This is a genomic window from Chromobacterium sp. Beijing (assembly GCF_021496765.1).
In the GTDB taxonomy this organism is placed as follows: Bacteria; Pseudomonadota; Gammaproteobacteria; order Burkholderiales; family Chromobacteriaceae; genus Chromobacterium.
The window spans coordinates 3046632-3215000 of the sequence record NZ_CP053750.1 but is presented as its reverse complement, the minus strand read 5'-3'; the positions used below and the strand labels follow the sequence as shown (position 1 = coordinate 3215000).

At 66.5% G+C, this 168369-nt stretch carries 127 protein-coding genes, 4 tRNA genes, 2 rRNA genes and 2 pseudogenes (2 of these 135 running past the window's edge); 71 read left to right on the top strand and 64 right to left on the bottom strand.

Annotation, left to right across the window (positions count from 1 at the left end):
* From HQN78_RS14840 to HQN78_RS25570, 4 genes are all read left to right on the top strand, one after another.
* Nucleotides 1-1414, top strand: a 23S ribosomal RNA gene (locus tag HQN78_RS14840); it begins 1475 nt to the left of the window's first position.
* A 123-nt stretch (nt 1415-1537) separates the two neighbouring features.
* Nucleotides 1538-1652: ribosomal RNA gene (gene rrf / locus HQN78_RS14835) — 5S ribosomal RNA — on the top strand.
* Nucleotides 1653-1949: 297 nt separating this feature from the next.
* Complete coding sequence (locus tag HQN78_RS25575) at nt 1950-2444, top strand: carbonic anhydrase family protein (RefSeq protein WP_255701155.1); 495 nt, start codon at nt 1950-1952, stop codon at nt 2442-2444.
* A gap of 5 nt (nt 2445-2449) precedes the next feature.
* On the top strand, nt 2450-2698 hold the full coding sequence (locus tag HQN78_RS25570; protein WP_255701154.1) for a carbonic anhydrase: 249 nt from the start codon (nt 2450-2452) through the stop codon (nt 2696-2698).
* Nucleotides 2699-2725: 27 nt separating this feature from the next.
* Here HQN78_RS25570 and HQN78_RS14825 read toward each other — a convergent pair whose 3' ends face one another.
* Both HQN78_RS14825 and HQN78_RS14820 read right to left on the bottom strand, forming a co-directional pair.
* Complete coding sequence (locus HQN78_RS14825; RefSeq protein ID WP_233246638.1) at nt 2726-3211, bottom strand: DUF523 domain-containing protein; 486 nt, start codon at nt 3209-3211, stop codon at nt 2726-2728.
* Complete coding sequence (locus HQN78_RS14820) at nt 3208-4665, bottom strand: PLP-dependent aminotransferase family protein (RefSeq protein WP_235084617.1); 1458 nt, start codon at nt 4663-4665, stop codon at nt 3208-3210. The genes HQN78_RS14825 and HQN78_RS14820 overlap by 4 nt, the downstream gene beginning before the upstream one ends.
* Nucleotides 4666-4756: 91 nt before the next feature.
* Between HQN78_RS14820 and HQN78_RS14815 the strand changes: the two genes are divergently transcribed.
* The 3 genes from HQN78_RS14815 (at nt 4757) to HQN78_RS14805 (ending at nt 7410) form a co-directional block, all read left to right on the top strand.
* Nucleotides 4757-5140 carry a rhodanese-like domain-containing protein gene (locus HQN78_RS14815; protein WP_107798042.1) on the top strand — a complete coding sequence of 128 codons (384 nt, stop codon included), beginning with the start codon at nt 4757-4759 and terminating at the stop codon, nt 5138-5140.
* An 11-nt stretch (nt 5141-5151) separates the two neighbouring features.
* The gene (locus HQN78_RS14810; RefSeq protein ID WP_235084614.1) at nt 5152-5883 is read left to right on the top strand and encodes a GNAT family N-acetyltransferase; all 732 of its coding nucleotides are present in this window, start codon (nt 5152-5154) and stop codon (nt 5881-5883) included.
* Between the two features lie 78 nt (nt 5884-5961).
* Nucleotides 5962-7410: a hypothetical protein gene (locus HQN78_RS14805; protein WP_107798043.1), complete on the top strand. Its 1449-nt coding sequence runs from the start codon at nt 5962-5964 to the stop codon at nt 7408-7410.
* A 211-nt stretch (nt 7411-7621) separates the two neighbouring features.
* On the opposite strand, the gene gabD is transcribed toward HQN78_RS14805, so the two are convergent.
* The 6 genes and pseudogenes from gabD to HQN78_RS14775 form a co-directional block, all read right to left on the bottom strand.
* Complete coding sequence (gene gabD, locus HQN78_RS14800; RefSeq protein ID WP_107798044.1) at nt 7622-9082, bottom strand: NADP-dependent succinate-semialdehyde dehydrogenase; 1461 nt, start codon at nt 9080-9082, stop codon at nt 7622-7624.
* 74 nt (nt 9083-9156) lie between these two features.
* Nucleotides 9157-10421: pseudogene (gabT, locus tag HQN78_RS14795) on the bottom strand (4-aminobutyrate--2-oxoglutarate transaminase).
* Between the two features lie 292 nt (nt 10422-10713).
* Nucleotides 10714-12024 (bottom strand): TolC family outer membrane protein, encoded by a 1311-nt coding sequence (locus tag HQN78_RS14790; protein ID WP_235084612.1) that lies wholly within the window; start codon nt 12022-12024, stop codon nt 10714-10716.
* Between the two features lie 55 nt (nt 12025-12079).
* Nucleotides 12080-15133, bottom strand: a complete 3054-nt coding sequence (locus HQN78_RS14785) for an efflux RND transporter permease subunit (protein WP_235084609.1) — start codon at nt 15131-15133, stop codon at nt 12080-12082.
* A 7-nt stretch (nt 15134-15140) separates the two neighbouring features.
* On the bottom strand, nt 15141-16205 hold the full coding sequence (locus HQN78_RS14780; protein ID WP_235084605.1) for an efflux RND transporter periplasmic adaptor subunit: 1065 nt from the start codon (nt 16203-16205) through the stop codon (nt 15141-15143).
* A 1-nt stretch (nt 16206) separates the two neighbouring features.
* The gene (locus HQN78_RS14775) at nt 16207-16863 is read right to left on the bottom strand and encodes a TetR/AcrR family transcriptional regulator (RefSeq protein WP_107798049.1); all 657 of its coding nucleotides are present in this window, start codon (nt 16861-16863) and stop codon (nt 16207-16209) included.
* Nucleotides 16864-17043: 180 nt separating this feature from the next.
* Here HQN78_RS14775 and argB point away from each other — a divergent pair, with 180 nt between their 5' ends.
* Entirely contained in the window at nt 17044-17913 is an 870-nt protein-coding gene (gene argB / locus HQN78_RS14770) for an acetylglutamate kinase (protein WP_370646552.1), read from the top strand.
* 147 nt (nt 17914-18060) lie between these two features.
* Entirely contained in the window at nt 18061-18495 is a 435-nt protein-coding gene (locus HQN78_RS14765; RefSeq protein ID WP_048414414.1) for a CBS domain-containing protein, read from the top strand.
* A gap of 23 nt (nt 18496-18518) precedes the next feature.
* On the opposite strand, the gene HQN78_RS14760 is transcribed toward HQN78_RS14765, so the two are convergent.
* On the bottom strand, nt 18519-19286 hold the full coding sequence (locus HQN78_RS14760) for an IclR family transcriptional regulator (RefSeq protein ID WP_235084603.1): 768 nt from the start codon (nt 19284-19286) through the stop codon (nt 18519-18521).
* A 130-nt stretch (nt 19287-19416) separates the two neighbouring features.
* Here HQN78_RS14760 and HQN78_RS14755 point away from each other — a divergent pair, with 130 nt between their 5' ends.
* The 8 genes from HQN78_RS14755 to ylqF all read left to right on the top strand — a co-directional run bounded on the left by HQN78_RS14755 (nt 19417) and on the right by ylqF (nt 28745).
* Nucleotides 19417-20634, top strand: coding sequence for an acyl-CoA dehydrogenase (locus tag HQN78_RS14755; RefSeq protein ID WP_235084600.1), 1218 nt, complete (start codon nt 19417-19419; stop codon nt 20632-20634).
* A gap of 111 nt (nt 20635-20745) precedes the next feature.
* Nucleotides 20746-21939, top strand: a complete 1194-nt coding sequence (locus HQN78_RS14750) for a CaiB/BaiF CoA-transferase family protein (RefSeq protein ID WP_235084598.1) — start codon at nt 20746-20748, stop codon at nt 21937-21939.
* A gap of 60 nt (nt 21940-21999) precedes the next feature.
* Nucleotides 22000-24384, top strand: a complete 2385-nt coding sequence (locus tag HQN78_RS14745; RefSeq protein ID WP_235084596.1) for a mechanosensitive ion channel domain-containing protein — start codon at nt 22000-22002, stop codon at nt 24382-24384.
* Nucleotides 24385-24485: 101 nt separating this feature from the next.
* The gene (locus HQN78_RS14740; protein WP_227108533.1) at nt 24486-26105 is read left to right on the top strand and encodes an electron transfer flavoprotein-ubiquinone oxidoreductase; all 1620 of its coding nucleotides are present in this window, start codon (nt 24486-24488) and stop codon (nt 26103-26105) included.
* A gap of 287 nt (nt 26106-26392) precedes the next feature.
* The gene (locus HQN78_RS14735) at nt 26393-26959 is read left to right on the top strand and encodes a hypothetical protein (protein ID WP_235084593.1); all 567 of its coding nucleotides are present in this window, start codon (nt 26393-26395) and stop codon (nt 26957-26959) included.
* A gap of 43 nt (nt 26960-27002) precedes the next feature.
* On the top strand, nt 27003-27341 hold the full coding sequence (locus tag HQN78_RS14730) for a DUF4870 domain-containing protein (protein WP_107801617.1): 339 nt from the start codon (nt 27003-27005) through the stop codon (nt 27339-27341).
* 251 nt (nt 27342-27592) lie between these two features.
* The gene (locus tag HQN78_RS14725; RefSeq protein ID WP_019100859.1) at nt 27593-27805 is read left to right on the top strand and encodes a DUF3820 family protein; all 213 of its coding nucleotides are present in this window, start codon (nt 27593-27595) and stop codon (nt 27803-27805) included.
* Nucleotides 27806-27809: 4 nt separating this feature from the next.
* On the top strand, nt 27810-28745 hold the full coding sequence (gene ylqF, locus HQN78_RS14720) for a ribosome biogenesis GTPase YlqF (RefSeq protein ID WP_107798056.1): 936 nt from the start codon (nt 27810-27812) through the stop codon (nt 28743-28745).
* A gap of 63 nt (nt 28746-28808) precedes the next feature.
* Here ylqF and HQN78_RS14715 read toward each other — a convergent pair whose 3' ends face one another.
* The 3 genes from HQN78_RS14715 to HQN78_RS14705 form a co-directional block, all read right to left on the bottom strand.
* Entirely contained in the window at nt 28809-29495 is a 687-nt protein-coding gene (locus HQN78_RS14715) for a response regulator transcription factor (protein WP_227106769.1), read from the bottom strand.
* On the bottom strand, nt 29473-31389 hold the full coding sequence (locus HQN78_RS14710; RefSeq protein ID WP_235084591.1) for a sensor histidine kinase: 1917 nt from the start codon (nt 31387-31389) through the stop codon (nt 29473-29475). The genes HQN78_RS14715 and HQN78_RS14710 overlap by 23 nt, the downstream gene beginning before the upstream one ends.
* A 133-nt stretch (nt 31390-31522) precedes the next feature.
* The gene (locus HQN78_RS14705; protein WP_235084589.1) at nt 31523-32464 is read right to left on the bottom strand and encodes a LysR family transcriptional regulator; all 942 of its coding nucleotides are present in this window, start codon (nt 32462-32464) and stop codon (nt 31523-31525) included.
* Nucleotides 32465-32596: 132 nt separating this feature from the next.
* On the opposite strand from HQN78_RS14705, the gene mdcA reads away from it, so the two are divergent.
* The 13 genes from mdcA (at nt 32597) to mdcH (ending at nt 45582) form a co-directional block, all read left to right on the top strand.
* Nucleotides 32597-34252, top strand: coding sequence for a malonate decarboxylase subunit alpha (gene mdcA / locus HQN78_RS14700; protein WP_235084588.1), 1656 nt, complete (start codon nt 32597-32599; stop codon nt 34250-34252).
* Nucleotides 34252-35196 (top strand): triphosphoribosyl-dephospho-CoA synthase, encoded by a 945-nt coding sequence (locus HQN78_RS14695; RefSeq protein ID WP_235084585.1) that lies wholly within the window; start codon nt 34252-34254, stop codon nt 35194-35196. The genes mdcA and HQN78_RS14695 overlap by 1 nt, the downstream gene beginning before the upstream one ends.
* Entirely contained in the window at nt 35127-35450 is a 324-nt protein-coding gene (locus tag HQN78_RS14690; protein WP_235084583.1) for a malonate decarboxylase subunit delta, read from the top strand. Before HQN78_RS14695 ends, HQN78_RS14690 begins: the two co-directional genes overlap by 70 nt.
* Nucleotides 35437-36309 carry a biotin-independent malonate decarboxylase subunit beta gene (locus HQN78_RS14685; RefSeq protein WP_235084580.1) on the top strand — a complete coding sequence of 291 codons (873 nt, stop codon included), beginning with the start codon at nt 35437-35439 and terminating at the stop codon, nt 36307-36309. The genes HQN78_RS14690 and HQN78_RS14685 overlap by 14 nt, the downstream gene beginning before the upstream one ends.
* Nucleotides 36306-37724 (top strand): M20 family metallopeptidase, encoded by a 1419-nt coding sequence (locus tag HQN78_RS14680; protein WP_235084576.1) that lies wholly within the window; start codon nt 36306-36308, stop codon nt 37722-37724. Before HQN78_RS14685 ends, HQN78_RS14680 begins: the two co-directional genes overlap by 4 nt.
* Before the next feature lie 75 nt (nt 37725-37799).
* Nucleotides 37800-38102 carry a hypothetical protein gene (locus HQN78_RS14675; protein ID WP_235084572.1) on the top strand — a complete coding sequence of 101 codons (303 nt, stop codon included), beginning with the start codon at nt 37800-37802 and terminating at the stop codon, nt 38100-38102.
* Nucleotides 38087-39118 (top strand): MFS transporter, encoded by a 1032-nt coding sequence (locus tag HQN78_RS14670; protein ID WP_235084570.1) that lies wholly within the window; start codon nt 38087-38089, stop codon nt 39116-39118. The genes HQN78_RS14675 and HQN78_RS14670 overlap by 16 nt, the downstream gene beginning before the upstream one ends.
* A 51-nt stretch (nt 39119-39169) precedes the next feature.
* Nucleotides 39170-40000 carry a biotin-independent malonate decarboxylase subunit gamma gene (mdcE, locus tag HQN78_RS14665; protein WP_235084567.1) on the top strand — a complete coding sequence of 277 codons (831 nt, stop codon included), beginning with the start codon at nt 39170-39172 and terminating at the stop codon, nt 39998-40000.
* Complete coding sequence (gene madL / locus HQN78_RS14660; RefSeq protein ID WP_235084565.1) at nt 39994-40371, top strand: malonate transporter subunit MadL; 378 nt, start codon at nt 39994-39996, stop codon at nt 40369-40371. Before mdcE ends, madL begins: the two co-directional genes overlap by 7 nt.
* Nucleotides 40372-40373: 2 nt before the next feature.
* Nucleotides 40374-41138 (top strand): malonate transporter subunit MadM, encoded by a 765-nt coding sequence (madM, locus tag HQN78_RS14655; RefSeq protein WP_235084563.1) that lies wholly within the window; start codon nt 40374-40376, stop codon nt 41136-41138.
* A 122-nt stretch (nt 41139-41260) separates the two neighbouring features.
* Nucleotides 41261-44041: an amidase gene (locus HQN78_RS14650; protein ID WP_235084560.1), complete on the top strand. Its 2781-nt coding sequence runs from the start codon at nt 41261-41263 to the stop codon at nt 44039-44041.
* Nucleotides 44042-44671: a malonate decarboxylase holo-ACP synthase gene (locus tag HQN78_RS14645; RefSeq protein ID WP_235084558.1), complete on the top strand. Its 630-nt coding sequence runs from the start codon at nt 44042-44044 to the stop codon at nt 44669-44671. It abuts the gene before it with no gap.
* A complete protein-coding gene (gene mdcH / locus HQN78_RS14640) occupies nt 44668-45582 on the top strand; it encodes a malonate decarboxylase subunit epsilon (protein ID WP_235084555.1) in 915 nt (304 codons plus the stop codon). Before HQN78_RS14645 ends, mdcH begins: the two co-directional genes overlap by 4 nt.
* A gap of 67 nt (nt 45583-45649) precedes the next feature.
* Here the strand turns inward: mdcH and HQN78_RS14635 are convergent, their stop codons facing one another.
* The 4 genes from HQN78_RS14635 to HQN78_RS14620 are packed head-to-tail and all read right to left on the bottom strand — an operon-like array spanning nt 45650 to nt 47612.
* Nucleotides 45650-46105: a DUF3592 domain-containing protein gene (locus HQN78_RS14635; protein ID WP_107798059.1), complete on the bottom strand. Its 456-nt coding sequence runs from the start codon at nt 46103-46105 to the stop codon at nt 45650-45652.
* Nucleotides 46102-46620: a DUF3592 domain-containing protein gene (locus tag HQN78_RS14630; protein ID WP_107798060.1), complete on the bottom strand. Its 519-nt coding sequence runs from the start codon at nt 46618-46620 to the stop codon at nt 46102-46104. Before HQN78_RS14630 ends, HQN78_RS14635 begins: the two co-directional genes overlap by 4 nt.
* 7 nt (nt 46621-46627) lie before the next feature.
* Nucleotides 46628-47065 carry a Holliday junction resolvase RuvX gene (ruvX, locus tag HQN78_RS14625; RefSeq protein WP_107798061.1) on the bottom strand — a complete coding sequence of 146 codons (438 nt, stop codon included), beginning with the start codon at nt 47063-47065 and terminating at the stop codon, nt 46628-46630.
* On the bottom strand, nt 47049-47612 hold the full coding sequence (locus HQN78_RS14620) for a YqgE/AlgH family protein (RefSeq protein ID WP_107798062.1): 564 nt from the start codon (nt 47610-47612) through the stop codon (nt 47049-47051). The genes ruvX and HQN78_RS14620 overlap by 17 nt, the downstream gene beginning before the upstream one ends.
* A 133-nt stretch (nt 47613-47745) precedes the next feature.
* Here HQN78_RS14620 and smc point away from each other — a divergent pair, with 133 nt between their 5' ends.
* The 3 genes from smc (at nt 47746) to HQN78_RS14605 (ending at nt 53628) form a co-directional block, all read left to right on the top strand.
* On the top strand, nt 47746-51231 hold the full coding sequence (gene smc, locus HQN78_RS14615; RefSeq protein WP_235084552.1) for a chromosome segregation protein SMC: 3486 nt from the start codon (nt 47746-47748) through the stop codon (nt 51229-51231).
* A gap of 334 nt (nt 51232-51565) precedes the next feature.
* On the top strand, nt 51566-52942 hold the full coding sequence (locus HQN78_RS14610; protein WP_235084549.1) for a nitrite extrusion protein: 1377 nt from the start codon (nt 51566-51568) through the stop codon (nt 52940-52942).
* Between the two features lie 335 nt (nt 52943-53277).
* The gene (locus HQN78_RS14605) at nt 53278-53628 is read left to right on the top strand and encodes an energy transducer TonB (RefSeq protein WP_235084547.1); all 351 of its coding nucleotides are present in this window, start codon (nt 53278-53280) and stop codon (nt 53626-53628) included.
* 107 nt (nt 53629-53735) lie between these two features.
* Here the strand turns inward: HQN78_RS14605 and HQN78_RS14600 are convergent, their stop codons facing one another.
* On the bottom strand, nt 53736-54203 hold the full coding sequence (locus tag HQN78_RS14600) for a MarR family winged helix-turn-helix transcriptional regulator (RefSeq protein ID WP_019103187.1): 468 nt from the start codon (nt 54201-54203) through the stop codon (nt 53736-53738).
* Nucleotides 54204-55106: 903 nt separating this feature from the next.
* Between HQN78_RS14600 and HQN78_RS14595 the strand changes: the two genes are divergently transcribed.
* The 5 genes from HQN78_RS14595 to HQN78_RS14575 all read left to right on the top strand — a co-directional run bounded on the left by HQN78_RS14595 (nt 55107) and on the right by HQN78_RS14575 (nt 61689).
* Complete coding sequence (locus tag HQN78_RS14595; protein WP_235084544.1) at nt 55107-55964, top strand: cell division protein ZipA C-terminal FtsZ-binding domain-containing protein; 858 nt, start codon at nt 55107-55109, stop codon at nt 55962-55964.
* A 127-nt stretch (nt 55965-56091) separates the two neighbouring features.
* A complete protein-coding gene (ligA, locus tag HQN78_RS14590) occupies nt 56092-58512 on the top strand; it encodes an NAD-dependent DNA ligase LigA (protein ID WP_235084541.1) in 2421 nt (806 codons plus the stop codon).
* A gap of 197 nt (nt 58513-58709) precedes the next feature.
* On the top strand, nt 58710-60137 hold the full coding sequence (locus tag HQN78_RS14585; RefSeq protein ID WP_235084537.1) for a tetratricopeptide repeat protein: 1428 nt from the start codon (nt 58710-58712) through the stop codon (nt 60135-60137).
* A gap of 72 nt (nt 60138-60209) precedes the next feature.
* A complete protein-coding gene (gene galU, locus HQN78_RS14580) occupies nt 60210-61082 on the top strand; it encodes a UTP--glucose-1-phosphate uridylyltransferase GalU (RefSeq protein WP_107801619.1) in 873 nt (290 codons plus the stop codon).
* 64 nt (nt 61083-61146) lie between these two features.
* Nucleotides 61147-61689, top strand: coding sequence for a hypoxanthine-guanine phosphoribosyltransferase (locus HQN78_RS14575; protein ID WP_019103182.1), 543 nt, complete (start codon nt 61147-61149; stop codon nt 61687-61689).
* Nucleotides 61690-61924: 235 nt separating this feature from the next.
* Here the strand turns inward: HQN78_RS14575 and HQN78_RS14570 are convergent, their stop codons facing one another.
* The 6 genes from HQN78_RS14570 to hemP all read right to left on the bottom strand — a co-directional run bounded on the left by HQN78_RS14570 (nt 61925) and on the right by hemP (nt 68045).
* Entirely contained in the window at nt 61925-62740 is an 816-nt protein-coding gene (locus HQN78_RS14570; protein WP_107798069.1) for an ABC transporter ATP-binding protein, read from the bottom strand.
* The gene (locus tag HQN78_RS14565) at nt 62733-63719 is read right to left on the bottom strand and encodes an iron ABC transporter permease (RefSeq protein ID WP_233246639.1); all 987 of its coding nucleotides are present in this window, start codon (nt 63717-63719) and stop codon (nt 62733-62735) included. Before HQN78_RS14565 ends, HQN78_RS14570 begins: the two co-directional genes overlap by 8 nt.
* A complete protein-coding gene (locus tag HQN78_RS14560) occupies nt 63716-64507 on the bottom strand; it encodes a hemin ABC transporter substrate-binding protein (protein WP_235084535.1) in 792 nt (263 codons plus the stop codon). Before HQN78_RS14560 ends, HQN78_RS14565 begins: the two co-directional genes overlap by 4 nt.
* On the bottom strand, nt 64497-65540 hold the full coding sequence (locus HQN78_RS14555; protein WP_107798071.1) for a hemin-degrading factor: 1044 nt from the start codon (nt 65538-65540) through the stop codon (nt 64497-64499). Before HQN78_RS14555 ends, HQN78_RS14560 begins: the two co-directional genes overlap by 11 nt.
* Nucleotides 65541-65600: 60 nt before the next feature.
* Nucleotides 65601-67790, bottom strand: coding sequence for a TonB-dependent hemoglobin/transferrin/lactoferrin family receptor (locus HQN78_RS14550; protein ID WP_235084532.1), 2190 nt, complete (start codon nt 67788-67790; stop codon nt 65601-65603).
* An 81-nt stretch (nt 67791-67871) separates the two neighbouring features.
* Entirely contained in the window at nt 67872-68045 is a 174-nt protein-coding gene (hemP, locus tag HQN78_RS14545; RefSeq protein WP_107801622.1) for a hemin uptake protein HemP, read from the bottom strand.
* 163 nt (nt 68046-68208) lie between these two features.
* Between hemP and HQN78_RS14540 the strand changes: the two genes are divergently transcribed.
* Nucleotides 68209-68895 (top strand): 4'-phosphopantetheinyl transferase superfamily protein, encoded by a 687-nt coding sequence (locus tag HQN78_RS14540; protein ID WP_235084530.1) that lies wholly within the window; start codon nt 68209-68211, stop codon nt 68893-68895.
* Nucleotides 68896-69297: 402 nt separating this feature from the next.
* Here HQN78_RS14540 and HQN78_RS14535 read toward each other — a convergent pair.
* The 8 genes from HQN78_RS14535 to HQN78_RS14500 all read right to left on the bottom strand — a co-directional run bounded on the left by HQN78_RS14535 (nt 69298) and on the right by HQN78_RS14500 (nt 81244).
* Nucleotides 69298-69372: transfer RNA gene (locus HQN78_RS14535), tRNA-Glu, on the bottom strand.
* A gap of 8 nt (nt 69373-69380) precedes the next feature.
* Nucleotides 69381-69457, bottom strand: a tRNA-Arg gene (locus HQN78_RS14530).
* A 3-nt stretch (nt 69458-69460) separates the two neighbouring features.
* Nucleotides 69461-69535, bottom strand: a tRNA-Glu gene (locus HQN78_RS14525).
* Between the two features lie 9 nt (nt 69536-69544).
* A tRNA-Arg gene (locus HQN78_RS14520) sits at nt 69545-69621 on the bottom strand.
* 189 nt (nt 69622-69810) lie between these two features.
* Complete coding sequence (locus HQN78_RS14515; protein ID WP_235084525.1) at nt 69811-70140, bottom strand: hypothetical protein; 330 nt, start codon at nt 70138-70140, stop codon at nt 69811-69813.
* Between the two features lie 551 nt (nt 70141-70691).
* Nucleotides 70692-71471, bottom strand: a complete 780-nt coding sequence (locus tag HQN78_RS14510; protein ID WP_235084522.1) for a thioesterase II family protein — start codon at nt 71469-71471, stop codon at nt 70692-70694.
* A 4-nt stretch (nt 71472-71475) separates the two neighbouring features.
* Nucleotides 71476-72804 carry an MFS transporter gene (locus tag HQN78_RS14505; protein WP_235084520.1) on the bottom strand — a complete coding sequence of 443 codons (1329 nt, stop codon included), beginning with the start codon at nt 72802-72804 and terminating at the stop codon, nt 71476-71478.
* Nucleotides 72797-81244, bottom strand: a complete 8448-nt coding sequence (locus HQN78_RS14500) for a non-ribosomal peptide synthetase (protein ID WP_235084518.1) — start codon at nt 81242-81244, stop codon at nt 72797-72799. Before HQN78_RS14500 ends, HQN78_RS14505 begins: the two co-directional genes overlap by 8 nt.
* Before the next feature lie 243 nt (nt 81245-81487).
* On the opposite strand from HQN78_RS14500, the gene HQN78_RS14495 reads away from it, so the two are divergent.
* Nucleotides 81488-81721: an MbtH family NRPS accessory protein gene (locus HQN78_RS14495; RefSeq protein ID WP_107798078.1), complete on the top strand. Its 234-nt coding sequence runs from the start codon at nt 81488-81490 to the stop codon at nt 81719-81721.
* A gap of 47 nt (nt 81722-81768) precedes the next feature.
* On the opposite strand, the gene HQN78_RS14490 is transcribed toward HQN78_RS14495, so the two are convergent.
* From HQN78_RS14490 to HQN78_RS14470, 5 genes are read right to left on the bottom strand one after another with little or no spacing between them, the layout of a single operon-like run.
* Nucleotides 81769-82542, bottom strand: a complete 774-nt coding sequence (locus HQN78_RS14490; RefSeq protein ID WP_235084513.1) for a glycosyltransferase family 32 protein — start codon at nt 82540-82542, stop codon at nt 81769-81771.
* Complete coding sequence (locus tag HQN78_RS14485) at nt 82539-83309, bottom strand: SDR family oxidoreductase (protein ID WP_227106803.1); 771 nt, start codon at nt 83307-83309, stop codon at nt 82539-82541. Before HQN78_RS14485 ends, HQN78_RS14490 begins: the two co-directional genes overlap by 4 nt.
* Nucleotides 83306-94246: a non-ribosomal peptide synthetase gene (locus HQN78_RS14480; RefSeq protein ID WP_235084508.1), complete on the bottom strand. Its 10941-nt coding sequence runs from the start codon at nt 94244-94246 to the stop codon at nt 83306-83308. The genes HQN78_RS14485 and HQN78_RS14480 overlap by 4 nt, the downstream gene beginning before the upstream one ends.
* Before the next feature lie 2 nt (nt 94247-94248).
* Entirely contained in the window at nt 94249-103254 is a 9006-nt protein-coding gene (locus tag HQN78_RS14475; RefSeq protein WP_235084504.1) for a non-ribosomal peptide synthetase, read from the bottom strand.
* Nucleotides 103251-109577 carry a non-ribosomal peptide synthetase gene (locus tag HQN78_RS14470; protein ID WP_235084500.1) on the bottom strand — a complete coding sequence of 2109 codons (6327 nt, stop codon included), beginning with the start codon at nt 109575-109577 and terminating at the stop codon, nt 103251-103253. Before HQN78_RS14470 ends, HQN78_RS14475 begins: the two co-directional genes overlap by 4 nt.
* A gap of 300 nt (nt 109578-109877) precedes the next feature.
* Here HQN78_RS14470 and HQN78_RS14465 point away from each other — a divergent pair, with 300 nt between their 5' ends.
* The 5 genes from HQN78_RS14465 to HQN78_RS14445 all read left to right on the top strand — a co-directional run bounded on the left by HQN78_RS14465 (nt 109878) and on the right by HQN78_RS14445 (nt 116852).
* Complete coding sequence (locus HQN78_RS14465; RefSeq protein WP_235084495.1) at nt 109878-111632, top strand: cholesterol oxidase substrate-binding domain-containing protein; 1755 nt, start codon at nt 109878-109880, stop codon at nt 111630-111632.
* A 147-nt stretch (nt 111633-111779) separates the two neighbouring features.
* Nucleotides 111780-113054, top strand: a complete 1275-nt coding sequence (locus HQN78_RS14460) for a Y-family DNA polymerase (RefSeq protein ID WP_235084493.1) — start codon at nt 111780-111782, stop codon at nt 113052-113054.
* A gap of 51 nt (nt 113055-113105) precedes the next feature.
* A complete protein-coding gene (locus HQN78_RS14455; protein WP_107798085.1) occupies nt 113106-114605 on the top strand; it encodes an exonuclease domain-containing protein in 1500 nt (499 codons plus the stop codon).
* Between the two features lie 629 nt (nt 114606-115234).
* Nucleotides 115235-116092 (top strand): DMT family transporter, encoded by an 858-nt coding sequence (locus HQN78_RS14450; protein WP_235084487.1) that lies wholly within the window; start codon nt 115235-115237, stop codon nt 116090-116092.
* 61 nt (nt 116093-116153) lie between these two features.
* On the top strand, nt 116154-116852 hold the full coding sequence (locus tag HQN78_RS14445; protein ID WP_235084483.1) for a B3/4 domain-containing protein: 699 nt from the start codon (nt 116154-116156) through the stop codon (nt 116850-116852).
* A gap of 218 nt (nt 116853-117070) precedes the next feature.
* Here HQN78_RS14445 and ubiB read toward each other — a convergent pair whose 3' ends face one another.
* The 5 genes from ubiB to queA form a co-directional block, all read right to left on the bottom strand.
* Nucleotides 117071-118597 carry a ubiquinone biosynthesis regulatory protein kinase UbiB gene (gene ubiB, locus HQN78_RS14440; protein WP_235084480.1) on the bottom strand — a complete coding sequence of 509 codons (1527 nt, stop codon included), beginning with the start codon at nt 118595-118597 and terminating at the stop codon, nt 117071-117073.
* 6 nt (nt 118598-118603) lie between these two features.
* Nucleotides 118604-119188 (bottom strand): SCP2 domain-containing protein, encoded by a 585-nt coding sequence (locus HQN78_RS14435; RefSeq protein ID WP_227106829.1) that lies wholly within the window; start codon nt 119186-119188, stop codon nt 118604-118606.
* Nucleotides 119189-119409: 221 nt separating this feature from the next.
* Entirely contained in the window at nt 119410-120144 is a 735-nt protein-coding gene (gene ubiE, locus HQN78_RS14430; RefSeq protein WP_048409245.1) for a bifunctional demethylmenaquinone methyltransferase/2-methoxy-6-polyprenyl-1,4-benzoquinol methylase UbiE, read from the bottom strand.
* A gap of 2 nt (nt 120145-120146) precedes the next feature.
* A complete protein-coding gene (locus HQN78_RS14425) occupies nt 120147-120518 on the bottom strand; it encodes a gamma-butyrobetaine hydroxylase-like domain-containing protein (RefSeq protein WP_227106830.1) in 372 nt (123 codons plus the stop codon).
* Nucleotides 120519-120554: 36 nt separating this feature from the next.
* Nucleotides 120555-121577, bottom strand: coding sequence for a tRNA preQ1(34) S-adenosylmethionine ribosyltransferase-isomerase QueA (queA, locus tag HQN78_RS14420; RefSeq protein ID WP_235084475.1), 1023 nt, complete (start codon nt 121575-121577; stop codon nt 120555-120557).
* 279 nt (nt 121578-121856) lie between these two features.
* Here queA and aroQ point away from each other — a divergent pair, with 279 nt between their 5' ends.
* The 5 genes from aroQ to HQN78_RS14395 all read left to right on the top strand — a co-directional run bounded on the left by aroQ (nt 121857) and on the right by HQN78_RS14395 (nt 126282).
* Nucleotides 121857-122306: a type II 3-dehydroquinate dehydratase gene (gene aroQ, locus HQN78_RS14415; RefSeq protein WP_107801626.1), complete on the top strand. Its 450-nt coding sequence runs from the start codon at nt 121857-121859 to the stop codon at nt 122304-122306.
* A 36-nt stretch (nt 122307-122342) separates the two neighbouring features.
* Complete coding sequence (gene accB, locus HQN78_RS14410; protein WP_107798091.1) at nt 122343-122798, top strand: acetyl-CoA carboxylase biotin carboxyl carrier protein; 456 nt, start codon at nt 122343-122345, stop codon at nt 122796-122798.
* A 126-nt stretch (nt 122799-122924) separates the two neighbouring features.
* Nucleotides 122925-124283 (top strand): acetyl-CoA carboxylase biotin carboxylase subunit, encoded by a 1359-nt coding sequence (gene accC / locus HQN78_RS14405; protein WP_235084448.1) that lies wholly within the window; start codon nt 122925-122927, stop codon nt 124281-124283.
* Nucleotides 124283-125179 carry a 50S ribosomal protein L11 methyltransferase gene (gene prmA / locus HQN78_RS14400; RefSeq protein WP_235084446.1) on the top strand — a complete coding sequence of 299 codons (897 nt, stop codon included), beginning with the start codon at nt 124283-124285 and terminating at the stop codon, nt 125177-125179. The genes accC and prmA overlap by 1 nt, the downstream gene beginning before the upstream one ends.
* Complete coding sequence (locus tag HQN78_RS14395; RefSeq protein WP_370646548.1) at nt 125140-126282, top strand: DUF3426 domain-containing protein; 1143 nt, start codon at nt 125140-125142, stop codon at nt 126280-126282. Before prmA ends, HQN78_RS14395 begins: the two co-directional genes overlap by 40 nt.
* A 234-nt stretch (nt 126283-126516) precedes the next feature.
* Here HQN78_RS14395 and queF read toward each other — a convergent pair whose 3' ends face one another.
* Genes queF through murJ form a run of 3 tightly spaced genes read right to left on the bottom strand, consistent with a single transcriptional unit; the run spans nt 126517 to nt 129711 of the window.
* Complete coding sequence (gene queF, locus HQN78_RS14390; RefSeq protein WP_253313782.1) at nt 126517-127356, bottom strand: NADPH-dependent 7-cyano-7-deazaguanine reductase QueF; 840 nt, start codon at nt 127354-127356, stop codon at nt 126517-126519.
* 50 nt (nt 127357-127406) lie between these two features.
* Nucleotides 127407-128174: a CPBP family intramembrane glutamic endopeptidase gene (locus tag HQN78_RS14385; RefSeq protein WP_053077365.1), complete on the bottom strand. Its 768-nt coding sequence runs from the start codon at nt 128172-128174 to the stop codon at nt 127407-127409.
* 1 nt (nt 128175) lies between these two features.
* Nucleotides 128176-129711 carry a murein biosynthesis integral membrane protein MurJ gene (gene murJ / locus HQN78_RS14380; protein ID WP_227106845.1) on the bottom strand — a complete coding sequence of 512 codons (1536 nt, stop codon included), beginning with the start codon at nt 129709-129711 and terminating at the stop codon, nt 128176-128178.
* Between the two features lie 126 nt (nt 129712-129837).
* Between murJ and rpsT the strand changes: the two genes are divergently transcribed.
* Together rpsT and HQN78_RS14370 are read left to right on the top strand one after the other, a co-directional pair.
* Entirely contained in the window at nt 129838-130101 is a 264-nt protein-coding gene (rpsT, locus tag HQN78_RS14375; protein ID WP_048409254.1) for a 30S ribosomal protein S20, read from the top strand.
* Nucleotides 130102-130194: 93 nt separating this feature from the next.
* On the top strand, nt 130195-131250 hold the full coding sequence (locus tag HQN78_RS14370) for a phospholipase A (protein ID WP_227106847.1): 1056 nt from the start codon (nt 130195-130197) through the stop codon (nt 131248-131250).
* Nucleotides 131251-131334: 84 nt separating this feature from the next.
* Here the strand turns inward: HQN78_RS14370 and HQN78_RS14365 are convergent, their stop codons facing one another.
* The 3 genes from HQN78_RS14365 to fabI are packed head-to-tail and all read right to left on the bottom strand — an operon-like array spanning nt 131335 to nt 134209.
* The gene (locus tag HQN78_RS14365; RefSeq protein ID WP_235084440.1) at nt 131335-132489 is read right to left on the bottom strand and encodes an acetate/propionate family kinase; all 1155 of its coding nucleotides are present in this window, start codon (nt 132487-132489) and stop codon (nt 131335-131337) included.
* On the bottom strand, nt 132486-133421 hold the full coding sequence (locus tag HQN78_RS14360) for a phosphate acetyltransferase (RefSeq protein ID WP_235084438.1): 936 nt from the start codon (nt 133419-133421) through the stop codon (nt 132486-132488). Before HQN78_RS14360 ends, HQN78_RS14365 begins: the two co-directional genes overlap by 4 nt.
* Nucleotides 133422-133432: 11 nt before the next feature.
* On the bottom strand, nt 133433-134209 hold the full coding sequence (gene fabI, locus HQN78_RS14355; protein ID WP_107801628.1) for an enoyl-ACP reductase FabI: 777 nt from the start codon (nt 134207-134209) through the stop codon (nt 133433-133435).
* 265 nt (nt 134210-134474) lie between these two features.
* Here fabI and HQN78_RS14350 point away from each other — a divergent pair, with 265 nt between their 5' ends.
* The 6 genes from HQN78_RS14350 (at nt 134475) to HQN78_RS14325 (ending at nt 140778) form a co-directional block, all read left to right on the top strand.
* Nucleotides 134475-134741, top strand: a complete 267-nt coding sequence (locus tag HQN78_RS14350) for an FmdB family zinc ribbon protein (RefSeq protein WP_107798100.1) — start codon at nt 134475-134477, stop codon at nt 134739-134741.
* A gap of 6 nt (nt 134742-134747) precedes the next feature.
* Nucleotides 134748-135416, top strand: a complete 669-nt coding sequence (locus tag HQN78_RS14345; RefSeq protein WP_081550658.1) for a DUF502 domain-containing protein — start codon at nt 134748-134750, stop codon at nt 135414-135416.
* Nucleotides 135417-135500: 84 nt separating this feature from the next.
* Nucleotides 135501-137294, top strand: a complete 1794-nt coding sequence (gene aspS, locus HQN78_RS14340; protein ID WP_227106853.1) for an aspartate--tRNA ligase — start codon at nt 135501-135503, stop codon at nt 137292-137294.
* A gap of 290 nt (nt 137295-137584) precedes the next feature.
* Nucleotides 137585-138199, top strand: coding sequence for a peroxiredoxin (locus HQN78_RS14335; protein WP_107798102.1), 615 nt, complete (start codon nt 137585-137587; stop codon nt 138197-138199).
* Nucleotides 138200-138337: 138 nt separating this feature from the next.
* The gene (locus tag HQN78_RS14330; protein ID WP_235084435.1) at nt 138338-139540 is read left to right on the top strand and encodes a GGDEF domain-containing protein; all 1203 of its coding nucleotides are present in this window, start codon (nt 138338-138340) and stop codon (nt 139538-139540) included.
* The gene (locus HQN78_RS14325) at nt 139537-140778 is read left to right on the top strand and encodes a GGDEF domain-containing protein (RefSeq protein WP_227106857.1); all 1242 of its coding nucleotides are present in this window, start codon (nt 139537-139539) and stop codon (nt 140776-140778) included. The genes HQN78_RS14330 and HQN78_RS14325 overlap by 4 nt, the downstream gene beginning before the upstream one ends.
* A 76-nt stretch (nt 140779-140854) precedes the next feature.
* Here HQN78_RS14325 and HQN78_RS14320 read toward each other — a convergent pair whose 3' ends face one another.
* Nucleotides 140855-142141 carry an MFS transporter gene (locus tag HQN78_RS14320; protein ID WP_235084432.1) on the bottom strand — a complete coding sequence of 429 codons (1287 nt, stop codon included), beginning with the start codon at nt 142139-142141 and terminating at the stop codon, nt 140855-140857.
* A gap of 100 nt (nt 142142-142241) precedes the next feature.
* Nucleotides 142242-142841 carry an arylesterase gene (locus HQN78_RS14315; protein ID WP_107798106.1) on the bottom strand — a complete coding sequence of 200 codons (600 nt, stop codon included), beginning with the start codon at nt 142839-142841 and terminating at the stop codon, nt 142242-142244.
* A gap of 2 nt (nt 142842-142843) precedes the next feature.
* Here HQN78_RS14315 and HQN78_RS14310 point away from each other — a divergent pair, with 2 nt between their 5' ends.
* The 3 genes from HQN78_RS14310 to HQN78_RS14300 are packed head-to-tail and all read left to right on the top strand — an operon-like array spanning nt 142844 to nt 146605.
* Nucleotides 142844-143536 carry an ABC transporter ATP-binding protein gene (locus tag HQN78_RS14310; protein ID WP_048414370.1) on the top strand — a complete coding sequence of 231 codons (693 nt, stop codon included), beginning with the start codon at nt 142844-142846 and terminating at the stop codon, nt 143534-143536.
* Nucleotides 143533-146025 (top strand): ABC transporter permease, encoded by a 2493-nt coding sequence (locus HQN78_RS14305; RefSeq protein ID WP_107798107.1) that lies wholly within the window; start codon nt 143533-143535, stop codon nt 146023-146025. The genes HQN78_RS14310 and HQN78_RS14305 overlap by 4 nt, the downstream gene beginning before the upstream one ends.
* Before the next feature lie 55 nt (nt 146026-146080).
* Nucleotides 146081-146605, top strand: a complete 525-nt coding sequence (locus HQN78_RS14300) for a DUF2946 family protein (RefSeq protein ID WP_235084430.1) — start codon at nt 146081-146083, stop codon at nt 146603-146605.
* Between the two features lie 201 nt (nt 146606-146806).
* Here HQN78_RS14300 and HQN78_RS14295 read toward each other — a convergent pair whose 3' ends face one another.
* The 8 genes from HQN78_RS14295 to HQN78_RS14260 all read right to left on the bottom strand — a co-directional run bounded on the left by HQN78_RS14295 (nt 146807) and on the right by HQN78_RS14260 (nt 154035).
* Nucleotides 146807-148078, bottom strand: coding sequence for an MFS transporter (locus HQN78_RS14295; protein WP_235084428.1), 1272 nt, complete (start codon nt 148076-148078; stop codon nt 146807-146809).
* A 71-nt stretch (nt 148079-148149) separates the two neighbouring features.
* Nucleotides 148150-148848: a FadR/GntR family transcriptional regulator gene (locus tag HQN78_RS14290; RefSeq protein WP_235084425.1), complete on the bottom strand. Its 699-nt coding sequence runs from the start codon at nt 148846-148848 to the stop codon at nt 148150-148152.
* Between the two features lie 92 nt (nt 148849-148940).
* Nucleotides 148941-150416: a flagellar filament capping protein FliD gene (locus tag HQN78_RS14285; protein ID WP_235084423.1), complete on the bottom strand. Its 1476-nt coding sequence runs from the start codon at nt 150414-150416 to the stop codon at nt 148941-148943.
* A 170-nt stretch (nt 150417-150586) separates the two neighbouring features.
* Nucleotides 150587-150850 carry a hypothetical protein gene (locus HQN78_RS14280; protein WP_107798111.1) on the bottom strand — a complete coding sequence of 88 codons (264 nt, stop codon included), beginning with the start codon at nt 150848-150850 and terminating at the stop codon, nt 150587-150589.
* A 263-nt stretch (nt 150851-151113) separates the two neighbouring features.
* Complete coding sequence (gene modB, locus HQN78_RS14275) at nt 151114-151788, bottom strand: molybdate ABC transporter permease subunit (protein WP_107798112.1); 675 nt, start codon at nt 151786-151788, stop codon at nt 151114-151116.
* Nucleotides 151785-152513: a molybdate ABC transporter substrate-binding protein gene (gene modA / locus HQN78_RS14270; RefSeq protein ID WP_107798113.1), complete on the bottom strand. Its 729-nt coding sequence runs from the start codon at nt 152511-152513 to the stop codon at nt 151785-151787. Before modA ends, modB begins: the two co-directional genes overlap by 4 nt.
* Before the next feature lie 57 nt (nt 152514-152570).
* Nucleotides 152571-153251, bottom strand: a complete 681-nt coding sequence (locus HQN78_RS14265) for a DUF3313 family protein (RefSeq protein ID WP_107798114.1) — start codon at nt 153249-153251, stop codon at nt 152571-152573.
* Nucleotides 153252-153357: 106 nt separating this feature from the next.
* A complete protein-coding gene (locus HQN78_RS14260) occupies nt 153358-154035 on the bottom strand; it encodes a DUF3313 family protein (RefSeq protein ID WP_235084421.1) in 678 nt (225 codons plus the stop codon).
* A 197-nt stretch (nt 154036-154232) separates the two neighbouring features.
* On the opposite strand from HQN78_RS14260, the gene mltG reads away from it, so the two are divergent.
* Genes mltG through HQN78_RS14225 form a run of 7 tightly spaced genes read left to right on the top strand, consistent with a single transcriptional unit; the run spans nt 154233 to nt 159294 of the window.
* On the top strand, nt 154233-155225 hold the full coding sequence (gene mltG, locus HQN78_RS14255; protein ID WP_235084418.1) for an endolytic transglycosylase MltG: 993 nt from the start codon (nt 154233-154235) through the stop codon (nt 155223-155225).
* Nucleotides 155225-155860, top strand: coding sequence for a dTMP kinase (gene tmk, locus HQN78_RS14250; RefSeq protein WP_081544255.1), 636 nt, complete (start codon nt 155225-155227; stop codon nt 155858-155860). Before mltG ends, tmk begins: the two co-directional genes overlap by 1 nt.
* The gene (locus HQN78_RS14245) at nt 155860-156873 is read left to right on the top strand and encodes a DNA polymerase III subunit delta' (RefSeq protein WP_235084397.1); all 1014 of its coding nucleotides are present in this window, start codon (nt 155860-155862) and stop codon (nt 156871-156873) included. Before tmk ends, HQN78_RS14245 begins: the two co-directional genes overlap by 1 nt.
* Before the next feature lie 19 nt (nt 156874-156892).
* Nucleotides 156893-157267 (top strand): PilZ domain-containing protein, encoded by a 375-nt coding sequence (locus HQN78_RS14240; protein ID WP_048416050.1) that lies wholly within the window; start codon nt 156893-156895, stop codon nt 157265-157267.
* Between the two features lie 48 nt (nt 157268-157315).
* Nucleotides 157316-158086: a TatD family hydrolase gene (locus HQN78_RS14235; protein ID WP_227106878.1), complete on the top strand. Its 771-nt coding sequence runs from the start codon at nt 157316-157318 to the stop codon at nt 158084-158086.
* A 14-nt stretch (nt 158087-158100) separates the two neighbouring features.
* Nucleotides 158101-158493 carry a hypothetical protein gene (locus HQN78_RS14230; RefSeq protein WP_107798119.1) on the top strand — a complete coding sequence of 131 codons (393 nt, stop codon included), beginning with the start codon at nt 158101-158103 and terminating at the stop codon, nt 158491-158493.
* A 24-nt stretch (nt 158494-158517) separates the two neighbouring features.
* Nucleotides 158518-159294: an MBL fold metallo-hydrolase gene (locus HQN78_RS14225; RefSeq protein ID WP_235084385.1), complete on the top strand. Its 777-nt coding sequence runs from the start codon at nt 158518-158520 to the stop codon at nt 159292-159294.
* A 44-nt stretch (nt 159295-159338) separates the two neighbouring features.
* Here the strand turns inward: HQN78_RS14225 and HQN78_RS14220 are convergent, their stop codons facing one another.
* From HQN78_RS14220 to HQN78_RS14200, 5 genes are all read right to left on the bottom strand, one after another.
* The gene (locus HQN78_RS14220; RefSeq protein ID WP_107798121.1) at nt 159339-159803 is read right to left on the bottom strand and encodes a CreA family protein; all 465 of its coding nucleotides are present in this window, start codon (nt 159801-159803) and stop codon (nt 159339-159341) included.
* A 92-nt stretch (nt 159804-159895) separates the two neighbouring features.
* On the bottom strand, nt 159896-160201 hold the full coding sequence (locus HQN78_RS14215; RefSeq protein WP_107798122.1) for a chorismate mutase: 306 nt from the start codon (nt 160199-160201) through the stop codon (nt 159896-159898).
* 72 nt (nt 160202-160273) lie between these two features.
* Entirely contained in the window at nt 160274-161296 is a 1023-nt protein-coding gene (gene trpS, locus HQN78_RS14210) for a tryptophan--tRNA ligase (RefSeq protein WP_235084383.1), read from the bottom strand.
* A gap of 264 nt (nt 161297-161560) precedes the next feature.
* Nucleotides 161561-161821: a hypothetical protein gene (locus HQN78_RS14205; protein ID WP_235084382.1), complete on the bottom strand. Its 261-nt coding sequence runs from the start codon at nt 161819-161821 to the stop codon at nt 161561-161563.
* Between the two features lie 332 nt (nt 161822-162153).
* Nucleotides 162154-162978, bottom strand: coding sequence for a pyruvate, water dikinase regulatory protein (locus HQN78_RS14200; RefSeq protein ID WP_048415701.1), 825 nt, complete (start codon nt 162976-162978; stop codon nt 162154-162156).
* A 322-nt stretch (nt 162979-163300) separates the two neighbouring features.
* Between HQN78_RS14200 and ppsA the strand changes: the two are divergent.
* The 3 genes and pseudogenes from ppsA (at nt 163301) to HQN78_RS14185 (ending at nt 166642) form a co-directional block, all read left to right on the top strand.
* Nucleotides 163301-165687 (top strand): annotated as a pseudogene (gene ppsA / locus HQN78_RS14195) (phosphoenolpyruvate synthase).
* Between the two features lie 135 nt (nt 165688-165822).
* A complete protein-coding gene (locus HQN78_RS14190; protein WP_146176563.1) occupies nt 165823-166245 on the top strand; it encodes a hypothetical protein in 423 nt (140 codons plus the stop codon).
* 49 nt (nt 166246-166294) lie between these two features.
* Entirely contained in the window at nt 166295-166642 is a 348-nt protein-coding gene (locus HQN78_RS14185; RefSeq protein ID WP_235084381.1) for a NirD/YgiW/YdeI family stress tolerance protein, read from the top strand.
* Between the two features lie 73 nt (nt 166643-166715).
* Here HQN78_RS14185 and HQN78_RS14180 read toward each other — a convergent pair whose 3' ends face one another.
* Both HQN78_RS14180 and HQN78_RS14175 read right to left on the bottom strand, forming a co-directional pair.
* On the bottom strand, nt 166716-167306 hold the full coding sequence (locus HQN78_RS14180) for a thiol peroxidase (RefSeq protein WP_199225794.1): 591 nt from the start codon (nt 167304-167306) through the stop codon (nt 166716-166718).
* Between the two features lie 125 nt (nt 167307-167431).
* Nucleotides 167432-168369, bottom strand: partial view of a dicarboxylate/amino acid:cation symporter gene (locus HQN78_RS14175; protein WP_227106888.1) — the 3' portion only. Its footprint extends 397 nt past the window's final position; the window shows 938 of its 1335 coding nt (coding positions 398-1335); its start codon lies off the right edge, out of view — the gene reads right to left on this strand; it ends in the stop codon at nt 167432-167434.

Sequence of the window (168369 nt, the reverse complement as noted above, 5' to 3'; positions counted from 1 at the left end):
TGGGGAGGTAGGCAAATCCGCCTTCCCTTAAGGCCGAGACGTGATGACGAGGGTCTACGGACCTGAAGTGACTGATACCACGCTTCCAGGAAAAGCCACTAAGCTTCAGCTGCATAAGAACCGTACCGCAAACCGACACAGGTGGGCAGGATGAGAATTCTAAGGCGCTTGAGAGAACTCAGGAGAAGGAACTCGGCAAATTGATACCGTAACTTCGGGAGAAGGTATGCCTCTTAGAGTGAATCCCCTGCGGGAGGAGCTTTGAGAGGTCGCAGAGAATCGGTGGCTGCGACTGTTTAACAAAAACACAGCACTGTGCCAACACGAAAGTGGACGTATACGGTGTGACGCCTGCCCGGTGCTGGAAGGTTAAGTGATGGGGTGCAAGCTCTTGATCGAAGCCCCAGTAAACGGCGGCCGTAACTATAACGGTCCTAAGGTAGCGAAATTCCTTGTCGGGTAAGTTCCGACCCGCACGAATGGCGTAACGATGGCCACACTGTCTCCTCCTGAGACTCAGCGAAGTTGAAGTGTTTGTGAAGATGCAATCTCCCCGCTGCTAGACGGAAAGACCCCGTGAACCTTTACTGTAGCTTTGCATTGGACTTTGAACAGACTTGTGTAGGATAGGTGGGAGGCTATGAAGTGGGAACGCTAGTTCTCATGGAGCCGTCCTTGAAATACCACCCTGGTGTGTTTGAGGTTCTAACCTTGGTCCGTGATCCGGATTGGGGACAGTGCATGGTAGGCAGTTTGACTGGGGCGGTCTCCTCCCAAAGTGTAACGGAGGAGTTCGAAGGTTACCTAGGTACGGTCGGAAATCGTGCTGATAGTGCAATGGCAAAAGGTAGCTTAACTGCGAGACCGACAAGTCGAGCAGGTGCGAAAGCAGGACATAGTGATCCGGTGGTTCTGAATGGAAGGGCCATCGCTCAACGGATAAAAGGTACTCCGGGGATAACAGGCTGATACCGCCCAAGAGTTCACATCGACGGCGGTGTTTGGCACCTCGATGTCGGCTCATCACATCCTGGGGCTGTAGCCGGTCCCAAGGGTATGGCTGTTCGCCATTTAAAGTGGTACGTGAGCTGGGTTCAAAACGTCGTGAGACAGTTTGGTCCCTATCTGCAGTGGGCGTTGGAAGTTTGACGGGGGCTGCTCCTAGTACGAGAGGACCGGAGTGGACGCACCTCTGGTGTACCGGTTGTGACGCCAGTCGCATTGCCGGGTAGCTAAGTGCGGAAGAGATAACCGCTGAAAGCATCTAAGCGGGAAACTCGCCTGAAGATGAGACTTCCCTGAGGGCTTGACCCTCCTGAAGAGTCGTTCGAGACCAGGACGTTGATAGGTCGGGTGTGGAAGCGCTGTGAGGCGTTAAGCTAACCGATACTAATTGCTCGTGAGGCTTGATCCTATCATTTGAGTGGCTTGGGAAACCGAGTGACGAGATAGTGGTTGTGCGACACAATTGAATACCGAATATATGTGGGTTGATCCAGGATCGACCTAGGCTTCTTCAAGTTTGTACCAGTTTATGTCTGGTGGCCATAGCGAGGTGGTCCCACGCCTTCCCATCCCGAACAGGACCGTGAAACGCCTTAGCGCCGATGATAGTGTGGCATTCGCCATGTGAAAGTAGGACACCGCCAGACGCCCCATTGCAAAGCCCAGCTCACACGAGCTGGGCTTTATGCATTGCGCTGCCGGACGGAACTAGAAGCAAGCCTCCCCAAAGGGAGGCTTTGTTGCGTCCGGACGGAGCCGCCGCTTCTCCTTATCTTCCGTTTTCCTTCTCTTTTCCTGGCTTGTTGTTGGGTGCCGATGCGGCAAACGCCATACCCATGTCTTAATTACGGGTTTGATGAACTAAGTCGACGGTGATCATCTAAATAAATAGTTACTGAATAAAATTAAAAAACTTTATACCACTGCACTAGGAAAGGACGCGAATGAGCGAGCATCTGTGTCGGGAAGGCCATTGCGGCGAAACCATCGGCCGGCGGACGGTGATGAAAACCGCGCTGGGCGCGGCGGCGCTATTTGCCATCGGCGCCAACGGGGGCGTGAACGGCGTGGCTTACGCGGCGTCTTTGAGCAAGACGCAGCGGGACGCGATGACGCCGGAGCAGGTGCTGGCGGAGATGGCCAAGGGCAATGAACGTTTCCGCACCGGCAAGCCGATGCAGCACGATTACCTGGCGCAAAAGCGTTCCAGCGCCGAGGGGCAATACCCCGCCGCGGTGGTGCTCAGCTGCATAGACTCGCGCGCGCCGGCGGAAATCGTGATGGACGCCGGCATAGGCGATACCTTCAATTCGCGGGTGGCCGGCAATGTGGTGAATGACGACTTGCTGGGCAGCATGGAGTTCGCCTGCGCGGTTGCTGGCGCCAAGGTGGTGCTGGTGATGGGGCATACCGCCTGTGGGGCGATCAAGGGGCGATAGACCATGTGGAGCTGGGCAATCTGACCGGCTTGCTGGCGCGCATCCGCCCGGCGATTGCGCAGACCCGCTACGAGGGCGAGCGCAGCAGCAAGAACGCGGAGTTTGTCGATGCGGTGGCGCGCAGCAATGTGCTGCATACCATTGATCAGATCCGCAAGCGCAGCGATGTGCTGGCCAAGCTGGAGAAGGAGGGCCGGATCAAGATCGCCGGCGCCATGTACCATTTGAGCGGCGGCCGCCTCGAGTTTCTGTAAGCGCCGTCGATAGGGGGCCGGCGGCGTTCAGCTCGCCGGCGCTCTCAACCGTTCCGCCATGTCCTCCTCCGAACAGACCTCGATGCCGGCCTGCCGCAATAGGCTGGCGGCCACGCCTTCCCCGTCCTTGAGCGTGCCGGAAAACTCGCCGTCGTAGATGCGGCGCGTGCCGCAGGAGGGGCTGTTGGCTTTCAACAGCGCTTGTCGGCAGCCATGGGCTTGCGCCAGACGCAGGCATGCCTGGGCGCCGCGCAGAAAGGCGGCGCTGACGTCTTCGCCTGCGGCGGTTTCCACGGTGGCCTGGCCGCGCAAGGCGGCCGCGCCGTCGCCGCCGCGCAGTTCCGCCGCCGGCCTAGGCGTGGGCAGCCCGCCCATGCATTCGGGACAGGCGGAGATCAGGGTGAAATCCCGGCGCAATCGCGCCCAGTCCCGTTCGGCCAGCGGTTTGGCCTGGCCGTCGTAGCGCACGGGCTGCCCCAGCAGGCAGGCGCTGACCAGCAAAGTCGGTTTCATTTCCATCGCGTTTCCAATAGCGTCGCCAGCTTGAGCGCGGCGGCGTGAAGTTCTTGTTCCTCCACACCTGCGTAGCCCAGCACCAGCCCGCTGCGGTCCGGCCGTCCGATGAAGTGCTTGGCCAGCGGGCGCAGCCACAGCTGCTGCCGGGCGGCGGCCTGGCTGAGTTCCTCTTCGTCGAAGCCGGCGGGCAGTTGCGCGACCAAGTGCAGGCCGGCCTCGCCTGCGGACAGCGGCAGCGCGTCTCCCAAGGCGCGCTGCAGGGTGCCGCGCAGCAGTTGTTGCCGCAGTTGGTAGAGTTCGCGCATATGTTTGATGTGGCGGGCGAAATGGCCTTGTTCGATGAAATCGGCCAAGGCCGCCTGCACCTGATAATTGCCTTCCCGGTACAAGCGCGCCTGCACGCGGCGGAACGGTTCCACCAATTCTTCCGGCAGGATCAGATAGCCCAGGCCCAGCGCCGGAAACATCACTTTGCTGAAGGTGCCGAGATAAATGACGCGTTCGCTGTCGGCCAGGCCTTGCAGGGAGGCGATGGGGTGGGTGGCGTAGCGGAATTCGCTGTCGTAGTCGTCCTCGATGATCCAGCTGTCGTGCTGTTTGGCTAATTGCAGCAGCGCGAGCCGCCGCGCCAGCGACATGACGACGCCGGTCGGGTATTGGTGGGACGGCGTGATGTAAATCAGGCGCGGCGGCGCGGCCTGATGCGCTGGCGTCGGGGCCATGCCCTGAGCGTCGACCGGGATCGGGACGATGTCCAATTCCGACGCGCGCAGCGCGGCTTGCGCGCCGCTATAGCCGGGGTCCTCCACCCAGGCGGCGTCGCCGGGGTCGGCCAATAGCCGTGCGAGCAATTCCAGCCCTTGTTGCGCACCCTGGATGATGACGATTTGCTCCGGCTGGCAGCGAACCGAGCGGGATAGATACAGGTATTGGCTGAGGGAACGCTTGAGCTCGGGCAGGCCGCCGTCGTGGCGATAATGCAGATGATCCAGTTGCGGACGCTGGATATGCTGTTGCAGGCAACGCTGCCACTGGGCATGGGGGAATTGCTTCAGTTCTGGCGTGCCGGGGGCGAAGGCGCCGGCCAGCCCGGTGGGCAGCGAGCACTGCCCGGAGACGCGTTGGCCGCGCTGAGACAGCCCCGGGTGTTGCGGAGCGCGCTGAGGCGGCGAGGCGCTGGGGCTGAACAGGGCGGCGACATAAGTGCCGGAGCCGTGGCGGCTTTCCAGATAGCCTTCGGCGGCCAGTTGCTCGTAGGCGTTGAGAATGGTGTTGCGGCCCAGCGCCAGCTCCGCCGCCAGCGCGCGGCTGGCGGGCAAGGGCGCGCCGCCGGCCAGCTGACCGGCGCGGATCAGTTCGCGCAATAAACGGTAGAGCTGGCGCGCCAAACTTTCCGCGCCCTGGCGTTGCAAGCGCTGACGCAGGAAATCGATCAACCACTCGGCGGACAAAGTGGTTCCTTCAGATTTTGCATGGTGGCACTGTTTGGGGTATGACTTGTCGCTTAGGCTAACAGCATTCCCAGAGCCGCAGGAGAAAAAAATGTTGAGTCAGCAGGATTTTTACGCCGCCAAGCTGGCGTACGAGATGGACGCGGCCGATGTCTGGAGCGCCTTGCAAGCCGGGGAGAAATTGGTCCTGATCGACGCCCGCGCGGAAGAGGCCTTCCGCAAGGAAACCCTGCCCGGCGCCGTGTCCGTGCCGCACCGGACCATGGATGAGGCGAGCACCGCGCATTTGCCCAAGGATGCGGTCCTGGTGTCGTTCTGCGACGGCATAGGCTGCAACGCGTCGACCAAGGGCGCTTTGAAGCTGGCGCGTCTCGGCTTCAATGTGCGCGAACTGCAAGGCGGCCTGGATTGGTGGGTGCGCGATGGCTACGCGACCACGGCGCGCGCCGGCGTCGCCGTGTCCTGCGCATGCTGAAAGGGGAGGCGATGTTGGAAACGGGTATGGCGCAGGCGGGCGAGGCCAACGCTCTGGGGCAGGCGGTGGGATGGCCGGTGGCCGACTGGCGCGAGGCGGCTTGGCCGCCTAAGACGGATCTGCAGGGACGCTTCTGCCGGCTGGAGCCGTTGCAGGCGGAGCGGCACGGTCCCGCTTTGTTCGCGGCGATGGGCGCGGACGCGGAAGCGCGCAACTGGACTTATCTGAGTTACGGGCCGTTTGCCGATTACGCTGACTACTACGGCTGGCTGGCCGAGCAGCAATGGCGGCGCGATCCGCATTTTTACGCGATCGTGGACGCGGTCAGCGGGGAGGGGCTAGGCGTGGCCGCCTATCTGCGCATCGATCCGGCCATGGGCTGCATCGAAGTCGGGCATCTGAATTTCTCGCCCTTGCTGCAGCGTCGGCCGGCGGCGACGGAAGCGATGTATCTGTTGATGCGCCAGGCCTTTGAGCTGGGCTATCGCCGTTATGAGTGGAAGTGCGACGCGCTGAACCTGCCTTCGCAGCGAGCGGCGCAGCGGCTGGGCTTCCGCTTCGAAGGCGTGTTCCGGCAGGCCATGGTCTACAAGGGGCGCAATCGCGACACCGCCTGGTTTTCCATCCTGGATCAGGAGTGGCCGGCCTTGCGGCAAGGCTTCGAAGCCTGGCTGTCCGCGGACAACTTCGACGCGGCGGGCGGGCAGCGCCGGACGCTGGCGCAATGGCGGGACGGGGATTGATTTTGCCGGCGGACTTCAAGCCGCCCCGCTAGGCAGGTACAATGAGTGTTTGATTTATTGAATAGATTTGCTTGCCAGATGAAATCCCTGCCGCGTAATGCCCGCATCAAGGGCGAGCCGTTCTTGCCCAACCGCTTCATTTTTGGTGATGCCGTCGACGATCAGGGCCTGGAAGGTTCCGAGTACCTGATTCACACGGAAACGCCGGCTTTTGTCTGCCGCCTGCTTGGCGACGACGACACCGACTTTCCCGGCCGCGAGCGGGAAGGCCTGGTCAGCGCCATGCTGTTCGACGAGGCGGACAATGTGACGGTCTATGTCTGCAATCTGCGCCTGCGCTTGTTCGACTTCAACTTCAGCAATGAAGACGAGATGCCGACCGTGGGCCAGTTGCAGGCGATCTGCGATGAGGCGATGCAGGCTTATCAGCGCCTGCACAAGGCCTACGCTGACCGCGAGGCCGCCGGCCCGGTGCCGCGCGAGATGCGCGCCGGCCCCACCGAGCCGCTGCCGCCGGCGGAGCGCGGCCGCGCGGTGAACCAATTGGTGGAACTGGCGCGGCGCGCGGTGGATCAGCCTATGGACCGGGCGCAGCTGGCGGGCGAGGTGCAGATGGCGCTGGCGGCCGGCGATCAGGCGGTGTTCACCGAATCGCAGTTGGCGCTGTTGTCCCAGCCGGCCGCGAGGCAGTTGCTGGTGAATTGCGCGCGCGACGCGATCGCCTTCCCCGAGGTGATGCGCAAGGACGGCGCGGTGGTGTCGTTCGAGCTGTGGGCTTTGCCGTTCGCGTTTTCACGCGCCCAGGGCGGGGTGTGGTGGCATTTCCCGCAGCTGGAGCGGCTGGAGGTGGCGCTGGCGGACGCGCTGGAGGTGCCGGAGCAGTCGATATTGTGGATTTCTCCCACCTTGTTCACGCTGGAGATGCTGAACGAGCGCGCCTGCCAGGACTTGGTGCAATTGGCGCCGGTGATGGACGCCGGCTGCGATTTCGCGCCGCTGGACCCGGACTCCTCGCGCGCCACTTACGAGGCGGCGCGCAAGACCAACGAGCCGCAATTGGTGCTGGCCTGGATTCCCTTCCTGGTGGAGCGCGGCGCTTTGCCGCCGGAGCAGGCGCGCCGTCTGGCGCGCAAGGCGCTGGACGCGGCGATGCCGCTGGTGCAGCAGGCGGTGGGGGCCGAGATGGAATACGGCGAGGCCGAGCTGTTCGCGCCGCTGCCTTGGTGGGAGGCGGTGCAGACCGGCGTGCGGGCCTGGAACCGCAAACGCCTGGGCGTGACCGCGGCGCTGCTGGCCGCGAGCGCCGGCGGGGTGCAGGAACTGGAGGCAGTGGCGGAATACCAGCCGGAATTGCAGGGCTATGAGGTGGGCTTCCGCCTGCGCGGTCGCGAGGAATCCGCCGCGCACGCGCCGTGGCTGGTGACGCCGGACGTGGCGCCTGAGCGCGACGAGGCCTGGCGCGATCTGGCTGAATGCCTGAAAGAGGCCGGCATCCCCTTGTCGGAGACCTTGGCCAAGTTCCACTGAGGCCATTGTCTTCGCCATAAGAATCTGTTTACGGTCTCGCGAGCTAAGGCGAGACAAGGCGAAAACGGCTGAGAAAGCGGAATGTACACACGGTACATGAGCATTTCGAAGGTGTACTCACCGTGTAACGCGTCCACGACGCGCAGCAGATCGTAAATAGGTTCTAAAAAACGGGCTGGATTTCCAGCCCGTTTCGCATTGGCGCGGCGCTTTACTGGTCGATGCCGCCCAGCAGCACGTATTTGATTTCCAGATAGTCCTCAATGCCGTACTTGGAGCCTTCGCGGCCCAGACCGGATTGCTTGACGCCGCCGAAGGGCGCGGCCTCGTTGGACAGGATGCCGGTGTTGACCGCCACCATGCCGTATTCCAGACCCTCGGACACGCGGAAGATGCGGCCGATGTCGCGGGCGTAGAAGTAGCTGGCCAGGCCGAACTCGGTGTCGTTGGCCATCTGGATCGCTTCCGCCTCGCTGTGGAAGCGGAACAGCGGCGCCAGCGGGCCGAAGGTTTCCTCCTTGGCCACCTTCATCCGCGGCGTGACGTCGGTGATCACGGTCGGCTCGAAGAAGCTGTGGCCCAGCGCGTGGCGCTTGCCGCCGGCCACCAGCTTGCCGCCCTTGGCCAGCGCGTCGGCGATGTGCTCTTCCACTTTGCTCACCGCGTTCATGTCTATCATCGGGCCCTGGGTGACGCCGGCCTCCAGGCCGTTGCCCACCTTGAGCTTGGCCACCGCGGCGGCGAACTTCTCGGCGAAGGCGTCGTAGACGCCGTCCTGCACCAGCAGCCGGTTGGCGCAGACGCAGGTCTGGCCGGCGTTGCGGTATTTGGAGATGATGGCGCCTTCCACCGCGGCGTCGAGGTCGGCGTCGTCGAAGACGATGAAGGGCGCGTTGCCGCCCAGCTCCATCGACACTTTCTTGACGGTGTCCGCGCATTGGGCGATCAGCTTGCGGCCCACTTCGGTGGAGCCGGTGAAGGAGAATTTCTTCACGGTGTCGCTGCCGGTCAGCACCGCGCCGATTTCGCTGGAGCCGCCGGTCAGCACCGAGAACACGCCGGCGGGAATGCCGGCGCGCTCGGCCAGCGCCGCCAGGGCCAAGGCGGACAGCGGGGTCTGGCTGGCCGGGCGCACCACCATCGGGCAGCCGGCGGCCAGCGCCGGGGCCGCTTTGCGCGTGATCATCGCATTGGGGAAGTTCCACGGCGTGATCGCGGCGGTCACGCCTATCGGCTCCTTGTTGACCAGGATGCGTTTGTCGGCGCCGGGAGAGGGGATGGTGTCGCCGTACAGGCGCTTGGCTTCTTCGGCGTACCACTCGATATAGGACGCGCCGTAGGCGATTTCGCCCTTGGCTTCCGAGAGCGGCTTGCCCTGTTCGCAGGTGAGAATGACGGCCAGATCGTCCTGGTTCGCCATCACCAGATCGAACCAGCGGCGCAGCAGGGCGGCGCGTTCTTTCGCCGGCTTGCGCTTCCAGACGAGGAAGGCCTCGGCCGCGCCGGCCACGGCGCGCTCGGCTTCGGCCTTGCCCATCTTGGGCACGCTGGCGATGATTTCGCCGGTGGCCGGGTTGCTCACCGGGATGGTTTCGCCGTTGTCGGCGTCAAGCCAGGCGCCGTTCACATAGCACTGCTGTTTCAGCAGCGAGGGGTCTTTCAAATTCAACATGCGGCTCTCCAACGCGGAAGATGTCGGATAAGGCCCGCGCCGGGCGGCGCGGGCCTTGGACTTTGAACAGGCGCTTAAGCTTTGAGCGCGGCTTCCAGCTTGGCCAGGGCTTCTTCGAACACCGCGTCTTCTATGGTCAGCGGGAACAGGAAACGGACCACGTTGGCGTAGACGCCGCAGGTCAGCAGGATCAGGCCGGATTCCAGCGCCTTGGTCTGCACTTTCTTGGCGAAGTCCGGATCAGGCTGCGGGCTGCCGGGCTGATTGAACTCCACCGCCAGCATCGCGCCCAGTCCGCGGACTTCGGCGATCTGCGGCACCGCGCTCTTCAGGCCGTGCAGTTTTTCCTTCAGCAGCTCGCCCAGGCGGTTGGCGCGCTCCAGCAGCTTTTCTTCCGCGATGACGTCGATCACCGCCAGCGCCGCGGCCACCGCCAGCGGGTTGCCGGCATAGGTGCCGCCCAGGCCGCCGGGCGCCGGAGCGTCCATCAGTTCGGCGCGGCCGGTCAGCGCGGACAGCGGGAAGCCGCCGGCCAGCGATTTGGCCATGGTGATCAGATCGGCCTGCACCGGGTAGTGTTCCATCGCGAACAGCTTGCCGGTGCGGGCGAAGCCGGACTGCACCTCGTCGGCGATCAGCAGGATGCCGTGTTCGTCGCAGATCTTGCGCAGCTGCACCACCCATTCGTTGGGCGCGGCGTAGAAACCGCCTTCGCCCTGCACCGGTTCGAAGATGATGGCGGCGACGCGCTTGGGATCGACATCGTATTTGAACAGTTTTTCCAGACCGTGCAGGGAGTCTTCCACGGACACGCCGTGCAGCGCGTTGGGATAAGGTGCGTGATAGACGTCGCTGGGGAAGGGCCGAAGCCCACTTTATACGGCGCCACCTTGCCGGTCAGCGCCATGCCCAGCAGGGTGCGGCCGTGGAAGGCGCCGCCGAAGGCGATCACGCCGGCGCGGCCAGTGGCGGCGCGCGCCACTTTCACCGCGTTTTCCACCGCTTCGGCGCCGGTGGTGAACAGCGCGGTTTTCTTGGCGTGCTGGCCCGGGGTCAGCTGGTTCAGCCGTTCGGTCAGGCGGATATAGGATTCGTAGGGAACGACTTGATAGCAGGTGTGGCTGAAGCGGGACAGTTGTTCCGCCACCGCGGCCTGCACCTTGTCGTGCAGATGGCCGGTGTTCAAGACGCCGATGCCGCCGGCGAAGTCGATGTAGCGTTTGCCGTCGGTATCCCAGACTTCGGCATTCTTGGCGCGCTCGGCAAAGAAGCCGCACATGACGCCCACGCCGCGCGGGGTGGCGTCGGCCTTGCGTTGCATCAAATCCTTATTGCTCATCTGCTCTCTCCTCGACGTTGTGCGGTCGGCGCCGCATCGGACGGGCCGCCGCGAATCGGTGTCGGAACGGGGCCGGTCTGTCATGGCGCCGGTTGCCGCTCCGTGGTTTTTTGCTTTCATTATTGCTGTCTGACCATCTCAGGCATTCTATGTTCGTGTTTAGCAAAAAGCTACACATGCCTTAAAAAATTAAACACCTGTTGCGTGGACGTCAGCGGGGGAGGGAGAGGGGCGGAAAGCAGCGGAAGAAGGCGGCGGCCATGCCGGTTGGCATGGCCGCGGAGAAGCGGATTTAACGGCGGATGACGGCGTTGACCTTGCCCAGCACCTCGCTATCCAGCTGGCCGGCGGCCTGGGATAAGGACAGCCGCGCGATCAGATACTCGTACTTGGCGGTGGCCAGGCTGGTCAGCGTCGAGTAGTAAGCCTGCTCGGCCTGCAGCAGATCGATATTGGTGCGGATGCCGACCTCCTTGCCCAGGCGGGTGGATTCCACCTTGCTCTTGGCCGAGATCAGCAGCTGTTCCTGGGCCCGCACCAGCGCCGCGCCGTTGGTGACGCCGAGGAAGGTGCGGCGCACGTCTTCGCGCACTTGGCGGCGGGTGGCTTCCAGCTTGTCCTTGGCGGACTCCTGCTGCGCCGCCGCCTCGCGCACTTGCGAATTGATGCCGCCGCCGGCGAACAGGGGCAGGGTGACGCCGACGCCTATGCTGCTGCCGCGGGTGTGCGGCTGCTGCATCGGGGAGCGGGTCTGGGTGTCGCTGTAGCCGGCGGTCAGGCTGATCACCGGCAGGTGGCCGCCCTTTTTCTCGGTGACGTTCTTGTCGGCGATCTCCAGCGCCTGCTCGGCGGTCTTGATGCTCAGGCTGTTGCGCAGGGCCAGCCCGATCCAGGCTTCCAGCGTGGCCGGGGTCGGCAGTTCCAGCGGCAGTTTGTCCAGCACCGGCTGGATGGTCTTGGGGTCCAGCCCGGTGACGCGGCGCAGATTGTTTTCCGCCAGCTCCAGGCTGTTGATCGCTTTGATTTCCTGGGCCACCGCGCCGTCGTAGCCTGCCTGGGCCTCGTGTGTGTCGGTGATGGTGGCGGTGCCCACTTCGAAGGCGGTCTTGGCCTGCTCCAGTTGTTGCTGGAAGGTTTTCTTGCTGGCGCTGGTGGCGGACAGGGTGTCCTTGGCCAGCAGCACGTTGAAATAGGCCTGCGAGGTGTCCAGGATCAACTGCTGTTCGGCGGCGCTGAAGCTGGTTTCCGCCTGCTGCGTCGCCAGTTTGCCTTTTTGGTAGCCGGTGTATTTGCCCACGTCGAACAGCGGCTGCTGCAGATTGACGCCGTAGGTGGTGGAGTCGTAACGGCCCTGGCCGGCCGGCGCGATCGGATTGGTGTAATTGTAATTGGCGGTGGCGCCGACCTGGGGCATCAGCAACGCGCGGCCCTGCGGCGCTTTTTCGCGGCCGGCGTCCAGGTCGGAGCGCGCGGCGGCGAAGTCGGCGTTGTAGTCGCGGGCGGCGCGCCAGGCTTCCACCAGGTCGAAAGCGTGGACCGGCAGGGCGAAGCCCAGCAGCAACAGGCTGCCCAGCAGGGGCGAGCGGAATCGGGTCTTGTTCATTGGTGTTTATTTGCTCGGTTTGTTTTGTGTGCTTGTGTGTGGCGGCAAGGCGCCGTCAGGCCTGAGGCCGCCGTATCTTGAACCATTGCGCGTACAGCGCCGGCAGGAACAGCAGAGTCAGCACCGTGGCCACCAGCAGCCCGCCCATGATGGCCACGGCCATCGGTCCCCAGAACGTGCTGCGGCTCAGCGGGATCATCGCCAGGATCGCCGCCAATGCCGTCAGCATGATAGGCCTAAAACGTCTAATTGTGGAGCCGACAATCGCATGCCAGGGATCGATGCCGTCGCGAATATCGTGCTCGATCTGATCGACTAGGATAACCGAGTTGCGCATGATCATGCCGGACAGCGCGATCACCCCCAGCATGGCGACGAAGCCGAAGGGCGCGCTGAAGGCGATCAGGGTCAGCGTCACGCCTATCATGCCCAGCGGCGCGGTCAGCAGCACCATGATGGTGCGCTGCACGCTGTGCAACTGCAACATCAGCAGGGTCACCACCACCACCAGCATCAGCGGCGCCACCGCGGCGATGGCTTTTTGCGATTTGGCGCTGGACTCCATGCTGCCGCCGGTTTCGATGTGATAGCCCAGCGGCAGCGTCCGCTCCAATTCTTGCATCTTGGGCTGCAACTGCCGGGAGATGTCCGCGCCCTGGGCGCCTTCCGCCGGGTCCGCGCTCACGGTGATGGCGGGCAGGCGGTTGCGCCGCCAGATGATGCTTTCCTCAGGCTGGTATTCGATGTGTCCGATTTGCGACACCGGCACGAAGCGGCCGCTGCCGGTTTGTATCATCAAATTGCCGAGGCCGGCGACGTTCTTGCGCTCGTCCGGATTGAGCCGGGCGACGATGGCGATGGCCTGGTCGCCTTCGCGGAAGCTGGTGACGGCGGCGCCGGAAATCAGCATCTGCAATTGTTGGGACAATTGCTGCGAGGACAGGCCGAGCGCGCGCGCCTTGTCCTGATCGATGCGGATGCGCAGCGCCTTCACCTGCTCGCCCCAATTGATGTTGACCTGGCGGGTGGACGGATGCGCGCGCATCAGCGCCTCCACCTGGGCGGCGATGGCGCGCACCTTGGCGTGGTCCTCGCCCATTACCCGGAATTGCACCGCGTAGCCCACCGGCGGGCCGTTTTCCAGCCGGGTCACCCGGCCGCGGACATTGGGGAAGTCGTTGTCGAACAGCTTTTCCAGCCGTTTCTTCACGTCTTCGCGCACATGTTCGTCGCGGGTCATCAACATCAGCTGCGCGTAGTTCAGATGCTGCAGCTGCTGATCCAGAGGCAGATAGAAGCGCGGACTGCCGCTGCCCACGTAGCTGGTGACGCTGACGATGTCCGGGTCGCGCTTGAGCAGCGCTTCCAGTTTTTCCACCTCGCGCTCCGTGGCCTGATGGCTGGCGCCGCGCGGCAGCCACATGTCCACCATCAGCTCGGGCCGGTTGGAGGAGGGGAAGAATTGCTGGGCCACCAGCAATTTGAAGGCGAGCAAGGACAGGACGAAGGCGGCCAGCGTCAGCGCGATCACGGTCTTGCGCCGCTCCAGGCACCACTCCACCACCCGGCGGAAGCGCCGGTAGAACGGCTTGTCGTAGACATCGTGCGCCTCGTGGTGTTGCAGGTTTTCCGGCAGCAGCTTGTAGCCCAGATAGGGGGTGAACACCACCGCGACGATCCAGGACAGCACCAGCGCGATGCCCACCACGGCGAACAGGCTGAATACGTATTCGCCGGCGTTGGACTTGGCGATGCCCACCGGCAGGAAGGTGGCGGCGGTGATCAGGGTGCCGGTCAGCATCGGGAAGGCGGTGCTGGTGTAGGCGAAGGTGGCGGCTTGGAATTTGCTCCAGCCCTGCTCCAGTTTCAGCGCCATCATTTCCACCGCGATGATGGCGTCGTCCACCAGCAGGCCCAGCGCGATGATCAGCGATCCCAGCGAGATGCGTTGCAGGTCGATGTTGAAGAAATACATCGCCAGAAAGGTCATCGCCAGCACCAGCGGGATGGACAGCGCCACCACGATGCCGGTGCGCAGGCCCAGGCTGAAGAAGCTGACCGCCAGCACGATGACCACCGCCTCCACCAGAGAACGCATGAATTCGCTCACCGCGTTCTTGACCACCTTGGGTTGGTCCGACACCGAGTGGATCTCCAGACCCACCGGCATCTTGGACTGGATCTGCCGCATGGCCTCGTCCAGGTTTTTGCCCAGGCGCAGCACGTCGCCGCCGGCCTTCATGGTGATGGCCATGCCCAGCACCGGCTTGCCGTTGAAGCGCATGGTATTTTGCGGCGGGTCGATATAGCCGCGTTTGACCGTGGCGATGTCGCCGAGGCGGAAGGTTTTGCCGTTGACGGTGACCGGGGTGGCGGCGATGGCCTCCACGCTGGCGTAGTTGCCGGTGGGACGGACCCAGATGCGGTCGCTGGCGGTTTCGAACACGCCGGACGGCGTCATCGCGTTTTGCTGTTGCAAGGCTTTCCAGATCGCGCCGGTGTCCAGGCCCAGCGAAGCCAGCTTGGCGGTGGACAGGTCCACGTAGACGCGCTGCTCCTGCACGCCAAGCAGGCTGACCTTGGCCACGTCCGGCACGCGCAGGATCTCGCGCTTGGCGTCCTCCAGGTATTGGCGCACTTCCTCGTAGCTGAAGCCGTCGCCGGCGAAGGCGTAGATATTGCCGAAGGTGTCGCCGAACTCGTCGTTGAAGAAGGGCCCCTGGATGTCGGCCGGCAGGGTGGCGCGGATATCGCCTATCTTCTTGCGTACCTGATACCAGAGCTGCTGCACGTTCTTGGGCGGCACGTCCTCGCGCACCGAAATCAGCAACAGGCTCTCGCCGGGCTTGGTATAGCTTTGGACGAAGTCGATTTCGCCCATTTCCTGCAGCTTCTCCTCCAGCTTGTTGGTGACCTGCTGTTCCATTTCCAGCGTGCCGGCGCCGGGCCAGTAGGCTTGCACCAGCATGGCCTTGAAGGTGAATTCCGGGTCTTCCTTCTGGCCCAGCTGGGTGTAAGCCCAGACGCCGGCCAGCATCAGCATCACCATCAAATAGCGCACCAGCGACTGGTGGCGCAGCGCCCATTCCGACAGGTTCAGTTTTTTCATGGCCGTATCAGCGCTCCAACAGTTTCACGGCCTGGCCGTCGCGCAGCAGGTGGATGCCGGCGGTGACGATCTTGTCGCCCGCTTGCACGCCCTGGGACAAGGTGGCGGAGTCGGCGTCGACGCGGCTGACCGTCACCGCGCGGCGGGCAACTTTGCCGTTGGCGGCGATCAGCCAGACATAGTGCTTGCCCTGCTCGTCCAGCAGCGCGGTCAGCGGCAGCCGCATCTGCGAGTCGGCGGCGTCCGGCAGCGCAACGCTGGCGGTCATCCCCAGTTGCAGACGGCTGGAATCGCCGCCGATGGCGACGCGCGCCGGATAGGTGCGGGTGGCCGGGTCGGCGTCGGCCGCCAGTTCGCGCAGCGTGCCCGTCATCGGCGCGCCGCCGTTCCACAAGCGCACCTGGAACTGTCCGGCGCGGCGCACCTTGTCCAGCGCGTTTTCCGGCACCTGGATCGCGGCCTCGCGCGGGCCGTCTTGGGACAGACGCGCCATCGGCTGGCCGGCGGCCACCACCAGGCCGGGTTCGGCGGCCATCTGGCTCAGCACGCCGTCGGCGTCCGCCACCAGGCTGGTGTAGCCGGTCTGATTGCGGCTGGCCGCCAGCTGGGCCCTGGCCTGGTCCACCTTGGCGCGGGCGGCGTTGACCGCGTTTTGCTGGCCGTCCACCTGGGACTGGCTGACGAACTGCTTGGCCAGCAGCTCGCGGTAGCGTTTCAGATTCAGCTCCTGCTGGCCGAGATCGGACTGCGCGGCGGCCAGTTGAGCTTGTTTGGCCGACAGGTCCAGCGCGTAGTCGCTGGGGTCCAGCCGCGCCAGCGTCTGGCCTTTCTTCACCCGGTCGCCGCTATTGGCCAGCTTGGCCACCACCTTGCCGGCCACGCGGAAGGCCAGATTGGTCTCGTGGCGGGCGCGGATTTCGCCGGCGTAGCTGTCGCCCTGCTGCTGGGCGGCGGCGCCGGCCACCACGTAGCGGACCGGGCGCGGCGCTTCCGGCGGCGCCTCCGGCTTGCTGCAGGCGGCGAGGGTCAGGCTGGCGATGCCCAGCCAGAGGCAATGAGCGGCAGTTTTCATGTCAATTCTCGTAGGTGGGATTCTTCAGGCCCTGCAGCACCAACTGCAGGGCTTCGCTCAGGTGCGCGCGGGAGTATTGATGCGAGTAGCCGCAGACATCGGGCACCACCTTGGCGAAGGAGTGGGCCCAGGTCATCGCCATCACCAGCGGCGCCAGCAGGGCGTCGCTGCTGCTGGCGATGGGCAGGACGCGGAATTCCCCGCTGTCCATGCCGCGGCGCAGAATGTGCTCGACCATGCGCAGACAGGGCGAGATCACTTCCGTGGTGTAGAAACGCGCCAGCTCCGGAAAGTTGGTGGCTTCGGCGATGGCCAGCTTGCACAGGCCGGCGGCGGGCGTGGCGCCCACTTCGTCCCACCATTTGAGCAGCAGAATCTGCAGCAGCTCGCCCACCGGGCCGGTGTGTTGCTGCTCCAGTTCGACAAAGGCGCCGAGACGGCTGGACAGATGGTGGCGGACCATGGCCTTGAAGATTTCTTCCTTGTTCTGGAAGTACAGATAGGGCGTGCCCTTGGTCACGCCGGCGGCGCGGGCGATGTCTTCCATCTTGGTGGCGCTGAAGCCTTTCTCTACGAACAGGGCCAGCGCGGCGTCCAGGATTTCGCTGGGACGGGCGTCTTTTTTGCGCTGCCAGCGCGAGGCGGGGGCTTGGGCCATGGCGATATAGCTGAATTCTGGTTCATTAATAATGTGGACTGTATTGCATAATGCCGTTGTTCTGCAATTAATAAATCACAGTTCATTAACAAGCTTGATTAAAATGCAACAGATCAGACCATTGGGTCAGAACCGTCATCTCGCCGGCCGGCAACGGCCGGCGCAACCATGGAGAACGCCGTGCCGACCGACGCAGCAGAAAAAGCCCTGATTCTTGCCGAAGCCCTGCCCTATATCCGCCGTTTCGCCGGCAAGACCCTGGTCATCAAGTACGGCGGCAACGCGATGACCGACGCGGCTTTGAAAGAGGGCTTCGCCAAGGACGTGGTGTTGCTCAAGCTGGTGGGCATCAACCCGGTGGTGGTGCACGGCGGCGGACCGCAGATCAATGAGCTGCTGAACCGCGTTGGCAAGCAGGGCGAGTTCATCCAGGGCATGCGCGTGACCGACTCGGACACCATGGACCTGGTGGAAATGGTGCTGGGCGGCCTGGTGAACAAGGAAATCGTGTCTCTGATCAACAAGCACGGCGGCAAGGCCGTGGGCCTGACCGGCAAGGACGGACATTTCATTCGCGCCAGCAAGATGTATTTGAAGTCCGAGACCGACGATGAGATCGACATCGGCCAGGTGGGCGAAATCTCCAGCATCGATCCGGCGCTGGTGTCCTTGCTGGACAGTCAGGACTTCATCCCGGTGGTGGCGCCGATAGGCGTTGGCGAAGACGGCGAGGCCTACAACATCAACGCGGATCTGGTGGCCGGCAAGCTGGCGGAGACCCTGGGCGCGGAAAAACTGGTGCTGATGACCAATACTCCGGGCGTGCTGGACAAGAACGGCAAGCTGTTGACCGGGCTGTCGGCGCAGCAGGTGGACGGCTTGTTCGCCGACGGCACCATACACGGCGGCATGCTGCCCAAGATCAGCTCGGCCTTGGACGCGGCGCGCAACGGCGTCAACGCGGTGCACATCATCGATGGCCGCGTGCCGCACGCGCTATTGCTGGAGATCCTGACCGACGCCGGCGTCGGCACCATGATCCGGGCTTGAGGCGAGGCTCCGCCCCGGCAGGGCGCCGCGCGCTTACCGAGGCGCCGCAGCCTGCGCTATAGTGGATTGGTAGGCGCTCGTCCGCGTCGCCAAGCGGCGGGCGGGGCCACGGGAACGGCCGGATTGCCGGTTTGAAAGGGGACATGCATGCAAACGGTAAGACAGTTGTTGGACAGCAAGCCAAACCGAGCCTTGGTCTACGTGAACCCGGACAGCACGGTGTTCCAGGCCTTGCAGGTGATGGCGGAAAACGACATCGGCGCGGTGTTGGTGATGGAGGAGGGCGGCATCGTCGGCATCTTCTCTGAGCGAGACTACGCGCGGCGCATCGTATTGCAGGGCCGCACCTCGGCCGGCACCAAGGTGCGCGACATCATGACCAGCCGCGTGGTCTACGTGACGCCCAGCCAGACGCTGGACGACTGCATGGGCCTGATGACGGAAAAGCGCATTCGCCACCTGCCGGTGTTGGAAGGCAGCGACGTGATGGGCATGTTGTCGATCGGCGACCTGGTGCGCGCCACCATCGAAGAGCAGGAGCAGGTGATCAACCACCTGGTCCATTACATCCAGTCCGCCTGAGCCCGGCGAACGGAGCCGCGCGCTCAGCCCAGCGGCGCCAGCCGCTGACGCAAGGCCTTCAAGGCCGGCGCGATGCGTTCGCGCATCGCGCCTTCGCTCAAGGCGAAGGCCGGGCCGCTGGCGTTCAAGGCCATCGGCGCCTGACCGGGCACGGCCAAGTGCACGCCCACGGCCATCACATCCGGTTCGTATTCTCCGAAAGACGCTGAATAACCCTGGCGCAGATAGGCCTGGCGGGCCTCCTCCAGGCGCGCGCCTATTTCCGGCCACTCCGCGCCGTAGCGCGCGGCCAGCAGCGCTTGCAGCTTGGGCTGCTCCGCCGCCGGCAAGCCGGCGTAATAAGCGCGGCCGATGGCGGTGGTGGCCAAGGGCACCCGCGAGCCCACGGTCAATTGCACCGAGATGCGGGCCGGGCTGCGGCAGGTTTCCAGATACACCATATCGCTGCCGTCGCGCAGCGCCAGGCTGATGGACAGGCCTTGCTCCAGCGCGAACTCGCGCATCAGCGGCCCGGCGATCTGGCGGATGTCGTAGCTGGCGAGCACCGTGGAGCCCAAGGCCAGCACCGCCAGTCCCAGCCGGTAGTAGCCGCTGGCTTCGTCCTGCGCCAGATAGCCCAGGCGGGTCAGAGTGTAGCTCAAACGCGACACTGTTGATTTGGGCAGGCCGGTGCGTTTGGCCAGCTCCTGATTGGACAGCGCCAGTTCGCCGGGGCGAAACGCCGCCAGCACTTCCAGTCCGCGCGCCAGCGCGGTGACGAACAGCCTGTCCTTGTCCGTTTCCAAATCCATTGAATCCATCTTGTTTCGTGAGCCTCCGCTTGGGTTGCGCGCCGGGGGCGGGCGTCGAGTTTCGCAAAAACGCTTTACATCCGTCCAGGCGACGATTAGCCTATTCTGCAATGTGAAACCAAGTTCCGCAATGCGGAACAAGCAACGCGGAGACAGAACCTATGGCAGCCCCTCCAGTCGCGCGCCGTTCAGCTGGGACGATCCTTTGCTTTTGGCCGAATGCCTGAGCGAAGAAGAACGCATGGTGCAGCAGAGCGCCCATGACTACTGTCAGGACAAGTTGTTTCCGCGGGTGTTGAGCGCCAACCGCGAAGAACGCTTCGACCGCGAAATCATCAACGAGATGGGCGAGCTCGGCCTGCTCGGCTGCACCATAGAAGGCTATGGCTGCGCCGGCCTCAACCACGTGGCCTACGGCCTGGTGGCGCGCGAAGTGGAGCGGGTGGATTCCGGTTACCGCTCGGCGATGAGCGTGCAGTCCAGCCTGGTGATGCATCCGATCTGGGCTTACGGCTCGGACGCGCAGAAGGATAAATACCTGCCGCGGCTGGCCAGCGGCGAATGGCTGGGCTGTTTCGGCCTGACCGAACCGGATTCCGGCTCGGACCCGGCCAGCATGAAGACGCGGGCGCGCAAAGTGGACGGCGGCTATCTGCTCAACGGCAGCAAGATGTGGATCACCAACAGCCCGCAGGCCGATGTGTTCGTGGTCTGGGCCAAGGACGACGAAGACGAAATCCGCGGCTTTGTGCTGGAGAAGGGCATGGCCGGGCTGTCCGCGCCCAAGATCCACGGCAAGTTCTCGCTGCGCGCCTCCATCACCGGCGAGATCGTGATGGACGACGTGCTGGTGCCGGAAGACGCCATCCTGCCGGGGGTCAAGGGTTTGAAGGGGCCGTTCGGCTGCCTGAACAAGGCGCGCTACGGCATCGCCTGGGGCGCGCTGGGCGCCGCCGAATTCTGCTGGCACGCGGCGCGCCAGTACACGCTGGACCGCAAGCAGTTCGGCCGTCCGCTGGCCGCCAATCAATTGATCCAGCTGAAACTGGCCAATATGCAGACCGAGATCGCCCTGGGCCTGCACGCGGCGCTGCGCGTGGGGCGCCTGATGGACGAAGGCAAGGCCGCGCCGGAAATGATCTCGCTGATCAAGCGCAACAACTGCGGCAAGGCGCTGGACATCGCCCGGCTGTCGCGCGATATGCACGGCGGCAACGGCATCGCCGACGAATTCCACGTGATCCGCCATGTGATGAACTTGGAGGCGGTCAACACTTACGAAGGCACGCACGATGTGCATGCCTTGATTCTGGGCCGAGCCCAGACCGGTATTCAGGCGTTTGCCTGATAAGCCGGCGCGGCCGGGAGGCCGGCCGCGCCGTTATTCCTGTCTGTCCTTGGAGGCCCGGCTTGCCGGGCCGCTTTTTTTTCGATGGGCTGCATGTATCGGGAGACGCAGATGACGGGCGCGCTGGAAGGCATCAAGGTATTGGATTTGTCCAGGGTATTGGCGGGGCCGTGGACCGGCCAGTTGCTGGCCGACCTGGGCGCGGAAGTGATCAAGGTGGAGCGCCCGGGCTGCGGCGACGATACCCGGCAATGGGCGCCCCCCAGCCTGCCGGACGGCACCGCCGCTTATTTTCTGTGCGCCAACCGCGGCAAGAAATCGCTGACCGTGGACATCGCCAAGCCGGAGGGGCAGGAGATCGTCCGCCGGCTGGCCGCCGACGCCGACGTACTGATTGAAAACTACAAGGTGGGTGGGCTGGCCAAGTACGGGCTGGACTACGCCAGCCTGGCCGAACTCAACCCGCGGCTGGTGTATTGCTCGGTCACCGGCTTCGGCCAGGACGGGCCGTACGCGCAGATGGCCGGCTACGACTACATCGTGCAGGGCATGTCCGGCCTGATGAGCATCACCGGCCCGGCCGACGGAGAGCCGCACAAGGTGGGCGTGGCGGTCACCGATCTGTTCACCGGGCTCTACGCAGCCAACGCGATCCAGGCCGCGCTGTGGGCGCGGCAAGGCAGCGGGCGCGGCCAGCATATCGATATGGCCTTGTTCGACTGCGCGCTGGCGATGCTGGCCAACGTCAATATGAACTGGCTGGTGGGCGGCGCGGTGCCGCCGCGCCTGGGCAACGCCCATCCCAATATCGTGCCCTACCAAGTATTCAAATGCGCCGGCGACGGCCACTTCATCCTGGCCTGCGGCAACGACCGCCAGTTCCGCTCGGTGTGCGAGCTGATAGGCCGGCCGGAACTGGCCGACGACGCCCGTTTCGCCAGCAATCCGCAGCGCGTCGCGCACCGGGACGAGCTGGTGCCCTTGCTGGCCGCCGGCTTTCTGGCTCAGCCGCGCGACGCCTGGCTGGCGCGGCTGGATCAGGCCGGCGTGCCCTGCGGACCGATCAATACCGTGGACGAGGCCTTCGCCGATCCGCAAATCCGGCATCGTCAGATGCAGATCGAACTGCCGGGCCTGGACGGCCAGGCCGTGCCCCTGGTGGCCTGCCCGATCAAACTGTCGGACACGCCGCCGCAATATCGCGAGGCGCCGCCCCGGCTGGGCCAGCACACCGACGCCTTGCTGGAGAAGGCTGGCTACGGCGCCGAGGACATTGCCCGCCTGCGCGGGGCGGGCGTGATCTGAGGCGAGGTAATGCCTTTGGCATGGTTTGGGCCTGGGTGCCGCGCGCGGATTCGTGCGAAAATGCGCCGTCGAGTTGCCGCCGGCGGTCTGCGCCGGGGCAAGGTCCACCGCTTGTTCAATGAAATGCCTAGCGTGAAGAGCCGCTTCTTTGCCGTCTGTTGCCTGTTTGCCGGGCTCTTGTCCTGCGCCGGGGCTTACGCCGCCTTGCCGGCCGCGTCCAGACCCGCGGCCAAGCCGGCGGCTTCGGCGCCCGCGGTCAGCGTGGCGGACAAGCTGTCCGAGGCGCAGCAGGCGCTGGATCAATTGGAAACCATCAAGCTGGACAAGTTGCCGGCCGGCGTCACCCCGGGCGAGTTGTTGTTCCGCCGCGCCTTGCTGGAACGCTTGGTGGCGTCTTACGCCTGGCAGCTGGATCTTGCGGGGGAACGCGATCAGAGGCTGAGGCAGCAAGCCGAGGCCGAAGAGGCCTTGCGGAACTGGAGCGGCTTTGCGCAAGCCGGCCCCTATCCGGTGTCCTTGGTGGAGGGCTTGCGCAGCCGCCTGCAGACCGGCGGCTGGGAAAAGGATACCCAGCAGGCGCAGCAACTGATGTTGTCGCAGATGCAGGAGGCGATGCGCAACAGCCTCAAGCTCAACGAGGTGAGTCTGCGCCAGGCGCGGGAGCAGTTGGAAGGGGCCGCGGCCGGCGAGGCCGAGGCGCTGCGCTGGCGGATGGACGGCGCGCGCTGGCGCCGCGACATCAGCGCGTCGGAACTGCTGCAGTTCGACGCCTTGGGGCAGGTGCTGCGCATCCGTCAGCAGACCTTGCAGGCGCAGTTGGACTTGTGGCGGAAGCAACTGGACGGCGTCGGCAAACAGGTGCGTTTCCAGCCAGCGGAACTGGACGGGGTGCAACGGCGCTTGGGAGAGGAACGCCTGCGCCTGGAGCGGGAGATGAGCGCGCACGAGCAGCGCCGCCGCCGGGTCAAGGCCGAGCTGGAGGAACTGGAGCGGCAGTTGGCGGCCTTGAAGCAGAAAAAGGACGCGCCGGCGCAGGCCGCGCTGTTACAGGATTTGACCCAGCGCACAGTCGAGCAGCGCCAGGCTCTGGACAATAGCGACCTCGCGGTGCAGCTGATGCGCATCCGTCAGGAGGCGAACTCGCAGGAGGGCGGCATCTGGGAGTACCGCTACCAGTTGTACGCGGGCAAGGCGGCCAATCTGGCCGAGGTGGCCAGCGCCAGCCGTCAGGCCGGCGAGGAATTGGGCGCGGTGCGCGACTACCTGCAAAAAGAGGCGGAGCTGACCATGGCCAAGATGGCGGACGTGCAGCATGAAGTCGGCCTGGACCGCGGCGGCGGCCACGCGCTGGCGATGCTGCAACTGCTGCGCCAGCGGCTGGACATCGTCAACGCCGCCCAACAGCCGGTGCAGGCGGCCTTGACCGGCATTCTGCTGTTGCAGCAGGAGTTCGACGTCGGCGCGCCGGCGGAGGGCACGCCGCAGGAGGTGTCCCGCCGGCTGAGCGAGCGCGTGTTGCAAGCGGCGCGGGCGCTGTGGAATTATGAACTGTTCAGCGCCGACGACAGCGTGGAGATCAACGGCCAGAAAGTGCAGGCCACCCGCAGCGTGACCATAGGCAAGAGTCTGGGCGCCATCCTGGTGCTGCTGATAGGCTACGCCGCCAGCACTGCGCTGCTGCGCGCTTTGCGGCGCTTGGCCACGCATAGGCTGGGTTTCAGCGAGGCCGCCGCCAATATCTGGTGGCGCTGGAGTTATGTCTGCGTGATCGCCCTGCTGGTGGTGTTCGCGCTCAATCTGGTCAAGATTCCGCTGACGGTGTTCGCCTTCCTGGGCGGTGCCTTGGCGATCGGCATCGGCTTCGGCACTCAGAACCTGCTGAAGAACCTGATCAGCGGCGTGATGCTCTTGGTGGAGCGGCCGCTGAAAGTGGGCGATTTCGTCCAGGTCGGCGGCATCAGCGGCACCGTCAGCAGCATAGGGCTGCGTTCTTCGGTGGTGCGCGCAGGTGACGGCATCGAGACGCTGATCCCCAACTCCACCTTCGTGGAGAGCGCGGTGACCAACTGGACTTACAGCAACCGGCGGATTCGCCGGAAAATCGCCATCGGCGTGGCTTACGGCAGCCCGCCGCGCGAGGTGTGCAATCTATTGCTGGCGGAGGCGGAGCGTCACGGCCTGGTGCTCAAGGAGCCGCCGCCGCGGGTGTTGTTCAGCAACTTCGGCGCCGACGCGCTGGAGTTCGAGCTGGAGTACTGGCTGGACATCGGCGACGCCGATTCCGTGCTGGTGGCCAGCGATCTGCGTCACATGATAGACGGCGCGCTGGCCAAGGCCGGCATCGAGCTGCCCTTCCCGCAGCGCGATGTGCATTTGCAACAGGATGAGCCTTTACAGATTGAAGTCAGACGGGCGACCGGCGGTCGGGCGTCTGACAGTTTTTAAACGGTTGTTTGATTTTTGATCGCGCGCCATGCAACATGCATGCGGTAGCGGGGCTTTTGAACCCGGCGCGCGATTAAGGAGATGCAGTGGAACGCGATTACATGGAATACGATGTGGTGATCGTCGGCGGCGGCCCCTCCGGGCTGACCGCGGCGATTCGCCTGAAGCAGCTGGCGGCGGAGCAGGGCCGGGAGATCAGCGTCTGTCTATTGGAGAAGGGCTCGGAAATCGGCGCCCACATCCTGTCCGGCGCGGTGATCGAACCGCGGGTGCTCAATGAGCTGATCCCGGACTGGAAGGAAAAAGGCGCGCCGCTGAACACCGAGGCCAAGTCCGACCGTTTCCTGTTGTTGACCGAAACCGAATCCATTCAGCTGCCGACGCCGCCGCAGATGCACAATCACGGCAACTACATCGTCAGCCTCGGCAATTTCTGTCGCTGGCTCGGCCAGCAGGCCGAGGAATTGGGCGTGGAGATCTACCCCGGATTCGCCGCCGCCGAAGTGCTCTATCACGAGGACGGCTCGGTCAAGGGCGTGGCCACCGGCGACATGGGCATCGGCAAGGACGGCGAGAAAACCGACGCCTGGCAACCTGGCATGGAGCTGTGGGCCAAGCAGACCATCTTCGCCGAAGGCTGTAGGGGCTCCTTGACCAAGACGCTGTTCGAGCGTTTCCGCCTGCACGACGGCGCCGATCCGCAAACCTACGGCATCGGCATCAAGGAATTGTGGGAGGTGCGGCCGGAACTGCATCAGCCGGGCAGCATCACCCATACCGTGGGCTGGCCGGTGGACACCGCCACCTACGGCGGCTCCTTCATGTACCACCTGGACAATAATCAGGTGGTGGTCGGCTTCGTCATCGGCCTGGATTACCAGAACCCCTATCTGTCGCCGTTCGATGAATTCCAGCGCTTCAAGACCCATCCGGCCATCCGCAAGGTGTTCGAAGGCGGCCGCCGGCTGTCTTACGGCGCGCGCGCGCTGACCGAGGGCGGCCTGCAAAGCCTGCCGCGGCTGACCTTCCCCGGCGGCCTGCTGGTGGGCGACACCGCCGGCTTCCTCAACGTGCCCAAAATCAAGGGCACCCATACCGCGATGCAGTCGGCGATGCTGGCGGCGGAAGCGGTGTTCGAACTGCTGGGCCAGGAGCAGCCGGCGCGCGAAGCCACCGCCTACAGCCAGAAATTCAAGCAAAGCTGGCTGCACGAGGAACTGCACCGGGTGCGCAATATCCGGCCCTCGTTCCGCTGGGGTCTGTGGCCGGCGATGATTTATTCGGCGCTGGACACCTTTTTGTTCCGCGGCAAGGCGCCGTGGACGCTGCGCCACCACCAGGCCGACCATCAGAGCCTGAAGCCGGCCGACGAGTGCGCGCCCATCGCCTATCCCAAGCCGGACGGGGTGTTGACCTTCGACCGCCTGTCCTCGGTGTTCATTTCCAACACCAATCACGGCGAAGACCAGCCGCCGCACCTGAAGCTGAAGGACGCCAGCGTGCCGGTGCAGTTCAATCTGGCCAAGTACGACGCGCCGGAACAACGCTACTGCCCGGCCGGGGTGTATGAGATCGTCGGCCGCGAAGAGGGCGAGCCGCGCTTGCAGATCAACGCGCAGAACTGCGTGCATTGCAAGACCTGCGACATCAAGGACCCGACCCAGAACATCGTCTGGACCGTGCCTGAGGGCGGCGGCGGCCCCAACTATCCCAATATGTAAGCGGGATGGTCTGGCGAAACCCCGGAGCATGCTCCGGGGTTTTTCTTGACAAGCCGGGCCTATTGTTGGCAGCATGCACGACATGACCCAATCTTTCGCCTTCTTCAACAGCTATTTTTATTGGTACCGCACACCGGCGGCGCCAAGGGATGGCTGTGGACTGAAAGATTGACCCAGCACTAGTAAAGATTCCCGATAAATGCCGCCGCGCTACCGGCGGCATTTGTTTTTCCTCCCCGAAATACATGACCTCCGGAAGCCAGGCCAGACCCCAGGAGGTCCGTTCCATGAATGAAGTCAGCGATGCCGCGCAAATCGCGCGCCAGTCTTGGTCCCTGCTGTGTCCCAGCGACGCCGTTCCGGTGAAAGTGTTGACCGACGGCGAACGCTACGCCAACCACCCGGCGCCGGACGCCGCGTGGATGGCCGCCGCGCGGCGCGACGGCGGCGTGCTGGAAAGCCGGCTGCCGCAGCTGCGCGCGATGGCCATGCTGCTGGCCGCGCAACGCTGGCGCGAACGGAGCGGGGAGACGCCGGCGCGGCTGGCCGACGCGGCGGATTGGCTGGCCGCGCGCATTCTGCTGCTGGGCCTCAGCCACGTACTGGTGACGGCGGAGAGCTTTGCTCGGCTGGATCTGGCGAACCGCCGCTGCCGCGCTTGGTCGGAACAGATCGGCCTGCCGTTCGCGCCGGCCTTGCCCATTCTGGTGGCGGACGCCGGCGGCGAATCGTGCTTGCAGGCCTGGAGCCGCAGCGCCGAGGTGGCGCTGGCCCTGGCCGGCGGCAGAGGGGGAGCGGCGTTGACGCGGCATTGCGAACAGCGCTTGCAAGCGCTGCTGGCTAGGGTATCTTGATAATTGTTTCGCATAAATTTTGAGCCGGGGAGGCATGATGTCCATGGACGTGATCACGCAAGAAGACGAACGCAAACTGAACAATCTGACCCTGGTGGTCTATATCCTGCAGGCAATCAGCCTGTTTGTCGGCCTGACCGGCCTGGTGGCGGTGATCATCAACTACGTCAAGCGCGACGATGTGCGCGGCACGCGCTATGAAAGCCATTTCAGCTGGCAGATCCGCACCTTCTGGTGGGCCTTGCTCGGCACCGTGTTGGGCGTGGCGCTGGCCTGGATCCTGGTGGGCTTCGTGATTTTGGGCGTTACCTGGGTGTGGTACGTGTACCGCATCGTGCGCGGTTTCCTGAATTTCAACGACGGCAAGCCGATGCCGGAGTGAGCGGTTTCCGGACAAAAAGAGCGGGCGCGGGCATATGCAATGCCCGGCGCCCGGCAAGGTTCTGCGCGAACCGGAAAATGGGCGGCCGGCGAGCCGCTGGTTTTTGAAAGCCGCCTACATGCTAAACCGCGCGCCTGGCCGCCCCCAGCAAAACCCGGCCGGCGCTTGCGCCATGTCAAGCCAGGGGCGCGGGCATGGCCAGCGGGCCGCGGTTTTGGCACAATGCGCAGGCTGTTTGAACGAGAGGCGCAATGCAAGCCGATGATTTGCAAAGCCTGGTGACCCGGGCCATGCCGTTTGGCAAACACAAGGGCACGCTGATCTGCGACCTGCCCGGCAACTATCTGAACTGGTTCGCCCGCGAAGGCTTTCCTCCCGGCGAAATTGGCCGCCTGCTGCAATTGATGCAGGAGCTGGACCATAATGGCCTAACCTATCTACTTGATCCGATAAGAAAGCGCTAGAAGCATGGCAATCCAATGGTTCCCCGGCCATATGAACAAGGCCCGCAAGGATGTGGCCGAGCGATTGAAAGACATCGACGTGGTCATTGAAATGCTGGACGCGCGGCTGCCGGCTTCCAGCGCCAATCCCATGCTGGCGCGCATGGCCAAGGGCAAGCCGCGGCTGATGATTCTGAACAAACAGGACCTGGCCGACGCCGCCGCCACCCAGCAGTGGCTGGACTGGTATCGCGCCAAGAAAAATACCCAGGCGCTGGGCATGGACGCCGGCGAGCGCGCGCCGGCGCAAAAGCTGGTGGCCGCCTGCCGCGAGCTGGCGCCGACGCGCGGCGGCCTGGAAAAGCCGCTGCGGGTGTTGATCTGCGGCATTCCCAATGTGGGCAAGTCCACGCTGATCAACAGCATGAGCAGCCGCAAGGTGGCCAAGACCGGCAATATGCCCGGCGTCACCAAGAACGAGCAGCGCATCATCCTGGCCGACGACGTGGAGTTGTTCGACACCCCGGGCATGCTGTGGCCCAAGATCGAGGTGGAAGAGGGCGGCTACAATCTGGCGGCCAGCGGCGCGGTGGGCCGCAACGCGATGGATGAAGAGGAAGTGGCGTTGGAGCTGCTCAAGTATCTGATGCAGCACTACACGCCGGAGCTGAGCGCGCGCTACAAGCTGGACGACATCGCCGGTCAGCAGGATTGGCAGGTGCTGGAAATGATAGGCCGCAAGCGCGGCGCGGTGCAGTCCGGCGGCAAGATCAATGTGCAGAAGGCGGCCGAGATCGTGCTGACCGATTTCCGCGACGGCAATATCGGCCGCATCACGCTGGAACGGCCGGAAGAATGGCTGGCCTGGGAAAAGCGCGCCAAGGAATTGGCCGCCATCCGCGCCGCCGAACGCGAAGCCCGGCAACAGGAGCGGGACAGCAAGAAGTCCGGCCGCCGCTGAGCCTGCGTCCCTTCTTGCTCCGCCCAAGCGCGGCCCATTGCGGGCCGCGTTTTTTTTGCAGCCTCAAAGCGGCTGGCAGGGCTCGCTGAAACCATAGCCCACGCCCCTGGCCGCCAGGATGGGGTTGTGTTGCGGCGCGATGCCGCTGAGCTTGCGCCGCAGACGGCTGATCAGGGTTTCCAGTCTGCGTTCGTCGTAATGAAGATAATTGGCGCCCAGCGCCTCCGCCAGTTCGCGACGGTGCGCCGGTTCCGGCGCGCGCCGCAGCATCGTGCTCATCACCTGATGTTCCGCATGGGTCAGGTGCAGCTGCTGGCCGTTGGGCGCGGTCAGCGTGCGGTTGGCGGCGTGGTAACGCCAGCCGTCGGCGCGCTCCGCCGCGTCGCCGTCCAGCCGCCGCAGCACGCTGGCCAGCGTGGCCAGCAATTCCGCCAGCGGCGTCGGTTTGACCAGATAGGCGTCGGCACCTTGCTGCAGGCCCTGCACCTTGTCGTCCAGCGCGCCGCGCGCGGTGAGCATGACTTGCCCCAGGCCGGGGTGGCTGGCGCGCAGCCGCCGGCTCAGCGCCATGCCGTCGATATCGGGCAAGCCCAGGTCCAGTATCAGCAGCCGGCAGGGATGTTCGGCCAGATGCCGTTCCAGCTCCTGGCCGCAGGCGAGGCCGGTGGCCTGGTAGCCGCAGCGCTTGAGCTGGAACAGCAGCTCTTCGCGCAGGTCCGGGTTGTCTTCAAGCAAGGCTATGTGCGTCATGAGCGGCTTTCGGTAGATGCAAGATGAAGCTGGCGCCGTGCGGCCAGTGAGGGTCCAGGCCCAGCTCGCCGCCGTGTTGGACGGCGATGCGCCGCGCCAGGTGCAGGCCCAGTCCCAGGCCGGGACGGTTGCTGGTTTCCGCCAAGCGGGTGAAGCGCTGGAAAATCGCTTCTTCCTGGCCCGGCGCGATGCCGGGGCCGTAGTCGCTGATTTGCCAGACGATGTGGTCGGCGAGGCGGTGGACGCCGATCTGGATGGGCGTGTCCGGGTGCGCATATTTCAGGGCGTTTTCCATCAGGTTCTGCAGCAGCATCGTCAGCAGTTGGTCGTCGCCGCACAGCGGCATGCGCGCGCCGCCGCTTTGCAGCCAGAAGCGCCGCTGCGCGTCCGCGTCCAGTTGTTCCAGGCTGCGCCGGGTCAGCTCCAGCAAATCCAGCGGGCGGCTGTGCAGGCCGGCGTCGCTCACATCGGCGCGGCCGTGTTGCTCGGCCAGCCGCATCAATTCCTGCATCCGCTGCAAGGCGCGCTGGATGCGTTCGTGGCGCGCCTGCCGCTGCGCCAGCACCGGCGGCGCCGGCGCGTCCTCTTCCAGCAGGCGCAGGCTGCTGCTGGCGGCGTCGATGATGGCCACAGGGGTGCGGATTTCATGGGTGATCATCGCCAGCAGATCGGCCTGCTCTTCGCGCGCCTCGCGCTGACGCAGGCTGTCGGCCTGGGCCTGGCTGGCCTGATGCAGCGCCTCGATGCGTTCGCGCTCCAGCGTGCGCATGCGCAGGAACAGGCCGATGTAGAGCAGGGTGATGGGCGGCAGATCGGCCAGGCGGCCGTATTCCTGGATCCAGGATTGATAGGGGATGTGTCCCAGATGCAATAGCAGCGCGGGGATGTTGAGCGCCAGATTGGTGGGCAGATGCAGCGCGATCAAGCGGTCGCCGCTGTCGTTGCGTCGCCACAGCCGCCAGCAGACCGGCAGGGTCAGCAGATTGATGACGATGATGGCGTAGAGGGTGACCGGAATGCTGTAAGCGAGGCCAAAGGGCCAGAACAAGGCGCTCAGCACGGTGGCGGCGCCGGCGGCGGCCTGCAGCTGGTATAGCCGGTAGGTGCGGGGATAGTCGCGCTTCAGTTCCAGCAGATGGGCGAAATAGGCGCAGCCCAGCATGACGGCGGCGCCCAGACCGACGTAATTGCACAGCAGCGCGATCTGGGGCTGTTCCGGAAACAGCAGCAGGCGGGCCATGCCGTCGGTGGCGAAGCGGTGGCAGGCCACCGCCAGGATGTAGCCGAACAGCTTGGCGTGCTGCGCCCGGCGGGTGATCAGCCAGGCCGCCAGCGCGATCAGCACCATGGTCAGCATATAGCCGTAGATCAGACCCAATTGCAGCAGGCGCTGATTGTTGTGGGCGGCCAGTTCCGCCTCGCTCCACAGGCGCGGCTGCGCGTTCAAGGCCAGCGACTGGACTTTGACGAAGACCGTTTGCTCATGCGGCAGCAGGGAAAAGCTGGCGGCGATCAGCGGCAGCTCCATCGCGGACACCGGACGCCAGGAACCGATGTCCCGTCGTTGCCAACCGCCGTCCGGCAGCCGCTGATACAGGCTTAGCCGCGCCAAATAGCTGGGAATCAGCTCCAGCCAGGGCCGGGGCGGCACATCGCTTAGCTTGAGCCGCAGCCAGCAGGTGTCGTGCCCGTAGCCGCGCGCCAGTTTGCCGTCCGGCAGCGGCTGGAAACGCGTCTGCCAGCCGGCGCTGGCGACGCGGTCTATGTCCAGGCCGGCGTCGGCGCTGCAATAGACGGCGGCATCCCGTTCGCTGAAAGTCCGGAAGCCGGCATGCGCGACGCCGCCGGCCAAGAGCAGGCACAGCAGCAGCAATGTCGACAGCGCGCGTGTCATCGGGTCAACGGCTCGAAGTTCGGGATTGGGGCGACATTGTGACGGCAATGTCATTTCTTGTCAGTGACTATTGGTGGTTATTTGGAAAATTTAATACCGTATAGTTATAGCAAAAATGACATTGGGTTGTTTCTTATACCCTAGTGTTCGAGTGTGAAATCTGTGGGGAATGATGGCGGCCATAGAGGCGGCATTCCGCCGCAAGCGCCAGCAAATTAGGGTCGCGTTCGCGTTTGCTGGCCATGAGCAAATGAATGCGCTGGGTTCGGCGATACTGAGCGGTCAGCGGAATCAACTGCAACTGCGGGCCGAACAAGGCCACGCGGCGTGGCAGCAAGGAATAGCCTATGCCGCCGCACACCAGATTGCTCAGCGAAAAAATGTCAGCTACGCGCATCACCACATTGGGCTGGATGCCTGCTATCGCAAAAGCCTGGGCAAAATCCTGGCCGGTGGCAAAGGTGTCGTGCAAGGTGACGAAAGGCAGGCCGCGCAGCGTCGCCAAGTCAATGCTTTGGAATTGACTCCAAGGTGAGTTCAGCGGTGCGGCGAAGCAGATTTCGTCCTCAAACATGGGGATGCTTAAGCACGCCAATCCGGTGCTAGGCTCCCGCTCAACGATGACGATGGCGTCCAGCGCGCCGTCAGCCAGCTTTTGTCGCAACTCCTGATTGGACGCCAGGGTCAGGTCCACCGTCAACTGCGGCCGGCGCGTCTTCAGGCCGGCCAAAATACGCGGCAGCGCGCCGGCGGTCAGCGAGTACAGGGCGCCCACTCGCAGCCTGGCCGATCCGAAACCGGCCGCCTCCCGGGTTTGGCGCACGCCGTCCTCCAATTCCAGCAAGGCCCGCTCCGCGCTAAGCAGCAAAGCCTGAGCGGACTCCAGCGGAACGAGCCGACGGCCGCTGCGCTGGAACAGCGGGCAGGCCAAGGCTTGTTCCAGCGAGTGCAGGGCGCGGTGCACGCTGACCGGACTTTGCCCCAAAGCCTCCGCCGTGCGGCTCATGTTTCCCAGGCGCATGAAGGTCAGGAACACGCTCAGTTTTTTCAGCGTGACTTCGTCATAAGTCCACATGCGACCTCCAGGCGGGTGATCTGAAGCCCATCGTTAACTTATTAGTAATGATGCGCCAGTGTGCTTGATTGATGGCCGCATTGCCAAGTCCGTATGGTAGTCGCATTGCGTGAGGGCTTGGAGGAGGACCTCATGAGTGAAACTGGCGATTGGGGACTGCGACGGCAGGACAAGCAGCGGCGGATAGAGCGCTTGAAGGGGATGGCGTCGGGCAAGCAGTTGGCCGCTGCCGACATCGTTGCCGCTTTGCATGTTTTGCTGCAGTCGGGCGACAAGGTCGTGCTGGAGGGCAATAACCAGAAGCAGGCTGATTTCCTGTCGCGGGCTCTGGCACAGTTGGAGCCGGGACGGGTGTGCGATCTGCACATGATCATGCCCTGCGTTAGCCGCAGCGAGCATCTGGACGTGTTTGAGCGCGGCATTGCCCGGCGGCTGGATTTTTCTTTTGCCGGGCCGCAAAGCCTGCGCATCAGCCAGTTGCTGGAAGACGGCTTGTTGGAGATCGGCGCGGTTCACACCTACATCGAGCTGTATGCGCGGCTGGTGGTGGATTTGCGGCCCAATGTGGCCTTGGTGGCCGGTTTCAGCGCCGACCGCGCCGGCAATCTCTATACCGGTCCCAGCACCGAAGACACACCGGCTCTGGTCGAGGCCACCGCGTTCAGCAACGGCATCGTCATCGCGCAGGTCAATCAAGTGGTCGACGATGTTTCCGATCTGCCGCGCGTCGACATTCCCGGCGATTGGATCGACTTCGTGGTGGCGGCGGACCGGCCCTTCCACATGGAGCCCTTGTTCACTCGCGATCCGCGGCACATCAAACCTTTGCAAGTACTGATGGCGATGTTGGCGATCCGCGGCATCTACCAGCGGCATCAGGTGCAGTCGCTGAATCACGGCATCGGCTTCAATACCGCCGCCATCGAATTGATTCTGCCCACCTATGGCGAGCGCTTGGGACTGAGGGGGAAGATTTGCCGGCATTGGGCGTTGAACCCGCACCCGACGCTGATTCCCGCGATAGAGAGCGGCTGGGTCGACAGCGTGCATTGCTTCGGCAGCGAAATGGGCATGGAGGATTATATCGCCGCGCGGCCGGACGTGTTCTTCACCGGCCGCGACGGCGCTTTGCGCTCCAATCGCCTGCTGTGCCAATTGGCCGGCCAGTACGGCGTGGATCTGTTCATCGGCGCCTCGCTGCAAGTCGACGGCGACGGCAACTCCTCCACGGTGACGCGCGGCCGGCTGGCCGGTTTTGGCGGCGCGCCCAATATGGGCCATGATCCGCGCGGCCGTCGCCACCCCACGCCGGCCTGGCTGGACATGCGGCCCCCTGCGCCGGAACCGATGCTGGAGCGCGGCCGCAAGCTGGTGGTGCAGATGGTGGAGACTTTCCAGGAAAACATGCAGCCGACTTTCGTCGACACGCTGGACGCGCTGGCGGTGGGCCGCGCCAGCGGCATGGCCTTGGCCCCGGTGATGATCTACGGAGACGACGTCACCCATTTGCTGACCGAGGATGGCATCGCCTATCTCTACCGCGCGGAGTCCCTGGAACAGCGGCGGCAGATGATTGCGGCGGTGGCCGGGGTCACGCCGATAGGACTGCGCAGCGATCCGTCGCAACGGGCCTGGATGCGCAGGCAGGGCTTGGTGGCTTTGCCTGAAGATCTGGGCGTGTCTCCTGGCGAGGCCGGCCGTGAATGGCTGGCCGCCAAAAGCATGGCCGAACTGGTGGAATGGTCCGGTGGTTTGTATCGCCCCCCTGCGCGGTTTCGGAGCGGATGATGCCGAGCCGGACCGAGCGGAGAGCGAGGCGTTTGTCCCCGGAGGCGCTGGCCGACGCCGCCGTAGCAGCCTTGCTGGCGGAGGCGGCGTTGACGCCCAAGCCGGGTTTGGTGGACCAGCGCGGCGGCGGCGCGCATCAAGACATGGATTGGGCTTTGCTGCGCAGTTCGGCTCAGGCCTTGCGTCCGGGTTTTCTGGCGATGGCGGAGGCGGGGGCGCAAGAAGGAGGGAGCGGCGACTTGCCGAGGCTGCGCGCCCGTATCGGCTTGGCGGGCAGGCAGGCCGAGGCGGCGATGCTGGCCGCCAGCGGCGGCATCAATACCCATCGTGGCGCGATCTGGGCCTTGGGCCTTTTGGTGACCGCCGCCGCCGCCTGGCCCGGGCTGACGTTGCGGACCCTGGCGTTGAGAGCGGGTGGCTTAGCGCGGATAGAGGATCCCGCGGCGCCTCCGTCGCTGTCCTTGCCGGGAGGGCGTGTTTGCGCCCGCTATGGGGTGGGTGGAGCGCGCCGCCAGGCGATTGCCGGCTTTCCGCAGGTGATCGACCATGGTCTGCCTGCCCTGCAAGCAGCGCGCCGGCGCGGTGTCGTCGAGGGACTGGCGCGGCTGGATGCGCTGCTAGCGATCATGCGGCAGTTGGACGATACCTGCCTATTGGCCCGCGGAGGCCGGCGCGGCCTGGTGTTGGCGCAAGGTGGCGCGGCTGCTGTGCTGCGGGCCGGAGGCTGCGCCAGCGAGGAGGGATGGCGGCTGTTGTTGAAACTGGACCAGAGCTTGCGCCGCCGGCGTTTATCGCCGGGAGGCGCCGCGGACTTGCTGGCGGCAACTTTAATGTTGGACGGCCTGGCGCAAGCGCCGGCAAAGGAGGGCCTGGAATGGAACGCTACACATTCTCTTACCCCGCAACGGCCAATCATGGCCTTAGGCGCGCGCTGGCCGGTGTAGTGGGGTCCGGAGATCTGGAGGTATTGCTGGAGCCGGCGCCGTCCGGCGACACCCTGGTTACGGTGAGCACCGCCTTGGCCGGCACCGAGCAGATCTGGCGGCGGGTGTTGGAGCGCGTGTTCGCCGAGACGGCGTGGCCGCCGGTCCGTTTGGATATTCATGATTTTGGCGCCAGTCCCGGAGTGATCCGCTTGCGGCTGGAGCAAGCGCTGGCGGCCAGCCGGGAGAGAGGAGGAAACGATGAGCGCTGCTGACATTCTGCAACGCGACAGCCTGAGCGAGTGCGGCGCACGTCAGCGGCTGCACAAACTGCTGGATCCCGGCAGCGTCCGTGAATTGTTGGATCCCTTTCAGCGCTTGGCGTCGCCATGGCTGGAGCGGCAGGGCATCGTCGCCCAGTCCGATGACGGCGTGGTAGCCGCGCGCGGCAGGCTGGACGGCCATGAAGTCGTCGCGTTGGCGATAGAGGGCGCTTTTCTCGGCGGCAGTCTGGGCGAAGTGTCCGGAGCCAAGATCGCCGGCATGCTGGAACTGGCCGCCGATGCCAATCGCGATGGCCGGCCGACGGCGGCCTTGCTGTTGTTGGAAACCGGCGGGGTCAGACTGCAGGAAGCCAATTTGGGCTTGGCCGCGATTGCCGACATCCATGCCGCGATTGTCGATCTGCGCCGCTACCGGCCGGTGATCGCGCTTAGCGTTGGACCGGTGGGCTGTTTTGGCGGCATGGGCATCGCCGCCGGCTTATGCAGTTACTTACTGTTGACTCGCGAAGCGCGCCTGGGGCTGAACGGGCCGGCGGTGATCGAGCAGGAAGCCGGGACGGCGGAGTACGACGCCAGCGATCGGCCCTTGATCTGGAGTTTGAGCGGAGGCGAGCAACGTCATGCCACCGGTTTGGCCGATGCGTGCTGCGTCGATGACCTAAGGGCGATCCGCCGACAAGTGCAGGACTGGCTGCGTTTGGGGCTGCCGCCTCGGCACCGTAGCGAGCGCATTGACTATTACCGTGCGAGGCTGGCGCAGCTGGATGCGAAGGCGCAGGCGGATGCGGGGCGAGCGCGGCTTGCGCTCTCCTTGGCGCAAGGCGATGCCATAGAGAGAGGATTGTCATGATGACTGGACAACAAGTCGCGGATCAGGCGCAGGCATTCTTTGACCGCGGTGAATTGCGGCAAGCGTTGGCGCGGCGGGTGGCGATGGCGACCGAAAGCCAAAACCCACAGGGCAGGGAGAGCTTGCTGCGGTATTTGCAAACTGAAATCGCCCCCGCCTTAAGCGCCATGGGTTTTACGTGTGAATTACTCGGCAATCCGGTGCAAGCCGATTGCCCGTTCTTGTTGGCGGAACGGCAGGAAGGGGATGGCCTGCCAACCTTGCTGTGCTATGGGCATGGCGATGTGGTGTTTGGGCAGGCGGAACAATGGCGCGAGGGCTTGCAGCCTTGGGTGCTGCTTGAAGAAGGCGACCGATGGTATGGCCGAGGCAGCGCCGACAACAAGGGCCAGCACACGATTAACTTCGCCGCCCTGCAGCAGGTGTCCCAGGCCAGGGGCGGGCGTTTGGGTTTTAACTGCAAAATCCTGTTCGAGATGGGCGAGGAAATCAGTTCTCCCGGTCTGGCGGAAATCTGCCGGCAGTATCAACAGCGTTTGGCCGCGGATATCTTCATCGCCTCGGATGGTCCGCGTTTAAGCGCGGAACGGCCCACCCTGTTTTTGGGTTCCAGGGGCAGCATTAACTTTCGACTGAGCTTGCAGGCGCGCCAGCAGGCCTACCACTCCGGAAATTGGGGAGGCTTATTGAGCAACCCCGCCATTCAATTGGCCAACGCTGTCGCCAGCCTGGTGAATGAGCAAGGGCAGATCCAGGTAAACGCTTTGAAACCCCCGGCGCTAAGCGCTGGCCTGAAGGCGCTGTTAAGCGATATTCCGTTTGAGCCACAGCCGGGAGACCCGCCGATTGACCCGCACTGGGGCGAGGCTGGTTTAAGTCCGGTGGAGAGAGTGTATGGCTGGAATAGCCTGGAGGTGTTGTCCTTCCTTGCCGGGGATCCGGCAAAGCCCGTCAATGCGATTCCTCCTTGCGCCACCGCGGTTTGCCAACTGCGTTTTGTCGTCGGCACGGATTGGCAAGCCTGCGGCCAATATTTGCGCCGGCATTTGGATTCGCATGGTTTTGAACAGGTGGAGGTTGAAGTGCTAAGCAGTTCCCTCGCCACGCGTTTTGATCCGGAAAGCCCATTGGTGGCATGGGCCTTGCAAATCATGCAACAAGCCTCCGGGAAAAAACCGGTATTGCTGCCCAATATCGGCGGCTCGCTGCCGAACGAGGTGTTCGCCGATATCTTGCAACTGCCCACCTTATGGGTTCCTCACTCTTATCCTGCTTGTGGGCAGCATGGTGCTAACGAACATATGTTGAAGTCCATCGCCAGAGAGGGTTTGCAAATCATGACGCGGCTCTATTGGGAGCTGGGCGAGTCGGGCGAGCATGTTCTGCAATTACTGGGAAAGGAGGCTGGGAAGTGAAATAGAGGGTCATTTCAGGCATGGCTAACAATATATTGCTCGCGAATGCGCTTCGCCGGGCAAAGAGGAGAGAACATGATGAATTCAGCTATAGCTACGCCGGATGAAAAAGTAATGGACAAACCTAATTTATACCGCACCTTGCTGGCCACATGCATTGGCAATGGCCTGGAGTGGTTTGATATTGCCATTTATGTGTTTTTCGCCAGCTATATAGGCCGTGCCTTTTTTCCCACCGAGGATGTCAGTAGTTCCTTATTAATCACATTCGCCAGCTTTGGCGTGTCTTTCATCATTCGTCCTTTAGGCGCGATTGTCTTGGGGCTTATGCGGACCGGGCCGGTCGCAAGGCTTCTTTGCTGGTGTCGATCTCGCTGATGATGTTGGGCAGTTTGATGATAGCCGTGATGCCCGGTTATGCCACGATAGGCATGGCCGCGCCGGTGTTGATCGTGCTGGCGCGCCTTATTCAGGGCTTCTCGGCGGGAGGCGAGTTTGGCAGTTCCACCGCTTTTCTGGTGGAGCACTTCCCCGAACGCAAGGCGTTTATCGCCAGTTGGCAGTTTGCCACGCAGGGGGCGAGCACGTTGTTGGCGGCGGCGTTCGGTATGGGGCTGGCGAGTGTTTTGAGCGAGCAAGAGATACAAGAGTGGGGGTGGCGCATTCCCTTCTTCTTCGGCCTGCTGATTGGCCCGGTTGGGCTGTATATTCGGCGTTATATCCATGAGCCCACCAGCTTTCAACGCGACCTTCAACAGGAGCTGCCGGCGAAGGAAATATTCTTAAGGCAAAAAACCTGGTTTTTCACTGCGATTGGGCTGATGATGGTTTCCACCGCCATTAATTACGTCATTAGTTATATTCCCACTTATGCCACCCAAAACTTGAAGTTGCCGAGTCTTGTCGCCTATACCTCTGCCTTTGTCGGCGGTGTAATCTTAACCGTGGTAACGCCGTTGGCTGGGTTGTGGGCGGAAAAAATAGGGCGCATTTCTTTGATGAAATGGTCGGTGCTGCTTGTAGTGCTCACCACATATCCTGGTTTCTATCTATTGGCTCAGCAGCCCAGTCAATTCAATTTGATATTGTTGGTGATGTGGTTGGCCTTGCTGAAGGCGCTGTACTTTTCCGTCATTCCTTCCGTGATGGCGGATCTCTTCCCATCTACCACCAGGGCCACAGGCATTGCCTTGAGCTACAACATAGCCGTTACCCTATTTGGTGGATTTGCGCCACTGATCTGCATTTGGCTGATTAAATTGACCGGCGATAATTTGGCTCCCAGTTATTACCTGGTGGTCTTGGGGGTGTTCAGCTTGATGGCGGTTTATCAAGCAAGAAAGAGTATTGGACAGAAAAAAACCGACGCCGATTTCAGTCAGGCAGGAACTTGACGGCCTATGCATGCCCTTTGGCCGGCAACAGTGTGATGGAGGCATGAGGAGATGGGAGAGCATTCAACATTGCAGAATCTGGCCAGCCGTTGGCTAACCGCGCTGAGCGGAGCGCAAGCGGCGGGCGGCGGCCCTTATGGCCCAGCCGTGCGGGTGGTCGATGCGCGCCTGGCGGGGCAGGCCGCGCGTTACATCGCCCTGGCGCCAGACCCAGGTAATCGTTTCGTCCGTGCGAGGCGGGGCGAGGCGGGGCTGGAACAGGGCTGGGCGCTGGCGCAGGCGGTGCGGGATTGCATGGCGGCGGATGCCGGCTGCGCCGACAAACGCGCCATTGTCGCGCTGATCGATACGCCAGGCCAGGCTTATGGCCGACGCGAGGAGGCTTACGGTATTCACTTGGCCTTGGCTGCGGCGGTGGACGCTTATGCCAGCGCGCGGCTGGTCGGCCACCCGGTGATTGGCCTGATCGTTGGCCAGGCGATGTCCGGAGGTTTGCTCGCCCACGGTCACCAGGCCAATCGCCTGCTGGCGCTGGACGCCGCCGAGGTGACGACGCAGGCGATGGGCAAGCAGGCGGCGGCCCAGGTGACGATGCGCTCGCTTGAGGCGTTGGAGGCGTTGGCGGCGGAACTGCCGCCTATGGCTTACGACATCCGCAGTTATGCCAGCTTGGGATTGTTGTGGCGTTTATTGCCGGTGGAGGCCATCCATGCTCCCACGGCGGCGGATATCGCGCGGGTTCGCGCGGCCTTGGGCGAGGCCCTGACCGATATCCGCCAGGCCGGCGACCAGGGGCGGCGACAAGGCGAGGCGATGGCGCAGAGGGCGTCGCGCCTGGTACGGCAACGGCTGTGCGAGCAATGGGAGCTGACATCATGGTGATCTATGGCACGGCTTTACTGGCGGCCTGCGTATTGTGCGGCCTGCTGTTGGGGGATGCGCTGGGGTGGCTAATTGGCGTCAAAGCCAATGTCGGCGGCGTGGGCTTCGCCATGCTGCTGCTGATCGCCAGCAGCGAGTGGCTGCGCGGGCGCGGCGCGCTGACGGCGCCCACGCAACAGGGCATTGCCTTTTGGAGCGCTATCTATATCCCGGTGGTGGTGGCGATGGCCGCCTTGCAAAACGTGGCGGCTGCTTTGCGGGGCGGCCTGGCGGCGGTATTGGCCGGGGGCCTGGCGGTGCTGGCTTGCGGCGTCTTGATCCCCTTGCTGGACCGCCGCGGCCGTTCCGGCGAGCCGGCGGCGGAGCCTTGAGCGTGGGCGCGTTGCTGGAGCAGGTGTTGCTCCGCAATGGCTTGCTGACCGCCTTCGCCGTCATTGGCCTGACCCTGTTGCTGTCCTACCGGTTGTCGGCGCGCTTATGCGCCGGGCGGATCCACGGTTCGGCCATCGCCATCTTGCTGGGCCTGGTGCTGGCCTATGTCTGCGGCAGCTGGACCGGCGGCGACAAGGGGGCCGCCGATGTGCCGGTATTGGCGGGCATCGGCTTGTTTGGCGGCGCGATGTTGCGCGACTTCGCCATTACCGCGACGGCGTTTGGCGTGGATGTGCGGGTTTTGCGGCAAGCGGGGGCGAGCGGTGGAGCAGCCTTATTGCTGGGGGTGCTGGTTTCGTTCGCGGCGGGCGCGGCGGTGGCCTTGGCTTTCGGTTATGACGATGCGGTGAGCGTGAGCACGATCGCGGCCGGAGCGGTGACCTATATTGTTGGCCCGGTGACCGGCGCGGCGATCGGTGCCGGTTCCGAGGCCATGGCGCTGAGCATTGCCGCGGGCCTGGTCAAGTCGATGCTGGTGATGGTGGCGACGCCGTTCGCCGCGCCGTTCATCGGCCTGGACAACCCTCGTACCGCGATGATCTTCGGCGGCCTGATGGGCACCACCAGCGGCGTGTGCGGCGGTCTGGCCGCCACCGATCCCAAGCTGGTGCCTTATGGCGCGATGACCGCCACGTTTTATACCGGTCTGGGCTGTCTGCTGGGGCCGTCCTTGTTGTTCCTCGCCGTGCGTGCGTTGATGGCTTGAGCGCCGGTTCACCATTGCGCGGGCAAGAGCGAGGCGAGGCGCGCTCGCCGTGGCGGCGCTCCACGCCGCGCGGCGGGCATTGAACAGGTTCTTGGGTACCCACCCGATCGCAGGAGGCTGCTATGTCGCTTGAGACTTCTTCCCGTTCTCGCATTCAACAGGTGGCGGCGGCCATCATAGGCAATGCCTTGGAATGGTACGACTTCATCATCTACGGTTTCATGACCGGAGTGATTTCCAAGCTGTTCTTCCCGGCGGATGGCAATGAATACATCTCCTTGCTGCTTGCCACGGCCACTTTCGGCGCCGGTTTCGTGATGCGGCCGGTGGGCGGGGTGCTGTTGGGCGTCTACGCGGATCGCAAGGGCCGCAAGGCGGCGTTGCAGCTCATCATGGGATTGATGAGCCTGGCCATTCTCATCATTGTGCTGGCGCCGCCTTATGCCGCCATCGGCGTGGCCGCGCCGGCGCTCATTCTGCTGGCGCGCTTGATCCAGGGCTTCGCCACCGGCGGCGAGTACGCCAGTTCCACCGCTTTTCTGGTGGAAATGGCGCCGCCTGGCAAGCGTGGCTTATACGGTTCTTGGCAGTTGTTCGGCCAGTCGCTCGCGGTGCTGACCGGCGCCGCCATGGGCGCGCTGGTCAGCTATGGTTTCACGCCGTCGCAATTGGAGGCTTGGGCTTGGCGCTTGCCCTTTGTCTTTGGCTTGCTGATTGTGCCGGTGGGGCTGTGGATGCGGCGTCATATGGAGGAAACCGAAGCCTTCGTCCACGCCAGCCGCCAGCCGGCCGCCGAGCCGCTCGTGCTGGGCTTGGCCGGCAATATGGGCGGCATGTGGACGACGCTGGCGCTGATCGTGCCGGGCACCGCGGTGTTCTATGTGGTCCTGATCAGCATGCCTGGCTATGCCAGCCGTCAGTTTGGCCTGCCGCTGGAACAGGCTTTCGCGGCCCAGACCGTTGCGGTGGCGGTGCTGACCCTGATGACGCCTTTGTCCGGGTGGTGGTCGGACCGAATTGGACGGCGGCCGATCCTGCTGGGCGCGCAGGGGCTGATGCTGCTGCTGGTCTATCCGCTGTTCTGGTGGCTGGAGCAGACGCCTAGCATTACGCGCTTGCTGGCGGTGCAAGTGATCATGTGCGTGTTGCAAGGCCTGTGCAACGGACCGGTGCCGGCCGCGGTCAGCGAATTGTTCCCGGTCAAGGTGCGCTCCACGGCGATGTCGATTTCCTACAATCTGGCGGTGATGCTGTTTGGCGGTTTCGCGCCCTTCATCGTTACCTTGCTGACCCAGCGCAGCGGCTCCTCATTGGCGCCGGCCTTCTATCTGATGTTCTGTTTGCCAATTGGACTGCTGGGCGCTTACCGGCTGCGCGCGCCGGCCAGAGCGCCGGCATCGAGAGCCGCGGCGCGGCGTCCCCAAGGGAAGGAGCGAGCCGTGTTTAAGATCGAAACGCCTGCGGGCGCGCGGGAGATTGTTGAACTGGACGGCTGCGCGCTGTCCGCGGCGCTGCATGAGCGGCGTGTATCCTGTCAGGAGGCGATGCGGGCTTATCTGCAACAGATTGAAGCCCTGAATCCGGCGGTCAAGGCCGTGGTGTCGCTACAACCCGCCGACGCCCTGCTGGCTGAAGCCGCGCGTTGCGACGCCGAGTTGAGCCGCGGCCACAGCCGTGGCTGGATGCATGGCTTCCCGCTGGCGGTCAAGGACCTGGCCGCCGCGCGCGGTTTGGTCACCAGCATGGGCTCGCCCCTGTATCGCGGCCAGGTGTCCACGCAGGACGACATCATGGTGGAGCGCATGCGCGCGGCGGGGGCCATCATCATCGGCAAGACCAACACGCCGGAGTTCGGTGCCGGCTCCCATACGTACAACCCGGTATTCGGCGCTACCGGCAATGCCTATGATCCGGCGCGCTGCGCCGGCGGCAGCAGCGGCGGCGCGGCGGTGGCCCTGGCTTTGCGCATGCTGCCGGTGGCAGACGGCAGCGACATGATGGGCTCCTTGCGCAACCCGGCGGCGTTCAACAATGTCTTTGGTTTCCGTCCCAGCGCCGGCGCCGCGCCGCTGGGCCCCTCGCCGGAGCTCTACCTTCAGCAACTGGCCACCGTGGGGCCGATGGCGCGGTCGGTGCCAGACCTGCTGGCCCTGCTGCGCATTCAGGCCGGGGCCGACCCGCGCGCGCCGCTGGCCTACGATTCGCCGGATTTGCGGCAGCCGCTGGAGCGTGATCTGCGCGGCGCGCGGCTGGGCTGGCTGGGTGACTACGATGGCTATCTGCCGATGGAAGACGGTGTGCTGGCGCTGTGCCGCGCCGCCCTGGCGGATTTCGACGCGCTGGGTTGCACGGTGACGCCGGCGTCGCCGGCTTTCGACATGAGCGCGCTATGGCAGAGCTGGCAAACCTTGCGCCACTGGTTGGTGGCCGGCAGCTTGGAACACCATTATCGAGATCCGGAGCAGCGGCGCTTGCTGAAGCCGGAACTGCAATGGGAAATCGAGGGGGGACTTGGGTTGAGCGCGTTGGAGGTCTACCAGGCGTCCAAGGTGCGCAGCGATTGGTATCGCGCGATGCTGGCGCTGTTCGAGGACTACGACTACCTGCTGTTGCCTAGCGCCCAGGTGTTTCCGTTCACGCTGGAGCAGCGCTGGCCGGAAGAGATCGCCGGCGTGAAGATGAGCAGCTACCACCGCTGGATGGAAGTCGTGCTGGCCGCCACCATGGCCGGCTTGCCGGCGGTCAGCGTGCCGGTGGGCTTTAATCGGCAAGGGCTGCCGATGGGCATGCAGATCATTGGGCGGCCGCGCGCGGATATGGCGGTGCTGCAACTGGCCCATGGCTATGATCTGCGTACCGCCTGGACCCGACGGCGACCGCCGCCGGCGCTTGGCGTGGTCTGAGTGCCTTGCTGGCAAGCGCATGATCTGCTGCGGGTGGGCGATGCCGCCGGCCTGCGTTTGCCGGCGGAGCGGCCGGACTGGCTGGCAGCGGACCGGCCATTGGCCGATCTGGCGGTGGTGCGGCGCGATGTCCGAGCCGGCGGTGATATTCCTGTGGGCCTGCGCGGTTGGCGGCGGGAGCAGCGGCTGGCGGCCTGGTTGGCCCCGGCGGCGGTGGCGGAACGCTTGAGCCCGGAAAGCCTGCTGGCGAGGTTGGATGATTGGAACGGACCTTGGCCGCCGGCCTTGCTGGCATTGGCCGCGCTGCGGCCCTGGATGGACGCCCGCGGCTGGGCCTGGGGGCCAACGGGCAGTTGCGGTTTCGCGCTAGCCAGCGGTTTGCCGCTGCTGCGAGAGGAGAGTGATCTGGATTTGCTGATCCGGCTGCCGCAGCGGCCTGGCCGGACGCAGCTGGATGATTTGCGTCGCTTGAGTTCATGGCCCGGGTGCCGGCTCGATATCCAGATCGATATCGACCACGGTGGCTTCGCGCTGGCGGAATGGCTGGCGGCGCGCGGTGCGGTGCTGTTGAAGACGGAACAGGGCCCTCGTTTGTTTGGCGACCCCTGGTTGAAGGAGGCGATGTCGTGAGCGTGTTGTTTGCTTTTCCCGGGCAGGGCGCGCAGCGCGCCGGCATGTTGCATTGCTTGCCTGAGCACTCGTCGGTGGCGCAAACCTTGAAGCAAGCGGGCGAAGTCCTGGCCGTCAATCCGCTGACCCTGGATAGCGTGGAGGCTTTGCAGTCCACCCGCGCGGTCCAGCTTTGCCTGCTGATCGCCGGCGTCGCGGCAACGCGTTTGCTGGCGGCTTCAGGCTGGCGGCCGGCGATGGTGGCGGGACTTTCCATTGGCGCTTGGCCGGCGGCGGTGGCGGCGCAGGTGGTGGGTTTCGACGACGCCCTGCGCTTGGTGGCCTTGCGCGGAGAATTGATGCAGACGGCTTTCCCGATGGGCTACGGCATGCTGGCGGTGACCGGATTGAACCAGATGCGGCTGGAAGGCTTGATCGCCGCGATACACTGCGCGGCTACGCCGCTGTATCTGGCGAATCTGAATGGCGATGTCCAGTTTGTGGCCGCCGGACACGGAAATGGCTTGGCGAAACTGGAGACCGCGGCCAAAGCGGCGGGGGCGCGGGCTTGCCAAAGTCTGGAGCTTGGCGTGCCGTCGCACTGCCCGCTGCTGGAGCCGGCGGCTCAGGAGCTGCGGGCCGCTATCGCCAGGGTGGCAATATGCCGGCCGGCGGTGCCCTATCTAAGCGTGAGCCGCGCGCGGCTCTTGTTCGACGCCGAGGCTTTGGCCGATGATCTGGCCTGCAATATGGCGCGACAGCAGCGCTGGACCGATGCGGCGCGCCACGCCTGGGAACGCGGCATGCGGACTTTGTTGGAACTCCCGCCGGGGCGGGTATTAGGCGAGCTGAGTCGCGAGACGTTCCGCGATGGAAAAGTGATGGCTTGCGAAGCCATGGATCTAAGCGCGCTTAGCCCCGCGTATCGATGAGATCGCTGCCTGGATTGATTTCTGGGTGTGCGGGAAGGGCGCTTATGGAGTCGTCAGGAGACGCGCGTCAGCGCCGCAGCAAGAACAGGCCGACAAGGACCACCAGCGCGCCAACGGCCTGGGCCAGCCATGCCGACCAGTGTTTGCCCGGCTCCAGGCAGGCTTCTTCGGGATTCTGCGGGTTGTAGAACACCGGCACGGTTTTGCCCGCCGGATAGCGTTGCACGATCTCTCGCGCCTGCTCGTCGCTGCTGCCGTAGCCGGGGTTGGGGAAGCGCAGCCGCTCGGCGCGGTGGACGCCGTCGGCCACGCGGTATTCGTAGCGCACGATGGCGCGGTATTCCCGACGGTCCGAACTGTCGCCGCCGCGCGCGTGGCGCCAGTCCACTTCGCTGGAGACGATCTTGCCGGCGACGCTGGGCCAGCCGGCGGCTTGCTGGGCCTTGGCGGACTGCTGCCAGAGATAGGCGGAAACGGCCACGCCGATGGCGATGACCAGCAGGGCGATGACTTTTTCGCTCATGGGGCGCGGATGCCTCGGTGAATGCGCCGGCGCGGCAGCGGCAGCTTGGCCCGCAGCCGGTACAGCAGCGCCCAGCCGAACAGCGCGCTCAGCGCCGCCAGGATGAATTTGGCGCTGCCGATATCGCTGTCGCCGCCCTTGATCAGCACGGATTCGGCGGGGCTGCGCGGATTGTAGTAGACGGTGATCGCCTTGCCGGAGGGGAAGCGCCGCGTCAGATCGTCGGCGTTGCTGCGGTCGCCCGGCAGGGCGCCGTCGACGGCGAACAGCCGGTCGCTGTGGTAGACCTGGCCGCGCACCGTGTACAGGTATTGCACATGCGGCTGCCAGTACAGCTGATCGGGATGCTCGTCGCTGGACACCACCAGCATGCGGCTGCTTTCCACGTGGCCCGGCGCGTTGCGCCATTCGCGCAATTGATGGCTGGGCGTCAGCAAGACCGCGATCAAGCCCAGCAGGCTGGCGAGAAAGGCCAGCATCAGCGCGCTGACCCGGGCTTGCGGCGAGAATTTCATGATGGGCTCAGACGGCCTGGCCGGGATGCTCGAACCAGGTTAGCAGAATGGCCTGGGCCGCCACCTGGTCCAGCGCCGGCTTTTGCTTGCGGCCGCGCACGCCGGCTTCTTCCAGCATGGATTCGGCCACCACCGAGGTCAGCCGTTCGTCCACCAGCCACACCGGGAGGCCGTAGCGGCCCTTGAGCCGGTTGGCGAAGCGGCGCGCCAGCTGCGTCATCTGGTGTTCGGTGCCGTCTATGTGCATAGGCAGCCCCACCACCAGCTGCGCCGGCTGCCATTCCGCGATCAAGGCGGCGATGGCGGCGAAGCGCGCGTCGTTGATTTCCGTGTCTATGGTGATGAGCGGGTGGGGAATGCCGAGCAGGGTGTCCCCGACGGCGACGCCGATGCGGCGCTCGCCGAAATCGAATGCCAAAGCACAACCTTCAGGCATGGCCGACATCCGTGGACAAGAGCGAGGGATCGAAGCCCAGCAGCGCCATCGCGGCGTCGTAGCGTTCTTCGCAGGGCAGGCCGAAGATGATGTCCGGCCGGGCCGGCACCGTCAGCCAGCCGTTGTCGGCGATCTCCTGCTCCAGCTGGCCGGCGCTCCAGCCGGAATAGCCCAGGGTGATCAGCATGCGGTCCGGCTGCTTGTGGTTTTCAGACACCGCGATCAACACGTCCTTGGACGTGGTCAGCGCGATGTCGTCGGTGACCAGCAGACTGGATTGCCAATTGCCCACCGGCATGTGCAGCACGAAACCCCGGTCCGGCTGAACCGGTCCGCCGAAGTAGACCGGCTCGGCGCGAAGCGAGTCGCCGTCCAGCGGCAGATCGATCTGATCGAACAACTGCGCCATGGCGATGCCGGAAGGCTTGTTGACGATCAGGCCCATGGCGCCGTGCTCGCCGTGCTCGCAGACGAAGACCAGCGAGCGCGAGAACAGCGGGTCCGCCATATTGGGCATGGCGATCAAGAATTGATTGGACAACGATAGCGGTTCCATGCGGCCATTATGGCATAAGTCGGCGGGCCGGGTAGATGCGGCTGCGCGACGCGCAACAGGTCCGCGCGCGACGCGCGGCGAAGGCGGGCAACTGCTAAAATGCCGATTTTCGCCCAGCCATTGCGAGGACATTTTGCGTCTCACCCACATCAAGCTTGCCGGTTTCAAGTCATTCGTCGACCCCACCAGCATTGCCGTGCCCGGCCAACTGGTGGCGGTGATCGGCCCCAATGGCTGCGGCAAGTCCAATGTGATAGACGCGGTGCGCTGGGTATTGGGCGAATCCTCGGCCAAGCAGCTGCGCGGCGAATCGATGCAGGACGTGATCTTCAACGGTTCGTCCACGCGCAAGCCGGTCAGCCGCGCCTCGGTGGAACTGGTGTTCGACAACGGCGACGGCGCGCTCACCGGCGCCTGGGGCCAGTACGCGGAAGTGTCGATCAAGCGGGTGCTGACCCGCCAGGGCGAATCCAGCTACTTCATCAACAACCAGCAAGTGCGCCGCCGCGACATCACCGATCTGTTCCTGGGCACCGGCGTGGGCGCGCGCGGCTACGCGGTGATCGAGCAGGGCATGATCTCCCGCATCATCGAAGCGCGGCCGGAAGAACTGCGCGCCTATCTGGAAGAGGCCGCCGGCGTGTCCAAGTACAAGGAACGCCGCCGCGAGACCGAACACCGCATCGCGGACACCCGCGCCAATCTGGAACGCATCGCCGACTTGCGGCAAGAGCTGGAACGCCAGGTGGAGCGGCTGTCCGAGCAGGCCGAAGTGGCCGCCCAATACCACGATCTGCGCGGCGCGCTGACGCACAAGCAAAACCTGCTGGCCCTGGCGCGGCGCGAAGAGGCCGCGCGCAACGAGGCGGCGGCGCGCGGGGAACTGGCGCGCATAGAAACCGAGGAAGCGGCGCTGGAGGCCGCGGTCACCCATGTGGAGGCCGAGTCCGAAACCGTGCGCGAAAGCCATTTCGCCGCCAGCGACGAAGTGCACGAGGCGCAGCAGCGCTTGTTCGAGGCCAACGCCCAACTGGCGCGGCTGGAAGAGGCTCAGCGCCATCGCGAGCAGAACCGCGCCCGCGTCGACCGCGAACTGGGCGCCGTGCGCACCGAGCGCCAGGTGCTGGCCGAAAGCCGCGGCCAGGTGAAGGCCGAACTGGACGATTGGCTGCCGCGGCGGGAAGAAGCGCAGATGCGGCTGGAAGAGGCGCAGATGACGCTGGAGGACGGCGCGGACGAACTGCCCACCGCCGAGGCGGAATACCGAGCCATCGAACAACAATTGAACGGATTGACCGCGCAGCAGGCCAAGCTCGGCCGCGATCGCGACCTGGCGCGCCAGAACGGCGAGCATCAGCGCCGCAACCTGGAACAACTGTCCGGCCGGGAAGACGCATTGCGGCGCGAACTGAGCGATCTGAACCTGCCGGACCAAGAGAAGCAACAAGCCGCCGCCACCGAAGCGGAACGCGCGCGCGGCGCGCTGGAAACGGTGCGCAGCCGGCTGGTGGCCGACGAGGCCAAGCAGGCGGACCTGGCGGCCGAGCGGGAAAAACTGGACGAACAACTGGCCGGGCTGCGCAGCGAACAGGCGCGGGCCGAGGCCGAGGCCGCCGCGCTGGCCGGCATGCTGGCGCGCGAGGCGGCCAGCGAACAATTGGACGCCTGGCTGCAGCGCCGCGGCCTGGCCGAGGCGCCGCAGCTGTGGCAAAGCCTGCAGGTGGAGCCCAAGTGGCAGCCGGCGCTGGAGGCGGCGCTGGGCGAGCGCCTGGCCGCGCGCGCCGCCGCGCTGCAAGGAGAACCGCCGCCGGCGGCGCTGGCGCTGGCCGACGGCGCGGCGGCGCGCGATTGGCAGGCCGAGCGTCCGTGGCCGACGTTGCTGCAGCAAGTGCGCGCCGCCCAGCCCTTCCAGGCGGCCTTGCAGGACTGGCTGGCCGGCGTCTACCTGGCCGGCTCGCTGGACGAGGCCTTGGCCATGCGCGGGCAGTTGCCGGCCGGCGCCTGCCTGCTGACGCCGGAGGGCCACCGCGTTTACGCCGCCAGCCTCTGCCTGCACGCCGAAGCCAGCGGCGACGGCCTGATGGCGCGCAAGGCGCTGCTGGAAGCGGCGCAGGCGCGGCTGGACGCCTTGTCGCCGGAAATCGACGCCTTGCAGCGGCGCCGCGAATCCTTGCAAAGCCGCGGCGGCATGCTGGCCGAGGCGGTGCGCGCGCAAAAGGGCGCGCTGACCCGCTTGGAAGCGGAGCTGAACGCGGCGACGCTGGAACACGTCAAGCTGGATCAGGCCGCGCGGCAGGGCGCGGCGCGGCTGGCGGCGATCGAGGCCGAGCGCGGCCGCATCGCCGAAGAGGGCGAACTGGCGCGCCAGAGCATCGCCGAGGCCGAAATGCTGGGCGAAGAGACGGCGCTGACGCTGGAAGAACTGACGGTGCAGCTGGAAGACATGCGCGTGGACCGGCTCAACGCCGAAACCGGCTTGCAACTGGCGCGCAACAAGACCCGCGACGCCGAGCGCATGCTGCACGAGATCAAACTGGAAATGAGCACCGCCGAGCAGAAGGTGGCGGAGCTGGCGCGGCGCGGCCGCGAACTGGACGAGCGCGACCAGCAACTGGCCGAGCGCCTGGAAACCCTGGCCGAAGAGGCCGAGGCGGTGGAGGAGGCGGTGCCGGAGGAGGCCTTGCAACTGGCCCTGGCCGAGCGGGAGCAACGCGAACACAGTCTGGGCGCGGTGCGCGACCGGCTAAACGGCCTGACCGAGAAGCTGCGCGAGCTGACCCATCAACAACAACAAGCCAACGCCGCTTTGCCGGCGCTGCGCGAAGCGCGCTCGGACTGGTTGCTCAAACACCAGGAAGCGCGGCTGGCGATGGAGCGCTTCGCCGAAGAGCTGGCCAGCGCCGGCGCCGACGAAGCCGCGCTGATGGCCGATTTGAGCGAGGCGGTGAAACCGAACGCGTTGGCCGCCGAGATCGCGCGGCTGGCGCGCGCGCTGGAAGGCCTGGGCGCGGTCAACCTGGCCGCGTTGGAAGAACTGGATGAGGCCCGGAAGCGCGGCGATTATCTGGCGGCTCAGTCCGAGGACCTGAATCAGGCGATGGCCACGCTGGAGGAGGCCATCGCCAAGATAGACGGCGAAACCCGCGAAATGCTGCAAGCCACTTACGACGCGGTCAACGCCAAGATGCGCGAATTCTTCCCCACGCTGTTCGGCGGCGGCCGCGCCGAACTGGTGCTGACCGGCGAGGACTTGCTGGACGCCGGCGTGCAGATCATCGCCCAGCCGCCGGGCAAGAAGAACAGCACCATTCACCTGCTGTCCGGCGGCGAAAAGGCGTTGACGGCGATGAGCCTGGTGTTCTCGCTGTTCTCTCTGAATCCCGCGCCGTTCTGCCTGTTGGACGAGGTGGACGCGCCGCTGGACGACGCCAATACCAGCCGCTTCTGCGATCTGGTCAAGCAGATGTCGGAGCGCACGCAGTTTCTCTATATTTCCCATAACCGGCTGACCATGGAAATGGCCGAGCAATTGGTGGGCGTCACCATGCAGGAGCAGGGCGTCAGCCGCATTGTGGCGGTGGACATCGTGGAAGCGTTGAAAATGCGGGAAACCGCCTAATAAGCTGTTTACGATCTGCTGCGCGTCGTGGAGCGTTACACGGTGAGTACCGCTTCGAAATGCTCATGTCGCACTCGTACATTCGGCTTTCTCAGCGGTTTTGGCCTTGCCTCGCCCTCGCTGGCGAGCTTTTGAAAAAGCGCTTGGCGCAATGGCAAAGTCCGCTTGGCGTCGGCCAGGTTTTTGTTAGTCATCGTTTAAACAGGCTGGTGAGGACTATTGTCGTCAGTTACAGTTTGACGGCGCGCAAACCGGGCCGCGCGCGCGGATGGCATACTGCGCAGCTTCCCGACGGCAGCGGCCGTCGGGCGATATCATTGCTGGATGAATGGGCATGACCGTAAGCATCAAGCGTTGGGAACCTGAAAACCCTATCTTCTGGCTGCGCCGCGGGCGGCGCATCGCCAATCGCAATCTCTGGCTGTCCATCCTGTCGCTGCATCTGAACTTCAATATCTGGATGATGTGGAGCATGGTGGTGGTCAATCTGCCGGCGGTCGGATTCGCGCTCAGCAATCAGCAGCAGTTCCTGCTGGTGTCTATCCCGCCGCTGGTCGGCGCCCTGATGCGGCTGCTGTACTCGTGGATCTGGAGCTGGGTGGGCGGCGGCTTGTGGCTGGGCATTTCCACCTTGCTGCTCTTGCTGCCGGCTTTGGGCGTGGCCGCGGTGGTGCAGGACATTTCTACGCCGTTTCCCATCTTGCTGCTGGTGTCCGGTTTGTGCGGCATCGGCGGCGGCGCCAGCGCCTCCCATCTGTCCAATACCAGTTTCTTCTTTCCCAAGGCGGCCAAGGGGCTGGCGATGGGGCTGAACGCTGGCTTGGGGAATCTGGGCGTGTCGGTGGCGCAACTGGCGATTCCGGTGGTCATTCTGCTGCCCTTGTTCGGCGAGGCGGGCGGGCCGCAGATTTGGGGCGTCGGCGGCGTCGTTCACCCGGTGTGGCTGCAGAACGCCGGCTATCTATGGCTGCCCTTCATCGTGATCATCGCGCTGGCCTGCCTGTTGTACGCGCATGATCTGCCCAAGCTGCGCATCACGCCGCATGACCAGCTGGATGCGATGCGCGACCCGCACACCTGGTATATCTGCCTGCTGTACATGGGCAGCTACGGTACTTTCCTCGGCTTCGCCGCCGCCTTTCCCTTGCTGGCGCGCAATATGTTTCCACTGGTCGACGTCACTCCTTACGCCTTCATCGGCCCCATGGTCTGCGCCTTGTCGCGGCCGCTGGGCGGCTGGATGGGCGATCACATCGGCGGCGGCATCGCCACCATGCTCAGCAACGGGGTGATGGCGCTGGCCACCGTCGGCGTCTACCTGAGCATGCCCTCCGCCGGCAACGGCGGTTCGTTCTGGTTGTTCCTCGCCATGTTCCAGCTGATCTTCTTCGCCGCGGGCGTCGGCAATGGTTCTTCCTTCCAGTTGGCGCCCAAGGTCTTTCTTTTGCAGGCCGGCCAAGGGGCCAAGGCCGCCGGCCTGGACATCGCCGAGGCCTATGCGCGCGGCGGCCGCCGCGGCGCGTCGGCGATGAACGTCAGCTCGGTGATGGCGGCCTTCGGCGGTTTCGTGATTCCTAAGTCCTTCGGCAGCGCGCTGGCCGCCTTCGGCAGCTTCCTGCCGGCCTTCGGCATGTTCTTTGTGTTTTATCTGGTGTCCATGCTGGTGGCCTGGTGGCAATACAGCCGGCCGGGCAGCCGGATGCGCTGCTGAGGCGAGCGATGCGCGCGCGGCCTGGATGGGCTTGGGCCTTGCTGGCGTCTTTGCTGCTGCACGCCTTGTTGCTGTTTTGCTGGCGGCCGTTCGCGCCGCGGCCTTCTGCTCGCGCCGCGGTACTGACGCTAAGCCTGCCGGCGCCGCGGGCCGCCGGCGTTCCCGATGGCGTAGGGGCTAGGTCGGAAGCGGCCAAAGCGTCGCCGGCCCCGCGCCGCCAATCACCGCAGCCCAAGCGCCTTCCCATTGCCAAGGCTATTGCGGCGCCGCCGGCTGCGGCCGCGCCGCGGCAGCGTCCATCGTTGCCGACGGCGCTTGGAAGCGGCTCCAGCGTCGTGGAAGGCGAGCCGGCCGGCTCGGCGTCGACGCAAAGCGCTTCCGGCGCGGCAAGGGGCGGCGGACAGGACAGCGTGGCCTTGTATCGCGCCGAATATTTGAACAATCCGCGGCCGGAATATCCGGAGCGGTCGCGGGAGAACGGCGAAGAGGGCACGGTCTTGCTGCGGGTCAGCGTTAGCGCCGCCGGCCGCGCCGGCGAGGTGACGGTGGCGGTCAGCAGCGGCTATCCGCGGCTGGACCGCGCGGCCAAGGCCGCGGTGGAAAGCTGGCGCTTTGCGCCGGCCAAGCGCAATGGCCAGGCGGTGGATTCGGTGTTGACGGTGCCGGTGCGGTTTCAGAGCCCTTGAGCCGCGTGCGCGGCCGGCGCTGAAAACGCAATGGCGGCGAGGGGCGGACCGCATTGCGGGACCGCGCGCCTCGCCGCCGGGTAAGGGCGGTTACGGCTGGAGGAATCCTAAGCCGTGACTTCTTCCTGTTCTTCCAGCGCCAGGCTGAAGCCCTCGCGCAGGCGGCCCAATTCCTGGCAGAAACCGGACAGGTCGTGTTCGCCAAAGCGTTTAAAGGCGATCTGCATATAGTCGATATGAGCGGGGAAGGCCTGGTCGAACAGGCGTTCTCCGTGTTGGGTCAAGGAGACGAACACGCTGCGGCGATCGTTGGGCTGCATGGTGCGGGTAACCAGACCCTTGTCTTCCAGCCGGTCGATGACGCCGGTCAGCGTCCCTTTGGTGATCAACGTGCGGTCGGACAGCTCCTTGCAATTCATGCCTTTGCTGTGGCCCAGCGTGGCGACCACGTCGAATTGCGGCGGAGTCAGGCCCAGCTGACGAATGTGCTGGCTGGCAAACTGTTCGAATGCCTGGTAGGTGCGCGCCAGCTCGTGGACCACCGGAAGGAAACTGGCTTGAGAAGTGTTTTTCATCGATCTATCCCTTGCTTTCCTAAGCAGTGTTTAAGACGATTTGGAATCATTCATTTGCATGAACACGAAATATTCTGGCACGAGATATTTCAGAGCGCCCCTGTCAGAAATGTCATCTACCGGACCTTATGGGCCTGAAAATGACGTTCCGCTTCCATTTGGCTCGCTTGCGGCGGGCCTGACTCGCGGCGCCGAACTGCCGACTGGGGCGGTTCGACGCGGTCCGATGGAACCAGCAGGGGCGATTCGGCATCCAATTCAGGTTGCGAACCCGGTTTGAAGCGCCAAATTGCCCGCATCAGCTATCGCCTCGGCTTGATTTAGGCTGGCGGCAAGGCATTTACGGCTAAATTGCCGCCAAATGGTGCGCAAGCTGAGGCTTTCGTTATAATAACCGTGGTCTATCGCCGTTCTCGACTGGCCGAAACGCCAGATTCGAACGGTTTTGTTGCCGAATACTTAAAGGGAGGCTGTCGGCCTGGCTATTGCCGAAAGACGCCGCATCGCGCATTGAAAGATGCGCCGGCGCGCGGCGAGGGAGCTGCCGACGGCTTCGATTATTCGCCTTAATGCGGACTGGCTGATGAGCGAATTACAGATTGGTGTGTTGATACTGGGCGGCGCGGTGATCGCCCTGGTTTACGGATTCAATGCTTTCCAGGAATGGCGTTTTCGCAAGAAGACTCGCCAGGCCTTCACGCGCGGCCACGACGACGTGTTGCTGGACGTGCCCAAGAACAATGTGCGCGACGGCGTGAAGCAGGACAGGATGGAACCGGTGCTGGTGGACGCCGCGCCGGAGCCGGACGATTACGCCGCCGCTTATTTCGAGCCGCACATCCCGCGGAGCCGGCGCGAGCCGAGACCGAACGCCCGCGCGAAGCGGTTTTCGACGCGGTGCCGGTGGTGGAGGAAGAGGAGGACATCCCGCAGATGGACTCCGCCGATCACCAGGCGCTGGTGGTGGCGATGCTGGATCCGTCGCTGGACTTCATCGCCGAAGTGGTGTTCCACGCGCCGCACGAGCTGGCGGCGATTCCGCGCTTCAACGTGGGCAAGCGCACACAGTTGATCGGCCGCACCGAAAAAGGCCTGTGGAAGCCGGCCGAGGCCTTGCCCGGCACCCGTTACAAGCAGATCAACGTCAGCATGCAGATGGTGGACCGCAGCGGCGCGGTGACCGAACAGGAACTGGCCGGCTTCTGCCAGCAGGTGTCGCGCTTCGCCGAGGAGCACGACGCCGCGGTCAGTTTCCCGCAGCGCCAGCAGAAGCTGGTGGCGGCGCGCGAACTGGACCGCTTCTGCGCCGATGTGGACGTGCTGATCGGCATCAACATCGTGCCGCAGGGGCCGATAGAAGGCACGCGTCTGCGCAGCTTCGCCGAGGCCGCCGGCCTGCAGCTGGAGCCGGACGGCGCCTTCCACTATCTGGCGGACTCCGGCAATACCCTGTATTCGCTGATGGCGGCGGACCAGATGCCGTTCACCTTCCACACCTTGCTGGACAAGTCCTTCCCGGCGCTGACGCTGTTGTTCGACGTGCCGCGCGTGGCCGGCGGCGTCGAGGTGTTCGACCGCGCCGTTTACTTCGCGCGCCAGCTGGCGCAGGAGTTCGACGCCCAATTGGTGGACGACAACCGCCGTCCGCTGTCCGACGCCGGCCTGACCCGCATCCGCGACCAGCTGCTGCACATCTACGGCAGCATGGACGACCGCGGCATCGCCCCCGGCAGCGTGGCCGCTTTGAGACTGTTTGCCTGAAACCGGCGGGAAGCCCTGGTGTCGCCTTGCTGTCCAGCCGCTACACAGGGGTGATAAGCCCGCTCGATAATCCTCCGTTTCCAAGGCCGGCGCCACGCCGGCTTTTTCTGTTTGAGTCCGACTGAACATGACCGCCCAAACTCCGCAACAGCGCGTAGCCGAACTGCATCAACTGCTGAACCGCTACGGCCACGAATACTATGTGCTGGACACCCCCACCGTGCCGGACGCCGAATACGACCGCCTGTTCCGCGAGCTGCAACAACTGGAACAGGAGCATCCGGAACTGGCGAGCGCGGATTCGCCCACCCGCCGCGTCGGCGGCGTGCCGTTGGACGAATTCCAGCAAGTGACCCACAGCGTGCCCATGCTGTCGCTGTCCAACGCGTTTTCCGATATGCAGCTGAGCGAGCGCGAGCAGCGCCATGAAGAGCTGCTGCAGTTCGACGAACGGGTGCGCAAAGGCCTGGATCTTGCCGAGGTGGAGTACGCGACCGAGCCCAAGTTCGACGGCCTGGCGATCTCCCTGCTTTACCGCGACGGCGTGTTGGTTCAGGCGGCCACCCGCGGCGACGGCGTGACCGGCGAGAACGTCACCGAGAACATCCGCACGGTGCGCGCGATTCCGCTGCGGCTGCCGGCCGGCGCGGCCACGCCCGGCCTGCTGGAAGTACGCGGCGAGGTGCTGATGCTGAAGCAGGATTTCGACAAGCTCAACCGCGAGCAGGCGGCGCGCGGGGACAAGACCTTCGCCAATCCGCGCAACGCCGCCGCCGGCAGCTTGCGTCAATTGGATTCGCGCATTACCGCTCAGCGCCGGCTGTCCTTCTTCGCCTACGCCATCGCCCAGGTGGAGGGCGTGGACTGGCCGGCCAGCCACAGCGGGGAAATGGCCTGGTTGCGGGCGCTGGGTTTCCCGGTGGTGGCCGAGGACCTGCGGCCGGTGGTGCGCGGCGTGGACGGCTTGATCGCCTATTACGAACAAGTACAGCAGCGCCGCCCCGGCCTGCCTTTCGATATCGACGGCGTGGTGTACAAAGTCAATCAGCGCGCCTTGCAGGACGAACTGGGCTTTGTGTCGCGCGCGCCGCGCTGGGCCATTGCCCACAAATTCCCGGCCGAGGAAGCCTTGACCCAGGTCGAGGCGATCGAGGAACAGGTGGGCCGCACCGGCGCCATCACCCCGGTGGCGCGGCTGAAGCCGGTGTTCGTCGGCGGCGTCACCGTCACCAACGCCACCTTGCACAATGAGGACGAGGCGAGGCGCAAAGACGTGCGCGTGGGCGACACCGTGATTGTGCGCCGCGCCGGCGACGTGATTCCCGAGGTGGTGTCGGTGGTGATGGAGCGTCGGCCGATGCAGCAGGCAATCGGCGACGACTTGTGCCGCGCCGGCGAAACGCCGCAGTACCCCGCTTATCGCTTGCCGGTGGTCTGTCCGGTATGCGGCAGCCATGTGGTGCGCGAAGAGGGCGAGGCGGTGGCGCGCTGCTCCGGCGGCCTGTCTTGCCGCGCGCAGCGCAGCCAGGCGATCCAGCATTTCGCCGGCCGCCGGATGATGGACATCGACGGTCTGGGCGAACGCTATATCGACAAGCTGGTGGAGTACGACTATGTGCGCGGCGTGGCCGATCTGTACCGGCTGACGCTGGAAGACTTGCTGGAAATGAAGCGCCGCGCCGACGAGGACGAGGACGCGACCCCGGAAACCGTCAAGGCGGGCAAGGTGGCGAGCAAATGGGCGGAAAACCTGATCGAGGCGATCGCCGCCAGCCGGCGGCCGCCGCTGGCGCGGCTGCTGTTCGCGCTGGGCATCCGCCATGTCGGCGAATCCACCGCCAAGACCCTGGCCGATTGGCTGGGGACGATGGCCTTGATCCGTCGTTCCCCGGCGGCCTTGTTCGCCGCGCTGCCGGATATCGGCGGCGTGGTGGCGGAATCGCTGGCGGACTTCTTCGCCGAAGCCAATAACGAAGCCGCGCTGGACGCCTTGTTGAGCCATGTGGCGCCGGCCGACGAGCACGCGCCGTCGCCGCGCCTGGCCGAGCGTCTTCAGCCGGCCGTGCTGCTGGCGCGGCTGGACATTCCGCGTCTGACCGAGGTGCGCAGCCAACAGCTGGCGGCGCAGATCGACGGCCTGGCCGCGCTGGCCGGGCGCGAACGGCGCGCGCTGCTGGATCTGGAGTTGCCGGCCGAGGTGATCAACGCGCTGGCCGATTGGCTGGACCTGCCGGGCAAGCGAGACAGCCTGCGCGCGCTCGCCGCCCTGGTCGACGAGATGCTGGCGGCGCTGCCGGCGCAAGCGGCGGCGGCCGGCGTGCTGGAAGGCAAGACCCTGGTGTTGACCGGCACCTTGCCGACGCTGAGCCGCGACCAGGCCAAGGAATTGATAGAAGCCGCCGGCGGCAAGGTCTCCGGCAGCGTGTCCAAGAAAACCCATTACGTGGTGGCGGGGGCGGAGGCCGGCAGCAAGCTGGCCAAGGCGGAAGAGCTGGGCGTGGCGATTCTGGACGAGGCCGGCTTGCAAGCCTTGCTGGCCGGAGAGTGACTGAAGAGCCTGTAGCCTCGGCGGGAAATGTTTTTTGCCACGGAAGCACACGGAAAAACACGGACCAAACCAGAGGCTGCTGTTATTTTCGTGGATTTCGTGGCTAAAGGGTTTGCCTTCCGTGCCCTTCCGTGCGCTTCCGTGGCTAAATCGGTTTTTGTTTTTCCGTGGCAGGAATTTAAGAAGGAACGGAACAGATGACGGCGGACCAAGCTTTCGAACAAGGCAACCGATTGGCGGCGGAGGGCCGCTGGCGCGAGGCGGAGCAGGCGTTTGATCAATGTCTGAGGCGGAACGCCAAGGATTGGCAGGCGCTGGCCAACCGCGCCAACGCCCGCCTGCGCCAGGGCGACAGCGCGCGCGCGCTGGACGACTACCTGGCCGCCGCCGCGCTCAATCCGCAGTCGGTCAACATCAAGTGCAATCTGGCGGTGCTGCTCAAGGAGCTGGGCGAACTGGAACTGGCGGAAGCGCTGCTGCGCGAGGCCCTGGCGGCGGAGCCCGAGCATGTCGACGCCTGGAGCAATCTGGGCGTGGTCTTGCAACATCGTCTGCAATACCAGGAGGCCATCGCCTGCCATCTGCGCGCCATCGAGCTGGCCGGCGCGAGCCCGGCGCGCTGCAACAACCTGGGCTACGCCTGCACCTGCGCCTTGCTGCTGGACGACGCCATCGCCGTGTTGCAAGGCGGTTTGGAGCTGGACCCGAACGACGCCAATCTGCGCTTCAGCTTGTCCATCGCGCTATTGCTGGCCGGCCGCTACGCCGAGGCCTGGCCGTATTACGAGGCGCGTTGGGACGCCATCCTGCAGCCGCGTCACCGCGAACGGCGCTGGCAGGGCCAGGCGCTGGACGCGTCCGCCTTGCTGCTGTGGGCGGAACAGGGCCTGGGCGACAGCCTGCAGATGGCGCGCTTCCTGCCGCGGCTACGGGCCGAGCATCCGCGGGCGCGCCTGCTGCTGGCCTGCCCCAAAACCTTTCATCGCCTGTTCGCCCAATTCGACGGCGTGGAATTGCTGGAGCCGGAGGCCGCGCCGGCTTTCGATTGGCAACTGCCGCTGATGTCCTTGCCCGGCGCGCTGGGCGTGACGCTGGACAATCTGTCCGGCCAGCCTTATCTGAGCGCGGTGCCGGCGGCCGCGGTCCCGGCGCGCGGCGGCGGCAGGCCGCGCGTCGGCGTGGTGTGGGAAAGCGGGCAATGGGGAGTGGGCAAGGCCGATCACTGGCGCCGCCATAAATCCGTGCCGCCGGAGGACTTCGCCGCTTTGTGCCGGCTGCCCGGCATTGATTTCGTGTCCTTGCAGCCGGGAACGACGCCTTCAGCTTTGCAAGGTTTGTTAGCCGCACCGGCCTTGAACGACTTCGCCGACACTGCCGCCTGGGTGGCGGAGCTGGATCTGGTGATCACCGTCGATACCGCCGTCGCCCATCTGGCCGGCGCGATGGGCAAGCCGGTCTGGGTGTTGATGCGTGCGGAAAGCGCGCCCTTCTTCCTGGCCGCCGGCGAGCGCGCGCCGTGGTACGACTCGATGCGGGTCTGGCGCCAGACCGAGGCCGGCGTCTGGGGGCCGGTGCTGGAAGGCGCGGCGCAGGCGCTGGCTCAGCGTTTTGCCGCCGCTTTGTGAGGCGGGACTTTCACCAGCGGGCCGCGGCGCGGTAGAATGCGCGGCTGTCAACGCTTGTTAACGAGAATGGGCATGAAAAAAATCACGAAAGCGGTCTTCCCCGTCGCCGGGCTGGGCACTCGCTTCCTGCCGGCCACCAAGGCCAGCCCCAAGGAAATGCTGCCGGTGGTGGACAAGCCGCTGATCCAGTACGCGGTGGAAGAGGCGATCGCCGCCGGCATGACCGAGCTGATTTTCATCACCGGCCGCAACAAGCGTTCGATCGAAGACCATTTCGACAAGGCTTACGAGCTGGAAACCGAACTGGAAAACAAGAACAAGCAGAAGCTGCTGGAAACCGTGCAGGGCATCATCCCGCCGTCGGTGTCCTGCATCTTCATCCGTCAGACCGAGGCGCTGGGCCTGGGCCACGCCGTGCTCTGCGCGCGGCCGGTGGTGGGCGACGCGCCGTTCGCGGTGATCCTGGCCGACGACCTGATCGAAGGCGCGCCGGGCGCGATGGAACAAATGGTCAAGCTGTTCGACGAAACCCACACCTCGGTGCTGGGGGTGGAAACCGTGGCGCCGGAGGAGACCGGCTCTTACGGCATCGTCAAGGTGGCGCCGGACGCGCGCGGCCATCAGCAGGTGGAACACATCGTGGAGAAGCCGCGCCCGGAAGCGGCGCCGTCCAATCTGGCGGTGGTGGGCCGTTACATCCTGACCCCGCGTATCTTCGACAAGCTGGTCAACACCACGGCCGGCGCCGGCGGCGAAATCCAGCTGACCGACGGCATCGCGGCGCTGATGAAGGACGAGCCGGTGTTGGCGCTGCCGTTCAAGGGCGTGCGTTACGACTGCGGCTCCAAGCTGGGCTATCTTAAAGCCACGGTCAATTACGGCTTGCAGCATCACGAGGTGGGCGCCGAGTTCGCCGCCTATCTGCGGTCGCTGGCCAAGAACTAATCGTTTTTTCAATCACGCCGCTTGCTTCAAAGCGGCGTTTGCGTGTGTGAATCAAGGAGTCATCATGCCCAATATTGCCGAGGCCCGTGGCCTGATCAACAGCTCCGACGTGCTGTTTACCGCCGAGGAAGTCAGCGCGGCCGTTGACCGCATGGCGGTGGAAATCACCGAGGAACTGGGCGAAACCTATCCGCTGGTCTTGTCCGTGATGGGCGGCGCCGTGGTGTTTACCGGTCAGCTGCTGCCGCGCCTGGCTTTCCCGCTGGACTTCGACTACGTTCACGTGTCCCGCTACGGCGACAAGACCCAGGGCGGCGAACTGGTATGGAAACAGGCGCCCAAGGAAGACGTGCGCGACCGCGTGGTGCTGGTGCTGGACGACATCCTGGACGAAGGCCACACCATGGCGGCGATCCGCGACAAAGTGATGGCCATGGGCGCCAAGGCCTTCTACAGCGGCGTGTTCGCCAACAAGCTGATCAGCAAGGAAAAGCCGATGCTGGCGGACTTCGTCGGCCTGGACGTGCCGGACCGCTACGTGTTCGGCTACGGCATGGACGTGCGCGGCGCCTGGCGCAATCTGCCGGCGATCTACGCGTTGAAATAAGCGCGGCCAGATCGCGAAAAACCCCCGGCTCGCGTCAGCAAGCCGGGGGTTTTTATTTTTGGACCTAGTCTAAGAACGTGTTTCCGATCTCGCGAGCTAAGGCGAGACAAGGCGAGACAAGGCGAAAACGGGCGAAAAAGCGGAATGTACAAGTGGTACATGAGCATTTCGAAGCCAGTTTCAACGCCCTTTACCTATCCATCCCGCCGACGCGCAGCAGACTATGAACAGGCTCTCAGGCGCCGGCCGCCAGCGCCGCGGGCTTCTGCGCCTGCGCCAAGGCGGCGTTGACCTGCCAGTCGTTGCCGTTGCGCTGCAAACGCACCGGCCAGCGGTAGACCGCCAGCAGCCGCTCCGGCGTCAGCACCTGTTCCGGCGCGCCGGCCACCACCAACCGGCCCTGTTCCAGCAAGGCCACGTGGTCGGCGTAGCTGGCCGCCAGCGCCAGGTCGTGCAAGACCTGCACCACGGTGCGGCCCTGGCGCGACAATTCCAGCAGCAGTTGCTGCAAGCGGTGCTGGTGACGCAAGTCCAGGTGATTGGTGGGTTCGTCCAGCAGCAGCACCGGCGCCTGCTGCGCCAAGGCGCGGGCGATGGCAGCGCGCTGGCGCTCGCCGCCGGACAGCTGGTCCAGCCGCTTGTCGGCGTAATCGTCCAGCTCCACCGTGCCCAAGGCGTCCGCCACCGCGCTCTTGTCCTCCACCCGCGGCTGCGAGAAGGCGCCGAGGTAGGGCACGCGGCCCAGCATCACGAATTCGCGCACCGTCAGCGGAATGCCGGCCGGTATGTGTTGCGGCACCCAGGCGATGCGGCGCGCGCGCACCGCCGGCTCCATGCGGCCGACGCATTGTCCGGCCAGGCGCACCGCGCCGGCGCCGGGCGTGTTCAAACCGGCCAGCAGCCGCATCAGCGTGGTCTTGCCGGCGCCGTTGGGGCCCAGCAGCGCGCTGACCCGGCCGGTGGGCAAGTCCAGGTTGATGTCGTCCAGAATCCGCTTGCCGCCGATGTCGTAGGCCAGCTGGCGCACGCACAGGGTAGTGGTATCAGCCATTGATCAGACTCCTTTGTTGCCGCCGGAACAGCCATACGAAGAACGGCGGTCCGGCGAAGGCCGCCATTAAGCCCACCGGCAGATCGATGGGCCAGGCGATGGTGCGCGCCAGCGTGTCCACCGCCAGCAGGAATAAGGCGCCGGCCCAGGCCGACAGCAGGATCAGCCGGCGGCGGCAGCCGCCCAGCAGCAGCGCCAGCGCGTTGGGAATCATCATGCCGACAAAGCCGATCACCCCGGACAGCGCCACCGCGCCGCCGGTGGCCAGCGCCGCGCCGACGGCGGTGAGCCGGCGGGTGCGGCGCACATCGATGCCCAGCGAGCGGGCGGCGTCTTCGCCCAGCAGCAGGCAGTCCAGATCGCGGCCCACGGCGATCAGGATCAGCAAGCCCAGGCCGGCCACGCCCAGGCAGGCCAGCAGCCGTTCCGACGAGGCCGACGACAGATTGCCGGCCAGCCAGCTGGTGGCGGCGCGCAGCGTCAGGTCGTCGGACATGAAAATCATCAGGCTGGTGATGGCGCCGCAGAAGGCGCCCACCACCAGGCCCATCAGCAGCAGGCCGGCCAGGCCGCCGCGCACCAGCCGCGACAGCAATAGAATCAGCCAGGTGGCCAGCAGGCCGCCGCCGAAGGCGGCCAGCGGCAAGGACAGGCCGGCGGCGCCGATGGCCAGCATGCTGACCACGGCCAGCGCCGCGCCGCTGGACGTGCCGATCAGGCCGGGGTCGGCCAGCGGATTGCGAAACAACGCTTGCAAGGCCGCGCCGCTGGCGGCCAGCGCCGCGCCCACGCCCAGCGCCGCGGCGATGCGCGGCAGCCGCAGCTGGGTCAGCAGCGGATCGCTGAAGTCCGGCCAGGCGAGGCCGCTGCCGCCGCTGGACAAGGCCAGCAGCGGCAACAGCAGGCTGGCGGCGATCAGACCCAGCAGCAGCCAGCGGCCGCGATTGGGCGCGGCGGCTTCCATGCTCAGCGCGCTCACATCTTCACCATCTGCTCGACCACCGCCGGGCTGTTCAGTCCCACCATCATCGCGTCCTTGGCCGGCAACAGGTAGATGCGGCCCTGCTTGCCGGCCGGCGTGGAGGCGATTTCCGGCCGTTTGGCGAAGACCTCCTTGCCGCCGTGCACCGCGCCGGTGTGGCTGCCCAGAATGATCACGTCCGGTTGCAGGCTTTGCCAGGCGTCGCGCGCCATCGGCTTGAAGCCGGACAGCTGGCTGGCGACGTTGACGCCGCCGGCGGCGCGGATCAGGGTGTCGGCGGCGGTGTCGCGGCCGGCCACCAGCTGACCGTCGTAGCTGACCAGATAGCGCACGCCGCGCGCCGGGCGCGGCGTCATCTCGCGCTGCCAGCGGCTGGCCAGTTGCTGGGCGTTGGCGTCGCGGCCCAAGAGCTGTCCCACTTTGCGGATCGCGTCGGCGAAGTCCGCGCCGTCCTCGCGGCGCGTCACTTCCTCGGCGCGCACCTGCAATTGGCGCAGCTGGGTCCACACCGTCGGCGGTTGCGCCTCGGCGCTGCCCAGCACCAGGGTGGGCTTGAGCCGGGCGATGGTTTCGGCGTTCAGCGCGCGGGAAAAGCCCACCACCTGGGCCTGAGCCAGCGCCGGCGACTTGCTGGAGCGGTCACGGCCGACGACTTCCTTGCCGGCGTCCAGCGCCACCACGATGTCGGCGATGTCGGGGGTCATCACCACGATGCGTTGCGCCGCCCAGGCGGGCAGCGCGGCGGCCAGGCCCAGCAGGGCGGCGAAGGCGAATTTAGGCGACATCGGCGCGCTCCAGTGCCGGCAGCTCGCCCAGCAGCTTGATCCATTCCACGCGTTCCGCCTGGCCCGGCTTGCGCTCGCCGAAGAAGGTGGCCAGCGACAAGCCCTTGTCGTCGAACAGTTCCAGCGAGGTCACCACGCCGTGATCGCCCGGCTTGCGGGTGACCCAGGCTTCGGCGATCAGATCGGTGCGCAGATGCAGGTTGAAGTGCGGGTCCAGCACATTGAGCCAGTTGCCGACGATCTGCACATTGCGCACCGGACCGGTGTGAATCTGGATCATGCCGCGGTTGCCGGCGAACACCATGATAGGGGCTTCGATATGGGCGGCGCGGCGCAGCAGCTGCTCCACCGCTTCCGGCAGCACGCGCCAGGCCTGGCCTTCCGGCGCCAGGCGGAAGCCCTGCTGCCGGGACACGCCCCAGCGGCGCAGGAAGGGATGGAAGGCGTGCACGTCCTGCAGGCTCTGCCATTCCTGTTGGAAGCCGGCCTTGTCGATGGCCTCGTCGTCCAGCTCCTTCGCTTCGGCTTCCTGCGGGTCTATGCTCAGCGCGGCCTTGGGCGCGGAGAAGGTCTCCACCAGGCGCTGGTAGGCCGCCGCATCGCTATTGGCGGTCAGATAGATCTTGTGCACCGCCTCGCCGAAACGGTCGAAGAACTGCAAGCTGCGCTGCTCGCCGCGCGCGCCGGCCGTGGTGACGGCGAAGGCGTGCTGCCAATGGAACAGGAAGATGCGCAGGTCGATGACCGGGTTGATGGCCAGGCCGATCTTGCCGTCGATCTGCACATTGCGGTAATCGCCGGTGGTTTCGTGCACGCAGGCGTGATTGCGCGTCAGCGCCATCACCGGGCCCAGCTGGGCGATCTGGCCCAGGATGTCGTTCCAATGCGGTTGCAGGGCCTGGCTGGCCGGGTCCGCGGCCACCAGTTCGGCCTCGCTGACGCCCAGGGCGTCGGCGGCGTCGCGCACGCGCAGTTTCGGCTGGCTGGCTTTCAGGATTTGGTAACGATCCCACAGCTGGCTGAAGTCGGTCATGTTTGGATTCTCCTTGGAACGATCAAAAACGGGCGCCCGCCAAGGGGCGGGCGCTCGCGGTTAGAAGGTGTATTCGACGCTGGCGCTGAGGTTGCGGCCAGGCTGGGTGAACAGGTCCAGCGTGCGGTCGCTGCTGGTCTTGCCGCGCACGTCGGCGGCTTTCCAGTATTTCTGGTCGAAGACGTTGAACACGCCGGCGCGCAGCGTGGTGTTCTTGGCCGGCTTCCAGTAAGCGGTCAGGTCCAGCACGGCGTAGCCCGGAGCCTTGAACGGCGGCGAGGTCTGGCTGCTGCCCTGTTGCGCGACATTGGGCAGGCGATCGTTGGCGCTGGCCAGTTTCAGCAAGGCTTCTCCGCCGAAGCTGGCCTGGTCGTAGCGCAGGCCCAGCGTGGCGTTGAGCGGGGTGATGCTGGCCAAGGGTTCGTTCTTCTGCTTGTTCTGGCCATGGGTGTAGGCGATGGACGCCATCGCGCGCCAGCTCGGCGCGAAGCGCCAGGCGGCGCGGCCTTCCACGCCCTTGATCTCGACTTCGCCGATGTTCTGGTACTGATAGGCGGACAGGCCGTTGATCATGCCGATGTCGGCCAGATCGATGAAGTCCTTGTAGCGGTTGGCATAGGCGGTGACGCCGAAATCAAAGCTGTCCCATTGGCCTTTCAGGCCCAGCTCCACGCCGCGGCTGCTTTCGGACTTGAGGTTGGCATTGGGCAGCACTTGATAGCGCTGAATCGGGTTGGTGAAGGCCATATTGGCGTCGTCGAACGGCGGCGCGCGGAAGCCGGAGGAGAACTGCAGGAAGCCGGTGTAGTGATCGGCGAACGGCAGGCTCAGGCCCAGCTTGGGCGAGAAGGCGCTGTCCTTGAAGGTGGGCACCTGATAGTTGTTGGGGTTGCCGTTGGCGAAAGCCTGATCCGGCTGCGGCGTCATCTTGTAGTGATCCCAGCGCAGCGACGGAGACGCCACCAGGCCGTTGCCGAACTTGATCTCGTCCTGGACAAAGAGGCCGATGCGCTCGGAGCGGCTGTCGGGGAAGGTCTTGTTGGGGTAGGTTTCGCCGCCGACGATATTGCTGGTGCTGCCGTTCGGGTTGTACTGGGTCTTGGTGCGCGGACGGCTGGTGTCGGTGCGGCTCAAGTCCGCGCCCCACAAGAGCTGGTGTTCGGCGGAGAGGGCCTGGAAGTTGTGTTCGGCTTCCAGGGTCAGGCCGTAACTATCCTGCTTGAAACCGTAGTCGGACAAGATGCGCAGGCCGTTGCTGCGCCATTCGGTATTGGTGTCGGCGTTGTCCAGCTTCTGATAGTAGGCTTTCACCGCCAGCCGGTCGAAGGCGCCCAGCTGCTTGCCTTCCCAGGCCAGCGACGCGCGGTCGCGCTGGGTGCGGTCTTTGGCCTGGTTGTCGGTGAGGGCGTAAGTGGTTCGGGGCACCGGCCCCAGCGAGTTCAGCAATGCGCTGTCGGTATCGCGTCGATAGTGTTCCAGCGTCAGTTCCAGCCGCTGGTTGGCGGCCGGCTTGAAGCCCAGCTTGGCCAGCACATTGTCGCTGTCCCAGCTTTGCGGATTCGGTTTGGTGCGCAGCGTGCTGCTGCTGTCGTTATTGCCCTGGTTGTCGGTTTCATGGCCGTTGCGATGGGTGTAGAGCAGCATCAGATCGGCGCGCTCGCCCTTGACGCCCACGCCGGCGCTGCTGCCCCAGCCATTGTTGGCGGTGCCGCCAAAGCCCTTGACGCTGCCGCCCACGCCTTGTTCTTCCGGCACGAAGTCGTCCACGGTCTTGGTGCGGTAGCCCACCACGCCGCCGATGGCGTCGGAGCCGTACAGGCTGGAAGTGGGGCCCTTGACGATGTCGATGGCGCGCAGGGTTTCCAGTTCCACGTAATCGCGGCCGGAAACGGCTCCGTTATTGCTGCCGCCGCCGGCATAGGATTCCGGCAGGCGGATGCCGTCGATCAGCATCAGGATGCGGTTGCCGTCGATGCCGCGGATGGTGTAGCCGGCGTTGCCGCGGCGCGCCGGATCGGTGGCCACTTCCACGCCGGGCTCGTATTTGACCGCGTCGGCGATGTCGCGCACCAGTTGATCGTCCAGTTTGTGACGCGAGATCACGCTGGCGTTGGGCGCGGTTTCCGCCAGCGGTTTGCTGCTGCGGTGGGCGGTGACCTGAACGGTCTCCAGTTCCGCCGGCGTCGCCGCCAGCGCGGGCCAGGCGGCGGCCAGGCTCAGAACCAAGGGGGTGGCGCGAAATAAGGCCATGGAAACTCCAAACTTCCTAAGGTTGGGTGCTTCCGCTGGCTGGCTAGTCTTGGCTGGCTTGCGGTGTGTGTGGTCAGAGACCTATTTGATTAGGATGAGCTTGCCGTTGCGTGTGAGTTGCAAGCGATACATTTCGCCCTGATGCTCGATCAGGATTTCTCTGCCTTTGGCGAACAGCTCGCAGCTGCGCAGCACCGGCGACAGGTTGGCTGCGCTGGCCCCGTTGCCAAGTTTGGCCGCGTTTTGGGCATGCATGAATTTATCCATAGCCAAATGGTAACGATTCTCATTATCGAGTTCAACCAAGGAATGTGATTATTACGCATGAAAAGTGCCAAATTGTGGCGGGATGGTCACAAATAGCCTGGTTGCCGTGCTACAGGCTAGGGATAATGGCGGTTTTTGCGCGGAGAGGCGGATGGAACTGAACGCTTTGATCAAGCCCTTGCCTTGCCCGGCGGGCGCGCCGCAGGCCTTGCGGCTGTACCGCGTGCGGCTGGATGTGGATTGGCCGGTGGACGAGGCGCTGCTGGCGGGCTTGAGTCAGGACGAGCGCAAGCGCTGTCTGCGCTATCTGCGCACCATCAACCAGTTGCAGTTCGCCTTGACTCGCTTGGCCTTGCGGCGGCTGCTGGCGCAAGAAACCGGTCTGGCGCCGGACGTGCTGATGTTTGAGCTGGGCGCCCATGGGAAACCCGTCTTGAGCCTGCCCGGCGCGCCGGTCTTCAATGTGTCTCACTCCGGCGCTTACGCGCTGATCGCCATCGCGCGCGGCGGGCAGGTGGGGGTGGACATCGAAACGGTACAGCCCATGCGCGACGTGCCGGCGCTGGCAGAGCAGACCTTGCTGCCGGGGGAGTTGGAATTATGCGGACACGGGCGGGACGTGGGGGCTTTCTTCCAGTTGTGGACCATCAAGGAGGCGGTGCTGAAAGCCTGGGGCGTGGGCATTGCTCAGCACCTGTCCGCGTTCGAGGCCTTGGAACTGACGAACAAGGAACTGCCGTTGCGGATTGCCGCGCCCGAGCGCTGGCCGGCGACAAGAGCCTGGGCGCTGGAGGCGCCGGACGGGTATAAGGCGACCTTGGCTTGGGCAGAGCGCTAAGAACCTGTTTACGATCTGCTGCGCGTCGGCGGGATGGATAGAAAGGGGCGTTGAAAACAAACTCAAAATGCTCATGTACCGTATGTGCACTCCGCTTTTTCGCTTGTTTTCGCCTTGTCTCGCCCTTGCTCGCGAGACTTTGAGCAGGCTCTGAAGCTGTTCACGAGCTGTTGCGCCTTGTGGAGCCTTACTCGGTGAGTGCGCCTTGGCTCGCGAGGCTTGGGTTCCCAGGCGCAAGCGGAGGAGGGGTTGTTGGTTTGCGTGAGAATGGTCTTGTACGAATCAATACAAACCAGGTGGCTATTGCGGACGGCTTGCGCGGCAAGCCGTTTGTCTTTGTGGTGTGGTTTGCGCGGACGACAAAAAACCCGTCATGTCGCCATGACGGGCTTTTGCTAATGCTGGCGTCCCCACGGGGAATCGAACCCCGGCTACCGCCGTGAAAGGGCGGTGTTCTAACCGCTAAACTATAGGGACTTAAATTGTGGCGCACCCGGAGCGATTCGAACGCCCGACCCTCTGGTTCGTAGCCAGATACTCTATCCAACTGAGCTACGGGTGCTAGTGGCGTCCCCACGGGGAATCGAACCCCGGCTACCGCCGTGAAAGGGCGGTGTTCTAACCGCTAAACTATAGGGACACTAAATTGTGGCGCACCCGGAGCGATTCGAACGCCCGACCCTCTGGTTCGTAGCCAGATACTCTATCCAACTGAGCTACGGGTGCGCTGTCTCGCTAGACGTTGTGTCTTGCGAGAAGCGGAATAATATAGATCCGGCTTTTGAGCGTCAAGGATTTTTGAAAAAAATTTCACATGGCCGCGAGCGGACGGATTCAGGATGTCGCCTCATGCCAACATGCTAATCCCGATCTTCCGGCCAAAGCCCCATCCGGGGCTTTGGTCGTTTGGAGGGGTTAGGCCAGTTTCTGCATTTGCATCGTGGTCTGTTGCAAGCGGCGGGCGAAGGGTTCCAGCAGGCAATACACCTGCTCGCATTCCAGCGTGTCTAGCTTGGATTGCTCCAGCATCGCCGCCAGCGCCGACAAGGCGGTGCTGACTTGATTGAATTCCAGGCTGAGCAGATGAAGGCTGTGATCGAAGTGTTCGCAGTACTCGTCGAGTTGCCGCAATAGCGGGTCAATCGGGTGGAGCGTGGCATCCTGCTGACGCAAGCTTTTCAGTTGGAGCAGCAAGGTGGGGAGCGAAGGGATGTGATGGGAATGAGCATGAACGGGGCTAGTCATGACGACTCCTTGATGAGCGTTAAGCCTACCTCATCGCTGCCAAACGGGGAGACAGGCGCGTGGCAGGGTTGGCAGACCGGCATCAAGGACCCGGCGCGTGCAAGCACGCCCCCACCACGGCCAGCCTTAGCGTAAGACTTACCCTGTGGTGTGCAACGGACGTAAAAATGCCGCGTGCAGCGGCTGTCCGCCTTGATGTTCGAGCTGCCAAGCCCGGTGCTGAAGCACAGCACGGCCGGATTATCACGTGCTTGCGGCGGGGAGGCAAGGGGCGGGCGTCCGCTATGGCGGCATTGTGAGGCCGGGCGCGTTTGCGCCCGGCGTTTCGTTGGGTGGTTGCGGCTTAGACTCTGTTTACGATCTTGGGAGCAAGAGCGAGACAAGGCGAACTCGCCGTGTAACGCTCCACAACGCGCAGCAGATCGTAAGCAGGTTCTTAGCGCCGCTAACAACACCTCGCAGAGAAGCTGAGCCAAGGCGCGCCGACGCAGGCAGTACCAGTAGTACGGCAAGGAGGCGCAACGCAGGATCAGGGGTTTTGTTAGCGGGTCTTAGGCAAGGTCCGGCATGGCGGCGGCGGGGCTGGACAGCGCATCGGCGAGTTCGCTGTTGAGGCGGGCGAGCACGGCGTCCCGGGCGCTGGCGATGAAGAAGTGGTCGCCGTCGAACCAGTGCACGCGCGCGGGCGCGGCGGTTTCCCGCTGCCAGCCTTCGGTCTGTTCCGGCAGACGTTGCCGGTCGCCGCGCCCGGCCAGCACGGTGATGGGCAGGGCCAGCGGCGGGGCCGGCTGGTAGCGATAGGTTTCCACCAGTTCGAAGTCGGTGCGCAGGGTGGGCAGCAGCAGATCCATCATTTCCCGGTGGGCCAGGATTTCCGCGGGCGTGCCGTTGTAGTCGCGCAGCGCGTCGATGAAGCCGTCGTCGTCCATCCGGTGCAGCATGCGCGGCGGCTGGCGGTGTTGCGGCGCGTCGCAGCCGGACACGATCAGCCGCAGCGGCTGCGGCCGGCCTTGGGCGCGCAGCCGTCGCGCCAGTTCGAAGGCGATCAGCCCGCCCATGCTGTGGCCGAAGAAGGCGAAGGGCAGTTCGTCGTCCAGCGGCAGCTCTCGCGCCAGCGCGTCCACCAGCGGCGGCAGCGCCTTGAAGCCGGCTTCGCGGAAGCGGGCGGCGCGGCCGGGCAGTTGCGCGGCGCAGACTTCCACCTCCGGAGGCAGCCGGCCTTGCCAGCCGGCATAGGCGCCGGCGTGGCCGCCGGCGTAGGGAAAGCAGTACAGGCGCAGCCGCGGCGCTTGGTTGGCGGACTGGCGCTGGAGCCAGGGGGTGGGGTGCATCGATTCAGTCTCCTGTTTGCAGGGAAGGGGTGGCTCGGGCGTCCGCGGCGTCGGGGCCGGCGGGCGCGCCGATGGCGCGCAGCCGGGGGCTGCACAGGGCCAGCACGGCGACGCCGATCAGCAGCAGGCCGGCGCCGGCGAACAAGGCGCGCACCGGCGCCGAGGTCAGGCTCAGGCCGGCCAGCGTGGTGGACAAGGGCGTGACCGCCGCCATCATGAACATCAAAAAACTCATTACCCGGCCGCGCATCTCCGCCGGGATGCGGGCCTGGATCCAGGCCATCAGCCGGACTTGCACCAGGCCGCCCAAGAGTCCGATCAGGAACATCATTGCGCAACTGGCGGCAAACGCGGCGGACAGGCCCAGGCCGATGATCAGCGCGCCCATCAGCGCGTCCGCGCAGAATACCATCCATCCCAGCCGGCCCAGCGCCTTGGGCGGCAGCAGGCTGAGCAGGGCCATGCCCAGCAGGCTGCCCGCGCCTTGGGCGGACAGCAGGGTGCCGAAATGGCCGGCGTCCAGGCTCAAGACGTTCTTGACCAGCAACGGCAGGCCGATCTGGATGGGGCCGGCGGTCAGGAAGGCGATCACCGCCCAGTAGAAGAACAGCGCGCGCAAGGTGGCGTCGCCCCAGGTCCAGGCGGCGCCGCGGCGGATGGCGCGCAGGATGCCGGCGGCGGATTGGGCCGCGGCCGGCGCGGCGGCGGCGAGCGGCCGCAGCCGGCTGAGCATCAGGCCGGCGCTCAGGAAGCAGGCGGCGCCCAAGAGGAAGGCGAGGCCCAGGCCGCCGCCGGCGCGGACGCCGGGCAGGGCGATCAGCGCGCCGGCCAGCATGGGGCCGGTCAGCAAGGTGAGCTGGTTGACCGCCATGAACACGGAGTTGGCCTGTTGCAGCCTGTCTTCCGGCACGGTGTTGGGCAGCAGGGCGGCGGCCGACGGCCCGGTGAAGGCGGCGACGACGCCCATGGCGGCGGCGAAGGGATAGAGCCAGGCCAAGGGCAGCCCGCCGCGGTAGGCGGCGTAGCCTAGCAGGGCCAGCAGCGCCGCGCAGCACAGCAGCGAGCACTGGAACACCCGCCGCGGCGAGTGCCGGTCCGCCACCGCGCCGCCGACGATGATGAACACCGCGCGCGGCAGTTCCATCGCGGTGACGACCAGGCCGAGGGCGAGGCCGTCGCCGCCCAGCTGCAGTACCAGCCAGGGCAGGGCGATCAGCGCGGTCTGCTGGCCCAGGATGGAGCAGAACCAGGCGGCGGAGAGCCAGAGAAAGCGCCGGTCGCGCCAGAGCGAGGACGGCGGGGCGGCGAGGACGGCGGACATGGGCTTAGACATGGCGTTCTCGCATCGCGCGCTCCAGGCTGTCCGCCAGCCCGGCCACATGCGGCTCGCGCAGCATGTCGGCGTGTTCGCCGGCGGCGCGGAACACCTGGACCGGGCCGGCGGCGTAGTCGGACCAGCCCAGGTCGGCCGGTCCGGCCATGCTGGCGGCCAGCCCGTCGGTGACCCACACCGCCACCGGGCAGGGCGCGGTTTGCGGCTGATGGCCGCGCAGGCTGAGCAGGTTGGCGCGGTAGACGTCGAACATGGCCTCCACCCGGCGCGGGTCCATGCCCTGGGGGAACAGGCCGGAGTCTTGCACCCGCCGGCTGAGCAGCGCGAAGCGCCCGGCGCGGTCCAGCGGCCGCAGCATGTCTTCCGAGACGGCCAGCGTTTTGCCGGTGGCGATTTCCACGGTGCGGGCCATGTAATGCAGCAGCCCGGCCTCGTCCTGGGGCAGCTCGTTCAGGAAGCCGGCGTCCGGGCTCGGCGGCGCGTCCAGCGCCGCCAGCAGGCTGACTTCGACGCCGGTCTCGACCAGCCGCCGCGCCAGTTCCGCCGCCACCGCGGCGCCGAAGGAGTGGCCGGCCAGGATCAGCGGTCCGGGCAGGCCGGCTTGCCGCACGGCGGCGGCGTAGCGCTCGGCCATGGCCGCCACGCTGTCGTCGGCGGCGACGGCCGGGTCCAGCCCCGCCGCTTGTAGGCCGTAGACGCGCCGGCGCGGCGATAGCCGCTCCACCAGCTTTTGATAGCCGATGATCTGGCCGGAGCCGTCGTGGACCAGCAGCAGGGTGCCGTCGTCGCCGTCGGTCCGGATCGGCACCAGCACCGACGGCGCGGCGGCCTGGCCGGCCTCGGCCACCAGCCGGGCGAACTCGGCGACGGTGCCGGAGGTGAACAGCGAGGCCAGCGGCAGCTCCACACCCAGTTCCTCGCGGATGCGGGACAGCAGTTGCAGCGTCAGCAGCGAGTGGCCGCCCATGTCGAAGAAGCTGTCGTCCACGCCGATGCGCGGCAGGCCCAGAACGGCGGCGAACAGCGCGGCCAGCTGCGTTTCCAGCGGGGTGCCCGGCGCGCGATAGGCGCGCGCGGCCAGCTCCGGCGCCGGCAGCGCGCGGCGGTCCAGCTTGCCGTTGGGCGTCAGCGGCAGCGCCGGCAGGCTGACCCAGGCGCTGGGAATCATGTATTCCGGCAGCCGCTCGGCCAGCGCGCGGCGCAGCGCGGCGGTGTCCGCCTCGCCGTCCGCCGGCACCAGATAGCCCACCAGCCGCGCGGCGGCGGGCGGCGCGTGGTGCAGCGCCACCGCGGCGGCGGCGATGCCGGGCTGGGCGCTGAGGGCGGCTTCGATCTCGCCGGTTTCGATGCGATAACCGCGCAGCTTCAGCTGTTGGTCGCCGCGGCCCAGGTATTCGATGCGGCCGTCCGCCAGCCAGCGCGCGCGGTCGCCGGTGCGGTAGATCCGCTCGCCGCGGCGGAAGGGGTTGGGGAGGAAGCGCTCCGCGGTGAGCCGCGGGCGGCGCAGATAGCCGCGGGCGACGCCGGGGCCGGCGAGATAGAGTTCGCCGGCGAGGCCGGGCGGCGTCGGCTGCAAGGCTTCGTCCAGGATGTAGGCGCGGTAGCCGGGGATGGCGCGGCCGATGTCGACGGGCTGGCCGTCGCGCGCGGCGATTTCCGTCGCGGTGCCCCAGACGGTGGCCTCGGTGGGGCCGTATTCGTTGTAGAAGCGCCGGCCTTCGCCTATCAGGTCGCCGGCCGACACCGTTTCGCCGCCGAACAGGACCGCGCGCAGCGATCCGCCCCAGCCGGCGGGCTGGGCCTGGGCCACGGTCCGGTACAGCGAGGGCAGGCTGAGCCAGACTTCGGCCCGTTCGCGCTCCACCAGGCCGGCCAGGTAGCCGGGCTCCAGCTGGCCGCCGGCGCGGCTGAGGATCAGCCGGCCGCCGCAGGCCAGCGACCAGAACAGCAGGGCCACCGAGCTATCGAAGGAGAAGGAGGGCAGCAGCAGGAAGGCGGTGCCCGGCCGCGACAGTTCCGCCGGATAGAAGGCGAGGCGGGCGGCGGTGGAGGCGTGGAGATTGCCGTGCTGGATCGCCACGCCCTTGGGGACGCCGGTGGAGCCGGAGGTGTAGATCAGGTAGGCGGGGTGCTCGGGCCGCAGCGGGCGGACGCGCTCGGCGTCGGCGGGGTTGCCGTCCGGCAGCGCGGCCAGTTGCGCTTGCAGGGCCGGCTCGTCCAGATTCAGCCGCGCCGCGCCGTCCGGCAGCGTGGCGTCGCTCAGGGTCAGCACGCAGCGCGGGGCGGCGTCTTGCAGCATGAAGGCGATACGGGCGGCCGGGTAGTCCAGGTCCAGCGGCAGATAGGCGGCGCCGGTTTTCAGCGCGGCGAGCATGGCCACCACGGTGTCGGCGGAGCGCGGCAGCGCGATGGCGACGATGTCTTCCGGGCCGACGCCGAGCCGGATCAGGCCGCGCGCCAGTTGATTGGCGCGGCGGTTGAGTTCGCCGTAGCTCAGGCTGAGGCGCTCGTCGCTCAAGGCCGTCGCTTCCGGCGCGGCGGCGGCGCTGGCCTCGATCAGGGGCAGCAGGGTGGCCGGCGCGGACGCCGCGTCGCCGTTGTCCGCCAGCAGCCGCCGGCTTTCGTCCGCGTCCAGCAGCGCCAGGCGCGGCAAGGGCTGCTCCGCCTGGTCGGCCATGGCCAGCAGCAAGCGTTGCAGCCGGGAGGCCAGGCTGCGCGCGCCGGCGTCGGTGAACAGGTCGACGTCGTATTCCAGCATCGCCTGCAGGCCGCCGTCGGCTTCGTGCACGGTCAGGGTCAGGTCGAAGCGCGGCGAGCTGTCGTCGTTGGACAGGGTTTCCAGCTCCAGCCCCGGCAGGCGCAGCGTGTCCAGCGGCGCGTTCTGCAGCACCAGCATGGTCTGGAACAGCGGGTTGCGCGCCAGCGAGCGCTCCAGCCGCAGCGCGTCGACGATGGTTTCAAACGGCATGTCTTGCAGTTCGTAGGCTTCCAGCACCACGTCGCGGACCCGCGAGAGCAGTTGCAGCGCGTTGGGCGCGCCGCTCAGATCGACGCGCAGCGCCAGGGTGTTGACGAAGCAGCCGATCAGGCCCTCCAGGTCCAGGTGATTGCGGTTGGCGATGGGGCTGCCTATCACCAGATCGCGCTGGCCGCTGTAGCGGGACAGCAGTTCGGCGTAGCCGGCCAGCAGCACCATGAACAGGGTGCCGCCGGCGCGCTCGGCCAGCCGGCGCAAGCTCTGGGTTTCCGCCGGCGAGAAATTGAAGCGGACGAAGCGCCCGCGGCGCGGCCCGCCGGCGCCGCGCGGCCGGTCGCCCAGCAGTTCCAGCGCCGCGGGGGCGTCGGCCAGGCGCGTTTTCCAGCGCGCCAGCATCTGGTCGTAGCGTTCGCCGGACAGGGCGTCGCGCTGCCATTGGGCGAAGTCGCCGTACTGGATGGGCAGGGCGGGCAGGCTGGGCGGGCGTTGTTCCCGCGCGGCGGCGTAGAGCTCGCCGAATTCACGCACCAGCACGCCCAGCGACCAGCCGTCGGACAGCGCGTGGTGCAGCGCGATCAGCAGCGCGGCGTCGTCCGGGCCGATGCGCAGCAGGGCGAAGCGCAGCGGCGGCGCGGCCTCCAGGTCGAACTTGGGCCGGGCGAAGGCGTCGGCGGCGCGATTCAGCGCCGCGTCCAGACTGTCGCCGGCGTCCACGCGCAGCGTCAGTTCCTGCAGTTGCGGTCCGTCGCCGCCGTCGACGATTTGCCGCAGCTCGCCGTCGCTCAGCGCGAAACGGGTGCGCAGCGCCTCGTGGCGGCGGACCACGCCGGCCAGCGCGGCGCGCAGCGCGGCCAGGTCCAGGCGGCCGCGCAGGCGCAGGCCCTGGGCGATGTTGTAGACGCCGTGTTCGCCCTGGTCCAGCCGTTCCAGGAACCAGAAGCGCTGTTGGGCGAAGGAGGCCGGCAGCGGCCGCGAGCGGTCGGCCGGCGGGATGCGGCGCTCCGGCGCGGAGGCCGGCGCGGCGGGGTCTTCCAGCGCGACGCGTGCCGCCAGCGCGGCGGCGAATTCGGCCACCGTCGGGTGTTCGAACAGGGTGCGCAGCGGCAGTTCGACGCCGAATTCGGCGCGCAGCCTGGACATGACCCGGGTGGCCAGCAGGGAGTGGCCGCCGGCTTCGAAGAAGTTCTGTTCGCGGCCCAGGCCGCTGACGCCCAAGACCTCGCCCCAGAGGCGGGCCACTTCGTTTTCGGCGCGGTTGCGCGGCGGCGCTCCGGCGTCGGCGCCGCCTTGTTGGGCCTGGTCGGGCTCGGGCAAGGCGCGCCAGTCCAGTTTGCCGCTATGGGTCAGCGGCAGCTTGTCCAAGGTGACGAAGGCGGCCGGCTGCATGTAGTCGGGCAGGTGCGCGGCCAGATGGCGGCGCAGCTCGGGTCCCAGCGCGTCGCGCGGCTGGCTTTGCGCCGGGGTGTTGAAGCAGGCGGCGGGCTCGCCGTCGTCGTCCCCGTCCAGCCGCTCCAGCGCCAGCGGCGGCAGGGCGTCGGCCGCGGCGGCCAAGGCCAGGTCGAAACGGCCGTCGGCGGCGTCCTCGCTCCAACTGAGGCGGGCGGCCAGGCCGGCGGCGGCGGCTTCGGCCAGCAGTTCGGCCGGCTCGGCGGCGTCAGACGGCGCTTGCGCCCGCCAGGGCTGGCCGTCGGCGGCTTCGTCGTCGGCCGCGCTGTTGGCCGGATCATGATCCAGCCAGGCGAGGAAGCGGTTGACCTCGGCGGCGCGGCGGTTGGCCAGGCCGGGCCGCAAGCGCGAGGCGTCGGCGGCCCGCGCGGCGGCGCGCGGCGCGCCCTTGCTCAGCACCACGTCGTAGCGGTAGGTGGTCAGCTCGCAATCGCCGCCGTCTTCCTTCAGGCGGATTTCGATCGCGGCGATGTCGCCGCGGCGGCGCGCCAGGCGGCGGAACAGCGCCGGGTCCACCAGCAGTTCCTTTTCCTCGGCGATCAGCGCGTCCAGCTGGCGGCGCAGTTCCGTCCGCGTCGGCGCGGCGACGGCGGGCAGGCGGCGCAGCAGGCGGCTGGCCTGGAAGTGGCGCAGCAGGCCCAGGTGGCGCAGGTCGCCCAGCAGCAGTTTGCCGCCGGGGCGCAGCCGCGCCAGCGCCTGGTCCACCACGTCCAGAAAGTAGGCGGCGTCGGGGAAGTATTGCGCCACGGAATTGACGATCACAGTGTCGAAGTCGTCCGGCAGGCCGGCCAGCTCGCGGGCTTCGCGCCGCTCCAGCGTCACCTGCTCCAGGCCGCGCGCGGCCACGGTGCGGCCCAGGCGCTCCAGCGCGCGGGCGGAGAAGTCCAGGCCGTGGTAATGCTCGCAGTCCGGGGCGACGGCGAGCAGCAGCATGCCGCTGCCGACGCCGATTTCCAGCACCCGGCGCGGGTTCAAGGCGCGGATGCGGCTCAGGATCTCGTCGCGCCAGCGCCGCATGTGTTCGGCGGGAATCAGCGCGTTGTCGTAGGAGTCGGTCCAGCCGACCAGATCGAGGTCGGCGTCCTCGGCCGGCGCGTCTTCGTAGATCATGTCGAAGGCGGGCAGCCAGCCCTTGTCCTTGTCCTTGGCGGCGGCGTCCACGCCGCTGCGCTTGGCGACGTAGGCGACCAGCCGCGCCTGATCGCCTTCGCCGCGCACCACCACGGCGGCTTCCGCCACCGCCGGGTGCTGGCTGAGCAGGGCCTGGATTTCGGCGGTTTCGATGCGGAAGCCGCGCAGCTTGACCTGTTGATCGGCGCGGCCGCGGTATTCCAGCTCGCCGCGCGGGGTGACGCGCGCCAGATCGCCGCTGCGGTAGAAGCGCAGGCCGCTGTCCAGGTGCGGGTCCGGCATGAAGCGCTGGGCGCTCAGCTCCGGCTGGTTGACGTAGCCCAGCGCCACGCCGGCGCCGCCCACGTGGATTTCGCCCACCATGCCCGGCGGCACCGGCTGCAGGGCGTCGTCCAGCAGACGGATGCACAGATCGGGCAGCGCCGCGCCGATCACGCTGCCCAGCTTGCGCTTGATTTCGGGCAGGCCGATGCGGCGGAAGGTCACGTGCACGGTGGTTTCGGTGATGCCGTACATATTGATCAGCTGCGGGTAGTCGTCGCCGTGGCGGTCCAGCCAGGGCTCCAGGCTGCTCAGGTCCAGCGCCTCGCCGCCGAAGACGACGTAGCGCAGCGCCAGATCGCCTTCGCGCGGGTTCGCTTCCTCGGCGGCCATCAATTGGCGGAAGGCCGACGGGGTCTGGCTCAGCACGGTGACTTTTTCCTCGCACAACAGCTGGTAGAAGGCGTCCGAGGAGCGGGCCAGCAGCGGCGGCACGATCAGCAGCACGCCGCCGTGGGCCAGCGCGCCCCAGATTTCCCATACCGAGAAGTCGAAGGCGTAGGAGTGGAACAGCGTCCACACTTCGCGCGGGCCGAACTGGAACAGCTCGGCGCTGCTGGAGAACAGCCGGGCGCAGTTGCGGTGGCTGACCGCCACGCCCTTGGGCCGGCCGGTGGAGCCGGAGGTGTAGATGATGTAGGCCAGGCTGTCCGGGTCGTCGCCGGCCGGCAGCGCCGCCGCCGGCGCGGGTTCCGCCGCGTCCAGGGTCAGCAGCGGGCCGGCGAAGGGCGGCAGCGAGGGCGCCAGCGCCTCGGTGCTGAGCACGGCGCGCGCGCCGCTGTCCTCCAGAATGTAGCGGATGCGGTCGGCTGGATAGGCCGGGTCCATCGGCACATAGCCGGCGCCGGCCTTGAGCGCGGCCAGCACGCCGATCAGCATTTCGAAGGAGGGCGTCAGCCACAGGCCCACCGGTTCGCCCGGCCGCACGCCGGCGGCCGCCAGCCGCCGCGCGGCGGCGTCCGACAGCCGCTCCAGTTCGCCGTAGCTCAGTTCCCGGCCGTCGCAGCGCAGCGCCGCGGCGTCGGCTTGCCGCGCGGCGAAGCGGCTGAATGCGCGGTGCACCGGCTCGCAATCGACGGCGGCGGCCTGCCGCGGCAAGGTCAGCAGGGCGGCGGCCTGTTGCGGCGTGGTCAGCGGCAGCGCGGCCAGCGGCGCGTCCGGCTGACGGCTGGCGGCGTCCAGCAGCAGGCTCAGTTGTTCGGCGAGGCGTTCCACCGAGAGCCGCTCGAACAGCGCGGTGTTGTAGGAGAACGCGCCGGACAGGCCGTCCTCGGTCTCGCGCATGAACAGCTCCAGGTCGAAACGGGCGGCCTCCTGGCTCAGCACCGGAGTCAGCCGCAGCCCGTCCAGCGTCGGCATCGCCGCCGGGATGTTGAGCAGGGTGAAGGCGACCTGGAACAGCGGGTTGCGGCTGGGGTCGCGGCTGGCCTGTCCCAGCGCGCCGACCAGTTGGTCGTAGGGCACGGCGGCGTGCTCCACCGCGTCGCGCATGGTGTCGGATTGCCGGCGGGCGAACTGGCGGAAGCTGTCCGCGGGGCCGATGCGGCCGCGGATCACCAGCATATTGGCGAAGAAGCCGATCAGCCCCTCGGTTTCCACCCGTTCGCGGCCGGCCAGCGAGGTGCCGATGGCCAGATCGTCCTGACGCGCGTGGCGGGCCAGCAGCGTCTGGAAGGCGGACAGCAGCAGGCAGAACAGGGTGGTGCGTTCGGCCGCCGCCAGCCGGCGCAGGCGCTCGGCGGTATCGGCGCCGATGTCGAAGCCCACGGTGGCGCCGTCGAAGCCCTGCACCGGCGGCCGCGGCTTGTCGGTGGGCAGCTCCAGCGTGGGCAGGCCGGCCAGCTGGGTTTTCCAGTAGGCGAGGTCGGCGTCCCAGCGGTCTTGCCGGCCGTTGGCGTGCTGCCAGCGCGCGTAGTCCAGGTACTGGATGGGCAGCTCGGGCAGTTCCGGCGCGCGGCCGCGGCTGAGCGCGGCGTAGGCGCGGGCCGCCTCGTCCATCAGCACCGTCAGCGACCAGGCGTCGCCGACGATGTGATGCAGGGTCAGCACCACCGCGTGTTCGTCCGCCGCCAGCTTCAGCAGCGCGATGCGCAGCGGCTGGCCGACGGACAGGTCGAAGGCGTGGGCGCTTTCGCGGCGCGCCAGCGCCTCCAGCCGGGAGGCGGCTTCTTCGGCCGGCAGGCCGGACCAGTCCAGGCGCTCGATGGCCGCGCGGCCGGCCGGCTGCGGGATCTGCGCCGCCGCGCCGTCCACTTCGCGGATGGCGGTGCGTAGCGAGGCGTGGCGCGCCACCACGCAATCAAAGGCCCGGCACAGCGCGTCCGCCTGCAAGGCGCCGCTCAGGCGGAAGGCGGAGCAGATATTGTAGGCGGCGGCGCCGGCGCTCAATTGGTGCAGGAACCAGAGCCGCTGTTGTTGGAAGGACAGCGGGCCGGAGGCGGCGTCGCCGCGGGCGATCCGCCCGCCGTCGACGGGCGCGGGGGCCGGAAGCAAGACGTCCAGTTCTTGTTCCAGCAAATGGTCGAGAAGGTCCAGGTCGTTATCGTTCCAATCGCTAACGCTCATTTCAATGGCTTTCCAGGTGATGTGTTGTCGGCGCCCATCGGGCTGCGCGTCCATCGCGCCCGATTTGATTTCGATTATTTTTCGAGGTCTGTAAAAATATTCAATTTATGCGGTATATTCTTTGGCGGGTTTTGTGAGTCGGTATTCTCCGATTTAAACAATTCCAATTAGCAATGTTTTGGTTGGATAAATAGATTTATTTAGAAACTGTTTTAATTTTCTAGCGACGGCACGGAGGTTGATATGACGCAGGACGCGATGAACGAAACCAAATACATCGTGGTGGTGAATCACGAGGAGCAATATTCGATATGGCCGGAATATCGCGACATTCCAGCCGGCTGGCGCTCGCTTGGCGTCAGCGGCGCGGAACAGGAGTGTCTGGACTATATTGAAAAGAATTGGACGGATATGCGTCCCTTGAGCCTGAGGCAGTTCATGCAGGAAAATCAAACGGCTTCCCCTTCCGCGAATTAATGGTTTCTATGTCTTGTTTTTGAAGTCGCCGCATTGCGGCGACTTTTTCATTGCAAAGGCAGCCGTCGCGTCAGCCAGGGCAGCAGCAGCCGGTTCAGCCGGGACAATAGCCGGTGGCGCAGGTCCAGCCAGTTGAGGTCCATGTGGTGGCGGGCGTAGCCGCCGTCGGGATCGTCGGCCGGCGGCCAGGAGCTGCCGTCCGGCGTGGGCGAGCCGGGTTCGAAGTAATAGCCGGGGCAGCACAGCGTGGCCGCGTCGTCCAGGCAGCCGCTTTGCTGCACGCACCAGGTGAAGAAGCGCGGCCCCACGGTGACGGCGGTGCGCATCGCCGGCGATTCGCGCAGCCGGGCCGGCATGGCCGGGTCCAGCGGCGCGCACTGGCCGGCGGCCAGCCGGTCCAGCACGGTGTCCCACAAGGGGTGGCCGGGCGCGCTGCCTATCAGCGCGTTGTTGAAGCCGTGGGTGCGCGACAGGATCAGCCGCCTCTCCGGCAGCAGCGGGTCTATGGGCCGCAGGTTTTCGATGTCCATGTCGATGTAGAAGCCGCCGTGCAGCGCCAGGAACAGATAGCGCGCGGCGTCTATGCGCTGGATGTCGCGCTCGAAGCCGGCGTAGCGAGCCGCGAACCAGGGATAGTGCTCGTCGACCAGCGCCTGCATCTTGGGCGCGTCCCAGAACACGAACTCCCAGTCCGGATGGCGCCGCATCCAGCTGTCGCGGTAGCGGCGGTATTTGTCCGGCAGCGCGGCGGCGCCTTGATACCAGATCTGATGGATGCGGCGCGGAATGCCCGCCTCCGGAGCGGAAAGTGTCGGCTTCACGAGAAGGTCGCTCCGCCGTCGATGGCGATGATGCGGCCGTTGAAGTAATCGCATTCGATGATGAATTTCAGCCCCTGCCAGATTTCCGCCGGCTCGGCCATGCGCCGCAGCGGCACCTGGGCGATCAAGTCCTCGCGGGTGGCCGGCGCCAGGCCCGCCGCCATCGGGGTGTCGGTCAGGCCGGGCGCGAGGCCGGCCACGCGAATGCCGAAGGGCGCCAGTTCCAGCGCCCAGGTCCGGGTCAGCGCGTCCAGGCCGGCCTTGGACGCCGCGTAGTTGGACTGGCCTGGATTGCCGGCGCTGGTGACGGAGGAGACGTTGACGATCAGGCCCGGCGTCTTGAGGCCGGACTCCACGCGGGCGGCGGCGAATTCTCGGCTCAGCAGATAGGGCGCGGTCAGATTGGCGTCCAGCACCGCCCGCCATTGCGCGGTGGGCAGCTTGCGGACGAAGCCTTCCACGTCCAGCCTCACCAGCCAGCCGTCGCGCAGGATGCCGGCGTTGTTGACCAGCAGATTGGCCGGCTCCGCGTCCTCAGACGCCGTTTTCAGAAAGGCGCGGACCGCGGCTTCCTGGCTCACGTCCAGCACCGAGCCGCGCACCGCGCCGGGCAGGCCGGCGGCGTCTTCCTCCAGCCGGCGCAGGCCGGCGGCGTCCAGGTCGGCGGCGTGGACCCGCGCGCCGGCGCGGGCCAGCTCCAGCGCGAAAGCGCGGCCGATGCCGCTGGCGGCGCCGCTGACGATGGCGTTGATGTGTTCCAGTTTCATTCTGCGGTTTCCATGGTGGTGGTTTGGGCGGCGGCCTGGCGCAGCGCGTCGCGCTCGGCGTCGGACATGCCGCGCAGCTTCAGGTAGACGGCGGCGATCTTGGCGGCCAGGCCGGGCGCGGACTCGCGTTCGGCCAGCAGCGCGGCCAGGGCGCGCGGGGTCTGGGCGTGGAAGGTGGCGCGCAGCGGCAGGGTCTGCCGGAAGATCTTGTTGACGCGCACCTGGATGCGGGTGGCCAGCAGCGAATGGCCGCCCAGTTCGAAAAAGTCGTCGTCGGCGGCGACGCCGGCGCGTTCGAACACTTCTTCCCACAGCGCGCACACGGCTTGCTCCAGCGCGCCCTGGGGCGCGCTGCCGGCGCGGGTCGGCGCGTTCGCCGCCGGTTCGGGCAGGGCCTTGCGGTCCAGCTTGAGGTTGGCCGTCAGCGGCAGCCGCTCCAGGGTGACAAAGCGGCTGGGCAGCATATAGCCGGGCAGCGCGGCGGACAGCCGGGCGCGGACCCGCTGCATGGCGGCCGGATCGGCCTCGTCGCCGGCGCGCCAGGCGCCGCTGTCGTCCGGCACCAAATAGGCGATCAGCCGGGCGTGGCCTTGCGGGTCGCGGCGGACGGCCGCCGCGGCCTGGCGCACGCCGGGCAGCTCGCGCAGCCTGGTTTCCACTTCCTCCAGCTCCAGCCGGAAGCCGTTGAGCTTGGCCTGGCCGTCCAGCCGGCCCAGCACGCGGACCTCGCCGTTCGGCAGCAGGCAGGCCAGATCGCCGCTGCGGTAGACGCGGGCGCCGGGCCGGCCGGCCAGCGGATCGGGGAGGAAGCGGGCGGCGGTTTGCGCCGGCGCGCCCAGATAGCCCAGCGCCAGGCCGTCGCCGCCTATGCGCAGTTCGCCGGCCAGATGCGGCGGCAGCGGCTGGTCGTGATGGTCGGCCGTCCACAGCGTGGTGCGGCGGATGGCGTGTCCGGCCGGCGGCGGCAGCTGGCCGCCGTCCACCCGGTGCAGCGCGGACCAGATGGTGGTTTCGGTGGGCCCGTAGACGTTCCACAGTGCGGCGCCGGCGTCCAGCAGCGCGCGGGCCAGATCGGCGGGCAGCGCCTCGCCGCCGCACCAGGCGCGCAGGCCGGGCGCGGGCTTCCAGCCGGCTTCCAGCAGCATGCGCCAGCTGGCCGGCGTGGCCTGGATCACGCCGGCGCCGCGGCGCGCGGCCTCGGCGGCCAGCGCCGGGCCGTCCCCGGCGGCCGAGGCCGGCGCGATGGCGACCGTGCCGCCGCAGACCAGGGGCAGCAGCAGTTCCAGCGCCGCGATGTCGAAGGACCAGGTGGTGACCGACAGCAAGACGTCGTCGGCGCCGAAGCCGGGTTCGGCGCGGAAATGGCGCAGGATGTTGGCCAGCGAGCGATGGGCGATCTGCACGCCCTTGGGCCGGCCGGTGCTGCCGGAGGTGAACAGGGTGTAGGCCGGCGCTTCCGGGTGGAGCGCGTCGCCGGGCAGCGGGCCCTCGTCGATGTCCGCGGCTGCGTGCGGCAGGGGCGCGGGCAGCGTCAACAGCTTGGCGGAGGCGGGCCAGCCGGAGGCGTCGCCGTCGACGAGGATCAGGCCGGGGCGGGCGTCTTCCAGGATGGCGTCGCGGCGCAGCGGCGGCAGCGCCGGGTCCAGCGGCAGGTATTGCGCGCCGGCCCACAGCGTGGCCAGCAGCGCGGTCAACGCGCGCGCGTCCGGCGGCAGCGCCAGCGCCACGGTGTCGCCCGGGGACACCCCGTCGGCGATCAGCCGGCGCGCCAGCGCGCGCGCGCCGGCCAGCAGTTGGCCGTAGCTCAGGCTGCCGTCCTCGGCGGCGACCGCGATCTTGTCCGGGGTGAGGCGCGCGGCGGCGCTCAGCATGGCGAGCACGGTGTCGCCGTCCGGCGGCGGGAAGGCGGCCGGCGGCGTCGGCTCGGCCAGGCGCAGATCGCCGACGCGGTCCGCGCCGTCGGCGATCTGGCGCAGCAGCCGCGGCAGCGCGTGCAGCAGCGCGTCCACGCGTTCCGCCTCGATGCGGCCGGCGTCGAAGACGCCGTCCAGCTCGATGGCGTCGGCGCCGGGTTTGACGTAGAGGGTCAGCGGGTAGTTGGATTGCTCGCGCGCGGAGGCCGCGCCCACGCGCAGCGCCTGGGCGGCGTCGCCGACCTCGGCGCGGATCGGGTAGTTCTCATAGACCAGCACCGCGTCGAACAGCGGCTGGCGCGCGGACAGGCCGCTCCAGCGCTGAATGTCCACCAGGGCGCTGGCTTCGTGCGGCACCAGCCGGCTTTGGGCGTCTTGCAGTCGGCCGAGGAAATCGCCGATAGGCTGCGCGGCCGAGCAGTCGGCGCGCAGCGGCAGGGTGGCGATGAACAGGCCGACGGCGGCGTCGCGGCCGGGCAGCGATTCGGGCCGGCCGGACATGGTGACGCCGAACACCAGATCGTCGCAGCGGCCGATACGAGACAGGGCCACCGCCAGCGCGCCCTGGAACAGGGTGTTGAGCGTGACTTTGCGTTCGCGCGCGGTCTTGCGCAGCGCGGCGCCCAGTTCCGGGCTCAGCCGCAGCGACTGGGAGCGCGGCCGGGCCGGGCCGCCGGCCGGCAGCAGGGCCAGATCGGCCGCGGCGGCGTAGCCGCTGAAGTAGTCGCGCCAGAAGGCTTGCTGGGCCTGGCGGTCGCTATGCGCGCGCAGCCATTTGATGAAGCGTCCGAAGGAGGGCGCCGGCGGCAGCGCCGCGCTCTGGCCCTGGCTCAGTCCGCGGTACAGGGCCAGCGCCTCGTCGAAGACGACGGCCATGGACCAGCCGTCCAGCAGCGCGTGGTGATGGGTCCAGACCAGCCGCCACGGCGCGCCGTTACGCGTCAGCAGCGCGAGGCGCATCAGGGGCGGGGCGTCCAGCGCGAAGCCGGCGGCGCGGTCGGCGGCCAGATAGCGTTCCAGCGCGGCCTCGTCCGGCGTTTCGCGGACCGAGAACGGCAGCGCGGGTGCGCGGTGGACCCGCTGCAGCGGCGCGGCCAGCCCTTCCCAGGCGAAGCTGACGCGCAGCGCGTCGTGCCGCGCCAGCACCTGTTCCCAGGCTTGGCGCAGCAAGGCCGGGTCCACCGCGCCGTCCAGTTCGGCGACGACTTGCTCGATATAGACGCCGGCCGGGCCGGCGGCGGCTTCCATCCGCGAGTGGAACAGCATGCCTTCCTGCACCGGGGTCAGCGACCACAGGTCGACGATGTCGCCATGCGCGCCCAGCGCCGCGGGCAGGCCGGCCTCGTCCAGCGCGGCCAGCGGGAAGTCGTCCGGGGTCAGGGCCGACGCCGCGGCGTCCGCGTCCAGGCTCAGCAGCGCCAGCAGCCGCTGCCGCGTCTGGCGGGCGAGGGCTTCCACCGTCGCGCGCGGCAGGGCGGCGCGGCCGTAGTTCCAGCGCAGCGACAGCTTGCCGTCGCTGACCAGGGCCACGATGTCGATCAGCCGCGGGCGCAGGCCGTCCGGGTCTTCCATCGCGCCCACTGATTCCGGCGCCGGCGCCAGCGCGCCGTCGGCCGGCAGGCTGGCGTCGAACTGGCCCAGGTAGTTGAAGGCGATCTGCGGCTCCGGAGCGGCGGCCAGCGCGCGGGCGTCGGCGTCGTCCGCCTGCCGCAGCGCGCCGTAGCCGGCGCCGCCGGCCGGCACCGCGCGCAGCGTCTGCTTGACCCGGCGCAGCAGGCGCTGCGGCGTGGCTTCGGCCAGGCCGCTCACGGTCAGCGGGTACAGGGCGGTGAACCAGCCCACGGTGCGGGAGAGGTCCAGCGTCTCGTCGTCGCGGCCGTGGCCTTCCATGGTGACGGACAGCGCGTCGGCGTCCAGCCAGTCGCGCAGCGCGCCCAGCGCCGCCGCCAGCAGCATTTCCTCGGCGCTGGCGCGCAGCGCTCCGCCGCGGAGCAGGGCGGCGGTTTCGCCGCCGTCCAGCGACAGTTCCACGGTGTCGGCCGCGCCGTAGCGGTTGTCGCGTTCCGCCTCCGCCGTCAGCGGGACGCGGACCGCGTCGGCGGCCAGCCGCGCCTGGTCTAGCCAGTAAGCGCGTTCTTCGGCGGAGGGCGCGCGCGGGCGCAGCGCCCAATGGCCGAAGCCGACGCGCGCCGGCGGCGGGGCCACGCCGGCCAGCAGGCCGGCGAGATCCTGCAACAGCACGCGCCAGGACACGCCGTCCACGATCAAATGATGGATGAGCAACAGCAGCCGGCCGGCTTCGCCGTCGCCGCAGTCGAAGTGCACGGCCCGCAGCAGCGGCCCGCGTTCCAGATCCAACTCCCGCTGCGCCGCTTCGGCGCGGGCCTCGATGGCGGCGGCGCGCTCCGCGGCCGGCAGCGCGCTCAGATCGACGCGCTCCAGCCAGTCTTCTTCGCTCAAGGCCTCGCGCGGCGCGTAGTGTTGACGCCAGCCTTCGGCGCCGGCGGCGAAGCGCAGGCGGAAGGCGTCGTGGCTTTGTTCCAGCCGCAGCAGGGCGTCGCGCAGCGCCGGCGCGGACACGCCGGCGGCCACGCTCAGCAGCAGCGCCTGGTTCCAGTGGCCGGGACGCGGCAGGGCGCTTAGGCGTTCGAAGAACCAGTGCTGGGCCGGGGTCAGCGGCAGCGGCGTGTCGGACGGAATCTCCGGCAGTTCGGCTTCCGGCCGCGCCGGGCGAACCTGGGCGGCCAGTTCGGCGACGGTGGGATGGCTGAAGATGTCGCGCGCGGCCAGCGCCAGGCCGGCCTGGCGGGCCTGGGCCACGATTTGCAGGCCGAGGATGGAGTCCCCGCCCAATTGGAAGAAGTTGTCGTCGGCGCCGATGTCCTCGCGGCCCAGCACTTGTTGCCAGATCGCGGCCAAGGCTTGCTCTTGCGGGGTGTCGGGCGCGCGGCCGCGGGCCGGGGACGCCGCGTCCGTCTGCGGCGCCGGCAAGGCGGCGCGGTCGGTCTTGCCGTTGGGGCCGATCGGCCATTGCCGCAGCGCGATCCATTGCGCCGGCAGCATGTATTCCGGCAAGCGCAGGCGCAGCGCCGCCAGCATGGCCGCGCGCCAGTCGCCGGCCTCGGCCTCCGGCGTCAGCCGGACGTAGGCGGCCAGCCGGTCCGCGCCGGAGCGGTCGCGATAGAGCGCGGCGGCGGCTTGGCGCACGCCGGGGCAGGCGGCGAGGCCGGCTTCGATCTCCTCCAGCTCCACCCGCTGGCCGCGCAGCTTGACCTGGCCGTCGGCGCGGCCCAGGTATTCCAGCGCGCCGTCCGGCAGCAGGCGCACGATGTCGCCGCTGCGGTACAGGCGGCCGCCGGGCAGCGGCGACAGCGGGTCCGGGATAAAACGCCGCGCGGTCTGCGCCGGCTGGCCCAGATAGCCGCGCGCCAGGCCGCAGCCGGCGATGTAGAGTTCGCCGCGCACGCCGGGCGGCACCGGATTGAGGCGGGCGTCCAGCACGTGGAAGACGACGCCGTCTATGGGCTGGCCGATGCCGACGGCGAGCGCCGGCGGGTCCGAGCGCAGGTATTCCGCGCTGGAGGCGTCGATGGCGGTTTCGGTGGGGCCATAGAGATTGACCAGGGGGATGTCCAGCGCGGCGTGGAAGCGGGCCAGGGTGGCGGCCGGCAGCGCTTCGCCGCCGACGAAGACCCGGCGCAGCGCGCGGCAGCCGGCGAAGTCCGGCATCGCCAGCAGCACGGCCAGCAGGCTGGGCACCAGCTGCAGCACGGTGACGCCTTGTTCGCGCACGGCGCGGATCAGGTAGTCCGGGTCGCGGTGGCCGTCCTCGGCCGCCAGCAGCAGCTTCGCGCCCTGGGTCAGCGGCGCCCAGAATTCCCATACCGAGGCGTCGAAACCCACCGGGGTTTTCTGCAGCACCGCGTCGTCCGCGTCCAGCGGGTAGCGGCGCTTCATCCAGGCCATGTGGTTGTCCAGCGCGGCGCGGCCGACGGCGACGCCCTTGGGGCGGCCGCTGGAGCCGGAGGTGAACAGCAGATAGGCCAGCGCGTCGCCGTGGACCGGCGCGACGGGGGCGGCCGCGTCTTCATCGTTCAGATCTTCGGCCAGGTTTGCTTGCAAGACGGCGCAGCCGGGCGGCGCGTCAGCGGCGGGGTCCAGGCTGAGCAGCAGGGCCGGCGCGGCCTCTTGCAGGATGTCGCGGCGGCGCGCTTCCGGCTGGCCGCGGTCCAGCGGCAGATAGGCGGCGCCGGCTTTCAGCGTCGCCAGCATCGCCACCACCAGCTCGGGCGAGCGCGGCAAGTCCAGCGCCACCACCGCGTCCGGGCCGGCGCCGTGCGCCAGCAGCCGGCGCGCCAGCCGATTGGCGCGGGCGTCCAGTTCGGCGTAGCTCAGCGTCGCGCCCTCGCCGGCCACGGCCACCGCGTCCGGGCGTTGCCGCGCGACGGCGGCGATGGCCTGCGGCACCGAGAAGTCGGCGAGGCCGGCGGACGGGCCGCGTAGCGGCTTGGGCGCGCTCTCCGTCAGCGGCGCGTCCAGGCACAGGGCGTCCGGGTTCCGCGTCAGCGCCTCGGCGGCGGCCAGGTAGAGCCGGCCGATGGCGGCCACTTGCGCGTCGGGGAAGGCCGCGCGGTCGTAGGAAAAGCCCAGGGTGACGGCGCCCTCGGCGCGGCTGGCGCTGAAGGTGACCGCCAGCGGGATGTCCACCGCTTCCAGGCGGCTGCTGTCCAGCACTTCCAGCGCGCCGGCCTCGCCCAGTTCGCGGTAGACGTGGAAGTCCACGTAGTTGAAGGAGGCTTCGGAGCGGGCGGCTTCGCCCAGCTTGAGGATGTCCGCCAGCGGGAAGAAGCGGTGAGGCAGGCTGTTGCCCTCCGCCGCCATGGTTTCCGCCAGCAGCGCGCGCCAGCTGCCGCCGACGCGGACGCGCAGCGGCAGGGTGTTGAGGAAGAGGCCCAGCGCTTCGGCGCCGTCGGCGTCGGCCGGGCGGCCGTTGCTGACCAGGCCGGTGACGATTTCGTCCTGGCCGCACAAGCAGGCCAGCGCGCGGGCGTGCACCGCCAGCAACAGGGTCTTCAGCGGCAGGCCGCTGTCGGCGGCCAGGCGGATCAGCGCGGCGGCGACGGCGGCCGGGAAACCGATTTCCTGCGCGCCCACCCTGGACTTGCCCGTCGGCGCGGCATGCTGCGGCCAGCGCGGAATGGCGGCGGACGGCAGGCCGCTCAATTGGGCGCGCCAGTAAGCCTGTTGCGCCGGATCGGCCAGCGCCGCCCGCTCCGCGGCGACGAAGTCGCGGAAGGCCGCGCGCGGAGCCGGCGCGGGGCCGGTCTGGCCGCGCATCCGTTTGAACAGGGCGGCGCACAGGGTGGCCACGCTCCAGCCGTCCAGGATGGCGTGGTGGAAGGCCAGCGTCAGCTGCCATTCGTCGTCGGCCAGCCGCAGGCAGCCGACGCGCAGCAGCGGCGGCCGCTCCGGCGCGAAGCGCTGCTCGCTCAATTGCCGCAGCTGGCTGGCCACGGCCTCGTCCCGCTGCTGCGGCGACAGGCCGCGCAGGTCGTCGATGTCCAGACTGGGCGTCAGATCGCGCCAGACCAGCTGCAGCGGCTGGGAGTAGCCGGCCAGCGCGAAGCCGGTGCGCAGCAGCGGATGTTCGCGGCTCAGCTCCGCCAGCGCCTGGCGCAGGCGTTCCGGGGCGATGTCGGCGCGCAGCCGGTGGGAGAACACATCGTGGTACAGATTGCGGCCGTCGTCGTATTCATTGTGGAACAGCATGCCGGCCTGCAGCCTGGCCAGCGGCAGCGCGTCTTCCACCTCGGGCGGCAGCCGCGCGCGGTCGGCGGCGTCTATCAGCGCGAAGGGCGGCAGGACTGGGTCCGGCGCGCTGGTGTTTTCGTCTTCGCCTTCGCCCATCGCCTCGACGATGGCGGCGATGGTGCCGTGGCGGAAAATGTCCTGGATGCTCAGCGGGCAGCCGCGCTCCTTGGCCAGGCCGGCGATGCGCACGCTGCGGATGGAGTCGCCGCCCAGCGAGAAATAATTGTCGTGGATGCCGACGCGCGGCAGGCCCAGCACCTGGCTCCAGATCTCGGCCAGCAGCTTTTGCCTGGGGGTGGCGGCGGGGACGTAGGGCGTGTCCAGCGCCGAGCGCGCGCCTTGCGGCGACGGCAGCGCGCGCGCGTCCACCTTGCCGTTGAGGGTGAGCGGAAACTCGGCCAGCGCGATGAAGACCGCCGGAATCATGTGGGCCGGCAAGCGCGCGGCCAGATGGCGGCGCAAGGCGTCGGCGCCGGCCGCGGCCGGGTCGTCGGCGCGCAGATAGGCGATGAGTTGGTCGTCGGCGGCGACGAGGTGAACGTCGCGCACCGCCGGATGGCTCAGCAGCGCCGCGCGCACTTCGCCCAGCTCGATGCGGAAGCCGCGTATCTTCACTTGATGGTCGATGCGGCCGCAGTAGAGCAGTTCGCCGTCGGCGCTGCGCCGCGCCAGATCGCCGGAACGGTAGCGCCGTTCCGCGCCGACGCCGGGAAAACGCTCGGCGTTCAATTGCGGGCGGTTCAGATAGCCTAGGCTGACGCCGGCGCCGCCGACCAGGATTTCGCCGGGCGCGCCCAAGGGCACGGGGTGGCCGCAGGGGTCCGCCAGCTCCAGGCTCAGGTCGTCCAGCGGCTCGCCTATCGGGCTGAGTTCGCCGCCGGCCTCAAGATCGGCGGCGCGGATGCGGCGGAAGGTGGCGTGGACGGTGGTTTCGGTGATGCCGTACATATTGGCCAGCCGCGGGCCGTCGTCGCCGTGCCGTTCCAGCCACGGGCCCAATTCCGCCAGCCGCAGCGCCTCGCCGCCGAAGATCACCCAGCGCAGCGCCGACGGACGCGGCAGCGGCGCGGCGCTTTCCGCGGCGATCGCCAGCTTGAACGCCGACGGGGTCTGGTTCAGCACGGTGACGCCCTCGCGGCCCAGCAGTTCGACGAAGGCGGCCGGATCGCGGCTGAGTTCGCGCGGCACCACCACGCAGCGGCCGCCGTAGAGCAGCGCGCCCCAGATTTCCCATACCGAGAAATCGAAGGCGAAGGAGTGGAAATAAGTCCAGACGTCGTTCTCGTCGAAGGCGAAATGGCGGGCGCTGGCGGAGAACAAACGCAGCACGTTGCGGTGGGAAACCAGCACGCCCTTGGGCTGGCCGGTGGAGCCGGAGGTGTAGATCACGTAAGCGCCGTGCCCGGCTTCCAGGCCGGCGGGCGGCCGCGCCGCCGGTCTGGCGCCGCAGCCTATTTCCGCCAGCGACAGGCAGCGGTGTTCCGCCGGCAGCCGCGGCCGGAGTTCGGCGTCGGTCAGCGTGAGCAAAGCCTGGCTGTCGTCCAGCTGATAGGCCAGCCGCTCTTCCGGATAATCCGGGTCCAGCGGCAGATAGACGCCGCCGGCCAGCGTCACCCCCAGCATGGCGGCGATCTGCGCGGCGGAGCGCGGCAGGCAGATGCCCACCCTGACGCCGGGCGCGACGCCGTCCTGGCGCAAGCGTTCCGCGATGGCGGCGGCCTGGGCGCGCAGCTGGCGGTAGCTCAGCGTCGCGGGGCCGTCGCTGACGGCGACGCGGTCCGGAAAACGCTCGGCGGCGGCCAGGAAGGCGGCGGCCAGGGTGTCCGGCCCGCCGCGGCCGGCCGGCGGGAGCGGCGCGGGCGGCTGAACCGCGCTGGGCCGCACCAGGCCCAGCTCGCGCAGCGCGGCGTCCGGCCGCGCGGCGATCTGGCGCAGCAGCTCCAGATAAGCCTCGGCCAGCGCCGCGGCCGGCGCCTCGTCCACCCGCGCGCGGTCGAAGCCCAGCTTCAAGCTCAAGCCGTCCGCGCCCGGCACCAGGGTCAGGGTCAGCGGGTAGTGGGTGCGCTCGCGCTGGGAAACGTCGGAAATCCGGAAGCCCAAGCCGTCCGAGGGCAGGGCGTCGCCTATCGGGAAGTTGTCTATCGCCACCAGGGTTTCGAACAGCGGCTGGCCGCGCGGCACGCCGCTGTGGCGCTGGACTTCGGCCAGATCGCTGTGCGACAGCGATTGCAGCTCCAGCTGGCGGCGCTGCACCTCGGCCAGCCATTGCGGCAGCGCGGCGTCGGCCGGCGTCGCCAGGCGCAGCGGCAGGGAGTTGATCAACAGGCCCGCCATGCCGTCCACGCCGGGCAGGTCGATGGCGCGGCCGGACAGGGTGAGGCCGAAGACCACGTCGTCCTGGCGCGCGTAGCGGCTGAGCAGGATGGCCCAGGCGCCCAGCAGCAGGGTGCCCGGCGTTACCCGGCAGCGTTCGGCGGCGGCGGCGAGGTCGCCGTCGACGCGGTAGTCCAGCCGTCGTTCGATCTGGCCGACGTCGGCGCCGGCCAAGGCGCCCGGCAGCGCCGGCCGGTCCAGGCCCAGCGGCGTCGGCGCGGCGAGATCGCCCAGCAGGGCGCGCCAGCGGCTGGCGGCGGCGTCCTGGTCCTGGCGGCCCAGCCAGCTCAGATAGGCGGAGAAGGGCGGCGGCGGCGGCGGCAGCGCCGCGCCGGACAGCAGCGCGAAGTAATCGCGCATCAGGATGGGCAGCGACCAGCCGTCCAGCAGAATGTGATGGTGGCTCCAGATCAGCCGCCATTCCGCCGGCCCGTAGCGCAGCAGCATCAGCCGCATCAGCGGCGGCCGGTTCAGCTGGAAGCCGCGGCGGCGGTCTTCGTCCAGCAGCGCCTCCAGCCGCCGCTCGCGCTCGGCCGCATCGTCTTGGCTCCAGTCGTGGACGGCCAGCGGCGCGCGGGCGCGGCGGAACACCACCTGGCGCGGCTCGGCCTGGCCCTTGGTGACGAAGGCGGTGCGCAGGATGGGATGGCGTTCGGCCAGCCGCTCCAGCGCGTCGGCCATGGCGGCGGGGTCCACCGCGCCGTCCAGCCGGCAGATCAATTGCTCGAAATAGACCGGCGAGCCGGGCGCGAACAAGGTGTGGAACAGCACGCCGCGTTGCAGCGGGCTCAGGGGCAGGATGTCCTGGATCTGGTCTTTGAGGTTCGGTGTGCTTGTCATGGTCATTCTATGTCGGTGAGGTCGTCCAGCAAGGCGGCCAATTCGTTCTCTTCCAGCGCGACGCCGGCGAAGTCCGAGGTGTGGTAGGCGATGGCGGGCAGGCCGCCGGCGCGGCAGAGCGCGGCCAGTTCTTCCAGCGCCAGTCGGCACTGTTCGGCCAGGGCCGGGGTGTCGTGGGCGTCGGCGTAGTCGAAGTCCAGCCGCAGGCGGCCTTTCTCGATGCGGGCGTTGACGGCGACGGCGTGCGGCAGCCGCTGGCGCGGGTCTTGCGCCGGTCCGGCCTCCCGCGCCGACAGCCGCGCGCGCAGCCGCGGCAGCACGCCGTCGGCGGCGTCGTCCAGCCGGCCCAGATAGTTGAAGCTGAGCGGCCGAGGCGGCGCCTGGTCCAGCGCGGCGGCCTGGGCCGGATCGCCCAGATAGCGCAGCGCGCCGAAGCCGACGCCGCCGCCGGGCACGCCGCGCAGCGCGGCCTTGGCCGCCGCCGCCGCCGGCTCCCAGCCGTCGCCGGCCGGTTCTATGCGCAGCGGGTGCAGGCAGGTGAACCAGCCCACGCTGCGCGACAGATCGGGCGCGGGGCCGGCCGCCGCGCCGCGGCCGTGGTTTTCCAGATCCAGGGCGAGCGCGGGCAGGCCGCTCAGCCGGCGCCAGGCCAGGGTCAGCGCCGCCAGCAGCAGTTCCTGCGGCTGGGCGCGGTAGCGTTCCGCGCCGCCTTCCAGCAGCGCGGCGCTGGCGTCGGCGTCCAGGCTGATCGTCGCGCGGCGGCGCTCCGCCACGCGGCCGACGGCGCAGAGTCCGGGCGGCGCGGCCAGCGGGGCGACGGCGGCGCGCCAATAGCCGAGTTCGCCGGCCAGCGCGGGCGCGGCGTCGGCCAGCGAGCGCGCCCAGGCCCGGTAGCTGACGGCCACCGGCGGCAGCGAGATCTCTACGCCGTCCGCGGCCTGGCCGTAGGCCTGGTCCAGGTCGTCCAGCAGAATGCGCCAGGACACCACGTCCAGCACCCAGTGGTGGGCGATCAGCAGCAGTTCGGGGCGGCCGTCCGGCCCGGCCTCGATCAGCACGGCGCGCAGCAGCGGGCCGCGCTCCAGATCCAGCGAGGCTTGCAAGCGCGCGCCGTGGGCTTGCAGCTCCGCCTCGCGCGCGGCCGCTTCCGTTTCCCGCAGGCTCAGCGTTTCAAGCGGCGGCGCGGCGCGCGGGCCGTAATGCTGGCTCCAGCCGCCGTCGGGCTCGCGGCGCAGCCTCAGGCGCAGCGCGTCGTGCCGCAGGGCCACGGCCGTCAGCGCCGCCCGCAGCGCGGCCGGGTCCGCGGCGGCGTCCAGGCTCAGGCGCAGGCTGAGGTTCCAGTGCTGCGGCGCGGGCCAGTCTTGTTGCAGGAACCAGCGCTGGATGGGCGCCAGCGGCGCCTCGGCCTGTTCCGGCTCCTCGATGTGGGTCCGCCGCGCTGTCGCGCCGGCCACCGCCGCCAGTCCGGCCACCGTGGGATGGGCGAACAGCGCGCGCGGCTCGATGTCGAAACCGGCCTGCTTGGCGCGCGAGACGATTTGCAGGGCCAGGATGGAATCGCCGCCGGCGGCGAAATAATTGTCGTGAACGCCGATGCCGCCGCGTCCCAGCGCCGAGCGCCAGATCTCCAGCAGCGCGGCCTCGGCCGGGCTCAGTGCGGCGTCCGCGTCCGGCGCGTCCGGCGCGGCGTCTTCCGGCGACGGCAGCGCCGCGCGGTCTATCTTGCCGGCCGGGGTCAGCGGCCATTGGCGCAGGATCAGGATGGCCTGCGGCAGCTCGTGGGCCGGCAGCCGGGCGGCCAGGTGTTCGCGCAGCGCGGCGGCGTCGGCGGCGGCCTCCGGCTTGAGCCGGGCGTAGGCCAGCAGCTGGGGGCGCTCGCCGTCCCGGCGGATCAGCGCCAGCGCCTCGTCCACGTCCGGATGGGCGCTGAGCGCGGCGGCGACGCCGTCCAGCTCGATGCGGTAGCCGCGGTGCTTGACCTGGCCGCCGGCGCGGCCCAGGAAGCGGATGCCGCCGTCGGGCAGGTATTCTCCCAGGTCGCCGCTGCGGTACAGCCGCGCGCCGGGCAGGCCGGACACCGCGTCCGGCACGAAGCTGGCGGCGGTGCGGCCGGGCTGGCCGATATAGCCGCGCGCCAGCGCCTCGCCGCCGATGTGCAGCTCGCCGGGCACGCCGGGCGGCACCAGGCCGCCCCAGCGGTCCAGCAGATAGAGGCGGACGCCGGCCATGCCGCGGCCTATGGACGGCAGCGGCTCGAGCGCGTCGCAGGCCTGCATGCTGGCGCAGACCGTGGCCTCGGTCGGGCCGTAGGCGTTGACCACGCGGCGCTTGGCGGCCCAGCGCGCCAGCAGGCCGGGCGCGGCGGTTTCGCCGGCGGAGATCAGGGTGCGCAGGCCGGGCAGGTCGTCTTGCTCCAGCGCCGCCAGCAGCGCCGGCGGCAGGGTGGCGTGGGTCAGGCCGTGACGCCGCGCGGCGCGGCGCAGTGCGCCGGCCGGGTCTTGAGCGGCGTCGGCTTCCGGCAGGCACAGGGCCGCGCCGCTGCCCAGGGCCATGAAGATTTCCGACACCGAGGCGTCGAAGCTCAGCGGGGCGAACTGATAGACGCGGCTGCCGGCGTCCACCTGAAAAACCTCGCATTGGGCGCGGCAGAGGTTGGCGACGCCGCGATGGCTGACGCCCACGCCCTTGGGCCAGCCGGTGGAGCCTGAGGTGTAGATCAGATAGGCCAGATTGTCGATGCCGGCGGCGCAGGGCGGCGCGGCATCCTGCGCGGCGTCAGCAGCGTCAGGAGCTTGATCCAGCAAGAGCAGCTTGGCCGGCAACCGGCTCAGCGTCGGCAGCAGGCGCGTTTCGCTGAGCAGGATGGCGGCGCCGCTGTCGGCCAGCATATAGTCCAGCCGTTCGGCCGGATAGGCCGGGTCCAGCGGCAGATAGACGGCGCCGGCCTTCAGCGTGGCCAGCAGCGCCGTCACCGCGTCCGCGCCGCGCGGCAGCAGCACGCCCACCACGGTTTCCGGGCCGGCGCCCAGCGCTTGCAGCCGGTGGGCCAGTTGGTTGGCGCGGCGCTCCAGTCCGGCGTAATCGAGCGCGCCGTTCTCGTCCAGCAGAGCAGGCGCGCGCGGCGCGGCGGCGGCCTGGCGCTCGAACAGGCGCTGCGCCAGTTCCGGCGAGGCCAGCGGCGGCCGGGCGGCGTCGGCGATCCGCGCCCGCCGCGTGTCCGCGGGCAGCAGCTCGATGGAGGCGACGGCGGCGTCCGGCGCGGCGACCATGCGTTCCGCCACCGCAAGCCAGCGTTGCAGCAATTCCTCGGCCGCCGCGTCGGCGACGCGGCTGCGGTCGAAGGTGAGCTTGACGGTCAGGGCCGCGCCGGGGATCACGGCCAGCGTCAGCGGGTAGTTGGTGTGTTCGCTGAAGCGCGGCGTTTCAAAGCCTAGGCCGGCGGCCTCGTCGCGCAGCAGCGCGTCGGCGGGGTAGTTCTCGAAGACCAGCAGGGAGTCGAACAACTGGGCGTTGTCGCGGCCGGCCCAGCGCTGGACGTCCACCAGCCGGTTGTGGGCGTAGTCCTGCACCCGGGCCTGATCGGCCTGCACCTGGGCCAGCAGCACGCGCGCGTCGGCGGCCGGGTTGAGCCGCACCCGCAAGGGCAGGGTGTTGATGAACAGCCCTATCATTTCGCCTATGCCGGGCAGATCGCCGTTGCGGCCGGACAGGGCCGCGCCGAACACGATGTCCTCGCCGTGGCCGCTGCGCGCCAGGGTCAGCGCCCAGGCGGCTTGGAACAGGGTGTTCAGCGTGCTGGCGCAAGCCTGCATCGCGGCGGCGGCGCGCGCGCTCCACTCCGGCGACAGCCGGATTTCCCGCTCGACGAAGTCGGCGCCGCCGCCGGCGGGGCCGGCGAGCAGGGTGGGCTGTTCCAGCCCGGAGAAATAGCGGCGCCAGAAGCGCTCGTCCGAGCGGGCGCGGCGGCCGGCGCGGTCCAGCCAGCCGATATAGGCGGAGAACGGCCGCGCCGGCGGCAGGGCCGGGGTCTCGCCGCGGCTGAGCGCGCGGTACAGGGTCAGCAGCTCGCGGAAGAACAGCGGCAGCGACCAGCCGTCCAGCAGCAGGTGGTGATAGCTCCAGATCCAGCGCCAGCGGTCCTGGCCCAGGCGGATCAGCGCCAGCCGCATCAGCGGCGCGGCGTCCAGCGCGAACGGCCGCGCGGCGTCGGCGGCCAGATAGTCGGCCAGCGCGGCCTCGGGCTCGGCCAGGCCGGACCAGTCCAGCCGGCTGATCGGCAGCGGCGCCGCGCGCATCGCCGCCTGCAGCGGCTGGGCCAGGCCCTGCCAGTGGAAGCCGGAGCGCAGCAGCGGATGGCGCGCCAGCATCGCGCGCCAGGCCTCGGCGAAGGCGTCCGGGTCCAGCGGGCCGTTGACCACGCTGCTGAGCTGTTCCAGATAAGCGCCGTCGGCGGCGTCGGCCACGCTGTGGAACAGCATGCCCTGTTGCAGCGGGGACAGCGGATAGAGGTCGTCGAAAGGGCCGTTCCGGCGCGCCAGCTCCTCCACGGCGGCCTGCTCCAGCCGCGCCAGCGGGTAATCAGCGGCCAGCAGCGGCGCGGCCTCGATCTCGTCCAGCGCCAGCGCGAGTTCGCGGGCGAAGGCGTCGGCCCAGCCGGCGACGGTGGCCGCTTCGAACTGGCCGCCGGGGTAGCGCCAGTCCACGCGCAGCCTGCCGTCCAGCACCACCAGCACCAGGTCCAGCGCGAAGGGGCGCAGGTTGGCGGCGGCGCGTTCGCCGGCAATCAGCTCGGGCCGCAGTTGGAACCAGGCGTTGTCGACGCCGCGCGGCGCGCCCAGGTAATTGAAGCTGATTTCCGGCAGGCCGGCCGCGTCCAGCCGCCGGCGCGCCTCTTTGTCCGGCCCCAGCCAGCGCGCCTGGCCGTATTCCGGCGCGATGGGGGTCAACAGCGACAAGGGCGCGGCGATGGCGGCCAAGAGTTCGGCCGCGCCGGCGGCGGCGTCGCCGGCCACGCTCAGCGGATACAGCGCAGTGAACCAGCCCATGGTGCGGGACAGGTCCAGGCCGGATTCCGCGTCGCGGCCGTGGTGTTCCAGCGTCACCGCGAAGCGCGGCGCGTCCAGCCGGGAGGCCAGCGCGCGCCATAAGGCCAAGAGCAGCAGGGCGCTGACGCGCTGTCCAGCGGCGCGGGCGCCGGCGGCCAGCAGGCGGCCGGTCAAGGCCGCGTCCAGCTCGCGGCTGAGCAGCCGCGAGGCGGCTTCGGTATTGGCCGCCGGCGCAGCGAAGTCGCGGCGCAGCGTCGGGAAGCCGGCCGCGGCCTGGCCGAGCCAGGGCGCGGGGTCCGCCGCGGCGGCGTCGGCCCGCTGCCGCTCCGCCCAGCGCCGCCAGTTGGCGGGCACGGCGGCGAGCCGAGGGGCTTCGCCGCGCGTCAGCGCGTCCAGCGCTTGCGTCAGATCGTCCAGCAGAATGCCCCAGGACACCGCGTCCACCGCCAGATGGTGGACGATCAGCGCCAGCAGCGGCGCTTGCCGGCCGCGGCGCAGCAAGAGCGCGCGGGCCAGCGGGCCGGCGTCCGGGTCCAGCTGGCGCTGGGCCTGTTCTATCGCCGCGCGCGCGGCTTCCTCGCTCTCGTCCGCCAGCTCCAGTTCGCGGCAGGGCCAGCCGCCGGCCGCCTCGGCCAGCGCCGGCTCCGGCGCGAAGCGCAGGCGGAAGGCGTCGTGGCGCGCGGCCACGGCGTCGAGCGCGGCTTGCAGCCGGGCCGCGTCCACGGGGCGGGCCAGTTGCAGCGCCAGCGCCTGGTTCCAATGCCGCGGCTCGGCCAGCTCCTGGCCGGCGAACCAGCGCTGGATGGGCGTGGCCGGCAGCGGACCGGCGGCCGCGGCATCTTCCTCGGCCGCCGCCGTGCTGAGCGCGGCGGCCAGCTGGCGGATGCTGGGCTCCAGCAGCAGCTGGCGCGGACTCAGCGCCAGGCCTTGCGCGCGGGCGCGGGCGACCACTTGCAGGGAGAGGATGGAATCGCCGCCGAGGGCGAAGAAGTTGTCGTCGATGCCGGGCAGCGGCACGGCGAGGACCTCGGCCCAGATCTGGGCCAGCGCGCGTTCGGCGTCCGAGCGGGCTTCGACGCGCAAGGCGGCGCTGAGCGCTTGCGGCGCGGGCAACGCGGCGCGGTCCACCTTGCCGTGATGGGTCAGCGGAAAGCGCTCCAGCGCCACGATGACGGCGGGCAGCATGTGTTCGGGCAGCTCGGCGGCCAGCGCGGCGCGCAAGGCGGCCGGCTCGGCGTCGCCGACGGCGTAGGCGACCAGCCGCGGTTCGCCGGCGGCGGGGCGGTCCAGCAGCACCAGCGCCTCGCGCACCGCGGGCAGCCGGCACAGCGCGGCTTCGATTTCGCCCAGCTCAATGCGGAAGCCGCGCAGCTTGACCTGATGATCGGCGCGGCCCAGGTATTCGATTTCGCCGTCGGCGCGGCGGCGGGCCAGATCGCCGGAGCGATACAGGCGGGAGCCGTCGGCGGCGAAGGGATTGGGCAGGAAACGGGAAGCGGTCAGCGCCGGACGGTTCCAATAGCCGCGAGCGACGCCGGGTCCGCCGACATAAATCTCGCCAGGCACGCCGACGGGCACCGGCTGCAGGAAGCGGTCCAGCAGATGGAAGGCCAGATCGGCAATCGGCTGGCCGATCACCTGCCCACGGCGAGCGTCGAGATCGGCCTGACGGATGGCGCGCTCGGTCACGTGGACGGTGGTTTCGGTGATGCCGTACATATTGACCAGCTCGGGACGCTGATCGCCGCGTTGTTGGAACCAGGGCTCCAGGCTGGCCAGCTCCAGCGCCTCGCCGCCGAAGATCACCAGGCGCAAGTCCGGCAAGGCGTGCTCTGCGGCGGCGGGAATCAACTGGCGGAAGGCGGCCGGGGTCTGGTTCAACACCGAGACCCGGTGCTGTTGCAGCCAGCCGGCGAAGGCCTCCGGCGAGCGGGACACCCAATAAGGCACCACCAGGCAAGTGCCGCCAAACAGCAGCGGCCCCCAGATCTCCCAGACCGAGAAATCAAAAGCATAGGAGTGGAACAGCGACCACACATCGTCGGGCCCGAAAGCGAAGCGCTCGGCGGTGGCGGCGATCAATCGGACCACATTGTGATGGCTGACCACGCAGCCCTTGGGGGTGCCGGTGGAGCCGGAGGTGTAGATGACGTAGGCGGCCTGCTGCGGATGCAGACGGCGCGGCGGCGGCGCGGCGTCGCCGGACGAAATGGCGACGTCCAGCCAGCGCAGCGCCAGGCCGGCGGGCAGGGCGTCGGCGGATTCGGCGTCGCCGACGACAACGTGGATGGCGCTGTCGCGGACCAGGAACTCCAGGCGCTCGGCGGGATAGCCGGGGTCCAGCGGCACATAGGCGGCGCCGGCTTTAAGGATGGCGAGGATGGCGACCAGCAGATCCGGCTGGCGCTGGCAGCAGAGTCCGACGCGCTGTTCCGGCAGCACGCCGAGCTGGAGCAATTGCCGGGCCAATTGATTGGCGCGGGCGTCCAGTTCTCGATAGCGCAGCGCGGCGGTGTCGCCCTGGACGGCGATACGCTCGGGGAAGGCCTGGGCGGCATGCTCGAACCAGGCGCAAAGATCGGGATGCGGCGGCGCGACGACGAGAGGCGTCGGGCCCAGGGCCTGGGCGGCTTGTTCGGCGTTCAGCAGCGGCAGCCGGGCCAGCGGGCAATCCGGCTGCGCCGTCGCCGCCTGCAATAGCTGGCGATAGTGTTCCAGCCAGCGGGCGGCGGTGTCGGCGCCGATCAGGCCGGCGCGGTATTCCAGCGTGGCGCGCAGGCCGTCGCCGTCCGGCTCCAGCATCAGGCTCAGGTCGAACTTGGCGTCGGCGGGAAACAACGGCAGCGCTTCCGCCTCCACGCCCTGCCAGTCCAGGCGGCCCAGCGGCGCGTTCTGCAGCGCGAACAAGGCGCGGAACGGCGCGTCCTGCGCCTGGGAGCGCGGGCCGGCCAGCTTCACCACTTGATCGAAGGGCGCGTGCTGATGGGCGAAGGCGTCCAGGCAGGCGGCGCGGTTGCGCGCCAGCAATTGGGCGAAGCTGGGCGCGCCGCTCAAATCCTGGCGCAGGATCAGGGTGTTGACGAAGAAGCCCAGGGTTTGTTCGAACTCGGCGCGGTCGCGGTTGGCCACCGGGCTGCCGACGCAGATGTCCTCGCGTCCGCTCAGCCGCTGCAGCAGCGCCTGGAAGCCGGACAGCAGGGCCATGAACAAGGTGGCGTCGGCGGCGCGGGCCTGGACGCGCAGCGCCTCGGTCAGCGCGGCCGGCAGCGTCAGGCTGACGTGGCCGGCGGCTTCGCTCCGGCTTGGGCCGGCGGCGTAATCGCCGGGCAGCTCCATCTCGCCGTCCAGGCCGGCCAGCCGTTCGCGCCAGTAGCTCAAGGCCTCGTCGTCTTGGACGCGGGTTTCGCGTTCCCATTCCGAGAAATCGGCGTATTGCAGCGCCTCGGGCAGGGCCGGCGCGGGCAGGCCGGCGGCCAGCGCCGGATAGAGCGCGCCCAGCTCGCGCACCAGCACGCCCAGCGACCAGCCGTCGCAGGCGATGTGATGGATCACGATGGACAGCACATGGTGTTGCGGGCCGAGGACGAACAGGCGCACCCGGATCACCGGATCGCGCCGCAAATCAAAGCGCAGGGCGGCTTCCGCGCGCAGCAGCGCCGCCAGGACGGCCTCGTCGCAGGCGCTGCGCGGCAGTTCGCAGCCGGCTTCCGGGCGGATCAATTGGCAGGGTTCGCCGTCGATCAGATCGTATTGGGTGCGCAGGATCTCGTGGCGCGCCACCAGGGCGCCCAGCGCGGCTTGCAGCGCGTCGGCGTCCAGCGCGCCGCGCAGGCGCAGGGCCAGCGGGATGTGGTAGGCGGTGGAGTCCGGCTCAAGGTCGGTCAGCGTCCATAAGCGGCGCTGGGCGCCGGATTGCGGGAAAACATAGGCGTCGAAAGAGGCGTGGGCGTCGATTGCGTTCATGGTTGGCCTTGCTTGGACTGCTGGAATGAGGTGTCGCCGTCGGCGCCGGGCGTGACGCGCGCCAGTTGGCGGCGCGCCGGCCGCACCGGCGCGGCGGCCGAGGCCTGGCCGCGCAGCGCGTCGGCGGCTTGCGCCAGTTCCGCCGCGCGCGGATGTTCGAACAAGAGGCGCAGCGGCAGCGGCACGCCCAGGCGCTCGCGCAGCCGGTTGGCGGCGCGCACCGCCAGGATGGAGTCGCCGCCCAGCTCGAAGAAGCTTTCGTCGCGGCTGACTTGCGGCAGCTGCAAGAGCTCGGCGAAGGCTTCGGCCACCAGGTATTCGCTGGGCGTGCGCGGCGCTTCGAAGGCGCGCCGGGCCAGCGGCTCCGGCGCGGGCAGCGCGGCGCGGTCCACCTTGCCGTGATGGGTCAGCGGGAAACGCTCCAGCGTCACGATGACGGCGGGCAGCATGTGTTCGGGCAGCTCGGCGGCCAGCGCGGCGCGCAGCGCGGCCGGTTCGGCGTCGCCGACGGCGTAGGCGACCAGCCGCGGCTCGCCGGCGGCGGGGCGGTCCAGCAGCACCAGCGCCTCGCGCACCGCGGGCAGCCGGCACAGCGCGGCTTCGATCTCGCCCAGCTCAATGCGGAAGCCGCGCAGCTTGACCTGATGATCGGCACGGCCCAGGTATTCGATTTCGCCGTCGGCGCGGCGGCGGGCCAGATCGCCAGAGCGATACAGACGGGAGCCGTCGGCGGCAAAGGGATTGGGTAGGAAGCGGGAGGCGGTCAGCGCCGGGCGGTTCCAGTAGCCGCGAGCGACGCCGGGGCCGCCGACATAGATCTCGCCGGGCACGCCGACGGGCACCGGCTGCAGAAAGCGGTCCAGCAGATGGAAGGCCAGATCGGGAATCGGCTGGCCGATGACCTGGCCGCGACGGGCGTCGAGATCGGCCTGACGGATGACGCGCTCGGTCACGTGCACGGTGGTTTCGGTGATGCCGTACATATTGACCAGCTCGGGACGCTGGTCGCCGCGTTGTTGGAACCAGGGCTCCAGGCTGGCCAGCTCCAGCGCCTCGCCGCCGAAGATCACCAGGCGCAAGTCCGGCAAGGCGTGAGCGGCGGCGGCGGGAATCAGCTGGCGGAAGGCGGCCGGGGTCTGGTTCAACACCGACACCCGGTGCTGTTGCAGCCAGCCGGCGAAGGCCTCGGGCGAGCGGGACACCCAATAAGGCACCACCAGGCAAGTGCCGCCAAACAGCAGCGGTCCCCAGATCTCCCAGACCGAGAAATCGAAGGCATAGGAGTGGAACAGCGACCACACATCATCGGGCCCGAAAGCGAAACGCTCGGCGGTGGCGGCGATCAATCGGACCACATTGTGATGGCTGACCACGCAGCCCTTGGGGGTGCCGGTGGAGCCGGAGGTATAGATGACGTAGGCGGCCTGCTGCGGATGCAGACGGCGCGGCGGCGGGGTGTCGTCGCCGGACGAAATGGCGACGTCCAGCCAGCGCAGCGCCAGGCCGGCGGGCAGGGCGTCGGCGGATTCGGCGTCGCCAACGACGACATGGATGGCGCTGTCGTGGACCAGGAACTCCAGGCGCTCGGCAGGATAGCCGGGGTCCAGCGGCACATAGGCGGCGCCGGCCTTGAGGATGGCGAGAATGGCGACCAGCAGATCCGGCTGGCGCTGGCAGCAGAGTCCGACGCGTTGCTCGGGCAGCACGCCGAGCTGGAGCAATTGGCGGGCCAGCTGATTGGCGCGGGCGTCCAGTTCGCGGTAGCGCAGCGCGGCGCTGTCGCCCTGGACGGCGACGCGCTCGGGGAAGGCCTGGGCGGCGTGCTCGAACCAGCTGCACAGATCGGGATGCGGCGGCGCGACGGCGAGAGGCGTCGGGCCCAGGGCCTGGGCGGTTTGCTCTGCGTTCAGCAGCGGCGCGGCCAGCCAGTCGGCGTCCGGGTCGGCGGCCAGCGCCGTCAGCGCTTGTTGCAGATAGGCGGCCATGTCTTCGATCTGCGGCGCGTCGAATTCCGCCTCGTCCCAGGCCAGCGTCAGCTCCAGGCCCTGGTCGCGGGGGTCGCGGCTGAACTGCACCAGGCAAGGGAAGTCGGTTTCCTCGAACACTTCCACGCCTTCCACCGTCACCTCCGGCAAGCGCAGCGCCTGTCCGTAGACATGGAAGTGGATGTAGTTGAAACCGACCTCGAAGCCGCGCCGCCCCTGATTCAGTTGCATGACGGCGGCCAGCGGCAGGCGGCGCAAGGGCTGCAGCGCGGTTTCCTCGGCGAAGACGCCGCGCGCCAATTGCGCCCAGCTGCCGGCTTGCAGCGCCACGTTCAGCGGCAGGGTGTTCAGGAACAGGCCCAGCGCGGCGGCGCTGTCTTCGCGCTCGGGGCGGCTGTGGGTGACGTAGCCGGTGCTGGCGGCGGCGGAACCGGTCAGCAGCGCCAGCACGCGCAGATGGGCGGTCAGCAGCACGGTTTTGAGCGGCAGCGCCAGCCGCGCGGCGGCGGCGTCCAGCGAGCAGGACAGCTCGGCCGGCAGCATGCGGCTGAGGCGGCGGACGCTGCGCGCGCCGGCGGCTGGGCGCGCAGGCCTCAGCCGGGGCAGGATGGACGCTTCCGTTCCGGCCAGCCGGCGTTGCCAGGCCGCTTTCAGCGCCGGGTCCTTCTCGGCCTGTTTCTCTTGCTGGATGAACAGCGCGCTCAGCGCGCCGGCCGCGTCGCTGCCGGCTGTGCTGTCCGGCTGGCGGGCCAGCCGCAGCAAGTCGGTGACCAGGGTGGCCACGCTCCAGCCGTCCAGAATCGCGTGATGGAAGCTCAGCGTCAGCCGCGCGCGGCCGGTTTCCAGCCGGAACAGGGCGAGGCGCAGCAGCGGTGGGGATTGCGGCTGGAAGGGCCGGGCTTTTTCCGCGGCGACGAAGTCGGCCAGCGCCCGGCTTTGCGCCTCGGGCGCCAGCGCGCGCAAGTCGGCGACGCTCAAGGGAATGTCGCCGTCGCGATGGATCAGTTGCAGCGGTTCCGAGTAGGCGTTCCAGTGGAAGGTGGTGCGCAGCGCGGCGTGGCGTTCCGCCAGGCGGCGAACGGCGGCGCGCCAGGCGGCCTCGTCCCAGGGCAGGCGCAGGTCGAAGCTGAAGATGTCGTGGAAGATGGCGCCGTTTTGCGACAGCTCGCTGTGGAACAGCATGCCGGCTTGCAGCCGCGACATCGGCAGCGCTTCGATCACATCGTCGGGCAAGCGCAGCCGGTCGGCTTGGGCTATCTGGGCGAAGGCTTGCCGCGCGGCGGCTTCGTCGTTGCCGGCCGCGTCCGGCGCTTCGCACAGCTGACGGACGGTGGGCAGGCTGAACAGTTTTTGCACGCTCAGGGCCAGGCCCTGGTCGCGGGCGCGGGCGACCACTTGCAGGGAGAGGATGGAGTCGCCGCCGAGGGCGAAGAAGTTGTCGTCGATGCCGGGCAGTGGCACGGCGAGGACCTCGGCCCAGATCTGGGCCAGCGCGCGTTCGGCGTCCGAGCGGGCTTCGACGCGCAGGGCGGCGCTGGCCGCTTGCGGCGCCGGCAGCGCGGCGCGGTCCACCTTGCCGTGATGGGTCAGCGGGAAGCGCTCCAGCGCCACGATGACGGCGGGCAGCATGTGCTCGGGCAGCTCGGCGGCCAGCGCGGCGCGCAGCGCGGCCGGTTCGGCGTCGCCGACGGCGTAGGCGACCAGGCGCGGTTCGCCGGCGGCGGGGCGGTCCAGCAGCACCAGCGCCTCGCGCACCGCGGGCAGCCGGCACAGCGCGGCCTCGATCTCGCCCAGCTCGATGCGGAAGCCGCGCAGCTTGACCTGGTGATCGGCGCGGCCCAGGTATTCGATCTCGCCGTCGGCGCGGCGGCGGGCCAGATCGCCGGAGCGGTACAGGCGGGAGCCGTCGGCGGCGAAGGGATTGGGCAGGAAACGGGAGGCGGTCAGCGCCGGACGGTTCCAATAGCCACGGGCGACGCCGGGGCCGCCGACATAGATCTCGCCGGGCACGCCGACGGGCACCGGCTGCAGGAAGCGGTCCAGCAGATGGAAGGCCAGATCGGGAATCGGCTGGCCGATGACCTGGCCACGACGGGCGTCGAGATCGGCCTGACGGATGGCGCGCTCGGTCACGTGCACGGTGGTTTCGGTGATGCCGTACATATTGACCAGCTCGGGACGCTGGTCGCCGCGTTGTTGGAACCAGGGTTCCAGGCTGGCCAGCTCCAGCGCCTCGCCGCCGAAGATCACCAGGCGCAAGTCCGGCAAGGCGTGCTCTGCGGCGGCGGGAATCAACTGGCGGAAGGCGGCCGGGGTCTGGTTCAACACCGAGACCCGGTGCTGTTGCAGCCAGCCGGCGAAGGCCTCCGGCGAGCGGGACACCCAATAAGGCACCACCAGGCAAGTGCCGCCAAACAGCAGCGGCCCCCAGATCTCCCAGACCGAGAAATCAAAAGCATAGGAGTGGAACAGCGACCACACATCGTCGGGCCCGAAAGCGAAGCGCTCGGCGGTGGCGGCGATCAATCGGACCACATTGTGATGGCTGACCACGCAGCCCTTGGGGGTGCCGGTGGAGCCGGAGGTGTAGATGACGTAGGCGGCCTGCTGCGGATGCAGACGGCGCGGCGGCGGCGCGGCGTCGCCGGACGAAATGGCGACGTCCAGCCAGCGCAGCGCCAGGCCGGCGGGCAGGGCGTCGGCGGATTCGGCGTCGCCGACGACAACGTGGATGGCGCTGTCGCGGACCAGGAACTCCAGGCGCTCGGCGGGATAGCCGGGGTCCAGCGGCACATAGGCGGCGCCGGCTTTAAGGATGGCGAGGATGGCGACCAGCAGATCCGGCTGGCGCTGGCAGCAGAGTCCGACGCGCTGTTCCGGCAGCACGCCGAGCTGGAGCAATTGCCGGGCCAATTGATTGGCGCGGGCGTCCAGTTCTCGATAGCGCAGCGCGGCGGTGTCGCCCTGGACGGCGACGCGCTCGGGGAAGGCCTGGGCGGCGTGCTCGAACCAGACGCAAAGATCGGGATGCGGCGGCGCGACGGAAGCGGGCAAGGCGGCGGCGCGCGGCGGCTTGGCCAGCGTTTGCTGCGGATCGCGCAATAGGCTGTGCAGCAAGGGCTCCACGCCGTCGATGAAGGCGGCGGCGTCCAGCTCGGCGAAGCCGGCCAGATTGTAATCAAGGTCCACTTTCACCGGCTGGCGGGAGTCCGCCTCGCGCACGAAGACCTTCAGCGGATAGTGCTGCGACAAGGCGCGCATCGCGGTCATATTGCTGACGGTGCCGTCGAACATGGCGTCGTAATCGTGCTTCTCAAACGACAGGCTGATTTCGTAGGGCAGCCGGTCCCGGCTAAGGCCTTCGGTTTCGCCTATCGGGAAGCGGTGATGGCGGAAGTCGGCTCTCAGTTCGCGCTGGATCAGGCTGAGCAGCTCGGCGAAGCTCCAGTGCGGCCGCAGCTTCAAGCGCAGCGGGCACAGGCTGGCGAACAGGCCGGGGGTGTTCTTGGCCAAGGCGCTGCGGCGGTTGAGGATGGGCAGCGCCAGCAGCAGATCGTCGGCGCCGAATTCCCGCAGCGCGTGGGTGTAGATCAGGCCGATGAAAAAGTGGAAGACGGTGGCCTGGTGCGCGGCGGCCAGTTCGCCGATGCGGCTATAGCTTTCCGCCGATAGCTGGAAACTGCGCTGACCGCAGGCCAGTTGTCCGCCGGCGTCGGCGAACAGCCGGGTTGAGTAGCCGGCGAGCTTGTCTTGCCAGTATTGCCGGTCTTTCTCGTAATGGCGCGACGCGTAGTAGCCATCCTCTTCCTCCACCTGCTCGGCCGGCGTCATCGTCGACGCCGGCTCCGGCGACAGGCCTTGGCGCAGGCTGTTGTAGTAGCGGCATTTCTCGCCGTAGAGCCGGGCGATGGCCCAACCGTCGAAGGCGATGTGGTGGAAACGGCCGTACAGGATGAAATCCTCTTCCCCGTGCTGTAGCAAGGTGTAGGCGGCCAGCGGCGTTTGACCGTCGAAGGGGAAGGCGCGGGCGAAATCGCGCTCGGTCCATTGCTTGGCCGCGGCCTCCGGGTCCGCCTCGCCGCGGGTGTCTATCACCGTCAGCGGGCAAGGGTGGCGCGGGCAGAGCACTTGGCGCGGCTGACCGCCGGCTTCGTCTATGGCGATGCGCAACGCCGGCGTGTGTTCCATCAGGGAGACGAGCGCGGTTCGCAGGGTTTCGATATCGAGAGCGCCCTGGATCTTGATGAAACCGCCGATATTGAACAGTTCGGGCGCGGAGAATAACGATTGATGAAAATAGATTTCCAGCTGCCGGCGTGTAAGCGGGAAGGTTTTCATTTGAGTTATTCCAATCTTATTTAGAAAGTATTATGCCGAAATATGCTTTTGTACTGCCTTGTGTGTCGCGTAAATCTACACCGATGTGAATTAAATTAGTGAAGCAATTTAACTGGTAAATAAGTCAGGTTTTTAATACTTGCGGTACATGATAGCGTCATTCTATTAAGATAATGGGATAGCTGATGCAGCGATTCGCATTATTGATTTTCAAATATTCTTGCTGAATACGGTTTAAATGTTGCTTGTTTAACTCGTATTGTTTTTATCTTTACTTTTGCATTTGCGAGGAGTTTTGAAATGAGTTCGAATGATGCGGAAAAACCATTGGCCGCCAGCCGTCGCGACTTTTTGACCGGGGCCTTGAAATTGACTTCCGCCGGGGCTTTGGCGGGCTGGTTGCCGGCCGAGCGGATCATGGCGGCGAGGCTGACTTGCAGCCAGCCCAACAACTTCCCGGCGGACATTCCCCTATATAAGCAAAGCTTCAAAAACTGGGCCGGCGACATCAAGGTGGACGATGTCTGGACTTGCGCGCCGCGTTCCGCGGACGAAGTGGTGAAGGTGGCCAACTGGGCCAAGGACAACGGCTACAAAGTGCGCGCGCGCGGCATGATGCACAACTGGTCGCCGTTGACGCTGGCCGCCGGCGTCAGCTGCCCGGCGGTGGTCTTGCTGGACACCACGCGCTATCTGACCGCGATGTCCGTCGACGCCTCGGGCCCGGTGGCCAAGGTCACCGCCCAGGCCGGCATCACCATGGAAGCCTTGCTCACCGGAATGGAAAAGGCCGGTCTGGGCGTGACCGCCGCGCCGGCGCCCGGGGATCTGACCCTGGGCGGGGTGCTGGCCATCAACGGCCACGGCACCGCGATTCCGGCCAAGGGCGAACGCCGCCTGGCCGGCGCCAGCTACGGCTCGATCAGCAATCTGGTGCTCAGCCTCACCGCCGTGGTCTACGACAAGGCCAGCGGCAGCTACGCCTTGCGCAAGTTTGCCCGCAACGATCCGCAGATCGCGCCGCTGCTGGCGCACGTGGGCCGTTCGCTGATCGTGGAGGCCACTTTGCAGGCGGCGCCCAACCAGCGCTTGCGCTGTCAGAGCTGGTTCAATATTCCCTATACCGAAATGTTCGCCGCGGCGGGCAGCGGCGGGCGCACCTTCGCCAGCTATCTGGACAGCGCCGGCCGGGTGGAGGCGATCTGGTTCCCCTTCACCAGCAATCCCTGGCTCAAGGTGTGGACGGTGACGCCGAACAAGCCGCTGTTCTCCCGTCAGACCGACAAGCCGTTCAACTACCCCTTCTCGGATAATCTGCCCGACGAAGTGACCGATCTGGCCAACAAGATTCTGTCGCTGGGCGACGGCAAGCTGACGCCGGCCTTCGGCAAGGCGCAGTTCGCCGCGGCCAGCGCCGGCCTGGTGGCGACGGCCAGCTGGGACCTGTGGGGCTGGTCCAAAAACCTGCTGCTCTACGTCAAGCCCACCACCTTGCGCGTCACCGCCAACGGCTACGCGGTGCTGACCCGCCGCGAAAACGTGCAGCGCGTGCTCAACGAGTTCGTCACCTTCTATCAGGCGCGGGTGCAGGCCTATCAGCAACAGGGCCGCTATCCGATGAACGGGCCGGTGGAAATCCGCGTGACCGGGCTGGACGATGCTAGCGAAGTGGCGCTGAGCGGCGGCGTGGCGCCGGCCTTGTCCGCCATCCGCCCGCGGCCGGACCATCCGGAATGGAACGCCGCGGTGTGGCTGGACATCCTGACGCTGCCGGGCACGCCTTACGCCAACCAGTTCTATCGCGAGATAGAGCAGTGGATTGAGGCCAATTTCAACGGCTCCTACGCGGCGGTGCGTCCGGAATGGTCCAAGGGCTGGGGCTATACCGACCAGGCAGCGTGGGCGGATTCCGCCATGCTGCAAACGACCATTCCCAACGCCTTCCGCGCCGGCCAGCCGGCGGCGGCCAATTGGGATGCGGCCAAGGCGGCGCTGGCGACGTATGACCCCTACCGCCTGTTCTCCTCGCCCTTGCTGGACAGCCTGGGCCTCTGAACGGCTTTAGACGCTGGAGCTTGTTGAAGACGGCGCGCCCTCCGATGACGGCGCGCCGTTTTTTGCCGCGCGCTCGCCTCCGCCGGGCCGCGGGCGCTACACTGCAAGCATCGCCGCCGCGCCGGATTCGCGCCCCTTAGCCCAGCCATGTCCACCTGCTACGCCCAAGTCGATTGCAATTCCTTCTACGCTTCCTGCGAGCGGGTGTTCAACCCGCGCCTGGCCGGCGCGCCCATTGTCGTGTTGTCCAACAACGACGGCTGCATCGTGTCGCGCTCGGCCGAGGCCAAGGCGCTGGGCGTGCCGATGGGCGCGCCTTACTTCCTGCACAAGGCGCGGCTGGAGCAGCTGGGCGTGGCGGTGTTCTCGTCCAATTACACGCTGTACGGCGATTTGTCCGGCCGCGCGATGCGGCTGCTGGCCGGCTTCGCGCGCGCGCAGGAGGTGTATTCGATAGACGAATGCTTTCTGGACATCGGCGGCGAACCGGAACCGGAGCGGCTGGCGCAGCGGATGCGCGACGCCATGTCGCGCGGCCTGGGCCTGCCGGTATGCGTCGGCATCGGCCCCAGCAAGACCTTGGCCAAGCTGGCCAACCACCTGGCCAAGCTGGACCCGTCCCGCGACGGGGTGATGAATCTGCAAGCGCTGGACGCGGCGGAGCGGCGAACGCTGCTGGCCGAGGTGGCGGTGGAGGAGATCTGGGGCGTGGGCCGCAAGCTGTCGGCCAAGCTGCGTCTGGAGCGCATCGGCCACGCCGCGGCGCTGGCGGCGGCGGACCGGGATTGGCTGATCCGCCGTTTCGGCGTCACCGTGGCGCGCATCGCCGACGAACTGAACGGCCTGTCCTGCCTGAGCCTGGAAGAGGCGCTGCCGCCGCGGCAATCCTTGATGTCCACGCGCTCCTTCGGCCACAAGGTGACGCGTTTAGAGGAGGCGCGCGAGGCGGTGGCGATGCACGCGGCGCAGGTGGCGGAGCGCTTGCGGCGTCAGGGCTCGCTGGCTTCCTTTCTGCAGGTGAGCTTGCAGCGCGGCGTGTATCAGCAAGGCACGGTGCAGCGGGACAGCGAGGTGGTGCCCTTGTTGCCGGCCAGCGCGGACAGCCGGGTGCTGGCGGCCGCGGCCGGACGGGCGGTGGAGCGTTTGTGGCGGCCCGGCGCCGGCTATCAGAAATGCGGGGTGATGGCCTGGCAGCTGGTGGACGCGGAACGGGCGCAGCCGGATTTGTTCGCGGAGGGACCGGATCCGGAAAAGGCGCGGCGCCTGATGGCGGCGCTGGACGCGATCAACCATCGCATGGGCCGCGGCACGGTCAAGCTGTTGGCGGAAGGGCTGGAGCAGCCGTGGAAGATGAAGCAGGACATGTTGTCGCCGGCCTACACCACGCGCTGGGAGGACATCCCGGTGGCGAAGGCGAAGTAGGCGCGGCCGGATGCGGCGGAAAGCGGATGGGGCCACGGCTCTTGGAGTAAAATGCCGCTCTTGATTTGCAACCTGCGGGGCCAGGGCGGCGGCTATAGTGCAATCAAGCCGCCGCGCGCCGCACTTGAAAGCCAGACATTGAACCCTCTGTTTGCCCAGCCTTGCGCCATCGTCGACTTGGAAACCACCGGCGGCCACATCAGCCGCGACCGCATTACCGAGGTGGGCGTCATCCTGATCGACGGCGACCGGGTGGAGCGCTTCAGCTCTCTGATCAACCCCGGCCAGCCCATCCCTCCCTTCATCGAGAACATGACCGGCATCTCCGACGCCATGGTGGCGGCGGCGCCGAGCTTCGCCGACCTGGCCGAGCGCTTGCTGACCATGCTGTCCGGCCGCCTGTTCCTGGCGCACAACGCGCGCTTCGATTACGGCTTCCTGAAAAACGAATTCCGCCGCGCCGGACTGCGCTTTCAGAGCCAGTCGCTGTGCACGGTCAAGCTGTCGCGCCGGCTCTACCCGCAGTTTTTCAAGCACAGCCTGGACAGCCTGATAGAGCGTTACGACATCCGCCTGCCGGAGCGGCACCGGGCCTTGGCGGACGCGGAAGCGGTGCATCGCTTCCTAGGCATCGCCAGCCAGGAACTGGGCGAAGCGGCCGTGGGCGCGGCGATGGCGGCGGTATTGGCCGCGCCGCCGGAACTGGCCGGCCTGCCGGCGGCGCTGCAAGAGCAACTGGAGCTGCTGCCGGACGTGCCGGGGGTGTACGCGCTGTACGGGGAGGAGGGCAAACCCTTGTACGTGGGCAAGGGCGGCAATCTGCGCACGCGGGTGCTGGCGCATTTCGCCGCGGTCAAGGGCGGCGGCAAGAGCCGCGAGGTGCATATCGGCGAGCCCATCGGCCGGGTGGAGTGGCAGGAGACCCTGGGCGAGTTCGGCGCGCACTTGCTGGAACTGCGCTTGATTCACGCCTTGAAGCCGCAGCATAACCACCGCGGCAAGCTGAGCCCGGAGTTGTGCTCCATCCAGCTGGAGACGGAGGACGGCTTCACCCGCCCCAAGGTGGTGTACGCGCGCGAGCTGGATTTCAGCCGCACCGCGGATTTGTACGGCCTGTTCCGCCATGCGCGCGAGGCGCGCAAGATCCTGGCGGAAATCGCGCTGGGCAACGCGCTGTGCCAGTCGGTATTGGGCGTGGAGGCGGTGACCAGCCGTAAGGGCGCGCCGTGCGCGGCTTTGAAGCTGGGCCGCTGCCGCGGCGCCTGCATCGGCCGCGAGCCGGCGGAGGTGCACAATATCCGGCTGCTGGGCGCCTTGGCCAAGTTGAAGGTGAAGGCCTGGCCGTTCGCCGGCGCCATCGCGGTGGTGGAAACCGATGAGGTGACCGGCGAGCGCGCCGAGCATGTGTTCGACCGCTGGTGCTATCTGGGCTCGCGCCAGGGCGACGGCGGCCCGCTGGAGGGCGCGCCGTCTTTCGATCTGGACAGCTATAAGCTGCTGGAAGGCTGGCTGCGCAAGCCGGCGGAGGGCACGGCGCTGCGCGAGCTGTGAAGGGATGCGCTGTTGCATTCATGCCCGTCTCGGGCTCGGATAATCATGCGGGCACAGCTCAAACCGTGCCGGGCCGCCGCCGGAACCTTAAGGCGATGCGCGGAGGCGGACGTTTCCCTTTTTCATTACACCGCCTCTGTCCGTCCTTTGCATGTCATGGTTATAAAAGGCTTGATGCCGCCGCCGGGCAAGCGTGGTCAAAGGCGGGGCGGACATGAGATGCCTTGTTTTGTCCGTTCATTAAACTCCTGCTCAGCCTGTGCATAGGCAGCCGGCTTGTTGGCGTAAGCGGTATGAGCGCCTGGGGCTCGGGAGAGATTCATTGTGCCCGCCCTTGCGAAAACTCTGGGCCCGCATTCCCCTTCAGAAAGTCAAAAGCATCTTGGCCGCCTTATTTGAAATGTATCGATGTGAATAAGTGCTGTATGGCATAACTTGCCCAGGAATTCGCTGAACGCCATCGCCATGGATGGATGCTTGCGAAGCGAACTTTCTTGGAAGCTACGAAAATCAATAGCTATTGACGATATTTTTAAAGGCTTGATTTTAAATAGCGCGTGAAGTAAATCCGTTTGTGAGCTTAGCCATGAACGGAGGTGGAATTGTCAAACCGCACTCTCGGATATCTGATGTTGACGTTGGCGATGATGACTGTTGGTTCTACCGTGATCGCCTCAAAATTCATCGCGGGGAGCATGCCTCCTTTTTTTGCGACGGCGCTGCGGTTTGCTCTCGCACTGCCTGTGTTGATTCCCTTGCTTCTCCTGCAGAGGGAGAGGTGGCCAAAACTGACGCGCAGCGACGGGTTTTTGCTTCTGCTCCAGGCGGGGGCGGGGAGCGTCGGTTACACGACCTTGTTGATTTCCGGCCTGTCCTATCTTCCTGCCGCCGATGCGGGCGTAATCATTGGAACGCTTCCCGCGGTCTCCGCGCTTTTTTCTGTCATGGTTTTGGGGGAGCGGCCAAGCGCGCGGCTGCTCATTGCGGTAGGGCTCGCCACCATTGGTGTGATGGCGGTGGCGTGGAAAGGCTCCGGGCCGCTGTCTCTCATCGGCATGGCCTGCATCTTGGGGGCCGTCGTCTGCGAAAGCGCTTTCATTCTGCTCAACAAGCGCATGCGAGTGCCTTTGCGGCCATTGTTGCAGACCACGGCGATGACGGTTCTGGGTCTGTTGGTGTCGCTGCCGGTTGCCTTCCTCGAGCTGCCGTTTGCCATGCCGGGTTCCGAGGCGATTGCGGCGGTGATCTGGTATGCGCTGGTGCCGACCGTCGGCGGTTTTCTGTTGTGGTATGGCGGGGCCGCGCGGGTAAGCGGAAGCGAGGCCGCCACATTCACCGCCGTTGCGCCCTTGACTGCGGTGCTGCTTGCCGCGCTGGTTTTGGGCGAGCAAATTGAAATGTGCCAAGCCGTTGGCGTCGCGGCGGTGATGCTCGCCATTCTGGTGCTGACGATTCCGGCGCGTTTGAAGACGGTGCCGCAAGTGTGAGCGGCATTCGTTCATCCCGTGATGGCAAACCCAGGCATGACGACAAAGGGGGCTACGCAAGATGTACTTTCATCATTCTGACGAAGTGTGGGGGCGATTCCCGGAACTGAGAGCCCTGGTTCTGGTTCTGCGACAGGCTGGAAACGCCGGACTGAATGTGGGAGCGCTTGACTCCACTTATGCAGAGGTTGCCGCTCAGCAGGCGGAGAGGGCCGAGAGCGAGGTCCCGTCGCTGCAGGCATGGCGCCAAACCTATGCTGAGATGGGTTTGAAGCCCACGCAGTATCGCTGTGCGGCAGAGGCGCTGCTGCGCCGTTTCCGGAAGGAGGGATGCCTACCTCATGTCTTGCCGCTGATCGACGCGCTTAACGCGGAGTCCATGCATGCGGCCATTCCGATTGCGGCATTCGATTGCGCATGCCTTAGAGGGGGCGTGGTGGTCAGACCGGCGAACGGCCTGGAGGCGTGTCAGGCATTTTCCGGCGAGATTGAGCGGCCGGCCGTGGGTGAAATCATTTTTGCCGATGAGGATCATCAGGCGCATTCCCGCCGCTGGGTTTTCCGGCAAGGCGCTCAGTCGGTGATTTCGCCGACCACGGACACCGTGCTGATGGTGGCCGAGGCGCTGCACCCGCAGGCATGGGAAGACTTGCAGGCCTTGCGTGATCGGATTGGCATCCGGATGGGTGAAATGGGCGTGGCGATTGCCGAGGAAGACATATTGTCGCCCTCAAACCGGCGTTTCGAGTTTTCCCTGTGAAGAATGGAAGAGCTGTCCGTCCCGTCAGCCGCACCCAATAAAGATAAAAGCCCCGCTTGGCTTGGCAAGGGGGCTTGCAGACGCACGGAGCGCCGCCATTGAAACGGGCGCTCCTGTTTGCAGGATGGCGGGCGGCTGAAGCTTGGAAACCTTGATCCCGCCATGCCTGCTTGAGGGCCTGATGAAGCAGGGCATGAGTGAAATCATGCTTTACGAGGTCAGAGCCAGTTCTTCAGCAGCAAGGCCGCCAGCAGGATGGCGATCAGCGCCAGCAGCCAGTTCTGGCGCTTCTGTTCCCGCATCAGCTGGATGTAGCCGCTGATCAGCAGCTCGCTATTGGCGGAGGACAGCGCGTCATTCAGCTTGCGCGGCAGCGTGGGCAGGGTGGTGGCCCATTGCGGCGCTTCGTGCTTCAGCGTGCGCAGCAGGCCGCGCCAGCCTATCTGTTCGTTCATCCACTTGGTCAGGAAGGGCTTGGCGGTGTCCCACAGATCCAGATTGGGATCCAGTTGGCGGCCCAGGCCTTCGATATTGAGCAGGGTCTTTTGCAGCAGCACCAGTTGCGGCTGGATTTCCACATTGAAGCGGCGGCTGGTTTCGAACAGGCGCAGCAGCACCATGCCGAAGGAGATTTCCGACAGCGGCTTCTCGAAGATGGGCTCGCACACGGTGCGCACCGCCGCTTCCAGCTCCTCGGCGCGGGTGTCTTTCGGCACCCAGCCGGATTCGATGTGGGCGGTGGCCACGCGGTGGTAGTCGCGGTTGAAGAAGGCGAGGAAGTTGACCGCCAGATAGTGCTTGTCGGTGTCGGTCAGGGTGCCGACGATGCCGAAGTCCAGCGCGATGTAGCGGCCGTCGGCGGCGACGAAGATATTGCCCGGGTGCATGTCGGCGTGGAAGAAGCCGTGGCGGAACACTTGGGTGAAGAAGATTTCCACGCCGAAGCGGCTGAGCTTGGTGAGGTCCACGCCGGCTTCGCGCAGCCGGTCCACCTGGCCCACCGGGATGCCGTGCATCCATTCCAGCGTCAGCACGTCGCGGCTGGTGTAGTCGTAGAACACCTCGGGCACGATCAGCATGTCCGAGTTCTTGAAGTTGCGGCGCAGCTGCGAGGCGTTGGCGGCCTCGTGCATCATGTCCAGTTCGTCGTGCAGGTATTTGTCGAACTCGGCCACCACTTCGCGTGGCTTCAGCCGCTTGCCGTCGGTGAACAGCTTCTCCACCCAGCCGGCCAGCGTGCCCATCAGCGCCAGGTCTTGCTCGATCACCGGCTGGATGCCGGGGCGCAGCACCTTGACCGCCACTTCGCGGCCGCGGCCGCCGTCGGGCCGGCGCAGCCAGGCCTTGTGCACCTGGGCTACGGAGGCGCTGGCCACCGGGGTGTTGTCGAAATCGACGTAGAGTTCGTCCACCTTGCGGCCCAGGCTGCGTTCTATCATCTCGCGCGCCTGCAGGCCGTCGTAGGGCGGCACCCGGTCTTGCAGCCGGGCCAGTTCGTCCGCGTAGTCCGGCGGCAGCAGATCGCGGCGGGTGGACAGCACCTGGCCGAATTTGACGAAGATGGGTCCCAGGCTTTCCAGCGCCAGCCGTACCCGCTGCGGCAGCGGCGCGCTGGTGTCGCGGCGCAGCGGCAGCAGGCCGAACAGCTTGTGGACGAAGCCGAGCTTGGAATGGCCTTCCAGGAAGTCGTCCAGGCCGAAGCGGTAGAAGGTGGAAACGATCTTGATGAAGCGCGAAGTCCGCATGTGCCGTCAGGCCTTTGTCTGTTCTTGTTGCAGCGCGGCCTGCAGCCGCGCCAGGCGTTTTTCCAGGCGGCCGGCGTCGTCGCGCAAGGTGTCCACCGCGGCGACGAAGCCTTGCACCTGGCGGCGGCCGGCCAGCACCGGCGTTTCCTCGCGCAGATGCTCCACCCAGTTGGCGGCCAGCCGCCAGGCCACCTGGCCCTTGAAGCCGAGCAGGCCGCGGGCCAGGGTTTCCGCGCGCTGGGCGGCGGCGTCGCCCACCAGCCGGGACAGATCCTCGGCGGCGTTCCATTGCAGGCGGCCCAGCAGGCGGCCGACGGCGGCGGCCAGTTCGGCGTCGCCTTCCAGCTGGATGTCGCTCAGCGCCGGGTCGCGTCCGGCCGCCGCCGCCAGCGCGACGGCGTGTTTGAGCCGCACCGTGGCTTCCGGCTCGCCCTCGCAGGCGGCCAGCCAGCCGTCGTCGGTGAACACGCCGGCCACGTGGAAGGGCGGCAGCGCCACGGCGACGCGCCGGCCGGCGTGCGCGGCCAGTTCCGCCCGCACCGCCGGGTGTTGGTTCAACAGGTGGTTGAATGCCGCGATCTGGATGCCCATGCGCTGTCTCCGCCGTAATTGGAAGGTGAAAGGGTCTAAGGCCGCATTGCCGGAGCGCCGCGGATCGTAATCAGGCTCTTAGAAGCTGTTCAAAGTCTTGCGGGCAAGAGCGAGACAAGGCGAAAACGAGCGAAAAAGCGGAATGTACACCTGGCACATGAGCATTTTGAGCTTGGTTTCAACGCCGTATCGCTGAAGCGCTGCAGACCTTGAACAGGCTCTTAGAACTTGTAGCCCTTGTGCAGGGCCACCACGCCGCCGCTCATATTGTGGTAATCCACCTTGCCGAAGCCGGCGTCCAGCATCATCTGCTTCAGCGTTTCCTGATCGGGATGCATGCGGATGGATTCGGCCAGGTACTGGTAGCTGTCGGGGTCGTTAGCCACCAACTTGCCCATCACCGGCAGCGCCTTGAAGGAGTAGAAATCGTAGAACGGCGACAGCGGTTTCCAGACTTTGGAGAACTCCAGCACCATCAGCTTGCCGCCCGGCTTCAGCACCCGGCACATTTCCTTCAGCGCCGCGTCCTTGTGGGTCATATTGCGCAGGCCGAAAGCCACCGACACCGCGTCGAAGTAATTGTCGGGGAAGGGCAGCTTCTCGGCGTCGGCCAAGGACACCGGCAGCACCAGGCCGTCGTCCAGCAGCCGGTCGCGGCCCACGGTCAGCATGGAGCTGTTGATGTCGGTCAGCCACACTTCGCCGCTCTTGCCCACGCGCTTGGCCCAGCCGCGGGACAGGTCGCCGGTGCCGCCGGCGATGTCCAGCACCTTGTCGCCGGCCTTGACGCCGGAAGTGGTCAGGGTGAAGTGTTTCCACACCCGGTGCAGCCCGCCGGACATCAGGTCGTTCATCACATCGTATTTCTTGGCCACCGAGTGGAACACATCGGCCACCTTGGCGGCTTTTTCGCTTTCGGCAACGGTCTTGAAGCCGAAGTGGGTCGTCTTGTCCATGGTCACTCCCTGCTCGCGCCTGCGGCGGCGAGGCGATTGAGATAATCCTGCCAGTACTGGTCGCGCTTGGCGCCCAGCTCGTATAGATAGCTCCAGCTGTACAGTCCGCTGTCGTGGCCGTCGTCGAAGGTGATCTTCAGCGCGTAATGGCCCACCGGCTCCAGCGCGGTGACGGCGACATGGCGCTTGCCCGCTTGCAGCACTTCCTGGCCGGCGCCGTGGCCGCGCACTTCCGCCGAGGGCGAGTAGACGCGCAGGTATTCGCAGGGCAGCTCGAAGCGGGCGCCGTCGTCGAAGCTGATTTCCAGCACGCGCGACACCGCGTGCAGCTGGATTTCCTGCGGCGCGGGCGCGTCGGGAGAGAGTCCGGACATGGTCTGATCCTCAAAGGCGGCCGATTAAGCCGCGCATCAGTCTTTGCGTTCCAGCAGCATGGCGTCGCCGTAGCTGAAGAAACGGTATTCCTGCTCCACCGCGTGCTGGTAGGCGGCGCGGATTTCCTCGTAGCCGGCGAAGGCGGACACCAACATCAGCAGCGTGGACTTGGGCAGGTGGAAATTGGTCAGCAGGCGGTCCACCACCCGGAAGCGGTAGCCCGGGGTGATGAAGATGTCGGTTTCGCCGCAGCCGGCGGCCAGTTCGCCGCCGCGCGCGGCGGATTCCAGCGCGCGCATGCTGGTGGTGCCCACCGACAGCACTTTGCGGCCGGCGGCGTGGGCTTCTGCGATCAGCGCGCGGGTGGTTTCCGGCACTTCGTAGATTTCGCTGTGCATCTTGTGCTCGGCGATATTGTCCACCCGCACCGGCTGGAAGGTGCCGGCGCCGACGTGCAGGGTGACGTAAGCCAGTTGCACGCCCTTGGCGCGCAGCTGTTCCAGCATGTCTTCGGTGAAGTGCAGGCCGGCGGTGGGCGCGGCCACCGCGCCGCGCTCGCGGGCGTAGACGGTCTGGTAGCGCTCGTCATCCTCGTCGCCGGCGCCGCGTTCTATATAAGGCGGCAGCGGCAGCTTGCCGGAAGCTTCCAGGATGTCGAAGAGATTGTCCTCGGCCAGGAAGCGCAGCTTGAACAGTTCGCCGTGGCGCTCTACCATTTCCGCCTCCCAGCGATCGGCGAAGATCAGCCGGGTGCCGGGTTTGGGCGATTTGGACGCGCGGACGTGGGCCAGCGCGGTATGCGCGTCCAGCACGCGTTCTATCAGCGCCTCGATCTTGCCGCCGCTGGCTTTTTCGCCGAACAGCCGGGCCTTGATCACGCGGGTGTCGTTGAACACCATCACGTCGCCGGGGCTGACCTGATCGATGAAGTCGGTGAAGCGCAGATTGGCGCGGTCATGGCCGGCCACGCGCAGCAGGCGGCTGGCGCCGCGCTCTGCCGGAGGGTGCTGGGCGATCAGGTGCTCGGGCAGGTGGTAGTCGAAGTCGGAAAGCTGCATAAGGCGTAAAAGATTCAGAATCGGCAAATTATACCCGCGCCGCCGCCGGCCGGCATCAGCTTAGTGAGCGAAGTGGCGGGATTTGCGCTGAATCAACATCGATTTTCGGCCAGGCGGTAAAAACTTGCCAGGCGGAAAAACGCCCGTGGATACTAGTGCTTTGACTCGAAGATCCGCCGTGTTCGCCATCCAAACAACTGTTTGAAATGATGCAAAAGCTAGACATCTTGCAGCGAATTGCGGCAAACTCGCGCCCAAGATGATAAACAGGAGCAGGCTTTGACCGGAAAAATCCTCGTGTTGCATGGCCCCAACCTCAATCTGCTGGGACAGCGGGAGCCGCAGCACTACGGCCGGGAAACGCTTGACGATATCAACCAGCGGCTGGAACAGCAGGCTAGCGCCGCGGGGTTTGAATTGTCGGCATTGCAGAGCAATGCGGAACATGTGTTGATTGATCGCGTGCAGCAGTGCCTGCATGACGGTACTGCCTTCATTCTGGTCAATCCGGCCGCTTTCACCCATACCAGCGTCGCCTTGCGCGACGCGCTGGCGGCGGTGCAAGTGCCGTTTATCGAAGTCCACCTTTCCAACGTTCATGCCCGCGAACCGTTCCGCAAGCATTCCTATTTCTCCGACCTCGCGGTCGGCGTGATCTGCGGACTCGGCGCCCACGGCTATGAACTGGCGCTTGCGCACGCCATCCGGCATCTTGCCGCGCAGGCCTAACTCACTCTACCGAATATCCCACTCGAAGGATTATCAATGGATCTCCGTAAACTCAAGAAGCTGATCGATCTCGTCGAGGAATCCGGCATCGCCGAACTCGAAGTGACCGAGGGGGAAGAAAAAGTCCGCATTACCCGCGTATCCGCCGCGCCGCAGATGGCCTACGCTCAGCCGATGACCGCGCTGCAAGTGCCCAACGCCCAAGCCGCCGCCGTGGCCGCTCCGGCCGCCGAAGCCGCCGCGCCGGCCAACAACGACAAGAACGCGATGAAGTCGCCGATGGTGGGCACCTTCTATCGCTCGCCGAGCCCGGGCGCCAAGAGCTTCATCGAAGTGGGTCAGAGCGTCAACGCCGGCGACACCCTGTGCATCATCGAAGCGATGAAGCTGATGAACGAGATCGAAGCCGACCGCTCCGGCGTGGTCAAGGCCGTTCTGGTCGAAGACGGCCAGCCGGTGGAATTCGGCGAGCCGTTGTTCATCATCGAGTAAGCCAGACGACAGGCAGACGGCAAGGGGGCACGGCGCAGCGTCTGTGCCCTTGTCGTTTGCCACGACAGCATTGGCGGCCCCCGCCGGCGACGACGCCGGCCGCGGAATCCGCCAGCGGAGAATTCCATGTTTGAAAAAATTCTGATTGCCAACCGGGGTGAAATCGCCCTGCGCATCCAGCGCGCCTGCCGCGAGATGGGCATCAAGACCGTGGTGGTGCATTCCGAGGCCGATCGCGAAGCCAAGTATGTGAAGCTGGCCGACGAATCGGTCTGCATCGGCCCGGCGCCCAGCGGCAAGAGCTATCTGAACGTGCCGGCCCTGATCGCCGCCGCCGAGGTGACCGATTCCCAGGCCATCCACCCGGGTTACGGCTTCTTGTCGGAAAACGCCGACTTCGCCGAGCGCGTCGAGCAGTCCGGCTTTGTGTTCATCGGTCCGCGTCCGGACACCATCCGCATGATGGGCGATAAGGTGTCGGCCAAGAACGCGATGATAGAAGCGGGCGTGCCCTGCGTGCCGGGCTCCGAAGGCGCTTTGCCGGACGATCCGGCCGAGATCGTCAAGATCGCCAAGAAGATCGGTTTCCCGGTGATCATCAAGGCCGCCGGCGGCGGCGGCGGTCGCGGCATGCGCGTGGTGCATACCGAGGGCGCGCTGATCAATTCGGTGCAGATGACCCGCACCGAAGCCGGCGCGGCTTTCGGCAATCCCACCGTCTACATGGAAAAATTCCTGGAAGAGCCGCGCCACATCGAAATCCAGATTCTGGCCGACGAATACGGCAACGCCATCTATCTGGGCGAGCGCGACTGCTCGATGCAGCGCCGCCACCAGAAGATCATCGAGGAAGCGCCTGCGCCGGGCATCACCGACAAGCAGCGCCAGAAGATTGGAGAAGCCTGCGCCGAAGCCTGCCGTCGCATCGGCTACCGCGGCGCCGGCACTTTTGAATTCCTGTTCGAGCGCGGCGAGTTCTACTTCATCGAGATGAACACCCGCGTGCAGGTTGAGCACCCGGTGACCGAGATGATCACCGGCATCGACATCGTGCAGGAACAGATCCGCATCGCCGCCGGCGAGAAACTGCGCTACAAACAGAAGGACGTGGTGTTGCGCGGCCATGCGATGGAGTGCCGGATCAACGCCGAGGACCCGTTCACCTTCGTGCCGTCCCCGGGCAAGATCGAAAGCTATCACCCGGCCGGCGGCCCGGGCATCCGCATCGATTCGCATATTTACCAGGGCTACACCGTGCCTTCGCATTACGATTCCATGGTGGGCAAGCTGATCGCCTTTGGCGATACCCGCGAGCAGGCGATGGCGCGGATGCGGGTGGCGCTGTCGGAAATCTCCATTTCCGGCATCAAGACCAATATCCCGCTGCATCAGGAACTGTTCATGGACGCGGCCTTCCAGCGCGGCGGCACGTGCATTCACTATCTGGAGCAGCGTTTGTCGCAGCAGAAAAAAGGGGGCGCGTGATGGCCTGGCTGCAAGCCACCATTGACGCCGAGTCAACCGTCGCCGAGCGTCTGGCCGACGCGCTGATGGACGCCGGCGCGCTGTCCACCGCGATCGAAGACGCTTTTGCCGGCACCGAGCGCGAAGAGCCGATTTTCGGCGAACCCGGCGAGCCGGTGGACAAGCTGTGGAGCCGCAGCCGCATCATCACGCTGTTTGATGAAGCGGCCGACGTGGCGCTGCTGATTGCCGCCGCCGCCAACGCCTGCGGCCTGAGCCTGCCCAGCTACAATGTGGAGCGGGTGGAAGAGCAGGACTGGGTGCGTCTGACCCAGTCGCAGTTCGACCCGATCCGGATTTCCGACCGTCTGTGGATCACGCCGACCTGGCACGAGCCGCCGGCGCCGAACGCGGTCAATCTGCAACTGGATCCGGGCCTGGCCTTCGGCACCGGCAGCCATCCGACCACGCGCTTGTGCCTGCAATGGCTGGACGCCCAGCTGCAAGGCGGCGAAAGCGTGCTGGACTACGGCTGCGGTTCCGGCATTCTCGCCATCGCCGCGCTCAAGCTGGGCGCGGCCTCCGCCTTGGGCGTGGACATCGACGCGCAGGCGGTGCGGGCCAGCCAGGACAACGCGGAACAGAACCAGGTCAAGGCGGATTTCTGTCTGCCTGACCAGAACCCGGAAGCGGTCTACGACGTGGTACTGGCCAATATTCTGGCCAATCCGCTGCGCATGTTGGGCCAGTTGCTGGCGAGCCACGTCAAAACCGGTGGTAGAATCGTGCTTTCAGGCATTCTCGCCGAACAAGCCGAAGAACTGTCGGCCATCTATGAACAGTGGTTCCAGATGGACGCTCCGGTGTTCGACGAAGGATGGACCAGACTGACAGGAACCCGACGCCCCACGGTATGACATATACGACACAGTGCCCCAATTGCCAGACACGCTTCAAGGTCAATGATGCCCAATTAGCGGCCGCCAATGGCTTGGTGCGCTGCGGGCGCTGTTCGCATGTGTTCAACGCCACCGAGCATTTCGTCGCGGCGGAAGCGCCGCCGGCGGAACCTCCGCGCGCGGCGGCGCCGCCCGTCCAGACTCAGGCTCGGCAGAGCGAGGCGCTGGACGATTTCGAGCTGGAAGTGCCGGATTTCGATCCGGGCTCCAGCGCGACGGAAGCGCCGCCGGACGAACTGCTGATGCCGCCGCCGATGGCGGAGGCGGAGGAAGCCCCGGCCGCGCGCGCCGATGTCGAGGAGTTCCAGCGCGCACTGGCGGAGGCGATGCAGAATCGCCATGTCAGCGCGCCGCTGGGCAACCCCTTTGACGCCGAGCCGCCTGCCGCGGCGGAACCCGCGCCGGAGGTGTTCGGCAACCGCCGCCGCCCCGCGCCTGAGCCGGTGGCGGAGCCTGCGCCGGCAGCGGTTCCGGAACCCAAGTTCGAAGAGCCGCCCGCCAAGCCGGCGCCGGAGGCGCGCGTCGAGCCGCCGTCCAGCCACGGCGAAGACGAGCCGGACGAATCGCCGCGAAGACGCCATCCGGCGCTGACCTTCCTGGCCGTCGTCGCCTCGGCGATAGGCGTGCTGGTGTTGGCCGGTCAATTGGTGTATTTCAACCGCACCCGCATCGCCGCGGAAGTGCCGGAATTGCGCCCGACGCTGGAAAACCTCTGCGGCGCCGTAGGCTGCGCCGTGCCCTGGCCCACCGATATCGCCCGCGTGCGCACGGAGTGGTCGGAACTGGCTTTCGTCCCGGATTTCCCCAATCTGATCCAGCTGTCCGCCACGCTGAAGAACCACGCCACTTATTCCCAGGCCTATCCGATGCTGGAAGTGACCTTGAAGGACTCGGACGACCAGGTGCTGATCCGCAAGGTGTTCGCGCCCAAGGAGTATTTGAAGCCGGACGATTTCAAGCTCGGCCATTTCAATTCCAATAGCGAGGTCAAGGTCACCATGCGGCTGGACGCCGGCAAGGTGCATGCGATGGGGTATAGCCTTTATTGGTTCTATCCTTAAGAGCCTGTTTACGATCTGCTACGCGTCGGCGGAATAGTTAGACAAGGGCGTTAAAAACGCTTTCATAATGCTCATGTAGCACCTGTATATTCCGCTTCTTCAACCGTTTTTGCCTTGTCTCGCCCTAGCTCGCGAGATCGTAAACAGGCTTTAAGATCCATTGATCATTGCTTCCAGAACGACAAAAAGGCCGGCATTCGCCGGCCTTTTTGCTTTTCCCGCTTAGAAAGGGTCTTATTGCCGCGCGGTGCGGGTGTTGCCCACCGGCATCTCGCCGCAATTGCTGCGGAAGGGGTTGATGTCCAGTCCGCCGCGGCGGGTGTAGCGCGCGTAGACGGTGAGGCGGCTCGGCGCGCAGGCGCGGAGCAGATCGGTGAAGATGCGCTCCACGCATTGCTCGTGGAATTCATTGTGCTGGCGGAAGCCTATCAGGTAGCGCAGCAGCGCCTCGCGGTCCAGCCGCGGGCCGGTGTAGCGGATCTGCACGCTGCCCCAGTCCGGCTGGCCGGTGACCAGGCAGTTGGATTTCAGCAGATGGCTGCACAGGGTCTCGCTGACAATGTCGCCGGCGTCGGCGCGCAGAATCTGCGGGCAGGGCGCGTAGTTGTCCACTTCGATGTCCAGATCGTCGATGCAGTCGCCGGCCAGTTCGGCCACGGTTTCGCCGCCGAACTGCTGCGGCAGCATGATGTCGACGCCTATCGGCTTGCCGGCGGCGGCGGACAGGTCCGCGGCCAGCTGGCGGCGCAGCGCGTCCAGGCCGGCCATCCGGGTCTGGTTATAGCTGTTCAGATAGAGCTTGAAGGATTTGGATTCGATCAGGTTCGGGCTGTCGGCCGGGATGCGGAAGGCGGCGATGCCCACCTGGGGCTTGCCGCGGGCGTTGAGCCAGGACAGTTCGAAACCGGTCCAGATGTCCACGCCGGCAAAGGGCAGCGCGGCGGCGTCCACGCCGATTTCGTCGCGCTTGGCCTGGCGCGGGATCGGAAACAGCAGATGGGGATCGTAATGATCCTGGTAGCTGACGGTTTTGCCCAGAGGGGATTGCTCCGGGGACATGGCTTGAGTGTTCATGGCTTGAATTATATCGATTTTCAAAGAGGCGGCAGATCGTGAGCCGCTTTTTAAAGCAGGCCCTTGCGCCACAGCGCCATCAAATCCATGGTCAGCGCCACGCTGCAATGCAGCGCGATGCCCAGCCAGATGGAACGGTAGCGGTAGCTGAGCGCGCCCAGCGCGACGCCGGCTACGATGGCGGCCAGGCTCTCCAGCAGCGGTTTCTCAAAATGGATCATGCAGTAGGGCAGCACCATCACGAAGACGGCGCTGACGCCCAGCCGCGGTTTGAGGCCGTGCACCATATAGCCGCGGAAGAAGAACTCCAGCGCGGCGAACTGGGCGAAATACAAGAGCTCCCACAGCAGCCAGTGCGGCCATAAGCTCTCGCCGGGGCTGAGCCGGAAGAAGGGGTAGATCTTCAAAAAGCCCGGCTGGCCGGACGCCCACCATACCAAGGGCAGCATCAGGGCGTAGAACAGCGGGAACAGCTTCAGGTCCGTCTTCAGCGTGGCGCGGTCCGGCCAGGCCAGGCCGAAGTCGGCCAGCGGGCGGCGATCCAGCAGCCGGATGGCCAGCAGCGGCAGCAGGCAGTAGCTGGCGATGCTGGCCAGCGCCCAGTAGGCGGCGCGGTAGAGATCGGTGTCCGGGTTGTGCACCACCTGCTGGCGGAAGGACAAGCCCAGCGCCGGCCACCATTGCAGCAGCCAGTCCATCATCCAGTAACGGTTGGCGGGGTAGTAGAGCAAGGTCAGGCACAGGCAGCTGACCAGCAGCACGCCGGCGGTCTGACGGTCGGCCGGCGTCAGAAGAGGAGCGCGCGGGCCGGCCGGCATCTCAGCGCTCGCGGCGCATGAAGTCGCGCGGGCGGAAGCCGAGCGCGAACAGCGCGGCGAAATAGACGGCCGCGCCGGCCGACACCAGCAGGCTCAGCCAGGCCACGCGTTGCCAGGCCGGGCCGTGCCAGTGGACGGGCAGCAGCCATTGCAGCGCCAGCAGCGCGGCGGCCATGGCCGCGATGGCCACGGCCATCTTGCTGAGGAAGCCGCCCCAGCCGGCCGAGGGCTGGTAGATGCCGCGCTTGAGCAGCGCGCGCAGCAGCAGGCCGGCGTTGAGGCAGGAGGCGAGGCCGATGGACAGCGCCAGGCCGGCGTGCTTGAGCGGAAACACGAAGGCCAGGTTCATCAGCTGGGTCAGGCACAGGGTGATCAGCGCGATGCGCACCGGGGTCTTGATGTCCTGGCGCGCGTAGAAGCCGGGCGCCAGCACCTTGACCAGGATCAGGCCGAGCAGGCCGAAGGAGTAGGCGATCACCGCCTGCTGCGACATCAGCGCGTCGTGGGCGGTGAATTTGCCGTAGGTGAACAGGGTGGCCAGCAGCGGGCCGGACAGCAGGCCCAGGCCCACCGTGGCCGGCACCGCCAGCAGCAGGGACAGGCGGATGCCCCAGTCCAAGAGCACGCTGAACTCCCCGTCGGAGCGGGTGGCGGCGTGTTTGGACAGCGAGGGCAGCAGGATGGTGCCCAGCGCCACGCCCAGCACGCCGGAGGGGAACTCCATCAGCCGGTCGGCGTAATACATCCAGGACACGCTGCCGGTGGGTAGGAAGGAGGCGAAGGTGGAGTTGATCAGCAAGGAGATCTGCGCCACCGACACGCCGAAGATGGCCGGTCCCATTTGCCGGATCACGCGCCAGACCGCCGGGTCGCGGAAGGCGAACACCGGGCGCGCCAGCATGCCTATCTGCTTCAGGAAGGGCAGCTGCCACACCAGTTGCACCAGGCCACCGACGAAGACCGCCCAGGCCAGCGCCATGATGGGCGGATCGAAGCGGCTGCTGAAGAACAGCGCGAACACGATGAAGCTCAGGTTGAGGAAGGTGGGCGTGAAAGCCGGAATCGAGAACTTGCCCCAGCTGTTGAGCACGCTGCCGGTCATGGAGGACAGCGAAATGAAGAAGATATAAGGAAAGGACACGCGCAGGATGTCGGCGAACAAGGCGGCCTTGGCCGGCTCGCGGTAAAAGCCGGGCGCGGATATCCACATGATCAGCGGCGCGGCCAGCATGCCCACGGCGGTGACCAGCAGCAGCACAGAGCCCAGCACGCCGGTGATTTTGGCGATGAATTCCCGGGTTTCCTCTTCGCTGCGCTGGTTCTTGTATTCGCCGAGAATGGGCACGAAAGCCTGCGAGAACGCGCCTTCGGCGAACAGGCGGCGCAGCATATTGGGAATCTTGAAGGCGGCGTTGAAGGCGTCGGCGGCCATGCCGGCCCCGAAAACGCGGGCGATGATGGTATCGCGGACCAGACCCAGGATGCGGGACACCATGGTCATGCTGCTGACAGCAGCCAGAGCCTTGAGCAGATTCATGTTGCGGGTGGTTTATCTAGCGTTGAGCAAGCCCGCTAGTGTACGCCGCCAGGTTTATTGTTGCAAAACCTGAGTTTAGGGCTTAGAATCGCGGGTTTCAGATTCCGCTCATCAGGAGAAAGATTCATGGCTAACAGCGCACAAGCTCGCAAGCGTGCACGCACAGCCCTTAAGCAGCGCGCGCACAACGCCAGCCTGCGTACTGCGTTCCGTACCGCAGTTAAGAAAGTGCTCAAGGCAGTTGAAGCAGGCGATAAAGCCGCTGCCAAGGTAGTGTTCCAGACTTCCGAAAAAGTGATTGACCGCATTGCTGACAAGGGCGTGTTCCACAAGAACAAGGCCGCTCGTCACAAGAGCCGTCTGTCGGCTCAGATCAAGGCCATGGCCTGATCACAGCCCAGCGCTGAAGAATACGCAAAGGCTCCGCATCGCGGAGCCTTTTGTGTGTCTGGCGCATCGATTTCCCTCGCTGGAGGCATGGCTATGTCGGGATGGACGGCTTGGGCGCTGGCTTTGTGCGCGGCGCAGACCCTGGCGGCGGAACTGCCGCAGCAACTGGCCGATTGCGGCCGCCTGGCGGACGCCAGGCTGCGTCTGGCCTGCTACGACGGGCTGGCGGCCGCTGTGCCCGCCGCAGCGGCGCCCGCAGCGCCGTCTTCCGCCGCCGCCGCGCCTCCGGAGCGCCCGCTTCCGGCCGCCGGCGTCGAGCCGGATGCCGCGCCGGCTCCCAGCCGGCTGGCCGAAGCCTGGGATCTGGACGGGCGCTCGCGCGGCGACACCTTCGGGTTTCGCCTATACCGCCCCAATTACTATTTGCCGGTCTGGCAGATGGCCAAGCCCAATAACGAGCCGCAGTCGCCGACCCGGCCGCCCAGCCAGACGCCGGGCGGGGAACTGGACAAGACCGAGGCCAAGTTCCAGCTGTCGTTCAAGACAAAGGTGTGGGAAGACATTTTCGATACCCCGCTGAACCTGTGGTTCGCCTACACCCAGCAATCGCATTGGCAAATCTACAACCAGGCGCATTCCGCGCCGTTCCGCGGCACCGACTACGAGCCGGAACTGATTCTTACCTTCCCCTTGCCGTCCGCCTGGGCCTGGGGCGACACCCGGCTGCGTATGGGCGGCCTGGGGTTGTTGCATCAATCCAACGGCCGCGCCAATCCCTTGTCGCGCAGCTGGAACCGGGTGTACGCGATGGCGGCGCTGGACAACGGTCCGTTCACGCTGCAAGGCCGCTGGTGGGCCAGGCTGCCGGAGTCCGGCGACAAGGACGACAATCCCGACATCGTCAAATACATGGGGCACGGGGATCTGCAGGCGATCTACCAGTACCGCGGCCAGACTTTCAGCGCCATGTGGCGGCCCAATTTCGACAGCGGCAAGCATGGACTGCAACTGGACTGGAGTTTCCCGGTGAAGGGCAAGCTGCGCGGTTATGTGCAGGCTTTCGACGGTTACGGCGAAAGCCTGATCGATTACAACGTGCGCACCCGCGCGCTGGGCGTGGGGCTGACGATGAGCGACTGGCTGGAGTGAGTCTCGCCAGCTTTGGAGTTCGCTGCGCGGCTGTTGAAAAGATTGTGAACAGGTAGCAGGCCCGCCCATGGGCGGGCCCTGCGCTTATTGCAGCAGCGCGGCCGCCTGGCGCGCCATTTCGCCTTCCTCGTCGGTAGGCAGCACATAGGCCGCGCGCGGGCTGGCGGCGGTGGTCAGCCGCCGCGCCTGGGCCAGATTGGCGGCCTGGTCGGCTTCAAAGCCCAGCCAGGCCAGCTGTTGCAGCACCCGGCCGCGCACTTCCGGCGAGTGCTCGCCCACGCCGGCGGTGAACACCACCGCGTCCAGCCCCTTCATCGCCGCCGCCAGGCTGGCCACTTCCCGCGCCACCCGGTAACAGAACAGCTCGATGGCCTCGCGCGCCGCTGGCAAATCGCTGGCCAGCAGTTCGCGCATGTCTGAGGACAGGCCGGAGACGCCGAGCAGGCCGGAGTTCTTGTACAGCTCGCGTCTCACCTCGGCCACGCTCATGCCGGCCTGTTCCTGCCAGTAGAGAATGACTTCCGGGTCGATATAGCCGGGGCGGCTGCCCATCATCAAGCCGTCCACCGCGGAGAAACCCATGCTGGACGCCATGCTGCGGCCGGCGTCCAGCGCGCAGGCGCTGGCGCCGCTGCCCAGGTGGCAGACCACCACCTTGGCGCGCTCCAGGCCCAGTTCCGGCAGCCGCCTGGCAATGGCGGCGTAGGACAGGCCGTGGAAGCCGTAGCGGCGGACGCCCTCGTCATGCCAATGGCGGGCGATGCCGAAGCGGGTGGCCACTTCCGGCTGTTGAGCGTGGAAGGCGGTGTCGAAGCAGGCGAACTGCGGCAATCGGGCGTCGTATTCCTCGAAGGCGGCGATCACCGACAGGCTGACCGGCTGATGCAGCGGCGCCAGCGCCACGTAGTCCTCCAGCTGGGCGCGGATGTCGGCGTCCAGCCGCATGGCGGCGGTGAAACGGCCGCCGCCGTGCACCACGCGGTGCACCACGGCCAGCGGTTCCAGCTGCTGATCGGCCAGGCTGTTGATCACCGCGGCGATGGCGCTGCCGCGGCTGCCGTCGTCCAGCGCGTGGCGGCTCAGCGTCTGGCCCTTGCCGTCCAGCAATTGCAGCTCCGGCTTGGCCTGGCCGAAGCGGTCCACCATGCCGCGCGCCAGCAATTGGCGGCCGTCCGGCGCGAAGGCGCGGAATTTCAGCGTGGAGGAGCCGGCGTTGACGGCGAGCAGCACCCGGCTCATGTCCGCTGTCCGCTTTGCCGGCGTTTGTGCGCCAGCAAATTGGCCACGGCGGCGGAGGCGAGGCGGCCGTTCGCGTCGTCGGCGCGGCTGGTCAGCACGATGGGCGCGCGCGCGCCCATCACGATGCCGGCGGAGGCCGCGGCGGCCAGATACGTCAGCTGCTTGCCCAGCATATTGCCGGCCTCAAGATCCGGCACCAGCAGGATGTCGGGATCGCCGGCCACCGGCGAGACGATGCCCTTGCTGTCGGCGGCTTCGCGCGAGATGGCGTTGTCGAAAGCCAGCGGGCCGTCGAGGATGGCGCCGGTGATCTGGCCGCGGTCCGCCATCTTGCACAGCGCGGCGGCGTCCAGCGTGGAGCGCATCGCCGGATTGATGGTTTCCACCGCGGCCAGGATGGCCACCTTGGGCTGGCGTATGCCCAGCGCCTGGGTCAGGTCGATGGCGTTTTGACAGATGTCGCGCTTGGTCAGCAGGTCCGGTTCGATATTGATCGCGGCGTCGGTGATGAAGAGATAGCGCGGATAGGTCTCCACCTTCATGATCCAGACGTGGCTGATGCGGCGGTCGGTACGGATGCCGGTGCCGCGCGCCAGCGCTTCGCCCATGAATTCGTCGGTGTGCAGGCTGCCCTTCATCAGGATGTCGGCGTAGCCGTCGCGGACCAGGCTCACCGCCTGTTCGGCGGCGGCGTGGCTGTGCGGCACGTCGACCAGCTCGAAGCGGCTCAGGTCCACTTCCAGTTCGTCGGCCAGCTTGGCCAGCCTGGCGGCGGGGGCCACCAGGATGGGGGTGGCGATGCCGTGGTCGGCGGCTTCCACCGCGCCCAACAGCGCCTCGCGGCTGCAGGGGTGGGTCACCGCCATCGGCAGCGGCCCCAGGCCGACGGCCTGTTGCAGGATGTCGGAAAAAGCGTGTTCGTCGCGTGTCATGGCGTGTTCCCTCAGGCCTTGATGTGATGGCCGCCATCGACATAGATGGTCTGGCCGGTCAGGCCGCGGGCGGCTTCGGAGATCAGGAAGGCGCAGGTGGTGCCCACGTCCTCGATTTCCACCAGGCGGTTTTGCGGCGCGCGGGCGATGGCGTCCTCGATCAACTGGTCGAAGTGGGCGATGCCGGAGGCGGCGCGGGTGCGCAAGGGGCCGGGGGACACCGCGTGCACGCGGATATTCTTGGCGCCCAGCTCGCTGGCCAGGTAGCGCGACACGCTTTCCAGCGCCGCCTTGACCGGACCCATGATGTTGTAGTTCTCCACCACCTTGTCGGCGCCGTAATAACTCATGGTGATCAGGCTGCCGCCCTGGCTCATCAAGGGTTCGGCCAGACGCGCCATTTCGATGAAGGAGTAGCAGGACACGCGCATCGCCTGCTGGAAGCCTTCCAGCGAGCAGTCGGTGACGCGGCCGTGCAGATCGTCCATCGGACAATAGGCGATGGAGTGAATGACGAAATCCAGTTTGCCCCATTGCTGACGAATGGCCTCGAACACCGCTTCCATCTGCCCCGGCTGTTCCACGTCCAGCGGCAGCACCAGCGGCGAACCCAGCTGGTCAGCCAGCGGACGCACGTATTTTTCCGCTTTCTGGTTCAGGTAGGTGACGGCGAACTCCGCGCCCAGGTCGCGCAGCACGCTGGCGCAGCCGTAGGCGATGCTGTTCTCGTTGGCGATGCCTACGATCAGGCCTTTCTTGCCGGCAAGAATGTTGCGAATGCTTTCCATCTGACCCTCTTGGTAAACCATGTGACCTCCGGGATTTGTAGGGTTGCAGGGCAGTATTGCGGGCTAATGAAGCAAAGGGATTTTTGTATTGACGATTCAGTCGGATATAATCGACGATTTGGCGGGAACGAAGGCTTGATCTTGGGGGCGTTCGTCCGCATCTGTCCGACTAGGCATGCCGAGCGTAAGTTCACGCTCGGATAGTGCAGTGCAGCATGAGTTCGGTTTATTATGCCATCATGATTACTGGTGGGGAAGCAAAGCTATGCCAATCTACGAATACCGTTGCGGCGCCTGCGGCGTCGCCAAAGAGCATCTGCAAAAACTCAGCGACGAGCCTGTCGCGCAATGCCCGGCCTGCGGCAGCGCGGAGTACCGCAAGCAGCTGTCCGCGGCCGGCTTCCAGCTGAAGGGTTCCGGCTGGTACGCCACGGACTTCAAGGGCGGCGCGTCCGCGTCCGGCTCTTCCTCCTCCGCGTCTTCGGACAGCGGCGGCGGTCATAGCTGCGGCACCGGCTGTGGGTGCGCGTAAACCTCGATGACGCCGCAAATCAAAATGACGCTTAAGGGCTATCTCGTCACCGGCTTGCTGGTGTGGCTGCCCTTGGCCGTGACGCTGTGGGTGTTGAACCTGATCGTCACTTCGCTGGACCAGACGCTGAACCTGTTGCCGCAGGAATGGCAGCCGGAGGCCTTGCTCGGCTTCCATCTGCCGGGCCTGGGCGTGGTGCTGTCGGTGCTGATTCTGTTGGGCACCGGCATGCTGGCCGCCAATGTGCTGGGTCAGCGCGTGCTGGACATGTGGGACGCGCTGCTGTCCCGCATCCCGGTGGTGAAAAGCATTTACAACAGCGTCAAGCAAGTCAGCGACACGCTGTTGTCCGACTCCGGCCAGGCCTTCAAAAAGGCGCTGCTGGTGCAGTTCCCTCATTCCGGCATGTGGACGGTGGCGTTTCAAACCGGCCCGCTGCCTGAAGTCGTGTCCGAATCGCTGTCCGACGACGAGTTCATCGGGGTCTACGTGCCCACCATCCCCAACCCGACCTCGGGTTATTTCGTGATGGTGGCCAAGAAGGACACCCGCGCCTTGAACATGAGCGTGGACGAAGCGTTGAAATACGCGATCTCCATGGGCATGGTGGCGCCGAACCCGCCGCCGGCCGCCCAGCGTCCGCGTCTGAACGACGAACATAATCGGCAGGGCTAGACCGACACCCTGTCTAGCCCTTAACGCCTTTCTTTCCCCCGGGCGGGGAAGCCTCACCGAATTTGAATAAAAGGGTTTACCCAAATGCGTACCGACTATTGCGGACTTATTGACAAGAAATACCTCGGCCAGACCGTTACCGTGAAGGGCTGGGCTCACCGCCGCCGCGACCATGGCGGCGTGATCTTCATCGACCTGCGCGACCGCGAAGGCCTGGTGCAGGTGGTGATCGATCCGGACACCCCGGAAGCGTTCCAGCTGGCCGACAGCAGCCGCGGCGAATACGTGCTGTCCATCACCGGCATCGTGCGCGAGCGTCCGGCCGGCACCGCCAACAGCAAGATGATTTCCGGCGAGATCGAAATCCTGGCCAAGGACATCGAGATCCTCAACGCCGCCGCCACGCCGCCGTTCCAGATCGACGACGAGAACCTGTCCGAGAACGTGCGCCTGACCAACCGCGTGATCGATCTGCGCCGTCCGGCGATGCAGAAAAACCTGCGTCTGCGCTACAAGGTGGCGATGGGCGTGCGCAACCATCTGGACAAGCAGGGCTTCATCGACATCGAAACCCCGATGCTGACCCGCTCCACGCCGGAAGGCGCGCGCGACTACCTGGTGCCGTCCCGCGTGCACCCGGGCGAATTCTTCGCGCTGCCGCAATCGCCGCAGCTGTTCAAGCAATTGCTGATGGTGGCCGGCTTCGACCGCTACTACCAGATCACCAAGTGCTTCCGCGACGAAGACCTGCGCGCCGACCGTCAGCCTGAATTCACCCAGATCGATATCGAGACCTCGTTCCTGAACGAGGACCAGATCATGGACATCACAGAGGGCATGACCAAGGAGATCTTCCGCGACGTGCTGGGCGTGGAACTGCCGCAGTTCCCGCGCATGACTTACGCCGACGCGATGTTCTACTACGGCTCCGACAAGCCGGACATGCGCGTGGACCTGAAATTCACCGAACTGACCGATGTGATGAAGTCGGAAGAGTTCAAGGTGTTCCGCGGCGCGGCCGACATGGCGGGCGGCCGCGTGGTGGCCCTGCGCGTGCCGGGCGGTTCCGGCCTCAGCCGCAAGGAAATCGACGACTACACCCAGTTCGTCGGCATCTACGGCGCCAAGGGTCTGGCCTACATCAAGGTCAACGACGCCAGCAAGCCCACCGAAGAAGGCCTGCAGTCGCCCATCGTCAAGTTCCTGTCCGCTGACGGCCTGAAAGCCATCATCGAGCGCACCGGCGCGCAAAACGGCGACATCATCTTCTTCGGCGCGGACAAGGCCAAGGTGGTGAACGAGGCCATCGGCGCGCTGCGCATCAAGATCGGCCACGAACACGGCCTGGCCAACGGCTACTTCGTCAAGGAATGGCGCCCGCTGTGGGTGGTGGACTTCCCGATGTTCGAACACGACGAGGACGACGACCGCTGGACCGCCTGCCACCATCCGTTCACCAGCCCCAAGCAGGGCCACGAGGACCTGATGGCCACCAATCCGGGCGCCTGCCTGGCGCGCGCCTACGATATGGTGCTGAACGGCTGGGAAATCGGCGGCGGCTCCATCCGTATCCACCGCGCCGAGATCCAGGAAAAAGTGTTCGGCGCGCTGAAGATCAGCCCGGAAGAGCAGCAGAACAAGTTCGGCTTCCTGCTGGACAACCTGAAGTTCGGCGCGCCGCCGCACGGCGGCCTGGCCTTCGGCTTGGATCGTCTGGTGACGCTGATGTGCGGCGCGGAGTCCATCCGCGACGTGATCGCCTTCCCGAAAACCCAGCGCGCCCAGTGCCTGCTGACCAACGCGCCCAACGCGGTGGACGACAAGCAACTGCGCGAACTGAACTTGCGTCTGCGCCAGAAGGCGGAGCCGTCCGCTTGATGCCGGTTTGACGCGATGCCGACGGCCGCTGCCATGCAGCGGCCGTTTTTTATTCCGGGCCGGCCGGAGACGTCGGCTTGAACCTTGCGCTTTTGGCCCAATCTAATAGCGGCCTCATACTTGTAAGCGAGCGCCTGCCGGGCCGACATTGCAAAACTTTATCGCAACGATATGGATTTACAATTTGCCGATGTCGGCGGCCCTGTTTTATAAAGCCTCGCATTCCGCCGCGTTTCCCGATGCCCGAACAGGGAAGCGCAGTCATACCAAGACCTTTAAGGAGATCCGCAATGGCCGTACTCGTTGGCAAACAAGCCCCCTTCTTCGATGGCGCGAAAACCTTCTCCGCCGTGCTGGGCGATGGTCAGATCGTTGACAACTACTCCTTCAAGCAAGCTACCGCCGGCAAGTACGCGGTAGTGTTCTTCTACCCGCTGGACTTCACCTTCGTGTGCCCGTCCGAGCTGATCGCTTTCGATCACCGCCTGGCGGACTTCAAAGCCAAGAACGTGGAAGTGATCGGCGTGTCCATCGACAGCCAGTTCTCCCACGCCGCATGGCGCAACACCCCGGTGGAAAAAGGCGGCATCGGCCAAGTTGGCTATACCCTGGTGGGCGACATCCAGCACGAACTGTGCAAGGCCTTCGACGTTGAAGCCGATGGCGGCGTCGCTTTCCGCGGCTCCTTCCTGATCGACCGTTCCGGCGTGGTGCAGCACCAAGTGGTGAACAACCTGCCGCTGGGCCGCAACGTCGACGAAATGCTGCGCATGGTTGACGCGCTGCAATTCACCGAAGAGCACGGCGAAGTGTGCCCGGCCGGTTGGAACAAGGGCAAGAAAGGCATGAAGCCGAGCGCCGAAGGCGTGGCTTCCTACCTGGCCGAAAACGCCAAGGACCTGTAATCCGTCTTTAACGGATTGCGTCCGACCCTGCCCCGCGCGCCTTGGCCCGCGGGGCTTTTTCTTGCGCGGCCTTGGCCGGTTTGGCGCATTGCTCGCTATAACTAACAATAAGTTTCCAAAATAGGACAGGCCCAAGCCATGTCTTTGCCGATCAGCCAGCTGGACAGCTTCACCATGCTGCATGCGATGCGCTCCACCCACCTGTCCGTGCCGCACGCCTTATTGGGCGCGGCCCTGCTGACCGGTCTGGAATGGGGGCGGGCGCCGCTGGTGGCCGCCTTGCTGTGGCTATTGCTCTTCAGCCTGCTGCTGCTAAGCCTGTGGGGCACCACGTGGCGCGCCTGCCGCTGCCCCGAGCACGACGCCTGGCAGATCGCCGCCTTGCATAGGCGTTTTTCGGCGCAGATCGTCGCCGCGGGCGCGGGCTGGGGCCTGGCCGCCTGGATTCTGATGCCCGGCGACGATCTGACTTACAGCCTGATCGTGGTGCTGTGGGGCATCGCGGTCAGCGCGGTGCAAGGCGCGATGCTGTCCGCGCGCCGGGAGCTGTTTTACGGCTTTGTCGGCCCGCTCTGGGGCTTGCTGCTGCTGCGCATGTTTCTCTCGCCGGAAGCGGTGCTGCGCTGGGTGGGCGCTTCCGGCATCATCTATTGCCTGTCGCTGACGCTGTTCACCGCCTTATTGCATCGCTTCGCGCTGGAATCCATGGGGCAGCGAGCCGAAAACGCCAGCCTGATGCGCGAGTTGACGCTGGAACAGACGCAGCTGGACAGCTACAACGCGATACTGGAGCGGCAAAACATAGAACTGGACGGCGCCGTGGAGCGCATCAGCGAACTGGCCTCGCGCGATCCCTTGACCGGGGTGCTGAACATGCGAACCCTGATGCGGGAAATGGAGCGCCTGTTGGAGCTTTCGGAAACCCAGGGCGCGCCTTTCGCCATCGCCATCATCGACCTGGACCATTTCAAGCGCATCAACGACAGCTGCGGCCATGCGCGCGGCGACGAAGTGTTGCAGCAGCTGTGCGAGCTGGCGCAGCAGGCCCTGGCGGACGGCGAGCTGTTCGGCCGTTACGGCGGCGAGGAGTTCCTGCTGCTGGCGCCGGCCTGCAGCGGCGCCGAATTGAGCCGGCGCATGGAAACGCTGCGCGACAAGGTGGGCGGCTGGGACTGGCGGCGCTGGACCGGCGACTTGCCGGTGACCTTGTCCTGCGGCGTGGCCGCCTGGCGGCGGGGCGTGGATCCGCTGGGCTTGCTGCAACAGGCGGACAAGGCCTTGTACCAGGCCAAGGCGCAAGGGCGGGACTGCGTCTGCCTGGCGAGAGAGGCCGGGGCGTGAGGCGAAGACTGGGCATTCTGATGCCGTTTCCCTGGCAGGCCGCGCACCCGCAGCTGGAGGCGGAGCTGGTGCGCCAGTTCGTCTCCATGCTTCAGCTCTCTATCCTGCAGTCCTTCATCGCCATTCCCCTGTTTGGCGTGCTGATGTACGGGCACGCGCCCGGCTGGCGCATCCTGTGCTGGGTGGGCATGTTCCTGCTGATGCAGCTGCTGTTCGCGCGCCTGGTCTACCGCTTTCGCCGTTACGCGCATACCCAGGACCAGGTGTTCCGGCATTACCAGGCGCTGCGGCAACTGATGCTGTTCAGCGCCTTGGTGTGGAGCATGATGATGTGGTTCATGTTTCCGCAGGAGGAAGGGCCCTACCGCATCGTGGTGGTGCTGTGGCTGGCCGGCGGTTTCGCCGCGGTATGCCTGCTGCTGGCGCCGTGCCGCGATCTGCACCTGACCTTCTTCGTCGGCTACTGGGTGTATCCGCTGTACCGCTTCCATTGCGAGGGCACCTTGCTGTACAGCGCCTTGCTGGTGGGCGCGGTGATCTTCATCCTGGTGCAATGGGAGTTCCTGTCCAGCTTCAACCCCCTGCTGCGCGACACCGTGAGGCTGCGCGAGCGCAATGCGGTGGTGCTGCGCCGGCTGCAAGATCTGTACGCGGAAAGCGCGGCCAAGCGGGAACTGCTGGAACAGCGCAGACAGATGCTGCAGCAGGCGGCGGAGCAGATGCATCTGCTGGCGGACTCCGACGTGCTGACCGGCTGTTTGAACCAGCGGGCCTTGCGCTGCCGCATGGTGGAGCTGGATCAGTCCGACGCGGGCCCCTGGAGCCTGGCGATGCTGGATCTGGACGAGTTCAAGCAGGTGAACGACCGTTTCGGCCACTTGGTGGGCGACCAGGTGCTGCAGCAGGCGGCCAAGCACATCGCCTCCTGTCTGGAGGCCTGGATGACGCTGGCGCGCTACGGCGGCGAGGAGTTCGTGGTGCTGGCGCCGGGCTTGGCGCCGGAGGGCTTGGCGGAAAGAATGGAGGCGGTCAGGCTGCGCCTGGCGCAGGCCCAGTTGGACGGCTTGCCGGAGGGTTACGCGCAGACGGTGTCCATCGGCGTGGCCGGCCAGCCGCCGCTGAACGGCAGCCAGCAGGCTTTGTTGCAGGCGGACGCCGCCTTGTACCGCGCCAAGGCGTCCGGTCGCAACCGGGTATGCCTGTGGAACGCGGAGCCGGAGCGGGGCCAGGCCGGCTGAGCTGCTGATCAAGGCCCGCGGCGTTTCGTGAGCGCCGCTCCGGCCGGCTCGCGCGCCGCCTGTGCATGCCGTTTCTTCAGCTGTTTTCGCCTTGTCTCGCGCGGGCTTGCGAGAGCTTGTACGGGTTTGAGGGCGCCGGCTCGGGCTCATTAGCGAGCATGGCGCGCAGCGCCGGCTGCTGGATCAGCGCCGACAGACAAACGGCGGCGGCGCACAGCCACCATAGCGCAATGCCGCCCACGGCGCCGTACAGCCAGGTGCCCAGCGCCGGGGCGAACAGGGTGCGGCCCTGCCACACCGCGTTGTACAGCCCCAGATAGCGGCCGCGAAGCCGGCCTTCCGAGCGGTGCATCACCAGCATGGCGTAGCAGGGCGATACCAGCAGTTCGCCCAGCGTCAGCGTCGCCATCATCAGCACCGCCCACAGCGGACCCTGGCCCAGGGTCAGCCACAGGAAGGCGAAACCGGTCAACAGCACCCCGGTTTGAGTGCTGGCCAGCAGGCCCCAATCCAGAATGCGGCGGCTGATGGCGATCTGCAGCGCCACCACCATCAGGCCGTTCAGCGTGAACAGATAACCCACCCATTGCGGCCCCAGCTGGTAATGCTCGCGCAGGAACAGTCCCAGCGTCACATAGATCTGGTCGAATACCGCGGTCATCAGCACCATGCCCAGCAACATGCGCAGAAAGGGCGCGTCGCGCCAGGGGCCTTGGCGGCCGCCGGCGTCTTCGCCGGCCCGCGGCGGCTCTGCGTGGGCCGCGCCGGCGCGGCGGTAGGCCCAGGCCAGCCATAGCGCCGCGCTCAGCGTGGCGGCGGCGTTGGCGGCGTAAACCCAGCCATAGCCGATGGCGGCCAGCGAGCCGCTGAGCAAACCGGCGCCGGCGACGCCCAGGTTGAAGGCCACCCGCAACATGCCCTGGGCCACCGCGCGCTGCCGCGGCAGACAGGGCTCCAGCGCCAGGCGCAGATTGACCGGCCGGAAAGCGCCGTCGGCGAAACCGGAGACCAGCAAGACCGGCGCGAACAGCCATAACGGGATGGCGAGCGCCAGCAACAGCAGGCACAGGCCGGAAACGGACAGGAACAGCGTGGCCAGCTTGCGGCCGTCGAAGCGGTCGGACAGCGAGCCGCCGTTGAGGGAACCCAGCAGCGCGCCGGCGCCGTAGGCCGCCATGGTCAGACCGATCTGCGCATAGCCCAGCTGGTAGCTCTCGCGCAGATAGAGCGGCAGGAATAGTTTGGAAATGCCGCCGATATTGTTGATCAGGCTGCACAGCACCTGGATGTAGACCGTGGCGGGCAGGCCGCGATAGGGGGACAGCAGGCGTTTCAGCCAGGGGGAAGGGGGCGGGCGGCTCATAAGAATCCAGGATATGATTATGCTTTTGACTTATCTTGCTGCGTTGTAACGAAGAAAGTCAACACCATGAATATCCGTCCGCCCGTGACGCCGCGGCTTTTCAGCTCAGCGGCAGCTTGGCCTTGACCGTGCGCATCATCGCGGGCTGGGCGGCGGCGACCGGGTGCAAACCATCCGGCTGGAACTTGGATAGATCGGCCTCGAATCCGGCCACCAGCAGCGGAACGAAGGACAGGCGCTCGCGCCTGGCCAGGTCGGCGTAGGCTTTGCGGAACTCGGCGCCGTATTGCGGGCCATAGTTCGGGGGCAGGGCCATGCCCACCAGCACCACCTTGGCCTTGCTTTGTTTGGCCAAGGCGATCATCTTGGACAGGTTGCCGCGCATTTGCTCCAGCGGCAGGCCGCGCAGGCCGTCGTTGGCGCCCAATTCCAGCACCACGATGTCCGGGCGATGGCGCGCCAGCGCGTCCGGCAGGCGGGCCAGGCCGCCGGCGGTGGTTTCGCCGGAAATGCTGGCATTGACGATGCGGTGCTTCGCCCCCATCTCCTTGGCGAGCAGGCTGACCCAGCCCTGGCCGGGAGAGAGGCCGTAACCGGCTGACAGGCTGTCGCCGAAGACCAGTATCGTCGCGGCGGACGCCGGCAGCATCAGCAGGCACAGGCCGGCGGAAAGTAGAACTTTGCTTAGTATCGAGCGCATAAATGAATCCAATTGAAACCCAGGCGGTGTTGGCGGCCAGCGAGCTGGCCAAGCAGGTGCATTTCCACGGCGAGCCGCTGAATATCCTGCGCAGCGCCACGCTGACCCTGTATCCGGGCGAGAGCGTGGCCATTGTCGGCGCTTCCGGCTCCGGCAAGTCTACCTTGTTGTCCCTGTTGGCGGGGCTGGATCATCCGTCCGGCGGCGAGGTGTCCTTGTTCGGCCAGGCGCTGTCCGGCTTGAGCGAAGACGCGCGCGCGCTGCTGCGCAGAGACAAGGTGGGGTTCGTGTTCCAGAATTTCCAGCTGATGCCGCAACTGACCGCGCTGGAAAACGTGATGCTGCCGCTGGAGCTGGCCGGCCGCGCCGACGCGCGCGAAGCGGCGCGGCAGATGCTGGACCGCGTCGGCCTCAGCCATAGGCTGGGCCATTATCCGCGCCATCTGTCCGGCGGCGAACAGCAGCGGGTGGCCTTGGCGCGCGCCTTCGTCATTCATCCCGGCCTCTTGTTCGCCGACGAGCCCACCGGCAATCTGGACCCGCACAGCGGCCGCCAGATCATCGATCTGCTGTTCCAGCTCAACGCCGAACAGGGCACCGCCCTGGTGCTGGTCACCCACGACACCGAGCTGGCCAGCCGCTGCGACGCCATCTACCGGCTGGTGGAAGGCAAGCTCAACGGGGCGCGCTCATGACTCTGGCCGGCCGCTTGACCCTGGTGTTGCGCTTCATCCGCCGCGAACTGGTGTCCGGCGAACTGACCATCCTGGCCCTGGCCCTGGTGGTGGCGGTGATGGCGATGAGCAGCGTGGCCTTTTTCTCCGATCGCGTGGAACGCGCGCTGACCACCCAGGCCACGCAGTTGCTGGCCGCCGACCTGGTGCTCAACGGCAATCAGCCGGCGCCGGACCCCATCCGCCGCGAGGCGGAAAAGCGCGGTCTGCGGCTGGCCGACAACATCAGCTTTCCCTCCATGGTGTTTTCCGGCGGCCAGGCGGCTTTGGCCACGTATAAATCGGTCAGCGACAACTACCCCTTGCGCGGCGAAGTCAGCGTGCGCCTGGCCGACGGCCGCGTGGAAACCGGCAGCCTGCGGCCGGCCGCGGGCACCGCCTGGGCCGACGCCCGCCTGATGCGGCGCTTGAAGCTGAAACTGGGCGACACCCTGGGCGTCGGCGGCGCGCAACTGCGGCTGGCCGGCGAAATCGTCCGCGAGCCGGACGGGGCGATGGACTTGTACAACTTCGTGCCGCGGCTGATGTTCAACCGCGCCGACCTGGCCGCCACCGGCCTGATCCAGGAAGGCAGCCGTGCGCGCTGGCGGCTGATGTTCGCCGGCGACGACCGCGGCATCGCCGACTTCCGCCAGTGGCTGGACAAGGCCAAGCCCAAGGACGCGCGGCTGGAAAACGTCGAGGAGGCGAGGCCGGAAGTGCGCACCGCGCTGGAGCGCGCGCGGCGTTTCCTGGGCCTGACCGCGATGTTGACCGTGGCGCTGGCGGCGTCGGCGGTGGCGCTGGTGGTCCGCCGCTATCTGGCGCGCCATTGGCAGCAGGTGGCGGTGCTGCGCTGCCTGGGCCTGACGGCGGGCGAGGTGTGGGGGCTGTTCGTCAGCCTATTCCTCTTGCTGGGCCTGCTGGCCGGCGCCTTGGGCACCGCCGGCGGCTTCGGCGTGCAGCTGGCCTTGATGCGCTTGGCCAGCGGCTATGTCGGCGAAATACTGCCGGACCCGGGCTGGCTGACCTGGCTGGTGGGGCCGCTGGCCTCGCTGGTGTTGCTGGCCGGCCTGGCTCTGCCGCCCTTGATGGGCATACGCGACGTGCCGCCGGCCGCGGTGCTGCGCGATGAATTGACGCCGACCCGCCAGGGCGTGCTGGCGCCCTTGCTGGCCCTGGTGGCCTTGCTGGGCCTGGCCGCCTGGCAGGTGGGCGATCTGGCGGTGGCCGGCTGGCTGCTGGCCGGCATGCTGGGCTTTTTCGCCGCCGTGGGCGCGCTGGCGCTGGGCGTGGTCTATCTAATGCGGCGGCTGCCGCGCGGACGCCGGGTGGGCTGGCGCTTCGGCATCGCCAATATCGCGCGCCGCCACTGGCTGGCGGTGATCCAGATCGTGTCCTTGTCGGTGGGCCTGATGGCCTTGCTGACGCTGACCATTGTGCGCGACGACCTGATCGGCGCCTGGCAGCGCAGCGTGCCGGCGGACGCGCCGAATAAATTCGTCATCAATATCCAGCGCCACCAGCTCGACGGCGTGCGCAACGCCTTCGCGGTGGAGGGACGCGCGGCGCCGGAGCTGGCGCCCATGGTGCGGGCGCGGCTGATCGCGATCAACGAGCATCCGGTGCGGCCGTCGGCTTACGAGGACGAACGCGCGCGTCGGCTGGCCGAGCGGGAGTTCAACCTGTCCTGGCGCGACGAGTTGCCGCCGGGCAACAAGCTGACGGCGGGCCAGTGGTGGCAGCCTCAGAAACGGATTCCGCCGCAGTTCTCGGTGGAGCGCGAGCTGGCCGCCACCTTGGGCATCAAGCTGGGGGACACGCTGGTCTTCGATCTGGCCGGCACCGCTTACCGCGCCAAGGTGAGCAGTTTGCGGGAGGTGCCGTGGGACAGCTTCCGCGTCAATTTCTTCGTGATCGGCACGCCGGGCCAGTTCAGCCAGCAGCCGGCCAGCTGGATCACCAGCTTCCGGCTGGAGGCGGCGGACGAGGACTTCGTCAACCGCCTGGTGGGCGAGTTTCCCAATCTGACCGTGATCGACGTCGGGGCGATCCTGAGCGAGGTGAGGGCGATGATGGACAAGCTGTCGCGCGGCATCGAAGCCATGTTCGGCCTGGCCCTGGCCGCCGGCGTGCTGGTGTTGTGGGCGTCGCTGGCGGCCACTCGCGACGAGAGGCTGTTCGATGTCGGCCTGATGCGGGCGCTGGGGGCGTCGCGGCGGCAGGTGCGCAGCGTGGTGCTGGCGGAGCTGGCCTGGTTGGGCGCGTTTTCCGGTTTATTGGCGGCCTTGGGCGCCATGGGCATCGGCGCTTTGGCTTCGGTCAAATTGTTCAATCTGCCCTTGGTGTTCAATCCGTGGCTGTTGCCCGCCGGCGTCGCCAGCGGCGCGCTGGTGGTGGTGGTGGCCGGTTGGCCGCTCGTGGGGCGGGTGACCAGAACGTCGCCGATGGCGGTGTTGAGAGCGATCTGAGTGTAGTGGTCAAAGCTGAGAATCAAGCGGGAGCAAGCCCGCAAGGAGACGCATGATGGATGCGATAGTACAGGCGGCAATGGCCAAGTGGCCGAACGTGCCCGCCGTGTTCGGCTGGCTGCGGCTGGATGCGCGCGGCCAGTGGTGGATCAAGGACGAACGTCTGCAGCACGAGGCGATGGTGGAGTTTTTCGGCCGCAATTACAGCCGCGACGGGCTGGGGCGCTGTTATGTGCAGAACGGGCCGCAGAAAGTCTATGTGACGCTGGACGCCGCGCCGCTGGTGGCGCGGCGCACTCCGTCGGGCTGGCGCACGCTGCCCTACGATGACGACGTGCCGGCGCGCTCCGCCTGGCTGACGCCGGAGGGCATGTTGCTGATCGAGATCGGCGGCGAGCTGGCGGCGGTGGACGACCGCGACCTGGCCGCGGTGCTGGAAGAAGGGGCGCCGGGCTGGGACGGCGATATGGACTTGCTGCCGGACCGGCTGGCCTTGGGCAAGAGCGCCATTCCGCTGGGCAAGGAGAGCCTGCCGGACTTGTGGCGGCGTTACGGCATCGTCGGCCGGCCCAAGGGCTGAGCCGTTTCATCTCCAAACAAAACCCCGGGCAAGCCCGGGGTTTTGTTTGGTCCGCGGATGGCTTAGAACCGGTTTACGATCTCGCGAGCAATGGCGAGACAAGGCGAAAACGGCTGAAAAAGCGGACACGGTACATGAGCATTTTGAAGCCGTACTCACCGTGTAACGCTCCACGACGCGTAGCAGATCGTAAACAGGTTCTTAGAGCGGACGCGACTCCACCTGCACCAGACGCTTGCGCCCGGCCAGCATGCCCATGGCGAAGGTGGCGGCGGAGATCAGCGAGAACAACAGGCCCAGCGGCCACAGCGCGTGGGTCTGGTCGCGGATCAGGCCCACGCTGAGCGGGCCGAGCGAGGCCAGAGCGTAGCCGACGCCCTGAGCCATGCCGGACAAATGGGCGGCGACATGGGGGTCCGGCGAGCGCAGCGCCAGCAGGCTCAGCGCCATGCTGAACAGGCCGCCCTGGCCCAGGCCCAGCAGCACCGCCCAGAACAGCAGGCTGTCGGTCGGCGCGAACAGCATGCCCAGCAGACCGCTGATCACCAGCGCCACGGTGGCGGCGATCGGCGGCCGCTGGTCGCGGCAGCGCTGTCCCAGGGCCGGCACCAGCAGCGAGGACAGTACCTGCACCATGATGGAGATGGACAGCAGCAGGCCGGCGTGCAGCGCGGTCTCGCCGCGGTCAATCAGAATGGACGGCAGCCAGCCGAACACGATGTAGGCCATCGAGGACTGCAGGCCCATGAACAAGGTCACCTGCCAGGCCAGAGGGTCGCGCAGCAGGCCGCGCACCAGCCATTGGCCGTGGTGGGACGTCTGCCGGCTCCGCGTCTGCGGCCACCACACCAGCAGCGCCAGCAGCGCCGGGCTCGCCCAGATCGCCAGCGCGCCCTGCCAGTTGTTCCCCATCCAGCGCATCGCCGGCACGGTCAGGCCGGCGGCCAGCGCCGCGCCCAGGCACAGCGCCATGGTGTAGACGCCGGTCATCAGGCTGACCTGGGCGGGGAAGTCGCGCTTGACGATGCCGGGCAGCAGCACGCCGATGATGCCTATGCTGGCGCCGGCCAGCGCCGAGCCGGCGAACAGGCCGAATTGGCCGAACTGGGTGCGCAGCAAGATGCCCAGCGCCAGGGTCACCAGAATCAGCGCGATGGTCTTTTCACTGCCCCAGAGGCGGGCCAGCCGCGGCGCCAGCGGACCGAACACGCCTAGGCAAGCGACCGGCAGCGTGGTGAGCAGGCCGGCCATCAGGCCGCTGAGCCCGCGGCTGGCGGCGACGTCGTGCAGCACCGGGGACAGGCTGGACAGCGCCGGCCGCAGATTGACGCCGACCAGGATCAGGCCCAGCAGCAAGAGCCAGGGACGGTGCAGCGCGGGGCGCTGGCTTTGCACGCCGGCGTCGTCGATCTCGGCGTCGATCAGTGTGTCTTCAACCTGCAGATGATCCGGCATGGATTTGGGTGTGGACATGGGTTTTCCTTCTGCGCTTTTGTTGTTGTCGGAGTCGGCTCCCCGCGCCTGGGGGCCGGCTCAAATCGGGCTTAATCCGTGTTGGAGCGATTCAGCAAGCGGTCCAGCGCCTCCAGCAAGGGGCGGGTGATGGCGGCGGCAGCGCGCGCCGCCTCGTCCGGCCGGCGCTGGCGTATGGCTTCGTAAATGGCCTGGTGGGCGGCGAGGTCCGGGTCCGGCAAGGCCTCGTCCAGGATGGATTGCTGCACGTGCTGGCGCACCGCGCGCGAAAAATAGGCGTAGAGCTCGGCCAAAGCCTGGTTGCCGCTGGCGTTGGCGATGGCGAGATGAAATTCCAGATCCCGCTCGATGAAGTCCTCCAGCGGCTCCTGCGGCAGGCGTTCGCCGCGCCGCGCCAGCGCGTCCGCTATCGCGCTGAGATCCGCGTCCGGGCAGCGGCCGGCCGCCAGCCGCGCCGCGCTTTCCTCCAGCATGCAGCGTACTTCCAAGTGCTCGCGCAGGCTGGCGCGGCTGATGGCGCGCATCGCCTCGCCGGGGTTGACCGTGGCGCGCACATAGCTGCCGTCGCCCTGGCGCACCTCCAGCAGGCCGGCGTAGAGCAGCACCCGCACCGCCTCGCGCACCGTGTTGCGGCTGACGCCCAGCTGCTCCGCCAGTTCCGGTTCGGTGGGAATGCGAGCGCCTATCGGCCAGTCGCCGTCCGCCAGACGTTTGGCGATGTTTTCCACGGCGATGTCGACCAGCGAGCGTTTATAGGGCAGCGCCAGCATGCGGCCTCCTTATTCATCCAATCATCCGATGAATTTTAACGAGACAATACGGCGCAGGCAATGCTAGATGAAAAACAAATAGCAAATATCAATCATGCATAAGTGGAGATGCCGTTGCCGCTGTTGCCGGACAGGCCCAGGCCGTTGTTCAGAATCTGGGAATTGACCGCATAGGGCGCGCCCAGAGAGTAAACCATCGCGTACAGCGATAGCGCGCTGATCTGCTGCGCGCTCAGCTGGATGGTGCCGGACTGGTTGCCGGTCAAGGAGGCGAGGTTGGCGGGGACGGTGTTGGACGTCGGGGTGGCCGACTGACGCAGCTGCAGGCTGAATTGCATTTTCTGCAAGGCGGTCAGGGTTTGCGGAATGGTGCCGTTGCCATAGGAGGCGTAGCTGTTGGCCAGCCAGTTCAGCGCCCGGGCGGCGGTGTAGAGCAGATTGGCCACGCCCTGGGAGTCGCCGCTGTAAGCGCTTTGCAGGCTGTTGTTGCTCAGGCTGAGGCTGCCCATTTGGCCGAACTGCTGTGGATATTGAAAATTGAGGCCGATCTGGTTCAGCTTGACCAGCAGCGAGCTGCCGTTGCTGTAACTGGCGCCGGCCTGCTGGTTCATGCTGTTGGCCAATTGCTTGGCGATGGGGTCGCGGCTGAGCAGGCCGCCGCTGACCAGCAGCGCGTTCAGGCTGCCTTGCAGGGTGTTGAAGGCGTCGGCCAGCGATTGCGCCTGCCCGTTGAGGCCGTTCAGATCCAGCTTGACCGAGATATTGGTGCTGCCGGTGGACAGCAAGTCCATGGATACCGAGGCGCCCAGCGAGATGCCGCTATTGCCGGCGTTGGAGCCGGAGGCGCCGTTGATCAGGTAGTTGGCGTTTTGCGCGGCCTGGGTCTGGGTCAGATTCTGCCCGCTGCCCACCGCCTGGGTCTGGTCGAAAGCCAAGCGCGACAAGCCGTTCTGATCCGTGTTGTTGCCGTCGTTGTCGCTGACCAGGATCTGGAAATTGTTGCTGGCGCCGGTCTGGGCGGCGCTGATCTGCAATTGATAATTGCCGGAGGCGTTCTGCACGATATTGGCCACCATGCCGACGCCGGAGCCGTTGATGGCGGTGGCGATGCTGGACAGCGTGCCGTTGCTGATGGAGAGCGTGGCCGAGCTGCCGCTGGGCGTGAAGCTGCTGGCCGAGGTGGACGATGTGTAGGCGTAGCTGCCGGTCTTGATGGTCAGGCTGCCGCTGCCCACCGCGGTGCTGCTGGTGTCCGGCAGCGTGAAGGCGGTGACCGCGCTGTGAGCCTGGGCCAGTTGCGAGACGGATACGCTGTAATTGCCGTTTTGCGCGCCGGCGGCGGTGGAGACGCTGGCCACCGACGGATTGCTGCTGCTGCCGCTGATGGAGTTGTTGACCGCGTACGGGGAATAGATCTGTTGCAGGCTGTCTTGGAAGATGTTCAGGCTGGACAGCAATTGGCCCAGCCCGGAAATCAGCACCACATTGGGATCGGTGCCGGCGCTTGGCGAGCTGTTGCTGCTCCGGATCAGCGGCACAATGGGCGAGGAGCCCAATAAACCGCTCAAGAGTTGGTTGTTATTGCCGAAAAGCGATAACAGCGGATTGTAATTTCCAAGGATATTGTTTGCCATGGCTCACCCGCAGAATCCCTGTTGCCACATCTCAGTGTAGGCGAAAAATCAGGGACTTGCCGGCGAGCGGGCTGTCCCGGCGGACAGGCCGCCGGGGAGGGGGCTTACTTGGCCGGAGCCGCGTCCTTCACGCATTTCTTCACGAAGCTGGCCTTGGCCGCGCCGGCGAGTTTCTTGTCGGCGGCTTTGACGTCGCAGGCTTTCTGGGCGTTGGCCGCGGCGCTGTCTTTCTCGCATTTCTTCAGGAAGCTGCTTTTGGCGGCGCCGGCCAGTTTCTTCTCGGCGGCTTTGGCGTCGCAGGCGGCGTCAGCCAGCGCCAGGTTGGCGGAAGTCAGGGCCAGAACAGCGATCATCAGGTATTTGCGCATGATTCATCCTTGGTAGCACAGGTTGTCGGGCCCATGACGGGCGAGAAAAACGATACTCCAAGTTATAGCGCATGAACACTGCGTTTTGTTGACGTCATGTAACGGTTTGCATCGATAGATGTCAGCATTGTCAGTAAACGCGGCCAGATTCGCGGTCTCTTAAGAACCGCTAAGAGAGCCTCGCGGGGAAGCTGAGCCAAGGCGCGTCGACGCAGGCAGCGCCCGTCGGGCGCAAGGCAGGTCCGGAATTTTGCGAGCGGGTCTTAGTCGTAGCGGCGCTGGCGCGCGTTGAGGCGGTAGACCAGGGCGAGGGTGGAGAAGGCGAACAGCACCAGCAGCAGGCCCAGACGGTGGGCGCTGGCGTAGTCGGCCTGTTCCACGTGGTTGTACAGCGCGATGGAAATGACCCGGGTTTCCCCTTCGATATTGCCGCCTATCATCAGCACCACGCCGAATTCGCCCACGGTGTGGGCGAAGCCCATGCTGGCGGCGGCCAGCACGCCGGAGCGGCAGCTGGGCAGGATGACGCGGGTCAGCCGCTGCCAGCGGTTGGCGCCCAATACCATCGCGGTTTCGATTTCCTCGCGCCGCACCGCGTTGAAGCTGACGATCAGCGGTTGCAGCACAAAGGGCAAGGAGTACAGCACCGAGGCGATGATCAGCCCTTGAAAGGTGAAGGCGAGGCCGGGCCAGCCCAACCAGGCGGTCAGCTGGCCGATGGGGCCGTGCGGGCCGAAGGCGACCAGCAGATAGAAGCCCAGCACCGTGGGCGGCAGCACCAGCGGCAGCGTCGCGCCGGCCTCTATCACCGGCTTGAGGCGCGAACGTGTGCGCGACAGCCACCAGCCCAGCGGCACGCACAGCAGGAGCAGGATCAGGGTGCTGATGGCGGCCAGCCGCAGCGTCAGCGCGATGGCCGCCCATTCGGAAGCCATCATTGCGCGAAGTCGTAGCCCGCTTTCTTGATCAGCGCGCGCGCCTTGTCGCCCTTGAGGAAGGCGAGGAAGGCCCTGGCCGCCGGCGTGTCGCGCACCAGCAGCGCGTCCTGGCGTATCGGCTGATGCAGCTTGGCCGGCACCAGCCAGTAGCGGTCGGAGATGCCTTGTTCCAGCAGCTGCGCGTAAGCGACGAAGGCGAAGTCGGCGCCGCCAACCTGGGCGAACTGCATGGTCTGGCTGATATTGTCGCCGGTGACGAACTTGGGTTTGAGCGCGTCGACGAGCTTGAGCGCGGTCAGGGTTTCCATCGCCGCGCGGCCATAGGGCGCGGCCGCCGGGTTGGCGATGGCCAGCTTGTTGAAGTTGCCGCCGCGCAGCGCGGCTTCGCCGGCGTCGTCGCGCTGTTTGCTCCACAGCGCCAGCTTGCCGATGGCGTAGGTGAAGCGGCTGTCGGGTTTGCCTATCTTGTCGCGCAGCAGTTCGGCCGGGCGTTCGTCGTCGGCGGACAGGAACACGTCGAAGGGCGCGCCCTGGCGGATCTGCGCGGTGAGCTTGCCGGAAGCGCCGCCGCTAGCCTTGATGTCGTGGCCGCTGGCGGCCTTGAACTCCACCGCGATCTTGTCCAGCGTCTGCTGGAAATTGCTGGCGACCGCCACGGTGACGGTGTCGGCGGCGGCGAACAGCGGGGACAACAACAGCAAGAAACTCAGTAGTTTGCGCGGCATGGTCGGCTTTCTGACAAGAGATGAGGCGACCATTATGCCGCCAGTCTGGATGCTAGCCTACTCCCCAAACGACGTAGCCGCCGCCAGATGCTGGGCCATCTGCCGCGCGTGGTGGCTGCTCCAAAGGTCAACGCGCTGTTGCAGCCATTCCGCATTGGACGGTTGCGCGTTGGCGAGGTCCATGTCCTTGCCCAGCAGATTGACGCCGCCGGCCAGCAGAAGCCCGGATTCGGAGTCTTCCAGCTGGCCCACGGTGGACACCTGGGCCAGATAGGGATCGATGTCGTCGGCGAAGCGCGCCAGATTGAGGGCGGTCTTCACGGGGCGCCGTTCCTTGGGGCCGGCCAGCTCTCTGAGCATGTCGCCCACCGCCACGCGCAGCCGGGCGATGCCCGGACCGGGCGCGGCGGCCACCGGCAGTCCCTCGCGGCAGAGCGCCCGGGCCAGGCTGTTGCGGTAGCAGGCGTCTAGGCGGTTGTGCTCGTCCGCCGCCGTCGCCAGCCATTGGCCGTCCGCTTGGCGGCCCAGGAAAATCAGCGGCTCGATCAGGATGCCGTGATAGCGTTTCAGATCGACGCCGGGCTGCAGGTACAGCACCTGGCCGGCATGCTCAGGGTTGGGATGGAAAGCTTCGCTGGGCAGCAGGACCAGATTCTCCGGCGGCTCCCCGGCGTGGCCGATATTGGCCAGCAAGGCGGAAGCCATCAGCGCGCAGGCGAGTTTAAAGAATGGTTTCATCGTGCGGGCTCAGTGGAGATTGCGTGGGAGATGGACTGCGGCCGCCAAGCGGCGTTCCCTCTATATTGTTGCGACTTTGTGACGGGGCGGACTATCTTCATGCGGCTTATCGCGTCGTCGAGGCCGTGCCGCGCCGCGTCGCCGGCGCCAGTTGTTGGCGCAGCAGCGGGGACCAGTCCTGGGTCAGTAGCTGCCGCCAGCCGTCGTCTTCGTCGCCGGAGGCGGCTTCGGCTTGCGACTGCATGGTGACGCCGCCGGCGACCACGCCCCGTCCCAGCGCGTCTTCCAATTGGGACACCGAGGACACCAGTTGCAGATAGGGTTCTATATTGGAAGCCATGCAAGGCAGTTGCAGCGCCACGTGGCTGCTGTTCAGCGGCTGGCTGTCCTGGGCAATCCGAGACTGACGCGCGGCCACCGCGATGCGCAAGCGCAGCACGCCGGCGGTGGCCACGTCGGTCAGCGCGATAGGCCAGGCCTGCAGCAGCGCGGCCACCTGGCGGCGCATGATCTGGTTGGCGTTTTCCTGTTCCGCGGTTTGCAGCAGCTGCCAGCCGCCGTCCTGCTGGCGGTTCAACAGCAGCAAAGGCTCCACGATCAGTGCGTGGTAGCCGCTCAGCGCAGCGGGGGATTGCTGGTAAGTCAATTGCTGCGGATGCCCTCCTTGTCGGAAAGCGTCCATCGGCAGGCGCCATAAATCCCTGTCGGTCTGCCGGACTGCCGCCAATCTGGCCAGCGCCGTCCAGGCCACCAATGCGCATCCCAGATTGAAGAATGGCTTCATGAAAAGACTCGCATCATTTAAGCAGTCCATTTAATCAGGTATAGAACGCGAGCAAAACTATGCAAAATGGAAAGGTGGACAGTTGATTTGGCGCAAACTTTGCTTGATTGCGGGGGCGGGCCTGACATGTCGGTCAGGCCGGCTTGTCTGGTATCATGCGCGATCGTCCCGCTGCGCTGTCTCATGCTTCCCGTCAAATGATGAAAACTCTGTTTCGCCTGTTCTTGCTGTGCCTTGCGCTGGGCTGTGCCTGGCTGGTTTGGGTGGTCCTGATTCCGGTTGGCCTGCCGGAAGCCGGTTACAAGCTGACCGTGGGGCCCAACCGCACCCTGAGCCAAGTGGCGCGGGGACTGGAGCAGGAGGGCGTGGTTCGTAGCCGTCAGGTGATGGTGGCCCTGGCCCGCCTGCAAGGCGTGGACCGCAAGATCAAGGCTGGCCTGTATCGTTTCGACGGTCAGGCATCGATGCTGGACATCCTGAACCGCCTGGCCGACGGCCACCCGGACGAGGCCAGCCTGACGGTGATCGAGGGCTGGACCTTCCGCCAATTCCGCCAGGCGATAGACCGCAACCCCGACATCAAGCATACGGCCAAGGACTGGAGCGACGAGGAGATCATGCGGCGGCTGGGCTTCGGCGACGCCAAGCCGGAAGGCCTGTTCTTCCCCAGCACCTATCTGTTCTCGCCGGACACCGAGGACGCGGAGCTCTACCGCCAGGCCTTCGGCGAGATGCAGCAGCGGCTGGAAGCGGCCTGGGCGGCGCGCAAGCCGGAGCTGCCTTACCGCACGCCTTACGAGCTGCTGATCATGGCCAGCCTGATAGAGAAGGAAACCGGCGAAGACGCCGACCGTCCAATGGTGGCGGGGGTGTTCGTCAACCGCTTGAAGCAGGGCATGCGCTTGCAGACCGATCCCTCGGTGATCTACGGCATGGGCAGCCTGTACCAGGGCAAGATAGGCAAGGCCGATCTGCGCCGCGACACGCCTTACAACACTTATACCCGCGCCGGCCTGACGCCCACGCCCATCGCCTTGCCCGGCAAGGCGGCGCTGGACGCGGCGGCCAATCCGGCCGAAACCAAGGCCTTGTATTTCGTCGCTCGCGGCGACGGCACTTCGCATTTCTCCGCAACGCTGGACGAACACAATCAGGCGGTGCGCAAATATATTTTGAAGAAAGGACAGTAATGGCGCTAGAGCAGCAACGCGGCCGCTTCATCAGCCTGGAAGGCATAGACGGCGCCGGCAAAAGCACCCATCTGGCCTTCATCCGCGATTGGCTGGCGCAACACGGCGTCGACGCCGTATTCACCCGCGAACCGGGCGGCACCCCTTTGGGCGAGAAAATCCGCGAGCTGCTGCTGGCGGTGGACACCGAGGCCTCGCTGGACGCGGAAACCCTGCTGGTGTTCGCTTCGCGCCAGCAGTTGCTGCACAGCGTGATTGAGCCCGCGCTCGCCGCCGGCCAGTGGCTGGTGTCCGACCGCTTCACCGATTCCACCTTCGCCTTCCAGGGCGGCGGCCGCGGCGTGCCGTTCGAGCGCATCGCCGAACTGGAACAATGGGTGCAGCACGGTTTGCAGCCGGACCTGACCCTGCTGTTCGACCTGCCGCTGGAAGTGGCGGCCGAGCGCATGTCCAAGACCCGGCAGCTGGACCGCTTCGAGCAGGAGAAGGCCGATTTCCACGTGCGCGTGCGCGAAGCCTATTTGCGGCGCGCCGCCGGCCAGCCGCGTTTCGCGGTGCTGGACGCCAGCCGCTCCATCGCCGAGATCCAGGTCGACATCGCAGCCTGCCTGCAAAAACTGCTGGAGGCCGCGTGATGCTGCTGCCCTGGCAAGAAGGCGATTGGACCCGGCTGAACGCCGAGCGCGAACGCCTGCCCAATGCCTGGCTGTTCACCGGCGCCGCCGGCATCGGCAAGCTGGAGTTCGCCGAACACCTGGCCCAGTCGCTGCTGTGCGAACGCCCGCAGGCCGGCCACCAGCCTTGCGGCGAATGCGAGGCCTGCCGCTGGTATCGGCACGGCACCCACCCGGACTTCCGCCGCTTATCGCCGCTGGGCGACGAGGACGAGGAAGGCAAGGAGGGCGCCGAGGGCAAGAAAGTCAGCCGCAAGCTGCCGGTGATCAAGATCGAGGCGGTGCGCGATGTGATCGATTTCGCCCACCTGAGCGCGCATCGCGCCGGCCGGCGCATCGTGCTGGTGGAACCGGCGGAAAGCCTGAATCCGGCCGCCGCCAACGCCTTGCTCAAAATCCTGGAAGAGCCGCCGGCCGAGGTGCTGTTCCTGCTGGTGGCGCATGCGCCGCAGCGCTTGCTGCCCACCATACGCAGCCGTTGCCGCCAGTTTCCGCTGACGCGGCCGCACCAGGCCCAGGCGCTGGCCTGGCTGCGCGAGCAGGGCGTGGCGGACGCGGAACTGGAACTGGCCCATAACGGCGGCGCGCCGCTGTTCGACCACGATCCGGCTTTGGCCAAGCTGCGCGGCCAGTTCGTCCAGGGCCTGGGCCAGCCCAGCTTCGCCAATGTGCTGCAGCTGGCGGAGGCGGTGGACAAGCAGAAACTGCCGCTGTTGCTGCCCATAGGCTGGCTGATGAAGTGGCTGCATGATCTGGCGAGTTTGAGACTGGCCGGTTTGGTCCGCTATTATCCAGATCAGGAGCGCGCCTTGCAGCAACTGGCGGCGCGCGCCGACATCGCGCAATTGATGGCGTGTCAGCAGACGCTCAACCAACTGGCGCCGTTCGGCCAGCATACCTTGAACACGCGCTTGCAATTGGAAGCGGTGCTGATGGACTATCTGAAGATATTCGCCAGCGGCAAGGCCGCCTGACACAGAGGGTTAGCCAAGTATGGACAATTCCGCCACTCGCCCGGACCTGAATCCCAACCGTCCCGGGGTGCTGTCCCTGCACATCAAGGAGCGCAGCGCGCTGTTCGCCGCCTACATGCCCTTTGTGCGCCACGGCGGCATCTTCATTCCCACCAATAAGGAAATGAAGCTGGGCGAGGAGGTGTTCCTGCTGCTGACCCTGATGGACGACCCGCAGCGCATCGCGGTGCAAGCCAAGGTGGTGTGGCTGACGCCGGCCGGCGCCAACAACAGCCGGGTGCAGGGCGTCGGCGTCGAGTTCGTCGCCGGCGACGCCGGCAAGCAGGCCAAGGACAAGATCGAGGCCCTGCTCAGCGGCGTGCTCAATTCCAGCCGGCCCACTCATACCATGTGATTGTTTTAGCGGCGCGCGTCCGCGCGCCGCAGCCTGATTGACGCAAATATGTTTATCGACTCCCACTGCCATATCAATTTTCCCGACCTCGCCGCGCGCATGCCGGAAGTGCTGGCCAATATGCAGGCCAACCAGGTCAGCCACGCGCTGGTGATCGGCGTCAGCCGTCCCAAATATCCGCAAGTGCTGGAACTCGCGGAGAGCCACGGCAATCTATACGCCACCGTGGGCGTGCATCCGGACGACCCGGAAGCGGAAGAGTACAGCGAGGACGAACTGGTGGCGCTGGCCGCGCACCCGCGGGTGGTGGGCATAGGCGAAACCGGACTGGACTACCACTGGTGCAAGGGCGATCTGGAATGGCAGCATCAGCGCTTCCGCACCCATATCCGCGCCGCCAAGCGCGTCGGCCTGCCGCTGGTGATCCACACCCGCGAGTCCGCCGAGGACACCATCCGCCTGATGCGGGAAGAAAACGCCGAGGCGTGCGGCGGCGTGATGCATTGCTTCACCGAAACCTGGGAGGTGGCGCAAGCCGCGCTGGAGCTGGGCTTCTACATTTCCTTCTCCGGCGTGGTGACCTTCAAGAACGCGGCCCAGGTCAAGGAAGTGGCGCAGAAAGTGCCGCTGGATCGGATGCTGATCGAAACCGATTCTCCGTATCTGGCGCCGGTGCCGTATCGCGGCAAGGTCAACGAGCCGGCCTATGTCCGCCATGTGGCCGCGCACATCGCCGAGCTGCGCGGCATGGCGGTGGAAGAGGTGGCGCGCGTCACCAGCGATAACTTTTTCCGGCTGTTCTCCAAGGCCAGCCGTTGAAGCGGAGAAAGCGCATGAAGCGAATCTTGCTGTCCGGGCTGGCCTTGCTGGCCATATTGTTCTCGGCCCAGGCCTGGGCCAATTGCGTCAATCTGAACGGACGCAGTTATTGTTCCGAAGACGGCGGCATCGCCCTGGTGCAGCGCGGACAGGCGATGTGCGGCAAGGGCGAATGCGCGATCGATGAATTCGGCAACGTGCTGTGCTCGCCTTATCCGGGCGGCGGCGTGGTGCGCGCCAACGGCGTCACTTACGCCGGCCCCGGCGCCTGCCTGCTGTCGCGCGACGGCAATCCGTATTGCGCCAAGCAGCCGCGCGGCGGCTGCCAGCAAGACGCCGACGGCAATGTCCGCTGCGACGGCGGCTGGGTGCGCGAGAAGGCGGAGCGCCCGGAGCGCTGCCGCTGATGCCTTATTACTTGGGAAACGCCATTGGGTTCGCTTGAAGTCACCATCCTGGGCTGCGGCTCCAGTTCCGGCACGCCGGCCATAGGCTGCGACTGCGCCACCTGCCGTTCGCCGGATCCGCGCAATCGCCGCACCCGCGCCAGCGCCTATATCAAGGCGGCCGGCCAGGGGCTGTTGATCGACACCGGGCCGGACCTGCGGCAGCAGGCGCTGCGCGAAGGGTTGAGCCAGGTGGATGCGGTGCTGTACACCCATCCGCACGCCGACCACCTGAACGGGATCGACGACCTGCGCGCCTTCTGCTACGTGAAGAAGGGGCCGATCACGCTCTACGGCAACGCCTTCACTCTGGACAATATCAAGAGCCGTTTCGACTACGCGCTGCTGCCGCCGTCCAAGATGTGGGACAAGCCGGTGCTGCTGCCGCAGCAGGTGGACGGGCCGGTGGACTGCGGCGGCGTCACGCTGACGCCCGTGCCCATGCAACATGGTTCCTGGCCTTGCCTCGGCTGGCGCGTCGGCGACATGGCCTGGCTGACCGACGTGTCGGACATCCCTGACAGCAGCCTGCCCTTGTTGCAGGGGCTGAAGCTCTTGTTCCTGGACTGCCTGAACCACGACCCCTATCCGTCCCACCTCGGCGTGCGGCAATCCTTTGCCTGGGCCGAGCGCATCGGCGCCGAACGCACGGTGCTGATCCACATGACCCACAGGCTGGAATTCGGCGCGCTCAGCGCCGAATGTCCGCCCGGCGTGGAGGTCGGCTATGACGGCTTGCGCGTTGAGCTGCCGTTTAGCTGATGCCCGTCATGCAAAGAAATCGTTAATAATCAATCGCTTTTATTTCAGGGTTGCAGCGGGATCTTTTGATCCAGCACCGCCACCGCGGTCAGCGCATTGTCCGGGCTGCCGTCCAGCAGCTTGTCGGAATAGCTGAGGTAGGTCAGGGTATTGCGTTTGGCGTCGACGATGCGCACCACCCGCACATGCTTGAAGATGAAGGACGCGCCTTCCTTGAACACCTGCTCCTGCTTGGGCAGCGGCCGCGAGAACTTGATCGCGCCCACCTGGCGGCAGGCCACCGAGAAGCGGGACGGGTCCTTGGCCAGGCCCAGCGCGCCCTTGTAGCCGCCGGTCTTGGCGCGCGAGATATAGCAGGCCACGCCTTGCACCGCCGGGTCGTCGAAAGCTTCCACCACCACCTTGTCGTTGGGGCTGAGCAGCTTGAAGGTGGTGGACACCTCGCCCACTTCCTCGGCCATCGCGGGCGCGGTCAGGCAGGCGAGCAGCAACAGGGCAATCTTGTTCATTCAGGTTCTCCGGCCGCGGGAAAAACGCCGGCCGCGGAGGGCGGCCGGCGGTCAGCGGATGGAAGCGATTGTAGGGAAAGCCGGCCTCCGCCTCAATCGGCAGCCGCTTTGGCGCGGAAGGCCGCCATTTCATCGGCGATGAAGTACTCTATCATCGTGCGGTAGACCGCCGCGGTCAGCGCCGCGTCGGCGCCCAGTTCGCCGGCCAGACGCTCGACGCGGCGCATCACCTGATCGACGCGTTTGCCGCCTTCCACTTCTTCCCGGCTGTGCTTGAACGCCGCCGCCTGGCGCACGTAAAGGCCGCGCTCGGCGATCAGCGCCACCAGCGCGCGGTCGATGCGGTCGATCTGGCCGCGCACCTCTTCCAGGTTTTGGCATTGGTAGACTTGTTCCATGCGGTGCTCTCCTCTTAAAGAGTGTGTTTTCAACGCGGTCTCGCCGACGCGCAGCAGATCGTAAAAAGGCTCTTAGTAGTAGTTCAAGCCCATCGCCGCCTTCACCTCGGCCAGCGTGGCGGCCGCCACTTCGCGCGCGCGCTGGGTGCCGGTCTTCAGCATCGCCATTACCGCGGCCGGGTCGCGCGCATACTGCTCGCGGCGGGCGCGGATCGGCTCCAGCAGGGTCTGCAGGCATTCTTCCAACTGCTTCTTGATCACGGTGTCGCCCAGGCCGCCGCGGCGATAATGCTCTTTCCATTCCGCCACCTGCTCCGTGTCGGAATGGAACACGTCCAGATAGGTGAACACCACATTGCCTTCCACCTGGCCCGGATCGGCCACGCGCAGGTGATTGGGGTCGGTGTACATCATCTTCACGGCCTGACGGATCTCGTCCGGCGTGGCCGACAAAGTGATGGTGTTGCCCAGCGATTTGGACATCTTGGCCTTGCCGTCGATGCCGGGCAGGCGGGAGCCTTGTTCCGGCACCACCGCCCGCGCTTCCACCAGCACCGCCCGATCCACGCTGCCGTTGAAGCGGCGCACGATCTCGTTGGTCTGCTCAATCATCGGAATCTGGTCTTCGCCCACCGGCACGATGCTGGCCTTGAAGGCGGTGATGTCGGCGGCCTGGGCGGCGGGGTAGGTGAGGAAGCCGGCGGGGATGTCGCGCTCGTAGCCGCGCTGCTTGATCTCATCCTTGATGGTGGGATTGCGCTCCAGACGCGCCACGGTGACCAGATTGAGATAGTAGGAAGACAGCTCGGTCAGCTCCGGTACCAGGCTCTGGATGAAGACGGTGCTTTTTTCCGGGTCTATGCCCACCGCCAGATAATCCAGCGCCACCTGCAGCACATTGTCGCGGACCTTCAGATAGTTGCCCATATTGTCGGTCAGCGCCTGAGCGTCGGCGAGCAGCAGGAACTGGCGGCAACGGTCTTGCAGGATCACGCGGTTGCGCAGCGAGCCGACGTAGTGGCCCAGATGCAATTGCCCGGTGGTGCGGTCGCCGGTCAGGATGATGTCTTTGGCTGTGATGCTGTCCAGATTCATAACAGTGGTCTCCAGTAAGCTTGAGCTTGTTGGAAACTGCCGATCCGGGGGAGGAGTACTGCTGGAAACCCTATGCCGCCGTATCGGCAGCTTCCGGGTTTTGGGTATGCAAACGCCGGCGCCGCCTTAGTTCAGGCGCCACCACCAAAAGAAGGTTGCGGATGCGGTTGCGTAGTTCATGGGCTTTATCAGAGCACGGCGGGCAAAGCAGCGTCAAGTGCCGCGTTCACGCCACCACGTGCAGCAGGCTGCCGGCCGGCGGCATCAGGTCTTCGGAATAAGGGGAAGCGTCCTTGCCTCCGACCGCACTCTGGGCCTGGCGCAGCAGCCGCTCGAAAGACTCGCCGCGGGCGGGGCGTCCCCGTTGAGCGCGGGAGATTGCGGATGAGGGGTGAGAAACTCCGCCATCTCCTTGCGCGGGTCGCTGGCGGCGGCGCGGCTGTCGGTCTTGGCGGCGACGGCGCCCACTTCCTTCAACGGCGAGACGGCGGATCTGGGCGGGGCGACGATGGCGACGATATGCATCGGAATAGTCCGGCAGTGGATTCAAGATGCCTGTTGGAGAGTGCCTGCTTGCTATATGTTCCGGCCTGAATTGTAAAAAAGTGATAATAAACAAAGTGCTATATGGATATTGGCTGTTGGCGAAGTAGCGCGATGGCATGAAAACAGCCGGACGATGCCGGCTGTTTTCGGGGCTTGAAGGCTGGGCTTAGCGTCGGTTCAAAGTCCCGCGAGCAAGAGCGAGACAAGGGAAAACCGCTGAGGGAGCGGAATGGATAGGTGCTACGTGAGCATTTCGAAGCGGCGCCCACCGCGCCGCGTCTCACGAAGCGCGGCAGGCAGTGAACAGGTGCTTAGAAGCGTCGGCCCAGCGCCGCCTTATGCATGATGGTGGAGGCGATTTCCTCGATGGACTTGTGGGTGGTGCTGATGAAGGGCACGCCGTGGTGGCGGAACATGGATTCGGCCTCGTTCACCTCGCGGCGGCAATTGTCCATGCTGGCGTATTTGGAGTCCGGCCGGCGCTCGGAGCGGATGTGATGCAAGCGCGCCGGATCGATGGTCAGGCCGAAGATCTTGTCCTTGAACGGCAGCAGCAGCTTGGGCAAGGTCGGGCTGCCCAGGTCTTCCGGCGTCAGCGGGTAGTTGGCGGCGCGGATGCCGTATTGCAGCGCCAGATACAGGCAGGTCGGCGTCTTGCCGGAACGGGACACGCCCACCAGGATCACGTCCGCCTCGTGCAGATCCTTCAATTTGACGCCGTCGTCGTGGTTCAGCGAGAAGTTGACCGCCTCGATGCGGTGATCGTACTTCTCCTCGTTGACCATGCCGTGGGCCTTGCCCACGCTCAGCGAGGCGCGCTGGCCGATTTCCTGCTCCAACTGGCCGATGAAGGTATCGAAGAAATCTATCATCACCGCGTTCTCAACCTGCAGCGCGCTGCGCACGTCCGGGTTGATGATGCTGGTGAACACCAGCGGCTTCAGGTGATCGGTTTCCGACACCTGGCGGATGACCTCGGCCAGCGCCTGCGCCTTTTCCACGGTGTCGACGAAGGGAATGGTCTCGCGCTTGAATTCCACAGTGTCGAACTGGGTCAGCAGCGTGTGCCCCAGCGATTCGGCGGTGATGCCGGTGCGATCGGAAACGAAGAAGGCGGAGCGGAGATGGTGGGGCATGCAAACACCTGTATTGCGAGTGAACGAGGCCGGAACCGCGCCTGCCGCGCATTGCTGGGGCGCCCGGGGTTCAAGGGATTCTATACTCTGAAAGGCCGCGAAGAAACCCGCGGCGAGAGCCGGCCAATCATGTAGTGCGTAAATTACACGGTTTTGACAATCATTTTCATCAGGAATGTCCGTCAACTTATTGATTCTGTTGCAATGCTTGTCCTCGTTCGGCCGAAAACCCGTGTTGCGCTGCAAAAGACGCTACGCATCTGGCACGTAATTCGGCTAGAATGCGGCCCTATCGTCCCAATCCAACACAGGAAGTGAAGTGATGGCTGAGAACTACGTCATCTGGTTCGAGAAACTGCGCATGACCGATGTGGAGCAGGTAGGCGGCAAGAACGCCTCCCTTGGTGAAATGATCAGCCAACTGGCTGGCTCCGGGGTTCGCGTCCCGGGGGCTTTGCCACCACGGCGCAGGCTTACCGGGATTTTCTGCAGCACAACGGCCTGGCCGAAAAGATCAGCGCCGCGCTGGCCAAGCTGGACATCGACGATGTCAGCGAACTGGCCCGAATCGGCAAGGAAATCCGGCAATGGATCATCGATACCCCGTTCCCCGCCAAGCTTGACGCCGATATCAAAGAGGCCTGGGATCAGATGGTGGCCGATGCCGGCGGCGCCGACATCTCCGTTGCAGTCCGTTCCTCCGCCACCGCAGAAGACCTCCCCGACGCCTCGTTCGCAGGCCAGCAAGAAACCTTCCTGAATATCCGCGGCCTTGACAATGTCAAGGATGCGATGAAACACGTTTTCGCCTCCCTCTATAACGACCGCGCCATTTCCTACCGCGTGCACAAAGGCTTTGAGCACGACGTAGTGGCTTTGTCCGCCGGCGTGCAGCGCATGGTGCGTTCCGACTGCGGCGCGGCCGGCGTGATGTTCACCATCGACACCGAATCCGGCTTTGACGACGTGGTGTTCATCACCGCGTCCTACGGCCTGGGCGAAACCGTGGTGCAGGGCGCGGTAAACCCCGACGAATTCTATGTGCACAAGCCGACGCTGAAAGCCGGCCGTCCGGCGGTGCTGCGCAAGACCATGGGCTCCAAGCTGATCAAGATGGAGTTCACCGACGCCTCGCAAGCCGGCCGCTCGGTCAAGACCGTGGACGTGTCCCCGGCGGAGCGCCAGCAATTCTCCATCAGCGACGCCGAAGTGGCTGAACTGGCCGAATACGCGCTGATCATCGAGAAGCACTATGGCCGTCCGATGGACATCGAATGGGGCCGCGACGGCCACGACGGCAAGCTCTACATCCTGCAGGCGCGTCCGGAAACGGTGAAGTCGCAGGAAGACCGCAAGGACACCCTGCGCCGCTATCGCCTGAACAGCAAATCGCAAGTGCTGTGCGAAGGTCGCGCCATTGGTCAGAAGATCGGCCAGGGCGTGGTGCGCACCATCAAGGACGCGTCCGAGATGGACCGCGTCAAGCCGGGCGACGTGCTGGTGACCGACATGACCGACCCGGATTGGGAACCGGTAATGAAACGCGCCGCCGCCATCGTCACCAACCGCGGCGGCCGCACCTGCCACGCGGCCATCATCGCGCGCGAGCTGGGCATCCCGGCCGTGGTGGGCTGCGGCGACGCCACCCAGGTGCTGTCCGAAGGCATGCAGGTGACCGTGTCCTGCGCCGAAGGCGACACCGGCAATATCTACGACGGCCTGCTGGACGTGGAAGTGATCGACCTGGAACTGGACAAGATGCCCAAGGCCCCGGTCAAGATCATGATGAACGTGGGCAATCCGGAACTGGCTTTCGACTTCGCGCAGCTGCCGAACGAAGGCGTGGGCCTGGCGCGCATGGAGTTCGTGATCAACCGTCAGATCGGCATCCACCCGAAAGCGCTGTTGGAGTTCGACAAGCTGCCGGCGGATCTGAAAGCCACCATCAGCGACCGCATTGCCGGTTACGCCAGCCCGGTGGACTTCTACGTGGACAAGATCGCCGAAGGCGTGTCCACCCTGGCCGCGGCTTTCTATCCGAAAAAGGTCATCGTGCGCATGTCCGACTTCAAGTCGAACGAGTACGCCAACCTGATCGGCGGCCAGCTGTACGAGCCGCACGAAGAAAACCCGATGATCGGCTTCCGCGGCGCCGCCCGCTATGTGGCCGAATCCTTCCGCGATTGCTTTGAACTGGAATGCCGCGCCATCAAGAAAGTGCGCGACGTGATGGGTCTGACCAATGTGGAAGTGATGATTCCCTTTGTGCGCACCCTGTCCGAAGCCGAGCAAGTGGTGGAGATCCTGGCCGCCAACGGCCTCAAGCGCGGCGAAAACGGCCTGCGCCTGATCATGATGTGCGAACTGCCGACCAACGCCGTGTTGGCCGACAAGTTCCTGCAGCATTTCGACGGCTTCTCCATCGGCTCCAACGACATGACCCAGCTGACGCTGGGCGTGGACCGCGACTCCGGCGGCCCGATCGCCTCCACCTTCGACGAGCGCAACGAAGCGGTCAAGGTCATGCTGCACATGGCGATCCAGGCCTGCCGCAAGCAGGGCAAGTACATCGGCATCTGCGGCCAAGGCCCGTCGGACCATCCGGACTTCGCCAAGTGGCTGGTGGAAGAGGGGATCGAAACCGTGTCCCTGAACCCGGACACCGTGGTGGAAACCTGGCTGTACCTGGCGCGTGAACTGAACAGCTAATCCCTGTTTCACCGCTTTCAAACCGCCCGCTTGCCGGGCGGTTTTGTTTTGTCCGGCGCTTCTTGCAAGCGGCGGGCGCGGACGCGGGGCTATGCTTGAGCGCATCGATTCATGAACGCCAATAGGAAGCCCGTCATGCAGTTATTTCGTAGCACTCCCGTCAAAGCCTCGTTGGACATCGTCATCCCGCGTTATCTGGACGCCAGGCCGGCCAAGGAGGCCTCCGCGCTGGCTCAGGTGCTGACCGCCTGCTCCAATCGCGCGTTGGAACAAGGCGTGTATCCGGATCTGGGCGCTTTGCGCGCCGATTGCCAGCGCTGGGGCGCCATTGTCGCGGGCAGCCGGCAATTCAATAATCGCCAAGGCGCGGAGCTGGATGGGAAGCTGGATCGCCTGGGCGCGGCGCTCAAGCAATCCTTGCAAGGGATTGAACAACGGATTCAGGCCGAAGGCCGGCACTACGGCGATAGGCTGCAATTGGCCAAGCAAGGCTACGCGGTGGATCTGGAGCCTTCCCGGCGCGTATTGGGCGACAAGCTGGCTTTAAGTTTCGGTTAAGGCTGCCGTGTTGTAATCCAGACATCGACAACACACTAGGAGTCCAAACATGAAAACCATCACCGTTCTGCTCACCGCCGCCGCGCTGTCCCTGCCCTTCGCCGCCCAGGCGGAATTCACCGGCCCCGGCGTGCCGGCCGCCGTCACCACCGTGGCCGCCGCGCAGAAAGCCGCCGACGACACCCCGGTCACCCTGGAAGGCAAGATCGTTCGCCAGATCGACCACAAGCGTTACGAATTCCGCGACGCCACCGGCACCATGACGGTGAAGATCAGCCAGAAACGCCTGCCGGCGCAAAAGATCGACCAGAACAGCAAGCTGCGCATCGTCGGCGAAGTGGACAAGGAACTGACGTCGACCAAGGTGGACGCCAAGCTGGTGGAAGTGCTGCCGTAAACCGTTGTCCCCCTGCAACGCGAACGGGCCCGGCGCTGCGCAAGCAGGCCGGGCCCGTGTCGTTATTGGGGGCTTACTGTGACGGCCCTTCGTCCTTCAACTGCTCCTCATGCTCCAGTTCCTGCTGCGCCTCCAGCGCCTGTTCCTCGGCTTCGCGCAGCAAGTGGTTGATCTTGTCGAAGTCGAACAGATCCTGGGTGTTGCGCAGCCGCTCGGCGTAATGAATGGTGTTGCTGCCGTCGGCCAGCAGCAGGGCGGGCGCGGTGTAGCCGCTGAGCGGATATTCGCGGATCAGCACCCCGTAATGTTTGTGGAAATCGCGGCCGCGCAGCGTGGACAGCAGGGTGACGTGGGGCAGGCCGTGCTCGCGCCGGGCCCGCGCCAGCGAAGACGGCGAATCCACGGTGATCACCGCCAGGCTGATTTGCGGCCAGCGCTCCAGGAAACGCCGCGTCTCCTGCAGCAGGTATTGGCCGCCATGCTCGTATTCGTCCAGCGACAGCAGGGTCAAAATCAGCTTGGGCACGCCGCCCAGGCCTTCCAGCGACACGTCCTGCTTGCCGTCGCCCACCAGCATGAAGCTGGGCAGATAGGCGCCCACTTCGGGAAAGTCCCCCTCCACCGGCAACAGCTCATCGCCGTATTGCAACATGAAGTCGCTCATTCTCGTCTCCCAATGCCCATGCTTCTATCGTGGACCACGCAGCGGCAAAATCAAGCCGCCGCTGTGCTAAGAGCATAAAAAAAGCCTGCGCGAACGCAGGCTGTAAGGGCTGGGAAAACAAAAGCTTAGGACCGGGCGGCTTCCGCGGCGGCCAGTTGCGCCGGCAGCGGCGCGACGGCCGGCTCCTCCGGCAGCACCGGCTCGCCGGCCAGCACGCGGCGCATGCGTTCTTCGTCCAGCGCCTTCTCCCAGCGCGCCACCACGATGGTGGCCACGCCGTTGCCGATCAGATTGGTGATGGCGCGGGCCTCGGACATGAAGCGGTCGATGCCGATCAGCAGCGCCAGGCCGGATACCGGCAGCTTGCCGCCCAGCGTGGCCAGCGTGGCGGCCAGGGTGATGAAGCCGCCGCCGGTCACCGCCGCCGCGCCCTTGGACGTGAGCAGCAGCACGCCGAGCAGGCCCAGCTCCTCCGCCAGCGTCAGCTCCACATTGGTGGCTTGGGCGATGAAGATGGCGGCCATGGTCAGATAGATGGAGGTGCCGTCCAGATTGAAGGAGTAGCCGGTGGGAATCACCATGCCCACCACCGGTTTGGAGCAGCCCAGGTTTTCCAGCTTCTTCATGATGCCCGGCAGCGCGGACTCGGATGAAGACGTGCCCAATACCAGCAGCAACTCCTCCTTGATGTAAATCAGGAAGCGCCACAGGCTGAAGCCGTTGAGCTTGGCGATGGTGCCCAGCACCACGAACACGAAGGCGAAACAGGTCAGGTAGACGCAGAGCATCAGGAAACCCAGCTGTTTCAGCGAACCCACGCCGTATTTGCCGATGGTGAAGGCCATCGCGCCGAAGGCGCCGATGGGGGCCAGCTTCATCAGCATATTGATCACGCCGAACAAAGCATGGGAGAACTCGTCCAGAATGTGGACGATGGTCTTGCCGTTATCGCCCATCTTGGTCAGCGCCAGGCCCAGCAGCACCGAGAAGGTCAGCACTTGCAGGATTTCGCCGTTGGCGAACGCGCCCACCACCGTATCCGGAATGATGTGCATCAGGAAAT

What these genes read in the sequence shown, in the direction of transcription:
- HQN78_RS25575 (WP_255701155.1), top strand. Translation starts at nt 1,950, where the DNA reads ATGAGCGAGCATCTGTGTCGGGAAGGCCATTGCGGCGAAACCATCGGC.
- HQN78_RS14825 (WP_233246638.1), bottom strand. Translation starts at nt 3,211, where the DNA reads ATGAAACCGACTTTGCTGGTCAGCGCCTGCCTGCTGGGGCAGCCCGTG.
- HQN78_RS14815 (WP_107798042.1), top strand. Translation starts at nt 4,757, where the DNA reads ATGTTGAGTCAGCAGGATTTTTACGCCGCCAAGCTGGCGTACGAGATG.
- HQN78_RS14810 (WP_235084614.1), top strand. Translation starts at nt 5,152, where the DNA reads ATGTTGGAAACGGGTATGGCGCAGGCGGGCGAGGCCAACGCTCTGGGG.
- HQN78_RS14805 (WP_107798043.1), top strand. Translation starts at nt 5,962, where the DNA reads ATGAAATCCCTGCCGCGTAATGCCCGCATCAAGGGCGAGCCGTTCTTG.
- gabD (WP_107798044.1), bottom strand. Translation starts at nt 9,082, where the DNA reads ATGTTGAATTTGAAAGACCCCTCGCTGCTGAAACAGCAGTGCTATGTG.
- HQN78_RS14790 (WP_235084612.1), bottom strand. Translation starts at nt 12,024, where the DNA reads ATGAACAAGACCCGATTCCGCTCGCCCCTGCTGGGCAGCCTGTTGCTG.
- HQN78_RS14785 (WP_235084609.1), bottom strand. Translation starts at nt 15,133, where the DNA reads ATGAAAAAACTGAACCTGTCGGAATGGGCGCTGCGCCACCAGTCGCTG.
- HQN78_RS14780 (WP_235084605.1), bottom strand. Translation starts at nt 16,205, where the DNA reads ATGAAAACTGCCGCTCATTGCCTCTGGCTGGGCATCGCCAGCCTGACC.
- HQN78_RS14775 (WP_107798049.1), bottom strand. Translation starts at nt 16,863, where the DNA reads ATGGCCCAAGCCCCCGCCTCGCGCTGGCAGCGCAAAAAAGACGCCCGT.
- HQN78_RS14765 (WP_048414414.1), top strand. Translation starts at nt 18,061, where the DNA reads ATGCAAACGGTAAGACAGTTGTTGGACAGCAAGCCAAACCGAGCCTTG.
- HQN78_RS14760 (WP_235084603.1), bottom strand. Translation starts at nt 19,286, where the DNA reads ATGGATTTGGAAACGGACAAGGACAGGCTGTTCGTCACCGCGCTGGCG.
- HQN78_RS14755 (WP_235084600.1), top strand. Translation starts at nt 19,417, where the DNA reads ATGCGGAACAAGCAACGCGGAGACAGAACCTATGGCAGCCCCTCCAGT.
- HQN78_RS14750 (WP_235084598.1), top strand. Translation starts at nt 20,746, where the DNA reads ATGACGGGCGCGCTGGAAGGCATCAAGGTATTGGATTTGTCCAGGGTA.
- HQN78_RS14745 (WP_235084596.1), top strand. Translation starts at nt 22,000, where the DNA reads ATGCGCCGTCGAGTTGCCGCCGGCGGTCTGCGCCGGGGCAAGGTCCAC.
- HQN78_RS14740 (WP_227108533.1), top strand. Translation starts at nt 24,486, where the DNA reads ATGGAATACGATGTGGTGATCGTCGGCGGCGGCCCCTCCGGGCTGACC.
- HQN78_RS14735 (WP_235084593.1), top strand. Translation starts at nt 26,393, where the DNA reads ATGAATGAAGTCAGCGATGCCGCGCAAATCGCGCGCCAGTCTTGGTCC.
- HQN78_RS14730 (WP_107801617.1), top strand. Translation starts at nt 27,003, where the DNA reads ATGGACGTGATCACGCAAGAAGACGAACGCAAACTGAACAATCTGACC.
- HQN78_RS14725 (WP_019100859.1), top strand. Translation starts at nt 27,593, where the DNA reads ATGCAAGCCGATGATTTGCAAAGCCTGGTGACCCGGGCCATGCCGTTT.
- ylqF (WP_107798056.1), top strand. Translation starts at nt 27,810, where the DNA reads ATGGCAATCCAATGGTTCCCCGGCCATATGAACAAGGCCCGCAAGGAT.
- HQN78_RS14715 (WP_227106769.1), bottom strand. Translation starts at nt 29,495, where the DNA reads ATGACGCACATAGCCTTGCTTGAAGACAACCCGGACCTGCGCGAAGAG.
- HQN78_RS14710 (WP_235084591.1), bottom strand. Translation starts at nt 31,389, where the DNA reads ATGACACGCGCGCTGTCGACATTGCTGCTGCTGTGCCTGCTCTTGGCC.
- HQN78_RS14705 (WP_235084589.1), bottom strand. Translation starts at nt 32,464, where the DNA reads ATGTGGACTTATGACGAAGTCACGCTGAAAAAACTGAGCGTGTTCCTG.
- mdcA (WP_235084588.1), top strand. Translation starts at nt 32,597, where the DNA reads ATGAGTGAAACTGGCGATTGGGGACTGCGACGGCAGGACAAGCAGCGG.
- HQN78_RS14695 (WP_235084585.1), top strand. Translation starts at nt 34,252, where the DNA reads ATGCCGAGCCGGACCGAGCGGAGAGCGAGGCGTTTGTCCCCGGAGGCG.
- HQN78_RS14690 (WP_235084583.1), top strand. Translation starts at nt 35,127, where the DNA reads ATGGAACGCTACACATTCTCTTACCCCGCAACGGCCAATCATGGCCTT.
- HQN78_RS14685 (WP_235084580.1), top strand. Translation starts at nt 35,437, where the DNA reads ATGAGCGCTGCTGACATTCTGCAACGCGACAGCCTGAGCGAGTGCGGC.
- HQN78_RS14680 (WP_235084576.1), top strand. Translation starts at nt 36,306, where the DNA reads ATGATGACTGGACAACAAGTCGCGGATCAGGCGCAGGCATTCTTTGAC.
- HQN78_RS14675 (WP_235084572.1), top strand. Translation starts at nt 37,800, where the DNA reads ATGATGAATTCAGCTATAGCTACGCCGGATGAAAAAGTAATGGACAAA.
- mdcE (WP_235084567.1), top strand. Translation starts at nt 39,170, where the DNA reads ATGGGAGAGCATTCAACATTGCAGAATCTGGCCAGCCGTTGGCTAACC.
- madL (WP_235084565.1), top strand. Translation starts at nt 39,994, where the DNA reads ATGGTGATCTATGGCACGGCTTTACTGGCGGCCTGCGTATTGTGCGGC.
- HQN78_RS14650 (WP_235084560.1), top strand. Translation starts at nt 41,261, where the DNA reads ATGTCGCTTGAGACTTCTTCCCGTTCTCGCATTCAACAGGTGGCGGCG.
- HQN78_RS14635 (WP_107798059.1), bottom strand. Translation starts at nt 46,105, where the DNA reads ATGAGCGAAAAAGTCATCGCCCTGCTGGTCATCGCCATCGGCGTGGCC.
- HQN78_RS14630 (WP_107798060.1), bottom strand. Translation starts at nt 46,620, where the DNA reads ATGAAATTCTCGCCGCAAGCCCGGGTCAGCGCGCTGATGCTGGCCTTT.
- ruvX (WP_107798061.1), bottom strand. Translation starts at nt 47,065, where the DNA reads ATGTCGGCCATGCCTGAAGGTTGTGCTTTGGCATTCGATTTCGGCGAG.
- HQN78_RS14620 (WP_107798062.1), bottom strand. Translation starts at nt 47,612, where the DNA reads ATGGAACCGCTATCGTTGTCCAATCAATTCTTGATCGCCATGCCCAAT.
- HQN78_RS14610 (WP_235084549.1), top strand. Translation starts at nt 51,566, where the DNA reads ATGACCGTAAGCATCAAGCGTTGGGAACCTGAAAACCCTATCTTCTGG.
- HQN78_RS14600 (WP_019103187.1), bottom strand. Translation starts at nt 54,203, where the DNA reads ATGAAAAACACTTCTCAAGCCAGTTTCCTTCCGGTGGTCCACGAGCTG.
- ligA (WP_235084541.1), top strand. Translation starts at nt 56,092, where the DNA reads ATGACCGCCCAAACTCCGCAACAGCGCGTAGCCGAACTGCATCAACTG.
- HQN78_RS14585 (WP_235084537.1), top strand. Translation starts at nt 58,710, where the DNA reads ATGACGGCGGACCAAGCTTTCGAACAAGGCAACCGATTGGCGGCGGAG.
- galU (WP_107801619.1), top strand. Translation starts at nt 60,210, where the DNA reads ATGAAAAAAATCACGAAAGCGGTCTTCCCCGTCGCCGGGCTGGGCACT.
- HQN78_RS14575 (WP_019103182.1), top strand. Translation starts at nt 61,147, where the DNA reads ATGCCCAATATTGCCGAGGCCCGTGGCCTGATCAACAGCTCCGACGTG.
- HQN78_RS14570 (WP_107798069.1), bottom strand. Translation starts at nt 62,740, where the DNA reads ATGGCTGATACCACTACCCTGTGCGTGCGCCAGCTGGCCTACGACATC.
- HQN78_RS14560 (WP_235084535.1), bottom strand. Translation starts at nt 64,507, where the DNA reads ATGTCGCCTAAATTCGCCTTCGCCGCCCTGCTGGGCCTGGCCGCCGCG.
- HQN78_RS14555 (WP_107798071.1), bottom strand. Translation starts at nt 65,540, where the DNA reads ATGACCGACTTCAGCCAGCTGTGGGATCGTTACCAAATCCTGAAAGCC.
- HQN78_RS14550 (WP_235084532.1), bottom strand. Translation starts at nt 67,790, where the DNA reads ATGGCCTTATTTCGCGCCACCCCCTTGGTTCTGAGCCTGGCCGCCGCC.
- hemP (WP_107801622.1), bottom strand. Translation starts at nt 68,045, where the DNA reads ATGCATGCCCAAAACGCGGCCAAACTTGGCAACGGGGCCAGCGCAGCC.
- HQN78_RS14540 (WP_235084530.1), top strand. Translation starts at nt 68,209, where the DNA reads ATGGAACTGAACGCTTTGATCAAGCCCTTGCCTTGCCCGGCGGGCGCG.
- HQN78_RS14515 (WP_235084525.1), bottom strand. Translation starts at nt 70,140, where the DNA reads ATGACTAGCCCCGTTCATGCTCATTCCCATCACATCCCTTCGCTCCCC.
- HQN78_RS14510 (WP_235084522.1), bottom strand. Translation starts at nt 71,471, where the DNA reads ATGCACCCCACCCCCTGGCTCCAGCGCCAGTCCGCCAACCAAGCGCCG.
- HQN78_RS14505 (WP_235084520.1), bottom strand. Translation starts at nt 72,804, where the DNA reads ATGTCTAAGCCCATGTCCGCCGTCCTCGCCGCCCCGCCGTCCTCGCTC.
- HQN78_RS14500 (WP_235084518.1), bottom strand. Translation starts at nt 81,244, where the DNA reads ATGAGCGTTAGCGATTGGAACGATAACGACCTGGACCTTCTCGACCAT.
- HQN78_RS14495 (WP_107798078.1), top strand. Translation starts at nt 81,488, where the DNA reads ATGACGCAGGACGCGATGAACGAAACCAAATACATCGTGGTGGTGAAT.
- HQN78_RS14485 (WP_227106803.1), bottom strand. Translation starts at nt 83,309, where the DNA reads ATGAAACTGGAACACATCAACGCCATCGTCAGCGGCGCCGCCAGCGGC.
- HQN78_RS14480 (WP_235084508.1), bottom strand. Translation starts at nt 94,246, where the DNA reads ATGACAAGCACACCGAACCTCAAAGACCAGATCCAGGACATCCTGCCC.
- HQN78_RS14475 (WP_235084504.1), bottom strand. Translation starts at nt 103,254, where the DNA reads ATGAACGCAATCGACGCCCACGCCTCTTTCGACGCCTATGTTTTCCCG.
- HQN78_RS14470 (WP_235084500.1), bottom strand. Translation starts at nt 109,577, where the DNA reads ATGAAAACCTTCCCGCTTACACGCCGGCAGCTGGAAATCTATTTTCAT.
- HQN78_RS14465 (WP_235084495.1), top strand. Translation starts at nt 109,878, where the DNA reads ATGAGTTCGAATGATGCGGAAAAACCATTGGCCGCCAGCCGTCGCGAC.
- HQN78_RS14460 (WP_235084493.1), top strand. Translation starts at nt 111,780, where the DNA reads ATGTCCACCTGCTACGCCCAAGTCGATTGCAATTCCTTCTACGCTTCC.
- HQN78_RS14455 (WP_107798085.1), top strand. Translation starts at nt 113,106, where the DNA reads ATGCCGCTCTTGATTTGCAACCTGCGGGGCCAGGGCGGCGGCTATAGT.
- HQN78_RS14450 (WP_235084487.1), top strand. Translation starts at nt 115,235, where the DNA reads ATGTTGACGTTGGCGATGATGACTGTTGGTTCTACCGTGATCGCCTCA.
- HQN78_RS14445 (WP_235084483.1), top strand. Translation starts at nt 116,154, where the DNA reads ATGTACTTTCATCATTCTGACGAAGTGTGGGGGCGATTCCCGGAACTG.
- ubiB (WP_235084480.1), bottom strand. Translation starts at nt 118,597, where the DNA reads ATGCGGACTTCGCGCTTCATCAAGATCGTTTCCACCTTCTACCGCTTC.
- HQN78_RS14435 (WP_227106829.1), bottom strand. Translation starts at nt 119,188, where the DNA reads ATGGGCATCCAGATCGCGGCATTCAACCACCTGTTGAACCAACACCCG.
- ubiE (WP_048409245.1), bottom strand. Translation starts at nt 120,144, where the DNA reads ATGGACAAGACGACCCACTTCGGCTTCAAGACCGTTGCCGAAAGCGAA.
- HQN78_RS14425 (WP_227106830.1), bottom strand. Translation starts at nt 120,518, where the DNA reads ATGTCCGGACTCTCTCCCGACGCGCCCGCGCCGCAGGAAATCCAGCTG.
- queA (WP_235084475.1), bottom strand. Translation starts at nt 121,577, where the DNA reads ATGCAGCTTTCCGACTTCGACTACCACCTGCCCGAGCACCTGATCGCC.
- accB (WP_107798091.1), top strand. Translation starts at nt 122,343, where the DNA reads ATGGATCTCCGTAAACTCAAGAAGCTGATCGATCTCGTCGAGGAATCC.
- accC (WP_235084448.1), top strand. Translation starts at nt 122,925, where the DNA reads ATGTTTGAAAAAATTCTGATTGCCAACCGGGGTGAAATCGCCCTGCGC.
- prmA (WP_235084446.1), top strand. Translation starts at nt 124,283, where the DNA reads ATGGCCTGGCTGCAAGCCACCATTGACGCCGAGTCAACCGTCGCCGAG.
- HQN78_RS14395 (WP_370646548.1), top strand. Translation starts at nt 125,140, where the DNA reads ATGGACCAGACTGACAGGAACCCGACGCCCCACGGTATGACATATACG.
- queF (WP_253313782.1), bottom strand. Translation starts at nt 127,356, where the DNA reads ATGAACACTCAAGCCATGTCCCCGGAGCAATCCCCTCTGGGCAAAACC.
- HQN78_RS14385 (WP_053077365.1), bottom strand. Translation starts at nt 128,174, where the DNA reads ATGCCGGCCGGCCCGCGCGCTCCTCTTCTGACGCCGGCCGACCGTCAG.
- murJ (WP_227106845.1), bottom strand. Translation starts at nt 129,711, where the DNA reads ATGAATCTGCTCAAGGCTCTGGCTGCTGTCAGCAGCATGACCATGGTG.
- rpsT (WP_048409254.1), top strand. Translation starts at nt 129,838, where the DNA reads ATGGCTAACAGCGCACAAGCTCGCAAGCGTGCACGCACAGCCCTTAAG.
- HQN78_RS14370 (WP_227106847.1), top strand. Translation starts at nt 130,195, where the DNA reads ATGTCGGGATGGACGGCTTGGGCGCTGGCTTTGTGCGCGGCGCAGACC.
- HQN78_RS14365 (WP_235084440.1), bottom strand. Translation starts at nt 132,489, where the DNA reads ATGAGCCGGGTGCTGCTCGCCGTCAACGCCGGCTCCTCCACGCTGAAA.
- HQN78_RS14360 (WP_235084438.1), bottom strand. Translation starts at nt 133,421, where the DNA reads ATGACACGCGACGAACACGCTTTTTCCGACATCCTGCAACAGGCCGTC.
- fabI (WP_107801628.1), bottom strand. Translation starts at nt 134,209, where the DNA reads ATGGAAAGCATTCGCAACATTCTTGCCGGCAAGAAAGGCCTGATCGTA.
- HQN78_RS14350 (WP_107798100.1), top strand. Translation starts at nt 134,475, where the DNA reads ATGCCAATCTACGAATACCGTTGCGGCGCCTGCGGCGTCGCCAAAGAG.
- HQN78_RS14345 (WP_081550658.1), top strand. Translation starts at nt 134,748, where the DNA reads ATGACGCCGCAAATCAAAATGACGCTTAAGGGCTATCTCGTCACCGGC.
- aspS (WP_227106853.1), top strand. Translation starts at nt 135,501, where the DNA reads ATGCGTACCGACTATTGCGGACTTATTGACAAGAAATACCTCGGCCAG.
- HQN78_RS14335 (WP_107798102.1), top strand. Translation starts at nt 137,585, where the DNA reads ATGGCCGTACTCGTTGGCAAACAAGCCCCCTTCTTCGATGGCGCGAAA.
- HQN78_RS14330 (WP_235084435.1), top strand. Translation starts at nt 138,338, where the DNA reads ATGTCTTTGCCGATCAGCCAGCTGGACAGCTTCACCATGCTGCATGCG.
- HQN78_RS14320 (WP_235084432.1), bottom strand. Translation starts at nt 142,141, where the DNA reads ATGAGCCGCCCGCCCCCTTCCCCCTGGCTGAAACGCCTGCTGTCCCCC.
- HQN78_RS14315 (WP_107798106.1), bottom strand. Translation starts at nt 142,841, where the DNA reads ATGCGCTCGATACTAAGCAAAGTTCTACTTTCCGCCGGCCTGTGCCTG.
- HQN78_RS14310 (WP_048414370.1), top strand. Translation starts at nt 142,844, where the DNA reads ATGAATCCAATTGAAACCCAGGCGGTGTTGGCGGCCAGCGAGCTGGCC.
- HQN78_RS14305 (WP_107798107.1), top strand. Translation starts at nt 143,533, where the DNA reads ATGACTCTGGCCGGCCGCTTGACCCTGGTGTTGCGCTTCATCCGCCGC.
- HQN78_RS14300 (WP_235084430.1), top strand. Translation starts at nt 146,081, where the DNA reads ATGGATGCGATAGTACAGGCGGCAATGGCCAAGTGGCCGAACGTGCCC.
- HQN78_RS14295 (WP_235084428.1), bottom strand. Translation starts at nt 148,078, where the DNA reads ATGTCCACACCCAAATCCATGCCGGATCATCTGCAGGTTGAAGACACA.
- HQN78_RS14290 (WP_235084425.1), bottom strand. Translation starts at nt 148,848, where the DNA reads ATGCTGGCGCTGCCCTATAAACGCTCGCTGGTCGACATCGCCGTGGAA.
- HQN78_RS14280 (WP_107798111.1), bottom strand. Translation starts at nt 150,850, where the DNA reads ATGCGCAAATACCTGATGATCGCTGTTCTGGCCCTGACTTCCGCCAAC.
- modB (WP_107798112.1), bottom strand. Translation starts at nt 151,788, where the DNA reads ATGATGGCTTCCGAATGGGCGGCCATCGCGCTGACGCTGCGGCTGGCC.
- modA (WP_107798113.1), bottom strand. Translation starts at nt 152,513, where the DNA reads ATGCCGCGCAAACTACTGAGTTTCTTGCTGTTGTTGTCCCCGCTGTTC.
- HQN78_RS14265 (WP_107798114.1), bottom strand. Translation starts at nt 153,251, where the DNA reads ATGAAACCATTCTTTAAACTCGCCTGCGCGCTGATGGCTTCCGCCTTG.
- HQN78_RS14260 (WP_235084421.1), bottom strand. Translation starts at nt 154,035, where the DNA reads ATGAAGCCATTCTTCAATCTGGGATGCGCATTGGTGGCCTGGACGGCG.
- mltG (WP_235084418.1), top strand. Translation starts at nt 154,233, where the DNA reads ATGATGAAAACTCTGTTTCGCCTGTTCTTGCTGTGCCTTGCGCTGGGC.
- tmk (WP_081544255.1), top strand. Translation starts at nt 155,225, where the DNA reads ATGGCGCTAGAGCAGCAACGCGGCCGCTTCATCAGCCTGGAAGGCATA.
- HQN78_RS14245 (WP_235084397.1), top strand. Translation starts at nt 155,860, where the DNA reads ATGCTGCTGCCCTGGCAAGAAGGCGATTGGACCCGGCTGAACGCCGAG.
- HQN78_RS14240 (WP_048416050.1), top strand. Translation starts at nt 156,893, where the DNA reads ATGGACAATTCCGCCACTCGCCCGGACCTGAATCCCAACCGTCCCGGG.
- HQN78_RS14235 (WP_227106878.1), top strand. Translation starts at nt 157,316, where the DNA reads ATGTTTATCGACTCCCACTGCCATATCAATTTTCCCGACCTCGCCGCG.
- HQN78_RS14230 (WP_107798119.1), top strand. Translation starts at nt 158,101, where the DNA reads ATGAAGCGAATCTTGCTGTCCGGGCTGGCCTTGCTGGCCATATTGTTC.
- HQN78_RS14220 (WP_107798121.1), bottom strand. Translation starts at nt 159,803, where the DNA reads ATGAACAAGATTGCCCTGTTGCTGCTCGCCTGCCTGACCGCGCCCGCG.
- HQN78_RS14215 (WP_107798122.1), bottom strand. Translation starts at nt 160,201, where the DNA reads ATGGAACAAGTCTACCAATGCCAAAACCTGGAAGAGGTGCGCGGCCAG.
- trpS (WP_235084383.1), bottom strand. Translation starts at nt 161,296, where the DNA reads ATGAATCTGGACAGCATCACAGCCAAAGACATCATCCTGACCGGCGAC.
- HQN78_RS14205 (WP_235084382.1), bottom strand. Translation starts at nt 161,821, where the DNA reads ATGCATATCGTCGCCATCGTCGCCCCGCCCAGATCCGCCGTCTCGCCG.
- HQN78_RS14200 (WP_048415701.1), bottom strand. Translation starts at nt 162,978, where the DNA reads ATGCCCCACCATCTCCGCTCCGCCTTCTTCGTTTCCGATCGCACCGGC.
- HQN78_RS14190 (WP_146176563.1), top strand. Translation starts at nt 165,823, where the DNA reads ATGCAGTTATTTCGTAGCACTCCCGTCAAAGCCTCGTTGGACATCGTC.
- HQN78_RS14185 (WP_235084381.1), top strand. Translation starts at nt 166,295, where the DNA reads ATGAAAACCATCACCGTTCTGCTCACCGCCGCCGCGCTGTCCCTGCCC.
- HQN78_RS14180 (WP_199225794.1), bottom strand. Translation starts at nt 167,306, where the DNA reads ATGAGCGACTTCATGTTGCAATACGGCGATGAGCTGTTGCCGGTGGAG.